Below are 230,686 nucleotides of genomic sequence, written 5' to 3' on the forward strand. Positions count from 1 at the left end.
AAAAGAAATGCAAATAGATTGTAAATTATTGCTTGCAGGCTGTGAAGATTTTTTAGAACTAACGTATAGAGGCAAGACGATTATTATTAACAAAACGAGAACTCACAAGCTGCCATTGCTCTCCGGCTTTTTGGCTAAAAATAAAGAGGCGTCCAATCTGCTGCTGGAAAGAGCAGGACTGCCTGTACCCGCGTATATCGTAGTTCCACAGATGTGCGATGAAGCCGAACATTTTCTGCATACGTATCGGAATGTAACGGTTAAGCCGTTAGATGCTAGCTGCAGTATCGGGGTTACATTAGGAATCAAATCGGTAGAGCAGTTAGCACATGCGGTTCAGCTTGCGAAGCAGCATAGCGATAAAATTATGATCCAAAAATATGTCGACGGTAATGACTATCGTGTACTCGTTATAGCTGGAAAAGTAGTTGCTGTTATCGGATATGAGCTTGCAACGGTTGAAGGCGATGGCCAATCCACGATAGAACAGTTAATCTATCAGCTTAACGAAGCTCGATTCCTCCGGAACGAGGTCTGTGAAATTGAATCCTTCCCTGCAATTAACGTCCAGTCGAATGCATTGCATGCCCATTTACAAGCGCAAGGTAAAACGATTGAAGATGTTGTAGAACAGGGTGAGCGTGTAGAACTATTCTCGATTGATAATATACCGGCTGGCGAAATTAGTGAAATAAATAGGAATCAAACGAGTGATATTTGTACGGCCAATATCACAATCGCAGTTGAAGCCGCACAAGCATTGAATATTGATGTCGCTGGTATCGATATACGATGCAAAGATATAACTGCTCCGATTACCATTGAAAATGGGGGTATCCTCGAAGTAAATGCACTGCCTGATATGTCTACTCATTTCCTTCCTTTTCAAGGATCTTCAATTGATGTGTATAAAGCCTACTTAGAATATTTGTTTGAAGATTAATAACGGACTCACATACATGTACAAAGGAGCAAACTATCATGATTACAACAAATGTAGAGAACGAATACTATAAACTTCAATCTGAAAAGGAATCCAATGCAAGATCGTATCCACGCAAATTTCCTCTTATTATTAAGAAAGCCCAAGGCACGATTATTACAGATACAGATGGTAAACAGTACTATGATTGCCTTGCAGGTGCAGGGACATTAGCACTAGGGCATAATCACGAGGTAGTAACAGAGGCAATTAAGGATGTATTAGAGCAACAGCTGCCACTTCACACACTAGACTTAGCTACTCCGTTGAAAATAGAGTTCATGCAAGAGATTTTCTCTATCTTGCCAGAAGAATTGAAAGATTCCGCAAAAATTCAATTCTGTGGTCCAACAGGTGCAGATGGAGTAGAAGCAGCTATTAAGCTTGTGAAAACGGCAACGAAAGGGAAATCAATACTGGCTTTCCATGGTGGTTATCACGGTTCTACGCAAGCCACGATGGCGATGAGCGGCAACTTGAGCAAGAAGCAGCATTTGCAAAGTCTGCTGCCGGATGTTCATTTCTTACCATTCCCGTATGAATATCGCTGCCCGTTCGGGGTAGGTGGGGAGCAAACCTCTCAAATAAGCGCGCACTATATCGAACATTTACTAGATGACTGCGAAAGCGGTATTGCTGCTCCTTGCGGAGTCATCGTTGAAACGGTTCAAGGGGAAGGCGGATCGGTTCCTGCTGCTATTCATTGGTTGAAAGAGCTGCGTCGTATTACAGCGGAACGAGGAATTCCTTTAATTATTGATGAAGTGCAAACGGGAATTGGAAGAACGGGTAAAATGTTCTCCTTCGAACATGCTGACATCGTTCCAGATGTAATCGTTTGTTCAAAGGCAATTGGCGGAAGTTTGCCGATGTCTGTTGTGATCTATAAAGAGGAATTGGACAAATGGAACCCAGGTGCGCATACAGGAACATTCCGCGGCAACCAAATGGGCATGGCGACAGGACTAGCTACATTGAAGTATATGAAGGAACATGATGTGCTTGAAAATGTTAAAGAACGCAGCAATCAATTTTTTGAATATTTGAATGGCTTGAAAAATAAATACGAGGTCATTGGCGATGTTCGTGGCAGAGGGCTAATGATCGGCGTAGAAATTGTGAACCCAAGTGGCCGTAAAGATCAACAAGGTCACTATCCTCAATTCGGCGAATTAACGGCACGTATTCAAGAAAGATGCTTTGCCAATGGACTTATTATTGAAGTCGGGGGACGTCGATCTGCTGTACTTCGCTTTTTACCACCACTTACCATTACCGCACTTGAAACAACTAAAGTATTAGCTATTTTTGAGCAATCAGTCAAAGAAGCCGTTGAGCTAATAACGAATTCATGATCATTCCAAACTACGTGAAGAAGCACGCTGTACTATTTTCCATTTTTACAGGTGCGTTCGCATTAGTTCTTACCAATAGTGCATTTAACATCTTATTGCCTAAGTTCGTAAGTATGTATGGTATTTCAACCTCATTAGGTGGATGGATAATCGCGCTTTATATGTTGGCGATGACCATTACAATGCCCCTGACCTCACTGATCGTTGATCGTTTAGGCAGAAAGCGAACGTATTTGTTAGGAATCGGCTTATACGGTACTTTCTCGATCATAGGCGGTTTGTTTTATTCCTTTGTAGAGATTGTGATGGTAGTCCGATTTGTCCATGGGGTTGCAGCCGGATTGATGATCCCGTTGTCATTAGTCTTGTTATTTGATAGCTATGGAAAAGAAGCACGTGGCAGAGTGACCGGGACATGGGGCATGCTCCTTATGATCGCACCTGCAATTGGCCCAACCTTGGGCGGCATTATTCTGGAAGTTGGCGAGCTGCGCCATCTATTCTGGATTAACGTACCGTTTGCGCTTTTTTCGATTATCATGTGCGCTGCGCAAATCAAACCGTACGAACCAGCTCGTAGAAAGTCCATTCATCTGGAAGGTATTATACTGCTCGTAACGAGCATTGCTTTGCTCAGTTTAGGTATTCAACTTCTGTCAAACCCTACTGTACCTATGTGGATCGTGTATATATGGTTTGGATTAGGTGCGGTGGCTTTGATTCGCTTTATTCAAAAGGAAAACAAGAGAGAAGAGCCGATTATTCGCTATAAGCTTCTGCGGGGGAATCCAATTTTCAGGACAGTCGTTATCATTTCGGTCATACAGGACACCGTTATGTTCGGTGCAATCTTCGTTCTTCCGCTGTTGTTTCTTGAGGTATATGGCTTATCGCCTTCTGTCATTGGAGCCATGTTCATCCCAACTGCGATCTGTACGAGCTTATTTGTGTGGATTGGCGGCAAGTGGATGGATTCAGGAAAGTCGTTGAATTTTATCCTAGTTGGCGTTGGATTTATCGTCATTTCGATGATGGCTTTTGCTTTTTTACCGCCAAGCATTTCTATCATCGTTATCGTTCTCTTTATGGCATTGCGAGGGATTGGAATGGGTCTATCTGATATGACGGTTACGACGATCGGGCTTAACTCGCTGCCGGAAGAAGACATGCATGAAGGATCTGCGTTATCGAGTACGATTGAACGTTTGCTATCATCCTTTGCCGTAATGTTGTTAGCTGTGTATTACGATGTTCGATGGCAGATGTTAGTCCAAACGGGAGAATCAGTTGAATATGCGAAGTGGCTTGCCCTCAAAGAAGAGTGCATAGTATTGGGCAGTCTTCTGTTACTCACATTGCCACTAATTTTATTCATAAATAGGAAGAAGGTAGACATCGTTGTTGGAAGTGAAAACAAGTCAGCTGTCTAATCGTCAAGAACTAGCTAATTACTATACATGCAAGACGTTGTTAAATTGCTATATTCGAGAGTTCTGTCAAGAGAATCGACATTTATTATCTATCGATGCGAAAGGACAAACATTTACGCTTTATTTCCCAACTAGTAAAGTGACCGTGTCAGGAGCGTTCTCTTTTTATTCAGCTATTGGTGAACATGAATATAAGCATATTTACGTACAGCAAGGGCAGGCGCTGGATTACCCTGAACTCGTCCAGTGGATGGTGAGAGAGCTGCAGCAGCAGGATTCACTGGTAACAGACAAGAGCAGGCTGGATTTCTCCAAAAGAATTGATAACAGCTATCGGAATCTGGCTTTATTTCTGAAGCATACTTCTCATTCTCCTGTACATGATTATTTATCATCAGAGCAATCGTTGCTGTATGGGCATCCGTTTCATCCGTTTCCTAAAAACACATTAGGCTTTACGGAAGAGGAAGTAAGCGCATATTGCCCTGAGCTTCAATCTTCGTTTCCATTATGCTATTTGGCTGTTAACAAACATGTTTATCAAGAAGAGTGGGTACATCTAGGGCGACACACGAAGCTGCACGATACGGTTGAAGCACAAGCTCAAGCGATACTTGCAGAGAAACGTGACAAGTATGAAATATTACCGATTCATCCTTGGCAGTACAAGCATGTACAAACAGTGAAAGCAGTCAAAGACTATATTGCACAAGAGAACATTATTCTTTTAGGGAGTTTTGGGCCTATTGCATATCCGACTTCTTCGGTGCGTACGGTGTATGTACCTGATATGAAATGCAATATCAAACTATCGTTGAATATTCAAATTACTAATATGATGAGAAACAATAATCAGGAACAAATGCGCAGAACGTTGGATGCATCCAACTATTTGTTGCAGCACCATTGTTTTGGTGATGACCCACATACCGAAATTTCTTACGAGGAAGGCGTTTGTACGTGTCAATTTGCGGATGATGAGCTTACAAAATTGTTTACGATTGCTTATCGTCCGATCCAGTTTGACGTAACGTCAACGTTTGTCATGTCTAGCTTGATTGAAGCTCCTAGAGCAGGAGAGCCAGCACGATTGTTGTCACTGATCGATAGCAATCAACTTGAACCGTGGTTTAGACGCTATTTAGAAATATCGCTGCTGTCGATTGTTCGTGTAGCTGAGGAGAAAGGGATTCATTTTGAAGCGCATTCTCAAAATTGCTTGTTAACGATTAAGAACGGCATGCCGCATACCTTCATTATTCGAGATTTGGAAGGTGTGAGTGTGAATCAAGAGAAGGTTGCGAACAACATCAATAAATCTGGCTTGCTATTCTATGAAAAAGAGAAGGCGTGGGCGCGTACGTCCTATTATTTTATCGTGAACCATTTAGGTTCATTGATTCATGCGCTTGCGAGCAGCGTACAGGAAACAGAGGAGTATTTCTGGACAATTGTGCGTGATGTGCTTACGAAAGAAATAGAAGAGCATGACAATGAATACGTTGTGCATCTGTTAGAGGCTGAAGGTTTTTATGCGAAACGGAATATGATGAGCTGTCTTGCCGGAGTGAGTGAGACGCCTTCTTACATTCTAGTAAACAACATCATGAACAAGATAGGGAGTGGAACAAGTGAGTCAAGCAAGTCATTTCAATAAAACAGAAGCTGTTTGCTTGGATGAAGTAAAAGAAAGAATTATGCGCCAGACGATGGAAGCAATGCTGTTCGAAGGCATTATTAGTGTCAAGAAAGATAACCGAGTGTGGACTTTTACTGGTAAAGATGCGGAAGGCAACCTTGTGCATTATTCATGCAAAGCAGATGAGAAATGGTCTTTTGGCAGAGTGAAAATAGATAAAAATTCGATAAAAAGAGAAGGCGAACCTTGTACAAATATTTATGTATTTTTGGAAGAAGTGATTCAAAATAATTTGGACGGTGCGCTTAAAAATCAATTTGTCGATGAATTGTTAGAAACGTTAGCAAAAGACAAGCAATCTAAAGTATATCAGTCGGATGAGATTCCAGCAGCGGACATGCACTATGAAGCTTTAGAGAGTCATATGGCTGACGGACACCCTTATCATCCGAGCTACAAATCAAGAATTGGCTTCACTCTAGAGGATAATTACTTGTACGGACCAGAGTTTAATCAAGACATTGTCTTACAGTGGATTGCGGTAAGTGATCAGCTCGCAGATGTGGCAGTTTCAAAGGCAAGTTCCCTAGAGGAGATGTACAAGCTTCACCTCACAGATGAGGATAGGGAGCGATTTGCACAAATCTTGAAAGAGAAGGGATCAAGCGATAAGCAGTATATTTTCATACCCGTGCATCCATGGCAAATGGAACATCGCACACCATCCTTGTTTGTACAGCAATTAATCGATAAAGATATGGTGCTCTTAGGGACCTCGAATAGCATATACCGTGCGCAGCAATCGATACGTTCTATGTCTCATCGCAACCGTACAGATGCACCTTATATTAAGCTGGCTATGAGTCTGATAAACACATCCACGAGTCGTATTTTGGCACATCATACAACGCAAAATGCTCCACTGATTAGTGATTGGCTGCATCATATTATTCAACATGATAGTTTGCTGCAAAGAGAAGGGTTTCACTTTTTAAGAGAAGTAGTTGGCATATCTGTCCGCTACGATAAGCTACATGCAATCCAATATCGCTCGGCTTACGGAACGCTTGGCGCCGTATATCGTGAAAATGTTTCCACGTACTTGGAAGAAGGCGAAGAGGCATGGCCGTTAAATGCGATCACACTTATCCAGAAAAATGGCAAGCCTTTCATTCAAGACGCAATTGAGCAGCATGGGATTGAGAAATGGAGCGAGGCACTAATTAAAGTAGTGTCGCTTCCAATCATCCATCTACTATATGCACATGGAATTGCACTGGAGTCACATTCGCAAAACATTATATTAGTCGTGAAAAATAACTTGCCAGTCAAAATCATGATTAAAGATTTGCACGATAGTGTTCGGTATATGACGAAGCATCTGCTGCACCCTGAGTGGGCACCCCAGCTGCATCCTGAGCCGGAAACCCATCGTAAATTTAATCGTTACTCGTTCTTGCAAGCGGAAACGGTGTCTGAAGTAAGAGACTATACGTTTGATGCGTTCTATTTTATTTGTATGACGGAAATTTGTTTCACGTTGGAGAAGTTTGGCTTGCGTGAAGAGGACTTCTGGCGTGCATGCACAGAGACAATTCTAAGTTATCAAGCGCAGCATCCCGAATACAAGGAGAGATTCGAGCTGTTCAATTTATTCTCAGAAGACGGTCTAATCGAAGAAATGACGAAGCGTCGTATTTATGGCGATGGCGAGCTATTTTTCCGAAAGGTTAGAAATCCTTTATTAGAGGCCAAAGGGATTTTAGTATGAGAAAGAATAAACTGAAAGAAAAAATAAAGCGAAATGAGCCCGTATATGGACTGTTTGTCTCGATTCCGCATCCGATTGTCATCGAGCTCATTGGTTATGCGGAGTACGACTTTGTCATTATTGATTATGAGCATGCGTCAACGAATATGGAAACGATCGAGGATATGATTCGAGCTGCTGAATTATTGGATATTACGCCGCTTGTGCGGATATCCCAAGTGGATCGAAATGAGATATTAAAAGTGCTCGATAGCGGTGCTCAAGGGATTGTGATTCCCCATGTAGAGAGTAAGGAGCAACTCGAGAATGCTGTTTCTTACTCCTATTATCATCCGATTGGCATGCGAAGTTTGAACAGTGGGCGGCCCGGCGCTTTCGCCAAGTATTCGTTAACCGACTATATCAAGGAAGCGAATGAGGAGGTTATGATCGTTCCCATGATAGAAAGCGCTGCGGGCGTTGCTGAGTGTGAATCTATTTTATCGATGCCGCAAGTTAGCTTTGTACTAGAGGGAGCAGCGGATCTATCACAATCGCTAGGAGTGCCATGGGATACGGATCATTCTGAAGTACAGCGCTGTTTAGAGCAAGTATATGAAACGTCCAAGCGCTGCGACGTACCTTATGCGATTGTTTCTCGAAGTGTGGCACAACATGCGAAGTGGGTTGAGCGCGGGGTCCATATTTTTGTACTTGGAGATGACCGCAATACAGCGTTTCGAGCCTATAGAGCAAAACGTGAAGACTATCGACAGGTGATGGGTGGGAGCCAATGAATCAGGTTGTTGAAAAATGGATCACAGACTGGCATGTTCACAATGATGAGCCTGTCTGTGCGTATATTTACGATTTGCAGGGCATTCAAAGTCATGTGAAAGCGATGCTAGAAACGATGCCTAGCCAAACGAACTTATTTTATGCGATTAAAGCGAATCCTGATCCGAACATTATTGAAGCGTTGGTGCCTTACGTGAAAGGATTTGAAGTGGCATCCATTGGAGAGCTGTTGAAAGTAAGAGGGGTTTCAGCAGATGTTCCTATTTTATTCGGTGGACCTGGGAAGAAAGACTATGAGCTTGAGACGGCAATGAAACAAAATGTGACGTATTTGCATGTTGAAAGTTTGTTAGAGCTGCGCAAAATTATCCTGTTAGCTAAAAAGTGGGAGCGGACTACGCAGATCTTGCTGCGCATTAATGTGAGAACGAACACGCTGCCCAAAACGAAAATATCGATGGGCGGACGCCCAACTCAATTTGGACTGGATGAGCAGTTGCTTGAAGAAGCTATAGCCATACTGAAAGACGTTGACAATACGCATGTTCAACTTAGCGGGTTCCACTTCCATTCGCTCTCGAACAATTTGCATGCCGAGTTGCATGTGGACATGGTCCAGTTTTATGTGCAGACCGTGAAAGAATGGGAGCGGTTGTACGGGCTAGATGTTAGAGTTATCAATGCTGGCGGCGGATTCGGTGTTACTTATGACGGTACGCCTAGTTTTGATTGGCGTTTGTTCACCTCATTGTTGGCTCAGAACGAAGCGTTGCAAGCTTTGGGAGACACGCAGCTGTTCTTTGAGCCGGGAAGATTTATCGTTGCCGATTATGGCTACTATGCAGCTGAAGTGGTGGATATTAAGCAGTCGCAGGATCAATGGTTTGCGGTGTTACGAGGTGGAACACATCATAATCGATTGCCTGCATCATGGGGACATAATCATCCGTTCCGTATCGTTCCGCTTGATAGATGGACGTATCCATTTGCACGACCGGAAATTATTGATGGAGAAGCCACCATAGTAGGTGAGTTATGCACGCCGAAGGATCAATTGTATGCGAATGCTGAACTAGAGCGATTACGTGTGGGCGATGTGATTCTGTTTGAGAAGTCAGGCGCTTATTGCTGGACGATTTCCCATCATGATTTTTTAGGACATCCACATCCGAAATTTTACTATATAACGGAAGGAAATTAGGATGAATACAACATTAACGGTATCGCAAAGCCACACTGCTGTGCAGCGAATTATGAAAGATGTAATGGATGCGTTTCTAGCCGAGCAGTTTTTTCAATTAGATGATCGTACGACGATAGCTTTATCGGCCGCATCGAATGAATGGCAGCAGCTGTTTCCTTTGTATAAGGGAGTATCCGTCTACGTTGGAAACATTGTGTTTCTGGTAGAAAAGTGCTACAAGCAAGGTTATCAATGGGTAGCGGGTTCGCCTATTTATAAAAATGAGGATGAGAAATGGGTAGAGATCAGCTCTCCTACTAAAGTCGCTCAAATGGTGCTGCGTCACGTACTGTCTGAGGAAGCGTATGCTCATCCAGGCGTGTCGGAGTTTTTGGCTGGATTGGATATCGCGATTCAACAATTACATACAAGTTTGGAGCAGGCTGGGGTTGCTCTGTCCTTTACCCCAAGCTCAGCCTATGAATGGTATGTGAAAGGCGAGATGGTTGCTTCTTTGCGCGATCGTCCGTTTCATCCATTATCGAAGGCCAAAATCGGCTTTACGACAGAGGATTACCAGAATTACATGGCTGAGTTTGGGAAGAAGACGACCTTGCATTGGGTGGCAATCCACAATGAATCGGTTGCAAAGGGTTCGCCTGAAGTCGCAGATGTAGACCAAGTGGAGCCCTATGATATTCTTCACGATGAGCAGAAGGCGATGATCGATCAAGAGTTAGACAATAAAGGGATTTCCAAAGAACAGTATACGATTATCCCCGTTCATACATGGCAGCTGCAACATATCATTTTGCCCAAGTTTAAGCAGGAAATAGAGGACGAAACGATTATCGTACTCGATACACAAATAGGTGATTTCTTCGCGACTTCTTCCGTTCGCTCGCTAACTTCAACGACTGCATCGACGAAAATGCTCAAGCTGCCAATTAGCGTGTTATCGTTAGGGGCTGCTAGATATTTGCCTGTTGTGAAGCTGCTGAACGGAATTGTAGGAGAAAAAATGTTCCGTGAAGCGATAGCCTGTGACGAGACACTTGCACATAAAGTGTTCTTGTGTGAAGAGAACAACTGGTGGGGATACATGCCTGCATCGATGGGACTGTTCGACGATCATCCTCGTCATTTGGCGGCACAAGTTAGAATCTATCCTGAGCAGTTATTGGATGAACGCTATAAATTTTTCCCGATGTCATCGTTAGGCGTCGTATTGCCAGACCAGCATTTTTTGACGGAGATTGTAGGGGGGAGCATCTCGAAAGAAGAGGTCATCCAGTTCTATTCGGATTTGGCTGCCGTGTTCTACGATATTGTAATGAGATTGTTTAAAGTCGGCATCGTTCCTGAGATTCACGGTCAAAATTGCTGTGTCGTTCTTAAGGACAACAAAGTGAGCGGGCTGCTATTCCGTGATCATGATTCCGTACGATTGCACCAGCCTTATCTAGATAAGCATGGCATTGAAGATCCCCGCTATCATATTCGACCAGGCTATTCGAATAGCTTGTACAATGAAACGTTGGAGAAATTAATATTCTATGTGCAATCCTTGGGTACGCAAGTGAATCTTGCTTCGATTATAGAGGCATTATCGGAATCTTATCAGATTCCGGTGAGCACGTTCTGGGATATTACAGAAGCGAAGTTGCAAGAGGTTTTACAAGTTATCGATATTCCGGAAGCGGATAGATATGTATTAAGATATGAGTTGTTCGAAAATAAGGTGTGGCCTGCGAAATTAATTATTCGCCCGCTGCTTGAAGCGGATGGTGTCCCTGGTGCGATGCCGTCTGGCAAAGGGGTAGGGTTTAATCCTTTCTATAAGTAGTATTAAAAGGAAAGTTAGAGACGTTAGATAACCTAATAACAAGTAATAATGAGAAAGACAAAACGTCCTAATTTAATTGTTAGGACGTTTTTCTATTTGATTTATTCGGATAGCGAGTGCTTTGTTGGGATTGTTCAGCAGGATGAAACGATGTTAGCTATCAATTTTTCTGTAGCAGGGCTGAGGACTTTATTTTTTTGACGGATTAATCCCACAGGTAAAATGGTCGAAATATCATCGATATCACGAATCGCGTAAAGATTTGAATGGGCAACGAAATGTTTAGGCAGCATAGCCATACCAAACCGTTGACGTACTAGATTTAGAACCATCTCTATGTTTGCTACATCGTATGAAGAGTGTAAATGAAAGCCATGATGAAGAAAAACATGCTCTATTTTTCGTCTATATTCACACGATGTTCCAGTTAAAATGAAATTTTCATTTTCTAAATCACACATCTTAATTTTCTTTTGTGCAGATAATGGGTGGTCGATTGGTAGTATCAAACAAAGCTTTTCTTCATACAGCGGATAAAACTCAAGACTTAATTCTGGTGATGGAGGGGGACATAAGGCAATATCAAGTTCGTTAGCGATAATCCGTTGACTAAATTGTTGGGTTACGCCACTTTCGATGGAAAGACAAATTTGTGGATGTTCTTTCATAAACGTTGTTAGTACGGAAATCAAATTTGTTTTGCCAATCGAATCAATTGCGCCGATCCGAATAAGTCCTTTCTGACCGATTGCAAATTCTTTCGCGGTTTCAGTGATTACATTCACTTGATTCAATAAAATATCAGCCTGTTCTTTCACAAGTCTTCCAGCTTCGGTTAGCACCATTTGTTTTCCTTTACGCTCAAACAGTTCAATGCCGAGATTTTCTTCTAATTGATTAATGTGTAGGGTGATGGTCGATTGTGCATATTGCAGCAGATTTGCTGCTTTTACCTGACTGCCACATTGGACAACAGCTTGAAATGTCTGTAACAAACGAATTTCCATGATTCATTTCTCCTGAAGAATAGTTCATTTTTGTTCATATTGAATAATATATCATCGTAAGTTACGATTTGTATAGAAGGAGATGATGACATGAAAAATTTCTTTTCCGTTGATATTACAAACAGTGAGTGGAAATTGGTTATGGACGGTTTAGAGCAAATGCCATTACGAAATGAGAATGGTGAACTGCGTTATGTCGTACGATTCGCACCTGGGGCGAAATTCCCTCATCATACGCATAAGGAGACGGAGGAATTATTCGTATTAGATGGAACTCTTATCACCAATGATGTAGCGTATGGAGCAGGTTCTTATCTCTGTTATGGACCCAATACAGAACATGAACCATGGTCTGAAAAGGGTTGTTTGGTACTTGTAATGGAACGTAATGCGGGATAGTGTTTTGGTGCCATATAGCCGATATTTGTAACATACATAACAATAAAGGCTGTACTCCGTCCATGCAGATGGTTGGAGTACAGCCTTTGTTTGTTGTTCAACCAATTGAAGCACTAGGAGTGATTCGCTGCTTCATGGTCATTCCTTTTCTTCGCTAGTAGACTGCTTAGAAACATCTTTCAATCGATAGGAAAGCAGTACATGAACATATTCATCTTGCTCCGTTTGGTTCTCATATGCTCCCAATTTCGCTTCTGCTAGATTAAAAGGTACTTTTCTCTCGGCTGTAGAAAGCGCTTGCGCAACATTGTGCATTTTTTCGGCCCATTCACGTGGGTCTAGCGAGCTGTGTGCGATGTTGACTTGTGCTAAACTTCTCTGCTGCGAATTGCCGTAGCGTAAATTTACGTCCACAACATCAATGCCTTGCTGGATGAGGTTCAGTAGTTCTTGCAAGATAAAATCAGAATTAGCCGCAGCCATGGAACGATCTAGCGTATAGCTTCCTCGGTGTGTATTATCCGTGAGATAATACTTTTCAATTAGATTTCCTTGCTGTTTGGTTTCGACTAGTTGGAGTAGGCCGTGTTCTTCTAGTTTATTGACGTGGTAGTACAGGCGGGATGGTTTCTCTTGTAGTTGTTCTGCCATTTGCTTAACGGTAACCGGTTCGTTCTTGGCAATCCGTAAAATAGCCAGCTTTCGCGGATCTAGCAGCATCTTGGCTAGCTCCATATCTTGCAAATTACGAAGATGATTCAATAAAGAGCCTCCTTATCCGGAAGAAGACGCGGCTTGTGGCATGCTTCTTGCGGCGTGGTAGAGCCAGTCTGTCGAAGGGCTTGATTATATTTTAGCAGAGTGAAAACGGCATATACAACAAGCAGCAGTAATCCTCTTAGAGTAGTAGACTAAAGCACGCTTATTGGACGCTGTTCTGCCGTACAGATGGCAAAGGTGTTACTAGGGAGCAAGATTGCTGGCGGCTGCCCACTAATCCAGGGGGAGGCGGCAAAGAGTGAAAGCTACATATAAAATTTCGTAAACCCGCTTATTAGGCGGTTTTTTCTTTTTCTCTCGTTATTTCATCTCAACTGTTATTACCTGTAGACGAATATAGACGAAAGTAAAGCTGCTTTGTATAATGGGTGTATAACTTTTGTTTAACCTTTGTATCACTTGTGTATAAGATATATAAGGTACAATGGCGAATGCTGAGGAAGTGATATTGATGTACACCATTAAGCAAGCTTCACAATTAATAGGAATTCCTACCGTTACCCTTCGAGCTTGGGAGCAGCGTTATAACGCAGTAACGCCCATTCGTACCGAGTCAGGCTATCGATTGTATACGGAGGATCAAATAGAAGATTTGCGCTGGTTGAAGTCCAAAACGGACGAAGAAGGTTTGTATATTAGTCAGGCTGTTTTGTTGTTGCAGCAACGGAAGCAGGCAGTGCTTGAGGGAGTAGAGGAGCAAGAATCGAGAACAAGCACGGAGGCACAATCAAAGGCTGTTGCTGTTCCAACTTTACCGCATGCTTGGCGGGCATCATCGTTGCCTTTATCAAGTCAAACGGATGATGAAATAGAGCAAGACGGCAACTTGGTAGATATGTTGTACGCCACTTTGAGCCGCTATCAATCCGAACAGGCAAGAATGATGATGGATATGGGCTTTGCCATGTATGGCTATGATCGGATGATTGGCGATGTGTTCATCCCGTTGCTGATTAAAGTTGGAGATGAGTGGCATGCTGGGCGAGCTACTGTAGCGCAAGAACATTTTATGACTCAGTTTATCATCCAGCGCTGCTATAGTTTTTTTCAAATATTACCATTGGATCATCAACTGCCTAAAGTTTTAGCCTTCTGTCCTTCAGGAGAACACCATCATGTCGGACTGCTGTTATTCTCGTTATTTCTGCGGCAAAAAGGAGCGGAAGTGATCTATTTAGGCCCTGATACGCCAGAAGACGGCATCGAGCAGATTGTAAGAGAACAGCAAATTACACTTATTTGTATCTCATTAAACGATCCGAATCGGCTTCCTTCTGTATTGCCTATGATTGATCATTTAAGGAACAAATTTGAAGAGATAACATTTGCATTAGGCGGAAACGGTTTTGTGAATGTGGGAGAGCCATACCGTAACTATTGTGCTCCTGGAAAGGACAGCAATAGTTGGGAGCTATGGTTTGAAGAAATTTATTTACAATTGAAGCCTGTTCATAGGTCTTGATTGGCCCGGTTCATTTATTTTCTGGATTGATTGTTGTAGGTAGGGGGGGTTGTGATGAGCAGCAAGAAAATAGCAATTGTGGGGGCAGGGCCAGGGGGCTTGGCAGCAGGTATGCTGCTGTCCGCACAAGGATACCATGTGACCATTTATGAGAAACAACCCCATATCGGTGGCAGAACTTCACGATTTCAACTAGGGGAATACAAGTTTGATCGCGGCCCAACCTTTTTTATGATGCCTCATATTTTGGAAGAGCTATTTACGGCCGCAAGGCGCAATCTGCATGATTATGTGGAAATGGTCGATCTTAACCCGCTTTATCGTTTACAGTTTGGCGCATTTCATTTTTCCCCAAGTAGGAATGTGGAACAAATGGAAGCCGAAGTTGAACGACTGTTTCCGGGTAATGGTGCTGGTTATCGGCGTTACATGCGCGAGGAAGAAAAGAAATTTGAAGCGGTGAAGCCTTTATTGCAGCGTCCTTTTTCTTCTGTAAAAGATTACTTCGCGCTGGACATCATGAAGGCTTTGCCGCGACTTCATGTGCATGATTCGGTATATAACCGGCTATCTAACTATTTTACAGATGAGCGTTTGAAGTTTGCATTTACGTTTCAAGCGAAGTACTTAGGGATGTCACCTTGGGAGTGCCCGGGCACGTTTACGATCTTATCGTATATGGAGCATAAATTCGGACTGTTTCATCCGATTGGCGGCGTCAATCAACTCTGCGAAGCGATGGCGCAAGTGATCCAAGAGTATGGTGGGCGCATAGTGCTGAATGCAGGCGTGCGGCGCATTCAAGTAGAGAACGGGCGAGCCAAAGGGATACAGCTTGAAAATGGAGAGTCCATTACGGCAGACCATATTATCGTCAATGGAGACTTCGCGAGCGCGATGAATCAATTGTTTGAACCGGGATTGCTGAAGAAATATGCGCCTGAGAGGTTGGCTAAAAAGAAATATTCCTGCTCGACCTTTATGTTGTACTTAGGTATCAATCGAGAGATTCGAATGCCCCATCACAGCATCTTATTTTCAGGGAATTATCAACAAAATGTGCATGAAATGATGAGCGAAAAACGATTGTCGGAAGATCCTTCTATTTATGTGCATAATCCTTGTGTCATTGATCGCACGCTTGCTCCTAGTGGGAAAACGTCATTATATGTGCTTATGCCTGTTCCTAACTTGACTGGGAACGTAGATTGGGAGCAAGAGAAGAGCCGTGTTCGTGAGCAAATGTTGCAGCGCTTGGAACAGGAAGCGGAAATGCAGGATCTGTCCCAGTATATCGAACAAGAACAGATGGTGACGCCAGTCGATTGGCGCGATGATTTTGGCGTTTATGAAGGGGCTACCTTTAATTTAGCGCACTCCATGGATCAAATGATGCTGCTGCGTCCGCACAATCGTTTCGAGGAAGTGGAAGGGGTATGGCTTGTAGGAGGCGGAACGCATCCAGGCAGCGGCTTGCCTACTATATTCGAGTCCGCTCGGATTAGTACGAGGCTGTTAATGGAACAGGATCAAACTTTACGTTTTCATAGGGGGAAGCAGCAATGAGCATCGGGATTGTTGGTGCAGGTATTGGAGGTCTAACTACCGCACTTTTGTTATCCCAGCAAGGCAAAGAAGTAACGATTTATGAACGCAGTCACCGACTAGGCGGTCGATTGTCCTTCCAAGAAGGGAATGGCTACCGGATTGATCAAGGCCCGACGATCGTGTTATTGCCTGATATGCTGCTTACGATTTTGGAAGAAGGGGGTATCGGAAGAGAGCGCATTCCACTCATGCAATGTGACCCGATGTACCGGATTCATTATAAGGACGGCACCATTTTTCATAAATACAGAGATAAGCAGAAGCAAATCGAAGAAATCAATCATGTGTTTCCGGGTGAGAGCGACGGTTTCGTCCGCTATATGAATGATATGGAGCAAGGCTATGAGCAGGGAAATAGACAGATTTTACAACAATCGTTTTTGCGCAAACGTGATTTTTTCACGTATCGCAATATGGCGCTGCTCACCAAGCTAAAGGCGTATTTGAATGTAAGAGGGATGGCTAAGCGATATTTTCGCACGGATAAGTTGGTGGATGCTTTTTCTTTGCAAACGATCTATATCGGCGGAGCACCGCATTTGACACCAGCCTTATATACATTGCTGCCTTATGCAGAACACGCGCTAGGCGTATGGTACTTGCAAGGAGGATACGCCAGTTTGGTTCGTGTGTTGGAAGATGAGCTGCGCCAGCGCGGGGTAACGATCGTTACAAATGCGGAGGTAGAAGAGGTGTTGGTCACTGACTCACTGGTATGCACAGGAGTAAAAGTAGGCGGTCGTATACATGAGCATGAAGCGATCGTATACAATGGCGATTTCCCCCATATTAGAAAACTTATTTCTGCCGATGTTCAACCCATTGCTCACTCATTTTCTGTCAAGCAGCGAAGTGCGAAGCGTAAATGGGAGCAAGTGCATAGCAAATCGTTCGTTCCCTCTTGCGGTACGATTCTCGTTTATTTGGGGTTGAAGCGGAGATGGTCCGAAGCGCAGGCGCATCAGTTCTTTTTGCCTGACAGCTTGGATGCGGGAATGAAACGTATTTTTGATGAGCAGCGTTTGCCTGATGACCCGTCATATTATGTGTTTTATCCTACTGCGATGGACGAACATGCTGCACCCGCTGGTGAGAGTGTCATGTATATGCTGATTCCATGTCCATCTGATTCACACGGTCACATAGTTTGGGAAAGAGAAGTACCTGTAATTGTAGAACGAATACTGGATGACGTTGAGCGGAGAGCATTTCCAGGATTGCGAGCGGCGATTGCATGGCAATCGATTCGTACGCCGCAGGATGCAAGAGCAGATGGGTGGTACGAAGGAGGGAGTTTTGGCATAGCGCCTATTTTACAACAATCGGCACTGTTTCGCCCTCAAGCTGTGCCATTTCCAGTTCGCGGCTTGTATGCGGTTGGTGCCTCTGTCCATCCAGGCGGGGGAGTTCCTATTGTGATGCAAGGCGCTAGACTGCTTGTCAGACAGTTAATGAAGGAGATGAGATGATGGAACTAGCGGTATGTCTTGCAAAATGTGAAGCGATGATTAAAAAGGGATCTTCCAGTTTCTATCATGCGTTTCATTTATTGCCGCGTCCTAGGAGGGAAGCGGTCTTCGTCATCTACGCATTTTGCCGCATGATTGATGATGCTGTAGATGAGCCGCAGCCTGAGTTTACGTTGGAAGAGCTTGAGCGGCAGTTTACGGTGCTTGAATCCGCTTCAGGACACTTTATTTGGCCGTCTTTACGCTGGTTGTTTGCTCACTTTCCAATTACGAAGGAACCATTCTTTCGGCAAATGGAAGGACAGCGAAGAGATTTGCAATTTACAAATTATGAAACATTAGATCAATTAGAAGAATATTGCTACTTAGTGGCGGGTTCAGTGGGTGAAATGTTGCTGCCCGTTCTTCATGACAACCCCACCAAATCGGTGGTGGATGCTGGTATTTATTTGGGTAAGGCGATGCAAATTGTTAATGTCGTGCGTGATATTGGTGAAGATCAGGCGCGTGGAAGAAGGTATGTACCGCGTTCGTTGATGGAGAAGCATCAATATACGCAAGAACAATTTTGTTATCATGTAGTGGATGAACGTTTTCGTGCCATGATTGAGGAGCTTGAGCAAATAGCAGGACAATGGTTTGCGTTAGGCTTGCAGCATTTGCATACGTATAGTGTGGAAAGTGCGATGTCGGTAGAGCTGGCAGCGAAATATTACGGAGCTATTTTAGGTAAGGTACGACAAAATGACTATAACGTATTTACGAAACGAGCGATCGTAGGTCCCTTTGACAAGATAGAAATTTTTAAAGAAGTGAGTCGAGCCTATAGCAAGGATGCGTTGTTGCAGCAAGAAAGCAGTGTGGTCTCATGATTATACGTATTGTATTTATAAGTTGGTTAGTAATTGGCTTGCTACTGATGATGACGATAGGTGTGCCGGATGCATTGGCTTTTTCCAACGGATTATTTTTATTGTTTTTTGGTTGGTATGCGGTATCGATTGAACGCAGTATTGATGGGGAAATGCGGCTTGCTTCAGCAGCTAGGCTGATCGTAATCGCCGTCGTTACATTTTTTATTGAATGGATCGGAGTAGTGACGGGATTTCCCTTTGGTGATTATCATTATACGCCTTTATTTGGCTTTGCCATTGGCGGCGTTCCGTTAGCAATTGCCTGTGCGTGGGTAGGCGTCGTTTATACCGCGTTGTTGCTGTCTAGCGGCAGCAATCGTTGGTTGCGAGCGGTGCAAGTGGGCGGTTGGACTGTACTGTTGGACTTGGTGCTTGATCCGGTTGCGAATGCAAGAGAATTTTGGATTTGGCATGCGCAAGAAGGTTACTTTGGAGTGCCTTATGTGAACTTTGTAAGCTGGTTTTTCATATCAGGATTCATGTCGCTCTTGTTCCCGCTTCGCTCTATTCCAGTACCACAATTTCGTGAAGGCGGACGACTTATGCAGATGATGTTGTTTATGTTTGGGTTGCTTAGTGTAAAAGAAGGATTGCTGCTCCCTTCTTGTATCGCTTTCGCTGGGATACTGTTTACGGAAGGGGTGCTGCGCTATGCTGTACGCCGAACCGAGCAAGCTGTTTCATAGGTTATTTCGATGGTATACGGAGCATTATCTCATCAAGCGGCATTTTCATCATGTAGGTCTGCGTGACGAAGGAGCCTTTCAATCATTGGAAGGTCCCGTCTTATTCATCATGAATCATTGTTCTTGGTGGGATGGCTTGATGGTATATTATGCAGTGCAGCACGATACCTCACGATGGCACTATATGATGATGGATCACGAGCAAATGAGCAAATATCGCTTTTTTAGAAAAGTAGGGGCCTTTTCTATTCATAAATCTTCAATTCGAGGTATTTTACAATCGTTAACGCACAGTGTTTCTTTATTAGAAAGAGGACAGCGAGTATGGATATTTCCACAAGGCGATATTTATCATGCCGAGGCACGTCCTCTTCACTTTCAACGTGGAGCAGCACATATACTGCGTCGTGTTCCCCGTACGACTGTAGTTCCGGTAACGATTTATTATTCAATGTGCCATTATCAGAAGCCAGGTGCGACTTTGTTGTTTGGAACGCCGATGTCTGACGCATGGGATACGATGGTGCAAACAGCGATTACCGAACGATTGCAGCAGCGGCTCGAAAGGCAGTTGGATAAACATCGATTAGAAGTGATGCAAGCAGGTGGAGCCGATGTCCCTGGCTTTGGTGCGCTATATGCTCCTCCACTTTCAACGGATCAGCAGTTTGAACGCTATAAGAGGGGGATTGGACGGTGGAAATCATTTTTTGGGCGATCACGGTAGTAGTTACCGCACAAATGTTGTTTGTCATATGGAACTTGCGACATTTGCCACGATTAATGGTGTTTGAAGCTGGCAGGCAGTGGTTGGATGAAAATGATGCTGCGCTGGACAATCGTCCAAAGCTGTCCGTGCTCATACCTGCTCGGAATGAAGTGGATCGTATTGCTGATTGCATAGCGGGTGTGCTTGCTGATCCATCACCTCATATCGAAGTGCTCGTGCTTGATGACCGTTCGGAAGATGGTACAGCGGAGCTTGTGCGCCAAGCAGGGGATGGCGATCCTCGCTTGCAACTAATAACTGGTGAAGAGCCTCCACCCGACTGGATGGGCAAATCCTATGCATGCTGGCAGCTTGCGCAGCGAGCACAAGGTCAATGGTGGCTCTTTCTGGATGCGGATGTGCGAGTGGGGCCTAATGGGCTTGCTGTTCTCCTAAACGCTGCTCTGGAACAAGGGAATGGCCTCATAACGGGTTTCCCGAAACAAATAACAGAGACGTGGCTGGAAAAGCTTATCGTCCCGCTTATGAACTTCGTCATTGCTTGTCATTTGCCGATTAAGCTTGTGCGCGATTCCCATGATCCACGATTTGTGGCTGCGCATGGTGCTTGTATGCTCATTCATAAAGACAGTTATTGGTCTTTCGGTGGACATGCGGCTTTTCGCGCACATCTCGTTGATGATATGCAGATGGCGAAAGCGGTGAAGATGGCGAATCAACCAGTAGCTCTCGTAAATATTTGTGATCATCTGTCGATGCGGATGTACACAGATGCACACAGTGTATGGAACGGGTATAAGAAAAATATTTATGCGGGTGTCGGTCGAAATCCGATTGTGTTGTTCGGGATGCTCGTTTTTTATATGTTCATGTATGTTATTCCTGCGCTTACTGTGTTCGTAAGCATTGGGTGCTATGCAATAGTTGGCGTGAATGGCTTGGCGACTGATTTGTTTGTATTGAGTCTCGTATCGTGGCTGATTGGATTGCTTATAAAAACCATAATTGATTGGCGTTATCTATTGTCTTGGGGACATGCGCTATGGCTTCCTGTAAGTATACTCCTCTTAATTAGTATCGCGATAGCTTCATGGTGGGCTTCAAAAGATGGACGCGGCTATACGTGGAAAGGGAGAACCTATCAATGAAAAAAGCGATAGTAATAGGTGCAGGCTTAGGCGGGTTAAGCTGTGCCATTCGACTAGCTCATGCAGGTTTTGCTGTGACTGTGCTGGAACAACAGTCTAGTGCAGGTGGCAAATTGCAGCGCATTCAAAGCGGGCAGTATGTCTTTGATCGGGGACCTAGCACGATTACGATGCCAGCGGCATTTGAACAGCTGTTTCGCTCGGTAGGCCGCCAAATGGATGACTATATTAAAATGTACCCCTTATTGCAGGGCACATCGAATTATTTTGCTGATGGAAATAAGGTGATATTTAACAGCGATGCTGCGGAAATGGAAGAGCAGATAGCTGCGTACAGTTCAGAAGATGCCCGTCAATATCGCGCATTCATGTCAGAATCCGCTTCTCTCTATCAGCTCGCGGAGCGGCATTTTATGAATCGACTGTTAGTATCATGGCAAGATAAGCTGCATCCTAGTTTACTGGCTGCGTTATGGCGCGTCAAACCGTTTCAGACGCTGGATCAGTTGCTGCGCAAATATTTCCGTCATCCGCATACGCTGGCGATGTTCGGTAGATTTGCAACGTATGTCGGTTCTAATCCTGCTAAGGCTCCAGCTATATTTGCGATGCTGCCGCACTTAGAAATTGTGCGCGGTACGTATGGGATAAGCGGTGGAACGTACAGTCTTGTGCAAGGACTTGTGCAAATGGCCAAAGAGTTTGGAGTTGATATTCGTACTTCTGTGAGGGTGAATCAAATCGTTACACGTCAAGGACGTGTTGTCGGTGTAGAGACTGAAGATGCGACCTATGAAGCAGATACTGTCATCGCGAATGGGGATGCGTTGACGACTTATCGTGATTTGCTGGCAGAAGAGCATCGCCCAGAAATGAAGGATCAGAAGCTCAAGCAGTATGAGCCATCGCTGTCGGGTTACGTCATAATGGCAGGTATGAATCGACAATACACTCAGCTTCAGCATCATAATGTTTTTTTTCCACAGCAATACGGCTCAGAGTTTGACGATATTTTCATAAAAGGAATTGCTCCAATCGACCCAGCCATTTATGTGTGTCATTCGGGATATTCAGAGGCAGGCATGGCACCAATCGGAGGAAGTAATTTGTTTATACTTGTCAATGCCCCTTATACGTCAGCGCGCTGGTCATGGGAAGAACAGCATAAGCCATATGGTCGGTATATTGTTAGCAAACTTAGCGAATATGGGCTCGATCAACTGGAAACACAAGCGGATGTACTTATGACGTATCATCCTGAACAATTGGAGCGAGATACATCAGCTTTTTATGGCTCCATTTATGGGATCTCTTCCAACACGATCAAACAAACATTTATGCGTCCAAGCAATAGAGCCAAACTAAAGGGGCTTTGGTTCGTTGGCGGAACAACGCATCCAGGAGGTGGTACACCGTTAGTTGTTACTTCTGGCCAATTAGTTGCGGAATCAATCATTAAGCAAAGCAGGTTCGACATCTGACTATGTGAACACGCATATATCGAGGAAGGTGACCGTTGATGACGAATAAAGTTTGTATATTAGGCGCTGGCATTGGTGGCTTAACGGCGGGTGCTTATCTTGCTCAACAGGGATTTGAAGTGACGATTATAGAAAAAGCTTCAACTGTAGGAGGATCAGCAGGATGGTATAACCGCAGAGGCAGAAGGTTTCCGACTGGGGCGACGTTGTTATTTGGACTCGAAACAGATGGAGTGTTGATGAAGCTGCTAAGGGAGCTGCATATTCAGCTGCCCGTGGAGCGGTTAACCCATCCGATGGATGTCATCTTGCCTGATCGCACGATATCGATATGGGCTGATCCCCAGCGTTGGCGGCAAGAGTTAAAGGAGAAATTCCCACTTTCTGCTGAACGTGTGCTGGCATTCTGGGAGGAACTTGCTCGTATTGGGGAAGCGGTGTCCTATGTGACCGATTCTAGAGTAGCTTTGCCAATCCAGCGTATGGTGGACCTTGGACGCTTGCCTGTTTATGCGTTGCGGCGCCCGATGAGTATGGCGATGCTGGCGTATTATCGAACGAAAACGGTTGAGGACTTGATGCGCAAGCATCGAGTGGATGATAACGATGCTTTGCGTCAACTTCTTAATGCTCAATTGGTAGATGCTGTGCAAACCGATGTGAGTGAAGCTGCGCTGCTCCCTGCAAGTCTCGCCCTTACGATCTACCGTAAAGGAAGCTATGCAGTAAAAAATGGGGTGGGCACTATATCCCAATGTTTGGCGGACCATATCACGGAGCTAGGCGGCAACATTATGCTGCGTACCGCTGTGAACGGAGTCGTTTTTGACCAGCAGAAGCAGATATGGCAAGTTGCGAGTACTCGTCAAACTTCTGAATATTCAATCGTCATTAACAATACAGGGATTGAGTTTGCTGTGTACAGCGACAAGCAAGGAAACAGAGTCAATCAACCGCATGCCTCGCATATCGGCGGGTGGGGTGCATTTCGTTTAGATATGATTGTAGATGAAGCCATTGTACAGCAATCTCGATTTCAGGGGAAATCGTTGCCGTTTGCCTTTCAAATTGTTCCAGGCATACAATTGTCTCAAATGCTTGGAGATGAGTATGGCCCTGTGTACGCAACGATTCAAACGTCTGTCAACCATAAAGGCGAACATGTAGCGGGAGAGTATACGTTAACGGTGTCGACTCATACACGAGTCAATGTTTGGACATTGCACTCAGGTGCAGCGTATGAAGCAAAGAAAGAGCAGGTGGCAGAGCTCCTGTTGGATGAATTAGAGCGAGTTATTGCTGTGAGGCCATATATTCGTTCTAAAGATGCAGGGACACCGGAAACTTATGAACGCTACATCGGAAAGCGTTATGTTGGTGGCGCACCGCTTACGGTTGAGCATGCAATCCGACAACCGAGGAGTGTGCGAACTTTATTGCCGGGCTATTTTCATGTGGGTGAACAGGTGTTTCCTGGTCCGGGAACGTTATCTTCCGCATTGAGTGGTTATTATGCGGCTAGAGCAGTTTGGACGAGTCACAATCCCTAATCGACTATCCTTCACTAACCGCAACTTTTAAACCTTCCTTGTTATACAGTACATGATTCAGCAGCGTAGTTTTCCCGGGACGTAATTAACCGCTCAGTACTGTGAGCGGTATTTTTTATGAGTTCGGACGTTGTATTCATTGGAATAAAATCATAATCTGTAGCTATGACAATCAATGCTGAAAAGGTGGAATGAAATTGCTAACTGACCAGAACAGAGGGATTTACCTCATTACAGGCGCTATGGCATCTGGGAAGTCTACCGTTGCACAGCTGCTTGCAGAGAAGTTTGAGCGTGGTGTTCATGTACGTGGAGATACGTTTCGTAAAATGATCGTAAGTGGGAGAGTGGAGATGCTCCCCAACACCGAGGAAGAAGCGATTAAACAACTGCGTTTGCGCTACCAAATTGCGGTCAACGCGGCTAATGCTTACTACGAGGCAGGCTTCAATGTTGTACTACAGTATGTCATCATTGGTCCGGTGCTGCAAGAAATGGTCGAGTTTATTCGTAACTGTCCTCTATATGTGATCGTATTGAACCCGTCAGAGGATGCAATTGCGCATAGAGAGCTTGCTAGAGCAAAGCAAGGGTACGGACTTTGGACAATTGCTGAACTAAATCGTTCTTTACAAGAGGAAACACCGAAGATTGGTATGTGGCTCGACACAACGGATTTATCTGCCGAGGAGACTGTAGAGCAGATTTGGGAGAGGGCAAGTACTGAAGCTCGCGTCTAAACGTAGTTAATAGATAGATGAATAGATAGAGTCAATGTAATAAAAAGGTCAATCCATCTGTGCGTACCGATATGCTAAACTATTGAAAGCAGGTGAATACTTACTTAAGAAGGCAACTGGAGGAAACATGAAGAAGTTGAAACGATATGGAAAGCGGTTCTTTATTTTTTTCGTTATTTTAGTCGCATTTATGTTTGTGAATAATACGTCTCTATTTATAAAAGATAGTAGCAAGTCACCTGAACTGCTAGCTCATAGAGGGTTGGGTCAAACGTTCCCGATGGAAGGAATCCAGAATGATACTTGTACGGCGGAGCGAATCTATGAACCGGAACATCCTTACCTTGAAAATACGATCCCTTCGATGGAGGCAGCATTTGCAGCGGGAGCAGACACGGTAGAATTGGATATTCAACCTACGACAGATGGAGAATTTGCTGTGTTTCATGATTGGACACTGGACTGCCGAACAGATGGCAAAGGTGTTACTAGGGAACATTCAATGACTGAGCTTAAGAAATTGGATGTTGGCTATGGTTATACAGCCGATAATGGTGCGACTTATCCGTTCCGTGGTAAAGGGGTCGGGCTCATACCTACACTTGGTGAAGTATTAACGCAATTTCCAGAGCAATCTTTGCTTATTCATATAAAAAGTAATGATCCGAATGAAGGAGTGCTGCTTGCTGAGTATCTATCTAAGCTCACAACTAGCCAGTTGGAGCAATTGGCCGTTTACGGCGGTGACGAGCCCATTGCAGCTTTAAGAGAGAAGTTGCCCAACATCCGTGTTATGTCTATGGATACGATGAAAAGTTGTCTCCTTCCCTATGCAGCAATAGGGTGGACAGGATATATGCCTGAGGCATGTGAAAATACACAGCTTCACATTCCAGAGAAGTTTGCTCCTTATCTATGGGGATTCCCAAGCAAGTTCCTTGCTAGAATGGAGAAGGTAAATACAAAAGTCATCCTCGTTGCAGGCGATGGGGGTTGGTCAGAAGGGTTTGATAAGGAGCTTGATTTGGCACGGCTTCCGGAAAAATATGACGGCGGCATTTGGACGAATCGTATTGATGTTATAGCTCCTGCTCTGAAAGAGTGATCAGTGTAATGATTCGACGATCCCGATTTTGTTTGATTTCCTAGCAGCAATGAATAGATTATTTAATAGTGTTTACAGTGGATAAAGAACCCGGCCCATTAGTGGTCGGGTTTTTGTGTTAATGATGACCATGCATAGCATAAATAAACAGGATTAAACCTTACAGTTAAAGTCATATTAGGTCATTTATGAAAATAGTATGGGTAGGGTGATCTATCTTGTTGTACCAATCATTAAAGGAGGAATATATGTTATGAAACGGTTCGGTCGTGTTTTTTTATTTTCAATTGTAATGGTTATGGTGCTTGCTGCAGTTCCTGTTTATGCAGCATCAAGTACGTGGACGCTTGATATGCCATTATGCATGTATAACGGGAAAGTTTATAAGCAATTTCATCATTTAGCAGATGGGAAAAATGGTATAACCGTCTCAGGTACGATAACGACGAAACAAAAAAATAGTGGAGCAAGTGAGGTTCCCCGCGAAATTACTGTCTTTCTTAGGGAGGATGATGGTCATACGAATAATCTAATCGGTTCTTTTAAGGTAAAGCCATCAAGTGTAGTGGGTGGAACGGTTCATTTCAGCCAGCACTTCCCTGGAGCTAATTCGGTAGGCGACCCAGATGGCATTGGTGAATACTATCTTGTTTGGAGTAAAGGAGCGAACGATTACTGGAGAATAACAGGTACGGGAACCATTTCGAATTAATCTCATGAAATGAGCAGGACTGGTGAGATGTACTATACAATTTAATAAGAACCGGCCTTACTTCACTAAGGCCGGTTCTTTTTTACGAGTTATTTAGCATGGATAAGCCATCGCAAACTGTTGTTGGTAGTTTTTTTGCATTTATTCATGATGTTCTTCGACGTTAACAATGACAGTGTTGGAATCAACGGTAAACCTGCGAGGCAAACTGCCTAGCTGAAAGCTTACCGTAGCAAAGTTACGTACTTTATCAATTCGTGGTAAGCAAACCTGTTTCACTTCGAACGATACTTGAACGGATTGACCTGGAGCTATTGTGCCTAACAAAATGCCTTTTTCCAGATTGACATCTGGAATGCAACGTCGATCTACCTTGACAGTTTTTTGCACCAGTTTCGTGCCCTGTTGCAGCAAATCGGTCAACACGACGTTGTTGGCAGCAATACTGCCCGTGTTGGTCACCGTAATTCTAAATTTCACCTTATCACCAACAAAGATTTTGTTAGCATCTGATTTCTTTGTAACGGTAATCGGAAGCACCGCAACTCTAACGCCTACTGAGGTGCTTAATGGCCCTGTTTGTGCGGAATCAACGAACGCCGTATTCACAATCGTTTCTCCCGGAACTGCGGTAGACGGCACGGTAAAAGGAATGATGAGAGTGACAGCAGCGCCGATATCCTGAAATATAACGGTACCGTTAAGGCCAAGAAGTGGGTCGCTGTAGCGAATATTGGACAATGGAACGTTGCCTGTATTTACCCCCCGCGCCTGGAAGAATACCGTTTGACCTGGTAAGGCAATAGGCGGAAAGACCGTCTTACTAATGTCGAGTCTTGGGAGAGAAGCTACGGTTACTTCCGCGGTAGCCGAAATCGGCTCTGTTTGGTCGGAGCTTAGTACGGCCGTATTTGTTAATACAGTTCCTCCTACTGCATCAGCAGGTACCGTGAATGTGCGAGACAATATAATAAAGAAATCAGCTGGGAGGAAGTCTACTGTCTTATCAATGCCAAGAAAATCATCGACAAATCTTACATTAGTGATCGGAACACCCGTTGTGTTGCGTATTTCAAATGTAAAGGTCACCGTTTCCCCTGGTGAAGCGACAGATGGTTCTACCCGTTTAACCAGACTTAGTTGTAGGGCAGGCAGAACGGTGAGGGAAGCCGTAGAAGAAGATGGTCCAGTTTCATTGGATGTTGCTGTAGCTGTATTCGTCAATATCGTTCCCGCAGGCACATTTGGGATTTCAAATGGGATAGGAATCGAAATGGACGAACCTGCTGGCAGAGAAAGAAGAACCGAGCTGAAACTCAACGTTGGATCGGTGATAACGACATTCGTTAAGCTGACGTTGCCTGTATTTTGAACGACAATCGTTGCGGTAACGGTTTGCCTTGGAGCGGCTTGTAGTGGATCGATGGTTTTGGTTACTTGCAAGCTCGGACTTGGATCAACGGTAACCGTAGCAGTGCCTTCTTCAGGATTGGTCTGATCGGAAACGACCACTGCCGTATTCACAATTACCGATCCGTTCGCTGCATTTGCAGGAATCGTGAACTGGAACGGTAGTGTCTGACTCTGACCTGGATTTAACGTACCGAGTTCTTGGTTGATGCCAAGTATATCGTCCGTCAATAGAACATTGGTTAATACGACCGTTCCTAGATTGGATACGGTAATCGAGTACGTAACCGTCTCGCCTGGGGCGGCAGTTAGACGATCTGCTGTCTTTACAATCGTTATGATTGGCGGCAGCGGGTTGACAAGAACTTTGGCTGTCGCTGTTACTGAATCGGTCTGATCTGATACCGCTAGGACGGTATTTACAATAACGTTGCCGATTGCTGCATCAGCAGGTACCGTGAAAGTAGGTGTTAGGCTCATCGATTGTCCGACCGCGAGAGCAGGTAGTATCGTATTTAGACCGAGCAGGGGATCGCGGACGTTTACGTTCGTTAAGTCCACGTTGCCTGTGTTTGTAACCGTAATCGTATACGTGATTAGCTCTCCAGGAAGGGCATTATCCCGATCTGGTGTTTTCGTAATGGCAATAGCGGCAGCGTTGTTTACCGTTACCGTTGTCGTTGCTTCCTTCGGTGGAATTTCCGCAGGGGTTACGGTAACGACGTTTGTTATGATTGAGCCACCAGCAGCATTGCTAGGAATGACGAATGGTATCGTCTTAGTCACGGAAGCGCCTGGAGCAAGCGAAGCAATTGTATTATTAATGGAGAGCAGCGGATCGGAAACCACGACATTCGTTAACACGAGCGTGCCTGTATTTGTGATCGTAAGGGTGAAGTTGACGGTGTCGCCCGGATTGGCTTGCGCTTGATCGACTGCCTTGCTGACGATAAAGTCAGGCTGCAATACGACAAGTGATGCATCATCGCTATCCTGTACCGTTTGCGAATCAAATGATCCGGTAACGGTCGCAATATTATTGAATGGACTGGTCGCGCCACTTGGAACGACGAATGGGAACGTAATCGTTTGCGAATCCCCAACGGCGATTGTCCCTATCGTTTGGCTTAATCCGAGCAAGGGATCGGTGAGCAGCACGTTGGATAATGCGGTATTGCCCGTATTTGTCACTTCAAATGTATAGGTAACGGTGCTGCCAATAGCTGCTTCAGCAGGCGAGACCGTTTTGATGAGAACGATGCCAGGCTGCCCAAGAACGGCTACGACTGCGTCTGCTTGACTTGGACCCGTTTGATTGCTTGTTACGGTCGCGACGTTTACAATCGTATCACCTTGTACGGCAGTTATAGGAATATCGAATGGGACTGTGAGAATGACTGAATCTCCTGGTTCAACGGTATCAAATGTTTGATCGATGCCTAATGTAGGATCAACAATGCGTACATTCGTGAGTGTCTCATTGCCAGCATTCGATGCTGTAATGGTGTAGGTTACGGTATCACCAGGTGCGGCAATTTGTGGAGTTACACTTTTTATAATAAACACAGTTGGAATTGGTGTAACGACTATCGTTGCTGTGTCTGATGTCGGTGGTGTTTCATTCGAAGTTGCCGTTGTTAAGTTGGTAAATATGGTGCCAGCAGGAGTTCCAGGGGGCACCAAGAATGGAGCCGTGAACGTCTGAGATTCGCCAATGTTCAATATAGGGATAACTTGAGCAAAGCCTATTAAATCATCTTTAATCGTGACATTTGTGATTGGTGCGTTGGACGTATTTGTCACGGAAAGCGTATAAGTGACCATATCTCCAGGTGCGACACTAATTCGATCTACTGTCTTTGCTACAGCCAAGTTGAAGATTGGTAGTACATTGAATTGGGTCGTATCATTTGTTGGAGGCGTCTGATCGGAAGTTCCGGTAGCGACATTGTTAATAACTGTGCCAGCCGGTGTATTGGGCGGTACGATAAATTGAGCGTTAAGGGTTACGGTTGCAGCAGCAGGTAAGCTCGACAATATATCGATAAGGCCCAAGGTTGAGTCCTCAATACGTACGTTTGTTAAAGCAAAGCTGTTCGGATTAGTGACCTTAAATGTGTAAAGGACGATATCGCCAGGGAATGCCGTTTGTTGTGAAGCTATTTTGGAAAGGAGAAGAATGCCTGGTGAGGCAACTTCTAAAATATAATCTTCTACTTCTCCATCCGATGCAGGCCCTAAGCTCCTCGTATCTTCTGCTGTTGGTGATGCATTTTGATTGACCAAATTGTCTGTAGTCAGTCTTAATCTCACAAAGGTTTGACCAGGAATTAACGAAACACCTACAGGTACAGTAAAAGTAATTGGAATCGTTTGCGTACCAGCGAGAGAGGGGACGATCTGAACGAGTGATGCTTCGTTGCCTTCGAATACCCCGTTTGCATTGAAATCGACCCATCCATACAAATTAGCAGCTATTCCAGTGTTATTCGTTACCCTTACATTCAATGAATAACTAGTTGCATCTTGTGCAAGAACGGGCAATGGAACGGTTAAAGCGTCATCTTGAATGCCTTTTGGAATATCATCGCCTGTAGCTGTTGAATTTTGAAGTGCATCTAGCTCAGTCGTTATTTGTGTGCCTAGGAATAGGGCGTTGGTTGTTTGATGGCGAGGTCCATTGTTACCAAGCAAGGTAGAATAATCATTCGGTGCATTCCCTGCTGCTGTATCTGGAGCATCTCCAAAGTCAACGCCTACCGTTGCAAATGGGCAGAGGGTCGCATCATTGAACTGTGTGATAACGGTCGTGGAGAATCGTGTTGAAGTTGCTGTATTTCCAGAAATGATATATCGGTATACGCCCCCATTATTGTTCGCAATGGCATATATGGTACCCGTAGCATCAATAGCCAGTGCACCGAAGGAAGTAGTCGTTACAAGTGGAGTTGTCGTTAGACTGGTGACGGCTCCTGTAGTAGGTACAATCCGTTGTACAGGTCCTGTTGGTAAAATACCGTACAAATTTCCATCTGCTGGACGAAATACCCAGTCACTAATAGTTGCCGTTCTGCTCAGGGCAATGCCAAAATTGCTAGTCTGTTCTTGAAACCCATTGGCAGGGTTAACGAGCTTTAAGTAAGTTGCGGAATTCGGACGGAGGTCGATGACATAAAATCTTGTTCCATCATTGATATAAATATATAGAAATCCATTCAAGTCAAATGTACCGTTGTTATATCCGTCTGCAGGCAATCCGGGTGGCAGTGGGGACAGTATCGTTACATTGCCATTACGATCGACACGAACAATATGATTCGTAGTTTGTTCATATCCATAAACGTAATTGTCTAGTGGGTTGTATCCAATCGCGTTGACTTCTAGCGCTGGATTTAAGAGGCCTTGCGAAATAGCTGCCCCGGTCACAAGGTTAATATTAAACCATTCCGTAGGGCGCCCTGAAAATTGAACCATCGTCGTCGTACAGAATAAAGGATTATTGGTCGTGTCATGGCTGAAATTTTGGTTGGCTATAACCGCATTTCCAGTCACTTGAGCGGCAGTAACCACGATGGTTAGCTTCCTTGGTCCATTGGATACCGTAAATCCAGTAGGTTGCGTGAACGTGGTAGGAGGGCATGTCAATCCGGGGTCAGCGACCGTTTCATAAACGGTATAAGTACCGGCAGTCGTTATCGTAAAGCTGTAGTTACCGTTTGCATCTGTAATCGTGGAAGCACAAGTTCCACCTGTGTTGTTGAAAAGCACGACAAATACGTTAGGTATGCCCGGTTCTCCGGCATTAAAGACACCGTTATGGTTTAAGTCGTTAAACACGATTCCTGTAATCGTCGCTGGCATCTTGCAGTTTCGCTCCTTTCTCCTTGCAGCAATTCTAACTGCACAATCCGCTGATCAACTATTACATCACTCCGCATTCGCCTATTCGTACTGTGGATATTATATGCGGGCTTATGTTTTACTGTGTCTCTTTTCTATTTCTACACAGTCAAGGCGGCAATTCAGCAACTGGATCTATCAGCGAAAGTACTTGCAGTCTCATCGAACGGTCATTTCGGTAGACTTGCCTGAGTTGTTCTTACGATGTTCGATTCCGTCGTTTCAGCATATTCGAATAAAAATAAACAACGAACTACCAGTGGGGAGTGGCAGTTGGTTGTTTCATTGCGGGGGATATCAATTGTCTACTATAGTGGGGAGTATGAATAATGAGAGAGTGGGGACGGTTCTGCTATTTATTTAACAATCTTTTTAATCCATTCATTATTTACCACGGACTGGAAGTCTAGCTTTTTCTTAATAAAGCCATGCTCCAACAATTGATCAGCAGATTGCTGTTGGGCTCGCAGCACTTCGTCGGTGTATCCAGACACGGTGAATGATAAATTCGCCACGAGAGATTTCATAATATCTTTCGGTATTTTCACTCGATTGGCGAAGATTTCAGCCGTTTCTTCTTGATTTGCGTTCATCCAGTCGATGGCTTTTTTGTATGACTTTAAGAAAGCAGTAACGACTTCAGGATGTTCGTTAAGAAACTCGGTACGGCCGATCAAGGAGGAAGGGGCTAATACGTTGTCTTCGTCCCATGCGATCGTGCGAGCCTTACTCGTTTTGGTCAAATTCGTTATATGGGGGTCCCAAGTTCCCCATGCATCTAATTGTCCGCTGGCAAACGCAGCTGCGCCATCATCTGGCTGCAGGTTAATAAGTTCGACATCATCGATTGATAGGCCGTATTTAGCGAGAACTTTTAGAAGATAGACGTGTGCCGTTGTACCTTTGGCGAGTCCTACTTTCTTTCCTTTTAAGTCCTTTACACTTTGAATGGGACTATCTGGAGGAACGAGAATGGCGTTAAACTTGGCTCCTTTGGACAGTAAAGCGATTACTTGAAAAGGCAGCCCAGCCGATGCGCCGCTAATCGTCGCTCCATCACCGAGAAGGGACAGATCCACACGTTTCGCAGACAATGATTCAAGTATAGGAGGACCATTGGAAAATTCGCTCCATACGACCTCTGCATTCAGTGCTTTAAATTCCTCTTCCAGCCAACCTTTATTTTTTAAAATGACAAGTGCGTTAAGGCTTCCATTGATGGCTACATTGACCTTGATTTTTTCCTTGGCTGGTGTACCATCAGCAGCTGTAGAACTAGCCTTGTTGCCGCCGGTATCTGAGCAGCCAGCCGCGAGGATAAGAAGTAGCACTGCGAAACTGATGACATAGGCAGCTTTAACTTGCTTAGATGTTTTCATAGGCGGCATCTCCGTTTCTCATATCAAACGTTGCGTATTATGAACGTTGTACTTAATAAGGTACGTCTCCAACGATGGACACTCTTTCTACGACACGACGATTCGGGAAGTAGTCAGATACGGCATAATGCTGAGTCGCTCGGTTATCCCAAAATGCAATCGTATTTGCTTCCCATTTATAGCGAATTTGATATTCAGGTGTATGTGCCTGCTGGAATAAATATTGAAGCAGTTGTTCGCTTTCTTCAGGCTCTAAGCCAACGATACGAATGGTGAATGCTGCATTGACGTATAACGTTTTGCGGCCTGTTTCTGGGTGTGTCCGTACAATTGGATGTTCGGCAGCAGGGAACTCATCTTGTTTAATAGCCAGCAATTCTGAAGAAAGGCGACGCCCGAAAGACGGAGTGAAATCATGTATCGCTGTCAGTCCGTCAATCTTCTCTTTGATGTCATCAGGTAAATTATCATAGGCAGCAGCCGTATCTGCCCATAGCGTATCTCCGCCATATGTAGGGGCTTCGACGATGCGGAGCACAGCACCAAGCGCAGGGTTGAGGCGCCATGTGACATCGGTATGCCATATATTTTCCATCCCGGTTACTTTCTCGTCTTTTGCAAAGCGGGCAATTGCTTCTTGATCGCCTTGCGGCAAGAAGGGATGGGATTCTAATTCACCCCATTGTTTCGCGAATGCAACATGCTGCTCGCTTGTAATATCCTGATTGCGGAAGAAGAGTACCTTCCACTCGAGCAATGCACGGTTTATCTCTTCTTTTACTTCGGGAAGAAGGGGGTTTTTAAAATCAATTCCTTCAATCTCTGCACCAATGAGCGGACCGAGCGGCTTAAGCTGAAACAGGTTATAAGGTAGACTTTCCTGTCCTTCGGGCAGACGATGCAGCTTACGGGCACCAGATACTTTATGTCTTTCAGGAAAATAGTCCCGGGATAACGTTTCAATAATATCGATTTGCTGTGTCATCATCATCACTCCTAATCGTAAATAGTAGGTAACAGACGAGTTTGACTTGTTCAATAGTACGTAGTGTGGAAAACAAAAAAAGATCCAACATACATGTGGTCAACATGTACGCTGAATCTCTGGTGGTCCAGTGGATTCAATCCAGTATTGTTTTCGTTTCACTAGGTAACGAATAAGCCAGTCTATATTTGAATAGGGAAATGATACCAACTGAGTTTCGGTGTGTCAATAGTTAATTCAAATTAATCCGATTATAATACAAGGATATTGACAGTGAGATAGGGCGATGCTAAAATCTCCAGAAACGAAGGGGCCATATACGATCAGAAGGGAATAATGATCGAATCGACTAGACGACTAGAGATTCATCAACGAGCAAGCCTGCTATTAGGCGGTTCTGTTGGTGAGTCTCATTTTTATTTTACGAAATAGGAGGAAGGACATATGCCGAATACGATGCTGGAATTGACTGCGTTGAACAAGACGTTCTACTCGTCAGACTATACGACGCATGTGCTGGATCATATTCATTTAACAATTGAGACAGGTGAATTTATAACGTTGATTGGACCGAGCGGCTGCGGCAAAAGCACTTTGCTCAAAATCATCGCCGGTCTAGACGTTGATTATACGGGGGAGGTACAGCTTGGGGGTGAGAAGGTGAATGCTCCTTCTCAAGAAAAAGGTTTTATTTTTCAAGAACATCGCTTATTCCCATGGCTGACGGTGGAGCAAAATATCGCGGCTGAGCTTTCGCTAAAGGATGCCTCTATTAAACAAAAAGTAGATGAGCTTATCTCGCTAGTAAAGTTGAGTGGCTTTGAAAAGAGTTATCCGAAGCAGCTCTCAGGCGGTATGTCACAACGTGTTGCTATTGCGCGGGCGCTGCTGCGGAATCCGAAGGTGCTGCTGCTGGATGAGCCTTTTGGTGCCTTAGATGCCTTTACCCGCAATCATATGCAGGAAGCTTTGCTTGATATTTGGAGAAGCAATCGCACGACTATGGTGCTTGTCACTCATGATATCGATGAATCGTTATTTTTATCGAATCGGGTCATTGTGCTGGATACGAAGCCTGGCAGAATTAAGGCAAGCATCCCGATTGATTTGCCTTATCCGCGCAAGCGCTCAGGTAAAGCTTTTCAAGAGCTGCGAGCGAAGCTTATTGCTCTATTGGAGCATGAAACAGTCGATAAACAGGATTGGCAAATATAACGTCAGAAGAATGGAGCGTCGATACCGATGAGTAAAACATCCAATCATGCTATTCCCGCCGCAAACCCGATTTCTCACCGTCCGTCGTGGAGTAGTAAAAAAGAGAAGAAAGCTAAGCTCAATCTCTCTATTTTTCGTGGAGCTTTGTTACCTGTTTCTGTTCTCTTAACTTGGCAGATTCTTAGTACGAATGAAATCATTCCGTCGCAATTGTTTCCACCGCCGTCGCTTATTTTTCAGACCTTTATCGAGATGATTTCCTCAGGAGAGTTGTTTCATCATTTAAAAATAAGTATTGTCCGAGCACTGTTGGGCTTCACAATCGGTGGCGTTAGCGGTCTATTAATTGGTCTGTTCGTAGGGATGTTCCAGCGGGCTGAGCAGTATATTAATCCAACCGTGCAAATGCTGCGTGCCATTCCGCTGCTAGCGATCACGCCATTGTTTATTTTATGGTTTGGGTTTGGTGAGTTGTCGAAGGTGCTGCTTATCTCGTTGGGAGCATTTTTCCCAATGTATGTGAACACCTTTCTTGGGGCTCGAAACGTGGATAGCAAGCTGTTCGATGTCACGCGCGTGCTTGAGTTCAGTCGCGTCCAGCAAGTGACGAAGCTCGTTCTTCCATCTGCACTGCCCAATGTGCTGCTTGGCTTGCGGCTTTCGCTAAGTATCGCGTGGATGTGCTTGGTCGTGGCTGAACTGATGGGAGCAGATGCAGGAATCGGTTATCTCATTCAAGAAGCTCGCTCGTTTATGCGGACAGAGGTGATCTTTCTAGGTATTTTGCTGTTTGCAGCGGTAGGGAAGTTATCAGATTCGTTGGTGAGAGTGCTAGAGAGTTGGCTGCTGCATTGGCAGGATAATTACAAGGGGTAGATGCAAGTAGCAAAGGTAGCAAAGGTAAACAAGAAAGCCCAAAAATGCTCCCTTTTATTTGTAACTAGAAGGGAGCATTTTTGTGGGGTTATTTTATGAAAGAGGATGCACTTCTATCCGTTTAATGCTAACGGTTGTCACAGAGGCTATAAGATGGCGATCTACTTATTTTGAAAAGTAACGGTTGCCAGCGAGCTTATTTGTTGTTGGTAGCGATATCATTCACTATCACTGCTAAAATAAGCGCGCTCACGACCGCTAAAACTAGAAATTGAACGAATTCGCGTTAATAACGTCAATGGCGATCGTTAGATGTTGGATGACAAGAACATAAACCCCTACCTAGGTCAATTCCCTTTAGTAGGAGCAAATGAGTTCGCCAAAGCGTCAAAATTGCAGCAACATCTTTACTCAGATTAATTCTTTGTTATGGAGTCAGACAAAAAATGATCAACCTTCGCGGCATATGCATCCTTATTCGTATACCCGTGATACAACCGGTTAGCCACTTTAATGGAATCGCCGAAAAAGAACCGTTCGTATAAGCTTTGGCGTCCGGCGAACGAGCTTGTGCTTAGTTCCCAGACGAGCCGGAATAGGCCTACATTCTGCTTTGCATCCAGTTTGATGCCCATCAAATAACGATTGATATCTTCGGCCACTTCAGATTCAAAATCTTGCTCGCTCGGAATCATAATGATGCTGCTCGCGCCTAGCAGTTGTATGATTTCCATAATTCGGGGGAATAACTTTGGAAACAAGTAGTTAGCGGCATACAGTGGTCTGGAATCCGGTAGCATTGAACCCCACTGATCGAGCCGTGCATTTGCTTCACAAGCGACTAGCAGCCCCTTTAGCGACTCTAGCGTGGCGATTACTTCCGCTGCTTTTTCAATAATATGGGTGTACGTACGTAAGCCTAACGTATCTATGATTAATTCAATTGTCCCGAGCAAAAATTCGGTCTTCGCAATAACGCGGCACAATACCTGGTGTCCTACATGCGTATGAAAATGGCTTTTTTCAAAAAAACTCCCCATTATCTGTGCATCTCCATACATAAATACTCGATCATGAGGTACAAGCACATGATCAAGCACAACCAGCGTATCCATTTCCTCAAAGCGAGAGCTTAACGGATAATCGTACTGCGATGTTCCGGAGACGAAGCTTTCTCGGCAAATAAATTTGAGGCCAGGCAGATTGTTCGGAATAGCGAAACCGAAGGCATGGGGATTAACTCTATAAGTCGAAGGTAGTGGTGTCGGGTAGACTAATATTTCCTCAGCCGTAACCCCTTGCGTTGCGAGCAAAAACGCGCCATTCACGATCAAGCCTTCCTTCGTCTTTTCGACAACCGTCGGAGCATCTGGCAGCTCATGCGTTTTCAGTATAGCTCTCAACCTTGCCTTATGAGGCATGATGAAAGCGTGAGACAATGTAATGTCGTTCTCCCGGCAATATTCATAGTAAGCTTTCAAGTTTGCGGTATACATTGGATCATGTTCGGACAACAGATCCGCTGCTGCGCCGAACGCCATTATCGTCGTATTCATATAATCCGGGGAACGGCCGAGGAATCCATGATGAACGTCGGCCCAACGTCCGAACATGATTCTTCGTTTCTTTAGGTCTGCCTTCGACTTAGGAATGAGAAACGACATTCCAACCGGATCTCCTGTTGTCGGTGATTCATAAGTCATACCCTTTTTTAATGTTGATTGACCTTGCATATCGTACAATTCAGCCTGAGTAGAGATAAGGCCGGCAAACGCAGGATGGCTCGACACGGGGACGGTAACTTTATTTCCTTGGATCCAGACGCTGGCTTTCGATGCGTCGAGACGCTCGACATACTGCTTGCCGTCTTTTATTGGCATACAACCATCTCCTGAAACTTTTATAAATAGTGTACGCGGCTCACGATAATTGGATATGGGCACCTAATGATTTTTTGACTGCAGGTAGCTGGGTTAATAGGTACAACTATCCACAAGCTTCGGAGACTCCAATAATAAAGAATATGTTGGCGGAATTCCGTAATCAACAATAATGCTGGAATATACGGATTCGGGTATACAGATGTCGGCTCTCAAGAGCCATTTCTATATAACGGAACAACCTATGTTCCAGAAGGTTACTTCTATGGTTACAATTCGAATAGTCTAATAAAAGATAATGTTGGTAACGAGTATTCGAACTATTTAACTTTAAGACTTCGTGGTGTTCATAAAGACAGCGATTGGCAGTTTGTGGAGTTCCCATTGAATGGGAAAGTGAAGACGCTCAAAAGTAAGATTGGTCTTACGGATCAATTCAAAAATACAAAGGCGGAATTAACTGTGACTATATCCGGTGATGATAAAGTTATCTACACAGAAAAATTAAAAGCAGGCGAGTTCCCAAAAGATTTAGAAATCAATCTGAAAAATGTTCTGAAATTGCAAGTTAAAGTACAGTCAACAGGTACATATGATTCTGAAATTGGATTGTTCAATCCTGTATTTACAAAGTAATATAACTTTAAACAGGTCGCCATTTCTGTAGAATCGTCTGTGCTACCAAACATTCAATAGAAAAGGGCGACCTTATGAAAAGATCTACCATGTTCCAAGTTATGCTTCAGTTTTTATTATCTGAAGAACTAGTCGAGTGAATGACAGTTATTCAACATTTTTCTCTATTTCTTTATCCATTCGTTCTCGGCTTGTATTCCAAATAAGCTTCTTCAATATGCATTTGGCAAAGCGGAACATTTTCGATGATTGCTTTTCGTTTTGCCTTTAAAACAATTTGTTCTATATCAGCAAAGCTGCAACCGGCAAGTAAACTAATTGCGGTCTTGTGAAGTGAACTCTTCTCATGCTCAAAATTATTAATGAGCATATGTATAAATTCACTTCTTCCAGCATCATCTGGCATGCTGTAAGTCAATTTGGTATCAAACCGACGCCATATCGCTTGATCCAATTCTTCCTCTAGATTAGTGGCCGCGATAAAGACACTGTTTCCTTCAAATTCATCTAGGCATTGTAACAAAGTATTAACGACTCTTGCCATTTCCTTAACTTCATCGTTACTATCTCTCGTTCTGCCAATCGCATCGAATTCGTCTAAGAACAAGACGCAAGGTGTTAGTTGCGCGTAATCAAAAATTTTACGGATATTGCTGCCTGTTTCGCCTAAATGACTATGAATAATCGCATCAAGCCTCACTAAAATTAGTGGCAGATCCAATTGCTTGGCAATATAAAAGGCTGTTAGTGTTTTGCCTGTTCCCGGTGGTCCGAACATGACAACTTTGTTGGGGATCGGTACATCATGACTTTCGAACCTCTCCTTCATTCCAATAATCGTAATAAACTCATCTACAATTTGTCGATTGGTCGGTGTAAGAACGATACGCTTTACTTTTTTTTCGCATTCTTTAGTTGTATAACATCTTGCCATATCTGTGCCTTTGGATCGCGGAAGCCGCAATTTGGCATTGTTTTTATTCATGTAAACAAACTCCTTTATTCATCCATGCCGCCTCAATTGTGTGCCGGTACCTTCACTTCATCAGGATTCATTCGGGGACAGAAGGATCTAGTCACTAGATCCCCACTGTAAATCCATTCTAGACTTCTTGCAGCCAAGGTAGTGGATTATTGAACTTACTCCAGTCCTGCCTCATTTCTTCTTCGGTTAGCTGGCAACGTCCTAGTCTGTTTTCGATTTCACTCTGGTTCATATCGATGCCGATAAATACAACCTCTGTCATCCGATCTCCCCATTGATCATCCCAATGCTCCATCATTTCTGGCTCGTTTGCCAATACTTCACCCTGCTCCTCCTTCGACATAGCCGCAAGCCAATATCCCGCAGGGGAAAATTGGATGGATGGACCGGCCTGGCTTAACGTTGCCGCCATATCGTCGAGTGTAGCAATCCATACCAGTCCCTTTGCCCGCATTACTTCCTCTGGCCAATTGCTAAAGAAGTTGCTGAGCCGCTCCGGATGGAAGGGGATTCTGCTGCGATACACGAATGAACCGATCCCGTATTCCTCTGTTTCCGGAGTGTGGTCTTTCTTGTTGAGCTCCGAAATCCACCCTGAGGACATGTTTGTCTTTTCAAAATCAAACAAACCTGTATTCAAAATCTCTTTAATATCTACAACTCCGTTTACTGTGCGAATCAGTTTTGCCGTAGGCTGAAGCTTTCTCAACACCGCCTCTAGCTTAATCAATTCTTTCTCTTCTACCAGGTCACATTTGTTCAGCAACAACACATCACAGGTCTCGATCTGATCGATTAGAAGATCCGCAATATCCCTATAGTCATCTTCTTCGACTGCCTGATTACGATCTAGCAAGCTTTCTCCTGATGCAAAATCGTGCCAGAAACGGTTGGCATCGACAACAGTAACCATCGTATCCAGCCGAGTAACTGAAGTTAAATCTATACCTGTATCGGGGTAGGCATACGTAAACGTTTGTGCCACCGGAACAGGCTCGCTGATTCCAGAGGATTCAATCAAGATGTAATCGAATTTTCCTTCATCGATCAGCTTTTGCACCTCGCTCAGCAAATCGTCCCGCAACGTACAGCAAATACATCCGTTCGACATTTCTACCAGCTTTTCTTCTGTTCTTGATAAGGTATTTCCGGATCTTATCAAGTTGGCATCGACATTGACCTCACTCATGTCATTCACGATCACCGCAACTTTTAAACCTTCCTTGTTATGCAGTACATAATTCAGCAAAGTAGTTTTTCCGGAACCCAAATAACCGCTCAGAACTGTGATCGGTATTTTTTTTGACGTTTGCTCCATTAATTCATATACCTCCTAGCGTGTTTCACGGTGCAGTGTGTATTTTCTCAGTCTTGGACAATATTTACGCAATTCCATCCGTTCGGGATGTATCTTCTCACTTTCTTATTCGTAATAATTACGATTTACACATTGTACACATTCATTTTCACACTGTCAACCGATAGCGATATAGGAATGCACCGACGTAGCAGTGCTCTATAGTATTGTTGAGAACTCCGTGTTAATGATTTGTTTTGTTCATTTTCTGTGAAAATTATATAATGAGGTTCAATAGCTCATGTATGTCATAGCTGCGAACATGTAGATGAACACCATCAAAAGCGTATAATAAAGGGACGGCAGCAAACACTAACTCAACTTACAAGCGTTGATAACTACTAAAGAAACACATGTTATATACGAAGCCGAGCATTACATAGACCAAGGATTACACAAAAGAAACTCATCTACATAAGCCACAATCGATAAAGGAGATACGATGATAGAGAACAACGAAATGATAGAGCCAGGCTGGAAGTTCGATAACAGTTACGTACGCCTCCCGCAACTATTTTTTACAGAGCAACAACCTACGCCTGTGCATGCTCCGGAAATGATTATATTCAACACTCCGCTGGCACAGTCTTTAGGATTGAGCGCAAATACGTTGAACACCGAAGAGGGACTGGCCGTATTTGCTGGCAATCACGTTCCTGTCGGAGCTGTGCCATTGGCTCAAGCTTATGCGGGCCATCAATTTGGATATTTTAATAGATTAGGGGATGGGCGTGCGCTGCTTATAGGAGAACACATTACGCCTCATGGTGAGCGATTTGATATACAGCTGAAAGGCTCCGGTCGAACACCTTATTCTCGCGGAGGGGATGGGCGAGCAGCACTTGGACCGATGCTTCGCGAGTATATCATTAGTGAAGCGATGCATGCACTGGGGATTGCTACTACTCGCAGTCTAGCGGTAGTTACTACGGGAGAGTCTATCTACCGCGAAACGGAGTTGCCAGGCGCAGTGTTGACTCGCATAGGTGCCAGTCATATCCGTGTGGGTACGTTTCAATTTGCAGCCCAATTTGGAACGGTTGAGGATATTCGTGCGCTGGCCGATTATAGCATTCAAAGACACTATCCGGGCATTTACGACCATGAAAACCGCTATCTGGCGCTGTTGCATGAAGTAATAAAGCGTCAGGCTGCACTAATTGCAAAATGGCAGCTCGTTGGCTTTATACACGGGGTAATGAATACGGATAACATGGCGATTAGCGGTGAAACGATTGATTATGGTCCGTGTGCGTTTATGGATCGCTATGATCCAGCTACGGTGTTCAGTTCAATCGACAGGGACGGTCGCTACGCTTACGGCAATCAGCCTCGTATTGGTGCATGGAATTTAGCAAGATTGGCGGAAGCACTGCTGCCGCTTATTCACGAAGATGAAGAGCAGGCGGTAGCAATGGCAGAAGATGCAATTGCAGACTTTATCGAGCTGTATCATGTAAATTGGCTTGAGGGTATGCGAGCGAAGTTGGGAATTTTTAATGAGGAATTAGAGGATTCCTCCCTAGTTGAAGGTCTTCTCAGCATGATGAAAAAGTACGACGCCGATTATACGAATACGTTTCGGGCATTAACGTTGGATCAACGAGAAGCTACGGCGTTGTTTGACTCAGTGGAATATGCAGAGTGGCATGAACGTTGGCAAGCGAGATTGGGCAGACAGAAGCAATCGATTACGGATTCGCAGCAATTAATGAAGAACAGCAATCCTGCAATCATTCCACGAAATCATCGTGTGGAGGAGGCTTTGGAAGCCGCGGAAAAAGGGGATCTCACAGTTATGGAGCGACTGTTGCATGTTCTGGCGAATCCTTTTACGTATTCGGAAGAGCAAGTTGAGTATATTTCGCCACCTCCAGCAGATGCCTGTCCTTATCAAACGTTCTGTGGTACGTAAATCGTAGACACGGAGCATTATCATTAGTCAATGAGGAGAAACATAATGGAAATACGTAAGCTACATGCTCATGAACCTGCTCCTATGGACTTGCTGCTGCTAGCAGATCCTTCTGAATCGATCGTGACAGAATATGTACAGCGAGGGCAATGTCATGTTGTTGAAATAGAAGGCAGCATCGTGGCTGTTTATGTGCTGCTGCCTACAAGACCAGAAACGGTAGAGTTGGTAAATGTGGCAGTACACGAGGATCTGCACGGACAAGGAATAGGGAAGCAGGTCGTTAATCACGCGATTGTTCAAGCTAGACAGCAAGGCTATAAGACAATTGAGATCGGCACAGGCAATTCAAGTGTAGGACAATTAGCGTTATATCAAAAATGTGGATTCCGAATTGTTGGTGTGGATATTGACTTCTTTGTGAGAAACTATCCTGAGGAGATTATTGAAAATGGGATTCTATGCAGGGATATGATACGTATGAGCCAAGATTTATAGTTGTATAAGCTGATAAAATGAATAATGACAAGGTTGCGGCCGCTGCTCAGTATATTGCTGGGAGCGGTCGTTTTTCGTTATACACATATAAGCACCCGAGGTGGAATGCCACTTCGTATTTCGGAAATATTTTACACAAAATCAACATTCCGTTGACAATACATTAATATATTCAAGTTACTATATATCAGTACTTAAACATATGAGCTAATAAACCGATATAAGAGATATCGAATATGCTGTTTGAACCTCAAGGGAGCTAATCGCCACAATGAATCAACATCCACGTAAAAAAAACATGGTTATGGAACAATTGATACATAAGGAAGATAAGGGACTCGTGTTAGAAATCCCATTCAACATGTCGTCTGCTACAGAACGACTTCATATAGAGATAAAGGTAGAGGCGCTGGGAGAGGGAGCCAGCGTAATAGATTTGGGCTTCCAGGATGCGGACGGTATGCGCGGTTGGAGTGGAGGGACAGATATTGCTTTCCAATTAGGAAGGGGTGTGCCAACTAGAAGCTATGAATCCCCGGAACTAGAGACCGAGATAGAATGGTCGGTGCTGCTATACGCTAATGAAGTGCCGCAAGCAGGATGCCGTGTGACCCTACATCTAACTTGTCATCTGATGGCTCCTTGTAGGCACAAAGATAACAAGTACAGTGATTATTTCCCCAATATTGAGAAGAATTTGAATAGAAACTTTGACATCAGCACAAGTCCAAGCTGCACTTTGAGTGAATTAGCTCGTTTGAAGGATTAATTTTACAGGAAGTAACAGAAATGAATAGGAATTAAGGCGAGTGTAAAAAGATGAAACTTAGGGTGTTTGAAGTGTATGGAAAAGGCAATCAGAACAGTGATGTTATCGATAAACACTCTCCTTTTGTTCTGAATGGAAGGCGTTAGGTGCAGGCTCTATGTCTAGTTGGAATTTGAAAGGTATTCGTCTAATGTTTTGTACTTAACAGTTGTATGAGAGTATGATGGCATAATTAAACCAATTGTAGGTCAAATTATGTGGGTACGATCACGGATAGAATGCCGACTCAAAGGAGATTACACACATGACAAATACCAAAGCAGTCATACAGGTACAGGCTTTTATTAAATCAGTTGAGAACGATGTGACGACAAATGGCTATGCCCAACATTATCTTAGACTTCACGAAGTTGTCGTTATGCATGCGGAAGGCATTAAAGTAGCAGACATTAACAAAGAAATCACCGCTTTCATTCGCTATGGTGATGAGCATAGTTTTCCCGAGCCGATAACGGGCTTAGCGGCAGGGCAATCGCTTGAAATCAAAGGCGTTTATTTGGATAAAAATACGCTAGATCCAATTGTCGGAAGTCCAGATGATGCGGTGTTGTATTATGCACATCGTCCAGTAGGCTATGTTGTGTATGGCGGGAAACGCTACGAATAAGACAGCTAATGAGGAAGTACATAGTATCGTGCAAATAAAACAGCCTGCCTCCTCTTCGAGGATAGCAGGCTGTTTCATTTGCACATTTCGAATAAGATTGTTGTATATATTTACAGAAGCAGCTCTTTGGAATCAGGAGAACTAGGTGAGGACAAGAAAGATGATCTCGGGCCTTGCAAGCAAGCGTGCATACGCTCTACCTGTTCGTCCGTAAACATAACCATGGCTGAATCATTTACGTAGTCCATAAAGTTCATGAACATGTCTCCATCCGGGCCATTCGTACAGGAGATCTGAGGGAAGCTTGGAGTGCCAAAGTTAGGTCCGTCTTGATTGGGCGTATCATCGACATGATCGGTACCTGTACATTCGGTGCCCGGTTCCATACCGTCATCTCCCCATATATGACGAAGATCGAGCCAATGCCCCACTTCATGAGTGAGGGTTCTACCTAGATTAAAAGGTGCTTCTGCGGTCCCCGTTGTACCAAATGCTTGATACGTAACGACAACACCATCCGTATGAGCTGGTCCTCCTGGAAATTGAGCGTATCCAAGTATACCGAAGTCTAACACACATACCCAAATGTTCAAGTACTGATCGGTTGGCCAAGCATCAATCCCGCCTGCTGCGGTTATTTTACAATCATCATTCGGTGAAAAGGCGGTTATGGCCGTTTGCGTTCGAGTGATCCCTGTCGTAGGAAGTCCTTCTGGATCCACGGTCGCTAAATAAAACTCAATGTCAGCATCTTCTGCGGTATCCTCCCAGACAGGCGGAACTTGAGAAATATCTGGGTTTTGTTTACGGAAATCTTGATTGAGCACAATCATTTGGCTAGCAATCTGTTCGTCTGAAATGTTCTGTTCTGGCTTATTCCAGAGTACATGTACAACAACAGGGATGCTTATCACATCACGTTGCCCGACACGCGCAAGCATGACATTTTGCCGGTAACCAGCTTCAATCCGTTGACGTTCTTGTGCATAATGCTCAGACTGTGCTAATAGTTGCTGATGGACATGTAAGGTAGCGCATGTTCTCCTTAACGGCAGGTCTGTTGTTGGAAGTTTAGCTTGTGGTTCGTTCATACCTATCCCTTCTTTCCATTGAAATGTGGAGATAAAGAAGATAGTAATGACAATAGATGTTGGACTAGAGCTACTAGACGCCTCAGGAATCAGTCAATGGGTGGATGATGTTGGTTAACATCTTGTTCTAGAAGAACTTAATTATACCATATTTGCATCCGATTGTAATGTCACGATTTGTGTCAAAGTGATTGGATAACATACAGATAGCAGCTTAGTGGCTGGCTGTTGATTAAGTGAATATTTATGTATGCTTCAATTGGTTTTCCTGCAAAAATGCATCTTTTCAGGATGGATATTGCTCGGTTTGACTTAATAGATGTAAAAGTGCAGTTAATTTTCCACCCTGAATCGATAATGCAAGTAAACCAGTGCAAATAACTGCATATCTGCAACCATTTTGGTCTTATTTCGGTTTACAGCACTTAAAGGATGCACTTTTGCATCAACTTGACCGCGAGGAGCAGCTCGAAGCTTAAAAACTAATTTTCATTTGATAAGTATTATCACTTGTCTATCCAGTGTTCAGGGGCAAGAAGACCAGTAGGTAACTTCGTGTTCTTATCGCCATTGGCCGAATTTACTTGTGCTTGTGTAAGAAATATACTGCCTTCAAGATTAGCACCTCTTAGGTCAGTGTCTCGTAAATCAGCGCCAATCAAATCAGTCATTCTCATATCGGCATTTTGGAGGTCAGCAGCAATAAAGAGAACACCTCTCAAATTTCCACCTTTTAGATTAGCCCCACTTAAATTCGCGCCAATGCAATCTCTTCCTTTGATCAAATTACGTTGATTGTCCATGAATCTGCTACTATTCCTTACATTAGAACGTACCCATTCACTTGCTTGCACCAGCAAGGGGTTAATTGTAGCACGATGATCAGCAATTGGAAGTTGCAAGATAGCTGATGGTGTAAGTTGAGTTGAGTTAGACGCTCCGTTTCTACGATAGCTAGCTTCAAATGTTCATGAATCGGTTGGGCCTCTTTTAAATGAAGTGCTTCATGTAGGTAATAAAGTATTTCATGGAGCTGCTGCATAATCGGCAGTACATTGAACATTTCCTTAGCTGTAGCGGTATTGTCTCGCCAATCTTGCCCGTCGTATGTATATTGTGAAACTTTTTGTCCTGCACCAAAGCATTCATAGACGGTGCAGCCTCTGAAGCCGCTTTTTCTCAACTGGGTATGAATGCTGCAGCGATAATCTTCCTGTAAGTTGCGACAAGGTATACCGCCAGCTTTATCAAAAGCAAAATCTGCCGTTTTTGCATAGGGCAGAGCGACACAGCATAAGCCAAGACATGTTTCGCAATCTGCACGATATCGATTCTTTATCAGCTTGTTATCTATTGAAGCCGAATTCAAGTTAGTGCACATCCTTAATAAGATTATAGTGTCTTTACGTATTCGACACTTGGTTTTGTTAATCCTTGGTAAGGATTATAAATGAGCTATCATAGTGATATTGGAGCAGTATTTAATTTGACACAGCTGACAACTGAAATAGCTGCTTACTTATGCGTTCTCATACAACAAAGAGTGCTGACGAATCAAGCACTCTCTGTCATGTAAATATTAACGATTTATCTCCGTGTAACATTTACTGCATATTACTCGTAGTTGTAGACGTGCTAGCAGCCGAAGTGTCCACTGCGGTAGATTTCTTAATCGGTGTCCATTTCCAATACGTAATCATTCTCCATAACCACTCAATAGGGCCATATGCAAATCGAGATAGCCACCAAGTGCTAACTTTGGCCTGCAAGACAATGGTAACACAGGCAATGATAATGCCCCAGAATACACCGACACTGTGAATCAGGCCGAAGCCTTCAAACCATTTGCCTGCTGGTATGAACAATAAGCCGAATATAATCGAATGCGATACATAATGGGTCAGTGACATTTTACCTACCTCTTGAAACGGCTTGAAAAATCGTCCGCCAAGTCGAGTTGTAAATAAGTACATAATGGCGAACATATAGCCTAAAGCGGTCAATCCACTAGCGATAACCAGCAAATCCGCCCATGCTTCAGCGCTATCTGAAAATATAAGCATAGCCTTGATTGGCCAACCAATAATTAAAAATAAAATAGCAAGTATACCGTTCCGCTTCCGGTTGTCTTCCACTCGATGGAACCAATTGCTGTGCATCATATACATGCCGAACAGAAAATAGGGCAGCACTTCAGTAGCAGAAGCCCATAGCAAATGAAAAGTGCTCTGCATAGGGTCCCATATCGTAGGTGAAACAAGATGAATCAAATCCATTACATGCCACAGTGGTTTGTCTACGATATCAAGTGGCCGTATGAGCAAGGATATGACGGGTGCTGACATCCAAATGAGAAGTGAGCTTATTAGCCAAGTCTTCGGTTGACGTCTAAGGAACAAGAGAAGAAGCAAGCCAGCGATCCCATATGTCGATAAAATATCAAATTTCCAAAAATACATATAATGAACGATTCCTATACCGAATAAGAAAAGAAAGCGGCGCAAAAACGTAATTCTTACGCGCAAGCCTCTGCGCTCTAAGCTGCGAAGCAGAATAATAAAGCCTACGCCGAACATAAACGAAAATATGGGTCGATAACTACCGCTGGTGAACGTGTTTATAAATGTAGACAGTGTTTGCTCAAAGTTGCTTAGTTTACTTATATCTTCTGGGGACGGGTACTGAAACATAATCATGTGCAGTAGTAAAATACCGAATAATGCAAATCCTCGGATCGCATCTAACACGTGCAGGCGTTCCGTTCTCAATTTCATCACTCTCCACTCCAAATGTAAGTTCTCTATGTTCGAACCATTTCATCGTAAGTGCTGTTGATGTCAAAGATGTGTCAGGCATCAATGAAAAAAGACACACAAAAAACATAATGATCGTTTACAATATTTAGGTAAGAAAATAGAATAAGCCCTTTCATGGCTAGCACAAAAGGGGAGAACATAACATGGGGTATAGTGTACTTATCGTTGAAGATGAGAGTCGAATTCGTGAGATTGTAACCGATTATTTTGAACAAGAAGATTGGATCGTACATGAAGCAGAAAATGGGAAGGAAGCAATGAATATGCTTCTTACCTTAACAGTGGATTTAATTATCGTTGATATTCTCATGCCTGAGATGGACGGATGGAGTGTATGCCGCCAAGTTCGAAAGCGATCGGCTGTGCCGATTATTATTTTGACGGCGCGAAGTGATGATGACGACAAGTTAATGGGATTTGAACTGGGGGCAGATGATTATGTGACAAAGCCATTTAGTCCCAAAGTACTCGTCGCAAGAGCAGCGATGTTAATGAAGCGAGTGGAAGGTACGGTAGGTATGGAGCATCAATTGATCAAGTTCGGCAGTATTTCGATATACAAGCAGGGTCGACACATTGAAGCGGATGGCAAGCAAGTGGAGCTAACACCAAAGGAATTCGATATTCTCATGTATATGTACAAGCATAAGGGAATTGTAATTGCTAGAGAGACACTGCTCGATCATATATGGGGCTATGATTACGATGGGGAGCTGCGGGTTGTGGATACTCATATTAAGAAGCTGCGGGCCAAATTAGGATCAGGAGCTTCTCATATACGTACGGTTACAGGTTCTGGTTATAAGCTAGAGGTGAAGGCATGAAAAAGCGAGGCATTACGTTTAAGTTATTTGCGCTCACTTCAGCAATTTTTGTGCTGTTTTACGCCTTGCTCACTGCAGGTTTGTTTATTTTCTTCGAACAATTTTATGAAAAACATAATATTAAAACGGTTAAAGACAGTTTATATTCGTATATAAAAAAGTCATATGAAGAGGAGGCGGGTGAATCTCAATACGTACTGAAGAACGAAGCGCTTATGGCAATACTTGAACCCGACGGCAGCAATCTTTACTCGAACCCCTTTGTCATTGAAATTCTTGTGAAAAATAAAGGAAGCTATTACGTACCTCTTTTTATGTTCTATAACAATAAAAAGCTGCTTGAAGCAGGTGTAAAAAACGGAGATTATATTACGCTCACAGGGCTGCCGGGAAAAAACATGGCGATATCTAAAAAAATGAACAATCGCTTGTTCTATCCGTATACGATTACCTATAAAGATCAAGTCATAACTAGCGGCCCTGAGGAAAAGGTAGACACGAATGGGATGACGCAGATATCAGGAGTTATTACAGGGATCAATTATCCCGATCAACCTTTTGAAGATGCACCGTACGATGAGCGTAATCAGTTAATTGCAGAAGAGATTGATAGATTGTTCCCATTAACAGATGCCGAGCTAAGTCTACTCGGTTCAGGCAATTCTATGGAAGTTACGTGGGTGGACAGCAAGACTGGGGCAGATCATCTCATTGAAATTCAACCTATATTGCAATATGGTCATTTAAATGAGCTTATATTTTCCGTTTCGGCCCATCAAGAAATTGGCGAGAGCTTTGATGCGCTGAAGACGTATTATATCTACATAGGTATTGGAGGATTTGTTGTTATCATCTCGTTATCCTTTATTTTCTCCAAAATTGTGAGCCAACCCATTTTGAAAATGAATCATGTAGCTTCCCGGATGGCACGACTTGATTTTTCTGCGGTCTCTGAGGTTAAAAGCTACGATGAGATGGGGAGCTTATCTGAAAGTTTGAACAGCCTTTCTAACAACCTACAGCGTTCCATGAGTGAGCTGCAAGATGCGAATGAGCAATTGCAAAAAGATATGGAACATAAACAAAAGATGGAACAGCTTCAGAAGGAGTTTATAGCGAACGCCTCTCATGAATTGAAAACGCCGCTAAGTATTGTGAAAAGCTACGCAGAAGGTTTGTTGGATGACGTAGTTGTACATAAAAGGACTCGATATACAGAGGTAATATTGGATGAAGCGGGTAAAATGGAGACGCTAGTGAACGATATGCTGGAACTAGCCAAACTGGAATCACCCGTGACAAAATTGAAGTTGGACAGCTTTTCGCTGATTGCTTTGTTGCAAGAAATTATTGATAAGCTCATGAAACATTTACGGGAGAAAAATGTAAATGTCATTATTCATACTCATGATGAGGCAGACGAGGCGTTGGCAGATTCGAAGCGCATTGAACAAGTGCTTACGAATATTCTCGTAAATGCAATTCGTCATTCAGATGCCAAGAGCACGATTTCGGTGACACTCAAGCGTGAGCAGATAGAAGGTAGCCACTATGTGCATGTGCGAATCGATAATCATGGAGAACCTATTCCAGAAGACCAATTGTTATTGGTATGGGATCGATTTTATCGTGGAGAGCAGTCCCGCAATCGTAAAATGGGTGGGACGGGCCTAGGTCTCGCTATTACGAAACATATTTTGGACTTACATGGAAGTAGGTACCAAGTATTTAATACAGAAAAGGGAGTGGCGTTCACATTTACGCTTCTTTCGGAGCAGAGGGATGTTAATATCTCTACAATTAACGAGTAAGAATGTTATAGGAAAAAGGAATGAGGTTTAAAGTTAATAAATTGTCCTGTGAAGCATCTTAGTTGTGATAAGAAGAGATCTGCATTCTTATCTGTCAACTAAGATGCTTTTTATATGCCATCACGCATCATTTAGGCTGTTCCATTGAGGTGCTTTTTTACTCATTCATCAATATTTTCTAGTTGGTGAGCCCATAATAAGGGTACGAAGGAAAGCGGTGGTGAAAATGAGCATACTCAATCGTCTGCATGATGTATTTGCGGAAAACTGCCAATGGACGTGCAGATTTTTAAGTATTCATGGTAGAACGGTTCACGTTATGTTTTTAAACAATGTGGCAGATGACCAGTTATTAAGTGAAGGAATATTGAAACCGTTGCAAAAGCTTGATTCGCATGAAGTAGAGCAGTTGTCGCCAGACTTTATGCTTAGGCAGCTCCCACTCAAGAAAGGGGAATTATCGCGAGATCTGGATCAAATATGCCACAAGCTTATGCTGGGTTGGAGCTATGTATGGATTCAGGATGGTGCGGAAGGTCTGTTAATGTATACAGCAGCTTCTCATGAACGTTCGTTGAGCAAAGCTGAGATTGAATCAGATGAATATGGACCGCAAGTCGCCTTTGTTGAGGAACTATCCACCAATTTGTCTTTATTATATAAACTGCTTCCTGATTCTAAGCTCTGTGTTAGTTCTCTGGAAATAGGAAATGTATCAAAAACAGTGGTTAATATTGTTTATTTGAAAGAGTATGCGAATGAGGATCAAGTGGCTCTACTACGCTCCCGAATTTCATCCTTACAACATATTAATGGCATGCTCGATTCGTTGAAGCTAGCGCAGTTGCTTGATGATAATGTAGCGACGCTCTTTCCAACGATGCTGCATACAGAACGCCCTGATCGGGTATGTCAGGGCCTGCTGGCGAATAAAATCGCCATCTTTGTAGATGGTAGTCCGTTTGCCGTGCTGTGTCCCGTTACGATTTATGAGTTCTTTCATGCTGGAAGTGATATGTATCAGCGCTGGATAGTTGGCATGCTCCTTCGTTTGCTGCGAATGAGCGCAATGATTGCTTCGGTATTTGTTACGTCTTTATATGTTGCGGCCATTACCTTTCACTATCAAGTCATTCCGCCTGAGCTGTTAAAGACGTTAATTCAATCCCATAGCAGAGTCCCATTTCCACCTATATTGGAAGCATTATTGTTGGAAGTCATGATAGAACTGCTTCGTGAATCCAGTATACGGATGCCAAGTAAAGTGGGACAGACGATGGGGGTAGTCGGTGGTATCGTTATTGGACAAGCAGCTGTGGATGCAGGATTTATTAGTAATATTTTGCTCATGACCGTAGCATTAGGCACGTTGTCATCTTTTGTTGTATCGAACTTCGCAATGGGAAATTCGCTGCAAATTATTCGATTCCCACTTATTATCCTCGCAGGTACATGGGGTGGAATTGGGATTGTCGTAGGGGCTTGTTTCATCATCATCCATTTAGCCAGACAAACGAGCTTAGGTGTTCCTTACTTGCAGCCTATGAATATTTTAGCTGGAAAAACAGATGAACAATCGGTGCTGCGAATGATCTGGAAATGGGTGAAACGTGAGAATGGCAGCTATCGTATCCGTAAGCCGAAGGAAGACTTTGCAGATTAGGGGGTGTCTTATGAGCAAAAAAGAGGTGGAAAGTCAGACACTCCTTCACCCTATGTTTACAATGGTGTTTATGTTTGTAACCCAAATATCCATTGGCATGTTGGCTTTTCAAAAGTATGTGTATGATAAATCCGAGCATGACGCATGGATTTCTGTTATCGTCGCAGGTTTAATTGCTCATGGTGTTCTGTTTCTTATATTGAAAACGTTAAAGCGATATCAATATCAGGATTTATTTCATATCCATGAACGGTTGTTTGGAAAATGGTTTGGCGGTGCGTGCAGTCTAATTCTAGTCTGCTACTGGTTCAGTGTCTCCGTCTATATTTTGCGTAACTATATCGAAGTCTTGCATATATGGATCTTTGCAGAAGTGCCGACATGGGTTTTTACTACTTTGTTTTTTGCGTTGATTATGTATGCGTTATCTGGCGGATTAAGAGTGATTGGCGTCGTAGCGCTCGTGAATCTCCTGTTAGTAGGCTGGATGGCGGCACTGCTCTATATACCAATTAGTCAAGCAGAGTGGAAGCTTCAGCTGCTACCTATAATGGAGGCTGGTTTGGGGGACATTATGTTGGGATCTTTAGCCATGGGTGCGACAATAGGGGGATTTGAGGTTGTGTATTATGTAAGTCATCGGATGAAGCAGCCGCATCGAATTAGTACATATGCCCAACTTGCATTGCTTTTCGTTAACATGCTCTACGTCATTGTTATGCTCGTATCCATTGGCTACTATAGTGAGCGCCAAATTTTAAATAACTCTTGGGGAACGTTATCTTTATTTAAAATTGTGAAATTTGCGTTTCTGGAAAGACTGGAGTTCGTGTTGATTATGCTGTGGCTGCTTATTATTGTGGCAAATTTGCTTGTGAACTATTGGATTATGACGCAGGGACTCCATCGAGTATTCCATGTCAAGCGTAAATATGCGTGTGTGGGTATTATGCTTATCGCGTTAATTTGCAACATCCTATTGCAGACAGGAGATCAATTAGCTGTAGTTTCTGTATTTGTCGGCAGGCTCTCCATCTTATTCTCGTTTGCTTATCCAATCGTAATTTATATTGTTGCCCACATCGTGGAGTATATCAGATCTCGAGCCAAGGAAGCGTGATGACGTATTAAAAATAGAGAGATGAATGGGATATTTTCCGTCTTCTATGTGCTGTTACTCCTTGTGGTGGTGACGGGTTGTGCAGAGTCAAAAATTATTGATAAACTAGGTATTTTAGTTGCCGTTGGTTACGATAAAGCAGCGGAGGACAGCGGCGACCGCATACGCACCACCGTTCTATCTTACAAGCCAGGTGAAACCTCCACGAACACGGTTCCGACTAGCGCTGCCAATAATACAAGTAAAGGGGTCCGTGAAAAGCTTAGTCTACGAACCTCGACGAAAGAAGTAATCGGACAGCTGCGGGTAGCTGCTTATGGTGAGCCTCTTGCGAGGGAGGGCATTATTACCCTTACCGATACGTTCCAACGAGACTCTGAGATTGGAACGAGTGTTTACCTTGCCGTGGTGAAGGGTTCCGCAGAACGATTGCTGAACGCAAAAAATAAGCAGGGTGCAGGTACTGGGGATTACTTATATGATTTGATAAAAAAAAATATAGAATCGGGCATCGTGCCGTCACCATCGCTGCATTATTTTTTAAATGCATACTATCGAGATGGTAAAGATCCTGTACTGCCTTATATCGAGATGCAAGGAGATGAAATTCTCATTTCCAAGCTGGCTTTAATGAAAGATGATCGGATGATAGGTAGCTTGAATTTAACGGAAAGCTTCTTAGTCAAAACAATGATGGGCAGCAATCATTTCTTGACGCACGAGATTGAATTGGATATAGAGCGCCTTCGTAAATATTACAAGCCAACGTTCGATAAGCTCTATGTCACGCTCTCCCATGTCATGACGAAATCACGTGTTAAACTTATCAATAAAGATACGCCACAATTTCAAGTCCAGATTCGGTTGAAGGGTGAGATGGAAGAGATTAGTGATCTCGTCAATCTTGAAAAAGCAGAAGTTATTCATGCATTGGAGCGGGAAGCAGAGAAAACGCTGAAATCAGAATTTGAGGATGTTATGAGAAAGCTTCAGAAGAAAAAAGTAGATCCTGTGGGATTCGGAAGTCATTATCGTTCATCGGTGCGTGTGAAAGACTTTACAGCTGAGAAGTGGCGCGAAATGTTCAAAGAAGCACGATTCGACTTTGATGTAAACGTAACTTTTGTAAATGTTGGTATTACGAGCTAAGTATAGGTCTTTGTGCTTAGGGAATCTTACAATAGGCATGGGAAATCTTTTGACTTCTAGCGTAAAGAAATGATATATTAATCGATATTATTTTATTCGTTAGTTGAGAAGGGATGTACGCAAGTGACAGCAAGTGAAGACATTAAGCCGAATTTAACACCTACTAAAATCTTGAAATGTAGAAATGCGGAATGCAAAGTATGGGTACGCGATGAATTTGCATCTACGGAACAAACATGTCCGATTTGCAAAGGGCCAATGATTAAAAGTATTAAACATTTACCTGCTGTACAAAACAAAATTAAACGTCAGCCACGCAAGCCGAAGTCGGAGTTTGATATTTAAGATTTGTTTGCTGCTAATGAATAACGAGCATCTAGGTGATAGATGGCTCGTTTTTTTATGCGTACTTTTATTTAAATATGAAATATATGGGAAATTATATAGTTCATGTGGTAGAAATACCCAGATGCAAGCTATATAATCACCTTAAAAACAATAATGAGGTGCTGCTCTATGAGTAACCATATTTCCAATGAATTGCGCCAACAAATCATTGATAGCTTGATAGATTGTTTAGTTAACAACTATGTATTCCCCGATAAAGCGGAAGAAGCTGCTCGACATATTTGTGTCAAAGCAGCAAACCATGAATATGATCATGTAACTTCTGGAGAAACGTTAGCTTCCCTACTTAACATACATATGAGTGAGGTCATACAAGATAATCACCTTTTGTTGCAGTTTGACCCGTTTATACGGCAAGAACATGATCGCGTAGATATGGAGGAAATGAGGAAAGACATGTATGCACATCTCGCGCAGACGAACTATGGTTTTCAAAAAGTGGAACGTTTGCAAGGGAATATTGGATATATCGAGTTGACTAATTTTGAGGACCCTGCTGTTGGAGGGGAAACGGCCGCTGCAGCGATGAATTTGGTAGCTAACACAGAAGCTCTTATTTTTGATCTTCGCAAAAATGGCGGCGGTACGCCTTATATGGTTGCACTACTAAGTAGTTATTTGTTTGAAGGGAATGTGGTTCACCTCAACAATATTTATTGGCGAGAGGATGAGTCGACTGTCCAGACGTGGACACTGCCCTTCGTACCAGGGAAACGATATGTGGACAAGCCTGTCTATATCCTTACAAGCAGTCAAACATTTTCGGCTGCTGAAGAATTTACTTATAATTTGAAGCACTTGAAACGGGCAACGATTATCGGTGAGGTGACGAAAGGTGGCGCTAATCCATGTGATCGCATTCATCTTCACGATCATTTTGTTGCTTTTATGCCTGTTGGTTGCAGTATTAATCCTGTTACAGGAGCGAATTGGGAAGGTTCTGGCGTAATTCCTGATATTGAGGTTACTGCAAATGAGGCATTCCAAGTAGCCTATGCTGAGGCATTGCGTCATGTACAGAGATTATCTGAGGGAGATATTCATACTGTTCATCCAAGCGTTCAGAAAGAAGTAGAGGAAAGGTTGAAATCTTTATACTAGCACGATTCTTTATAATTATGGAAACTATTTCCTTGAATGTGCGTAATACTGTTATTTCGACCAAAACAAAAGTGAGGTGAACGTAATGTCGAGTGTTGTGAACATTGTCACTTACCATCCAGATTATGCGGACAGCATCGCGGAGATGTGGAATCGCAGCCATGAACACTGGGGAAGCAATACTTCTATATACACAGGTAATCAAATTAGGGCGGAAGAAGAAAACTCGGATGCGCTCGTCGTATTTTTAGCTATTTGTGAGGATCAAGTAGTAGGTTATTGCAGTGTGTGTGAATATCGAGAAGATACAGGTGCCTTGTATATAAACTTCCTTAATGTTCGTCCTGACTATCATGGTCATAAGATCGGCAAGCAACTCGTGCTCCGTGCTGTTGAAGAGACGATACAACGAGGCTGGCCGCGCATTGATCTATATACATGGGAATCGAATATGAAGGCTGTACCGTTATATAAAAAGTGCGGGTTCTTCTGGGAGGACAGAGAAGATACGACACATTTCATGAACTTTATTCCTCAAGTTATGAATTGTGAAGCACTTGCTCCTTATATGGAAGGAATCGATTGGTACAATGACTCGACTCGTACGATTGAGGTAAAGCGTGATGGCCAAGAAACGAATGGCTTCCACACGTATACATATTCATGGAGCAAAAATAATCGTAATGTACGTGTTGATATTGAGCGTAGGGGCAGAGGAATCTGTCTTATTGAAACCGATGACTACAAAATCTCAGCCGAAGTGGAGCAGGCCAAGCCTGTGTTCGGGAAAACATACAGTATTCAATATAAGCTAGAGAATAAATCTAGCGCACCTCTTTATATTGAGCTTGCAGGCGAGGATGACAGAAATATCCAATTTGATTGGCAAGATGCTGTGCACGTTGAAACGGCTCAAGATTTACAGGCATCTTTCTTTGTTGGTGCCATTGAAGAAGAGCAAAGCGATTGGCGTACATGTCCCACTGTCCGCACGCGTATTCGAATTAACGGAGCTGAAGCGTTGCTGCAAGTAGGCGTTGTACCGAAACATCCTGCCAAAATCGTACTGCAGTCACCAGATATCCTTCATGCTGTAGGTGGAAATTATACGTTTTATATGGATATAGAGAATCATATGCCAGAGCCAGCCGACTTTTTATTTGAACTGCCAGAAGTTCCATGGTTGAACGTAGAAGAACGGACATTTCGAATCCGTCTTGGGGCAAAAGGACGGACTTCCTTACCTGTCCCATACCGCCTCCTGGACTATGGCTTTTACGAGACGAAGCTAACGGTACGAGCACTTCCCGACAACGGACCAGAAGTACAATTTCATCGCCGGGTTGGGGGCAAGTTCAGTGGTCCTGGTGCAATGATTACTGGGATGGATCATGATGCACATTGGGCGGTTAATGGTAAATATGTGCTTAAGTATGATAAGGAGGACAGTCATACTTTTATTACGTGCATAGGACAACCAAACGATCATACGATTGTACTGTACCCCCGAATAGGCAAGCCTTATGCGAGTGAATTTTCTAAAAAAAGCCCTACATCTACGGAATGGTTAGAAGAGCGGGGAGCTGTAGGCATCAAGCACACCTATCACTCAGATGCGTATCCAAATATCATTTTGTACAATTATGCGCTTGTATATGGAGATGGAACGGTTAAGTTGTGGCAGGAACTTGAAAATGAGGGAGATACGGCGACAACTACATCATTGACGCTGTCTCAGCGCATTACTCAAAACATGCATCGAGTGATATTGCCTTATAAAGGTCGTTATATTGAGACTACGAATTCTCACAGCAGCGACTATGACTATTGGGATGGTAGTCATATTACGGAGCCCTGGATATATTCCAGAAGAGGCGCAACGAGCATAGGATTGTGCTGGCCTGAGGCTTATCAAATGAACTTTGGTGATTGGTTTACAGAACTAGAGTATGAAGTTGGTAGTCTCCAACCAAGCGAGAAACGCTCCAGTGAAGCGATCACGCTCTCTATTGGCGGATTCGATAATTGGAAAACGTTTCGCTCGTATGCGCTTAAATGTGAAGAGGACCAATTACTTCGACTAACGCCAGATATTGAATTTATAGCGAATGGTAGTAATTCATTCGTTCATTCTGGGCAGTCAGAAGTGCAGCTCAGACTACATGACTTGAAGCAGAATGTATGGGATGGAGAAGTGAGCACTGGGTATCTAGATAAGAAGGGAAATTTCCAAATCATCTCTAGTGCCGAATTATCAGACGAAGAGGAAGAATCTGAGGTTGAAATGAATCTGCCAGCCATTACAGATGCAACTCAACTGGTAGAGATGGATGTGAAAATTGGCCCGCTGCAAGCTAAGTATTCTTCGATTCTGTTCCCGGTGTCTGTTGAACCTATCCGTGATCGGATTTATGCTCGCGATGGTTACTCCTTGTATGAAAGCTTTAATGGTCGAATTCGTATGGAAGCGGCAAGCGGTTACTACCCGGGCTTATGCACTTTAGAAGTAGACGGTCAATCATGGCTTGCTTCAGCATTGCCAACGTATGAGCCTAAGTCATGGTGGAATCCATGGCTAGGTGGAATGGGAGATTCGTTTGAAGAGTTGCATGCGAATTCGGTGTTGAAAGAAGAATGCGCAACTTCATTTGTAACCATGAAAGACAGTGCGGGTAATCTCTGGTCAGGTATCCAAGTATCATTCAAAATAAAAGCGCATGAGACTTACAAGGGACTAACTTGGAAGGGCTACTATCTTACACTGCCTAATGTGCCTGTGCTGGCTTACCTGTCAGACATTCATCAAGAAACGGGTACCTACTGGAATAGCAAAGGGATCACTACGGATCTATGGCTGAATACAAGTGCAGAACAGTCGGCTTGGCTGCGCACATTCCAAGCCGATGGGGAAATCATCTATTACCGTCTTGGCGAAGGAGAGTTGGATGTGAATGAGCATGAACATTATGCGGTCGGTATAGGGGAAGGCAGCCATATTATGCATGTAGTAACAGATGAATCCGTTCTAAAACCTCATATGTATTCGAACCAAGATGTGACGGTGTTATCTATCTCTAAATCAATGAGCTTGGCGCATGGAAGTATTTCGCGTAGTACACCTGTATTCCTTGCCTTTCATGATCAGCTGCTTCCGCGTACATCGTTGGCGCAGCTGCGGAATCTTACATTTCCACAATCTTGTAAGCTAGACGATAAAGGAGTGTAGCAGATGAAAATTATTGATGCTCATATGCACTTATCACATATCGATTCATTCCGAACGACTGCGCTGGAGCGTTCTCATGTCGATTATTCGGTATCAGGACTGCTGCGAGAATACGAGGAGAATGGGGTTTTACTTGGCATTGGGATGGGAGTAACGGAGTCGTCTCCTGGCGGATTCCCCGACAGGGAAGCGAATACGCCTATGGGGTTGGATATGTTGGAGCAATATCCACGACAATTCGTATATTGTCCGGGTGTGAATCCTTTTAAGCTGGATCAGTCCAATCTAGATGCATTGGAGCGGGATTTGCAGCGACCTGAGGCGGTAGGAATTAAAATATATTTAGGTTATTATCCGTTCTTCGCCTACGACGACGTGTACCAACCTGTATATGAACTGGCCAAGCAATATCAAGTTCCAGTCGTTTATCATACAGGGGATACGTATTCAGAACGTGGCTTGTTGAAGTATTCGCATCCGTTGACGATTGATGAAGTAGCGGTGCAGCATCGTGAAGTTAACTTTATGATGGCTCATTTTGGAGATCCGTGGGTATTGGATGGAGCTGAGGTTGTTTATAAAAATCGAAATGTATTTGCGGATTTATCTGGTTTGATGGTGGGGGATGCAGCAGAATGTTCGCGTTTGAAGGATTCTCCGCTCTTCTTCTCGCATTTACGTCATGCGGTCACGTATTGCGATCATTATGAGAAGATGCTGTTTGGTACGGACTGGCCTTTGGCTCCTATCCAACCCTATTTGCAATTTGTGCAAGAGCTGATTCCAGCAGGGTATCATCAAGCTGTATTTTATGATACAGCACTACAGGTATTTCCTAAGATCAGGCCTATAGTGGAATCGTAATTGTTGAATAGATGGTTAAAAAATTAGCTAATAAATATTAATTTTCAGATAGATATTTACGATCAATAGATATATAATGAAGTTGTAATTAACCATGATTTTATATTTTTAGCATAGTAAGCGTTTTACAAAATGAGAGAGAAAGAAAGGGATTCCCATGATGATTACGAGTCAATCCAGAGTAGAACGAGATTCTCTAGGGGAAAAGGAAGTCCCAGTGAATGCTTATTACGGCATTCAAACGTTACGTGCAGTTGAGAACTTCCCGATTACAGGTTACCGCATGGATGCGGAATTAATTCGTGCCTTAGCGATTGTTAAGAAGGCGGCTGCCATTGCCAATAAGGAAGTGAAGCAGCTTCAGCCGAACATGTGCGATGTCATCGTGCAAGCAGCGGATGAAATCATTGCAGGTCATTGGCATGATCAATTTATCGTCGATCCAATTCAAGGCGGTGCGGGCACTTCTATTAATATGAATGCCAATGAGGTTATAGCTAATCGAGCGTTGGAATTGTTGAACAAGCCTAGGGGAGAGTACGCATCGTTAAGCCCGAACAACCATGTTAACCGTTCGCAGTCCACAAACGATGTATTCCCGACAGCGATTCATCTTTCCGTACTTACTCATTTAGATAAATTGCTTGTTACCATGCATGATCTGCATAAAGCATTGTGCGCGAAAGCAGCTGAATTCGACCATGTTATTAAGATGGGCAGAACACATCTCCAAGATGCGGTTCCGATTCGACTTGGCCAAACCTTTGAAGCGTACAGCCGTATGTTGGCACGCGATATTAAGCGTATTGAGCGTACGAAAGAACATCTATATGAAGTAAACATGGGAGCAACCGCAGTCGGAACAGGTTTGAACGCCGATCCTAGATATATCCAGCGAGTTGTTGCATTGTTAGCCGAGCTATCTGGCTTCCCAATTGTGGGTGCAGAGCATCTTATTGATGCAACTCAAAATACAGATGCGTATACAGAAGTATCTGCAGCGTTGAAAGTCTGTATGATGAACATGTCGAAAATGGCTAATGACTTGCGCTTGTTAGCGTCTGGACCACGCGCTGGCTTCGGTGAGATTCGCTTACCTGCTCGTCAGCCTGGTTCCTCTATCATGCCGGGTAAGGTGAACCCTGTAATGTGTGAAGTTGTGAATCAAGTTGCTTTCCAAGTCATCGGTAACGACCATACGATCTGTCTTGCATCTGAGGCTGGACAGCTGGAATTGAACGTGATGGAGCCAGTTCTTGTATTTAACCTACTGCAGTCGCTTAGCATGATGAGCAATGTATTTACGGCTTTCCGTACAAATTGCTTGGAAGGTATCGAAGCGAACGAAGAGCGCTGCCGTGAATATGTGGAGCAGAGCGTAGGTATTATTACAGCGATTAGCCCGCACCTTGGCTACGAGGTGGCTGCACGTATTGCAAAACAGGCTACGGAGACGGGCAAATCGGTTAAAGAGCTGTGCCTCATGTACAACGTACTGACAGAAGAGGAACTGGATATTATTCTGAATCCGTATGAAATGACCAAGCCAGGTATTGCAGGGGCGACACTGTTCGATCGCGAGTAAAGTGTTGTATGGCACAATAGAATTCTACTATAGAGGCTGTTCCACATATGTAGACGTGGGACAGCTTCTTTTTCTTGTATATCCAACATTATTGAAATGCGAAGAAAGTAAAGATCCAGTATACTAATTTCGGAGAACATACAAATACAAATTCCAATTCCAATTCCAATTATATAGTGTCTTAGGCGATTTATTCGTACTATTGGATATGCCATTTTCGATTTAATTAATTTATTTGCTAATTTTCAGGTTCTTTTCATCTTGAATCGTTATGTTAGTAGTAACACATACTATTACTCATCATGGGGGCACATTAATGTTGACTACAGAAAATATGGTTGCGGATCATATTACTACAGACCTAACAACGGAATTAGACCTAACTGCCGAAATAACAAAAGAAAAAAGTAAGAGCGAAATATTCGAATTGCTGCAAAAAAACTGGGGCGGCTATTTCCGCCAATACCAGATGGCGTTGAATGAATTAACTAGTGACTTCCAAATTATTGATCTCGACTGGAAATCAAGATACGGTTATTCACCGATTGAACATATGAAATCTCGCATCAAAAATCCACTGTCTTTATTGAAAAAGATTGAAAAGAAGAACATTCCCTTTAATCAAAAAGCGGTTCAAAAGCAAATTTTTGATATTGCAGGTATGCGTATTGTAACGACTTTTATCGACGACGTGTACATGATGAAGGAGCATATTGAGAAACGGGAAGATATTCGTGTTATGCGAGTGAAAGACTTTATTCAAAACCCGAAGCCGAGCGGATATAAGAGTTTGCATTTGGTCGTTCAGACGAAAGTTATATTGGCAGATGACATATTGTGGGTACCAGCAGAAATCCAGCTTCGTACTTCTTCCATGGATTTCTGGGCTGCGACTGAGCATAAATTGAACTATAAATATGAAGACGGTGAAGTACCAGCGGATGCGAAGCAGCAGCTTGTTGACTTGGCAGCGTCAGCGTTTCAGATGGACAAGCAAATGTCATTATTGCGCAATCAATTGCTGAAATAATAAATAGAAGAAAGTAACAACGTTTAGAAAAAATCATAGTTGGACCGCATTAATTTAGTCACTCGTTGACAAATGTGCGGTCTTTTTTATTCATTATGAAGCTGATAACGGTAACAGCTTTCTAATCTTTTCTAAAAAAACTATTTACAACTTTCTAAGAAAGCGTTATCATACATTTACGAAGTACAACTTGTATACAAGTATACTTGTTGTGAAAAGGCTAGCAAGGGGGAACATGTAGTGAAAGTAGGCATGATAGGTCTTGGCAAAATGGGGTTCAATCTAGTACGCAATATGATGCGTTACGATCATGAGGCAGTCGTATACGATGTGAATGCTGAACCAAGAGAGAAGCTGGCAGCAGAAGGTGCGGTTCCAGCGGCGACGATTGAGGAGCTTGTACATAAGCTTGATGCGCCACGTATCGTATGGATGATGGTCCCAGCGGGTGAGATCGTAGACAGTGTTATCGATACATTGCTTCCTATATTGTCTCCAGGAGACATCGTTATTGATGGTGGGAACTCGCACTATAAGCAATCCATAGCTCGTGGCGAAAAAATGCAATCGCAAGGTATTCATTACTTTGACGTTGGAACGTCTGGTGGAACTGATGGAGCTGAGCATGGAGGTTGCTTCATGATTGGCGGCAACGCAGAGGTATTCGGAAGCTTGGAGCCGTTGTTCAGCGACATGGCGGTTGATCATGGGTACATGTATGCAGGCAAACTTGGAAGCGGTCATTTTCTAAAAATGATCCACAACGGTATCGAATATGGTATGATGCAAGCGATTGCAGAAGGCTTCGAAGTGCTTGAGAAGAGTGACTTTGACTTTGATTATGAACAGGTTGCTCGTGTATGGGCGAACGGTTCCGTCATTCGCAGCTGGCTCATGGATTTGACACAGAATGCTTTTGCGAAAGATCCGAAGCTGGAAGGTATTCGTGGAGTTATGAACAGCTCTGGCGAAGGAAAATGGACAGTGGAGACAGCCCTTGATCTTCAAGCGAGCACACCAGTCATTGCAATGTCGTTAATGATGAGATATCGCTCACTCGATACCGATGCATTCCATGGCAAAGTTGTAGCAGCACTGCGTAACGAATTCGGTGGACATGCAGTCGTATCGAAGTAACGAATGATAAAGCCTATTTTTATAGCAAAATGGATTGGGTAAGCCAGCATATGATAAGATAGAGCAGACATGCCGTTAGTTCGGATTTCGGCATCATCTATTTCATTAGGAAGAGTTGAATCATATGCACTATCCGTCAACATGGCTGCAAGGAGCCTCATTAGGTGAATGTATCGCATGCGAATTGCGTTTGCAAATTGTTAAAGGAACGATTAAGCCCGACGAGGTGATTTCCGAGAATCGGATAGCTGCCGACTTTGGAACGAGTCGTTCTCCAGTTAGAGAAGCATTGAAAGCGTTATCCAATGAAGGGCTTATTCGCCTCGAACGAATGGGTGCTGTAGTAATCGGATTGACATTGGATGATGTGAAGGAATTGTATGATGTTCGATATTTGATTGAAAGCTTTGTGCAGCAGCGTTTAGCTGATGTCGATCAGGAGCGGTTGTTCACTCAACTGAATCAGATTATTGATAAAATGGAGCTTGCAGTTAAATACAATGATGTCGTCGAGTTTGCTTATCAGGATATTTCATTCCATGAAGCCATTATCGCGGCAGCAGAGCATCGTCGAATTCAACATCTTTGGAACAGTATTCGTCATATCGTGTTGACCGTCCTGCTAATTACGACAGAGGAAGTATTCTCCATGGGAGAAGAGAAACTTCTAAATGTGATTGAAAAGCATAGAGAGCTGTTGCAGGGATTGCAATCGAAGGACATTGAAGTTATTAAGCGCGGCGTCGAACAATATTTTGCTGACTCACGTAAAACCCTTGTTACAAGCCTTCCTCCAGAATAAGTGGAGGTAAGGCGATAATAAGGCGCGAGCAAAGTTGTCGACTAGTATACAAAAATATTTCAGATTGATCGTACATCAAGGGAGGACATTCTGATGAGCACGATTTTCGGTCTCAGTCATGAAGCAACATTGCTTGTTTGGACTTTTGTATCTATTGCATTCTTAATTGTCTTTATTGCGAAGTATAAGTGGAATCCTTTTGTTACTTTGTTATTGTCTGCATTAATGCTTGGTCTTCTTTCTGGTATGAATCCATTGGATGTCGTGAAGTCCGTCATCGGCGGCGTCGGCGGTACGTTAGGTAAGATTGCGCTTGTTATCGGTCTCGGAACGATGCTAGGTAAGATGATGGCAGAGTCTGGCGGCGCGGAACGAATTGCAACAACACTCGTTGATAAGTTTGGTGCGAAGCGCGTTCACTGGTCGATGATGTTTGTAGGTTTTATCGTTGGTATTCCGGTATTTTTCGAAGTTGGTCTTATTCTATTGATTCCGATTGTGTTCACCGTTGCACGTAAAACGAACATGTCTCTCTTGCAAATCGGGATTCCGATTCTTGCTGGTTTGTCTATTGTACACGGTCTTGTACCACCACATCCGGCGCCAATGATTGCGATTGATGCATTCAACGCTGACCTTGGCATGACGATTTTGTATTCCTTGATCGTAGGTTTGCCAGCTGCTATCATTGCTGGTCCTATCTTCGGTAAATATATTGGTAAGCGGATACAAGTTCAGCCGCCTGCAAATCTAGAAGAGCAATTTGCTGTCAAAGGCGACATTAAGCTGCCTGGATTCGGAATTACGTTGTTTACGATTCTTTTACCCGTTATTCTAATGTTAGCTGGTTCTGCGGCGTTAATTCTAGATCCAGATGCAACAAGTAGCTGGACGATATTCTTTGAGTTTATCGGTCATGAAGTCATAGCGTTGCTCATATCGGTCGTATTCTCCTTCTACTCGCTTGGCTTTGCTCGTGGATTCACGAAGGAAGATATTTCCCGCTTCAGCAGCGAATGTTTGGCGCCAACGGCAACGATTATTTTGATCATCGGTGGTGGCGGAGCATTCAAGCAAGTGCTTATTGATAGTGGAGTAGGTGGAGCGATTGCACAAATTGCAACACAAGCTAATGTAAATATTATTCTGTTTGCTTGGCTGGTAGCAGCACTTATTCGCGTCGCTACTGGTTCCGCAACGGTTGCGATGACAACGGCAGCAGGAATTGTAGCTCCTGTTCTAGCTATGAACCCAGGTGTAAATGTCGAGCTTGTTGTATTGGCAACGGGTGCTGGCTCGATCGTATTGTCCCACGTTAACGATGCAGGCTTCTGGATGGTTAAAGAGTTCTTTAACATGTCGGTCACACAAACGTTGAAGTCTTGGACCGTGATGGAGACGATACTATCTGTTGTAGCACTTGGTCTAATTCTTGCTCTCAGTATGTTCGTTTAAATAGAGGCAGTTCAAAAAGTCCGGATATCACGGACTTTTTGAATATGCAATAAAGGCAGTGGAAGGAAAGAAGGGTTATGTTATGAGCAAAGTTCTATATACGATCGGTATCGATATTGGTACAACGAGTACGAAGGCAGTTCTGTTTCAGGAAGATGGTACAGTCGTAGCAAAAGGCGGGGAAGAGTACCCATTATTTACACCTAATGCCACGATTGCAGAACAGAATCCGGAACAGATTTTTCAGGCGGTCATTCAATCGGTTAAACAGGTCATGTCGAATAGCAGCGTCTCTCCATCCGATATCCTATTCGTTTCTTTCAGCTCTGCGATGCATAGTGTTATTGCCGTTAATGCAGCAGGCGTTCCATTGACGCCTTGTATTACATGGGCAGACAATCGGAGTGCTGCTCATGCGGTGCGCTTGAAGCAGGAGATGAACGGACATGAGTTGTATCGCCGTACAGGGACGCCGATTCATCCAATGTCGCCGATTACGAAGCTAATGTGGCTGCGTGACGAAGAGCCGGAGCTGTTTGCGAAGACAACCAAGTTCATTTCGATTAAAGAATATGTATTTGCAAAGTTGTTCGGCAAATATGTAGTTGATTACTCCATCGCATCTGCTACAGGCATGTTTAACTTGCAGCAGCTTGATTGGGACGAGGAAGCACTTCGAATTGCTGGTGTGGGTAGAGAACAGCTGTCTGAGCTCGTGCCAACAACGCATCAGATGAAAGGATTGGATGGAGCATTCGCCTGTGAAATGGGCCTTGATCCTCAAACAACCTTTATTGTAGGCGCAAGCGATGGAGTATTGTCCAATCTAGGTGTCAATGCGATTCAGCCTGGAGTCGTAGCTGTTACAATCGGGACAAGCGGAGCGATTCGTACGGTAGTTGACCGGCCTGTGACTGATCCGAAAGGACGTACGTTCTGTTATGCGTTAACTGACAAGCACTGGGTAGTAGGCGGTCCGGTAAACAATGGCGGCATGCTATTCCGCTGGGTGCGTGACGAGCTTGCCGCATCGGAAGTGGAAGCTGCGAAGCGCCTTGGAATCGATCCGTATAATCTGCTCACGCAAATTGCTGAGCGTGTAAGACCTGGATCAGACGGCTTGTTGTTCCACCCATTTTTCACAGGTGAGCGTGCTCCGCTCTGGAATGCCGATGCGCGAGGGTCCTTCTTCGGCTTAACGATGCACCATCGCAAAGAGCATATGATTCGTTCGGTTTTGGAAGGGATCATCTTCAATTTATACACGGTGCTCTTGGCAATGGAAGAGCAGATTGGTCGACCTCATCGCATTCATGCGACTGGTGGCTTTGCCCGCTCGGAGCTGTGGCGTCAAATGATGGCAGACATTTTCGATCAGAAAGTGGTCATTCCAGAAAGCTATGAAAGCTCCTGCTTAGGTGCGGTTGTACTGGGGCTCTATGCTACGGGTAGAACCGATTCGTTGGATATTGTCTCGACGATGGTAGGTGCATCCCATGAGCATAAGCCTGTGAAGGAGAATGCGAAGTTGTATCACCAGCTGCTTCCGATCTTTATTTCCCTTCCGCGTAGGTTGGAAGAGGAGTATGCGGCGATGGCAAAATTCCAGCGCAATTTATTGGAAGAGTAGCCTTTTTAATTCATAGAAAGATACAGAGTTGACTTATCGTTAACTTAAAAATAAGGGCTGTCTCACGTGGGAGTTGCCTTCCAACTGTTAGCCTATTTTAATAGGTTCTAACTATGGGGGGACCACAGGGAGACAGCCTTTACTGTTCATTTAGAAGCACAATTGTAACGTTGTACTATAACTGTCAATTAATATTGCTCGACCAACGCTTTTTCCCATAGTTCCAAATGAAACAAACGATATGCCAAGCGACTATAGCAAGTATGCCTATAATAATTCCGAGAACCATACCTAATCCTACACGGATAAAGGAAATCATAAGCGGTGTATGCAGATGGGCGAATGTGTTCGCGAGAGAAATTTGACCAATGATGCTCATCGCGAAAATGATAATGCCTGCCTTTACCTTACTTAATGCTAAGTAAGCACCGAGGAAGAAGAGTGGATATGCAAATAAAAATTCCTTTAGGCGTGGACGAACACCGAGCGTTTGCTCTAACAAGGCGCGGAACAATAGCTCGATTGGGGAAACGGCACCTGAATTTCCCGTGCGAATAAAATAATAAAGAAGTACGGCGGAGCAGGCTGCAGCAATTACACACCAAAGAATGGTGATCGGCGTTAGTAAGATACGTTTAACAAATTGAGCTTTTCCTCGTAAAGACAGCTCGTTTTTATCAAAAAAGAGTAAATAGAGCGCGACAAAACCTATTGGAATAATACTAGCCAGCCCTACGCCCTGGAATTGATCGACTTTTAATAGAAACACAATGTCATTTAGTAAACTGACGATTACCATGCCGCCAATAAGAGATATCATCGAAGTGCGGATAAATAGAGTTACACCTGTTACGATGCGCTGTATAGGAGATAGAGACAAGCTTTGTTTGCTGCGCAATGTGCGGATCGCCAAGATGAGAGCAACTGTAGGTGCAGCGATGCAAGCGCCTAACGATATTAATTTGTAGAGCCATAAAGGCGATACTACGTAGAGTCCGACAGCAGCAACGATGCCCATCAGCAAACTTGGCAGTAGGAGAGCGGGAAAGAAGCATCCTACCAGTAATGCAATGATAGCAATACCCACCCCAATCATAAGCCACTTCCATAGCATCTGCATAGGAATTTCTTTCGTCTCAAATACAGGAGCCTGTCCAACCTGCATACTGAACTTTTCTAGTCTGGCAGTTACACTATCTTTACCATTTAAGATCGAATATAACGGTTCTAGTGGATTAACATAGGTGCCAGTACTTGGGCTAACAGCTGGTTTGGCGGAGATAAGGATAGTTCGGATATTGCGGTCCTTTACAGCTAGAACAAGTCGATCTGCAAATCTCGTCATGAGTGCTTCAAGCTGCTTGTCATTAAGCGTACCGATCAGTTTACCAGAATCAAAATCGCTGAAAATATGCGTGCGTACGATTTGATTATCTAGATTAGAAGCCAGCGTTTGCAGTCCGATAGGCTCGGTCTTTTTCAGTTCGGGCAGAGCTAGTTTTAGACCGTGCTTGCGCATTAAATCAGCTGTAAGCTTAATGTTGTCGTCTAGTTCATTGATGGACTTCGTCACGCCAGGTACCGATTCTCCATCGATCACCAACGTGGTTACTCCATAACTGCGCAGCATCGCTAGGGACTTGTCGAGCGCATTAGCGTCAAATGGACGGCGATTGGATATGTAAGCAACGATGTCGAACTGCTGTTCTTTCAGCATTTGCAAGGTGAGAGGATCATAATCGAGCGTTATGATGGAAGCGTCTTTTATTGGCATTTCTAAGACAAGTCCATCTTGTTCGTTCAAGGTCCAACGTTGGGTGGCAATGTTCAAACGTTGTGCTTGCTGTTCAATGAACTGGTTCATTTGACTTCGACTATTCGGATCCGTAAAAAGGATGTAGGTGAAGTTCTCTTGAGGTGAAATCGGTTGAGAGGTCAATACGCTGACTTCGCGTGAAGAGTACATATTTATTTTGCGGCTTAAGAGCAGCTCTTGAAGTGTGCTTTCATGTACAGCAATGGCGTTTATGCCAGTCTCCTTCATCGTATTAAGCTGTTCTTGGATAAACGAAGCAGGGTGAAGCTGTGAATCTGACATTTGCAGCAGATCTCGAAAATGCATAACGAACTGAACGCTGCTTGACGTGTTCTCCGTTGTCACACGTTGATAAACTAAGGGGATATTAGCCAGCATACCAATGATGACAAAACACCATATCCATCGTGTTAATCTATCATTTCGAGATAGATTCATATTATCAACTCCAATGCATGATGAGGTTGTTCTACATTTGGATTGTAATGAATATCAGCTAAGATGTCTACAATTACCATAATTATTGTTGTTTTTAAATATAACCGCTCGTAATTTCATATTTATGAGAAGGGTGTAATGTAATTGGGTGGCGCTAAAAAATGGTGAGCCGTACATTTACGGCAATGGTAATAGCCTGATAAGGGAAAGTATTTAAGAACGGATTGAGCAAGTCGATGTTGAAAGAGGCAATGAGAAAAAGTGGAACGAATCAAGTGGTGAATAAAGTAATAGCTCAGATTGAAGCTATGCTGCAGCAGTAGCAAAGTTGACAGAATCTTTATCTTGAATTATCTTTAATTCAAGATAATTTAAAGCGAGGAGATTTTGTTATGATATCGATAGATGCAACACAACTTACAGATAAAGATGCTTATAAGCTGCTTATTGGCAGTGTTGTGCCAAGACCAATTGCTTTTATTACGACGCTGTCTCAAAAAGGCGTATTGAATGCAGCTCCGTTTAGTTATTTCTCCATCGTATCCAGCAATCCGCCGATGCTCTCTGTATCGGTTCAACGCAAAGCAGGCGAATTGAAGGATACAGCGAGAAATGCGATTGAGTCTGGCGAGTTGGTGATTCATATCGTCGATGAAGCAATCGTAAAGGCAGTCAACGAGACTGCGGCGAATGTACCGCCAGATGAGAGTGAGGTTGAACTTGCTGGCTTAACTCCGATTGAGAGCGAATCGATTCGTGTACCTGGGATCGCAGAATCTAAAATTCGCATGGAGTGTGTGCTTGAGAAGTCCATCCCACTAGGTGGTACGGATGAAACACCTACTTGTGATCTGCTCATTGCTCGTGTCGTGCGTGCACATATTGCGGATGATATCTACGAGGATGGACGTATTGATGCGGAGAAGCTGCAGCTTGTGAGCCGCATGGCCGGAAGCTATTATTCTTCTTTAGGCAAGTTGTTCTCTATTGAGCGACCGCAGTGATCTAATGGTTGCAGAGCATGGGTAAATATAGTTTAGCTCATCATGAAAGACCAAGTGTGTTCTGCGCTTGGTCTTTTTAATACATTTAAAAATATAAACCTTTAGCAACTGGCTGAACCGTTTCTAATACAGTGTCAACCATTTCGTCATCAACTAATGTTCTAATCATCCAAGCCGCGAGATCCTGCGCAGCAAAATAGCCAGCAGTAGTGAACCTGAACACATTGAACCTTTTAATTGCCTTGCAGGATCTAGCCCATGGTAAAAAACATCTGTATCAGTGAAATTATCGTAACGGACAATTTTAATAATTAATAAATTGTGCAACCAGTATCATGGTAAACTAAGAATTGATATTCCATCTGGGAACGATAGTTTAATGGACATTTTGATAGCGAAGCTTGTGGAAATGACGATGACATTTATACAGAGGATGGATAGCCATGGGAGTAAATTTTTCAGCTGTATTTCATAATACACTTAGTTCAGCAGGTATGTATCAGTTATGTGACGATCTAAATAATGCTACTAAGTTCCCGACACTACAAAAGTTTAGCGAAGAAGTAGTGAAAAATAATCCGCATCTAAATAATATATGGAAATGGAGCTACTTTAGCTTTGAGCACTCCGTTACGAATACGATTGAAGAAAAGTTAGAGGCTGACGGATATATTGAGCTTGATGGCCCAGGGGGATTTGATTTGTTATTCAATCGTCATATAGTCGAGCTGTCTTCTTTTACTCGATGGAGCCCTTTTTTGAAAAATCTTGTGCATCGTCATGAAATGAGAATGATTTGCTATGAAATAGCATCCTATATGGGGAAAACGAAGGCGATATACATGGGTGATAACTACTGTGCAAGCGATTATGTTTACGATAATAATACAATGGAGGAATATAAACAATTTTTGATAAAGAGGTTTGGCTCATCAAAAGAATCAATTGATGACTTGTATATTGATTTAGGAGATTCTTGGGATTCTATTGGTTATTTTGAGGATCATTTTCATGATTTGAAAATGATGAATGGTAAATCTAATATTTCTAAGTGATGTGATAATGTGAGTATATATATGAATGAAGTTGATCTAATAAATGCTGATGCCTCAGAAATTCTATTGAAACTAGTCAGCTCAAATTGCATCATTATGTTTTTAAATCTATTTCATGCAGATAAAGTTGAAGATTTCGTAAGAGCAAATACATTTGTTTTACTAACCGATATCGTGAAGGTTATTGATGTGGAAGGGAAGATTAGCATATATCCGAATTTAAATACAGCTAATAGACTCAAAGAAGAACTCAATAAGCAAGATGGGGATTTCTCTTGTGTTATTTTGTCGGGCAAAATGGATTTGTTATTTTATGTGCGAGGAACCGAGTATGGTATTAGAGTGAAAGAATACCACAAAGGATTGATTGAGGAATATGTTGATTCACAGCGTACTTAAGGTATCTTATTATGGGAATATGTTCGGTTTCTGAAGAGGACATGGAGCAACATGAAAAGATGAATAGAGAATTTAGTTTATCGTTAACAACATGGTATCATAGTCTTATGATGTCTAATGTCTAACACAAAGCAAACTAATTTCTAAGAGGTGGCACATGTCAATAGAGAGAAACGGTCATGTTTTAAAATACGAGGATGGGCGTTATTACATAGAAGAGGCGCCATATGCGACGGAAAAGCTTGATGAAGCAAAAATATATACGAAGTATTTCGATCTAGTGGAGGCACAAGGTGCCGCACTTCGTCATACGGGTGAAACAGTCAACATTACTGCAGTTTCTTTCTATGTATGCAACATAGCTGAAAAGTAAGTTAGTACATAGCAATGGCCCTTTACGTAACTTGATATCGAATAAGTACAGCCTTCTAGGAAATAGTAAAGAAATAATATTTCAGGAAGAGGAGCTCATCATGTCTAAAAAAATAGGCCTAATTTGCGGAAGCTTGCGAAAAAATTCCTATAATCGCATGATTGCAAACACGATTGCGGACTTAAACCTTTCTGCCACTTTTCATTGCATTGAGCTCGGTAATCTCCCTCTGTATAACGAAGATTTGGAAGCGGGAGAGCTGCCAGCATCCGTAGTGGCGTTTAATAAGGGGATCCTAGATGCAGACGGTATCGTAATTGTCACGCCGGAATACAATTCCGGTATTCCCGGAGTGCTCAAAAATGCGTTGGATTGGGCATCACGCCCGCCAAGATCCGGAGCTTTGCAGGGTAAGCCTGTAGGTATTGTTGGAGCGACACCTGGTGGATTAGGTACGGCATTAGCTCAAGTACAACTTAGGCATACGATTGAAGCGATGCAAGTTCCTTGTCTGCCATTTCAAAAAGTGCGTGTATCACAAGTACATGAAAAAGTAAATGCTGAGTTGAACATCGTTTCGGATGAGCGCACGAAACAGAACATTCAAAGTTACATGGAGCATTTTATAAAATGGATTGAACATCGCTCCAATTAAGACTCAAAATCATAGGCAGGGTCGGCTAAAACAAAATAGACATAAAAGTAAGGCATCAGCTAGCATGTGATATGCAGTTGATGCCTTACTTTTTTGCTCGTTTTTTACAATGTTCATTACCAGCAGGATCAACGGAAGTAACGCCATGGGTATAACACTGTTCGTAGTAAGCTCATCTTTATCGATTTAAACAGTGGTGAATTTATGCTATGTAAAGAGAATTATCATTTCGTGTAGAAAGAGATTCTCTTTTTTTATTGTCGAATAGATTAGTAGAACGAAACTATGAGTATGCATCAGCTGACAAAAAAAATTAAATAGTGACAACAAGCCGTCTATCAAATTATAATACAAGTGTTATCTAATATATGGAAATGGGAGGGATATGACGTACGCTTTGTCTCGTTTTAACGGTATTTTTGTAAGCGCTCTATTTATTGGCGATCAGAATCTAGCATTCGACTTTTTCAGCAGGTATCGCAGCTTTGTTCTGTATGAAACCATCTAGAATGTGCGGAGAGAAACCAAAAATGTAGAGGAGGCTCATTATGAAATCGAAGAAACAATTATTACAACGTAAACATATGGTGCGTAATATTAGTGCAGTACTTGGTGCAGCTATGATCGTATCTACTCCAGTTGCAGGAGGAGCAGTGTATGCAGCATCGAGCAATTCCTTCGCTGTAGCTCAAGTTACGGTACCTGCATGGAATGCGAGCACTGCCTATACTGGAGGGGCCAAAGTAAGTTACAATGGTAAAATTTATGAAGCAAAATGGTGGACGCAGGGCGAAAATCCTGAAACTTCTAGTGTGTGGAAACTAGTAACCACTGAGCCAAACCCAGGTGGTGGAACGGATACAGTTGCTCCGAGCGTACCAGCAGGACTTGTATCTTCAAACCCAACTTCAACATCTCTCACCTTGTCTTGGACTGCATCTACCGATAATGTTGGCGTTTCCAAATACGATATTTTTAGAAATGCGGTCAAAGTAGGCTCCTCAACGACAACTTCCTATACAGACACTGGCTTGACAGCTAATACGGCTTATAGTTATACAGTTAAAGCATTGGATGCCGCTGGCAATGCTTCAGCTGCAAGCACAGCGCTATCAGCAACCACATCGAATACCGGAAATGGAGAAGGACCACTCCTGCCAGTTGGTGGCAGCCGTGTCATTACGGATCAGCAAATTCAACAAACGTGGGGTGGCATTGATCCACAGTATTCCCCAGATCAAGCGGCCCAAGCTGTAAATGCTGCTCTTCCTAGAACCGAATATGAAACGTTGTTCCCATTGCGTACAGGTACGCCAGGATGGCATCAAAAAGCAGCAGGCAAACCTTACTACAAACCGGGACAAACGGACTACTACTCCTATGATAATTTGATTGCAGCTGTTCGTGATGTTGCGAACATTAAGTACAAAGAAGTCTACCGTGGACCTAGCAACTGGACGAAGCAAATTTGGCGTTTGGACAAGACTACAAAGACAGAAACACTTTTGTTTGAAGAAAAAGAGTTCAACGCAGAGTGGAATATCGGTAAGCCAACACGTTCCAGAATCATTGATTTTGGTACGTTCTTAAAAGAAGGAACGGAAGTGAACCGTAAGCGTGAGCTTGCTGCTTTCCTAGCGAATATTTCACATGAAACAGGTGGCGGCTGGCCAGGTGCTCCAGGTGGAGAACTAAGTTGGGCACTATTCTTTAACGAAGAAGTTGCTTATGTGAACGGTCAAGGCGGAATCGGATATGTGCAAAGCAATAGTGACTATCCACCAGTGGCAGGCAAATCTTATCATGGTCGCGGTCCAATTCAGTTGAGCTGGAACTACAACTATGGCTTGATCGGTTCCATTATTTTCGGTAATAAAAATGTATTGCTGAATAACCCTGAGAAGATTACAGACGATGGACGACTTGGCTTTATGACAGCTATTTTGTTCTGGATGACACCGCAAGATCCTAAGCCTTCTTGCCACGATATTATCGTTGGCAACTATGTACCGACAGCAGCGCAGCTTGCTAAAGGACTTGTGCCTGGATTTGGCGCTACGATTATGGTTATTAATGGAGCACAAGAAGGTAACCGCGATGAGTCGGATGTTCGTGTAGGCCGCCGTGTAGCTCACTATATCGAAATTACGGGTCGTGCTGGTGTTAACATTCAAGGCGAGAAGTTAAATACACTTGGTATGCAGGCATTTTAAACGATTATTTACATGAACGAGAGCGACGGGGAAACCCGTCGTTTTCATTTGCTTCAATTGGGTTCGTCAGTAGTAGACGTAAATAGCAGCAAAAATAAGCGAGGAAGCTGTGATTAGCTCCTCGCTTAAACTCGTTCATTAAATTAGCAAGTATGATTACATCGTTGCTGAAGTAGATTTGTTTGTTTCGGTTTTGGATCGCGCTCTTCTCAAGCCAGTCATCATATGCCCCATAGGCAGTTTGGACAATACATAAGTTAACATGACGGATAAGAACGAAGCGATGATAAAGGCAATAATTGTTCGCAAGGTTACATTGATATAATTAGCAAAGTAGTCAGGCAGCCAATAAGATAGTCCTAACACAAAGGCATGGACGAGATATGCACCGTAAGAATAATGACTAACAAACGTAACGACACGACGGGTACGACTATTCGCAACACTGCTTATACGCATACAGAATAAATACGTAGCAAATACGGAGCTAACTAAAAATAGCGCCGTGACAGGCCTTAGCAGCAGCAATTGGCTATATTCTGTTTTCAGTGCTGGAACAATCTCGAAGCTTGAAATAGTACGATACGCCATAATAGTGCTAGTCAAAATAAATAAGGAATATATCCATCCAGCATAGCGGCTTATCCATGCTCTCCAGCTTGTGATCGTCAGACCAGCCAATGCGCCAAGTGCAAAGTAATAGAAGAAGTTAAGTGCATTTCGATCCGCATATTTAGTCAAAATAGGTGTAATCAATGGAATGTTCCAACGCGCAGCCGTTATATGAATCGGGTACGTCATCAATAGGATATAAGCGATTGCCAATACTGAGAAAGTGATATAAACAGCAAGTGGTGTACGAACCCATCTCTTTGCTTGCATAATGATGAAGCGAGAAATAGGAAACGTAATGTACAGCTGAATAATCATGATTACATACCAAAGGTGGTAGGATGCTTTACCTGTCAGAAATACTTCTCCAAACCTATTAATCGCAGATAGTACGTCCATATGATTTTGAATTAGCAAATATACAAAAGACCAAAATAAGTACGGCACGATAATGTCACTAAACCGCTTCTTCATAAATGTCCAGTAATTCAGTCGACCATCGTAATTATAAAATAGAACGAGCCCTGTTATAAAAATAAACATCGGTACGGCGAATTTAGTAACCAGCAGTAAAAAGGTGAAGGCAACACCATCTGCTAAATGAGCCTCAGGGACAAAAATGTAATGCCCGATAGAGTGCTGCAGGACGACAGCGAGAAAGGCAAAAGCTCTAATATAATGAATTTCTTCGATATGTTCTTTTTTCATTGTTTCATTATAGCTAGAAATGCGATTTGACACTAGGTGAATTTTTGGTATCGCTACGTTTATTTACGTTGTCCACCTAGTGATTAAGTTACTTGTTGACAGTATGAGCTTGAAAAATAATTGAAGAGATTTTCACTTCTTATATGGAGTGTGTGAGTGTATACAAGTTCTGTTATAGATTGACGAATAGGGGGCAGTGTGATAGGTTAAAATCGACAATGATAATCATTATCAATTAATTATTGTTCATGTGCTTTTTTATTCTTGCAATTGATCATATTGATGGGGTGGTTCTGCGTGAGTTCACAAATAGAGTTACAACTAGACAGAAGCTCATTTGCTTCAGGCGACAGCCGAAAAACGAGTTTAATAGAAGTAAAAGCATTTATCGATGAGCATTTTGACGAACCAATTTCGATTGGATTGTTGGCAGAGATGGCTAATGTGTGTCCGAAATACTTTGTTGATTTATTCAAAAAAACATTTGGCCAAAGCACAATGGATTATGTTACGAACGTCCGTATTAATCATGCGAAACGATATTTAGCCGAAACAGACTGCTTGCTGCGCGACATCGCAGTCAAAGTAGGATATAAAGATGAATTCTATTTTAGTCGTAAATTCAAGAAAGAAGTCGGCATTTCACCATCTGATTTTGCCAAAAATACTCGCAGAGTGATTGCGACTTGTTCTTCCTCCGTTATTGGACAACTGCTGCCTTTGAACGTAATGCCTGTAGTAGCACCACTTGATGCAAAGTGGACACCATTTTATTACAATGTTTACCACTCCGAGATCAAATCCCACTTAAAGCTCACTGCACCATATCACGATAGTAGTTTTGAAGAAAATGCAGATAGATTGTTTCAAGCCAAACCTGACGCCATTATTGGAACGGATCATCTATCAACAGACCAAATTAGCAAGCTTGAGCATATTGCTCCTTCGCTTATTGTTCCAGCCCACGCAGGATGGAGAGAGCAGTTGACGATGATAGCTGCGTTTTTAAATAAAGAAGAGCAAGCCCAGCGGTGGATCGAGCAATATGAACAACGAGTTCAATATGCTCGCTCGCAAATTGAACAAGTAGTAGGTCAGGAAAGCGTTTTGACGCTGCGTATATTTGGGTCCAGCATTCATGTGTACAGCAATCGTGGTTTAGAGGAGGTACTTTACGAAGACTTGCAGCTGGAACCTGCTTGTAGCATAAGCGTTAGGAACAATCAGCAGATTACAATTACGAAGCTGCTGCAGTGCAATCCGGATCGCATATTTGTTGCGGTATGTCCAGAAGCTTCTTCTCGTAGATACTGGCTTGGATTGCAGCATTCTACCGAATGGAGAAAGCTAAAATCGGTTGCGAATCGCCATGTATATATGATTTCTTCTGATCCGTGGTTTGAATACTCTGCCCTTGCTATTAGCAGGATGCTTGATGAAGCGTTGCTCCTCTTTACAGGAAATTGTCCAAATGCACTTCTGGATAAAAGCCATGGTGTATCGTTTGGTACCTAATATATACTCGACTTAATTGAGAATTATTATCAAAGAGGGAGATGAATGGTGTTGAACAGCTTTTCTAAAGGAAGAATCGCTTGGAGGACACGGGTATCCGTAATCGTGTGCTCTGCAATTATAGCTGGCTTGTTGGCAGGCTGTGGAGATAGCACAAGCAAAGAAGATGGATCTGCCAAGCATTCGAGTTCGAATGTATCCTCCACTGAAGTTGCTCCTGCTGGGCAGCAAAGCGCTGCGTCTAGTGAGCGAACGATAACTGATGAACTTGGCAATGAAGTTAAGCTGCCAGCAGAGGTGAAGAGTGTCTTTGCTCCGAACATGGAGGATTCGTTAGTTGCATTGGGCGTGAGCCCTGTTGCGCAATGGTCGAATGGAAAGCTGGGTCATTTTTATTTGCAAGATCAGTTGAAGGATGTGCTTAAGATTGACCACTCAGGAGGGCTTCCTGGCCCTGAAGTATTATTGGCTCATAATCCTGATCTTATCGTTTTGCATGCGGAGTCATATGCCAAGAACGGAGCATATGAGAATTATGCCAAAATTGCCCCGACGTATGTGTTCAAAAATGCTGCTGGAGATATTGAGAAATCCCTAGTTACATTAGGAGATTTGCTCGGCAAGTCTAAAGAGGCAGAACAGGCTGTGCAAGCCTATAAGCAAAAAGTGAGTGTAGCAAAAGAAAAGCTGAGCAGCGTAGTTGGCGATAAAAAGGTTGCAGTTATCCGTTTTGCACCTCGGGGCGTCAGTTTGATGGGTGGCGAATATTTTTGTGGATATGCGCTGCATCAGGATTTGGGACTTGGGATGTCCAAGCTCGTTGAGAACAAAACGGCAGCCAATATTTCATTAGAAATACTGCCTGAATTGGATGCAGATTTCATATTTGTCATCAATGCTTATGACCAAGGGACAGAGCGGATGACAGAAATGATGGCAAGCGATATTTGGAAGAGCATGCCTGCTGTCAAAAATGGTCATGTATATGAAGTTAATAATCAGCATTGGCTCGGAAGCGGTCTTATTGCCTATGAAAAGATTGTTGACGATACGGTTCGATTACTAACGAGCAAATAGGGAGGATATCATGAGCAACCGTACGGTTTCGATTGATATGATGCGTCGTAGATTGGAATTGCCTCGTGCAGAGCATTGGGTCATGCGTTCGCAGGCTGAACAGCGCACATATCGCATTATTGTGGCACAACCACTGGGAGAAGCCCCACCATCAGGATACCCGGTTATTTATATGTTAGATGGAAATTGTGTGTTAAACACAATGGTAGAAGCTTTACGCTTGCAATGCCGTCGTCCGGAAAAAACAGGTGTTGTTCCTGCGGTCATCGTTGGAATAGGGTATGAGACGGAGAGTCAGTTCTCACCGGATCGTTTCTATGATTATACGCCGTTTCCGAACACGAGCATTTTGAACAAATCAGATGGATCTCCTTTGCCGCAACAGGGTGGTGCTGAGGCTTTCCTGAAATTTGTAGAGGAAGAAGTGAAGCCTCAAATCGAAAGTGAATTCAACATTGATCGCAATCGGCAGGCGTTATTTGGCCATTCGCTTGGTGGATTGTTCACTTTGTATGCCATGTTTAGCAGGCCGCATGCCTTTCAATATTATATTGCAGGCAGCCCGTCTATTCATTGGAATAAAGAATATTTGCAGGAGCTGGAACAAAACTTTAGTGCTCGAGTAAAGGAAGAGCCGCATCGCATACGATTGATGCTTGGTGCGGGCGAGCTGGAAAAAATGCATGTGGCAGGCAATTGCGCGAAAGCATGTCAGCTCTCTGAGCGTCTGGCATTATTGTCGGATTATGGTGTTCATGCGGAATATAAGGAGTTTGAAGGAGAGGGCCATGTATCGGTGCTGCCGGTTCTGATCGCCCGAGCATTGCGATTTGCGTTGCATCCTGAACATTAAGGAGGTTTCAGCAGTGTATTATCCATGCATGGAAGGGAAAGTTGCACTTGTCACTGGTGCCGCGCAAGGTATCGGTGAAGCAGTAGTGCGGGCTCTTGCTGAACAAGGTGCAAGGATAGCGGTTGTAGATCGGAACGAGGCTGGATTGCGCAGCCTCGTCGTTGATCTAACAGAAGTTGGAGCTAAAGTGCTCGGCTATAAGGTCGATGTAGGAAGAAGTTCTGAAGTTGAGGCTATTGTCGGACAAGTTGAGCGAGATCTAGGTCCGATTGACATGTTGATAAATGTGGCGGGTGTGCTGCGAATGGGCGCCATCGAGTCACTGAGCGACGAGGACTGGCAATCTCACTTTACAGTTAATACAAATGGCGTATTTTACGCTTCCCGAGCTGTGGTACGTCGTATGGCAACCCGCCAATCAGGAGCTATCGTAACGGTTAGTTCGAATGCTTCTAAAGTTCCTCGTACGCAAATGTCTGCTTATGTAGCATCAAAGGCGGCATCGACGATGTTCACGAAGTGCTTGGCACTGGAGTACGCCAAGGACAACATACGATGCAATGTAGTATCGCCTGGCTCAACGGACACAGAGATGCAGCGTCTGTTGTGGAAAGATGAGAATGGAGCACAGCCGATTATTGATGGTTCCTCGGAATCGTATAGAGTGGGCATACCACTAGGCAAGATTGCAACTCCTGCTGATATTGCAGCTTCCGTTCTTTTCCTCCTTTCTTCTCGTGCAGGACATATTACGATGCATGATGTTTGTGTGGATGGTGGCGCTACTTTAGGCTGTTGAAGTAAAGCGACGTTTTCGAGGTAGGCTGGAATTTCGGTAAAGACCTCGACAAAACCCCATTTGATAAACTCATAAATTTCACATACAGGAAGGAGATTCTGATTATGTTGAATGTTGAAACGCTCACCGTTGCTGATGCCGAGCAACTGATTAAACAATATCGAACAGGCTCGTCTTTCTTCTTCTCCTCACCACGAAAAACGTTGTTAACCCAAGGCGAATATGCAAGACTATCCTATCCGACAGGTTCTGAGTCCAAATCACTGCCACAACGCGTAGCAGAACTGCTGGAGACAGCAAAACGAGCAGGGCGAACGCAATCGATCGTCGTAGGCGCGATACCTTTCCATGCGGACAAGCCAGCGCATCTGTTCATACCAGGTGCTGTCGAAATGTATGATGCTCTAAAATTTGCATCAGATCGGGCACCAGAAAGGCCGCAAATATCCAATTATCAAGTACAGCCTGTCCCAGAGCCAGAACAATTCAAGCATGGTGTCAATCGATTGTTAGAGCTCTTTCGTGAAGGTGTGCTTCAAAAAGCAGTGCTCTCCCGAACGCTGCATATATCTTTACCTCAAGCTTTGCAAATTCCCCAATTGTTAGCTCATTTAGCTTTTTATCATTCCCATGGTTATACATTTGCCGTTCCATTAGTGCCTGAGCAATCATCTTCATCGAATTCTGGTACTGTTTCCAATGAATCAGCTAGAACGCTAGTTGGGGCTAGCCCTGAGCTACTTGTAACGAAGAAGGGACTTCAAATTAAGGCTAATCCATTAGCAGGCTCTGCTGCACGCAGTAATGATCCAGTTGAAGATGAGCGGAGAGCTGCCGCATTATTGGCATCCACTAAAGATCGATATGAGCATGCCATCGTGATCGAAGCGGTTGCAAAAGCGCTTGGACCGTATTGCAGCAAACTGGAGGTTCCTTCAGAACCATCGCTTGTACAAACGAAGGCTATGTGGCATCTTTCTACAGAATTAAATGGGGTATTGAAGGACGAATCGATTACATCACTTGACCTTGCTTTGGCGATGCATCCAACACCAGCCATATGCGGCACACCTACTGACTTGGCTAGAGACGTCATTCAGGAGATCGAGCCATTTGATCGTGGATTTTATACAGGTGCAGTTGGCTGGACGGATGAAAATGGTGACGGTGAATGGGCTGTAACCATACGCTGTGCGGATACGGAAGGTCTATCAATGAAAGTGTACGCGGGAGCGGGAATTGTGGCAGCTTCTAGTGCTGAATCAGAGCTTGCCGAAACGTCGGCTAAGTTCCGTACCATGCTCGCTGCAATGGGCTTGAATGAATAAGAGCCGTAGGACCTAGGAGGGGGATACATGATGCTGGCAGGGTGCCTAACATGGCCAGAACCATTTGCAGAGCGTTATCGTCAAAACGGATGCTGGGAAGGGATCACATTTGGAGAAATGTTGAGACAGCGAGCATTAGCGCTTGGCGAGCATATCGCTGTTGTTTGCGGTGATCAAAAAGTGAGCTATGCGGAGCTTGATCATAGAGTGAATCGTCTTGTAGCTGGATTTCGGCACTTAGGAATAAAGAAGCAGGATCGGGTTATCGTTCAGCTGCCGAACATTGCCCCATTTTTTGATACGATATTTGCCTTGTTTCAGATTGGAGCGCTTCCTGTATTTGCCTTGCCCGTTCATCGTGAAAATGAAATTGTTTACTTATGCGAATTTAGTGAGGCAGCCGCTTATATCATTCCAGACAAGGATGCGGGCTATGACTATTGCGAACTGGCAGCAAAAGTGAAAAAAGCAGTTCCTAGTCTGCGCCATGTCATTGTTGCAGGAGACCCAAGTTCGGACGAGTTCCATGCCATGCATAATCTGTACATGGACAAGGGAGAGGAGTTACAAGATGGGGAGCCTGATGGACCCCAATCGAGTGACGTCGCATTCCTTCAGCTGTCAGGTGGAACGACTGGGCTGCCTAAGCTTATCCCGCGAACGCATGATGACTATATGTACAGTTTGCGCATGAGTGCGGAAATATGTGAGCTCAGCAAGGACAGCGTATATTTGGCTGTACTGCCTACGGCGCATAACTTCCCGCTCAGTTCACCAGGCGTATTGGGAACCTTGTATGCGGGCGGGAAGGTTGTGCTCGCTCGGAGAGCAAGTCCAGATGTGGCGTTTCCACTTATCGCTAATGAGGGAGTGACGATTACGGCGCTCGTTCCGCCGCTTGCGATTGTGTGGCTTGATGCAGCGGAATCTCGTCGCCATGAACTATCGAAGCTTGAAGTCCTTCAAGTGGGCGGCGCCAAGTTCAGTTCGGAATTAGCTAAGCGAGTCCATTCTGTAATGGGCTGCAAGCTGCAGCAAGTATATGGCATGGCTGAAGGTCTTGTTAACTATACGCGCTTGCATGATCCACACGAAATTATTATAAATACGCAAGGTCGCCCTATGTCCCCTTATGATGAAGTGCGGATTGTAGATGAGGATGATAACGAAGTTGCAGCGGGTGAAGTAGGCGAGTTGTTGACACGTGGTCCCTATACGATACGAGGCTACTATAAGGCAGAGAAACATAATGAGAAGGCCTTTACCGCAGATGGATTTTATCGTACAGGTGACTTGGCCAGTATGACTCCTGAAGGGTACTTAGTAATCGAAGGGCGGTCAAAAGACCAAATTAATCGCGGTGGCGATAAAGTAGCCGCTGAGGAAGTTGAGAATCATTTGCTTGCTCATCCAGCTGTGCATGATGCGGCTGTTGTTGCAATGCCGGATGAATTTCTTGGCGAGCGAACTTGTGCCTTCATTATTACTCACGATTCAGCAGTGACAGGTAACGAGCTTAAAGTATTTCTTAGGCACAGAGGACTTGCCGCTTATAAAATACCTGATCGGGTAGAATTCATGGACGAGTTTCCTCAAACGGGAGTAGGTAAAGTAAGCAAAAAGAGTTTGCGTGAGTTCATAGCCGCCAAACAGAAGGTCTTAACACATTGATACCTGGCTCGAAAACAATCTATTACATGATTTATCCCAAATACTGCAGAAATGAGGAGATTTGATGGCTCTTCCTACTATATTGCCTTATTCAATGCCTTTAGAAAGTGAGCTGCCTAAAAATAAAGTTGCTTGGACGGTAAATCCTAATCGCGCGGTACTGCTTATTCATGACATGCAGCAATATTTCATAGATGCTTTTACACCTGAGCAATCGCCTGTGGTGGAGCTGATCGCAAATATTCAGAAGCTGAGAGCCTACTGTGCGGAGCAGGGAATTCCGGTTGTCTATTCAGCACAACCGGGTGGCCAGACGATTGAGCAGCGCGGATTGCTGCAAGATTTCTGGGGTTCGGGGATTAATGATGGTCCTTATCAGAAGACATTTGTGGATGCAGTTGCTCCCAATGAACAAGATATTTTGCTCACGAAATGGAGATATAGTGCATTTCAAAAGACGAATATGACCGAACTGATGCGCGAGCAAGGTCGCGATCAGCTTATGATATGCGGAATATATGCACATATTGGCTGCTTGCTTACGGCTTGTGAAGCATTTATGCAGGATATTCAACCGTTCTTTATCGCCGATGCGCTTGCTGATTTTTCAGAAGAGAAGCATCGTATGGCACTTACTTATGCTGCTGAACGCTGTGCGGTTACGATTACGACTGATCGTCTTATCTCATCTACAAGTCGAGCACAGGTTGCTGGTTCTGCTGAGTGTTTAGCTGCGCCAAGTATGGATATGTGTGCAAATGCTAATGAACAGGATCAAGGTGCTTCCCAAGCTGAACAGTGCATTCTTTCCGAGCAATCGTTGCAGGAAGACGTAGCGGCTCTTTTGCAGGAGCAGCCTGCTGATATAGGTGCAGATGACAATTTAATCGAATATTGGGGACTTGATTCCATTCGAATAATGAGTTTGGCTGAGCGTTGGCGTCGTGCTGGTATCCCTATCAGTTTTGTGGAACTAGCGGAGCAGCCTACCTTGGCAAGCTGGTGGAAGCTATTGTCGCAGAAAATGAATATGCCGCTTCCTAATTATGATTACTATACCGTGTAAAGGAGATAACTCTATGCTGGAACGGAAGAGGGAACGTTGGCCCCTGTCTGGCGCACAGGCAGGCATTTGGTTCGCACAGCAGATTGATCCGAGCAATCCGATATTCAATACTGCAGAATGTGTGGGGATTCACGGAGCTATTGATCCGATTCGGTTCGAGGCAGCGGTACGTCAAACCGTTATGGAAGCAGAAGCATTGCATGTTCGCTTTGGGGAAGATGCGGAGGGACCTTGGCAGCTTATCGATTCTTCATCGGATTGGCAGTTTCATGTCATTGATGTAAGTGAGCAAGCTGATCCTCATCAAACTGCGCAAGCGTGGATGGAGAGTGATGTCGCGTCTGCTATTAACTTGAGTGTAGGACCGTTGTTTACGGAAGCACTCTTTAAAATTGCAGCTGATCGATATTATTGGTACCAGCGCATTCATCATATTGTAATCGATGGCTTTGCTGTTTCGCTCCTTATGCGAAGAGTAGCACAAATTTATTCGGGCTTCGTAAGCGGGGATTCTCTGGTCGAAGGTGGCTTTGGCTCCTATCGTTTGAGCTTGGAAGAAGATATCGCCTATCAGCATTCGGAGCAGTATGAGAAAGATCGGGCCTACTGGCAAGATCGCTTTGCTGATGAACCTGAAGTTGTAAGCTTAGGCGGACACGCACAATTAACCGCACGAAGCTTCTTGCGTCGATCAGCGGAGCTTCCAGAGGGGCTGCTGCGGCACTGGCAGGATGCGGCACAATTATCGGGGACAAGTTGGCCGGATGTCATGGTTGCGGCTGCGGCACTTTATGTACATCGCATGACGGGTACTAGTGATGTTGTACTAGGATTGCCGGTAATGTGCCGCTTAGGATCTTCTTCCTTGCGCGTACCAAGCATGGTAATGAACTTGCTCCCGCTGCGGATTAACGTATCACCAGTGATGAGCCTAGAGGGATTATTAAAGCAAGTAACCCGAGAAATACGTAGTACTAGAAGGCATCAACGATATAGACATCAGGATATGCGACGGGATTTGAAACTACTAGGCGATAATCGCAGGCTATTCGGACCACTTATTAATGTCATGCCGTTTGTAGAACAATTGAGTTTTGGAGGGCATACAGGCGTAGTACGCAATATTGCTGCTGGTCCGGTAGACGATCTGACATTTAATGTACACGGAAGCTTGGATGGCAAAGGAATTAGCATTAGTGTAGATGCGAATCCAGCGATATATAGTGAAGCAGAAGTGCAATCGCATTTGCAACGTTTCTTGTATTTGCTTAACACGATTGCAGAAGTGAATCCTGCTGAACCAGTTGGGCGTCTATCTATTATTTTGCCTGAAGAACGGGATAAAGTATTGTACGAATGGAACGATACGTCTCAACTTCTTCCTTCATCGAGTGTGTCTGAATGGTTCGAGGAACAAGTCGCTCGCACTTCGCAGGCCAAGGCGGTCATTTGCGAAGAAGCCGTGCTTACCTATGAAGAATTGAACAAACAAGCAAATCGGCTTGCTCATATGCTTATTGGCAGAGGTGTAGGGCCTGATCAAATTGTTGCTCTATCCTTGCCACGGTCGGTTGATATGATTATTTCCATTTTAGCTGTGCATAAGGCAGGGGCAGCTTATTTACCAGTTGATCCTGATTATCCAACGGAACGGATTATGTACATGGTGGAAGATGCGAGGCCGATGTGCCTAATCACTTCACAGGAGATGGCTTCGAGCTTTGTGGATCTCATTCCATCTGATGCTATTGTCATGCTGGATGATCCTGCGATGATTCTTACACTAGCGGCTCAATCTGTCGCCAATCCAATAGCTGCTGATCGTACGGCGCAATTGTCGCCGCTTCACCCATCTTATGTTATTTATACTTCTGGTTCGACAGGACGACCCAAAGGCGTCATGTTGACGTTTGAAGGTCTTGCTAACTTGCTGTTCGATATGCGTCAACGTATCGCCATCGGTGAGCAGGATCGCTGGTTGTCTGTTACGACGATTTCGTTTGATATATCGGTTATGGAAGTATTGCTGCCGCTTATATGCGGTTCGACACTTGACATCGTAGTAAAGGATACAATTCTAGATACATCTGCTTTAATATGCAGAATGAGAGAGACGGGCACGACGATTATGCAAGCCACCCCAACGCTGTGGCAGGCGATTGCTTCCAGCCAACCTGAGAAGTTCGAGCAGTTGAAGGTAATTACAGGTGGAGAAGCACTGCCAATTGGGCTTAAGCTTGCGCTGCAAGAGTTGAATTGTGAAGTAAACAATCAATATGGCCCGACAGAAACGACGATCTATTCAACGGCTGCTTTATTGGATCGTGAGCGTGAAAAGCCATCGATTGGTGAGCCGATCGGGAATACGAAGCTATATGTGCTCGATTCGTCGTTATCACCCGTACCGCCGGGTGTAACAGGTGAGCTGTATATAGCAGGGTCTGGTCTAGGCAGAGGCTACATAGGTCGACCTGACTTGACGGCTGAGCGATTCGTTGCCGATCCATTCGGAGCACCTGGCTCACGAATGTACCGAACTGGTGATCTTGCCAGATGGATGAATAACGGCTGGATCGATTATTTGGGGCGTGCGGATCATCAGATCAAGCTGCGGGGCTTCCGTATTGAGACGGGGGAAATCGAATCCGTCCTAATCGACCATCCTGATGTCGAACAGGCGACTGTCATCGTACGTGAGGATCGAATTGGTGATCGTAGATTAGTAGCTTACGTTGTGCTGCGTGCTGATTGTGCGAACGCTGTGGATGTGAACGAGCTTCGTCGTTTTGCAGCAGGTAAACTGGCGGAATATATGGTTCCATCCGTTATCGTCATGCTCGATGAGCTGCCGATGACACCGAATAAGAAAGTGGATCGCCAAGCACTGCCTGCTCCTGATCCGAGCTTAATGACGGTGGGACGTACCCCGCGCACTCCTCAGGAGGAAATGCTTTGTATGATTTTCCAAGAAGTACTGGAAATACCGCGCGTCACTATTGACGATGATTTCTTTGCGCTTGGTGGGCATTCGCTGCTTGCTGGAAGAGTCATGGTTCGAGTCCGCGAAGCATTTAACGTGGAGATGAGCATTGGCAGACTGTTTGAGGCAACAACGGCAGCCAATCTGGCCAAACTGCTTGATCATGCCCAAGCAGCGAGACCTGCTATACGTCCTGCTGTAAGACCTGATCAAATTCCATTGTCCTTTGCCCAGCAGCGGTTATGGTTCTTGTATCGTTTGGAGGGTCCAAGTCCGACGTATAATATCCCGCTCGTAGCGCGTTTATCGGGCGAGATTAAGCTGGATGCACTGCAAGCTGCGCTCGGTGATGTTGTTGCTAGACATGAGGTACTGCGAACGGTCTACCCGGATGAAATGGGCGCATCAAGACAGCTTATATTAGATGCTAATCGGGCTGTTCCTGAGGTCCGCGTAACCGTAACCAGCGAGGAAGCGCTGTCAGAGCAGTTGATGGAATCAGTCAGATACAGCTTCGAACTCGCAACAGAAACACCGCTGCGTGTCGAGCTATTCAAATTAAGCGATACGGAGCATGTACTTCTGCTGCTGCTGCATCATATTGCAGGTGATGGCTGGTCGCTCACGCCAATGACGCGAGAGCTTTCCGCGGCTTATACGGCACGTTGTGAAGGCAAGGACCCTATATTGCCGCAGTTGTCGGTGCAGTACGCAGATTATGCGATTTGGCAGGATGAGCTGCTTGGCAGCTCAGATGATGATAGCCTTATCGCTCGTCAGCTGGATTATTGGACGAATGAGCTTCGTTATTTGCCGGAGGAGCTAGAGCTTCCAATGGACTATCCGCGTCCTAATGTTGCTAGCTATCAGGGGGATACGGTAGCATTCCATATCGACCGCAACATGCATCGACAGTTGAAAGAACTTGCTCGCAGCAATCGTGCCACTTTATTTATGGTGTTCCAATCCGCATTAGCGACCTTGTTCACGAACCTTGGTGCAGGTACGGATATCCCTATTGGTAGTCCAATATCAGGTCGGAATGATGACAACGTGGACAATCTGATCGGTTTCTTCATTAACACGCTTGTGTTCCGTGTCGATACGTCAGGTGACCCGCATTTCGATGAGCTGCTTAAACGAGTGCGTGAGATGAGTTTGTCAGCCTTTGAGCATCAAGATGTACCATTTGAACGACTCGTAGAGGCATTGAATCCACCTCGTTCTCGTTCGAGGCACCCACTATTCCAAGTGATGCTCGTTTTGCAAAATACACCAGACGCTGAGCTTAGGCTGCCTGGCGTGCAGGCAAAGTTGCAATTGCAGAGCGTAGGCACGGCGAAGTTTGACTTAACGTTGGAACTGACAGAGCGCCGCGATGCACATGGGGCTCCAGATGGAGTGGATGGCTTGATCGAATTCAGCACGGACTTATTCAAGCGAGGTACGGCTGAAGCGATGGGTGAACGCTATATGCGTGTATTGCAAAGTGCAGTCAGTGAACCAAGTAAACCAATAAGTAAACTTGATATACTAACCGTTCAAGAGCGTGATGATCTGCTTCAACAATGGAGCACACCACTGCCCAGTACGGAGCAGATGACGATTCCAGAGATGTTTGAATCACAAGTTGCTCGTTCTCCACAAGCAACAGCTATCATTTTCGAAGGAGTATCCCTGTCCTATAAAGAATTGAATGACCGTGCTAATCAGCTTGCTCGTCTACTAATTGAGACAGGCGTAAGCACGGAGCAGATTGTTGCCTTGGCACTCCCTCGATCGATTGAGATGGTCGTGGGCATCCTAGCTGTACTCAAAGCTGGAGCTGCCTATTTGTCACTCGATCCGGATTATCCCGAAGATCGACTGATTTACATGATGAAGCATTCATGCCCTGCTTGTCTAATTACAAGCACGCATGTCAGTGATCAGATTCCAAATGCGTCGAGCCTGCCTCGCATTGTCATCGATGATATGGAAGTGTCTGTGCGTCTGCAACGCTATTCGAAAGAGAATCCAACGAATAGCGAGCGCAATGGAATGCTCATGCCGTTGAGCGCTGCTTATATCATTTACACCTCAGGATCAACAGGAAAGCCAAAAGGTGTGATCGTTCCTCATCAAAACGTTGTGCGATTATTTAAATCGACGGATCACTGGTTCCATTTCGATGACACGGATGTATGGACGCTATTCCATTCCTATGCATTTGATTTCTCGGTATGGGAAATATGGGGACCATTGCTATACGGTGGGCGTCTTGTCGTCGTCCCTCATCGCATAAGCAGAGCGCCAGATGAAATGTTGACCTTGATGGTGCAAGAAGGTGTGACGGTACTGAATCAAACACCGTCAGCTTTTTATCAACTGATGCAGGCAGACCGTGAACGACCGGATCTGGGTCAGAAGCTGAAGCTGCGTTATGTTGTATTCGGTGGAGAAGCATTGGAGCTCGGTAGATTAGAGGATTGGTACAGCCGTCATGCTGACGATGCACCGCGCTTAATTAATATGTATGGTATTACAGAGACGACCGTTCATGTGAGTTATATCGAACTGAACCAATACAGTGCGGTTCCAGGGGCGAGTAGTATTATCGGCGTGCCGATACCTGACCTTAGAGTGTACGTGCTGGATAATAAGCTGCAGCCGGTTCCTTGCGGCGTAATCGGAGAGATGTATGTGGCAGGCGCAGGTTTGGCGCGCGGATATTGGGGGCGTCCTGACTTGACGGCTGATCGATTCGTAGCAGATCCTTATGGACCACCGGGAACTAGAATGTATCGCACAGGTGATTTAGCGAAGCGGCTTGCAGACGGATCATTAGATTACTTAGGACGATCGGATCATCAAGTGAAAATACGTGGTTTCCGTATTGAGCTTGGCGAGATTGAATCGGTTCTCATTCGTCATCCAGAGGTTGCTCAGGTAGCGGTCATTGTGCGAGAAGATCAACCAGGTGACAAGCGACTTGCTGCTTATGTCGTCAGCGAATCAAATGAGGCTGTTGAGGCAACAGAGCTGCGGAGATTTGCCGCTGCTTCACTACCGGATTACATGGTTCCGTGGGCGTTCCTATTTATGGACAAGCTGCCTTTAACTACTAACGGTAAATTAGATCGGAAAGCACTTCCAGCCCCAGATGTGGCGTTGGACACAGATGGTCGAAATCCAAGAACACCGCAGGAAGAAGTCATGTGTGAGCTGTTCGCTGAGATTTTGAATGTCAAGCGAGTGAGCATCGACGATAGTTTCTTTGAGCTTGGTGGACACTCTTTGTTGGCGGTTCGGCTTATAAGTCGAGTACGTGAAGCATTAGGGAAAGAGTTGAGCATCGCGGTACTTTTCGAAGCGCCAACGGTAGCAGGACTTATTGATAAGTTGGAAATGAGCGGCGGCAACAGTGCGCTGCAAATCCTTCTCCCATTGCGTTCACATGGCGATCAACTTCCGTTGTTCTGCGTGCATCCTGCTGGTGGCCTAAGTTGGTGCTACGCAGGTTTAATGAAACATCTCGGTATGAATTATCCGATATATGGCTTGCAAGCACGCGGGATTGTTCAAGATGAAGCCCGGCCACAGTCATTGGAAGAAATGACAGCTGACTACATTGCTCATATTCGCAGTGTCCAGCCTAAAGGTCCTTATCGAGTGCTTGGCTGGTCACTAGGCGGCAATGTGGCGCAAGCTATCGCGGTGCAACTGCAAGAAGCGGGAGAAGAAATCGAATTGCTCGCTATTCTTGACGCATTTCCAAGTCATTACTTACCGATCAAAGATGTACCAGATGAAGATGAGGCATTGACAGCGCTGCTTGCGCTCGGCGGATTTGATAGAGAGCTGATTGAAGAAAAGCTGGGAGGCGAGCCGCTAACGATCACTGGTGCACTTGAGCTATTGCGTAATGAAAGCAGTGCGTTGGCGTCACTTGAGATTGAGACGATTTTGAATTTGAAGACGACCTATGAGAATTCTGTTCAACTGCTTAAGACGTTCGCCCCTAAAAAGTTCGAGGGCAATATGCTGTTCTTCCACTCGACGATCATTCCTGATTGGTTTGAGCCGATTGACCCAGAAATGTGGCTCCCGTATTTAGGAGGGAAGATAGAGCGTCATGATATCGAGTGTCGCCATAAAGATTTATGTCAGCCAGGACCGCTTGACTATATCGGAAAAGTTATTTTTAGCAAGCTTGAGGCTGCTTCACAAACAAGACAGACACCTTCGAAAGGGAGTGAATTGATCTATGAGTAATCCATTTGAGCAAATGGACGGAACTTATCTTGTATTAATCAATGACGAAGGGCAATACTCGCTCTGGCCAGCTTTCGCGGTCGTGCCAAATGGTTGGAGTCAAGTGCTTGGGCCAAAGACACGTGAGGAATGCGCAGCTTATATTAATGAGAATTGGGTAGACTTGCGGCCGCGCAGTTTGTATGCGGAGGAAGAGCAAGTTGCAGGGAGCTAGCAATGAGCGCGTGGTTAAACCCGCGTAAAGTAATGTGCATCGTCTACGTCGCCGCGATGTTTGTGGTGGCGATGGATGCGACCGTACTTAACGTAGCGCTCCAGACGATAAGCCAAGAGCTTGATGTTCCGCCAGCTGCATCTGGGATTTTGAATGTCGGCTATTTAGTTAGTCTCGCCATCGTCCTACCGATGGCGGGTTGGCTTGGCGACAAGTGGGGGACGAAGCGAACGTTCTTACTTGCGCTCGCCATTTTCACTGGAGCCTCAGCATTGTGCAGTTTTGCGCAAAATTTAACGACATTGACGATATTCCGCGTCATTCAAGGAATTGGGGGAGGTTTGCTCACGCCAGTAGGGATGGCGATGTTATTCCGCACCTTTCCACCGGAAGAGCGAGCGAAAGTATCCCGCTCACTCATACTGCCAATCGCGATTGCTCCTGCGGTTGGGCCTATTGTAAGCGGAATGCTAGTCGAGCATTTTACTTGGCGTTGGATTTTCTATGTGAACCTGCCTATCGGCATTCCAGCGTTATTGTTCGGGTTGTTCTGGTTGAAGGAGAATAAGCAGCCGAATGTCGGCAAGTTAGATGTGCCTGGGTTCCTTTTATGTGCACCAGGTCTTGCGCTTGTCATGTACGCGCTTACCCAAGGACCAATCCATGGTTGGAGCTCACCAGCAGTATGGGGGGCTGGAACCATCGGGATCGTACTGTTAACTCTGCTGGTTAAAGTAGAACTAAAGGTCAGTCAGCCGCTATTGGATTTGCGGCTGCTGGGCAATCATTTGTTTCGCACAACTGGGCTTGTTTCCATCTGTGCGTCAGCAGGCTTGCTTGGGATGCTGTACGTGTTTCCACTGATGTATCAAAATGCGCTGCATGCCTCTGCATTGGAAACGGGATTAACGACGTTTCCAGAGGCAATCGGGCTTATGATTGCATCTCAGTTAGTACCGTGGACGTATCCAAGGTTTGGTCCGAAGCGTGTCATGGTCATAGGCTTTGTAGTAACAGCGCTCATATTCATTACGCTTAGTACGGTAGATGCCAATACGAATCCATGGTTTATTCGTGGACTATTGTTTGGAGTAGGTATTTTTCTCGGCCAAACGGTGGGCTCCGTACAAATCGCTGCCTTTGCAACGATTCCTCCAGTGTCGATGGGACGCGCGACGACTTGGTTTGCGATGCAAGGTAGACTTGGACCTGCGTTGGGGCTTGCTATCCTCTCTGGTACGCTAGCCTTCATCGGCACAAGTACGGTGAACGCTGTAGGACAGGCAGAGCCAAATCTACTGGCCTATCGCGTTGCATTGCTAGTAGCTGCTGGGTTCCTGCTTCTAGGCGCATGCATAGCGATGTTCATTCGAGACAGTGATGCGGCTGCTACGATTTGCAAACCTGTGAAGCCAAGCTCGGCGAAGGAACAGCCTGTGCCCGCTGAAAGCTGAAGCAGGGGGAATGATCGTTCTTCTAATTTATTCGTTGTTGAATAAGAGCAGAGGCTGTCTTGATTGTTGTCAAGGCAGCTTCTTTCGTGCTTTTCAAGCAACGTAAAGTAAAGCATGGAGATCTGAGGAAATAAAGATTCGGTGAGCAATTAGCACGTTTTACAATAAAATGAATTCAATGATGCATTGTAATATTCAGGAATTAAGCTTAAAATAATAAACGTATAAATGAAAATGATTATCAATATCATAACGGATAGGTGTGAAGGTGACAGGTATGAGTCAAAGAGCTAATTCGTATTCAGACACCGTTGTTTCGACACCAGTACAGGCCACAACAACTAAAGAATTAACTACAACAACGACAACGAAGATTCGCACTCGTCCGTGGACCGCATCAATCATTCTTATTGGTGGACTTATCGCGCTGCCTTTAGGTATGGCGATTTCGATTTGTTTTGGAGCTGCTAATATTGAATTCGCTACCGTATGGAATGCTATTTTTCATTTTGATCCGAATGTCAGTCAGCATCATGTCATTCAGGATGTTCGATTACCACGCATACTTGGCGCTGCGATGATCGGCGCATGCTTTGCCGTCGCTGGAGCTATGATGCAAGGAATGACTCGCAATCCACTTGCAGACTCCGGTCTGCTTGGTTTAAATGCTGGGGCAGCCTTTATGCTGGCGGTCTGCTTTGCCTTTTTACCGAGTTTGCCTTATATGTATCTCATTTTGTTTTCCTTTATTGGAGCAGGAATAGCAGTTGGTATCGTATATGGGATAGGTTCAATGGCAAAAGGGGGACTGACACCAGTAAGGCTTGTGCTCGCTGGTTCTGCCTTAACGGCATTGCTGTCTGCTGCTAGTGAAGGAATCGCACTGCAATTCGGGATTGGACAAGACTTGGCGTTCTGGTATGCAGGTGGCGTATCAGGGACGGATTGGAATCATCTCAAAATGTTGTTTCCGTGGGTATGCGCGGCATTAATCGGAGCTATTATGCTGTCACGATCAATAACGATACTAAGCCTCGGCGAAGATGTGGCAAAAGGATTAGGGCATCATGTTCGCACGATTCGAGCGCTAGGGATGCTAATCGTTCTTATATTGGCGGGGACAGCTGTATCGGTTGTAGGCGCTGTTGGTTTCGTAGGGTTGATTGTTCCACACCTTACACGATATTTAGTAGGGGTTGATTATCGTTGGATCATTCCATGTTCCGCTGTAATTGGCAGCTTGCTTGTCGTTTTTGCTGATTTGGCAGCACGTATGATTCACCCGCCACATGAGACTCCGGTTGGTGCGCTTATTGCGTTAATTGGGGTACCGTTCTTTCTATACTTGGCTCGTAAAGAGAGGAGAGGGATGTAGGCGTGAATCAAGCTTATTTTGAAATAGCAGATCAGTTAAAACGTAGACGCTATCGTACGGTTATGGCTGTGTTAGCGATCAGCATCGTAGTCTTATTTATTATAAGTATGAATACAGGCCATATTCGTCTGTCTCCGCTTGAACTGCTGCGGACAGCAGTCGGATCAGGTACAGACAGACAGGAACTGATCTTATTTGAATTCAGACTGCCCCGTATGGTCATGTCAATTTTAATAGGTGCAGGGTTAGCTGTCGCGGGTACGATTATGCAAGCTGTTACTCGCAACGCACTAGCAGACCCAGGTATTATGGGCATTAATGCAGGTGCAGGGTTAGCGGTTATGCTGTTTATATCTTTCTATGAAACGAATAGTCAAGCATCCATATTTATTTTGCCATTAGTGGCATGGGGTGGAGCAGGAATAGCAGCAGCGCTTGTATTTCTATTATCGATGAAAAGACATCAGAATCTATCACCGACACGTCTGTTATTGACGGGGGTAGCGGTAGCAGCAGGTATTAGTTCCGCCATGATTGTACTTACGCTTAAACTGAATCCAGACAATTATCAATTCGTGGCCACATGGTTGGCAGGCAGTATGAAGCATACGACTTGGAACTACGTGTTGGCACTAGTTCCATTCATTGTCGTAATCATGCCCTATGTATGTTACAAATCACGAATGCTAAATGTACTGAATCTTGGGGAACAGACAGCTACTGGACTTGGGGCCCATGTATCAAAACAACAGATCGTTATGCTTGCTGCCTCGGTTGGACTAGCTGGCACCTGTGTAGCAGTAAGCGGCAGCATTGGCTTTGTGGGCCTCATTGGACCGCATCTAGCTAGGCGTCTTATTGGTCCGAAGCATCAATTTCTTCTGCCAACCGCAGCAGCAGCAGGAGCCTTGCTTGTTATTGCGGCAGATACGATCAGCCGCAGCTTCTCAACAGATGTGCCAACAGGTATCGTAGTAGCTATTATCGGAGCACCGTATTTCTTGTACTTATTGGCGAAATCCAAATCGTAGTGGATTGACATTAGTCATATGGAATTTACACTTTTCGCAGGATCAAAATGCTTCTAGGTTATAACATATGAGAATACGAACAAAGAGGCTGTTACCTAGCACTTGATGGCAGGTTGGCAGCCTCTTTATTTGTTCGAACCAGTTCCATTTATGAAATCAGAAAAACATAGAATCCTCGAACATACCGTTTCGTTCTTATCACTATTACAATGTTCATTTGGCTATGCAGATGCAGTGGAATGTGTGCTGCATGACCAGCTTTCGTTGCTCGATGGTGAGTCGGATATGACTCACAGTTTCACGGATTGCTATTTTGAGTCGAAAAGAGAATTCGGGTCCTTTTTAACTTTGAACACAAGATAGAAAGCAGTAGCGATAGCGCCAACAGTTCCACAAATAATGTCCAGCATCGTATCGTACAAACTTCCATTTTGTGATTTGAACCCTAACAAGCCATCAACGGTGAACTCATAGATCTCCCATACGCCAGCCATTGCGACCGAGAAGAAGAAGGCAAACCAGATTGCAATAGAGGGAGCAATTTGGCTGCGATGACGACGTACCTTTTTCCCTAGGATAAACAGTCCGACGAAACAAAGTATGACCCCAGAGAGCAGATGCTCAATTTTGTCCAAATGCGGAATTACACCATACATATTAAATAAGTTGGCAATCAACATGGCAAGCGCGATAAAAAATAGAATCGAGAAGCGCAGTGCAAAGGGAAGATCGCTTTTCGTCCATGTAAGTAACCCACGCAGCAGCAGCAGTACGACAATAATCAAAGCGGATTGAAATACTTTTCCGCCATTTCCGATTACCAAATAGTAAACAAACGTTACCGTACAAATCAGGTATAAACTTAGTTCAAAAAAGTCATTGAACGTTAGTTTTTTCTTTTGCTTCATATAGGAATCACCTCGTTATTAAATTGTTACCCAATAAATGGCTGGATATTAGTATACGGATGGAGAACAGTACGTGTGACCCAATTATTCCGATACGATCTGCTCGACTAAATTACTTATGTACACAACTAAACGAATGAACATAGATGATAAGGATTCTCAATATAGCAATCCTGATATATACTACAACATATAGAAGATGATGTCGAATTGTGATGTCAGGTTATACATGATGTGCATCATGTAAGAAAGGAATCCATAATGAAGAAAATATTGCTTATTGAAGACGAGAAAAACTTATCACGCTTTATCGAGCTAGAGCTGCAGCATGAATCGTTTTCGGTAGGCACTGCTTCTAATGGTCAAGATGGTCTTCAACTTGCCATGAAAGAGCACTGGGATTTGATCCTGCTGGATCGGATGCTGCCAGGTATAGATGGACTTGAAGTGTGCCGACAAATTCGTGCGCACAGTCGAACACCGATTATTATGATAACAGCGAAAGATCGTATAGCTGATCGCGTGGAAGGATTGGACAGTGGAGCGGATGATTATATTCCAAAACCATTTGCGATTGAGGAACTGCTGGCACGTATTCGCGTTGTATTCCGTCGACAAGAGGAACATGAGGAACCGCCATATAAACGATTGGTATTCAAAGACTTAACCATTAACCTCGATGCAAGAATCGTCAAGAAAGGCGCTGCCGAAATTGAGCTAACGAAGCGAGAGTATGCATTGCTTGTTGCCTTGATGGAAAATACAAATCGAGTGCTGAGCAGAGAAATATTGTTGAACAAAGTATGGGGCTACGAAGCCGTAGTTGATATGAATGTAGTAGATGGCTATATAAGATATTTGCGTAAAAAAATAGATACCGTTGGTCAGGATAGCTATATTCAGACATTGCGTGGTATCGGCTATGTGATGCGTAAATGAAGCTGCCATCAACGATTAACTTATTCTTGCGAATGCCAATTAAGTGGAAGCTTACGCTGTGGTCATCCTTTATCTTATTTGTCCTTTTTATGGCCTATAATGCTGTTCAATATGTGTATATGGAAAAATGGATGTTGGGTCAAGAGAAGGCAAAAATTCAAGTGAATATGAACCAGCTGCTGAACGAGCTTCTTGAAAATGAATATGCACTGCAGAATAAGGCGCATGCGAGCATTCGTCAATTATTTTATAGAGTAAATGCACCTAACCAATTGATTCGTTTAATGGATCAGCGTGGGGAAACGATCGTTACAGTTTCAAGTCATGTATCTGATGAATGGTTGAAGCCTCATCCTGTGACGAAATCGGAAATCGTACTAACGGAAGTGAATGGACGCTCATTTCTAGTGATGAGAAGCCCAATTACGGTGTTTCAATTTAACGGAACGATTGAAATCGTGAAGAGTATGGATGGCTTTACGCAGCTAAGTGCTGCATATGCTCAAATGATGTTTGTTTTTGGGTTGGGTGCGGTGGTTCTGTGTGGCCTTGGTGGAGGGATATTGGCATGGCAAATGTTAAAACCAATACAGTCCATGGCCCTCACGATACGCAAGGTGAAGCAAAAAGGGTTGCAAGAGCGCGTTCCGATTCAAAATAAGGGTGACGAGGTTGGCAGGCTCCTTGTTCTGTTCAACGAGATGATGGATCAAGTGGAGCAATCTTTCCATCAGCAAACTCAATTTGTAGAAGATGCATCGCATGAGCTGCGCACACCGATTGCAATCATTGAAGGACATCTAGGATTGCTTCAGCGTTGGGGCAAGAATGAGCCTGCTGTCCTTGAAGAATCACTGCAAGCGTCTATGCAGGAATTGCTTCGCCTGAAAGGACTAGTTCAAGAGTTGTTGGAACTCAACCGTGCAGAGCATCTTGACGGAGAGCCATATCGTACGGTATCCAAGCTAGGTGAAGGGATTCAATCGCTTATTCAGAAGCTTACTCTCATCCATCCTTCGTTTCAATTTGAAACCGAGGTACAATCAGTGATGGAAACGTCCCTCGCTATAGGTGAACAGCATTTTGAACAAGTGATGCTCATTATTTTAGATAATGCTGTTAAGTATTCTTCCAACGAAGCTCATATCCATATCCAGGCAGCGGGATATAAAGATATGGATATGGTACAGATCGTCATCACAGATAGAGGAATAGGTATTCCGAAGGAAGATCTGCTTCATGTAACTGATCGGTTCTACCGAGTAGAGAGCGCGAGAAGCCGTGAACGTGGTGGGAATGGACTCGGATTGTCCATTGCTAAGCGAATTATAGAAAAATATGATGGCAAGTTCATGATTCAAAGTGAGTATGCGAAAGGGACGGAAGTGACCGTTTCATTGCCTATTGCATCAAGAAGTAAATCATCAGAATGACTATCAGAAGATTGAAAGGTATGTGCTAATGAATAAGAAAGTTTCCGTCATAACCGTCTCACTGGTGGTGCTAGTTGTCCTTTTGATAGGTGCGATCAGTGCCATAGTGAACCGTACGGGGGAGAACACAAACGATAACCTCATCCCTAACAAGAGAGAGCAGGCTGCTGTGAATAAAGAGTCAGTTGTCAATGTATATACGTCGCGGCATTATACGGTTGACCGGAAGTTGTTTGAACAATTTACAAAAGCTACTGGCATTAAGGTCAATGAAGTGAAGGGAACAGCTGACGAATTGATCGATCAGTTGAAAAGAGAAGGAGAGCATACCGAGGCAGATTTGTTTATCACGGTAGACGGCGGCTCCCTGCAAGCTGCGAAGCAAAATAATGTCCTTCAGCCTATACGTTCGACTGCTCTTGTTGAGCAAGTAGATGAGCGTTGGCGGGATGTGGACGATCATTGGACAGCTATTTCAGCTCGTGCGCGTGTCATTGTGTACGCAATAGATCGGGTGAAGCCCGAGGAGTTGTCTACGTATGAAGATTTGACGAGTGAGAAGTGGAAAGGTCGTGTGTTGGTACGTTCCTCTGCGAACTTGTACAATCAGTCGCTGCTAGCTTCATTCATTATGCTTAACGGTGTAGTAGAAGCGGGGCAGTGGGCTAATGGAATAGCAGCCAATATGGCACGTCAGCCAGAAGGCGGCGACCGGGAACAAGCGTATGCTATTGTTGATAAAATTGGGGATGTTGCATTCATAAACAGTTATTACATTGGACAGATGCTTAACTCCAACAAGCCAGATGAGGTGAGAGCCGCTAGTCGCCTAGGTGTGTATTTTCCGAACCAACAAACGACAGGGGTTCACATGAATGTGAGCGGTGTGGGGCTGACCAAGCATGCAAAGAACAAGGAGAATGCGATAAAGCTTATTGAATACATGACGAGTCAAGCGGGACAAACCTTATTATCGGGTGAAAGTTATGAATTCCCTGTTAACGAGGCAGCAGAAATGCCGGCTTTGTTAAAGGAGTGGGGTTCATTTAAGGCGCAGGTTATTAACTATGCGGAGCTTGGTAATTATCAACTTGAGGTTGTGGAGTTGTTTCAGCAAGCAGGTTGGAAGTAAGTGAATTCGATAGATAAACGTAAACGAAAGGACCTCAATTCCGCTCTATAGGGAGAATGAGGTCCTTATTTTAATTTTTAAACGAGAGTGCACTTTCTTGCAAAGCGGCCCGTAGCTTGGGTAATGACGCTGGTCCCATACCGTGCAGTTGTAAAATTTCTTTCTCGCTATAGGCGGAGAGCTGCTGCAACGTTGTTATTCCATGATGCTCCAACGCTCGTCTTGCAGGTGCGGACAGAAGCGAAAGAAATCCGGTTTCGGGTTTGCTTTTTTGTGCACAAACGGGACAAGTTGGACAATCACTGCTTTTATAGTAGTTGTGCCCATGCTCACAAGTTCTTAGCGTTTTATTTGAAGTTGCCATTTTAAGAAATCTCCTTTTCCATTGTTGGACTCCATTGCTACTTCTAACATTCGACTAGCATCGAAAACATCCTATGTTGTAGACTGCGTAATTTCGCAAATGAAATCACCTTTCTATTATAGAACGTACATTCGCAGCTATCAAACCATCTGTACATTTCAACATGATACATTTAAAAAAATCGAGTAATTATTTTGTTTTTCACACCGTTTTCACATTTTCATTCGTTATAGTAACGATAGAAATTGCAGATGATTATCATTATCAATGAGAAATGAGTGAGAATGATAACAGAAGTGTTAGTAGCGATGTGTTGGAAATATCGAACTAGCACCCAGCTTCATTCGTTGAACGTAAATTACAGACTAGGGGGATCACCTAAGATGAAGAAGAGAAACTTCAAAAAATCAGTTATGCTGCTTACGATTGTCATGATTATGACGTTGTTGGCAGGTTGTGTTGGAGGTAACAAGTCCACTGCCCCAGATGCTGGACAAGCAGCTAAGGAGCCAGCAACGAAAGCAAGCAACGAAGTAAACATTTATACAGCACGTCATTACGATGTAGATGCTGAACTATATGCGAAGTTTACAGAACAAACGGGTATCAAAGTCAATGTAATTGAAGGCAAGGCACCAGAACTTATCGAACGTTTGAAGCGTGAAGGTGCAAGCACACCAGCAGATTTGTTCATTACCGTAGATGGCGGTATCCTCAATACTGCGAAGACAGCTGATTTGCTGCAACCGATCCAATCGGCTGCTATTGATGCTCAAGTTCCGGCAGACATGCGCGATAAAGATAGCCATTGGGTGGGATTGTCCACACGTGCACGTGTCATTGTATATGCAAAAGATCGTGTAAATCCAAGCCAATTGTCTACGTATGAAGATTTGGCAACAGATAAGTGGAAAGGCAAGCTGCTCGTTCGTTCTTCAACGAACTTGTACAATCAATCATTGCTAGCGTCTCTTATTTCTCTTAACGGTGAAGCAGAAGCTGAGAAATGGGCAGCAGGTATTGCCGCTAATCTAGCGCGTGATCCTGAAGGTGGCGACCGCGATCAAGCGAAAGCAGTAGTAGCTGGTACAGGTGACGTGGCGATTATGAATACGTACTATGTAGGCCGTATGACTGTGTCTGATGATCCAGAAGAAGTGAAAGTAGCGGAGAAAATCGGTGTGTTCTTCCCGAACCAACAGACGACAGGTACGCATTTGAACATCAGTGGTGCAGGTCTTGTTAAACATAGTAAAAACAAAGAAAATGCATTGAAATTGATCGAGTTTTTGACAGCTAAGGAAGCACAAACAGCGGTTTCTAAAGCAAACTTTGAATTCCCAGTAAACAAAGAGGCAGAAATGCCTGAATTGCTGAAGAGCTGGGGTACATTCAAGCATCAAGGTTTGGACTTCGCTGTATATGGTGAACTAAATCCGAAAGCAGCTGAAATTGCAAATAAGGTCGGTTGGAAATAAATATGAACAAACGACGTCTTTTCATCAATTTGAAAAAAAGAATGAATGTATGGACGATCGTTAGCCTAACAGGGGCAGCAGTTATTCTGCTGCCCATCCTGTATGTGTTGTCTGGGTTGATTCGGCCAGCTAACGATAATTGGGAAACCGTAAAACAGTTCCTACTGACTGATTATGTCATAGGCTCTTTGAAACTGGTGCTATTCACCGGTTTTTTTGCTACGTCTATCGGTGTTGTGCTCGCTTGGCTTGTCGTTGGCTATACGTTTCCTTTGCGAAAATGGTTTACATGGGCCTTGATGCTTCCATTAGCAGTGCCTCCTTATATCGCAGCATATACCTATGCGACGATGACGAGTTATACCGGTTTTATACAAGCGACGCTGCGCAATCAATTTGATATCCATATAAGTCCAGGTACGATTGAGATTATGTCAACACGAGGCGCGGTGTTCATTTTAACGTTGTTCTTATTCCCATATGTGTTTATGATTGCAAAAATGTTTCTAGAGCGTCAAAGTGCCGTTTATATTGAAAATGCAAGATTATTAGGGCATAAGCGACTATCCTTATTTTTCAATGTCGTGCTTCCCATTTCACGTCCGGCTATTATTGCAGGCTTAATGCTGGTCGTCTTTGAAGTTCTGAGCGACTATGGAGTGGCTAACTATTTCGGTGTACAGACATTGTCTACTGCCATTTTCCAGACGTGGTTTAGTATGTATGATGTTGACTCTGCGATGAAGTTAGCGGCATGGCTCATGGTTGTTATTATTGGCATATTCGTACTGGAGAGATATTTGCGGCGCAATCAGCAGTACAATACGTCGATGAAGCAGAATAAGCCGCTAGCGCCGAAGCCTTTAAAGGGAGCGGCAGCATTTGGCGCCACTGCTTTTTGTATGGTCGTATTTTTGTTGTCGTTTGTCATTCCGGTTGTGCAGTTAATTGTGTGGGCGACTTGGACGTATGAGAAAATGTGGACTGCCGATCTCATCGAGTTGACGCTGAACAGCTTGAGTGGTGCTGCTATTGCTACCTTTGTCATCCTTATATTTGCACTTTTGTCTACAAGAACAGTGAGAACGATGTCTTCATGGCCAGCCTATTTGCTTACGAAATTGATGACAGTTGGATATGCGGTACCTGGTGCGATTATTGCAATAGGTGTACTAGCAGTCTGTATCCAATTCGATAAATGGTTATCTCCCATTTACGCTTCTGTAGGTATAGGGGAGGGAATGCTTTGGTTAAGCACATCGCTATTTATGCTATTGGCAGGTTACGTAATACGGTTCATGGCAACAGGTTATAATGCGATAGAAACGGGCTATGACAAAATTCCGCGAACTTACTCAGAAGCGGCAAGAACACTTGGACATGGGTCAGCGAGTACCTTTTTCAAGATTGAGCTGCCACTATTAAGAGGCTCCATTGTGACGGGCTTCATCCTTACCTTTGTTGAAATTGTAAAAGAGCTGCCGATAACGATGCTGCTGCGTCCATTTAATTTCGATACGTTGGCGGCACGAACGTACCAGTTTGCTATTGATGAGCGAATTTATGAAGCAGCGCTGCCATCATTGCTGCTGATTGGGATTAGTTTTATTTCGGTGCTGTGCATCTTGAAGATTGAAAAGGAGAAGACGAGATGACGTATGTGTCTATTAAAAACTTAACATTCCGTTACAACAAAAGGCAGACGCCGATTATCGATGATCTCTCCTTTACAATTAAGAAGGGAGAAGTTGTTGGCATTGTGGGAGCAAGTGGTAGTGGAAAAAGCACACTGCTGCGTATTATTGCAGGCTTGGAGCAGCCGGAGCAGGGGAAAATTGAAATCGATCATAACGTTATGATGGATGATACACGTTGGGTAGAAACAGAGCAGCGTGGAGTAGGTATGGTGTTTCAAGATTACGCGCTGTTTCCACATCTGAATGTGGCAGATAATATCGCTTTTGGGCTGCATAAGCTAAAGCGCTCGGAACGCAAGCAGAAACTGCTTGAAATGTTGGAGCTGGTTCAGATGTCAGAATACGCGAAGCGATACCCACATGAGTTGAGCGGTGGTCAGCAGCAGCGTGTCGCGATGGCTCGTGCACTTGCACCTAAGCCGTCTCTTTTGTTGATGGACGAACCATTCAGCAACTTGGATGCCCATCTCAAAGCAAACATTCGTAAAGAATTGCTTCAAATATTGCGAAGATCAGGTATCACTTGTTTGTTCGTTTCTCACGATCAAGCGGATATTGAGGCGATTTGTGAACGGGAGTTTTGTATAACCGCCAATAGCGGTGGTAACTTTTGCTCGTGTTAAAGAGATTTGTAAGTGTGTAAATGACGACAGCCAATCGAGGATATAAGTCTCGATTGGCTTTTTACATGCTTGTGCTTTGATTATGTTGTGAAGATTCATTATATAAAAATACGATCAACCTACCTGAGTGGAACTTCTAAGTGGTATGATGGTATTGACTATCACATCTTGTGGGAGGCATTTTAATGATGAAAATTGGAGTTATCGGTATTGGTGATATAGCAAAGAAAGCGTACTTGCCCATTCTAGGCACGAGAGCAGATGTGGAGCTGTCGATTGCCAGCCGCAATCAAGAAGTTGTAAGCCAAGTTGGACAGCAATATCGGGTTGCACATAAGTGTGCTTCCGTACAAGAACTGGTGGCTACGAAGATTGATGCTGCTTTCGTCCATGCATCTACTGAAGCCCATCCGCTGATTGTCCGTGAACTTATTGAAGCAGGTGTTCATGTATTTGTTGATAAGCCGATTGCTTATACACTTCGTGAAACCGAAGAGCTTGTATCCCTAGCTAAACAACGCGGTGTTGGACTTATGGTAGGGTTCAATCGTCGATTTGCTCCCATGTATCGGAATTTGAATGCAGAAATACATCACCCAGAAACGATATTGATGCAGAAAAATAGAACGGGTCCACTATCCGACATTCGTACGACCATTTTAGATGACTATATTCATGTGGTAGATACTTTGCTTGCTTATGTGGGGAAAGCGAATGTGGATATGCACGTGCAGGCAAAAATAGAAGAAGGATTGTTGCATTATATTATCCTAAATGTAGCCGCAGGCCAAACAACGGGGATTGGCATCATGCATCGTCAAACTGGTATAACGGAAGAGCGTCTTGAATTGATGGGCAATCAAAAGAAGTTTGTGGTTAACAATATGGTGCACACGACCGCATTTGTGAATCAGACGGAACAGTACCAGTCTTTTGGAGATTGGACGACCACGTTGTATCGCAGAGGCTTTGTCGATATGATTGATCATTTCATTACTTGTGTTAGAAATGGACAACCATTTGAAACAAGCGGGGAACGTTCTTTGCGTACACATGAGCTGTGCGAGAAGATCGTAGCGGAGCTTTCATAGGCTTATAAGCAGATTCAATTAACTGGAGTAGGTTGTTATTATGGTGAAATCTTTTTTTCAAAAATTTATGTTTGCCCGGTTTCTAGTCGTGGGCGTAATTAATACGATAGTTGGCTTGACGTCTATCTATGTCTTATTTAACGTCGTATCATTGAATTACTGGGCTTCTACAGCAATGGGAAATGTAATAGGTGGTATTTGCAGCTATATTTTAAATAAAAAATATACGTTTCAAGTGCAGTCATCTATATCGAATACTTCAACCGTAATCAAGTTTATTGCTGTTAATATCGTGGCTTATTTCACGGCGTACTATATAGGATATTGGATCATCCAAATAGCGGAGAGCATGGCGCAATATATGTCACCTTTATTGTATGAAAACCTTTCTATATTAATTGCTTCAGGCTTGTTCACGATACTTAATTATGTTGGTCATAAATATATAACATTTTCAAGTCGAGCTGCAAAACCGTAACTACCATTTTGTAATACGTTGTCTCGGTAGGACCAATCAGACATGAAGTGCTTAATGTAATTTATTAGAAATGTTAAAATAACCTTAAGTCACATACTTTTAAAAATGTTATCTGATAACATGTTGAGAGGGTGAAGTCACCTTGAACAATCTAATATGGATAATAGTGGGGATTGCGCAATTATGTACGATAGGTACAGCGGCATTTAGAGCTTCGCAGGACGTTTCTGGACAACGCAAGTTTCCTAAAATGTTGTGCATGTTATTCAGCAGCTTGCTCGTAGTAACCTCTTGGCTTGTTGCGGTATCAGCTGATTTTGCAACTCCGTATGTATGGCTGGCTGCCGGGATGTCTCTTTCCTTTATCGGAGATTTATCAATGGCTGCGTTATTGCCGTGGCGTCATCCTATCATTGGTGGCATGATCACATTTGGTCTCGGACACTTATGCTACATGATTTCCTTTACGCAAATTGCTAATTCAAATGGATTTACGATATATAATGAGGCTTTCATCACAAGTGCAATCGTTCTTATTGTTACACAATTGTACGTATGGAGACGCATCCTGAATGTACCTACACAGCCACGAGCTATTGTGAACGGAGCAGCGGTCTATGGGCTGCTTGTTGGTTTCACGGCAGTGTATGCTGCGGGCTTATGGCAAGCCGTAGGAGGTCTGTGGCTGCTTCCACTTGTAGGAGGCTTACTATTTGTATGGTCTGATTTCTTAATTGGTTGGTTCGATATCGGTGGTAGAAAATTGAGAAATCCTCGTTTATGGATTTGGATAACATATGGGTTCGCTCAAATCTGTATCGTGTATGCACCACTTGTGCACCTGTTGCAATAACGGGTGCTGTTTAGAACATGTTGTTATCGATACCTCTTATAATAATAAATATAGACCCGATGAATCAACGTTGCGTAGGAAAATAGACCTGTGTGCGTACTGTGTATTGTTGCACAGAAAATTATTGTGGTACAAGAAGGATGGAAACATTTATTTTATACCTAGGCTTTCCATCTTCATTAGAAGTGGAGAGCTTTCATTTTTGCTTATGTATTAAGGAACGAAAAACGGCATAGAGACAGTTTTTAATTCACGTTGCAGGTATTAGCTTTTATTTTCTGATTCGAGTTGTACTACAATGGGTACATCATTTTGTTCAGAAATTGTTAAGTCTACAGAACTATAATGATAGGGATGTTCATTAATTATCCTTGATCATTTTCACATAATTGCCGATAATCATAGGTATAAAGAATTACTTTTTGTAATTGTGAAGACTGGCGAAAGGTATGCTGGAGAAACCAAATATCCGCTTCGAAAAATGATTAGATTTGCAATTGACGGTATTGTTCATTCTTCTCGAAGCTGTTGAAATATATTATGCGTATTGGTTTGATTACAGTTTTTCTAGCGTCGGTCTCTTATTTTATTCTGTATGTGCCAATGTGCCAATGTGCCAAGTTTCTTGGCTTCCCTATGAAGCGGGGACTTCAATTATCGTAGCTATGACATTGTTCAGTGGCGTACAGATATTTTCCCTAGGTATTATTAGTGAATATATTGCCAGAATATATGACGAAAGCTAGAACAGACCTTTTTAATCTTGCAAAATGAAGTCAACTTTGAGCAAATGCAACCATCTAACTGGGCTAAGGATACAAAGGTTTCCTCTATTATTGTAAGAGCATTCGCAGCGTAAAGATAAGAATTAAGAACTAATACCTGAAGCAAAAGTAAATGTAGGTAATAAGCACTCAATGATTCCTTTTTGAATCACGAAAGTGAGGTTTAATGAGGTGAACAAAAAAATGGTATTGGGTGCTAGTATTATTTTGTCTTTTCTATTGCTCACATCCTGTGACCGTTCTGAACAGGTTGTGAAACCAGTAAGGCCTGACAAGCCTGCAACGGTAGCTCCACTACTGCCAAGAGAGAACTATGGAGATGAACCTGAAACTCAAGCAAATGAAGAGCAGCTGTACCAGTTTATTTCTAAACAGTTGACAGGAACATATGGAGTGTTTACGAATTTCCATAACACGACTCAGTCGGCGGTAGTAGCAACTGGACACGAAGTGCTGAGTGAGTCAGCAGGATTGCTTATGCGTTATTATGCGCTAACAGGGCAGCAGGAGGCCTTCGATGCAGAGTGGCAGCGTGCTAAAGAGATCTTTAACTTGTCAGCAGGATTCAGCTATCGATATAGTCCACAGCAAAATAAACGTTATCCGTTAAATGCTGCGGTGGATGATCTTCGAATCATACGTGCCTTGCATGAGGCAGGAATTGCTTTTAGCGATAACCGTTATTCGAAGGAAGCTGCACAATATGGCGAGCGTTTCTACGAACATAACAGTAAAGACGGACAACTGTATGATTTTTACGATGAAACGTATAAGATGACAAACGACTTTATTACGTTATGTTATATCGACCTTACTTCGTTAGGATTACTGCCCATATCAACTTCGCAGGCAGAGGCTTTACAACAGAACATGCTCGACATTATGCGCAAAGGTTATTTATCTGAGCAATTCCCATTCTATGAAACGAGATACAGCTATAAAACGGGGGCGTATCAGTCGGAACAAATTAATACGGTTGAATCGCTGCTGACTATTTTATCACTTGTAGAAGTGAAACAGCACAATCCAGCGAGCATTACATTTATCAAAGATCAGGTGCAAGCAGGTACATTGTTTGGGCATTATACCAAAGAAGGTAAAGCAGCAACAGATATCCAGTCTACTGCAATATATGCGATTACTGCTATGATTGGATCTGAGCTCGGCGATAAGGATTTGTATAAGACAAGTATTCAACGAATGGAACAATATCAAGTCCGCAATAGCGGTACGAAGCTTGATGGAGGCTATGGGGACGTTGCCTCACAACAAGCATACTCATTTGATAATCTCATGGCTTTATTGGCCTATGCGCATTAATGGAAATACAGAAAGGGTGAAGAGTTGATGACGGAGAGCGTGAACATACGCGTAAAAAGCATACTCATTTCGCTGAGTCGGTATGTATCTCCGGCTATGCTCGCAGCCGCTGGAGTGTTGATTGTTACGATCATTGCCTTATTTGTGCCACCCTATATCGGGATGGCGGATAACGGAGACTATTCACGGATTATTTATAGTAACGGTTTGTATATTTTGAATCCAGACTATAAAACGCATTTCTTTGGCTATTTCGTTAAAGAATATGGTATATTTCAGCACTTTAATGAGCATGCAGCTGCTTTATTCTCGTCACATTCGTATTTTATTCGCTTAGCTATCTGGCTAAATGAATTATTTTACAGTGATCAACTATTTGATGTTCGTTTTCAAACCATCATTTTTCTTGCCTTGTACACGATTGCCATCTATCTGTTTATCGAGAGTCTAACTTGGAAAGTTCCTCGAAAATACGGCTACCCAATTGCGCTAATCGCCATTTTTGTATTTGCAGACACGGCGTATACGGCCTTTTTCAACTCCTTCTTCAGTGAAAGCATCATGTTAATAATGACTATGCTTGTATTTGCTGCGGGTTTGTTAATGTATCGCAATCGCTACAACGATTATGTACTAATGACAGTGTTTTTTATTAGCGCATTGATTCTAACAACGAGTAAGCAGCAAAATGCCCCGGTTGGTGTCATTCTTGCGGTTACAGGCGTTGTGCTCGTCTTTATACGTAAAGAGCGTTCTTTCCGTATTTGGATGTCATCGATTCTCGTGGCCTTATTTCTTTCGGGAATCGGAACCTATGTGTTAATTCCGAAGGAATTCGTAAATATTAACGCGTACCATGCTATGACCCGTGGTGTCTTGATGGAATCAGAAGACCCTGAAGCAACGTTGAAAGCCTTCGGCATTGATAAACAATATGCGGTTTTAAATAAAAGCATCTATTTTGAGCCATTCACAACGGTAGATGTGGACTCCAAAATACTAGAGGACCATTTCTATAGCAAATATGGATTCGGCTCGATACTGGCTTATTATCTTACTAATCCAGCTCAAGCGTTTAAGATGTTGGATATTGCTGCGAAACATGCCTTTACGATAAGGCCGCCTGCAATGGGGAACTACGAGCTATCTGCGGGTAGGGAATTTGGAGAACAGACCAGATTCTTCTCTCTTTACAGTAATATTAAGCATGCATTAGCACCAAAGACGTTCGGTTTCGTCATCCTTTGGGTTATTCTCATTGTTGGTTTGTATATGCCGTCTTTCATTACAGCTGTGAAGGCCAAGCACATGAGGCATATTCAAAGGTTGCCACTCATTTTAGGGATGATGTTACTGGGCTTATCTGGTATTTTCGTTTCCATTATCGGTGCTGGTGATGCGGATTTATCCAAGCATGAGTTTTTATTTACACTCGTGTTTGATTTAGTCACATTTGTTGCAGTAGCTGATGCCATTCGTCGATATTTATGGCGTAGTGACAAAGATGCTGCCATGCAGTAGCATGTATATGAATTGAAGGGAGGTAAGGCATGTTGTTTAAAGCAACAAACAAAATACTGCTGTTATTTATGATTGTGCTGCTTGCCATGATCGCCATCGTGCCTGCTCCCCTGGTTCATGCTGAGTCAACTAAGCCTGTTCGCGTATTGCTGCTGTATGATAGCTTGGCTAAGGGTACATCAAAATCAGGTAATGTTGAAGCACTTCAGCATATATTAGCTGCTTATAGTGTCACTGTTACGCTGCAATCTTTTGATAACTACAAGCAAGGTGAGCTGCAGCAGTATACGAAAGTAATTGGTATTCATAACGTAGCTGATATTTCGATAACGAATCAGGATTTCGTGAGAGACTTTACACAATACAAAGGAAGCTATTTACATATTGGAACGAATGTGCCAGCTATGGTCCAGAGTAAGTTGAATTTACACACGAGAGAAGTAAATGTGGACACGTTTCGACTGTCGATAGACGATTTCTCACAGCAAGCGATCCAAGCCGAAGCACTTACGTATATCACAGCATATGAAGGTAATAGTCATGGGCTTATCTCGTCAAGAAGCGGTCGTCAGTCTCCATTTGGAGTCAGTCAAAACGGGATAGCTTATATTCCTTACTTTGAAAAAGGAAACTTGAGTGAACTTGCGATTGGGTATGTGCTGCGTGATTGGTTAGGATGGACAAATGAGAGCAATACGTATGTGGTATTTAAAGAAATATATCCATTCTCTGACTTAGAACGATTGGAGAAGTTGGCGGACGAGCTGTATGAAGCGGGAATTCCTTTCGTCGTAAGTGCCAGACCTATCTTTATCAATTTTGATTATCCAGCAACAAAACGTTATTTTGAAACATTGAAATATGTGCAATCTCGTAACGGGAACATCGTAGTTAACGTACCAGAGATATACGCTATATTGAGTCCGCTTGAGCGCGATTTGAACAAGAGCTTTGAATTGTTCATTGATGCAATGGTTAAGCAGGGGGTTGCTCCGCTAGGTTTTGGTGCGGAAATGTACTGGACCTATGATCAGTATTTTACAAATTCAGGATTAGGATTATTTGATACGGCTATCTTATTTCAGAATAAGGAAATTAAACATAAGGCACAAGATTATACGTCGAAGTCGTTCCCGTCCACTTTATATAGCTTGCAATTAGATTTTTTGGAGCAATTTGAGTATAGGGAAAAAGCACTCACGGATTTTCCAATGAATACGGCAATAACATTCGACTTTAATGATAACGGGCAGGAATTAGATGAGGCCGTGAAATGGCTCCGCGATAGTTGGGTAACCTTCGCTGATTTGAAGTATGGGGATCATACTGTAACAACAAAAGCGAACACCATTCGATCAAGCGGAGGCTCTTTATACATTAATGACCAATTGATCGATCTAGCAACTGCACGTGAGGAAGTTAGTGAGGAATTTGAGTACAAACCTAAAGTAGAAAAGAGCTTCGAGCGTTGGTTTAATGTCCAAAATAAAGTCTTTATCGTTATCATTCTGGTGACGATTGTAGCGTTTGGCGGCTTCTTCATCATTGGCTACCGATTATACAAACGTAAGTATTTCAAATGAGGAGGCCGTTATGACGATTGCAGATATATTAATGATGATTGCCGTGGTTTGTATTTGGTCTCTTTTGCTTGTCAATGTGGTACTTATTATTGCAGGCTACTTGTATTACATCGATATTGAAGGTGAAGAAGTGCCTCCCATCAAAGGTGAAGCACCTTTCGTTACCATCATGGTTCCCGCACATAATGAAGGGAAGGTCATTATAAAGACCGTCGAATCGCTTTTAGCTCTAGACTATCCGCATCATAAATATGAGATTATCGTCATTAACGATAACTCATCAGATGATAGCAGCGTCCTCCTAGCTGACTTGCAGGATCGCTATCCAGGGCGGAATCTAATCGTTATTAATACAGACAAGGTTACGGGCGGCAAGGGAAAATCCAATGCTTTGAATATTGGATTTCAGCGCAGTAAAGGTGAGTTGATTGCGATTTATGATGCAGATAATACACCAGAGAAAACAGCGCTGCGTTATTTGGTAGGCGAAATTATGAATGATGATTCGCTCGGTGCGGTTATTGGCAAGTTCCGTACACGGAATCGCGATGCGAGTTTGCTAACACGATTTATTAACATCGAAACGTTATCATTTCAATGGATGGCGCAGGCAGGAAGATGGAAATTGTTCAAGCTGTGTACCATTCCAGGCACCAACTTTATTATGCGTCGTCATATTGTCGAAGAGATTGGCGGTTGGGATGTCAAAGCAATCGCAGAAGATACGGAGATCAGTTTCCGTATTTACATGATGGGATACCGAATTAAGTTTCAACCTAAGGCTGTAACTTGGGAACAAGAGCCGCAGACGCTTAAAGTATGGTTCAAGCAGCGTACTCGCTGGGCAAAGGGCAATATTTATGTGATTGTCAAAAACATACCGCTGCTCTTTAACCGCTCAGCCAAAAGAATTCGTTTTGATATTTTATATTTCTTATCGATCTACTTCTTGTTGTTAACGTCGCTAGTGATGTCTGATATTTTACTCATCCTACATGCTTTGGGTTATGTTCATACAACAATTGCTGGGCTTAGCTTGTTCCTTTGGTTGCTTGCGATAACGCTATTCGTTACCGGAACATTTATTACGATCATCACAGAAAAAGGAGAAATGCGTCTCTCCAACCTATGGATCATACTGCTTATGTATGTGTCATATTGCCAAATGTGGATGGTCGTAGCTGCGTATGGATTATATGCGTATATAAAAGACCAAATTTTCAAGCGCGAAGTGAAATGGTATAAAACGGAACGTTTTTAAGATAGGAGAGAAGCGTGTGATGAGAAGAAGTCTACTTATCGGCATCACTTGTATATGTATGCTGCTTTTACAGCTTGTTCAGCCGATGGCAGTGGCTGCTGCTGAAGTTAGCAATGTAAAGGTGTACGAGACACCGATGACGAATACGAACACGTCGTTATCGGGCGTGATGACGTCCAAGCATTTTCAATTTCAAACTGAACCTTATTGGAAAGCAAAAAATGCAACGGTTACGTTGGATTACAAAGCATCGCAGTTAACGATAAATGATCGATCCAGTGTTACATTGTCGATGAATGGAACTAAGTTCTATTCATTCCGACCTAAAGTTGCTGATCAAGTGAAGCAGCAGTTGGCAGTAGTTGTTCCAGCAGAATTGCTTGTTAAGGGCAACAATACATTATCTGTGACAGGTAATATTGAGACGACTAAAAATGATCAAATCTGTGTACCGCCAGATAGACATGATAATTGGGTAGAGTTTTATAAGTCTTCTACGATTGCTGTAAAGTACGATACGGAAGCATTTAGTGGCAGTATACGAGACTTCAATGAACGATTTACGGGAATGGACACGGTTCGTGACGATTCCAATGTAATTGTGATTCCTGAACAAAGCAGTTCGGCGGAATTGGAAGCATCTGTGCATGCATTGTCAGGCTTCGCAAAATCAAATCGACTGAAAAACGATACGATTCCGATGCAAAAATTTGATGCGGCAGCGATGGATCATAAAAAATGGATCGTAGCTATATCCCTATACGATCAATTGCCAGCTACGCTCAAAGCTTCTTTGGAGCAGCAGGATGTAAGCAAGCTAGCGCTTATTCAAGTTGTGAATTGGTCTGGGAAGCCAACGCTTGTTGTTACTTCTCAAGATGCGAATTTACTCGTTAAAGCTGGACGACTAATCGCAAATCAAGAGCTTATGATGCAATTGAATTCGAGCTCAAAAGTGATCACCGAAAGCACGGATGTCAATACCGCTGCTGTGAGTGTGAGCAAACAAATCACGATAACCGAAACTGGCGATGAATTAAAAGGGCCTATGCGCCAAGAAAAAAGTTACTTTATTGCCTTGCCAGCTAACCGAGCCATTGCAGACGCCAGCAAGATTAGTCTTGACATGCGTTATGCTAAAAATTTAGACTTCGATCGTTCCATGGTTACGGTCTATGTAAATGATAAGCCGATAGGCAGCAAAAAGCTGACTTCAGAGTTGGCGAATAGTGACACGCTTACTTTGCCAATACCTAAAAATCTTGATATCTCAGGCAACTTTATGATTACGGTGGCATTTGATTTGGAAATGAAGCATGGCACATGTATTCGACCACAGGATGAGATGCCGTGGGCGTACATTACGAAGGATTCTGTACTGCAATTAAATACGAAGGACAAGACGGAGTTGTTATTCAACAATTATCCAAGTCCATTCTTACGTGATGGCAGTTTCAATCAAGTTGCGGTTGTTATGCCGAAGGAGCGAGATACCTATACGTATTTGGCGCTGTCGAATCTGTTTAATCTCCTCGGGCAGTATGCAGAAGGGAATACAGGTAATATTCGCTTCTACGATGATACCGTAGCTTCTTCTGAACTGACAGCATACAATATTATTGCTATTGGCAGCCATGCAAATAATAAAGTAATCCGTGATCAGAATGCGAAGCTCTATTTCCAATATGGAGCGGATGGTGCGGGATTCATTTCCAATGAAAAGATGAGCATTGATCAGGAATATGGCAAGCGATTGGGGACATTGCAGCTCATTGAATCTCCGTATAAAGATGGTCATGGACTATTAGCGGTTACTGGAGCGAGCTCTGAATATTATTACTTGGCTTCCAAGCTGCTGGGCAGCGAAGAACAGAAGTGGAAAGTATTTGGAGACAGTGTGGCTACGGATAAGGATGGACAAGTATTTGCCCATCGCTTTAAGAAGCAGGCAGAGCAAAATGAACAGTCACTTGTGAGCAATATTATGGAACGGAGCGATGTGCTTGGCTTTATGGTTGCTGTGATGCTCATCATCGTGCTGATTCTCGTATCGCTAATGTTCATGATTCGCAAATATAGAAAGAAACGGAGGCAGAACGATGAAACGTAATCAAGGTAGTCTGCTGTCCGATGGAGCTTTCTTGCTGTGGATTGTCATGACGTTTGTTAGCATCATATTCATTGCGGGAGACCCGAACCGCTATATATTGAATATTATTTTATTGAATGTGGCTTTGCTTGTTGCGATTGTTACGTACTTTACATCGCTGACAATCGGGCTCATCCTAAACGTACTGTTTATTTTCGGTTACGGTACGTTCACGCTGTATGAAACGATTATGCAGGGTAGTGTGCTGGAAGGGCATCATTACTTCTGGCTTATCATGACACCTGTGTTTACCATTGTTGCGTGGATGATTACGTTTAGCAATCAGCAAATGCAGGCTGAGAATGCGCAGTTGCTTAAGAAAAATCAATCGTTGGCGACCATGGATGAAAATACAGACTTGAAAAACAGCCGCTCTTTCCAAAAAGATGCGACGATATTTATGGCGCTATCCAAGCGATATCAAATAGAGCTCACACTGCTTGTCGTAAAGGTAAGATACTGGGATGAGCTAAAGCAGATGGTCAGCAGGGAACAAATGTCGGAGCTGATTTACGATTTGTCCAAATTGAGTGAGACGAGCATACGTATGAATGATTCGCTCTATATGCTGAATTCCGACGATCCGACATGGGGGCTGCTGCTGTTTACGGATCGTGAAGGCGCTAATATCGTCATCAATCGAATTAAGGATAAAGTAGCATCATTTAATGCGCATGAATCTACAGGCAAGTACAAAATTGATTTGGATTTGATTATTGGCGCGATTGAGTACGATGCGGAGACGGTCACGACTCCATTGGATTTCATTGCCCAGGCAAGGAAACAGTTGGAGTATGATGTGTAGTTTTTCATAAAAAACATAATGAATCCCCTTTAGGCCGTGCAGTTGACGCATCAAAATGATGTCGTTGCAGCATGCATGCTTAAAGGGGGTTTTTGTAATAGGTGTGTACTGCTTCTTACTGCTGCACTTATCTTTGAGTGTGGCCTGATATTATGGTTATCCTCGTTGTATCTCTTCCATTATGTTCTTTACCCCTTGATCCATTTGTTCAATAGGTGCTCTGGATATGCTCATCCGTAGAAACTTTTCCCGATTCAGCCAACTAGACAAGTAGAAGGGATTCCCCGGTGCGACTGTAATCTGTTTCGTTGCAAGTCTTTTTATGAGTTGATCCATATTGATCGTAAGCGGCAATTTGAATTGCGTATACATGCTTGAGCTTGTTTCTGAAAGCTGTACGAGTCCTTTATCGTTATATCGCCTAACTGCTGCATGCAGCGCCTGCATACGGGCACTATATTCTTTGCTTAGAAGCTGCTTGTGACGTTGATACATGCCATTTCGGATGTACACTTCAAGTGCCGCTTGAGATAAAAGGGAAGTATCGCCATAACTTTTATAGGATTGAAAGGTTTGTACTAACTGCTCAGGAAGAACAGCAACTCCTATTCGTAAACCTGGGAAAATCATTTTCGAGAAGCTCTTCAAATAAATGACGTGCGAGCTCAGATTGTACGAATAAATAGGATCAAATTGTCGGTACACGCCCAGATCAGCCATATAGTCATCTTCGACAATATATACATCGTAGGTGCTGGCAAGCTTGGCTAATTTGCGCTTTTCTTCGGTGCTGTAAGAGGTGCCAAGCGGGTTCTGGCAGCGTGACATCGTATAGAAAAATTTGATCTCCCTGCTGCTGAATGCTTCCTCTAGTGCTTGCCAGTCGATACCTTGTGCCGTGCGTGCAACTCCGCGAACTGGAATTCCTTCTCTTTCTAAATAGCGCAAAAAGAGATCATAGCTAGGTTGTTCGACAAGTATGGTGGAGCGTTGGTTCGGGAACGACATTTTTGCTACTATTTCTAATGCTTGGTGAATGCCAGATGTCACAATAATTTGTTCTGTTCGTGCAAATACTTGATCATCCGCTAAGAGTGATACGAGCGCTTGTTTGAGGGAACAGAGTCCTTGTGGATGGCCGTAAGTAAATAAGTTGTATTTATGCGTATCGATTGCTTTGTTCATGCAATGCTGGAAATCTCGATACGGGAATAAATGAAGGTCAGGTGATGCAGATGAAAAGTCAATCCCGTTACTGAAACTGCCCCTGTTCGTTTGGTCTGAGCCGAATCGATCTACTACATAGTAACCGCTCTGTGGAATCGTATAAATGACATGCCGTTGTTCAAGTTCTGTATAGGCCTGTGTGATTGTGCTTTGGCTGCAGTGATACATTTGCATGGCTTTTCGAACAGATGGTAGTTTCTGACCTGATTTATACTGTCCTTCTCGGATTTTAGATTCAATATCCGTAGTGATGGCCTGATATTTTTTCATAATGACTCCTCTATGTATGCCTTTTAGCAGTTCATTGATCTAAGTCCGCCCCCGTTAGGCAACGAAAGGTGTGCATGCTCGTTCTAGTGTATATGTTACCATGCTGATTCCTTTCTGACAGTAATAACAGTGTTGAGTGTATCGATACAGTTGCGCAATTTGCTTCTCGGCTGCGGATCTAATCTATTGTATCGTGAAACGTAACGAACGAGGGAGCAGGATATCACTTGTTCCTGTTATGGCTGTACAGAGAGAAAGGGAGAATACACATGAATGGAACAGGGATTAGACTTGCATATTTTCTAGCAGTGTTAAATGCCATTATTATCGGATTTTCATTTTTATTTGCCAAAGTTACATTGGATTACGCAGCGCCGCTGGACACACTGACATATCGCTTTGCAGCTTCTTTTATCGTGATGTCGATACCAGTTGTATTCGGATGGATTAAGCTTCAATATCGTGGCAAGGCGCTGTATAAAGCGTTGCTGCTATCATTGATGTACCCGTTAGGATTTTTCACTTTGCAAGCATTTGGGCTTCAATATGCTAGCTCAGCAGAAGGTGGAATTTTATATGCATGCACCCCTGTAGTAACCCTAATTCTTGCATCGATATTTTTGAAAGAAAAAACGTCGTTGCTGCAAAAATTATCAATATTTTTGTCTGTTTTCGGAGTTGTATTTATTTTCGTAATGATGGGGAGCACGATCGACTTCTCGAATGTGACAGGATTGCTTCTATTGTTTATGACATGTGTTGCCTTCGCGGGATATAGCGTAATGGCAAGATCGCTCTCGAAGCAGTTTAGTCCTGCAGAACTTACGTATCTAATGCTTGGAGTAGGATTTGTTACATTTTTAGTCGTTTCGATGGTTCAGCATATTAGTGCTGGAACAACGGCTCTTTTCTTGGCTCCTCTAACAAACAGCACATTTGTCGTATCGATTCTATTTTTAGGTGTCATATCGTCTCTTGGTACAGCGTTGGCAGCTAATTATATTTTATCGAAAATGGAAGCGTCTAAAATGAGCGTGTTCTCGAATCTATCGACGATTGTCTCGATGATGGCAGGAGCGATGTTCTTAGGTGAGGAGATAACGGTGTACCACCTTATCGGTTCTGTACTTATTATTGCTGGTGTAGTAGGCGCGAATTACTTGGGTAGAAAGAAAAGTGTGCAGCAGCAACGTTTATCGAGCAGCAGTCTTTAAAACAGATGCAGTAGACCTAGAAAAGAATTTGCATGCTACAAGAAGCTTGGAGATGCTCATAACATCCAAGTTTACTTGGCAGATCTTAAATGGAAAGTAATTGATAAAAATTAAGAAGAAGACCGCCAGCATTAATTGAACCAGCGGTCTTCTTAATTTCTCAAAATCGGTTGAATACTCCATATACTTAACGAGTGTATAAAGAGGACTCTATTGGTATTAACCCTTCTTCTAGTTGCATCGTCTCAATACCATATCGAGCCAAAGCCTTTGTTGAAGCTTCCAGCATTCGTTTCTTTAAATAATCGCCCTTGATCACACGAACACGTTTGCCGAGAAAGCGAATCTTGGATAATAGAAACTCATATTCATCTCTGGGTAGATGGATTCTTACCTGGTACTTATCGTGTTCCTCGTCATAATCCACAGTCTTCTCAAAGCAAGAAAAGGCGTACATGATTCGGGATAGCTCTTGGTTGTAGTCACGTACAACTTCGATGCATACTTCAGATTTGCGAGCATGTTTAATGAGAGACAACTTCTCTAGTATTTGATCTGCCGTTTTAGGTGATATTGGCTGTTCAGAAAAGGAAGTAATTTGCTCTATTCTTGTACTCATAAAGGTACGATGTCGCATATGGAACCATAATAAGTACCATTCTCGTTTTACCATAGAGTACTCCAGTTTATAAGGGAATCCTCTGTGCTCTACATTTTCTCGGCCATCTTTGACGATAAAGCTTATCTTCATTCCATTTCTATCTGAAATGAGCCGACGCAATGGGCGAAGTAGCGGGTGATAGACATGTTTCTCCTGAGTCAATGCCTTCTCAATCAAGTATTCTGAGGTGTCCATGACTATATCCATACTGAGCATCTGTCTCAACTTGAGAAGTGTCTCTGCTGTAAATGCCTCGTTTGCTGCTGGATGTTCTAGCATTGTCTTCAACCATGTGCGTTCATATGCGGTAACGACAAAGGTACCTGTGTCTTCCAACCGAGAAAGGATCTGATAATTAAAAATTTTTTCAAATGGATTCATAATATTTATGAAGCTCCTTCCATTCCTCTATCATTTCATGTCGGAGTTGTCGAGGCTCAAGTACTTCACAACTGGAACCGAAGCTTCTGAGCCATGGTTTGATCTCATAAATTCCATTTACTGATATTACATAAATAAATGACTCTTCATCTTCTTCGACGATTTCACCCCATTGCCCTTGAAGAAGAACCCGATGCTTGATGAAGTTATGCTGTTCTCCGGCACTCGGGTTGTAGAAGCGGGCACGAACCTTTATGGGTTTACCGGTATCAATCAACCAACTTGTTTGGAGCTTTTCCATGAGTTCGACTGTCTTTCTCCCATATACTTCTTCTGAGACGGCTTCCGCCTCTTCGATATGGGTCATGCCTTCCATACGGAATTTACGAATGCCTTCTCTACCCATGCCGAGCAAGTACCAACGTCCGTATTGATGATCGTACACGATCTTCAGCGGGAGTGTTTTGTGCTGCTTTCCTGCACTTTGTCGCTCGAAGAGTGGATTCGTCTGCTGCGCTGTATAGCTTTTCTCTGCCTTAGGCGTGAAGTACAAGAACTGTACTCTACGACGATCGCGGATCGCACGCAGCAAGGTGAACAGATGAACTTCATCCAGAATTCGCGAGTGATAGTGATACTTGTATAGAAAAGGATCGATGAATGGATTATCTTCGGGAAGAATGTGCTTCAACTGCTTCTTAAGCCCATCTTGCAGCAAATAACCTTGAACAGAAGGTACTTGCGTATTCGCCATCACATTGACGAAGTCGAATAGATCAGTGAGCTCATCCTCAGATAGTTCACGTAGAAGATCATTATGTAATCGATAACGGTATGGCCGAGTTGTGCTCTCTTTACGAATAGCGCCTACCGCTTCGAGATATTTGAGATCAGATCGAATCGTTTTCTCATCAGGGATAGACAGCTCGGCAGGCATGCTGCTGCAGACGTCCATGAGTTCAATAGCTGTCATGGTCTGTGCATGCAGCGTTTCTAAAATAATTGATATACGTGCTGATTCGGATTCCTTCAAAGACTTTGCGCGAAATAAGAACAACAGTATCGGATCGGATGTTTCGTAATAGGTATGACGTACAGCGTCAATAAGATCTAAGGCCTCAGCATGGGACTGTGAAGACGTTGCTGCTGCGATATCTTTCAGTCGGCGCGTTGTTTTGTCAAAGGTATGTACCGAGATGCCAAGTCGTTCTGCGAACTGTTGTCTATTGTAAGCACCGCTCATGAGCATGAGCATCCGTAGAAATTGAATCTCCTTATCGAAACTCTCCTTTGCCACTTGTATTCCCCTTTGTTGTAATAATTGAATTCTTTCATTGTAGCAGTTGAACATTTGAGAAGATACGGGATTTTTTTGTAAGGTCGTAATACTTTTGCCATGTTCATGAACTGGCAAATAGGTGATGATAGATACAGAACATTCATCCGTGAGTACGAAAGGGGAAGTGAAAAGTTGTCACATGTTCAACAACAAATTTTAGCAGGATTGCGGGCGATTGAGAATGAAGAACACGTGCAGATCCTATACGCTTGTGAGTCTGGTAGCCGTGCATGGGGCTTCCCATCGAAGGATAGCGATTATGATGTCAGATTCATATATATTAGGCCAGAAAAAGACTACTTGTCTTTATTTGAGAAACGTGACGTGATCGAAAGACCGATCAGTAATATGTTAGATATAAACGGTTGGGACTTAAAAAAAGCATTAGCCTTGTTTCGCAAGTCCAATCCACCGTTGCTGGAATGGCTTCAATCTCCCATCGTGTATCGAGAGAATCATGAAGTAATTAAGCAAATTCGAGAACTTTCTGCGTTAACGTTCTCACCTAAGTCATGCATGTATCATTATTTGCACATGGCAAAAGGAAACTACAGGGAGTACTTACAAGGGGAACAAGTGAAGATCAAAAAATACTTCTACGTGCTGCGTCCATTATTGGCATGCCAATGGATAGAACGTTTCAGCACAATACCGCCGATCCAATTTTCCAGTTTGATTGAAAGCTTGGTTTCAGCGGACAGGGAGCTCTATTCATCCATTCAACAGTTGTTAATACGGAAAATAGCAGGTGATGAACTCAACATTGAGCCAAGAATATCCGTCATCAATGACTTTTTGGAAGAGTCAATTACTCACTATGAACAAGTCGCTGCTCAACAGTCTGTGTCTGACGCAGGCAAATATGATACGCAATTAGATGAACTATTTCGTTCGACAATCTCCAGTTAAGAATTGAAATTAAATTAATGAGATAGAGAGGGGACTCAGAAATGGCTATCGTACAACTTAGGTCTACCAACCCTCAATTTACTTTCCTAATTCGGAAAAATCCGCATAACGGAATGATTTTGAGAGAAGTCCGAAAAGGAATTGCTTACGGATGGTATAGCGACCCGACGACATATAATGTCTATTTTAAAGATGCAGACAATGAAATCTCTTACAAGCAGCACAAGCATGAAGTGTTTGAATACTTGAATGTGTCTCGTTACAATACGCCTTTGTTTCCGTTGAATGCGTTAAACGAATTCTTCTCAGCACCATTGAAAGAGCAGGCTGAGCATGATGTTGAGGGCTATGAGCATTCTTTCTATATCAATATGATTCATATTGATAGATTGAGGTACATAGAATTTTTCCAGAAGCATCTGAGTGACTATACTTTTGAGCTACAGCAGCGCGCAGATAAGAGCTATGCATTGAAAGTGACATCGAACAAAAGCTTGTATGAACTGCTGCATGTTGTAAGTGTGCTCTGTTTATTTCTTGCGATGTTCAGTAACGAAAATATCGATATTTCAGACAGCATCATTGAGAAATATATCAAGAGCATGAACATTATTGATGCACCTTACTATATTCGTAGTTTATTTGTTCGTATTTTTCTATCTTCACGGGATCGTTATCGAAAATACAAAGTGCTTTTGGAAGATACAAGCCGATACCATATTCAGTTCGAGCAAGGCAGTACAGCAATGCAACGCAGAAGCTTCATCGGAAATATTTTACCGTTTAACAAATCCATTCTGGATGTTGGCTGTGGCGAAGGATTTTATGCAATTCCTTATGCAGGCAAGATAGATGCTCACTATTATGCGATTGATATTAATGAAGATTTAATTCAAGCTGTGCAGCGAAAGGCAAGTGCCAAAGAGATAGATAATATCGCAACATATAGTTCGATTAACGACTTTGTCGAGACGTATAACGGGGAGCAAGTCGACGTTATTTTAACGGAAGTTATTGAGCATATGAGTGAGATAGAAGCTAAGCAGTTAATTCAGTATATCTTCTCGCAAATTGACTTTGACCATTTGATTGTGACTACGCCAAATGCTGATTTCAACTCGTTCTATGAGCTTTCTGAATTCCGTCATGATGATCATCAATGGGAAATGGGTAAGCATAGCTTTGAGGTTTGGTTTGCAGAAGTAGCGTCAGCTTATGGATATTCCTATGAATTTGTAGCGATCGGAGATCGTGTGAATGATATAGCGACAACACAAGGTGTCATTGTAAGGAAAAGGGGGGATTAACATGGAGATTCGTACTAACATACATACTATTTTTATGATGATCGGCCCGACTGAATGTGGGAAGACGACATTCGCTAAAGAAGTGTTGATCCCAAAGTTAAGAGGAGATGCAGCCGATCCTGTACGGACGAATATTCAATACTTATCTTCGGATGCCATTCGTCAAGAGATTTTAGGGTACGATTATGATAAATATGATCAGGTCATGCTGGAGGCTAGTGCCCAAGCGTTTCAGTTGCTTTTTGAAAAATTAAAACTCGTCACTTCATTCCCAGTTAATGCGGAGTTTGTTGTAATAGATACGACGGGTCTTGCTGAAGATTTTCGCGCGAAAGTAAAAGAGATCGCACATAGCAATAACTATCGTGTAGAAGTCATTTTGTTCGATTACCGTAAACGTGATGATTACTATGCTTCAGAACGATCAAAGAGGCTGATCGCGAATCATATGAATCGCTTGAAGAAAGACGTACTTGGATCGTTAGCCAGAGAAGGCTATGATAGCGTTCATCGTGTACGTGCGAAAGATTTTTGCTCGTTTGAATATGAGGCTGTGCGAGTAAACCCAGACTATCGCGTCATTGTTGAGGATCGCAGCGAATATTTGGATACGTTCCTTTCGAAAGATCAGAATTATATTATCGTTGGAGATGTACATGAATGTGTGGAGGATCTCCAAGGTCTGCTTCGCAGCTATGGTTACACTATTGAATCGTGTAAGCCTGATGTTGACAAGCTCATAGTTACAGATCGGGTTAAAGATACGAAGATTGTGCTACTTGGGGATTGGATTGACAAAGGGAAAGCAACGAAGAAAACGATTGAATTCCTATATGACAATCAGGAGCATTTTAGACTCATGCTAGGGAACCATGAGAATTTCGTCTATAAATATTCGAGTGGCGAAATTAAAGGTGCTGACCCTGAGTTAATTCGCACGTATTTTGACTCAATTCAAATATTGATGAACGATCAAGAGCTGATGGAAAAATTCCGGCATTTGGTGAGGTTGTCTAAACCATTTTACCAGTATCGCAGTTCGGATTCTCCGTCCTATTATGTTACGCATGCTCCTTGTAGGAATAAGTATATTGGGAAGATGGATACGAATTCCGTTCGACATCAACGTAACTTCCGCATTGATCGAGGTGCTTCATTTGAGGAACAGTTGAGTTTCTTGTCTGAAGAAGCGGTAAGCAATCAACCTTATCATATTTTTGGCCATATTGCAGCTAAAACAGCGTTCCGTATTAAGAACAAGATTCATTTGGATACCGGCAGTGTACATGGAAACAAACTAACAGCTGTAACTATTTCATTCAAGCCGTTTTTCAAATCACATCCAGCCAAGCAAGCTGTTATTCAGGAAGAGCTGCCAACCTTGTTTGAAGTGAAGCGTAAGGTGTCTGTTCAGGAATTAGAATATGAAGAGGTTCGCAAACTGCATCACTGTTCACGGAATAAAGTCAACTTTATTTCTGGAACAATGTCACCAGCGGATAAAGATTTAGAAGCGCATGAGCTGGAGTCGTTGAAGCGGGGGTTGGCGTATTTTGCAGAGCGTCAAGTTGATAAGGTCGTATTACAGCCTAAATATATGGGATCAAGATGTAATATATATCTTTATCGGGATATCAAACAGTGCTTCGCTGTTAGTCGAAATGGATACCGAGTGAATCAAGTAGATTTGACGGATATTTATAAGCAATTGTTGGAGAAGTTCAATGCATATATGGATGAGCAGCAAGTATCTATCCTTGTACTAGATGGGGAACTATTGCCTTGGAAGGCGATGGGGGAAGGGCTGATTCAGCGTCAGTTTAAGCCGATTGGGTCTGCTTTGGAGAGTGAGCTATCATTTTTAGAGGAGAGTGGCTTCGAAGAGGCTTTGAATACCCTCGTAGAATCGTATCAGGAAAGCGGATATGAGAAAGATCAGCATCATATGGCGAAAGCAGCACTTAGCGAGAAGTATGGAGGCCACGTTTATCAAACGTATAAGCATGTTCAACAGGTGCTGAAGTCGAAAGTACCTTTGAATGACCATAAGCAAGCTTATGAAACCTATAAGAAGCAATTGGATTTGTATGCAGAGGACAGTAAGCTGGAATATAAGCCATTTGCACTGCTCAAAGTGGTTTATGAATCGGGTGAGGAGAAGATTCCAACGGACAGCACGTCTGATATGTATCGCTTCTTATCGAATGATCAGTTCCTCGTGTTGGATTTGGCACAGCCAGATTGCTATGAACAGGCAGCGCAATTTTTCTCCATGCTCACTGTAGAGAATCATATGGAAGGTGTCGTCATTAAACCAGAGACTGTCGTGAACAATGCCGTACCATACATGAAGGTTAGGAATGCGGATTATTTATCCATTATATACGGTTACGATTACCGTTTCCCTCATAAGTACGACAAGTTGATCAAGCAGAAGAGCATTACACAGAAACTCCGCAAATCGTTGAATGAATATCGATTCGGCCAGCAAATGCTAGCTGTCAAGTTCGCTGAGATCTCACCTCAGCATGAGGAATATCAAGGAATAGCAGCTAACTTACTATTTGAAACAGCCAAGGAGAAAGAAATTGATCCGAGGTTGTGAAATGGTAGTATATTTATATCATGAACATACATAGCATCATGCTGTGGTACTGCAAGCCCATGCCTTAATTATAAAAAAGAACCGAGTAGGTAAAGACAATACTGTCTTTACCTACTCGGTTCTTGGTCGTTTATCATAGGTTGCGATTGTTATTCGCTATCCACTAAATTAAGCTGCCAAGTTACACCGAATTTATCGGCCACCCATGCAAACTTTTTACTAAATGGATATGCACCTAAAGGCATCATCACGAATCCATCCTTAGACAACTTCTCGAAGGAATGGTCTATTTCAGCTTCTGTATCACAATTGACGAATAAAGAGATCGCCGGTGTGAAACTAAAGTCATGCTTCACGAAGCTGTCAAAGAACCTAAACTGCTGCCCATGTATAGATAAGATTGCTTGCATCACAGTGCCCTCTGGGCCATCTTCGTTCGGTCCATAGTACTTCGCCTCTACGATTTCGGCATTGTCGAAGATGGACATATAATAGTTCATAGCCTCTCGAGCTTGACCAGTAAACATCAGAAACGTAGAAATTTTTTGCACGGAATTGCTGTTCATCGTTCATTCACTCCTTAGACACAATGGATATAGTATGCTTCAAACAAAAACAAAACATACGTTCTCGTATCAATTATTATCTAAGAGTTAGTTGATCGTGTCAAATCCTATTATTTGACTTGATATTTGATACTTTTCAGGACAGCATTTCCTCTTTCTGAACCAAATAACATCGCGAGTATAAAGAACACGACGACATATGGCAATATGGCAATCGTAGTTAGTGATGCCGCCCATCCGAGCAGAGGAGGCAGCAAGGTAGCACCTGTATAAGCGACTGCCATTTGATAACCCATAAGATGCTGCGATTGCTCTTTGCCGAAACGTACAGGAGTTTCATGCAGCATACATGGATAAATGGGCGCGCATCCTAATCCCACCATAATAAAGCCAATTAACGAAAACGTAGTTGGCAGCGGCAGCAATAGTATGACTGCACCCGTTAGAGCTATGAATTGTCCGGAACGAATCAACATTTTGTTGCTAACCTTTAAAGTGATAAATCCGGTGATGAATCTTCCTACTGTAATGCCTGCGTAATACATAGATACCCATTGTGCTGCAACGGAAGCGGGTAAGCCCTTCACATTTACGAGAAAACTACTGCCCCAAAGTCCCATCGTTGCTTCTGTTCCGCAATAGAATAAGAAGGCAAGCAGCGTTGCTTTAGCACCTTTCATTTTTAAAGGACTACCTTTTTTGTTCTGTGTATCGTGAGTAGATATTGTTGCATCAATTTCGTTATGATTAGCAGTCGTGTCAGTGGCAGACTCATCGTTCCCCTTATGTACAACTCGCTTCCAGAGGGGGAGAGTGAGCAATAAAATAACAACCAATGCAAACTGAATCATCGCGATTGTAAAATATCCATCTCGCCACCCACTGCTGCCAACCATATAGTAAGACATTATGAATGGGCCAATCGTTGCACCAACACCCCAGAAGCTGTGAAGCCAGCTCATATGATGGGCTTTATAGTGTAGTGCGACATAGTTGTTTAAGGCCGCATCAACAGCACCTGCACCTAAGCCCAAAGGTATAGCTAATACAATTAGCCAGATTAACGATGGTGCGTAGGCAAATCCTAGCAGTGCGGCAGCTGTCATAAGGCTGCTAATAAATGTTATTCTTCCAGTTCCTAACCACTTTAACATAAGACCACTCATTGAACTGGAGACAATGGTACCGCCTGCAATAATCATAGAAAGCAAACCAGCTGTCTCGAACGATGCGTTGTATTCTTTGTGCATAATTGGCCATGCCACCCCGAGTAAGGAGTCCGGCAGACCTAAGCTAATAAAGGCTAAATAAATAATCAGTAAAAAAAATGTTGCCATAATCTGTGAAGCCACCTTATGTTTATTTTCTTGACGATGTAGAAAACAGCTGTTAGGGCTGTTTAACTATAAAGTCGTAGATTCGGTATACGATGTAATCCAATGGTAGAGCTTTGATCCTAATTGTGCATTTTGAGCAACCAAAGTAATAGAGCGTCTTTCGTCCAAGTCTTCGATCGGAAGTGCGAACAATTGGAGATGTGCCAGATGTCGAGCTTTCAGTTCGGGAATGATGGTGATTCCCATCCCAGCCGCGACAGCACCAAAAATAAAGTCTCCAGAGGCGACTTCGTTCAGCGCAAGAGGTGTATAACCAGCAGCATCGAATTGTGCAAGAATAAATGTTCTGGTATCACATGGTGCTTGATGTACGAGTAAGGTGTCATCGCAGAGATCAGCGAGCATGACCGAGTTACGTGTACGGAACCGATGGTTCAAGGGAAACACCGCATAGTAGCCTTCATTAAACAGCTCTTTTCTCCAAAGGGATCCAGTGGCATAAGAACTATCTATAAAGACAGCGTTGAGTCTTCCTTCTCTTAACGATTGCATGAGTTCAGCTGACGTATTTTGAATCATGATACGAGCGGACTGATCAGGGAGCGATAAATGATTCATTCTTTGCGGTAAGTAATAGGTCGCTAAACTAGGCAAAGTTCCTATCGCGATAGGTGCCGTGTTATCGTATTCCCGCATTTCTTGGTGTATGTCGACCAGTTCTGCAAATACAGGTGTAATTCGGGAGTGAAAATGTTCACCCGCTTCCGTCAGTTCAATCCCGATTGACGTTCGATGAAACAATACTACGTTATAGTGATGTTCAAGATTGCGAATATGCTTGCTTATCGCAGGCTGGGAAAGATTTAGCGCATAAGCCGCTTTAGATAAGCTTTTTTGTCTTGCAGCTTCAGTAAAGCTGTGCAACCAATCTATATTCATTGATTACTCACTCCATTGGGATGTTAGTACTCGTTGGTCATCGTTAATACTGCATGAAGATACTTAGCATTTTGGATAACATGTATACGTAATTTTTTACTTATGCACACGACTTCCATCATACCATGATGATTTGTATTTGACGAATCAAAATACGACTACTCCAACCGTACACGTATTTTAATTGTATTACCGTTTTGGTCAGCTGCTGGAGATCTCGTGGTATCGTATATAGATGAGAAAAAACCGAAGGGGAGCCCTCGGTTTCTTTACGAGATATATAAAGCATTTGTCCGTGCATGTGGCTCGAAGTATGATATAGTAGTACACCATTTGAGCAAATTAATCTAGTGGGAAGAAGTGAACAATCTCTCGCTCTGACTTAAATGTAAGAGGTGTGACAGCGTTTAATTTCCCTGTTAGAAGGTCATAGCGATGAATTTCTCTATTACGGTCTAGCGGCTTTTCTTTGATAAAGTCATATAAAACAAGAACTTCATCTTTATGCTTCATAATATGACCAACTACACCTTCGTTATCAGCTAACTTTTGTTTGAATGCTTCGGATTGCTCTAGTTCATATTCGCGCTCTATTTCTTTATTTCTATTAATAACGATTACTTTACCACTGAGATCAAATACATACAATTTATCTAGATAAACTTCGGTAATAAGCGGGAAGAAGCCGCTTGGAAGCTCTATTTCGTATTTAACAGTGCCATTGGATATATCGAGAAAGCGAATTACGGGTGCAATCTGTGGGTTTCCATTTCCATCGTCCAGAGTAACCGCAATTTGATCATGGAACAAGACACAGCATTGTCCATGATATAGCGTACTTGTGTAAAAATATCGGTCACTTGCAACTTTGTTGCGATTCTGACTTGAAATGGGGAAATCTTGTACAAGTTTATTTGTAGCCAAATCAATAACGTAGATACCTAACTTTTCTTGATCGGAATCGTCATACATGACATAAGCCTTATTATTTTTGACAAATAACGAAAATAAATAGCCTCTTAATTGAATATGATTCTGTTTCTCGCTTTCTTTATTCCAATAAATCAATGCATTACTATATTGATCTGGAGAAAAGTCGGGATGGGAGCCAATATTTAAAGATAGAAACATGTAGTCTGCATCTGCACGGATAAAAGTGTACCCTAAACCACGGTCAGTTCCATATATTTCGGGAAGTCCAAAAAAGGAATAAATTTCACCAGAAGATTGAAAACTATAATTGCGGTTACTTCGTTCAGAAAGATAATAAATGACTTCATTCCATTTAACAGCATTATCTATTTTTTGCCCGGCTTTAAGATCTTGCTGTTGATGTATGTTGCCTTTGCTATCATAAGTTAGAAGTTGGGCACCTTTTTCTAATATGGAAGAGTAGGAAACAATATAATCCGATTTGTTAAGTGATAAAACGCCAGATTCTTTTGTAGTAAATGACTTCATATTTAAGAGAGTATCTTGTTTGCTTTGAGAAATGTTTATGCAGAAAATAATTATGATGGCCATGAATAGGAATGAAAGAAAGATGAAGAAAAATCTTCTATTTTTAGAACTCATTTTTGTAATCATACGCTTCCTCCTAATAGGGATAATGAGTAAAGGAGGGGGAGCTCCCTCACTCATTGATCAGGGGCTATCCTCTGTGGTGAAAGATTTTGGTATTGTTTGATTTGACTAATTCCATTGGAGAAATAATAGGATCAACTTTTAGATAATCTACATCTATGCCTTGTTCTTTCCAAGCTCTCCATACTAATTGAGAGCAGTAGAACTGATCGGTTCTCCATGGATTAACAAGTACCCAGTTATATGGCTTGCCTTCTTGTCTCTCCGAGTATGTAGCAGCGGCTCTATATTTGGCAAGGCTTGCTCCTTTCACACTCAAACCATAGACTTTCGATCTGCCACCCCAATCATTCGTTCGAAACTGCACACCATCTCCTGTCTTAGATTCAACTGTTTTGGATGAATTATTACTTACAATTGCGGCATGACCAACTAAGGCAACGTTCACGCCTCCCCAGCTATAATCGTACGACACAAGTATATCCCCATAGGTTCCTAAAGATTTGGAAAAAGAAGTGATTTGCTTGTTTCTTAATTCATTCTTCACATCAGCAACTTCTTTCTCCTGACGGTCTTCCGCCAAGATGGCTTCGGGATTTTTTGCATATTCCAAATCACGATTGTAGATCTCTTTTAGCCTTTGAATATCTGTTTCATTGAGTCCTTGTTTTTTTAAATTTGTAGTAAGCTCAGGGGAAAAGACTGTTTCCGCATTTTTTTGTTCGTTAGCTAATGGTTGAGCGTAAGATAAACCTTGTACAGATAATAGCATAGTGCAACAAACAAGACCCATCATTAATTTCCTTTTCATATACAGCATCCCTTCTAAGTTTAATAGTAGTCATAGCAGTAGTTATTTGTTTGACTGTTCTTGGAGCACAGACGAAATTGTAGTTCTTTACCGCTTCTCTCTTATAAAGAATCACCTCGCAAGGATAGATGAAATAACCATTTGAAGCTATTAAAGTTATTAAATGGTTGATGATATATTATAATTATGCGAGCTTGACATCAACTTTAAATTTTTAAACACAAGAACCATTTAATGTAAAAAAACTAGTTAATCGTATCTAAAATAAACATATATCCTGCACCACGCACATTAATAATATATTCTGGATTGCTAGAATCTTCGCCCAGCTTACTGCGTAATTTCTTTATATAAACATGCAACTTATTTGATTCAGCATGATCTGTATCGGTAACCCAAGCATACTGAATCAAAATCGTAGTTGAAACCACTTGATTAGGACTCATTAATAAACGCTGAAGCAATCGATGTTCAATAGGAGTTAACATTTCAATTTGTCCTTGTTCATTCGTGGTAATTAGTCCGCGTGCAATATCAATAGAGCGGTCATTTTTTAATGTAGCTATTAAACGAGTATCAAATGAGATGGCAAACACCTCCTTTCAAGAGAAAAGATAGCGTTATGAGCGCTGTACATTAAATGTTACGGGTATCATAAATAACTGCACGAATTGCTGGATATTAAAAAATTAGAAGGTTTACTAAACTAAATTAGAGAGTAAAGAAGAGGAGCATTAAAGTTCTTTTAGAATAGAAAATCATTCGATTGTTCCCATTTTATTCAATTTCGAGGATTTGTCAACTAAATTAGAAATGACAGAGTTGATATATATTGGCTTTTTCGCCAATGTCACAAATCGACCTATTCATATTGTTATATATAGTAAATAAACAAGGAGGTGGTCCTTTGGCACATCTCATCCCCGGGGAGAAAGATAGCAAGCAGCATATCGAATGGCTGGTTGAACAAGTGAAAGCTGGCGACCATCAAGCTTATGGCGATATTATTCGACACTTTGAAAAACAAATCTATCAATACTGCTGCTATCTCCTTAAAAATCGAGAAGAAGCAGAGGATGTATTGCAAGAAATTTTTATTATCGCTTACGACAAAATCGAGCAGTACGAGCAGCAGACTTCCTTTTCCGCATGGCTGAACAAGATTGCTTATCATCATAGTTTGAACGTGATGAAGAAGAGAAGTCGCTGGAATCGATTATTTTCTCGTTACAAACAGGAAGTTGTGCTGCGGCCGACCTATGCGAATCACCATGAGCAAATGATCGATGAGATGCTGGAATGCCTTTCTATAGAAGAGAGACATGTGCTCTTGTTAAAAGCAGTGGAACAGTACAATTTTAATGAAATTGCAGACATTATGGACAGCAATCCAGCAGCGATACGGAAGCGATATGAACGAATACGCAAGAAATTGATAAGTGCGAATAAGGAGGCTGCGATGAATGGAGCGCTGGTCGAATCAGGATAAGTTAGCGGAAACCCGGGTGAAGCATGTCGAGCGTCTCGTTCGAGAGACGCAAATGCCAGTCGATACGTATAGCTATGAAATTATGAAAAAGATAGGAGAGAAGCGTGGGCGTAAAAAAACGAACATATGGAAAAAAGCCCTTATTGGTACTACGGTAGCAGCTGTGGTAGGCGGAATATTATTGGGGAGTGGATTTGTCTCACCAGTTATGGCAGAAGCGTTGAAACATATCCCACTCATCGGAAGTGTATTTCAGAATCATAATGATGCTGGTTTGAAACGGGCAGTAGAAAAAAATCTGGTAGCACCGCTTCAACAAAGTGTAACGCATGATGGAGTAACGCTTGCAGCAAAAGAAATGATTTATGATGGAAGTAGACTCTCATTGGTTCTTGAACGATCAGGAGAAGGCTTTACAGAAACGTTCCTTGGTGAGTTTGATGCAGATGGCCGTACGTTTGGAGCGGGGAAAGGCGTGTTAGATCATATTCGTTTTAAAGTGAACGGTGAAGAACGATTTATGAGCCTAACCTCACTACACCCAGTTAATGACCATACGATTATTGTCAAATTTAACGATGCACGCCCTGTGTTGTCACCTGGTGCTGTGAAAGGAATGGATACTACAATTAAGCGTTTCCCAGACCAATTCGATCTGACAATTGAGGCGACATTGACAGAAATTATGACTCCATTTTCTATGACTGTGCCTGTCAAGAAGAATACAAAAAATATAGTGCTAAAGCCAAGTATGAAGTCCACTTATAGTAACTTTAGTCTAAGCTTAGAGCAAGTAGAGCTCACGCCTATTACAACTCGTATACAGCTCGTTGGTAAGGGAGAAATTGAAGCACTTCCAGAAATATATAGAGCTCCAAAAGGCGATTACTACGAAGGTAAACTAAATCTGGGCGCAGATATCGTGGATGAGCATGGAAACAGCTTAAAAGGTCTGAGCTATCATGGAATGGGTGGAGGAATTAACTTCTATGAGGGAATCTACTACCTTGATTTTATGTACAATCCTTTCTCTGATAAGCCGAAGCATCTTACGATCAAGCCATATTTGTATGAGGCGATTACGTTAACCAACCATACCGTAACGAAAAAGTATATTCCTGAGCTTGAGTTTACGGTTCCTGTACCAAAATAACTTATCACGTTCATAGGAAACGGAGAGATAACGCAATGATAAAACGAGATAAAAGTTACTCATTTATAAAGAAAACAGCTTTAGGTCTATCTGGTGCTGTATTAATTAGTGGTATGCTGTGGACCAGCGGACAGATGTACGCATCAGCACTTGAATCTTCGGAGGAAGCTAAGTGGTTTGAATCGTTTGCTGAACAACTTCATGGCAAGAATTCGACTTTACAAGCCGTTTCAGCGAAGCAGCAAAGTAATACCCAAGATGGCATTACGCTTACAGTGAAAAATGTGAAGCATGATGGTAGGCAAATTGAGATGGAGCTGAATCGTTCAGGGGGGAGTAATCTATCCAAATCACTCCTTGGAGAACCACTGCCGAATGGCCGAACGGACTACTCCAAAAAAGGCGTTCTGGATGATGTAGAAGTGTATATCAATGGCGAACTATTTCGTTTTTCAGGTGGCTCCCACAGGCCTGGAAAAGATTCTAATAGCGTTATTTTAAAATACCAAACTGCTACGAATCGGACTAACCCACACTTAGGGGCCTACAAGTCACTTCCCGATACATTTGAACTTACGATTAAAGCGACGCTCAGCAAGGTAAAGAAGCCATTTACCTTAAAAGCAGCTGTTAAAGGTAAAGAAAAAAGCACAATAATCTCACCGAATATAACAAAAACACATGGAGACTTTGCATTAACACTCGAGCAGTTGGAAGTAGGTTCGTTTGCCACCTATATCGATCTTACGGGAATGGGAGATATGAAAGATTTACCGCAAAAGTATCGAGGTCAAAAGGGAGAACGCAATGAAGGGCTTATCCAAATGGATTTTGATATCGTAGATGAAAAAGGTCACAACTTGAAAGGTATGTTCTTGTTTGGTCTAGGTGGTGCTAGGGCCCAGAAGGATGGCGAATACAAGTTTAACTATGTCTACTCACCTTTTAAATCGACACCTAAAACCATAACAATCAAGCCATATGTATTTGAGGTAACTGATCCTAGAAAGGGGAAAGTTGATAAAAAGTACATTCCTGAGCTTGAATATAAAGTGTCGTTAGCGAGTTCATAGAATGTGCAGAGCGAGTAAAACTGGAAATTGATATGGATACATACGTAGCGATCGTACTCACAAATGAGACGGTCGCTTTTTTCATGCTGCTATCAAGGATATAATGGAACTATTGTTTTAGTCAAAGGAGAGTCTAAGATGCAGCTTACATCTGAATTGTTAAATATACGTAGAACTGAGCTTGCCGATCTGGCATTCGTTATCGATATTGAAAGTGATTCGACCAATACTCCGTTTATTGGGAAGTGGACAGTTGAACAGCATACAACTGCGTTGATGGACGAAGATGTTCTGTATGTCATGCTGGAAGATAAGCAAGGAAATCCGGTTGGATATATGATAATAACGGGCCTATTAAATCCTAATAAATCAGTTTGTATCGAACGAATTGTTGTACTTGTAAAAGGCTGTGGATATGGCAAAGAGGCAATGAAGCGCATGGTTCAGTGGCTGTTCGAGCATACTGATACGCACCGGATTTGGTTGGATGTTAAAGAGGATAACCAACGTGCACGCCATGTATACGAATCTGTCCGATTTGTTTATGAAGGAACATTGCGCGACGGTTTCTTTAATGGAGAAAAATTTGAGTCTTTAGCTATTATGTCGATCCTTCGATCTGAATGGATGAACGGTTCATCATTCGAATAACCTAATGATAAACAAACATCCAAATGCTGGCTTCCTTTTGCGGAGGTTGGCATTTTTGTATCTAATGCAAAAATACCTCCTAATCATCACATCGTGTACACACGTCGGTCACATGAGCATTCTATACTTTGCTTGTAACTACGAAATGGAGGTATCATCATTATGAAAAAAACAGCATTATTCATCAGTGTGGCCATTGCCGCAACCACTTTGGTAAATCAAGTATGGGCCGAACCGACAACTACGAAAACGGAAGCACCAGCACCAACTAAGTCCATCGTTCAAACAAATATAGTGACAAAGGAATTTGAATCCTTCCTTGGAAGTTTGCAGAAAGCAGTAAAAGAAGAAAGCCATACAGATGTAGCCGACCTGATGTCTTATCCATTAATTGTAATTAAAAGTGGTAAGAAAATAACGATTTCTACAAAGGAACAGTTTATACAAAAATATGATCGTATTATTACTAGCGATGTAAAGAAACAGCTACTCAAGCAGAAAGCGAAACATACATTCCATAATCAATACGGCTACATGATTGGTGAAGGTGTCATGTGGGTGAGTGAAATTAACAATCAAATGCTCGTATACTCCATCAACACGTTTGATAATCCATATGAGGTAGCGGGTATTGATGACCCAGCAGCATTTGCTCAGTTTTTTAACAATTTGAAAAAAGAAGTAGCTGCCAACAACAAAAAAGCGGTAGCGGGGATGATTGATTATCCATTGAATGTAAATAAAAATGGTAAGACTACAAAAATCAAATCAAAACAGGAATTTATAAAAAAATACAACAAAATTATAAATAAAGAAGTGAAACAAAAACTTCTTGCACAAAAAATAGACCGTGTATTTGTTAATGCTGAAGGAGTTATGATCGGAGATGGTCAAATGTGGATTAGTCAGTTCGGAACTAAAATTGCTGTATATGCGATCAATTTGAAATAAAAGTGTAGTGGTTTCTGTTAACTTGCAGGCAGTTGTAATTTTGACATGCATCTCCCATATCCAATAAAATGGAATGGTCAATATTAGGGGATGCGGAGAGTGTAACGATGTTCCGAACGATATTGCTTGTTGAAGATGATATGTTAATGCGCGAATTTATAACGGATTATTTCAAGAAAGAGCAATGGAAGGTTTACGAAGCTGAGGATGGAAGACAGGCGTTAGAGATGTTTGAGCAGGCTGCTATGGATCTGGTTGTGTTGGACATAATGATGCCTGAAATTGACGGCTGGACTGTGTGTAGGCGCATTCGTCAGAAGTCGGATGTGCCTATTATCATTATTACGGCTAGAACGGAAGATGATGATCAAGTGATGGGATATGAACTAGGTGCAGATGAATATGTTACGAAACCATTTAGCCCAAGAGTGCTGGTTGCCCGTGTGAAGGCACTGCTGAAAAGATCAGAAGGATCGATCGGTCGTGAAGGAGATGTGATGAGCTATGGCGAACTTTCTATCAACAAGCGCTCACATACGGTATTTGTAGGAGAAGAAATCATCAACTTATCTCCAAAAGAATATGAACTACTTTTATTTCTGACCAAGCATGAGGCTACGGTGTTGTCGCGGGAGTATATTTTAAATGCGGTATGGGGATTTGATTACTTCGGAGATCTGCGTACTGTAGATACTCATATCAAAAAGTTGCGAGCTAAGCTGGGAAATGAAGGGCGATATATTCGTACCGTTATTCGCGCAGGCTATAAGTTCGAACTTGAGCCATGAGAAAATATGGTGTGGTTAGCAAGCTTTTCATTGCGACGTCTGCCTTAATAGCCATTATATTTATGCTAATCATGCTAGCTCAGGGACTTTTCTTTGAACGTTATTACCGCGAATTCAAAGTTAGTGAATTGAAACAAAGTATGATTCAATTAAGTAAGCAGTATGGACAGGGGCCCGCTAGTGAACGTGAGGTTTCCTATTTGCTTGGACAGTTCTCAAATGAAACGAGTGCAAGTATAGCCATTCTAGATGAACAGATGAATAGAATTAGAATAAACCCGTATTTTATTGAACTTCAAACTCCAACTAAATTGGTCACGCTTCGGCTTCAAATTGAAGCTATGTCGATGAAAGATATTCCTCAAGGATTGCACATCGGAGATAATCTTACAGTAGATGGTATTTTTATGGATCAACAATCAACCATCTTGTCACCCGTCAAATTTCAATCACAACAATCTGAATTAGTAGAAGGATTAGTCCGCGTAGAAGGGAAAATTGTTGAGATGATGCTGCCTGAGCAGCACTTATATAATCCTTATTACCAAGATACGCTCTTAAATGATGCACTTTGGGATTGGATGATACGAGCAGATCAGAATGAGTCTCGTATGCAAAATGGAGAACCTATTCAGTCGGAATGGATGGATCCTTGGAGCGGTGTGAAGTATGTTGTTGTGACATTGCCATTTTCTAACGTAGAGCAGAATAAAGGTTACTTATTTGCACTGACATCTCTACAACCCGTTGGTGAGGCAGTGGTGATACTCGATAAATATATGATTTATTTGGCGCTTCCGATATTGCTGCTTGTTATGTTTCTGTCTTTTGTATTCTCTAGAATTGTGTCGAAACCTTTACTGACGTTAAACCACACAGCTACACGTATGGCACAATTGGATTTCACTGTACCATCTGCTATTCATTCAAAAGATGAGTTCGGTGAACTATCCCAGAGTATGAATACGATGGCGCGGAATTTGGATACTGCCTTATATGAGCTTACAGTAGCGAATGCTAAATTGCAGGATGATATGATAGAGAAACAACGCCTAGAACAGCTTCGTAAAGAGCTAATCGCGAATATTTCGCATGAGCTTAAGACGCCTTTGGGTATTGTAAAAGGGTTTACAGAAGGTTTACAGGATGACGTGGCGGAGGAGAAGCGAGAGCGTTATTTATCTTTAATACTGAATGAAGTAGATCGCATGAACGTGCTAATTATGGAAATGTTGGAGCTTTCCAAATTCGAGGCCAAAGTCATTCGTTTATCACCTCGAACAATTGAGCTTCCAATGCTAGTGCATAAAGTGTGTGCTTGTTTTACTCGGGAATTGGAAAGTAAGCGGCTGCAGGTTCAGATGAATGGAGAAGCTTCCGTACTTATATATGCTGATCCTAAGTGGATCGAGCAAGTGATTGTGAATTTGTTGAGCAATGCTATTCGGCATGGACTAGCACAAAGTATGATTCGAATCAATATGTATGAAACAGTGTCTGGTCAAATAATGACCTGTATCGAGAATGAAGGCTCGTCCATTGGCGAAGAAGACATGCATCGGATTTGGGATCAATTTTACCGAGTGGAACGTTCACGTGATCGAAAATTAGGTGGTACGGGTCTTGGACTTGCTATGGTTAAGCATATTCTAGAGCTCCATAGCAGTGATTACGGGGTGAAAAATACGAGTAAGGGCGTTATGTTTTATTTTAGTTTGAAGAAGAGTGACAGCATCGTGCTCGATAATGGGAGTTGATGATACAGATGAAGAAATTAACATCGTTTTATGTTTGTAGTGCAGCCGCTATATTACTGTTGACGAGCGCATGTGGGAATGCAGCACAATCCGGAACTCCGGCTTCGCCGCCCGCTGAACAAAGGCCTGTAGATCAACAAGTAAAGAACGAACGAACGCAATCACCTATTAAGCAGGTACCTATTTTGATGATCATCGACCAGACTAAACAAGAGGGTTTTGAAGGGAACATGTTTTACTTTACCGTTGAACAAGTTCCTGAAGGATATGCACTTGCAGAAATGAAGTGGATATCCGATAATCATCAAATTGTAAGCACATACGAAAAGGCGTTTAAGAACGGAGCGACTGGAGAAGAAGATGGATTTTATATAAGTGGCAATGGTCAATATTCTGGGTTCACATATGATGATAAAATGAAGGGTGAACATGGCCAAGTTGTATTTGTATTCCGTAATGATGATAAGGAAGAATTAACTTGGAAACAAAATATTACACTTAAATAGCCTCAGTCTACAAAAGGCCGCTATCTGCGCTTTTCCTTGCGATAGCAGCCTTTTTTATTTCAATAGGACGAGTATTTTCGTTTATAATTGGCCAGTGTTAGAAGAGGCCAGATGTAGTTATAGCTATGATAATAAATATAGAAATTTCCCGGTAGTCCTGCACCAGTTGGATACGTATTTGCATGCTTAGTTGGATAATGAATCATATTGAGCAGAGCCTTAATTCCACGTTCTATTTCTTCAGTTGGCTGTGGAGAAACAGCAATAAGTGCATCCAAGGCCCACGCTGTCTGGGAAGGTGTAGATTGTTGGAGCGGGATATATGTTTTTTTGCGATCACTCTCACATGATTCACCCCATCCTCCATCTGGGTTTTGTATCCGTGATAACCACCGTGCTGCCCGCAGTAGAGATGGGTTAGAAGCATCAACACCTACAGCTGCCAATCCTGATACGGCAGCCCAAGTGCCATAAATATAGCTGATTCCCCATTTCCCATACCACGAACCGTCCTGCTTTTGATGATTTATTAACCAATCTACAGCATGTTGGATAAAGACATGTTCCTGCTTAAGCTGAGCTGTATTTCCTAAATATTCTAATGTTCTCCCCGTTAAGTCAGCAGTAGATAGATCGGTAAGTGCAGCATCTGCGCCATCATAAGGCAGCCATGTTAATATCGATTTATTCGTATTCTTCTCAAATGCTGGCCAACCGCCGTCGTCATTTTGCATCGACAAGAGCCACTGAAGCCCTTTGTCATAAGCGTCGGCATAAGCAGAGCTGCTCCAGGCTAGATTTTTAATAGCTCGAAGGGCAGCGGTCGTGTCATCGATATCAGGAATGATGGTGTTAATATCTGAAAATCCCCAACCCCCAGGTGGTGTATTCGGGTTATGGAACTGCCAATCTCCGAGTTTATGCTGCTGGCGCGAGAGTAGGTAGATGCCTGCTCGTCGAATGGCACTATGCTGGGCGGGTAAACCTGCTTGCTGCAAGGCGTGGCTGATGAGTGCTGTATCCCAAATGGTGGGTGGTGAATTTTGAATATGCCAATGTTTATCTGAAGGGCATGCGAATGATTTGAGCCCTTGAATAGCTTTGATGATATGGGGGTGTTTCCGATCATAGCCAAGTGCGAGTAAAGCCAATATCATCAAAAAGGTAGCACTTGCATAGCTGTACAGCGTGCCATTAGGCTCAATTCGATCCAGCATGAAGCTTTCCGCTTTATTTCGAGCCTCTTGTTTAACCGATTGTGGAGAAGGTAGCAGCTGAAATAATTCTCTTTTTATATTTTGAAATAAAGACCGTTTCGCTTCTTCTAAGCGTGTCTCGAAGTCATAAGTTGAATGGAAATTTGAGAGGTCAAATGGGTAGTAATCGTCTTGCAAGTGCTGTGGTTGTTGAATATCGTCCGAATGATTGTAGCTTTGCGTCTCATCTTCCCAACTTCTATTTGGCAATATTAAATCGGAAAGATCAGGAGCTCCTTCAGGTATTTTTGCATCCGGGAGACTGCTCATGATAAGAATAGGGGCGATATGTACTCTGGCATAACCTACAATATCGTAAAAACGAATTGGTGACCATTCGGGAAGCAGCAGAAATTCTATAGGCACCGTATAGGAGCGAGGCCATGGGCGCTGCCCTGTGGCTGCTAACATCGTTCTTGCTAACACACTGTTAGCCTGCTGCATCCCACCGTTGCTTAGTATATATGACTTTGCTTTTAATAGGACAGAATCATCTTTTTTCATCGTTCCAGAATAGAGAAGAGCATAATAAGCCTCTACTGTAGCTGATACATTGCCATTCGTTTCGTTCGGATATACGCTCCAATAGCCATCTGAATGCTGCTTCGATACAATGCGCTGGCTTAATTGCGTCACCAGCTCTTCCTCATCCAGCTGCAGTACGCGAATAATAATAATCATATAGCTGTCTGTCATTGTCCCACTCTCAAAACAAAAGCGCCATGAGCCATCAGGAGCTTGGGTTATCAGTAGTTGTTGAATGAGACGATTGATTCCAGCCTCAATGTCCGCTCTTCCATTCATTGCTTCATCCCCCCAATAGTCATGGTTAAAAATTCTTCTGCATCTTTATTGACGATATTCATGTTCATCCTGTCCTATTCGAATACTTACACAACAAAGTAACTTGGTAAAATTTATTGTTTATCTTAAATTTATAAATTAAAATTAAAATTGAAAAGGGGGACGAGCAACATGGAGCATGCTAACTACAATTTCAACTCATAATGGTGGTTGTTATCGATAGCGACCACCCAACTAAACGGAGAATAGGTGGTTCATAAATGCTAAACAAACAAAAACAATACGAGATCATCGAGCGTCGTCCAACCGTGTTAGAACATAAGACAATATGGGAAGCAGTTGGCTGGGGGAACGTTAATATAGACATGACAGAGCGATCAATTGCTAACTCTGTGTACACTGTAGTTGTGGTGTGTGATGATCAGGTGGTCGGCATGGGACGAATTGTCGGGGACGGAGCAATGTATTATTACATACAAGATGTTGCCATATTGCCAGAGTATCAAGGAATAGGCATAGGCAAACAAGTGATGGAAAAACTGATGAACTATATCCGTTATCATTGTGTTGGAGCTGGTTTTGTTGGCTTATTCGCATCACAAGGGAAAGAACCATTCTATGAACAATTCGGCTTTAAAGACTATTCGCCGGGCATGACAGGGATGTTCATGGTAATAGAGTAATAGGCTTTTCGTACGGCTGGTTTAGGCTCACAATATGGAGTAGACGGGGCGATCGCAGATATGAAATGGTTTAGTCTCAATGAATTACCTGACCGTTTAGCTTGTTTTACGGTTCCTGCTATTGACCAATTACAACGCCGCCACCGACTGTAATTGGTAGTGAGAAAGTAAGAGTATTACAGGGAGTATATACATGGTTGCGAGGTGCTGACCGATCATGTTTTCCGAGAGAGAACAGATAATTAAAAGCTATTTCAAGGCTTGGTTACATAAAGACGCGACTATATTGGATGAGATTTTTAGCTCCGACATCATTTACAGTGAGTGCTATGGTCCACAATATCTCGATATTGAGCAAGTAAAACAATGGTTTGCGGATTGGAATTCACAGGGGACGGTAGTAGAGTGGAGCATTAAGCAATTTATCCATCAAAATGATATGTCAGTTGTAGAATGGTACTTTCATTGTGTCCATGAGGATGTGGAGCATCAATTCAATGGGGTATCTATTATCTCCTTTACGGCTGAAAATAAAATTTCGCAACTTAAAGAGTTTCAGTCGCAAGCAGAGCATTATTGTCCTTATTAAGCAGAGGCGTAACATGCGTAATTTATATTTATTTTAACTTAATAGAAACGGAACGGATAAACATGCTAAAGAAACTTTTAAGCTTATTGGGAATTATCAAGCAACAAAATACAAAACAAGTGACAACTACTGTTAAAAAAACGGCTCGTAACAAACAAAAGATTGGATCTGAACAAATTGGCGAAATTGGTGAATATAAAATTAACCTTCAGCTGGATCAGTTGCCAAAGGATTGTCGATATGTAAGCGATGTTATGATTCGAAATCACAAGTCACGCACTGGTTATGCTCAAATTGATCACATTATCATCTCGCCATACGGCTTATTTGTTATTGAAACGAAAAACTATAAGGGAGAAATAAAAGGAAGCAAGTCGGAGAAATATTGGACGGTAAGTCGTAGGTTTAAAATGTACAACCCTCTCATGCAAAACTATGGGCATATTAAAGCCTTAGAAGGGTTATTGGATAACGATTCTAATGTACTTTACATCTCCATCATTTCTTTTACGATGCGCTGTCGTTTTGCTATTGACCCAGAGCTGCGCAAGATCGAATCAAATGAGTTGGTGGTGTATGATGTCGAGTTGTCTGAGTTTATTAACCGGAAGTTAAATCGACTCAAAGTAACAAAGGGTGAACCGCTTCTTTTGCATGAGAATATACAACACATTTATGAAGCTATACATGCTGGTAACATAACTGATCCAAAGACACGAGCCGCTCATGTTGCGGCTTTGAAGCCAGATTCTAAATAGACATCAAGTTAGCCCCAACACGCCTACAGTAGTTATTTGATGGCATTGTTGGGGCTTTATTGTGAGATAAGGGCTCATTCTGTTTTCGTAAATGCAAGGGTTCATGCTGCCCTTGCATTAATAAATCTCTTGTGCGGCTTCTGGTAGATCTCTCATTCGTGTGAGATAGGCAGTCATATTCGTATCATCTTCCAAGCGATATGTATACGAAAAGGCTGCAGCCACCTCTTGGGCTAATGTTCTAAACAACTCACACGTCACAAAAATAGAGTCCCACATTTGCTCGTAATTCGCATTTGAATAAGTTGCTGTGTACATTTCCCAATATTCAGTTGGAAGATACATGTTAAAGTATTTTCCCATTTTGCCTGTAGAAACTTTGAAATCATACTTCATACCGATCCACCACGACACCATTTCATCCAAAGGTGCTCTGGAAGTGAGCTCGTACATATGTTTTGCATACGAAAGTTCATCTCGCCAAATTCCTTTCGCCACGTTCTGTTGACACCACCAGAACTCATTGCAACAATTCATGAACTCTGCTTCTGTAGGCTGCTTAACATAATAGCTGCTGTCTATCGGGGGAGCAATAGGCGGAAGTATACTGTCTTTATCCAGTAACGGAACAGTAAGGCTGTCTTCCAGATAAGTGTCCAGCATAGCTCCTTTCGTTTGAAGACGAAGATCGATCCGATTGCCATCTGTGAATAGCATCAGGTAGATATATGTGCGCTCATAATGAGTCTCTATGCCAACGGCTTGATCATTTTTATCGGGTTCTTGCATCATGAGCCGTTCGCCGAACACGTCTATCCACTTTTCATCTCTTAAAAAGGATTCTGTCTCTGTAACGACATAAACGATATCATAGTCTTGAAAAATATCTTTTGGCGCATTAGGGTTCGTTCTGGAGCCATTCATATAGACAGCACGTATACGTTCGTCTTTGTTGGCGACACCGAGTATTAAGTCAAACATTTCTTGTTCACTTCTCAACGTGAATCACCTCTTAGCCACTTTGGTTATGTACTAGTTTCCATAATAGCATATTATTTAATTAAGACGTGGGTTGTCCTCTTTTTTAGCGGACTGCATTCATATGTCCTTTCACAACACGTGTCATTTGTAACAAGAAGCATGGAAAAGGAATGTCGTACAGCGTTGCAACACAAATAAGTTCTGTGTTATATTGGAAATATTGATCGTAAAGGAGGTGAGGTAGGTGAATCACGCATTGGTTAACAACCGTATTAGCCAGCTGCCGATGGCTATGGCTGGCATTGTTCATGCATGTTCTGCGAACGGGAGAAGTCTGTCCAAATTTGACTATACGTTTGAACCATTCGCGAGAAGACGCCTACCTTAACCACAACGGATAGCATGATCATCCTAAGGGTCGCGGGCTTGTTGCCGCGGCTCTTTTTGTGCATGCAAGTTAGGGTCTTCATCCAATAGGAGGAACCTAAAATGACAATTGTAAATATCAAAGAGATAAAGAAGTACCATGCAGCAAATCTTATTTTAGATGGGGTGACGTTCCAGATAAAGGCGGGTGAGAAACTCGGTCTCATTGGTCGAAATGGAAGTGGAAAATCCACGCTGCTCCAATTAATTGCTGGTCATGAGCCTATAGATGAGGGCATGCTGACGATAAAAAAAGACTTGCGAATTGGTTATTTACCGCAAATTCCTGCTGAGTTCGAAGCGCTGACGGTATATGAAGTTTTAGCTTATGGCTATAGGGATTTAATGCTGACGAAGCAGGAAATGACAAAGATTGAGCAGCAAATGTCTAGTCCAGAGGCAGAAACTAATTCTGAAAGGATGGAGCAGCTGCTGAATGCGTATGCAAATATGCAAGAGAAGTTCGAGCAGGGTGGCGGCTATGAAATGGACACGGCTATTGAACAAGTGGCGAACGGGATACAAATTAACCGCAGTAGTTACGAAAGAGACTTTTCCAGCTTGTCTGGTGGCGAGAAGACAAGGGTGGTTTTGGCATCTCAGCTAGTTGTAGCACCAGATTTACTCCTGTTAGATGAGCCGACCAATCATTTAGATCTGAAAGGAATGGAATGGTTGGAACAGTTCATTAAACGTTATGACGGTGCATGTGTAATCGTATCGCATGATCGATATTTCCTAGATGCAGTAGGGACGAAGATGATCGAATTAGAAGACGGTGAATCACAAGTGTATCACTGCAATTACAGCGGCTATATGAAAGAGAAAGAAGAACGTCTGTTGCAGCAGTTTGCACAATATAAAGAACAGCAAAAGATTATTAAGAAAATGAAGGAAACGATCCGTCAACTAGAGGAATGGGGCCGTGTCGCAGGGGACGAGAAGTTTTTCAAACGGGCAGCCTCTATTCGAAAAGCGTTGGAGAGAATGGAAATAGTAAAACGTCCAATAGTAGAGCGAAAAGCAGCAGAGTTTGATTTGGCATCTCTTGAACGTTCTGGTCGTCAGGTTATCTTATTTGAAGGATTAACGAAGAAGTTTGAGGGGCGTACGATTCTAGATCAAGCAAAGGGCAGCCTTCTTTACGGTGAAAAAGTTGTCTTACTAGGGGAAAATGGATCTGGCAAGACAACACTTTTCAAGCTGTTGCAAAGCATGATCTCACCAGATGAAGGTCAAGTTGAACTAGGTGCGAGAGTAGAGATAGGTTATTTAGCTCAGCAGGAGCCAGTGTCAGATAGCAAGAAGACAGTGCTGGAATTTTTCCGAACTGAAAGTGGATTGGAAGAAGGAGAGGCGCGGAACGTATTGGCCAAATACCTGTTTTATGGCGCGGATGTGTTTAAACCACTACAAATGCTATCTGGAGGTGAGTGGTCCCGTTTGCGGATAGCCTTGCTTGTGAGGAAGAAGCCGAATTTGTTAATGCTAGATGAGCCGACCAATCATCTTGATATCGCTTCAAGAGAAGCTTTGGAGGAAGCACTCGATGAATTTCCTGGAACGGTACTAGCGATTTCCCATGACAGATACTTTATTAATCGTTTGGCGAAGCGGGTATGGGAAATGAAAGCGGGGGCAGTTTCTACTTACGAGGGAAATTATGATGATTTTAAGGTAAAGCGTGCGGAACTGCTTGCTGTAGAGTATACCTTGACCAGTAATCATGAATCGCATGAACATGTAATGCCCGCTCAGCGGGACAACACGAAAAAAACGGCGGCTGATGAAAAAAGCAGACAGGTTCGTTCACATGAGCGAAAACTTGAGCAATTAGAAAGTGAGATTGCTGCCCTTGAAAAGAAGATCTCCTGTGTGGATGAGGAAATGCTTCATTTCAATCAAGGCGGCGATGCTGCCCAACTTGAAACTTTATGGCGGAAGAAAGAAGAGTTGCAGACCAATCTTGATGGATGTTTGGAAAGATGGATCGAGTTATCAAATGACTGATCAATATGCAATTAGGGGTGCGAGAAAATCGTGCCCCATTTTTATGTTATGGGACATTATAATGCAAGGGTGTTTACATTTTGTTCCTTATGTAATAACATATGATTTAACAATTATCTAATTAGATATTTATTAAATTAAATAGAGGAGACTGATGCTGCATGCAATTAGATAAGATAGTTAGCTATCATAAAGCTCTGGCCGACCCAACGAGAATCAAAATGCTTATATTGCTTGCTGATGGAGAATTGAATGGGCAAGTATTGGCAGAGAAGTTAAGCGTTACGCCTGCGACCATTACGCATCATGCGGCAAAGCTGCGAGAAACGAGCTTAATTAATGAGCGTAGAGACAAAAATACGATATATTTTTCTTTAAATGATTACTTCATTAAAAATAATGCAAACGCAACCGTTCAGCTCATTTACCGATCAGTGAAAGAAGGAGAGAATATGATGGATGAGAAGCACATTCTTGTTAAACAATCTGTAATTAGAAATTTCTTCACTACCGACGGCAAATTGAAGAGTCTTCCATCACAGCTCAAGAAGAAGCTTATTGTGCTAGAGAATATCGTCGCAAAGTTAGAGTATGGACGTAAGTATAGTGAGAAGGAGATCAATGATTTCATAAAGCAATTCCATGACGATTTTGCGACTATCCGAAGGGAATTCATTATGCATCAGTTCATGTTTCGAGAAAATGAAATATATGTGATGAACCCTCAAGAAATGTGGGCAAGATGGGAAACTCTGTCGTAAACGAAGATGATTAGGGTAAAGGTAATGTTTCGGTTTCACGGTTTTTAATTTTTTTTTGAAACTATTTACCTCTTTAATACGTCTTTATATTAAAGGGGGCCATGCGGTGAAAAAGATAACAGTCATCGTCTTCATACTAAGCTTTGTTCTAATGGCATGTACCGACAAAAAAATAAGACTTACAGCGGATCAGGTGAAAGCTTCCTTAGGGGAGCATGGAATTGTACTACCTGATAAGCTTTCCTATAAACATTCTGTTTTTACAGAAAGATATAATCAAATTTTGCCGGAACACTATGTGATCGATGAGCACCAATCTATTAGTATTTATGTGTATCCTTCCTGTGAGGCAGTTCAAGAAGGATATGAGGATTTTACAAAGAAGACAGCAAAGATGAAGCTAGTTCCGCATACTACGTTTCAGGTTGGTAATGTATTGATATTTTATGTGGCGAAAGACGAATATATAGACATACGAGTAAAGGATGCAGCTGAGAGCCTGCTTGTAACCAAATAATTGTAATCCTGCTTAAGTAAGCATAATATTACGAAATGATTAGAATTCTCTCGAAAAAAGCGCATAATCTCTATTTAACTCGTTTCTACATACATAAATGGCGTTTGAACGTAGATTTCAATCTTGTATACAATAAAGGCATAAGATGTATACGCTAACACAAGGGCCATGCCTTATTTAGTGTCGTGAGATGATACGATTAACGACACCAGATAACAACCCCGTTTTCTTCGGAGAACGGGGTTGTTTGCGTTTTTGTGGTGGCACAATATGGATAGAAAGTAGGCTGAATGAATATGCAATTAGAAGCAATTTATCACCGTTCAAAACAAGGTTGGTCCTATGCATATGACCGAGAAACGGTCCATATTCGGATTCGTACGAAGAAAAATGATGTTGATGCAGTTGATCTGATTGCTGTTGATAAATATGCGTTTGAACGTATGACGGAGTATGTTCCGATGCGCAAATTTACGTCTGATGCACTATTCGATTATTGGGAAGCCGCATATAAGCCTCCATTCCGCCGTCTTCGTTATGCGTTTCGTTTTGTGGATGCTAAGGAACAGTGGTATTTGACAGAACGTGGATTCCGCAAAGAGCTATCTAAAGAGTACTTTGAGTCTTTTGAATACCCATACTTGAACAAAGTAGATATTTTTGAGCCGCCTGCTTGGGTGAAAGAAGCTGTGTTCTATCAAATATTCCCCGAGCGTTTTGCGAATGGAGATACGTCGAATGACCCAGAGAATGTACTGCCGTGGGGGGGAGAGCCTACACCGACGAATTTCTTCGGCGGAGACTTGGAAGGAGTTATTCAGCATCTCGATCATTTGAATGAGCTGGGTATCACGGCGATTTATTTCACACCTGTCTTTGAGGCAACGACGAATCATAAATACGATACACGAGATTACATGAAGATTGATCCTCATTTTGGGTCTAACGAGAAGCTGAAAGAGTTGGTTGAGGCTTGTCATGCTCGCGGCATTCGCGTATTGCTTGATGCTGTGTTCAACCATGCAGGAAAAACATTCCCGCCGTTTGTAGATGTGTTGGAAAAAGGAGAGCAATCTGCGTATAAAGATTGGTTCTACGTACGCGAATATCCACTGCGAGTGGAGGAAGGCATTCCTACTTACGAAACGTTTGCATTTGAACCCATTATGCCGAAGCTCAATACGGAACATCCAGAAGTGAAGGCATATTTACTTGAAGCAGCTCGATATTGGATCGAGGAAATTGGTATTGATGGATGGCGCCTAGATGTAGCGAATGAGGTCGATCATCAGTTCTGGCGTGAGTTCCGTCAAGTGGTGAAGCAAGCAAATCCAGAAGCATATATTTTGGGCGAGATCTGGCATGATTCGATGGCTTGGCTGCAAGGTGACCAGTTTGATGCTGTAATGAACTATCCATTTACGGATGCAGTAAATGACTTTTTTGCAAAACAGATAGGTGATGCGGCAGAGTTTGCAAGTGCGATCGGAACACAGCTTGCTAATTACCCGCAGCAAGCTACGGAAGCAGCGTTTAACTTGCTGGACAGCCATGATACGCCGCGATTGTTGACGCTTTGTGATGATGATAAGCGCAGGATGAAGCTGACGTCTTTGTTCCAATTTACTCATCCAGGAGTCCCTTGTATTTATTACGGGGATGAAGTTGGATTGGCTGGAAAAGGAGATCCAGACTGCCGTCGCTGTATGGAATGGGATGTAGAGAAGCAGGACAGAGAATTATTTGAGTTTTATCGCAATCTAATCGCATTGCGTCGCAATCATGAAGCGATGCGATCTGTAAATATTCGTTTCTTGCAAGCAGAGTCCGATTCACGTGTATTGTTGTATGAGCGCTGGAGTGATTCTGGCGAGCAATTCCTGATCGCGATTAATGCTTCATCTGAGAGTACTTCTATTCGTGTAGGGGAGCCGTTTGATGGGCAATCATGGCAGACAAAATTGACGTCAGATGCTACAATTGCTCATGTTGGAGATGCATTGACCGTTCAGCTAGATGCATATGGTTTTGCTGTATTCATGCAGACGAATTAAGCAAATATAGCAACGGTTGTTGGTATGCAATGTCCATTGAAACGAAATGTACCGTATGCCTAGGGGGAGATACCTAATGAACATGTTATCTCGTTGGAGTGCGTGGCTCTTAACGATCTTTGCACTTCTATTAGTGTGGACGACACCACAACCGTTGCAGGCTGCTCCAGACACAGCCGTTACGAATACTGCTAACTTTAGCACAGATGTAATTTATCAAATTGTCACTGATCGATTTCATGATGGTGATCCTCGCAATAACCCGAAAGGTTCACTATTCGATGGGACCTGCAAAAACTTGAAAAAGTACTGTGGGGGAGATTGGCAAGGGATAATCAACAATATTAACGACGGATATTTTACTGGAATGGGTGTCACTGCGTTATGGATCTCTCAGCCTGTAGAAAATATTTATGATGTCATCAACAACGCTGGTGTTCAAAATACATCGTACCATGGTTACTGGGCGCGTGATTTTAAGAAAACGAACCCTGCTCATGGTACGATGGAGAAATTTAAGGAATTGGTTAAAGCAGCACATTCGAAAAATATTAAGATCATCATTGATTTCGCACCGAATCATACCTCGCCTGCAATGGAGACAGATCCTAACTTTGGCGACAATGGAAGGCTATACGATAATGGAACGTTAGTTGCAGGTTATACGAATGATACGTCCCGTATTTTTCATCATAATCTAGGAACCGATTTTTCGACAATTGAAGATGGAATTTATCGCAATCTTTACGACCTTGCAGACTTAAATCATAACAATACGGTCGTGGATAAGTATTTTAAAGATGCCATTCAGCTTTGGCTTGATATGGGTGTGGACGGCATACGCGTAGATGCAGTCAAACACATGCCGTTTGGATGGCAGAAAAACTGGATGTCTTCCATTTACAGTAAAGCGCCAGTGTTTACGTTCGGTGAATGGTTCCTTGGAGAAAATGAAGTAAGTGCTGATAATCATACATTTGCAAATGAGAGCGGAATGAGCTTGCTCGATTTCCGCTTCGCTCAAACGGTTCGTCAAGTATTTCGTGACCAAACCCAAACGATGCAAAGCTTGAATAATATGATCGTTAGTACGGCTAAAGATTACAAGTATGTAAACGATCAGGTTACGTTTTTAGACAATCATGATATGGAGAGATTCCATGTAAACAAAGCCAATAAGCGTATGCTTGAGCAAGCATTGGCATTTACATTAACATCACGTGGTGTCCCAGCGGTCTACTACGGGACCGAGCAATATATGACCGGGGGCAATGATCCGGACAATCGCGCACGAATGTCATCTTTCTTGACGAATACAACAGCTTATAAAGTGATGGGAAAGTTAGGGCCGCTTCGAAAAATAAATCCCGCATTTGCTTATGGCACGACTAAAGAACGATGGCTCAATAATGATGTATATATTTATGAGCGTAAATTTGGGAATAGTGTTGCATTGGTTGCGATCAATCGAAACTTAAGCAGTGCTGCGCATATTAGCGGATTGGTGACAGCATTGCCAAATGGTGAATATCAGGATATGCTTGGTGGTTTGCTTAATGGATCTGAATTAAAGTTAACGAGTGGATCAGTTGCTCCATTCAAATTGAATGCTGGGGCTGTTGCGGTATGGCAATACACAGTGGAAGAAACAAATCCTGTTATCGGGCATGTTGGCCCAACAATGGTAGCACCGGGACAAAAGATATTTATAGATGGACGTGGATTTGGCTCTGAAAAAGGAATTGTTTACATTGGCGGTGTAAGGCTAGATGGGGCAGACATACTATCATGGGAAAATACACACATCGAAGTTAAGGTTCCACCAATTCGTCAAATTCATCCTACGCATCGTGCAGGACGCTATGATGTGGTAGTAGAAACAGCAAGACGTTCGACGAGCACTGCTTATTCATCCATTCAAGTGCAGACAGCACCTCAAGTGAGTGTTCGGTTTGTCGTTCAAGGTGCGAATACAGATATGGGGCAGAATGTATATCTATCGGGAAATATATTTGAGTTAGGGTTATGGGAAGCTGAAAGTGCAATTGGTCCAATGTATAATCAAGTCATGTATAAGTACCCGAATTGGTATATAGATGTGAGTCTGCCCGCGGACACACAAATTCAATATAAGTTTTTGAAAAAGAAAGGCAGCCATCTTAGCTGGGAGGGCGGGAGGAATCGTACGTATACGACACCTATCAGTGGGACGGATACGGTTATGGTGAATTGGCAGCATCAGTGATTGGCAGAAAATGAAGTAATAAGTGCACAGTAAGCCGAGGGAAAACAATTCCTCGGCTTATTTTTTTGTAAATGCTCTGGAATTTTAATCGGGTATAACAATTCGTTATACCCCTCTTCCATAATGCTATTTCCGCTCTGTTCCTTCTTTTGTTAACCTTACGCTATAAGAATTTATCTATTTGTACTTACACTAGGAGGAAGACTGTATGAAGCATAGAGATTGCAATGTGAATACAGCTCGGCAAGAGAATGCAAGAGTAATTGTGCATGAACGAGTGAATGGTTCAGAAGGGCTTTGTTTGCATACAACGGTGAATAAGCTGCCCAAAGCAGGTGAAGTAAGTGTGCGAATTCAAGCAGCTGGATTAAATCATCGAGATTTATTCATTATGAAGGAGCGAAGTGACCTTCATCAGTCTGTTGTGCTTGGCTCAGATGGAGCAGGTATCGTGGCTTCTGTAGGAGAGGGGATTGAACATATTCAAGTTGGAGATGAGGTCATCATTCATCCGACTTTGAATTGGGTGCATACGAATGAGATTCCTGAAACACTTACTATTTTGGGATATCCATCGGAAGGTACATTTGCGGAGTATGTTGTCGTGCCTGTTACATGCATTGAAAAGAAGCCCGCCTATCTGACTTGGGAAGAGGCCGGTGTACTTCCATTAGCCGCGCTCACTGCTTACCGTGCTTTATTTACACGCGGACAGTTGAAGTCAGGGGAACATGTGCTCATAACGGGAATTGGTGGAGGGGTAGCCACTTATGCTTTTATGATGGCTAAAGCGGCAGGAGCGAAAGTAACGGTTACGTCCCGAAGCCAGGAGAAGCGATTGCGAGCTCTGGAAGTAGGAGCGGATCATGTGTTAGCCAGTGATTGCGATTGGGGCGAGAGCTTGCACGGTGAGCCGGTCAACTTGATTATTGATAGTATTGGTCCTGCGGTGTTTACGCAATTTTTACAGGTATTAGCTCCAGGTGGACGAGTGGTTCAATTCGGTAGGTCTTCAGGAGATAAAGTTGAGATTTCGCTGTCAACGCTGTTTCGCAATCAATACAGTATTTTAGCAACTTCGATGGGAAGTGCGGAAGAGTTTCGCGAGATGCTTCAGTTTGTAGAAAGGCATCGTATTCGTCCTGTGATTGATCAAATTTACCCATTGGAACAAGCCGTCCAAGCTTTTAAACGAATGGAGGCAGGGGTGCAGTTTGGGAACATTGGATTGAAAATGTAGAATGGGTTATTTAGCATAGGTGGTTCTCATCGTAGTAAGAGTATAGGAGCTATTAAGCTAATATACTGTTCAAACGAGTTCTGTGCAAAGGCATATAAGCAAATGTAAGGCTCCGTCCAGAGCATATAGACGGAGCCTTCGGATTTACTTGTACAAGTTTGCAACGATATTAATATACTTCTAATTCATTAATTCGAACATATCCCTGTTGATGGCTTGGTCCAAGTAGAGCAGAAACACGGATTTTGGTCGTATTAACAGCGTTAAAGCTGTGCGTACGATGGCTAGCTGTATTGCCTGTAACTGTTGCTAGCTGTACCCAAGCGGAGCCATTCCAATATTGAAGATCATATTTGGATATGGCATAGGTAGCTGTTGTATAGAGATCAATTCGGTTAATCGATCGGGATTGGCCGAAGTCGACATAAACATATTGTGGTAGAGGTGTATACTGGTTATTAGCCCAGCTATGACTCTGCCCGAGCGCAGTATTGCGATCGCCATCCTTTATTTTAAGAACAGAATATCCAGGGAAGGTGGAATCAGCAGAAACGGTTGCTGTTAAAGCATAGTTGGTATTGTTCGTTGGTGGTTTTTTCTCGAGCTTAACTAGATTCCAGCGGAATTCAAACAGTTTGAAATATTTGTTGAGCACAGTAGCTTCACCTTTTACGAGAGCGTCGATGGTGAGAGAGAAGTGGGAGGACACATTCGTGTTACTTGTCCATTTTCCTTGTCCTTCTATCCCGGCAAAGACGCTTACGGCTATAACCTTTAACTTCGCAATTTTCAAGCTGACTTCAGCTTTTACGCCAGCCCAAGCCTTAATCTGCCCTTCGATATTGTGGGTGATGTTGAGATATCTCGTGGTATTTGCATATGGTTTAAATGAAATGGGTATCCAGAAGAAGTTCTTGCCTCTAATCCCTGCTTCAACGAAGTAGCCTTGATCAACGACAAACTCAAATGTAACGCTGCCATCGACACCAATAACTAAAAATACGCCTACAGAAGCACTTGCTAAACTTCCTGCCTTAATGTTGAAGCCGAAGATAGGCACTTTTACTTCTTTGTGGAATTTGGCCTCACCCTTGAGGGTAACTTTTGCTTTTTCACCTGCAGTAAACTTCACATCGTATTTTTTGCGGTTATAGACAGCCGATACTTTAGGGAATTGTAGGGTGATGCTGCCGCTAGCTTCTACATACACTTTGCCGTTCGTGCCGGTCTGATTTACGAGCACTTTGTTGAAGTTACAAGTGAAATCATTGCCGACTTTACCGCAGCCCGTGGAAGTTGGGGATAAGACAGTTAGATCATGGTCTGCCAAAGACATTTTTTCTGCGGGATATACGATGTTGGATTCTGCTATTTCTACCGTTTGCTCTGGGATATCGTAATATTCGAGCAGCTCGTCAAGTGCTGGGGCTGCATAATCAACTCTAAAGCTCGTCCCATCTTGGAGCACTTGCGAAATTTTGATTGCTTTATTGCTTGCTCCATCGAAATAAATCTTGCCCGCAGCAAGGCTTGGCGTAATTTGTCTATATTCTTCCTGAGTCAAAACAAAGCTTCCAGATTCAGCTTCGTCTTCGAAAATGTTCTCTTTAATATCTAAGCGGTTTTTGACACTAGCAGGCATTACTGCTGTTGTGCTCTTTAATTGATGGGTTACGTTGCTAAACGAGCCAACACTTGTAATGGGGTTAGCAACACCCGAAGAACCATCTGGATTGATGATGAATTCGAAGCGGAAGTAAGCTTCCTTCACAGGAGTCGAGTAGTTGGTATCACCTGGCCAAATCCATTTTGCAGCTGTATCAGCTGGCATACCTACTACATACTTGTCCCATGGAGTTATCCCGTAAGATCCGAAATCTTTCGCGCGCTGCCATGCTGTGTCGTTAAAATCTCGCAAATGCCATCCTTCTGCAAAATTGCTTGTTGACTTCCAGTTAAAATCAGTTGTGAAAATATCGTCTGGGCCTGCATTGATCTCAGCGAGTAGACCAGCATAAATTCCGTGATCTTTTGCTTTTACTGCGATAACGTTTTTACCTTGTGTCACTTTTAGTGGGAATGTACCCGCTTGTTTCCAGTTAGTACCCGCACCAATTCTGACTCCGTTATGGTATACCTCGAATTCATCATCCGCAGTCAGCGTAATACTTGGTTCATTTGGAGCGACAGCCGTAGGAGCAACAATATCATCTGGAGCGGTAGGTAGGAGTGAGCCATCAGGAAGATAGGTAGAATCAGTTACAGTTGTGGGAGGAGCAACATAGGCCAGAACTTGCCCTCCAACCATCGTGATAATTAGCGTGACGAGCATAAAAGACATTAGCCATTTTTTAAATACGGACTTTGTTTGTTCCACTATCATTACCTCCTAAGAATATGGTGCGTCTGAGCTTCACATGCATCATGTTCGTAATGAAGGGGTATGTAGGCATCTTGAAGAAGCATCAGTCTACTTGAAAATAGAAGATGAACAGATTGCCATGACTGTAAATGATAGATGTAAACTAGGAATTTAAACATATCGAAGGAAGGGGGTGAACATAGTTGAGCATTGTAGGACTACGACATTTCAATTGAAACGCAGCTTTCTTATGGCATCTAGCAGTGTAGTTGTCTTGACTGTAGTGGAGTAAGATAAAGAGGAGTGAACATACTTGTGTAAAAAAGAATATTATGTAAATCATGCGGCAAAAAACGTTGCATATGGACAAAATGAAGTTCAAAGCAGCGAAGATCATGCTTCAACGGTTAGGTAACTTCTAGATGGACTAACGAAAGACTAAACGTACAGCTGAACTAGAGTGCGGTTCTCATGTTAAAAGGTTTCACCTCCCGGCTAGATAGACTAGCCAACTTTCAACAAAGTGGGAATTAAATGTGGCCATTCACTAGGTAAGACCACTTTATAGAATGCTGGAACGCAATGGTGTTTGTTGCACCATCACTTAAAAGATAAGTTGTTCCAAGCAGTGGCGTCAATTATGGAATCGCTTACATATTTCGTTAGGTGACAACATTGTTTTCTGTGATTCTAGCCAACAGCATAGCACATGGATAGATAGGTACGCTAGATCAAAACTAGTAAAAAAATCACTAAAATGAATGTTTTTTGATTATTTTTGTAAAGAATTCGTCGTGAATATGTCACAAATTTAATAATTGAAATGATTATATTCCATAAATGTCATACGGGTATGTGCAGAAATGAAGAAGATGGGGTGGTTATAGTAGTCAGCAGATAATTAAGTTTTTTGTCACTTTTTGTCGGATTAACATACAAATTTCTGACTGGTTTCCACAATTTACGTTAAGATTTCGTATTGATTTTACATATACTGTTTTGCGGAAAGTATAGTTCCAAAGTATTATAGTGTAAATGAATACAGCTCTCTTCCTGTTCTTTTAGCCATTTATGCTAGAGAACGGTGTCATACTTAGTAAGTATGATAGTTTATTTGTTTTTGTCGATATTTGTCGTAATATATACAAGTACAACATAGGTGAGAACAACATTGCACCACTATAACGGGGAGGCTAGTAAACAAAATTAGATTCAATAACATCATTAATATATGAATATATTCACATATGAATCTAATTATGTATAATCAGAGGGGTTGAACGCTTTGCCTGTTGTGGACGTAACAGTTGAAAGATTGCGCGGATATGAGGCGTATACGTATACCATTTCCGAAATGGCTGCTAAAGCCATACGTTCAATTTGCAATAAGCAGGACGTATCACCAGAAGCTGTTGTATGTACGGCGTGGGGGGCTTTGTTGACACGGCATTTCAATTTAAATGAGATAAGCTTGTATGTTGCGGCATGTGAGAAGCCAGAACCCGCTGAAGTCAATGTTAGTGAAGATAGAATAACCAATAACATGCTAGCGGAGATGGAAATTGGCATTCAATGTTGTGGTAAAGATCAGTATACAAATCATGTACCTGTGAAGAATTCAGTCTATAGCTATTGTTGGATTAGTGATTTAAACAATACCTCTTCCAATACGACTTTAGCTGAGCTAGAAGGAGATTTACACTGCCGATTCATTTACAAATACGGTGATGCAGCACCACAGCAGCTTTTAATCTATTGTAGATTGAATCAATTACAACACACAACTGTTGAGCAACTGAAAAATCATTGGGAACAGCTTCTTATACAGATGGATAAGTTTCCTAGTAAACGTCTTGGCGAGTTGAAAGTGTTGACGCAAGCAGAAGAAGATCAACTCGTGGTGCAATGGAACGATACATCGGCTGCTTTTCCAAGATTTGAAACCATTTCTGCGTTGTTCGAAGAACAGGTTCTGAAGACCCCGAATCAAGTAGCCATGACGGACAATGAGATGGAGATATCCTATTCTACTCTTAACGAAATGGCTAACCGGTTGGCGCATCGACTTCGTCGTTTAGGCTTGGAAAGAGAGCAAAAGGTGGCAATCGTAGCTGAGCGTACCGTACATATGGTTATTGGCATTTTAGCTATTTTAAAAGCAGGTGGGGTGTACGTTCCCATCGATCCAGATTATCCAACGAATCGTATCGAGTATATGTTGCAGGATAGCGGAGCACAGTTTGTGCTGACCAACGGACATTTTCCTGAACTGCTGGCAATGGGAAATAAGGTAGTAAAGATCACTTCTTCCGATTTAGAAGCTGAGCCACCCACTAATCCTGAACCGGTAAATGAAGCGACGGATCTCATTTATTTGATGTACACATCCGGCTCTACGGGGATGCCAAAAGGAGTAATGGTCACACATCGCAATGTAGCTCGACTAGTAAAGAACACGAACTATGCAGCATTTGGAGCGGATGACTGTATTTTGCAGACAGGTTCGCTTGTGTTTGATGCATCTACCTTCGAAATTTGGGGAGCTCTATTAAATGGATTGCGGCTGGTGCTAGTAGACAAAGCGGTTATTTTGGATCCGATTCAGTTGGAAGCTGCTATTCGGCGACATCAGGTTACGACAATGTTTTTAACTACTGCGTTATTTATTCAATTGGCAGATCGTAACCCTAGTCTGTTTTTACCTATTAAACAATTATTTATAGGTGGAGAGCTGATGAGTCCGAAGCATATGCTGCGGGTGGCTTCAGAGAGTGCACCAATTGCGTTAGCTAACATTTATGGTCCCACTGAAAATACGACTTTTTCGACTTGGTATGAATTTGAAAGCAGCACAGTGGGGGCGATTCCTATTGGGAAGCCAATTGCGAACTCAACTGCTTATGTTGTAAATAAGTACGGTCAACTTCAGCCAATTGGTGCAGTTGGTGAACTGTGGGTCGGAGGTGAAGGTGTTGCCCGTGGTTATGCTAATCGTGCTGATTTGACGGTCGAGAAGTTTATACCTAGTCCATTTGTATCCGGTGAGCGACTATATAGGACAGGTGATTTAGTAAGGTGGCTTCCAAGTGGGAATTTGGAATTCGTAGGTAGATCTGACCATCAGGTCAAGATTCGTGGCTATCGGATGGAACTAGGGGAAATTGAAACGTGGATTCAACAGCATGAGTCAGTAGTGGAAACACTTGTCGTTGATTTTGAAGAAACGCCAGGTCAAAATGCGCTATGCGCTTACATCGTTACGAAAAATGAGATGTCCGCCATTGAGATGCGTTCATATTTGGCTCATCATGTACCTGACTACATGCTTCCTAGTTACTATATGTTCTTAAAGCGAATGCCTCTAACGATTAACGGTAAAATTGACCGTCAGAGGCTGCCACAGCCTGAAAAACAGAGCCGAGAGCTGGACAACTATATCGCTCCACGCACAGTAACCGAGCAAATGTTAATAGGTATTTGGGAAGAGGTGTTAGGTTGCACTTCTATCGGGGTAGGGGATCATTTCTTTCACTTAGGCGGTCATTCGCTGCAAGTTTCACGCATACAGACGCTAATGGCCAAAGCCTGTGGACTGACTCTTACTTTTAAGCAAATCTTTGAAGCGCCTATACTTCGAGATATGGCACTACAAATAGATCAGCAGGGCAAGCAAGCTGGAGTTGAGATTCAAGCTGCTGCTGAAAAACCACTATATACACTTGGCCCAGCTCAGCGTCGTATGTTCGCTTTGCAGCAGCGTGATGGCATTGGTACAGCGTATCATATTCCACTTTTGTATCAATTTGAAGGTGAGCTTGACCGCATACGATTGTTCCATGCATTGAAGCAGCTTATTGCGAGACATGAGGCTCTGCGTACATCATTCCATTATGAGAATGGCGAAATTGGTCAGCGAATTGCAACTGTAGAAGATGTTGTATTTGAAATGGATTACGAGGATCGAACAAATGAGCAGTTGAATGAGCAGTCGATTACTGAGTTAGCATTATGGTTCAACCATCGGTTTGAACTTCAGAGAGCACCATTAATAAAAGCGGCGATGGTGTCATTTGCAGGAGAAGAGCATCTTTTTTTGCTGGATGTTCATCATATTGTATTTGATGGTACTTCACTGCGCATCTTTGCCGAAGAGTTGAGCGCACTGTACGCTGGCAACGTATTAGCTCCCTCTAGCTTGCAATTCAAAGATTATGCCGAGTGGCAAGCCAATGTTCATTTCGATGTGCGGGCAGAACAGTATTGGTTAGATGTTCTTAATGGAGAACTGCCCGAGTTAAACTTGCCACTTGATTTCCATCGGCCACGTATACAGTCGTTCGAGGGTGAGGTTGTTCGTACGCAATTATCCGTTGAGCAGACGGTTGCATTGCGACAGTTTGCTAAGGAACGGAACTGTACGATATACATGGTATTATTGTCTGTTTATCATGTTCTGTTGGCACGATATGCGGATACAGAAGATGTCATTGTAGGTTGTGCAGCAGCATCTCGCACACGTGCGGAATGTAATGACATGATAGGGATGTTCGTGAATACGCTGCCGATTCGATCTTATCCAGAGGCATCCAAATCATTTGCTCATTTCTTAGAAGAGATGAAGGATTCACTGCTGCATGCCTATGAATATCAGGATTACCCTATAGAGCAGTTATTTGAAAAAATACAGTTTAAACCTGATATGAGCCGCAATATGCTGTTCAACACTGTTTTTGTTATGCAGAACATGGGCGGTATAGACATTCAGTTACCAGGTGTGAAATGTACAGAAGTACCTGTTCACAATGGTACGTCTAAGTTCGACCTAACCCTGGAAGCGATAGAGCAAGCCGGAATCGTGTCACTTACGTTCGAATACGATACAAAACTGTTTTCGTATGAGAAAATAGCCCGTCTTGCGGGTCATTTCGTTCAATTGGTGCAAGAAGTAACGGCCAATGCTGAACTGGTAATTGGTCAATTGAATATATTGACAGGGTTAGAACGTAAGCAGATTATCGAGCAATTTAATGACACGGCTAGCACGTATCCGCGTGATGCTTCTGTTGTTGAATTATTTGAGCAGCAAGTGCTGAGAACACCGAACAAAGTGGCTGTAGAGTATAAGGATTGCAAGCTTACCTATGTGCAATTGAACCAGAAAGCGAATCAAGTGGCACATTACTTGCGTAGTAATGGCGTTGCAGTGGAGCAAGCAGTAGCCTTATTTGCGGAGCGTTCGGCTGACATGATCGTAGGTGTGCTCGCCATACTAAAGGCTGGTGCTGCCTATGTACCGATTGATCCTGATTATCCTGTGGAACGAATTCATTATATGATCGAAGACAGCGGAGCCGTATTGGCGTTGTGTACAAGGGAACTTGTTCATCGATTACCGACTACAGTAAATACGATTGTATTGAATGACCCTAAACTTAAAGAACATCCAACAGAGAATGTTGGCGAGATGCTAAGTCCCAACCACTTAATTTACATGATGTATACTTCTGGATCGACAGGTAAACCGAAAGGGGTTATGATCACCCATCGCAATGTAATTCGTCTCGTACAGAACACAGACTATGTTCATTTTCAACCAGACGATTGCCTATTACAAACGGGTTCGCTTGTGTTTGATGCGTCAACATTTGAGATATGGGGAGCATTATTGAATGGATTGCGTCTCGTGCTCGTAGATAAGACCGTTATTTTGGACGTTGACCAATTAGGCAAGGCCATCAGACAGCATCAAGTTACGATTATGTTTTTGACTACAGCGTTATTTAATCAGCTTGTAGATCGAAATCCAAGTGTGTTTTTACCGGTAAAGCAGTTGTTTGTTGGTGGCGAATCGATGAGTTGGAAACATTTTGTACGAGTTGCAGAACAGTGTGCACCGATTTCATTGTTCAATATTTACGGACCGACCGAAAATACGACTTTTTCAACATGTTATAAGCTTCAACTTCAACATGAAGGCGAAGGGTTAAACCCTATCGGTAAGCCAATTGCCAACTCGACTGCTTATGTCATGAATAGGGCTGGTGCCTTGCAACCTATAGGTGTTAATGGGGAGCTGTGGGTTGGTGGTGATGGGGTAGCTAAAGGATACTTGAATCGCGAAGATCTCACGAATGCTTCATTTGTTAATAGCACGATAGGAACGGATGAGAAGCTCTATAAGACTGGCGATATGGTGCGTTGGCTGCCAAATGGACATCTAGAGTTTCTGGGTCGGAAAGACCATCAAGTAAAAATTCGTGGATACCGAGTAGAGCTAAGTGAGATCGAGCAATATTTCCGCAATCATGAGCAAATTAGAGAAGTGTTGATCACTACTATCGAGGAGGAATCAGGTTCAAAGTCACTGTGTGCTTACATTGTGGCTGATCAAGACGTGACGAGTAAAGATTTGTATGACTATGCGTCAGCGTACATGCCTGAATATATGATACCAACACATTACCTTTTTCTCGAGCAGCTGCCTTTGACGATGAATGGGAAGATTGATCGTGCAAAGCTGCCTGTACCTAGGGAAAATGGACCCTCATTTTTAGATGATTTTGCTGCTCCTGCAAATGAGAAGGAACATAAACTTGCTAAGCTATGGCAGGAATTGCTTGGTATAACGGAAGTGAGTGTGGAAGATAACTTCTTCCAATTGGGTGGTCATTCTTTAAATGCAATTTCTTTAATTGCTCAATTGAAGCTCGACTATGAAGTGGAAGTCAGCGATGTTTTTCAGTATCCGACGATTCGTCAGTTGGCCAAACAGATAAAGTACCGCCCCAATCATATGAAGGAAAAGTTGTCGCAGCTTCGTGAACGTGCGCAGTATGAATGGACTAGGGGCACAGATTGGAACGAGCTGCTGGAATCACAAAATCATCAATACATGGAACGTATTGCGCTTTATAATGAGCAAACGTCCGCTGTCGCTCTACATGAGTCAAACACATACTGCAATGTATTAGTGACAGGCAGTACGGGTTACTTGGGAAGTTACTTATTGCGCGACATAATCGAGCGAACAGATGCTCAAGTTACTGTAATTGTGCGAGGAAAGTGTACGGAGCATGCCAGAGAGCGACTTTATGCAAAGTTAAACTACTACTTTGGCTCTGCATGGGTTCGCTGTTTTAAAGAACGAATTTATGTTATTAATGGCAACTTGTCTATGCCTCAATTTGGTATGGATGATGCAAATTATTATCAATTAGCAGCAGATGTAGATTGTATTGTCCATGCGGCTGCGAATGTAAAGCACTATGGACCTTATGAAGCGTTTGAACGTAATAACGTCACGGCAACGAAGCACCTGATCCAATTTGCCTTGGACGTACAATCGAAGGTGTTCCATCATATCTCGACAATGTCGGTTGGGATGGGGACGATTCCGGGTACAGAGGCTATCTTATTTACAGAAAATGATCTTGATGTTGGTCAACAGTTTGATAATTATTACGTAATGACGAAGTTCGAGGCCGAGAAAGTTGTGCATGATGCAAGAAAGAAAGGGCTTATTGCGAATATTTATCGTATTGGAAACATTGTATTTGATTCTGAAAGCGGTAAGTTTCAGCAGAACATACAAGACAATGCGTTCTATAATAGTTTGAAATCTTATATGCAGCTTGGTGTCGTACCGAAAACAGAAGCAAACATAGATTTATCTTTTGTTGATCAGGTCAGCCTTGCACTCGTTACTATATTTAATAAGCCGGCGATCTATCAACGCACATTCCATCTATTCAATCCGAACTTGGTCGCCATGACTGATTTGGCAGCCAATTGTGAGGGATATGATGTAGCTGCAACTTCATTTGAGGAATTTCTAGATGTACTTTATGAGCGGTATTGTCTAGGCGTTTATTCAGAGGCCATTGAAACTATATTGCTGCATAACGGCTGGATGGCCGAGAATCAGAACAACACTACATTTAAATTGACTGCGAAGTTAACTGTATTAACATTAGCGCAGCTTGGGTTCCGTTGGGATGCCCCGAATCATAAACATATTTCTGCAATGCTGAGGCACTGTCGTGAGGTTGGATTTTTACCATTGGAGTAGTTGGAAGGTTGACTATTCCTATGTGAAAACATAGATAGAGAAAACAATATTTTAAATATGGATAGTGGATATTGAGATAACTCACACTAGGGGGGGATTACTGATATGTTTGAAGTAAGTTGCGATGTGTCTAAAAATCGACTTTACATAAAGCTAGAAGGTATGATGAGTATGGAAGAGGCAAGAGAGTATGAAAAAGCCCTTTATGTGTGTGTAAGTCAAATGCAGGAAGGATACACGCTCTGCTTTGATATGGTGAATGCACAGCCAGGTAAATTAGAGGTGAATAATTCACTTGCTGACATTCGTGCTTATATGGCAGAAAAGAAAATTAAAGGCACTGCCATGATTGTCGGTAATGTGCTCTCGAAGCTGCAATTGACTCGTCTGCTTAAAGAGATTGGCGGTACTTTCAACGTTGTTCAAGGCTATGAAGATGCAGAAAAATATCTTGATTCTATATAAGACCAAGCCTATTTTATAATACATGTTAATGAATAGATTCGTAGACTTGCCCGTTTCATTCGAATGGGCAGTTTTTTATTTTTGCAGCGGCATATGGAAAAGAGGGAACAGAAGCTAATTTCTGCACCCTCTTTTTTGCGTCTTGCGCCATAGAAGTAATAACCTTCACTTCACTGGATTCCCCGTATGGGAAAGACAAATATACTTCATATCCAAATCTATTCTGTGCGGACGTTAGACAGTAACTCAAATGAACGAAGCCTTGCGTCATGATCATAAATTTGACTGTTGATCATAATTTCATTAGCATTTGTTGCCTCTAACAGCTCGCTCAGTTTGCGCTTGACGGTAGCTGGGCTGCCGATAATCGATGTGGAGAGCGTGCGCTGCACGAGCATTTTTTCGTACTCGCTCCAATGCTCATCCATACTGTCCACAGGAGGCTGTAACTTCTGAGGCCTATTGCGAATGAGGCTCAAAAATTGCTGCTGCGCTGAGGTCGCCAATCGTTCTGCTTCTGCATCGGTATCCGCTGCTATAGCATTGACCGTTACGATAACATACGGTGCATCCAACACTTCTGATGGTTGGAAGTGGTTCCGATACACTTCTAGGGCAGGACGTGTATTTTCAGGCGAAAAATGGCTGGCAAAGGCAAAGGGAAGTCCCAGATCTCCAGCTAGTCTTGCGCTGAAACCGCTTGAACCAAGCAGCCAAATCGGTATGTGGAGGCCTTCGCCAGGCACGGCGCGAACTCGATTCTCAAGTGGTGAGGCAGGCCGCAAATAATTGCGCAGCTCATCCAGCAGCTCAGGGAATTCTTGCCCATTGCGGCCTGTATCGCGACGAAGTGCTTGTGCTGTAAGTTGGTCGCTACCCGGTGCTCGGCCTAAGCCTAGATCAATGCGGTTCGGGTAGAGGGATTCTAACGTACCGAACTGTTCTGCAATAACGAGTGGAGCATGATTGGGCAGCATAATACCGCCTGATCCTACTCGGATGGTCGTTGTATTTGCGGCTACATGCCCGATAAGTACGGAAGTGGCTGAACTTGCTATGCCAGGCATATTATGATGTTCCGCCAACCAATACCTTTGGTAGCCCCATGCTTCTGCGTGTCGTGCTAAGTCTGCAGTTCGCCGAAAAGATTCGGCAGCCGTACTGCCTTCCACGATAGGAGATAGATCCAATACGGACAACGGAATATGTGATAGAGATTTGTTAGTGGGTTGTGATGGTTGTTCCATATTTTATAGGTCACCTGCTCTCTAGGTAATCGCTTTATGGCATGTTAATAATGAAATCAAAAATGTAAGCAATGAATGGCTATCTACTCACATTTTAGCTTAATACCAGTAATGTACTAACAATTATAAAGTAAACATGGAGTCGTGACAACATAGCTGGACCAATTCATGATAGACCGTAACGATAACGTGAATATTTTTATTGGTGCGGAATGTATTCGGAGCTCATAAAGAAGATGCCTTGTCTATATACATAACTAAACAGTAGATTCGTCGATGAGGAGAGTCAGGAATGCAATGATTGATATACATACACATATTGTTCCGTGCCTTGATGATGGAGCCCCTTCACTTGAAGTCGCTGTATTAATGGCACGAATTGCATATGCACAAGGTATACGGGCTATGATTGCAACTCCTCATCATCGGAACGGGAGATACCGTAACGAAGCCGATATCATCCATATGGCCACTGCACGTTTGAATGAAGAGCTTCAGCAGCAAGGTGTCGATGTAAAGGTGTATGCAGGGCAAGAAATTCAACTGTATGATCGTCTGTTGTTGGATTGGATGGAAGGCCAAACATTGCTCTCTTTGTGTGACTCCAAATACATATTAATCGAGCTCCCAGCTACCCATATTCCTTCCTCCTGTCGGGATTTGTTCTATGAGTTGAGGTTGCTTGGACATGTTCCAATTATTGCTCATCCAGAGCGTAACGCTGGGGTTATGCAGGATTTAGCTCAATTAGGCGAGCTTGTTCGTGAGGGTGCACTCTGTCAAGTAACAGCCGGTTCATTAACAGGCAGATTTGGTTCGAAAGTTAGGAAATTGGCATGGAAATTGTGCAAACAAAACTTTATTCAGCTTATCGCGTCTGATTGCCACAATTGTCGTTCAAGGCCGCCTGATCTTGCAACATCTTATCAGCAAATAGAGGAAGTGCTAGGCGAGTATTACGTTCAAAATTATAGGCTGAACGCGAGTAACGTCTTGCAAAACAAAGACATCGCGGTTCAGGAGCCTGTGCTATCTAGTTCAATATGGCGCATGTCTCGGTAGTGAGACTGTAAACCCTAAATGATTTGACAACTCACGGGATATCGTCATTTTGGAGGGCTCAATTGACGTGATAGGAGGAAGAGTATGGAGTTAGGTATTAAAGAGATATTACAAGTTATTCGTAAGCGAAGCTGGTGGTTAGGTAGTATTGTTCTACTTGCCTCTGTAGGTGCAGGGCTGATCAGTTTCTATCTATTGCAGCCTAAGTATGAAGCCAGCAGCCAAATCATTATCAGTTCAACCGATGCGACAGGGCAATCCTCGATAAGTATCAATGAAGTGAATATGGATTTAAGGCTCATTGACACCTATAAAGAGATATTAAAGACGGTTGCGATGATGAAAAAGGTGACGGCGACTTATCCTGATATCGAACAAACTCCTGAACAATTATCTCGTCATGTGGAAGTGAACTCCGCAAGTTCAACACAAGTAATAACAATCTCTTACCAGCATGAAAATTACAGCCAAGCAGCGAAGACGGTGAACGCTATTGTACTCGCATTTCAACGTGAGATACCTTCTCTGATGAATATCGATAATGTATCCATACTAGGACTTGCTAATGAAGAAGCGGTTCCTGTCCCGGTTAGTCCCAATATGGTATTTAATGCAGCAGTTACCTTTATGATTGCGCTGATAGGTGGCGTTGCTCTATTTGTATTACTTGAGGTATTGGATGACACCGTTAAAAGTGAGGAGGAGTTGGCACGGCTGCTTAACTTGCCTGTACTAGCAACGGTACACATCATTCGAGAAACGAAACTTATCAAATCAAACATTGCAACTATTCATGGGGAAGGAGCGGGGAGCGATGTCACGATTGACGCGAAAGTCTAAACTGATAACGGCATATAACCCGCTGTCTCCGATTTCAGAAATATATCGGACACTGCGAACGAATATTCAATTCTCCTCGATCGATTGTCCGATGAAGTCCATTATGATTACTTCCGCCCGAGAAGGGGAAGGGAAATCTACAACACTTGTTAATGCAGCAGTCGCCTACGCACAGTCCAATATGAAAGTCGTTATTGTTGATGCGGATTTGAGAAAGCCGACGATACATGAATTTTTCCAGTTATCCAATCGAGTCGGTGTGACGAATGTATTAGCTCAGCAAGCTCGTTTGGAAGACGTCATTTTGGAGAGTGGCATTCCAAATTTGAAAGTTATACCCGCAGGGACAATTCCGCCAAATCCATCAGAGCTGCTGTCCTCACCAAGCATGACGACTCTTGTGACAGAACTCAGTGAGCAGTACGACCTTGTATTTGTTGATACTCCGCCAGTGCTGCTTGTAGCAGACGCTCAAATTATGGCCGCCAAATGCGATGGAGTGCTGCTTGTTGTCCAGTACGGCAGAATTAAGCGTGAGGAGATAAGAAAAGCAAAATCGAATCTTGAATTGGTCAATGCGAACTTACTAGGAACGGTACTTAACCAGTACAAATCGAAGGTGAGCAGCCGGTATCACTACTATAGGGACTCATAAATAAGCACACTGTGAATCGTGCGAGGTGGAAGCGATGAAAGTGTTATTGATATCCAGTCTAGCATCCTCTCTTTTGATCTTTCGACTGGACATGATCAAGGCGTTTCAGAGAAATGGTCATGAAGTTATCGCAATAGCCCCTGAGCATGGACAGCAGTGGGAGGCAAAGTTCAAAGCGCTGGGAATTGCTTATTATGCTATACCTATTGCTCGTACGGGCATGAACCCACTGGAGGATCTGAGAACCTTTATCCGCATGATTCGGATTATAAATAAAATTAAGCCTGATATTGTGTTTGCCTATCAAGCGAAATCAATCGTGTACGGATGTACGGCGGCAAAATTAACGGGAGTCAATCGCATATATGCATTAGTTGCTGGTCTTGGATCTATCCTACATAGCCATCGTAAATCCTCGATAAAGACGATGATCGTTAAACTTATTTTAAAGACACAATACAAACTGGCACTAGCTTGCTGCAAACGAGTGTTTTTTCAAAACCCAGATGATAGGCAAGCAATGAGCACGATGAGACTGATTCGTGCGGAGCAGCCTTCACTTATTAATGGCTCTGGCGTTAATTTGACTGTTTTTACCGAACAGCCTTTACCTGAGCAGGATGTATTTTTGTTCGTTGGTAGGCTGCTTAGAGATAAAGGAATTCGAGAGTACATGGATGCAGCTAAGCTTGTAAGACAACAGTATCCGCACGCTCGTTGTCTTGTACTCGGTCCGTTTGATACGAATCCAACTGCAATTTCGCAGCATGAACTGCAGCGCTTCGTAGAAGAAGGTGCTATTGAATATATGGGTGCAACCGAAGATGTTCGTCCTTACTTGCAGCAATGTTCGGTGCTCGTCTTGCCGTCCTATCACGAAGGAACACCTCGATGTGTGCTGGAAGCGATGGCGACAGGTCGCCCCATTATTACGACAGATGCCCCGGGATGCCGTGAAACGGTAGTCGATCAAATGAACGGTTTTCTCGTTCCTCCTAAAGACACGACGGCAATTGCTGAGAAAATGATCTGGATGATTGAGAATAGGGAGCAGTTAAGGTGGATGTCGCAGCAGAGTTTACGAATGGTTCGTGATAAATACGATGTCGACAAAGTGAATCAAGTCATTATGGATACGATGCAAATCCAACCGATGGAGGCTGTCAAATATGTTGGAGGCGATCAAAGATTATAAACGATCAATAGCAGTTGTCGGACTTGGGTATGTGGGCTTGCCGTTAGCGGTGGCCTTTTCTCAACATGCGAATGTGATTGGTTATGATAGCAGCGAGACTAAGATTAGTCTTTATCAGCAGGGAATAGACCCGACGAATGAGGTAGGAGACGTCAACCTTCGCGTGACCAAGGTTAGGTTTACAAGCAACCCGGTTCATTTGAATGAGGCTTCTTTTATTATTATAGCGGTGCCGACACCTGTTGATAAGCACAATAAGCCTGATTTAAGCGCCTTAATAAGTGCTAGTTCTACTGTAGGCCGCCATTTGCAAGCAGGAACGATTGTCGTATACGAATCTACGGTTTATCCAGGGGTAACAGAGGACATATGTATCCCTATTTTGGAGCAGGGTTCTGGATTAAAGGCTGGCCTAGATTTTCAAGTTGGTTACTCGCCTGAACGTATTAACCCTGGTGATAACGTTCACCGACTTGAAACAGTTGTCAAAATTGTTGCTGGGCTGAACGAAGCATCGTTAGAGACGATAGCTAGCGTGTATGAGTTGATCGTCAAAGCTGAAGTCTACAGGGCTCCTTCTATTCAAGTAGCAGAGGCAGCTAAAGTGATTGAGAATGCGCAGCGTGATATTAATATTGCGTTTATGAATGAACTCTCGATTATTTTTAATCGGCTTGGCATTGATACATTAGAAGTATTGAAGGCAGCGGGGACGAAGTGGAACTTTGTGAACTTTCAGCCGGGTTTAGTCGGCGGGCATTGCATCGGTGTTGATCCTTACTATTTAACATATAAGGCAGAGGAAATAGGCTATCATCCTGAGGTCATTACGGCTGGCAGACGAATCAATGACAATATGAGCAAATACGTAGCGGATAGTCTAGTTAAGCAGCTCATCTACGATAATTGTTCGATTAAAGGTGCTAAAGTGCTCGTTATGGGCGTGACTTTCAAAGAAAATGTTCCCGATGTTCGCAATTCCAAGGTCGTTGCGATGATTCGCGAACTGGAGCAGTATCATATCGATGTCGTAGTTATGGACCCATATGCAGATCGTGAAGTGCTGTACAACGAATATGGGATTGAATTAGCTCATGAAATCCCGTTAGTTGATGCTGTCATTGTTGCGGTAAATCATAAGGAGTATGTGAACCTTGCTTTAGATGAGCTTCGTGCGTTGTATGAGCCTCATCGTTCGGTGCTTATCGATGTAAAAGGAATCTATAATCGACGTGAGGCAGAGTCCAAAGGCTTTACCTATTGGAGGCTGTAATCGAATGGGATATCGTGATGTTACATTTCAAGCGGGTACGCAGTTCCTTGTAACGGGAGCAGCTGGTTTTATTGGCTCCAACCTGGTGGAGGCTCTTCTCCAGAAGGGAATGAAAGTGAGGGGACTTGATAATTTTTCAACAGGAAAAAAGGAGCATGTGGAATGCTTCTTGAACGATCCCAACTTTACATTTATAGAAGGCGATATCCGTGATGCTGCTGCATGTCGTCAAGCTTGTACTCAGATTGATTATGTTCTTCATCAGGCAGCGCTTGGTTCTGTACCACGTTCTATTAGAGAGCCTGTCCTTTATGACGAAAATAATATTGTTGGAACACTTCATGTGTTCGAGGCAGCACGCTTATCAGGTACGGTGAAGAAGGTAGTCTATGCTTCTTCTTCATCGGTGTATGGGGATGCAGAACAGCTGCCTAAAGTGGAAGGTCAAGAAGGGCAGCTATTGTCTCCTTATGCGATAACGAAGGCAGTGAATGAATATTATGGCTCTTTGTATGCAAGATTGTATCAATTGCCTTGTGTCGGGCTGCGATACTTTAACGTATTTGGTAGAAGACAAGATCCATACTCCGCCTATGCGGCAGTTATTCCGTTGTTTGCAAAGCTCTTATTGGATGGTCAGCAGCCTACGATAAATGGAGATGGAAAACAAACAAGGGATTTTACTTATATTGATAACGTAATAGAGGCGAATCTGAAAGCTTGTGCAGCTGGTGACGAGGCAAATGGCGAGGTTTTCAACATTGCATGCGCTGAATCGTTCACGATAGCTGATATGCTTCGTATGATGTGCGAACAGTTATCTATCCCGTATTCACCGAATTATGGGCCTGATAGGCAAGGTGATATTAAGCATAGTCTTGCGGATATTTCCAAAGCCCGTTCGTTATTGAACTATACGGCGGAGTGGAATTTCCATCGGGGATTTGATGCGGCTGCTGCATGGTATCGAGCCTATTTCAATCGCTAATTGGAAAGGGAGGTTTAATGAATGGCTCATGCTCCTTATCGCGTTCTGCATGTATTTGCAAGAATGGACAAAGGCGGTGCTGAATCCCGCATTATGGATTTGTATCGCTATATGGACCGCAGTCATATTCAATTCGACTTCCTTAGTTTAGAGGGTGGGAAGCATTATTTTGATGATGAGATCGCTAAGTTGGGGGGGAGGAGGTTTATTGTTCGCCACCCGAGAGAGAGCTTAATCGGCCATATGCAGGATATGTATCAGGTAATGAAAACAAAGGGACCTTTTCAAGCGGTGCATGCTCATACGGCACATCATGAAGGCTTAGTGGCGCTGGCTGCTCGCATGGCTGGCATTCCCCATCGAGTATGTCATGCGCGAACGACTGGCACATCACAGTCAGCATCGCCCCATAAACGTGTTGGCCTGTTGCTTGGTAAGCTGCTTATCGCATCTTGTGCAACACGTTTGCTTGCGATTAGTCAGGCGGCAGGTAAGTATCTGTTTGGCGAACATGCCATGAAGCAAGGGAAAGTAGAGCTTGTGCCCGATGCTATAGACTTGTCCGCGTATGAACAAGTCAACCAACTGAATCCGCTCATTCTAAGGCAGCAGGCAGGCATTCCACCTTGCGGCATTTTGCTGGGGCATGTTGGAAGCTTTCGAACCGTGAAAAATCAAACGTTTTTAGTTCGATTGCTAGGGAATTTACGCAGAACTGGTATTGATGCAAGGCTTGTTCTCATTGGAAGCGGGGGACAAAGATTAGAGATTGAGCGACAAGTTATTGAAGCTGGGCTTGCTGCTTACGTACATTTTCTTGGTGTTAGGGATGACGTTCCGCGGCTCGTTCGCATGCTTGATGTATTTATTATGCCATCTCTTTACGAGGGATTAGGAGGAGCGGCCATAGAGGCGCAGGCGGCAGGTACCGCTTGTGTGCTATCATCTGCTCTGCCAGTTGAAGTGGATATGGGACTTGGTACGGTGAGATTTGTAGACTTGAATGAGCCGATGCCTTTTTGGATGCAGGCTATATTTAAGCAAGCCAATACCATGCGCCCAAGTTCTGATGAGATACGAGCAGCCTTTTTCAGAAGAGGATTTATGCTAGAGCATGCGGCTGACCGTATTCAACGCGCGTATGGGCTCTCAGGCGGTAGCTTTGCGATAAATGAAAGCGGAAGGATGTACGAAGGATGAGCAAAGAGTTGAAGCGTATTCTGCATATTATTCCGTCAACCGGATTTGGTGGCATTACATCTATGGTGATGAATTTGTACCGTGCACTTGATAAAGAACGAATTCAGTTTGACTTTGCATCGTTCAATCGCGGTCATTTGCATGATGAGATTGTGTCTATGGGTGGGCATGTTTTTTATTTTGAATATATGAAGAAGCAGGGCATCTTTCGTTACATGCGCGCGCTCAAGAAACTGATCCAAACGCAGGGGCCTTACCATGCCATTCATGTTCATAATGGCTACAAAGGTGGGTTTGCCTTATTAGCTGCTCGGATGGCGGGAATCGATACGCGCATCTGTCATATTCATACGAGTAATGTTGAACAGCGCTGGCAGAAGGCCATATTGCCGTTGCTAAAGACGTTGTCGATTGGGCAAGCGACTGAGTTGATTGCCTGCGGACAAGATGCAGGAGCATTTATGTATGGAGACCGTTCCTTTTCCATCCTGTTAAATGCGATCCGTCCCGAGGAGTATACGAATCGTTCTCCGTGGGAGCGGGAGCAACTGAGGCAAGAGTTGAATATTTCAAGCGATTGTCTTGTCATTGGTCATGTAGGCAGATTGTCGCCAGTGAAGAATCATCATTTTATGCTGGAAATCGCGGAGGAATTGAAGAGCCATCATGCAGGTATACCGTTTCGATTTGTATTCGTTGGGGATGGACCACTACGATCTGAGCTGGAGGAAACCATTCGTAAGAAAGGGCTTGAGAAGCATGCTATGTTGATTGGCTCACGTGAGGATATTCCTGCATTGATGAATTTATTTGATCTCTATTTGCTGCCATCACACTTTGAAGGCTTGCCTGTCACACTCTTAGAGGCGCAAGCCGCGGCGATCCCATGCCTTGTATCTACAGGAGTAACACGTGAATCCGATGTAGGTGCAGAAACGGTTACGTTTATGGAATTGTCCGCGGGAGCGCAGGCTTGGGCACACGAATTGCTAAGTTGTATCGAGCGGGGACAAGGTAATCAACAGGAGGCAGGAGTTAAGCTGGCTGAGCGGGGGTATGATGTGGACAGCAGTCTTAACAGACTGTTACAACTATATAACGTATAAGGAAAGTAAGCGTGGATTGGTGCAATGCGCTCGTGATAGAAGGGAAGATGTGCCGTGTCGCAACGTTTTGTAAATAGCAGTCATGAGCTGAAAGGAACAGAATTAAGCAATCGCAAGATGTTGTCATATGCAAGTCGATTTCCTCGAGTAGGCTGGTTCTATCCTAGCATGTCGATCATGCTCATGCTTTACGCAGGTACTCAACAAACATCGCTGCTTCTTGCTACCATGGTGTGCATGGGCATTTACATTGCGATATCCTCCGCTGATTTTAATTTCTATTTACTCGTATTTTTGCTACCCTCACTCAGCTTGTTTGTAACGGAACAGGCAGATTCCTCTTTCGCAACGATGCTGTTTTTAGCTGCTCTTGTAAAACATGTTGCTTCAAGAATGAGCAGCATGAAGCTGCACGTAGTCGGATTGCTGGGTGTATTAGGGATTATCCTGCTGGAATTGCTGCATGTGTTCACTTATTTATCGGAATGGATAAATCCGACTGTAAGATGGATTGCACTGATGCTGTATGCTAGCTTGCTTATCATCGATATGAACTTCAAACCCAATTTCAAGCGAGCTGTCTACATGTTTACTTGCGGCATTTTCGTCTCAAGTGGTTGTGGGTTGGTAATGAACATAATCAGTGCGTCGACTAGCGCACCTTTTCGGAGATTCGAGGGTGTAGGTGGGGACCCGAACGGTTTTGGCATGATGGTATTAATGGCTGCTTTTTTCCTATTGCATGTGTACAAGCAAGCACGACAACCTAATATACTACTAATCTATAGCTCTCTTGGATTGCTCCTGCTGGGATTAACAACATTATCTCGGACTTATTTTCTTACCATGGGACTTATGGTGCTTCTGTTGCTTGGCTATATGGCAATGACTTCAGATCGGAATAGTAGAAGGATGCGTTCGAAGATTATCGGAGCGGTTGCGATAGTAGGAGCGGCATTTGCGATCCCGGTTATTCAGTTAGTTCAATCGATTATGAAGCGGATGTCCATTGGAAGCAGCCTGGATACCATGACAGGCTCCCGTTCTTATCTTGCTGAGCAGTATTGGATGGTGTTCAGAGATTCATCATGGTGGGAGTTGTTAGTTGGGAGAGGGATTATTGGCTATTTGCCGCAGAGTCGAATTGCTGTACATGGTCAGCAAATGGGTCCGCATAATACGTATTTAGAGTCACTCGTTGCATGGGGATTGGTAGGAACAGTTTTTTTTGTCGCTTTTGTAATGCTATTGGCTTACGTACAGCGGGTGAAATCTAACAGAAGAGATTTATGTATATTATCAGGTTCAGCAAATACACGATCCAAGCTTAGCTTTCTCGCTTTGCTACCTATCCTCTCCACGATGATCTTTTTGCTGTCTTTGCATTCGCTAGCTATGTATACAACCTACTTCTATCTCGTGCTGCTGGTTATGAATTTGTACTACACAGAACAGGAAAGCACGGAGGTGAAGGATGGTATCATCATCAACAGCAGCGATAGTGCTGTGTCGACTGTACGAGGGAGCGGGCATATATGAGAAGCAAGCTTGCGCTGTACAATCTTTTGGCGAGTCTAGCTTTGCAATTCATTACGGCGCTTGTCGGCATTGTATTGCCGCGCTTTATCATTGAAGCCTATGGCTCATCTATGAATGGAATGATTGCTTCTATTACGCAGGTAATGCGATATTTATCTATCGTGGAAGCTGGGCTAGGAGCTGCGTGTATTGCGGCTTTATATCGCCCGCTAGCGAATAACGACACGAATCACGTAAGTACAATTTTATCAGCGGCACGAGTGCTTTATAACAGAACGGGCAAGTTATTTGTTATGTTCGCTGTAGCGGCAGTGCTGGTCTATCCATTTCTCGTCTACGCTCAAGTTCCTGTTTTTACGGCTGGAGCGATGGTGTTAATTATGACGGGTGGTGGACTGACAGAATATTATTTAATAGGCAAATATCGTGTGCTTCTAATCGCTGACCAAAAAAGCTATATCATTTCACTCATTCAGTCGGCTGGAGTTGTGATCAATGCAGCCGTATGTATATTGCTAATTACGCTTGGCTTTGATGCGCTCGCGATGCAGGCTGCTGCGACGTTTATTTTTGCAATAAGGGCAGTATTTATAAAATGGTACATCACTCGAAAGTATAAGAAGATCAATTATCGGGCAGCACCTGATATGGATTCGTTAAAGCAGCGTAAGGATGTATTCATTCACCAGCTTAATGGCTTAGTTGTATTTGGACTACCACCTATCATCATTACTGTATTTTGTAATCTGCAAGAAGTAAGTGTTTATTCGGTATACAGTATGGTGTTTGTCGCTGTGAACATGCTTGTTTCCTCTTTCACTTCTGGTTTAATGGCGTCCTTTGGGCAATTGTTGGCTAAGGGAGAGGTTACCGTATTGAGGCACAGTTTCAAAAGTTTTGAGTATGTGTTCGGTGTTGTGCTTACTTGGGCGTATACATGTACCGCGCTGCTCCTAATTCCTTTTATTCAAGTGTATACCTCTGGTATTCGGGATGCAGATTATATTCGCTCAGACCTTGCCATTTTGTTCATAGCTGTTGGGGTCGTAAGCAATCTCCGTACGCCGCATCACATGATTGTTCAAGCCGCAGGTCACTTTCGAGAAACGAGAATACCTTCTATTATTGAGGCCGCGATCAGCGCAGCAGCTTCAATACTGTTTGTACAATGGATCGGTGCGGCAGGGGTTTTACTAGGGATGCTGTGTGCTCATCTTTATCGAACGCCAGAGCTTATTTGGTATACGACTAGAACGATTTTAGGGCAATCCCCTGCGTCTGGACTTATTCGAAGTCTCCGGAATTTAGGGTTTGGGGTAGGAGTTGCTCTGTTGTGTTCGTATCTGTTTACCATGAACGTAGGCTCGTTATGGGAGTGGTTCAGTTATGCCGCTATGACAGCAATTGTCGTGCTCGTTGTAGTTGTTACAGGGAATCTGATCTGTGAACCGAATTCAGCTAGAACGGTGTTGGCGAAAGGAAAGACTGTATATCGAGGGATACGAAGTAAATGGCAATGAGCGGGCCCTCATTCAAAGAGGGCTGACTTATTTATTTATGGGACATGTGATATGAAAATAACATGCGTGAGAAAGTTTGCGAGGACTAGGAAAACATGTATCTATAATGCATGTGTTTCGGTGGTAGTGCTTTATTGTGGTAGCCAATACAAGCTGGGTAATGGTACAATAACTTAAACGTTTAAGTTATTGAGAAGAATAGAAATGCAGGCTGGGATAAGTGAACTAGGAGATGAGTAGGTGATTGCTTGAAAAAAGTGACGATTAAAGATATCGCGAAGGAAGCAAATGTGTCTACAGCAACCGTAAGCTACATATTGAACAATGTCCCGAAGCAGACGATTACGGATGAAACACGTTGTCGGGTACTGGCAGCAGCGGAGCGCTTGAACTATGTACCTAATCTCGCCGCGCGATCCCTTGTTAAGCGCAAGACGGGTCTAATTGGAATTTTGATTAATCGCGCTGCGGATGAACCGTGGTGGAGACAGCTGCGTTACGCCGATATGGTGAATCGATTGGAGCAGCTGCTAACCGAGCGAGGTTATCACGTCGTGCTATCTAGTATAGATGCAGAGCAACCGAAAGTAGGCATTATTGCGGAGCGCAAACTGGATGGCGTGTTTTTGTTTGATGTAAAAGACGAACATTTTTATTCGATTTCGCATCACTTTCCCGCGGGGGTGCCTTTGATTGTCATTGATAGCCTGGTAGAGGATACTTTGTTTTATAAAGTTATCCATGATGTGAAAGGCGTGCTAGAAAGCGCACAATCATGGAATGCTGACCATGATTGCTACTATATCATAGAATCTTATTACAATGAGCCTTATGTACGAGCAATTAAAGACTTGATTGGTGTGGCTGAAGATCGAATACATCTGATGGAAGATGAGGGGGGAATGGCTGAATTTATTCATAAGCAGCCTACCGGGAGCAAAGGCATTATTTTCAACGAATTTGTAGGGATGCTCGCTGGTAAATATGTTGACCCGTCTCAGTTGACGATTATTTGCACATCGGGTTGTCCAGAGGTTGTTCCTGCACGAGCCAAGTATGTGTCTGCGGCAGCCAGCAAGTCACAAGTTAGCTTTGAGCTGATGATGCAGCTGCTTAAGCAGGACGCGGAGCTTCCCACAGATAAATATATAAAAGTGAAATGAGGATGGACATAAAAGCAGAGTAAAATCTGTTTTTTATTTCTTAACTTAAACGTTTAAGCAGTGTGTAGGGGAGACTTGATGATGGAATTAGCAAGAGAAGAAGCAGGGATACAGCAGGCGAACACCTCGTTATGGCGCAATCGTACGTTTCTTGGTTTGTTTGCTAGTTATGCGGTTTCCTTGTTTGGAAACATGTTTCATAATATTGCATTAAACTTATGGGTGCTGCAGACGACAGGCAGTGCAAAGCAGATGTCTATCATTGTTATTTCTCACTTAATCGTAGGCGTATTATTTGGTTCCTTCGCCGGGACATTTGCGGATCGGATTGATCGCAGGGGATTAATGATGTTCTCGAACATCTGTCGATTCGTACTTGTTGTAGGAATTGCTTATGTGATGACACAGCCTGTCGTACCGTTCTATGTACTTGTAATATTAACTACTTTAGTAGCATTTGCTGGTGTATTTCATGGACCAGCGTTTCATTCCTCACTTGCGGATATCGTTGGCAAAGAACAGATCCCGCAGGCGATAGGAATCATTAATATCGCGGATAACATCATTCGTGTATCGGGCTTTGCTTTTGGTGGAATGGCGGTTGCGTTGTTTGGCGGCGTTGTCGCGATATTGATTGATGCGGGGGCATTTCTCATATCTACCTTATGCTTATTGGCAGCAGGTCAGTTTCCTCGTAAAAGGGAGCGCAGTGAAGGGCGAAAATCCAGCTTTATTGAAGATTTCCGTGAAGGATTCAAGGTAATATGGCATAATCCATATGCCAAAGCAGGTCTTATCTTAATGCCTGTATTGTCCTGCAGCTTCATGTCATCGTTTATGATTATTCAAGTTATGGCTGTGCAGGTATGGCATGCAGATGGATTTGTATTTGGACTTATTGAAGCATCTATACCTTTGGGCTATTTAATAGGTTCGATAGGAATAATGTCTTTTAGTGAACGTCTTGGTCGAAGAGGATACTGGGTTATAGCTGGAGCAGTTGGGATGGGTCCGATCTTCTATTTGATTGCGCAAGTTAGTTCTGCGGTGGCCGCTCTGCCTTTGATATTAATCATCGGTTGTTTGTTTGCCTTCAGTACGCTCATCATTAATATAATGCTTCGGGTTGAGATCGATACAGCTGTTCAGGGGCGTGTATTTGGAATTCTTGGCTCGATTATTGGTGTTACACCGCCAGTAGGGATCGCGATTTGTTCGGCGATATCCGATCGTTACGGGCCAGTGACAGCGCTTACGGCGAGTGCGATTGCGACGCTGGTGGTGAGTCTTGCAGCAGTAGCTTGGAATAAGCCGATGAGAGAGTATCGGTAGAGGTGAAATAGTGAATTTCAGTAGGTTACATCAAGTAGAGATTTCTGAAACAGCGATTTGACGGGGATCAAAATAGAATATTCCGGTAAAGGAGCTGCTTGCAGCGTATGTTCAGATGAATTATGCAAGTGGTCAACAATGAGCTGCCTGCTGCCGTAAAATATTTGCTGCTAGTTGTAACGATCTAGACAAACCTTTTGGTTTACGTATTGGATAATTAACAATGTTGGACTTATCTTTATTTGGTTATTTATCGGACCAATGTGGAGTAAGGTGAAACATAAAGGTAAAAGCTGTGCTTAATCTAGAAATGGTTAAAGGTATAAAATAAATTTCGTCGCAAAAATGAAATAATTGCACTTATTGTATGATTAAATGATCAAATAAACATTATTTAAAGGCTGTCTTGTCAATGATGATAATATGGAATGCTATACAAATAGTGTCTTTTTTGTAATAATGAAAAAGGCTATGTCAGGGGGATTACATATAAAAATATAAAATGAGTAGTAACGTAGACTCTTCTAAAAATAGGATACAAGGGTGAACGAATGGAAACAGAGACGATAGAGAAAAAGATTGAAGGCTTAAAGAAATTTGAGTATAAGATACAAGGTCTAGGTGGCTGGCTCGTTGTTGTTCAAATTATCATTTATCTCAATCTAGTGCTTATCCCGATTGGATTGCTGGCATTAATGACAGATACGATGCAAGAACAATTCGAATATATTAAGTTGGCATTTCCTGAATATATGTGGTTCATCTGGTTTGGGACCGGAGTCAGTATTATTATGCTCGTAGTATTAATTTGGGCGTTAATTTGTATGTATCGCAAAAAGAAAATTTTCCCTAAATTGATGATTGCTATTTTTATTGCAATTTTTGCAGTTGATTTATTAGAGCCGATCGCGATAATTGCTCTTATAGATGCTACAGGAGATTTGGAGATCTGGAAAGACACGATTCGAAGCGGTTTTTATTGTGCCATTTTCATTCCTTACTTCTTGAAATCAAAACGTGTTAAAAATACGTTTGTGATTTAATTTAGTACATCCTGATATAGCCTGTACAAATAGAGATATGAAAGGGGAAAGATCAATGAGTGTTACTTGTTCGAATTGTCAACATACGACAGACGAAGGCGTGTTCTGCATCCATTGCGGTGCCAAATTGCCAGAAAAGATAGAAGGGGAAGCACGTTCGTCTCAACCATTATCGTCATCTCAGCAAGTTCCTTATGGTGAAGGGCAATTAAACCAGGGGGCGGAACCAACCTCTCATTCTATATTGACGAAAGAGCGTATGCAGAAGGCTAGCGAATCCTCAAAAATGTATGCTAGTTACGTTATGGATAACATTCGTTCGCCTTATCAGCGATTGCAAGCGATATCCCAATCCCATCTTATTCAAGCGCTTATTACGATGGGCATCTATGCTTTACTTATTCCGTTAATTATGTATATTCAACTCCAGTCGAGCATCGGTATGTTTGGTGATGTGCCGTTTTTTAAAACGGTAGTGAAGCCGTTTCTTGGTTATATCGTATTTTTGCTTTTGATTGGAACGATTACGTATGGTGTTATTGTGCTGAATCGTTATCAAGTGAGTTATACAGCGGTTATTGCGCGCTTTGGTACGATACTGCTGCCGTTTGTGGGGTTACTTATTATTGCAATATTGATGTCACTTTTAAGCATTGGGATGTCTATGCTTCCTCTCTTAATCGCTTTTACAGGGGCAATTTTTGTAGCACCTTTGCTTGTATTCCTAAGTTACCATGTGCCCGGTCGTGAGCGAATTGACTTGATGTATAGTATTTTACTTATTATTGTCGGCGCTTATGTGACAATTCGTATCATGTCAGAAGTTTTACTGTCATTTGTAGGTCAACTTCTTAGATTTTAACTAGGGATTATCATTCATTTACTATCTTCTAAAAATGAATTTTTCATAACCAAACAAAAAACGAAGCTCGAGACGGGATCTACGCATCCAAGTCCAAGCTTCGTTTTTTTGTATAGTAATAAGAATACAAATTGACACAATGTAACTTCTACGTGGATAGATTAAGCCCTGTTCTCAAATAGTAACAATACTTACAACGAAACTTGACTGACTAGAAACGAAACAGATGAACAGGGGGATTTGAGTAAAGAATGGAACAGCACATTCCACAACCGAAATCGTTTGGGCCATTAGGCAACCTGCCACAATTGGATCTGGAAGCACCCGTACAGTCATTAATGCGACTGGCTGAGGAATTAGGCCCTATATTCCGCTTGGAATTACCAGGGGGAAGAAAAGAATTATACATAACTGGTCACGAGTTGGTTGAGGATGCTTGTGATGAGACACGATTTGATAAAAGAGTGTGGGCTCCGCTGCAAAAAGTAAGAGCATTTACAGGAGATGGTTTGTTTACAAGTGCGACGACAGAACCGAATTGGCAAATAGCACATAACATTTTGCTACCAAGCTTTAGTCAAATGGCGATGCGCGGTTATCACGAGATGATGTTGGACATTGCTGTACAATTGATTCAAAAATGGCTGCGGCTCAATCCCGATGAGAGTGTAGATGTTGCTGAAGATATGACGCGGCTTACACTGGATACGATCGGGTTGTGTGGGTTTGACTATCGCTTCAATAGCTTTTATCGGGAACAGTCACATCCGTTTATTACGAGCATGACTCGCGCATTGGATGAAGCAATGGGCCAACTACAGCGTCTTAATATCCAACAGAAGTTGATGGTCGTAACAAAGCGTCAATTTCAACATGATATACAAGCCATGTATACGCTAGTGGACAAAATTATTGCAGAGCGCAAAGCACAGGGACAGGCAAGTGGAAATGACCTGCTTGCTCACATGTTGAATGGTCGAGATCCTGAGACAGGTGAACGCCTGGATGATGAAAATATTCGGTTTCAAATTATTACGTTTCTCATTGCAGGGCACGAGACCACAAGTGGATTATTATCCTTTGCCCTATATTATTTGCTGAAAAATCCAGATAAGCTGCGAAAAGCATATGAAGAAGTCGACCGCGTATTGGTCGATGCGGTTCCATCCTATACTCAGGTACGAGAGCTATCCTACATACGCATGATTCTAAATGAATCGTTACGCTTATGGCCAACAGCTCCGGCATTTGCTCTATATGCGAAAGAAGATACGCTGCTGGCAGGTAAGTATCCGATGAAAAAAGGAGATAGCGTCAACGTTTTAGTTCCAATCGTGCATCGGGATACCGATGTATGGGGAGAAGATGTCGAGGTTTTCCGCCCTGAGAGGTTTGCGGATATTAGCAAAGTACCGCATCATGCATTTAAGCCATTTGGAAATGGGCAGCGAGCATGTATCGGACAGCAGTTTGCGATGCAAGAGGCCGTGCTTGTATTAGGTATGGTGTTGAAACATTTTGAAATTATTGACCATACCAATTATCAGTTGAAAGTAAAAGAATCGCTGACATTGAAGCCAGATGGCTTTACGATGCGGGTCCAATCTCGTTCTAATCAAGGATTTACGATTGCAGCAGCTGGGGATTCTCCTGAAGAAAATCGTGCGGGTGAAGCGATATCGAAGAGCAGCAACCTAGTAGAGGGCCACAACACGCCATTGCTTGTCTTATATGGTTCCAATCTAGGTACAGCAGAAGGAATTGCGCGTGAGTTGGCAGATATGGCACGCAATCAAGGTTTCCGCACGGAAGTGGCGCCTTTAAATAACTGGGCTGGCAAGCTGCCTAAGGAAGGTGCTGTATTTATCGTTTCAGCTTCCTATAACGGCAAGCCGCCGAGTAATGCGAGTGAGTTTGTGAAATGGCTTCAGGAAGCTGAACCATCAGAATGCGAAGGTATACGATATGCGGTATTTGGCTGTGGTGATCATAACTGGGCGAGCACTTATCAAGAAGTACCGCGATTTATTGATGAACAGCTGGCTGCAAAAGGAGCAATTCGCCTTACATTGCTTGGTGAAGGGGATGCAAGCGGTGACTTTGAAATACAAGTCGAAACTTGGCGCGAGCAAATGTGGCAGGATGTCATGTCTGCTCTAGGACTGCAATTAAATGAGGAAACGGCTAAGGAAACGAACAATCTAACCGTTCAGTTTGTAAGCGGTATTGTTGGAACACCGCTCGCAGAATCGTATGAAGCGTTCCATGCCAAGATCGTGAATAACCGCGAACTGCAAAGTCCAGACAGTGGTCGGAGTACTCGACATATTGAGATCTCACTTCCAGAGGGAGTTACCTATAGGGAAGGGGATCATATTGGGGTACTGCCTGTAAACCGTAAAGAATTAGTGCTGCGAGTATTGCGTCGTTTTAAGCTGGAAGCTACGGATCATCTTATTCTACGTGCGACAGGAAGGAGTGCTGCACATTTGCCGCTGGAGAGGCCGGTAAGTTTGCTTGATCTGCTAAGTCATAGTGTTGAATTACAGGAGGCCGCTACACGTGCCCAACTGCGTGAACTTGCTTCTTTTACTGTATGTCCGCCGCACCACCGAGAGTTGGAAGTTCTATTGGAGGAAGAGGCGTATAAGACACAAATTAAGCAGAAGCGAGTAACGATGTTAGATCTGCTGGAGCGTTATGAAGCTTGTGAAATGCCATTTGATCGATTTCTCGAGCTGCTGCCGCCACTTAAGGCGAGATATTACTCGATCTCTAGCTCACCGCGCGTGCATGCCGAGCAGGCGAGTATAACGGTCGGTGTTGTTCGTGCACCAGCATGGAGCGGGCAAGGTGAGTACAAAGGAGTTGCGTCGAATTATTTGGCGGAGCGTCAGGAAGGGGATTCGATTGTTATTTTCGTGCGGACACCTGAAAGTGAATTTCAATTGCCGCGCAATACGGAGACACCGATTATTATGGTTGGTCCTGGTACTGGTCTTGCTCCTTTCCGTGGTTTTCTGCAAGCACGGAGCGCAATCCAAAAAGAAGGACATCCGTTGGGGCCCGCTCACTTGTACTTCGGCTGCCGCAGTGAGAGCGACTTTATTTACCATGATGAACTGAAACAATTTGAGCAAGACGGAATTGTTACGCTTCATACTGCGATGTCTCGTAAAGAAGGCGAGCCGAAGATGTATGTTCAGCATCTTATGGCTCGTGATGCAAAGCAGTTGATCCGTATACTTGATGAGGGTGGTCATCTCTATATTTGTGGAGACGGCAGCAAGATGGCACCTGATGTAGAGGCGACTTTGCAGCGTGCATGGGAGGAAGTACATGGAGAGAATGATCGTGAGTCGGCAGCTTGGCTGGAAAAATTGCTGGAAGAAGGACGCTATGCCAAGGATGTATGGTCAGGGATTTAAGTGATACAAGTGTTGTAATCGTAAGATTGATTAGCAAGCACCTTTCCATGCACGTTGTGGAGGGTGCTTTTTAAGTGTTTATTATTAGTGAGATGCAATTATTTATGGATAAACCTGTTCCTATTGGTCAACAGTAAGAAATGGAGTTGACGAAATGAACGGAGGTTTTAGGCGATGCCCGGTGAATTAGAAATATTATTAAGGACGTTATCAGCTGTCGTGGTGCTATTTTTAATGACGAAGCTGTTAGGTAAACGGCAAATTTCTCAGCTATCTTTATTTGAATACATAACGGGGATTACGATTGGAAACTTGGCAGCATATATATCCTTAGACTTGGATGCACATTGGTATTACGGTATTATTTCCATTGCAGTGTGGGTAGGGATGTCCTTACTTGTTGACTTTCTTCAATTAAAAAGCAAAGCAGCGAGGGACTTTATTGATACGAAAACAACTGTACTCGTAAGAGGCGGGAAAATTTTAGAGCATAATTTGCGCAAAGAAAGAATTACTTCTGACGAGCTCATGCAGCAGCTGCGCAAAAATAATGCCTTCAGTGTTGCGGATGTGGAATTTGCGAGTATAGAGCCAAGTGGGGAGATTAACGTACTCCTTACAAAAGAGAATCAGCCACTAACAGCCAAAGATCTTGGGCTATCTGTTCAAAATGAACACGTGCCGCAAATTGTTATTATGGATGGCGAAATATTGGACAAGCCACTTAAGGAAATGGGGCTAGATCGTAACTGGCTTAAAAAGAAGATGGATGAATACGGCGTCAAACAAGATGAAATTTATCTGGCGCAAGTGGATTCCAAGCAAGAGATGTATGTGGATCTGTACGCCGATCATATTAACGTAAACAAGAAAAAAACATCACCGCCTGGTGAATTACTTGCCTTATTGAAGAGATGCGAGGCTGATTTGAAGTTGTATGCGGACAAAACCAAAGACAAGGAGATGAAGCAGCTTCATGAGCGCTTCTCCACGGACTTGGAAAATGTCCTGTCTGAAATGAACCCTATGGCTAAATAGGGGATAATATCGAAATATCGCTATACATCTGTACCCCTGATCATGGTTAAGCAATTGTTTCAGGGGTATTTCATTTTAAAGGGGTCGTTTATTGTCTTCGGTACAATATGATTGCTATATACGCGATATGCTTTAAATCATTTTCACTCCTATGACGCCTACTAGCTGTTTTTCTTCGGATAACAGACATGCTATGATGGTAGATATACATATTTAATTCAATATAAATTTACTTTATTTAGAATTTTTATAGGAGTGAAGCAAATGGTTCTAAAAGAGAAGACAGCATTGCTTGTAGGTTCAACAGGATTAGTCGGCGGACATTTGCTGCAACTATTGCTCGAACAGACAGCCTATCATAAAGTCAAAACTTTTACACGAAGAAGGATACAGTTGGACCATCCGAAGCTGGAACAGATCGTGGTTGACTTTGATCATTTGGAGCGGTACATCGAACATTTCCAAGTAGACGATGTATACTGCTGTCTTGGTACGACAATCAAGAAGGCAGGCTCAAAAGAAGCATTTCGTAAAGTGGATTTTGAGTATCCGCTAGCATTGGCAAAAATGGCGAAACAGTGTGGAGCGAGCAAGTATGTAATGGTTACTTCCATTGGTGCAGACTCGAATTCAGCCTTTTTCTACAATCAAGTAAAAGGTCAAGTAGAGGAAGAAGTGAGTAAATTAGATTTGCCATCCGTTCATGTATTCCAACCATCGCTATTGCTTGGATCGCGGAGTGAATCACGACCTGGAGAACGTGCAGCCATCATGGTAAGTCCGCTGATTAGGTTAATTGCACGTGGGAGCTGGAGCAAGTATAGACCGATTCAGGGGAAGGATGTTGCTGCGGCCATGTATCGGGTTGGTCAGAGTGAAGCACTAGGGAACCATGTGTATCGGTATGATCAAATGATGGGCAAGTAAGTGCATAATTACATATAGCGGAGGACTTGTTCTATAACGGGAACAAGTCTTTTTTTTGTTGAAAGAGAAGGGGAAGTTATCCAATGTTACCAATAGTAACAATTAATTAATAGTTATGAAACCATGTTGTCATTCATTTGGAGATCAAATTATATATATTCATATCCGGATTGAAAATCGGAGTGAAGAGGTTGTCACATTTGAGTATAGGGGAGAAATCATGGGACAAATTCAACAAGGAAAAACTACACGCAAAAAGTATATGTTCATGCTGCTTATGGCATCTTCATTGGCAATGACAAATGGGTTGAGCATAGCGGCACTCAACGACAATAAACAAAGAGAAACGAGTGCTGATGCAGCAGCGATACAAACGAAAAATCAAACTATCTCCACAGCAAAGTCTGCAACTGTAGCTCCAGCTAAAGTCATAGCTAGCTTCTCCACCAAAATTGCACCAGGCCATGCTGGACGAACTCATAACATTAAGTCGAGTACAAAAGCGCTGAATAACATCGTATTGCAACCAGGAGAATCATTAAACTACAGCGAAGTGGTTCAAAAGACGAAGAAATCCTACGGTTTGAAAAAGGCACCCGTTATTATGAATGGCAAATTCGTTGAAGGATATGGGGGAGGTATATGTCAGACTTCATCAACCCTATACAATGCAGCTCTTCTCAGTGGACTCGAAATTGTAGAGCGGCGTAGTCATTCGCTGCCTGTAGGTTACGTCGCGCTAGGGCGAGATGCGACTTATGCAGACAATAGCGTAGAATTTACAATTCGAAATCATACAGAAGCTGCTATTACGATCCAGACGAAAACGAACAACAGCAAAATTACCATCAGCATCCTTGGTCAAAAAGAAGAAGGAGTCACGTATGAAATAAAAACGAGGGTTCTGAAAAAAATACAGCCTAAGACGGTGTATAAGAGCAGCAGTATTTCACGTTCGAAACAAACAAAAACGATTCAAAAAGGAAAACCTGGCTATGTCGTGGAAACGAAGCGTATTAAGAAAAAAAATGGCGTCGTCGTTGCAGAAGAACTGATGACTAAGTCCAATTATCGCGTTCAAAACACGATAAAAGGCAGTCGGTAAGCCGGGATAATGTAAATACGTTGGTCGTATCTACTCTCCGTATCCACTAGAATAGGGTTGTTTGCATACAGCACAACCTATGCAAACAACCCTATTAGCTGCTATTTTATACGGTTATCTATAGTGATGTTGGTCTCATCTCCTGTTCGTACACGCTCGCATAGAATAACATATGGAGCTTGAGGAAGGGAGCTAGCCGGGTGCGGAACACGCTGGATATTTTTATACACATTCCTAAGACAGGCGGAACCTCATTTAACAGAATCATACAAGATCACTATAGTGCGAACCGGATTGCATTTCTACATGATGACCCAGAATGGTCTCTTGAACGATTAATTGAGAAATGCAAAGATAAAAATCAAAAAATTCAAATTATATCCGGTCATTTTCCATACGGTATTCATGAATGGATTGGCCGTCCTTATCGATATATTACAATTCTTCGTCATCCGGTTGAATTAGTTATTTCTTTATACGACTACATCAAAAGCATCCCTTTGCATCAATATTATCCACTGGTCGTAGATAAAAGTTTGCATGATTTTGTTTCAGAACAGCAATTCGATCTGTTTACTAGCAATCTGCAATCCAAAATATTGGGATTGGCAACGGTATTTCCTCACTTTCCAGCACTTCAAATTGAGATGGGTGTGGAAGATGCGGTATTTCCTGATCAAGCAAGTGTCCAGCAGCATTTGAGACGGCATTTTGCGTGTATTGGTGTGATGGAAAAGTATAAGGAATGTTTGCAACCGATGCGTGATGCGCTCGGCTGGAAGAAGAGTCCTAAGTTATATCGGGAAAACTGTAACCCGAACCGGACTTTCTTAGACACAGTGGACAGGGAAACGCTTGAAAAGATTGCGCGCAAAAATTCATTGGATATACAATTATATTTGACGGTAGTAGAGCGGTGGTATTCATCAAAAGGTCAATAATGCAAGGTTATATGTAAGCAGTAAGGTACGTGTGAGATGTTGGTGTCGTGGAATCCTCCCCATGTTGAATATGATGTATTTTTACTGCTCGGAGAGGATTCTTTAATTTTCACCTACTTAATTATCTACTTCATTGTTTCATTAAAGGGTTACTCCATCAGGTTCAGCTTTTTGCATAGACGATATAAATAATGAGTGCCTCGGAGCTGATCTTTGTTCATCTTATGTAAGTGCTGTAACGAATCATTGGCTATCTTTCTCGCCTGCTCGATATTGTTGTGGTCCAGCCCTTGAAGTGCTTCTTTAATCGTATCTAGGGAGTAAATCGCTGTTCGCAAGGAGCGAATTAACAGTACACGCTTAATATGAGAACGATTATACCTGCGGTATCCATTTTGCGGATCGCGCTCCACTGTTATAAGTCCTTCTTGTTCCCAATGTCGAAGTACAGAAGTAGGTATAGAAGTTTCTTCTGCAATTTCTCCGATTGTCATCCACTTCGTTCTACCTTTTGTATTCCATTCGTCCATTTCCAAATCATCCAATAGTTGAATCGTCTTTTCAGCCATCAATTTGTCTTGATATAAGGATGCTTGACGCTCATTCACGATCCATAGGGCAGCATCCATTTCTTCTGCTTGCAACTTCCTCATGACATCTGCTGTGAGCTGCATGCCGAATCCAGCGGACAAAGCCCGTATACATTCGAAATAAGCGACATGAACTTCCGTATACATCCGATACCCATTAGCTCCACGCTCGATTGGCGGAACAATGCCCCAATCTTCATAATGCCGCAAAGCGCTTGTACTAATATTTAGCTTTCTTGCAATATCGATAGGTCTTAATTTCATCCTACACCTCTTTGGACAAAGTTCTAAGTTGGTCGTCTGATCGTAAACCTAATGCTGAAGTTTTGTCAATCATTCAAATAATCGTTTGATCTTTGGTATGTATTGATATAAGATACATATTAGAATAATCATTTGAATGTATTTATGTGATTGTAATATGCGGATTATCTTCGCAGCATACTATACAGGTTCCTTATAAGGAGTTGATGAAAGTGGGTCAGTTACAAGCAGGCTCCATCGCGCAAACTCAATTAGAGCTTGAGGGTGTACACTGTGCAGGTTGTGTATCCAAGATTGAGAATGGACTTCGACAGATTGAAGGAGTGACGAACTGCAATCTTAACTTTGTTAATCAGACATTAACGATTGAATCTTTGCAATCCGTACCTAAAATTGTGGAAACAGCGAAGCGGGTGATTCGAGATATCGATCCATCCATTAAGGTCAAAGAAAAGATACCTTTACAGGAGATGAAGCTTACCGTCGAAGGGATGGACTGTGCAGGTTGTGTGGCGAAGATTGAAAAAGGAGTAGCGGCGATACCCGGCGTACAATCTGCTCGTGTTAACTTTGTAACGAAGCAACTAACGATTGAGGCTAGTGCTGAACAATTGGAGAGTGCAGCTTCTCAGACGGAGCAATTTATTAGGCAGCTTGATTCCAAATTCACCGTTCAGCGAGAGGGCAGCAACCGTGCAGTGCGGCAATCACCGTCCGCTTCTGAAGGAAAGAGCAAGCTTCCTTATGCAAGGCTCGCAGCATCTATTGGGTTGACCTTTGTGGCAGTATGGGGTGGACTATCCAGCACGATTTCACTGGCATTGTTCTTAGTCGCTTATGTATTGGCAGGTGGAGATGTTCTATATAAAGCACTGCGGAATATTACTCGCGGACGTGTGTTTGATGAGAATTTCTTGATGAGTATTGCTACAATCGGGGCCTTTATTATTGGAGAATACCCTGAGGGCGTAGCAGTTATGATCTTTTATCAAATAGGCGAGCTGTTCCAAAGCATTGCAGTCAATCGTTCTCGCAAATCGATTCGTGCATTGATGGATATTCGTCCTGATTACGCTAACTTGAAAGTAGATGGTGAGCTTCGTAAAGTATCACCGGAAGATGTTCAGATTGGTGATCTTATCGTTATTAAACCTGGCGAGAGAGTGCCGTTGGACGGTAAAGTAATTGACGGCGTATCCATGCTCGATACGTCTGCACTTACAGGCGAATCTATTCCGAGAGAAGTAGAAGCAGACAGTGAAATTCTTAGCGGTTTTATTAATAAAAACGGTGTACTAACCGTAGAAGTATCGAAAGCTTACAAAGATTCAACAGTAGCTAAAATATTGGATTTGGTGCAAAATGCGAGCAGTCGTAAAGCACCAACCGAAAATTATATTACGAAATTCGCGCGCTATTATACACCTGCTGTCGTGATTACAGCAGCACTAATTGCGCTGCTTCCGCCTCTGTTTTTCGCAGGTGAAGCATTTTCAGATTGGTTCTACCGTGCACTTGTATTTCTTGTTATTTCTTGTCCTTGTGCCTTGGTCGTGTCGATACCGTTAGGATTTTTCGGGGGAATTGGTGGAGCTTCCAAAAATGGTATTCTCGTTAAAGGAAGCAACTATCTTGAAGCGTTAAATGATGTGAAGTATGTCGTATTTGATAAAACAGGTACGCTGACGAAGGGGGTATTCGTCGTAACGGATGTGCAGCCTCATGGCGGCATAACCAAGGAACAGCTGATTCGCTATGCTGCTTACGCAGAGGTGTATTCCAATCATCCAATTGCTTCCTCGATTGTGAATGCGTATGGTCAGAGTATCAATAAAGACGAGCTGAAAGATTATGAGGAGATATCCGGACATGGCATATCTGTGAATGTGAGCGGGCAGCATGTGCTAGCTGGAAACGCGAAGTTAATGAAAAGAGAAAGGATCTCGTTTGCTGAACCTGAATCGTTAGGTACGCTTGTACATGTTGCTGTCGATCATCGCTATGCAGGTTATATCGTTATTGCTGATGAAGTGAAGGAGGATGCAGCAGCAGCCATCCAACAATTGAAGTCACTTGGTGTTAAGAAGACGATTATGCTGACAGGTGATGTGAAGCGAGTTGGAGACGCTGTGGGGCAGAAGCTAGGGCTGGATGCAATTTATTCTGAGCTATTGCCGCAGCATAAAGTGGAGCAGTTGGAGCGTATCGATGAACAGAAACTACCGAAGGAAAAAGTTATATTTGTAGGTGATGGAATCAATGATACACCCGTGCTTGCACGAGCAGATGTGGGTATTGCGATGGGTGGATTAGGATCAGATGCTGCGATTGAAGCGGCAGATATCGTCATTATGACGGATGAGCCATCTAAAATTCCAGCAGCTATTCGGATGGCGAAGCGCACGAGAAAGATCGTATACCAAAATATATTTTTTGCCTTAGGTGTAAAGGCGCTGTTCCTACTGTTAGGCGCATTTGGCATCGCAACGATGTGGGAAGCGGTATTTGCTGATGTTGGTGTTACGTTGTTAGCCGTATTAAACGCAATGCGTGCGATGAAGCCGATTTGATGCAGGCTGAAGGTACCTCAATTTTCACTACATGGGAACTGTCCTATTTACGGGTTACAGTTCACACAGTGGAAATTGAGGTATTATTTTTAAACAGCATGATCTCAAATAAGAATAAAAGTTAGGCGAAACTCACAAAGTAGCAATGTGAGGATAGGGACAAACTCTGCAAACGCACAGTCATGAGCGTTTACAAAGACTTCTCACTGTCTCGTTCGCTTACACGCTTCTCGATTAATGATAATCCTTCATAAATATGAAGTACATATTTCAGTGACTTCATCAACCCAACAAGGATGAACAGGAAAGCATAGGTCGCCACTTCATCCACATTCTCCGTCATGAACCCCTCAATAATCTCATACAAACCCGTACCAATAAACAAAACAGCTGCTACAAGCTCAAAATAGTGATTTTCCAACTTCGTAAACCATCTGGGAAGCTTATTCTGATTGCGGTTGGCTTCTGCCAAATGGTGTACCCCTGAATATATAAGCGGAAGCGTCTTCACTACAAGTAAAAAGCCGTACAGCATCAATCCGTGATGAATGTCTACATCATTCTGAGACCATTCATAAAACACACTGTGCTCTGCTTCTAAAAGGGCGGTTACGATATAGATAACACCGATGACACACTCAGTTAAGGCGTGAGAAGTAACACGATGTAGGGAATGAAGCCAGCGATTTAATTGCGATTCGCTAGTACTGGCTTTGTGCAGATGATGAATGCCGCTGATGAAGAGGGGGAGTATTTTCAGGACATTCCATATCCCGAACAGCAGTAAGCCATGATGAACGCCAAGCTGATTGATTTGTTCAAGTTCAAGGATAGCTGTCATAATAAAGCTAATGCCTACGATGACAGACATGAAGGGATGATGAAGAATGTGATGTAAGAGGAGAGTCCCTTGTTTGGTCATCTATGCACCTTCCTTATAAAAAAGCCCCCTCTTTTGCAAAAGGGGACATTCCGTATCGTTTACACAAATGTAGCTGAATCAGCGAAATGATTGTTTTCAAATTTGCTGCTAATTGCAGCATTGGCACCTGAAATGGTGATTTTACAGCTGCTGGATAGCTTCTGGAACTCAAAAATGATGGTACGAATACCGGTATCATCCGCATCTTTAAGACTGGAAACATCCAGTGTTACGGCTGCGGGCTGACTGTTTAGCAACTCATCTAAAGCTCTTTTGAGCGATGGAAGTGATGGCTGATCGATTTCACCTGCTAAATAAAGTGTCGAACGCTGACTATTAACATCTAGACGGGTTAATAATCGTTGAGCAGCGTCAACAGGGGTTAGTGTGACACATACTTTCACATTATGCTTCACATCCGGAAGCTCAATGGTTAGTGCTTCTGCATCGAACGTATCATATGCTTTTCCATCGATTGTTACGGCTGCAATTTGAACGCTGCCTGCTGGCAAAATGTCTGGCTGCACGCGGAGAATTCGATGTTCAATTCCTGCTGGGTTCGGCTTGAAGAAGAACTGCATCGGCTGCTTTGTTACAAGCAAGTTACTGTATACACTGGCCAAATACGTTAACTCAAAGGAATGATAACCGCTCATGGAATGGCTGCCTTTGTTTCTTTCCGTACCAAGCAAATAAGGGAGGCCGTTCGCAAGTACGTTAAAGTATACGCCACCAGACTCATGATCTAGGAACCAAGCGTTATAGAACGAAGAAGACTCTCGGGCTAGCTTCAAGTATTGGTCTTTATTTAAAATACCGGCTAGTATCAGGTAAGCCAAAATGCCCTGTTCTTGCTGCCACCAAGCTTTGCGGTCATGCCATGCAAATCGGTGGTAGGTCTCGCCTTCAGCCAATGTTCTTTCGACTACGTCATACCAACCGCCGCGCTGCTGATCGCCTCCCGCTTCTGGCATAAGCTCAGCAATCTTTTCCGCCAAGGCGACATATTCATCTTTGTCGAACATATTGTGCATCCGCATCAGGTTCCAAGCAATCTTGAGGTTATGGCCGACGACAGCGCGATTTTGCTGCCAGCCCCATGTCTGGTCATGGCTCCAGTCTTCATGGAATTTTTCTTGTACAAACAGACTGTTCGCGTAATCAGGAAAATACTTCGTAATCGTATCGGCTGTATACTCCAGCATTTGTTTATAACGCTCATCATCGGTTGCGAGTACAAGATTAATCAGATAGGCAGGTGCATGATCGCCTACGGAGTTCCAATTTTTCCGCGCGCGGTTGTGGCCTAACGTTTCATTTCTCGGATCGAAGTTGACTGGATCAATATGAGAGAAATAGCCTTCGCGCTCTTTATCCAAATAGTATTTATCAAATAAGTTAATCGTCTTCTCGATAATGTTCAGAATTTGCGGATTGCCTGTAATCCGATACGTTTGAGTCGGACCTGCCAACGCATAGATTTGCTCATAAGCAGGAATTGCATCGTAATCATCACCAAACTCGGAAGCGAATATTTTCTTCTCTTTGTCTGGGGTCTGATCCAGAGCGTGATACCAAAATGCTGTATTATCATCGGGTTTGATGTTACACAGATGGTTAATCAAGTAGTCGGTTCCTTTGTCTGCCGCTTCTAAATAACGTTCTTCACCCGTCATCATGTAGGCCGTTGCAAATCCGTAAACGAGCCTAGAGATGGTATCCGTCTCTTGCCGAACATTTGTTGTATGCTGGCCCTCCAAGTTAAGCGAGGTGCGGTAATTTTTATAATCAATTTCATCAGAGCCGAACTGTGCGTGCAAATAAAAATCCCCAAGCTCTTTAATTTGCTGAATCCACCAATCCTGCTGTTCAAAACGGTATTCATGGGCATCATTTCCGACAAATACGATATGTTTGGCTTCAAATGACAAACTGTCGTTAGGGCCGTCCGTATAAAAGATGCCGTAAGCGTACAAGTAGCGTCCTTTTTCAATTTTATTTCTTAGCTCGTTAGTATGGTCTAAGAAGGGTTCACCTAGATTGCGGATCAGCTCTGCATATACGTTTGCGGAGAGTTTCACATTGAACGAGCGTCCATCGGACGTTTCCAACGTAAATACGTCATCTTTCAACTCCGTACTTGTGACATAGCCTGCAATTAGATCAGAAAACGTGAATTTAGGATTTTTCATATAAAACCTCCTATATCTTTTCAAGCGTTAGTAGTAGGACGCTATGATACTGCACTTCAACTTGTTGTTCCTGTAAGATCTCGCCATCTGCATGCAGGAAAGAAGAATCGCTGTACACTTTCCACGCACTTCCTGCTGGGGCAGGAGGGACTTCAAATGTCAACCGCTGCTGTTCCATATTGAGCGCTACATATAGATCGGGCTCATCTGACACAAAGGAACCAAGTGTAAATGCCAACACGCGTGATGACGGATTGTTCCAACCCGGACTGTACAGCTTGCAGCCATGCCAATCTAAATCTTTGTATCCTCGTTCATTGACAGCTCCAGTAAAGAACGTCTTTCTCCGCAGACTCTTCACTGATTTACGAAGGTTTATCAGTTTTTTGCAGAAATGAATGAGATTCTCGTTCGACTCAGTGAGGCTCCAGTCGATCCAACTGATCTCATTATCCTGACAATAGGCATTGTTATTGCCATACTGGGTATTTCCCATTTCATCGCCAGCTAGCAGCATAGGAATACCTTGAGAAATCAGGAGGATCGATATGAAGTTTCTAATTTGCTGCAAACGAAAAGCTTGAATCCCTTCGTCCGAAGTGTCGCCTTCATAACCATAGTTGGAGCTGTAGTTCTCATTGATTCCGTCCTGATTGGATTCTCCATTTGCCCAATTATGCTTCTCGTTGTATGTTACAAGGTCCATCATCGTGAAGCCGTCATGGCAAGTAATAAAATTTAAGCTATTGGTAGGTCCGTGCAGGTGGTGGTTATACAAATCCGAGCTGCCAGAAATACGGGTTGCGACGTCATTCACCATGCCAGCGTCGCCGCGTACAAATCTGCGGATGTCGTCGCGGTAGCGCCCGTTCCATTCTGCCCAGCTGTAGCCTGGAAAGGAGCCGATCTGATATAGGCCTGCTGCATCCCATGCCTCTGTAAACAGCTTCGTATTGGCAAGGGAGTCACTAAGCTCAATGTTCCACAAAACAGGGGGGTGTTGAGTTGGAATACCATTTTCATCACGGGTCAATACGGAGCCTTCATCGAATCGGAATCCGTCGACATGCATTTCTTTGACCCAGAATTCTAGACTGTCGAGAATGAGCTTCTCAACTACGGGATGATTAACGTTGAAGGTGTTGCCACAGCCGGTGTAGTCCATATAGTAGTATTTATTTTGCGAGGAGAGGTAGTAGTAGGTAAGATTGTCGAAGCCTTTGAAGCTAATAGTAGGACCTTCATGGTTGCCTTCGTTCGTGTGATTGTAGACAACATCGAGAATAACTTCTATTCCTGCTCGATGCAGCGCCTTGACCATGTCACGAAACTCATTAATATGCGAGCCAAGCTGTGGGTCTACGCAATATCTAGAGTCCGGTGAAAAATATCCAATTGTACTGTAACCCCAATAATTGCAGAGCTCATGTCCGTCAACAACACGAACCATTTCTTTATCATCGAATTCAAATACAGGCAGCAGCTCTACCGCGGTTATACCTAGTTGCTGAAGATAGGGTATTTTCTCAATTACACTGCGGAATGTACCCGGATGTGTGACTTTGGAGGTAGGTGAGGCGGTGAAGCCCCTAACGTGCATTTCATAAATGATACAATCTTGAATCGGACGCTGTAGCGGTTTATCGCCTTCCCAATCGTAATTCCGGTAATCGATGACAACGCTGCGCATAGAAGTATGTAAATTATCTTCAGCATGGCAGGCGTCTACTCGTTCCCACAACGTATCAGAGTTTCCTTTTGCATAGGGGTCAATCAGCACTTTATTGGAATTATAGCGCAATCCCGCTTCGGGGAGGTTCGGACCATCCACTCGATAGGCGTACTGAGCTCCGGACTTAAGATTCTCAACAAAGACGTGCCAGAAGCAAGATGTTCGGTTCGTTGTTGGGTCTAAGTGGATTTCCTGAATGGGCTCCAAGTCACCGTCTTGCTGAAATAGGAGCAGCGTTACTGATGTGGCATGTTCGGAATAGATAGAGAAATTGACGCCGTCGTTGGTGACGGTTGAACCTAGCGGATGAGCATTTCCTGCACGAACACGATAGGGAAGGGTAACTATGGTGTTCAACTCGCTTTTCATGGCGAAATTACGCTTCCTTGGTGGTGTAAGATGCTGCTTGCGAACTTTTCAACAAATTCATTAACCACTTCCGGGTGCTTGCCGGTAATGAGGTGACCCTCTTGTATAAGCTCACTTGTCTGATTGCCGTCGAATACGACGTTTGCACCTGCATTCTGCACATCGTACAAAATGTTATGGGAACAGGTGACGCTTCTTCCTTGCAATAAGGCAGGGTCCGCACAAAACAACCATAGACTGTGACAAATCGTACCGACAAAAAGTTCCTTCTCATCCATGGCCTTAACGGCCTCACGGAGAAATTGTACAGCAGGTGCTTGATTACTCTGCCCTTGAACAGGGTTCGCTTCATAGCGGAGTCGGTCCATTGCATAGCCGCCAATAAGGATTATTCCGTCATAATCAGTTGGCTTGCGCGTGGACACATCGACTTGTACGGCAACTTGGCTCGTCATGTCATTGCCTGTAAAAATGAGCTGCTCGTTCCCCCACAGATTGCTGATGTACTCGACCTCAAAGCCTTGCGATGGAAAATAAGTATTGAATACTCGGAATTCGGTTTCGTCATAATGGGACTCGATAAGTACTCCGATCTTGCCTTTACCTTCACCTTCAGCGTGGTAAAAACCAGGTTGCGCATTATTGGTGTTAATGGTTCTCAGCTCCTCTCATGGATAGAACAGCCCGTGCCAATGGAATAGGCCAAAGGTTGCGTATGCTTGTGTGAAGATCTGAAAAAAGATGCAAGCCCACTAAGTCAGAAGACGGAGGGTGGGAGGGAAATGTAGCAAATATGTCTAACTAGGGACCTATAATTCCAACTAATGGATATACGGGTAATACCTCTTTCCAAAAGTCTGCGGGCAAAATTACTGTTCAAGTATATTCTAGACAGTGCTGATTAGAACGGTGTGTTTAAAGGGGAATCACTGCCAAGCATAAGCATTTCTTGCTTATTAGAAGTGAATTGAAATAGTCTTTCAAATTCGCATATCGACATACGAATGTTGAAGAAGGTGTGCAACAAACGGACACATAATTTAACAAATAAATACAAAAAACCTATCCGTTACACGCAAGGGTGCAGGATAGGGTTAATGTGTTCATTCCTGTTTATTTCATATTTTTCTTGAACAAAGGTGGGACTTGCATGTATGTGACTGCGCGCCACAACCATTCCATCGGACCGATTTTGAACAATCGCAGCCAAGCCATGCTGAACAGGATCAGAATAAGATGGATCGCGAAACAAACGTAAAACGTCTGCATATACGTGGTCGTGCCGGATTGTTGAAGCCACTGAGCAGCTAGCAAAATAAGAACAGTTTGGCTTAAATAGTTCGTTAACGCCATACGGCCATAATACTTTAAAGGTGCCAGTAACGTTTGAACCGCTTTCAGCTGCAGTAAGAGTATCAATATACCTATAAATGATGCCGATACGATGGGACCAATCATGATACCAATATTTAAAAATTGATTCACCTGTATGAGGAAAGGATCGAGAACGCCTCCTAACAGGTAGGGGAAGAAGGGCTTGCTTGGCAGGTATTGAACCTGGTACCATAGGCCCACAGCAGAGAGCATCAGCATGATGATCGTAAATCCCCAAATATGCTTGTGTAAGCTAGAAAGTCGCTCAAAAACCCGATATTGGCCAACAGCGAGTCCTAACAAAATCAACGGAAACGTTAGTAATAACTTATTGCCCAAGTAGCTGAATACGATAATGCCAGCAAGGGCAATTAGTAAATTGATGTGCTTAGGCAGCTTGTAAAAAGGAATGAGAAGCAGCCCGCAAATTGCATATAACGCTAAAGCTTCACCAGGCTGAAACATTTGATGAATAAAGCCAATTGCTAATAATGCGACGATACGACGAAGGAACAAGATGTAACCGTTGTTGCCTTTTGCTAATGCACGAGTCATAAAAATATAGAAGCCAATTCCGAATAAAAACGAGAATATCGAGTAGAAACGTCCTTCAACAAATAAATAAAGAAAGCGTTGATATGCTGCATCCTGCGAGTTCAAGGCAGGCAGTTCAGGGGACATCATACTGATGATATTCATAAAAATAATGCCGAGTAATGCAAATCCACGCAAATAATCAAGGATATCAATCCTTTGTTGTAATTGTGTTTTTTCCATAAGACAACTCCTTACCTAACATGTACGACTTGGCTTATTATAGTAGGTTAGTGTTATCCTTCCCATTGATTTTACTTTCAGTAGTGTGACAAGCTTGTAAGAAAGCAAAAAGAGAGCGCGTAACGTACAGTGAATCGTACAAGACGTTCTTTTTTTTTAGTTGGATTATATCGCAAAATATGCCGATAATTTTGATCTGTTAAGTAAATTTAATATGTCACTATGTATGGAATTATGTATTAAAAAGTTATCAAAGTCTATAGTTACAATGTTTTTATCGTAAAAAAAGCGTACGTTTATACATTTTTGTGTCATTAATATTAAGATTTGATTAAATATCGATTTTCGAGCAAAATGGATCAAGAGGAAGAAAATGCCTGAAAAAATAGGATGTATTCGTTTTCTTTAAAATTAATGCGGTTTTACTTTCTGGAATCAAAAAAGTAGTTTGATAGTAGTAGTGGAAATTACCTAATTGTTGGTAGAGAGAGGTGAACGAGCCTACAACAAGCAGATACAGCACGTATGGTTATCGTTTTATCGTAAAAAATAGAGAAGAGGAGTGAGAGATTTGTCATATTTTCTTTATGTAACGACGATTACCTTTTTAATCTTTCAAATTTTGTATACATTCATTCCCCTTTTTGCAAGCAAAGTGAAGAAATTGAAGCCTAAGCTTGCAGAAAAGTCGATATCAGTACTCGTGCCTGCCTATAACGAGGAGCTTACGATCAAGAACTGTATCGATGCGGCACAAGGAATACGTTATAAAAACTATGAGCTTATCATTATTAATGATGGTTCAACAGATGGAACGTTATCGAGGCTCGATGAGTTGTTGGATCTGCAAATATACCGTCGTAAAGCAGACGAGCGGCTAGCCTATCAGCCGATTAAACAATTGTATCGGTCGAAGAAACACCGCAATATATATGTCATTGACAAACATAATGGCGGTAAAGCGGATTCCCTAAATGCAGGGATTGATTGTGCCCATGCTGATATCGTTATTACGCTGGATGCTGACAGCATGTTAGAAGTAAACTCTCTTAAATATGTGAATCAGTACTTTCATGATCCGGAAGTTGTCGCTGTAGGGGGCACCGTGAAAATTGTACAAGGTGCAGAGAAAAAGAACGGTGTCATTTTCGAGAAGTTTACAGGAAAAGGCATCATTAAAAGTCAAATTATTAGCTACATTCATGGTTTCTATGTAAGAAAGTTAACACAATCCGCCTTTAACTCAATCGTCGTCATCTCCGGCGCATTCGGTGCCTTTTATAAGGATCTGTTAATGGAAGTCAATGGATTCCGCAGTACGGTAGGAGAAGACATTGATATAACTCTTAAAATTCACGAATATTTGAAAGCTAAAAACCTCAAGAAACGACTCGTCTATGCACCTGAAGCGGTGTGCTATACCGAATGCCCTGAAAATATTAAAAACTTCTATAAGCAAAGAATTAGATGGCAGAAAGCTTTTATCGATTGCATCTTAATTTATTGGTCCAAGCTGTCTCAGAAGTTCAGCTTTGGCGTAAGTATCTTTTTCGCTATCGATGGGTTTATTTTAGGAACCCTAACGGCATTTACAACGATCTTCTTTATTCTACAAACGCTGCTTATTGGCGGTAATTTATTGGTCGCTTTCTTATTGTTCTTCATGTCTATATTTGTTAATGCGATTCAAATCATAATCTCGCTATATTTATGCAAAAAATATGGCAGCAATTATACGTGGAAAGATTACATTCATATGTTTATATTCAGCCAGCTTGAAATCTTTACGTACCGCAATATATTAACATACTTAACAATCGTTGGGACGTTCAAATACTTCGACAATGACGAAGGATGGGGCTATGTAGAGCGCAAAGGTGTTGCTTCTATTAGCTAAAGTACCGGCATTAGAGTCTGCTACGAACAACTAGGAGGAAAGTACAATGGAGCCCGCTGCAAAACCGAATCGAATTATTCATATAGATATACTCCGTATTTTATCAATTGTTGCGGTTATCGCGCTGCACACGACAGCAGATGTATTAATACGCTCTACGGACTTTAATTCAGCATCATGGTGGATTAGCAATGTATTAAACTCGATAGCCCGTTTCGCTGTGCCTGTGTTTTTCATGATCAGTGGTGCGATGATGCTTAAGGTTCACGTCACGTCCTATCGTTCTTTTTACATAAAAAGAATCTTGCCACTATTTATCCCTTTGCTATGCTGGTCAATCATTTATGATTTGTATACTCAATTTTACATCTTACAAGTTCAGACAGGACTGTGGGAATATGTAACGGGGTTTGCGTATCGATTCATTACGGAGCGTAATTATGTTCACCTCTGGTTTCTTTATGCCATTATAGCCATCTATATGACGGTCCCATTAATAAGTAAACTGGTAAAAGTGTGCAGCGAGAAAGATTTGAGATATTTCATCATAGGGTGGTTCTCGATCAGTGTTGTTTATCCGTTTGTCGCAGAAATTGCGCTTCGGGTGACAGGCCAGCCCATATACATTCCAATTATGAATAAAATTCATCTGTTTTCGGGTTTCCTCGGATATTTTGTCCTCGGTTACTACTTATTCCATTATGATCTGCCTCAGCGGGTAAAACATGTGTTGTTTAATATCGGTGTTGCCTCCTTTTTTATTACTCCAATCGCAACTTATTTTGTATCTCAGTACAAAGGTTCGCTGGATGAATTGTTTTATGGCAACTTTTCAATAACGACCTTCTTTATGGCCGTGGCGGTCTATCTATACTATCAAAATAAGGAGACCTCAATGAATGAGAAGCTCAATCATAAAATTCAGGCGGTCATCGGTTCTTTATCCAAAGCAAGCTTTAGTATTTACTTAATCCACTTGCTCGTAGAATTGGCCATTTCTAGAAGAGTCGAAGTGGATGCTTCTTTCTTGCGAGTAGGTGCCAGCTTGTTATTTAATGTTGTCGCTATATTCCTAATCAGTTACGTAACTGTAAAAGTCCTGCATCTCAATAAATATGTAACCAAGCTGCTATTTGGTGGAAAAGGGTGATTAAGCATGAAGGTTAGTATTTTTACGAAAATATTTATTGCCCTATTAATAGTTGGGATGAGTACTTACATGTATATGACTAACACGAAAGATGAAAAGGTGACTGCGGCTTATATCCCGATTTATAAGACGATTGATGAATCACAGTTAGATTATCTCGACATCGCGTACATCTCCTTTGCGAATATTGATAAAAATGAAATTTATTTTAGCAAAGACAAAGCGGCTGACGAGGAGATAAAAAACACAATTAAAAGATGGAAGCAGGAACATCAAAAGACACGATTTGTGCTTGGAGTAGGCGGTTATGCGGTTGATGGCTTCTCTGACGCAGCGCTCGACGAGAACCGAGATGAGTTTACCGATAATATTATTAACATGGTTAGGGAGCTAGGACTTGATGGGGTCGAAATAGACTGGGAGTACCCAGCGTACGATGCATGGAATACGCAGAAGGCGCGTGACATTGATACGGTGAACTTTACAAGTCTGATGAAAGAACTCAGAGAGAAGTTGGACAAGCTTCCAAAGAAAAATAAAAACTACTTGCTCAGCTATGCAGCTGGTACACAAGAATGGTACTTTACCAATGTAGAAGTTAAAAAGGTAGAGCCCTATATCGACTATATCAATGTGATGAGCTATGACTTAACGGGAGAATGGTCGGATACTACTGCTCATAATGCGAATCTCTACGTCGATTCCAAAGGCATCGCAACGAACAGCATCGATGAAGTTATGAACCGTTATTTATCCCGTCAAATTGACAGCAAGAAAATACTGATGGGTATTCCAGCGTATTCCTACGGATGGAAAAATGTACACCGGGATAAGGAAAAACAGTTGCAGGGGCTATATACAGTTGGGGATTCAATTGATATCGACAAGTTTGATATTAGTTATAAAACACTTGTGTCCACGTTTATGGATAAGCAAGGGTTTAAGCGTTACTATGACGATAAAGCCAAAGCAGCTTACTTGTACAACGGCGATATTTTCATCACGTACGAGGATCAACAAGCATTGGAAGCAAAAGTGAAATACATTCAAGAGAAAAACTTAGGCGGCGCGATGGTATGGGAATATTCGCATGATGCCAAAGACGGAATTATGAAATACTTATTTGAACACTTAGATTAAAATGTGAAGAATGGTTGAACATTAGTGGCTGTTTCCTTGTAAGGGAATGGCCACTATCTTTACTAGACGTGGACTTTCGGGGTTTAGCGCTACGTGAAAAGGATAGGTGGAATGCTTGATCATATGCTCCAACTGATATATGCTCTAGGAGCATTCTAATCATGGGACATGGACATGGGGCTTGATCACGATTATAGGGTGCTCCACAGCTAGAATTACATAGTGAACTTGCCCCATAAATAAACGGAGGTGGAGTAAGTGGCACGCGTGTTATATGTAACGATCCCAGCAGAAGGTCACGTAAATCCAACATTAGGCTTGGTAAAGCAGCTAGTCGACAATGGAGAAGAAGTGGTTTACATGAACGTAGAACCATTTCGGAATAGGCTGGCTCAGACCGGAGCGGAATTCCGAGCCTATTCTATCAATGAACAATTATTTGTAGAACTTGGCTTGAGTCCCACCGAATATACACATCCACATCACCTCACCGAATTTATACTTCGAGGCATGATTGAACCCATTATTCCTGAAGTGTTACGCTTAATTGAAAATGATTCCTTTGATTATGTTATAGTTGATTCCTTATTCGGTTGGGGCGGCGCTATTTTAGGTGAGAAGCTTGGTATCCCACTTATATGCTCTGCAACGAATTTTGCATTTGATAAGCCTGTATCCCATGTTATTAAAATGAAAGAAGCAGACGATAACCTCGATGTGGAAGCTCTATGCGTGAGATTAACGACTTCAGCAGAGAGGGTTGCATCAGCATGCAAGGTGACTGTACCTGCGCTAGATGATATTACTCGCCAGTACGGTCAACTGAAAGTTGTATTTACAAGCCGCTATTTCCAACCTGAATCGGAAAAATACGATGATAGCTACATCTTTTCTGGTCCTTCCATTTCACCGCGTCCTGACGCTCCATCTTTTTCATTTGATCAACTTCGTTCGAAGTATAACAAAGTCATATATATTTCCATGGGCAGCATTTTGAATAAAGACATTGAATTTTATAAACTATGCTTCGAGGCTTTTAAAGATATACCGGCCCAATTCGTGCTGGCTAGTGGTAGAGAAACGGATATCACATCCCTTGAAGAAAGCATTCCCTCTAATTTCATCCTACAACCTTACGTTCCTCAACTGGAGATTCTGCAAAGAGCAGATGCCTTTGTGACACATGCAGGCATGAACAGTGCAAGTGAGGCTTTGTACTATCATGTGCCGCTTATCGCTATTCCATTAAGCTCTGACCAGCCGATTGTGGCGCAGCAGGCAGCACATTTAGGAGCAGGAATTACATTGGATAAAGAACAGCTTACGCCTGAAACGCTGAAGCTCGCTGTGCTGAAGGTGCTGAACAACCCGATCTACAAGCAGCGTGCAAAAATGATTGGGGATTCGTTCCGTAGTGCTGGTGGATACCAAGAGGCTGCTGAGCGCATCATGTCTTTATTTTCGAAAGTGTAACAAATAGAATCTTGTCAGCCATCGTGATAGCTTGATCATCGTTAGGACCTGATCTATCATAATATGGTGGATATTTACATTGAAGTGCTAGAAAGATGGGAGACTTGCTCACGAATAGAGTTAGTATTACAACATGATATGCAAAAGTGAACTTGCCCCATACATTGATGGAGGTGGAGTAAGTGGCACGCATACTGTATGTAAACATTCCTTCAGAAGGTCATGTTAATCCGACAATCGGATTAGTGAAGGAGCTAGTAGACAAGGGAGAAGAAGTTGTATATCTGTGTACGGAGGGTTATAGGAAAAGGATTCAGCAGACTGGGGCGGAGTTTCGAGCCTATCAAGTAAATGAAAATTTATTTGAAGAGCTTGGTTTTACACCTACGGAATCAAGGCATCCGCTGCAATTCATCGATTTTATTCTCCGTGGCATTATTGAGCCCCATGTCCCTGAAATAGTGAGGCTTGTGCAAAATGAAACATTTGATTACTTCATTTATGATTCGATGTTCGGCTGGGGTGGATCTATTTTAGAAGAGAAACTTGGAATTCCAGCCATATGCTCAGTTACACATTTTGCTTTTACGGGGCCTCTGGAACTTGAAGAACCCTCTGTTGATTATGGCGACTTGGATATTGAAGGGCTGCATAAACAGACAACAAGTACGTTAGAGAGAATTGCCGATACGTATCAAGTTGCTGTTCCAGCGATTGAAGAAGTATTTTTCCATCATGGCATAAGTAAACTAGTGTTTACGAGCCGCTATTTCCATCCAGATGCAGATAAGCTTGATGATAGCTATATATTAACGGGACCTTCCCTCACTCCTCGTTATGATGCTCCTGAATTTCCATTTGAATTGCTTCGATCCCGATATGAGCAAGTCGCATACATTTCCATGGGCACTATAGTGAATAATGATGTGGAATTTTACAAGCTCTGCTTCGAAGCTTTTCAGGATATTCCGGTTCAATTTGTATTAGCTTGCGGCAAGGATACTGATCTAGATCCAATCGGAGATTGTATCCCACCTAACTTCATTATCGAACCTTATGTTCCCCAATTAGAAATTTTGCAACGAGCGGATGCCTTTATCACTCATGCTGGTATGAATAGTGCTAGTGAAGCGCTCTATTATGATGTACCACTTGTCACCATACCACTAACTTCGGATCAACCGTTAGTGGCTAAGCGGGTTGAAGAATTAGGGGCGGGAATTTATTTGGATAAGAATAGCCTTACTCCTGAAGGATTAAGATCCGCTTTGCTTCGAGTGCTTCAAGAGGAGTCGTATAAAAAACAGGCTAAACAAATCGGGGCTTCTTTCCGCGAGGCTGGTGGCTATGAAGAAGCTGCCAATCGCTTGATGTCTTTATTTTTGAAAGTATAACTGCATCTCGTGAACATACTATGGCTGTCTCCTATCAATGGAAGACAGCCATTTTGCTTATATTCCTCTACAGAAATGAAGCCATGAAAGTGATGTGAGTGATGAGGTTGATCGTTCCTTCAAGCTGATCTATCATAGTATGGTGGTCATTGCCATAAGTTCTGTATCTAGAAGCTGGGGACTTGCTCACGCATAGATTGAGAAATATAACTTCATAGGTAGAAGTGAACTAGCCCCGAAAATAATCGGAGGTGGAGTAAATGGCACGCATACTGTATCTAAACCTTCCGGCAGAAGGTCATGTAAACCCGACATTAGGATTAGTAAAGCAGCTAGTTGAGAATGGAGAAGAAGTCGTTTACATGTGTACGGAGGATTATCGAGGGAAGTTGTCACAGACGGGGGCACAATTTTTACCGTACGTATTGAATGAGCAAATTTTTAAAGAGTTAGGATTTAATCCAGCAGAAGTAAAACACCCACTGCAATTCACCGAATTTATGCTGCGCGGCATTATCCAGCCTCATGTACCAGAGATTTTAAGGCTTACAAAGAATGAATCCTTTGACTTCATTTTATTTGATTCCATGTTTGGCTGGGGTGGACATATTATAGCAACACAACTAGGGATTCCATCTATTTGCTCCATAACCCACTTTGTTATCGCGAATGTTCCAGATTTCGAAATGCCGCCTGATGCTGTTGATTTTGATATGGATGGTCTACGTGATCGAATTATGAATGCGACACAACAAGTAGCTGCCGAATACAACCTTGATGTTCCATCCTTTGAAGAGGTTTCCCGACAAATTGGGCAGTATAAGCTCATATTCACGAGTCGCTATTTCCAGCCTGACGCGGATAAGCTTGATGATAGCTTCATATTTACGGGACCATCCATTATCCCTCGTCTTGATGCTCCTGATTTTCCGTTTGAGCAGCTTCACTCTCGACATGATCAGGTCGTGTACATATCCATGGGTACGATTTTGAATAAAGATTTAGAATTTTATAAGTTATGCTTTGACGCCTTTAAAGATATCCCCGCTCAATTCGTATTATCATGCGGTAAAGACACCGATTTGGATCAGCTAGGAGATTGTATACCGCATCATTTCATCATCGAGCCTTATGTTCCACAGTTGGAAATTCTACAGCGAGCAGATGCTTTTATTACACATGCGGGTATGAATAGCACAAGTGAGGCTTTGTATTATAATGTTCCACTTGTTATGATCCCACTAAGTTCCGATCAACCGGTTGTAGCGAAGCGGGTAGAGGAGCTAGGAGCAGGTATTGCCTTAGATAAAAATAACCTTACTCCTGAAGTGTTAAAGTCAGCTTTGCTGCAAGTACTGGGGGATGCTTCTTTTAAACAGAATGCTAAGAAAATCGGTGATTCGTTCCGCGAAGCGGGTGGTTACGAAGCAGCTGCAAAGCATGTCTCGTCTTTATTTTCTAAAGTATAAAATAGCGATTGAGCCTAAAGAGATTCAGTCTTATCATGTAAAAGGGCTTTCCCTATGTGGGAGAGCCCTTTATACGTAAAGTTACATGTTGGCAACATGCAATCTCTTGTCGTTAATGTAAGTTGATCCAGACCGTCTTCACTTCCGTGTAGTTATCCAAAGCGTAGGAGCCCATCTCACGTCCTAAGCCAGACTGCTTATATCCTCCAAATGGAGCTGCCGCATCAAACACATTGTAGCAGTTCACCCACACCGTGCCGACTCTTAGCTTGGCAGCCATTTCATGAGCGCGCTTAACATCTTGTGTCCATACGCCTGCTGCAAGACCGTAGTCCGAGCGATTGGCTTGTTCCACCAAGTCATCTAGCGTGTCATATGGCATTGCGGCAACTACCGGACCAAAGATTTCTTCACGAGCTATCGTCATAGCTGGGTCTACATTTGCGAATATAGTCGGTTCTACAAAGTATCCTTGCTCATAAGGAACCCTTCCTCCCGTAAGCAATTCGGCACCTTCAGAACGTCCTTTATCAATATAGTGTTGGACAGTTGCATGCTGCTCAGCGGATACGAGCGGTCCCATCTCTGTCTTCCAGTTCAACCCAGAGCCAAGTTTGATTTTTCTAGCGGCAGTAACCAGTTCAGAGACGACGTTATCGTACTGCTTCTTTTGTACAAATAGACGTGAACCCGCTGAGCATACTTGCCCTTGATTGAACATAATACCTTGCAGCGCGCCTGGAATAGCTTTGGACAGATCTGCATCTGGGAAGATAATATTTGGTGATTTGCCGCCTAATTCCAATGTTACTTTCTTTACGGTAGCCGCTGCGTCTCTCATAATGAGTTTGCCGACAGAAGTGGAGCCTGTAAATGCAATTTTATCGACTTGCGGATGCCGTACAAGCGGTGCTCCAGCCGTCTCGCCATAACCAGGAATGACATTGATGACGCCTTTTGGAAAGCCTGCTTCATGTGCCAATTGTGCCAAGTACAAGGCAGATAACGGCGTCTGCTCAGCTGGCTTCAATACAACTGTACAGCCTGTTGCAAGCGCAGCGCCCAACTTCCATGCAGCCATTAGAAGAGGGAAGTTCCAAGGGATAATCTGTCCAACAACACCTACTGCTTCATGTCGCGTATACGTAAGAAACTGATTGCTCGTCGGAATCGTTTGACCTGTCATTTTTGTTGCCCAGCCTGCGTAATAACGGAAATGCTCGATCGTAAGCGGAATATCCGCAGCTGTTGTCTCGCGGAGAGGTTTACCGTTGTCCAACGTTTCGAGCTGAGCTAACTCATCTTTATGTTCCTCAATTAGATCGGCCAGCTTATAAATCAAGCGACTGCGGTCCGCAGGCTTCAAGCGAGACCATTCACCATGATCAAATGCTTCACGCGCTGCTCGAACCGCTCTGTCTACATCTTCTTCCTGAGCTTCATAAATGCTAGCAAGCACATTGCCTGTAGCGGGATTGACGGACGTAAATACCTTGTGCTGCGCGGACTCCACCCATTCACCATTTATGTACAGCTTTTTCGTGCCTTGTAAAAAGGTTTGCACTTTGGGACTAACGGTCAGTTGTTCCATGTTATCCTTCGCTCCTTATTGAAAAGATGTCATTTGAACGAATAGGCTTATTGACTGTAAAGACCTACATAAATACTTATTAATGGTTCAAATGAATCTAGAACGAAAATAACGTGGAAATTAGCAATATCATTGAAAATCATAAACAAGCTTCACTCGCATACAAATGTATGCGAGGAGCGTGAACGAAGTGGACCAGAACGTACAACGATATTATGAATTAAAGCAGCAGCAAAAAGAAATTGAACAGGAATTAACAGCGCTGCGGAGCGAAATACTCAACCATTGTACAGAACAGGGTGCATCCGAATTGGAATTGGAGCATTACAAGGTGAAGATTGTTCACCAAGAAAGAAAAGAATTTGATGACAACAAGCTTTATACAGCAGTAGTAGATCCAACGGTGTGGCGCATGCTGTCAAAGGCGGACCCTTCAAAAATTGCAAGTCTACTCAAGCTGAACTTTATTACGGAAGAGAAGATTAAAGATACGTATTCCACTAAAAAGATTTCGCTGCTTCAAGTGGATAAAAAGTAAATTAGAGCTATCTTTCCTAATGTCCCTTCCCACTAACTGGGCTACAGGGATATTTTTTGTGTGGATATATATGGTTTTTCTCAAGTTGAGGACATATGTCCTACCACTAATCGGTCGTTCTCCTTTTTAATAAGATCAAAACCAAGTGAGGTGACAGTGAGCATGCGAGGGATTCTATTTGCAATTGCAGGAGGAGCGTTTATTACACTGCAAAGTGTAGCGAACGCTCGTATCAGCGAAGGCATAGGAAGTTGGCAAGCAGCAACCATTACACAGCTTACAGGCTTTGTAACTGCATTCATTATTTTCATGTTTGTCCGCGACGGGAAATGGCAGGACTTGAAGCAAGTTAAACCTTGGTATGCAGCAGGCGGGGCGCTTGCGGCGGTCATCATTTTTGGAAATATTGTGGCTATCCAACAAATAGGCGTTACGATGGCCGTATCTGGGGTGTTGATCGCACAGTTGATCATTACTTTCTTAATTGATAGTACGGGAGCGTTCGGTGTGGTGAAACAAAAAATGAGGCTGCCGCAATTTATCGGTATCGGCATGATGATAATTGGCGTTATTATACTTGGAATTTGATAAAATGAAGGGAGAAGATATAGATTGATGAAAGGGTAGGGGCGGATACACGTTATGGATGAAGTGAAAGATCAAGACCAGCTTGAACATTATTTGCAAGCCTATCAACTCAAGTCTATTTTTAATGAGCAGATACTGATGCATGTATCGTTGGCTCATTTTAAACAAGGCGAGTCTATTTGCACTCAAGGGGAGGCATCGCAATACTTATACATTCTCGTGAAAGGGAAAATTAAAGTCTACACGACGTCAGCAGAAGGAAAGGCACTTATTTTGTCTTTCAAGACACCGCTAGAAGTGATCGGGGATATTGAGTATTTACGAGGAATTGACTTTATCAATACCGTTGAGGCCGTTTCCCCTGTGTCGATGATCACAGTTCACCATCGTTGGCTGCGGAAATTTGGACAAGATTATGCGCCTCTGCTTAATTTTTTACTCGACATTATTACTAGAAAGTTTTGCGTAAAATCAAACTCGATGAGTTTTAACCTGATGTATCCGGTTGAAGTTCGATTGGCAAGTTATTTGTTGTCGATCTCTTCTGATGAATCTGGTTACTTGTTCAATGGCCAACTGGGCACCGTTAGTCTAAGCGATGCAGCGAATTTAATCGGAACAAGCTACCGTCACTTGAATCGGATCATTCAGCAATTTTGTGCGGATGGGTTAGTGGAACGCAGCAAGGGTGGCATTCTGATAAAAAATCGGGAAGGACTTCGTGCACTAGCAGGCCGGAGTATTTATGAGTAGAGTAGACTGCTCGTAAATGAGGTGGAACATTTTTAATGACATAGGAAGGATGGACACTTCAATGATAGGGATTATACTGGCACTTCTATCCGGCTCTTTGGTCGGCTTGCAAAATATATTTAATAGCAAAGTGAATGAACATATCGGTTCGTGGGCGACGACTTCGTTAGTGCTTGGAACGGGGTTCTTAGCTTCCTTCATGATCGGCCTACTGGTTGAAGGAACGGATCTGTTTACTTTGCACCATACACAGCCTTGGTACTGGTTTAGCGGTATGATTGGTGTAGGTGTTGTCATTAGCATTGTGAATGGCATCAAGCAGCTTGGGCCAACGTATGCGATCTCTATCTTACTTACATCCCAGTTAGTTTTTGCACTATTATGGGATTCACTTGGCTGGTTTGGGTTGGAGCAAGTTCCTTTTACATCTAAGCAAATGTTTGGTGTCCTTATGATTGTGGGAGGCATATTGGTATTTAAGCTAAGTGGCGGAAAAGTAAAGAAGCAGGAGCAAGCTGGTAGGGCTGAGGCGGTTTAACAAAGCACTGCTCATAGTAAGCGGTTACCGAACGGGTAGGTTATTTGAAATGGGAGCTGGGGAACTGATGTTGAAGACATATAAGACGTTATTATTTGATGTAGATGATACATTGTTGGACTTCGGTGCTGCTGAGCGGGCGGCGCTTCGTATGTTGTTTGATGGCCAGAACATAGCATTAACAGAGGAAATAGAAACACAGTATAAATGGATGAATCAAAGACTGTGGCAATCATTTGAGGAAGGTTTGATCGATCGGAATGAGGTCGTGAACACTCGGTTCTCTCTCTTATTTAAGGAATATGGGCAAGAAGTGGATGGATGTTTACTAGAGCAGAAATATCGTAGTTATTTAGAAGAAGGACATCAACTGATTGATGGAGCACTGGAGTTGATTCGATCCTTGCACGATAAGTATGATCTGTACATTGTGACGAACGGAGTATCGAAGACGCAGTATCGACGCTTGCAGGATTCAGGCTTATTGCCTTACTTCAAAGCTGTTTTTGTATCTGAAGATACAGGATATCAGAAGCCAATGAAAGAATACTTCCAGTATGTATTTGATCGAATCCCTGGAATTATTCAGGAACAGGCGTTACTTATCGGTGATTCACTGAATGCTGATATCAGAGGCGGAATGCTGGCAGGATTGGATACTTGTTGGTTGAATCCAAGCATGAAGGAGATAGAAACAGGTATTTTACCTACTTATCAAATACAGACGCTTGAAGAGCTGTATCCCATTTTGCAAATAGAGAGAGATTCGGCCGTTATTTGTTAATTTTGAGGAGGAAGTGCATGGACGATAAGCTAGTGCTGTATGAGGTTGCATTACGTGCAGTAAGTGAGGAGCGAGAGCTCAGACATGCAAGTGTTGCAGACTTCAAGGCTGCCTGGGATCATGCGATAAAATACGTTGACTAAGCCCCGTTTTTCTGTAATAGTAACGAAAACCACCCAGATTAGATAGCGTTGCAAATGGTAGTATCAGAGTGGATGGAGGGGCTTTACATGAAAACGATTGGTCTCATAGGCGGCATGAGCTGGGAGTCTTCCGCGCTTTATTACCGGCTCATCAATGAGGAAGTGAAGGCACGATTAGGCGGATTGCATTCAGCTAAATGCCTCATGTACAGTGTAGATTTTGATGAAGTTGCTAGCTTTCAGTCAAACGGTGATTGGGAAGGTGCGGGTGAGCTGTTAGGAAATGCCGCTCAAGCATTGGAGCGAGCAGGCGCAGACTTTATTTTGATCGGTGCTAATACGATGCATAAGGTTATAGCTTCCGTGGAAGCTAAAATATCCATTCCTGTCTTACATATTGCTGACGCAACAGCCAATCAAATTCAGCAGGCAAACCTGAAAAAGGTAGGTTTACTTGGTACGATGTATACGATGGAACAAGATTTTATCAGCTCACGATTAGAGTTGCATGGCATTACAGTTATTGTTCCTGAGAAGGAAGAGCGGGAAATGGTTCATCGTATTATTTATGAAGAGTTATGCCGTGGTGCATTCAAGGAATCGTCAAAAGACTACTATATTCATGTGATGAAGAAGCTAATCGAAGACGGGGCAGAAGGAATTGTGCTTGGATGTACGGAAATTGGACTGCTAGTACATGCTGACGCTATCGATATTCCACTATTTGACACTGCGATTATCCATGCTGTAGAATCTGTGAAAATGGCATTGGAGTAGTAGAAGAGGGAACATTGAAACAAGACATATATACAATTGCGATAATTGGTGGGACTGGAAAGGTAGGGCGTGTCATCGTTAAGGAAGCTCTATCAGAAGGTTATAAGGTTCGCCTGCTTGCTCGGAATCCAGAGTGAGTAGCGGTTACAGAAACTGCAATGAAGCAGTTAGGCATTCGTCGAATTAGCTGCAAATTGAATTCCCTTTCTGTAGGATACATGCAGCGTAGACTGTATATTCCTCGGTAAGGGTTTTTTTCTAATTTTCTTCATCATTCAATCTATTGCACAGAAACATAACGCTTCTTTCCATCGTATTCATTATAAGATAGGTATATGGTCTTACATCTTTGGAAGGAGAGCCAATTCCCATGAAAGTTGTTCTAGTAGATGATGAGAAGTTAGCGCTGCATAGCTTACATCGTCTGTTGAAAGATTTCGACGAGATCGAGATCGTGGCTATGATTCAAGATCCACGAGAGATGCTAGCTTTAGCTCAGCGCGAAGCGATAGATGTGGTTCTTCTAGATATCGAAATGCCAGAAATTAATGGCATGGTGTTGGCTGATAAGTTGATGGAGTTACGACCTGAGCTGCGTATTGTGTTTGTGACAGCGTACAATGAATATGCAGTTCAAGCTTTTGAGGTAAACGCTTTGGATTACTTGCTGAAGCCGGTGCAGCGCAATCGCTTGTCAGTAACGATGCAACGACTCAATAAGCAGCTTCCATCTGTAATCGAAAATAACAAGACACCACAGTATTTGTTGTGTTGTATGCAAAGTCTTTATTTACGAGATGCACAGAATCAAGTTCATTACTTTCAATGGCGTACGCTAAAGGTACAGGAACTATTTGCCTACTTGCTGCTTCATGGCGGTCAAACGGTGCACAAAGAATCGATCCTAGAAGTACTTTGGTTTGATAGTGAGCTAGATAAAGCTTCGAATTTGCTGCACACAACGATGTATCAAGTACGACGAACATTGAAACGGTTGGATGTGGATATTCAGATTAAATATATAGACAATGGCTATCGATTAGAAATGGGCAGCGTTTCATTAGATATGGATCAATGGGAACGAGAACTGCTAGAATCGTTACCTGTTCGTGCGTCGACTATTGATCACCATCATAAGCTGTTTGCTCAGTACAGCGGCGATTATTTGGAAGCTTATGATTACATTTGGGCGGAAAGCGAACGCGAACGGTTGCGAGCACTCTGGCTTGTACTTGCTAAGCAGCTCGCGCAATATCATACACAGGTAGGACAATATCTTGAAGCGTTCCATTTCTATGTAAACGCGTTGGAGCGTTTTCCATTTAATGAGGAAATTGCATGGGACGCGATGAGGCTTCAAGCTGAACTGGGAAATACATATGAAGTAAAAAAGTTGTTTGATAAGTTGAGTGAGAATCTTTCGAATGAGCTTGCAATTGAGCCTAATACGAATATCCAGCAATGGTATGAACAATTTTTAACGCGTACATAATTTGTATAAACCGCTCTTAATATCTATCCAATCGATGAATCAACAAGGCACTATACGGGAACAGGTGGATTCTATCGAAAAATCTATGTAGATAAATATTGAGAATGTGACTGCTTTTGATTATCATTTCAAATAAATGGATGAATGCTTTTTCTTTTAATTATGAACATATGTTGCTAATATAGATAAGCTGGACAAGTAGGAAAGCCGCCTTCCATGTGATCATCAATCGATGATGGAGGGGGCTTTTTTGATTTGCAAAAAAAAGCTAATGTACAGTAATTGTTCAGTTATGAATGTTACTATATGTGTCGCTCCCAGCAGTTGTATAGAAGGAGTAGAATCAATGAAAGAACTGCAACCGAGAAAGACAAGTTTGAAAAGAAAGGGGGCATTCGGAAAACGGCTTGGAGCACTTTTAATGACCTTTGTATTGCTCTGCGGACAGCTCATGGTTCCTTTAACACCAGTTAATGCGGCATCCACATCATCCATTGCTGGAGGAACATTTTTTGTTGACTCTGATAACTGGGGTGGCGGGGCAAGTAACGCTGCGGCTGACGGGGATTTGGATGTTGGTTTGAAAAATCAAAATAAACCTGGTGATATTTATAGCAAGTATCCAGTTGAGTTTAAAATACCAAACGTAAACAAACTTCCTACGAAAAGTGCACAGCTGCTCATTCGAGCATTGGATGTGGATGAATATAATGTGGCCGCTGGCACCAATGGGGAGTGGGATCGTGTTTATTTTTCATCAAATGCGAATGATATTTCTTTTGGTAAAGCCTACACAGTTTGGCCTAAAACCACAAAATGGACGAACAATATTGCAGGATCGGGTATTGCTCCTAATGGACAAGGGTACAAAAATGAGATTACGCAAGCAGCCTATCTAGGTGCTTTGTCAGGGCAAGACACCAAATGGAATACGACTGTGTTGAATTTCCAACCAAATGAATTCCATCGTATTGCTCAGGGAGACAACTATGTAGGGATTACGATTCACCATTATTATCAAGATATGCGCTCGGATGCACCTAACACGAACTGGCAAATGACGGTGGACTGGGCACAGCTAATCATTGATGGCGGTTCTCGTGAAGCTGCTGAGATTACGCAAGCAGACCTAAAAGTAGAACGAGGCAAAGTGACGATTGATACAGGCTTTATTCCGAAAGTGCCTGGAGATTATTCCATGGAAGTCAATGTCATCGAGAAATCAAAAGTAGGTAATCAAGAGGTAGAACGAAATCTAGGTATTTCTCAGAAACTGTTCCCGGGAGCAGATGCAGGCAAGACAGAGAACTGGAACAACATCGTTATTACCGATAGAACGATAGATCCTTCTAAGGAATATGTCGTCAATGTTATTTTGTTCGAAGATCGTGGCAATGGGCGAAAGGCAGAAGGGTATACAAATGCGGGCGAAGCTCAGCATGTTGTAACTTTCTCGACACATGATCCACTGGTAGCTGATATTGCAAAGTCGGGTTATCGTTCTGCTCCGACAGCGTTCTCGGCAGATGACTTCAAGTCAAAGTATTTCAAAATAAACGGTGGCGCTCCTAACGGGGACAACTTGCAAAGTGTGAAGATCGTAACGCTGCCAGATCCGGTAAAAGGACAGCTTCAATTAGACGGTATAGCGGTAACAGCTAATCAGCTTATTCCTGTGAATGAGTTGAACAAACTCACTTTTGTACCAGTGGCAGCTGGGTTTGACGGTACGGTTGAATTCCTGTGGAATGGATACAACGGGACGAAGTTTGCCGTAGATGTTGCCCTAGTTACAGTCAATAGTTCACCTGAAGTAAAGGATATTCGCAAAGTTATGAAAGCAGGAGATGCGGAGCTTCCATTTACGAAGGCAGGAGATTTTGCACCGAATTATATCGATCCAGGTAATGAACCGCTTGAAAAAATGCGCATCGAAACACTCCCTGATTCTACAAAAGGGAAGCTGGTGATCGTTCCTTCATCTGGTGCAGCCGTAGATGTAGTGGCAGGGCAAGAGATTGAAGCGGCTGACATCGATCGATTGAAGTTCATTCCAGCCCCGGATGCTGTAGGTATCGTCGATTTCAAATGGAGCGGATCGGATGGATTGCAATATCCACTTGAATCCAAAACGGTAACGATTGTTATTAATACACCTCCTGTTGTAGGTCAAGTGAACAAGTCCGGCACGATAGGTGCAACGATTGATTTTGCAACAACAGATTTTTCAGCAGCTCCTGCTTATACCGATAAAGATGGTGATCTGCTAGAAAAAGTTCAACTTCTGGTTCCGCCTGACTTAGCGAACAAGGGAAGATTGAAATATACGTCCAGCGTAACTGGTGCAGTATATCTAAACCCTGGTAGTGCGGTAATATTAACAGCGGCAGAGCTAGGCAGCTTACAATTCGAAACATCTCCTACATTGCCGGATGGCAGCACTGTGGTGATTCCATGGCTTGGATTTGATGGTATGCATCAATCCGAGCAATCAGGAAGCATCAACATTTCTTACAATGGTATTCCTGTTGCGGAGTCTGTAACCGTTGATGCTGATGAAGGTCAATCGTCCGTTTCTATCGTATTGCTTGGAACGGATCGTGAGAGCGTAACGGGAATTACGTATGGAATTGCTGCACCTCCCAAGAATGGGGTATTGACGATAGATCCATCTGATCCAACAGGTGCGACTTGGATGTATACACCGAACGCTGGTTTTACATATGGTCAAGATAGCTTTACTTATATTGTCACTGACCCAGATGGTAATACGAGCGTGTCACCTGGAACGGTAGCCATTACAATCCATAAAGCATTAAATGGATGGACAGGGGATAAGCAAGAAGGTGATTCGGATCCAGCTAGAGCGATTCCTAATCAGCCGTTGAAACTTTCTGCTGTGAGTACCATTGCCGCGGAGGGTGTAACTGCTGTAGTTGATGGTACTTCTGTTTCACTTAAGCTTACCAATGCAGCTACTTGGGCTGTAGATGGCTATAAGAAATGGGAGAGCCGTGATTATATTGTTCCTACATCCTTAATCGGAGGATTGCATTCGGTAACGTATACAGCAGTGAATGGAATTGGTACAGTTATTCAATCTGAGGCCGCTGACAAACTCGCTGACAATACGTTCAAGGTGCCGAGTTCTAGCCTAACCCTTACAGCTGATCCAGCTAGTATTTTGGGAGATGGTAAGTCTTCCACGGTACTGACGGCAAAACTTCAAGATGAGAGCGGGATGCCTTTAGCGGGTGTTGAGGTCGTATTCAGTGCTCCGTCGAACACTGGTCAATTTATTGGTGGCAATAAAGCAGTAACGAATGCAGAAGGAATTGCGCAAGTAACGTATCAATCTGCAAAGATTACTGGCGTAGCTCCACAAGAAATTCCGCTTAAAGCGACCGTAAATGACACCAAGCTTGGATTAGCTGCGGAAAAGGAAATTAAGATTACGTTCATGCCGGCTTCCATTAAAGGCGTTGTGACATCAGGTGACAGCAATAAGCCAGTGGCAGGCGCAAGTGTTAGAGTAACGCTTGATCTGAATGGCGATGGCATAATCACACCAGGTGCAGATTTTGATGAAACGGTTAAAACGGATCAACATGGTGCGTATAGCGTCGTAGTTCCGAAAGGCGATGTGATTTATGATTTAACGGTCACACAGCATGTCATGATCGGTGGCGAGTCAACGCCAGTTAGCTACAAGCAAAAGGCGCCAGTTGGCGAGGTGACTGGAGCAGGCAATCAAAGCTTCGATTCGGATAGAACGGCGACAGGTATCATCTTGTTCAAGCAGTCGAATGGAAATACGTCTGTACTAGCTCCAGAAGTACTTAACAAAGCTAGCGTTTACCTGAAGAAACAAGATGGTACATACGTGATGCACAATGGAGCGCCAAAAGCGTTCCAACTGCAAGGACAAGGCGTATTTCATGCTGATGGTATCGCAATCGGTGAATATGAGCTAGAGGTGCGCTATGAAGTAGTACCTGGTCAATCTATCATTATGAGCCGAGCTCCTGTTAAAGTAACAGCATCAGGGGAAATGAATATTTCCACTGAGTTGATTGATCCATACGGAACAATTACAGATGCAGTTACGAATAAAGTCATTGAAGGTGCGAAAGTTACCCTTCAATACGCGAACACGCGGAGAAATATTGCAAAAGGTCTTGTTCCTGTAGAAGGCGTCAAGCTGCCTGCAATTGCAGGGTTTGCACCGAACGATAACGCAAGTCCTGTACAATTGAGCGATGCTAACGGTTTCTATGCTTATATGGTTTATCCAGAGACGGATTATGTTCTGCTTGTTACAAAGAGTGGATATGAATCTTATACAAGTCCCGTATTGTCCGTTGAATGGGAAATTGTGCGGCATGATCTTCAAATGAAGCCGATTAACAGCGGTAATGGCAGTAATGATAATAACGGCGGCAATACGGTTACACCTGTTCCGACACCGGATCCAACGACGAAACTCGCGCTTCAAATGGAGATTGATAAGAACAAAGTAAAAGAAGGGGAGAAATCCCATCTAACGATTCATTATAAGAACGTATCTACAAGCACAGTTTCTACCGCGGAAGTTCGCATCACGCTTCCTGAAGGAGTTGTCGTTGTAGATGCTGCTGGCGGAACTGTAACGGGAAATACAATTGTATGGAAAGTGTCTAATCTTCCCGGTGGTAAGAGCGACAGCTTCAAACCGGTGATTCAATGGCCGCAAATGAAAGCAGCGGACACGATCTTCGACATTCACGGTGAATTTGCTGTTATTGGCACTAATGACAATAAGGCCAAAGCAGTCATTAAAGTGAACGTGTTCTCTGATCGCTTCGGTACGCTTGAGCACCCACGTTATATCGTTGGTTTCCCAGATAAAGAGTTCAAACCTTATGGATATTTGACTCGTGCGGAACTTGCAGCTATCGTAGCACGCCTCACAGAACCGGGAGTTGTTAGCAGCGACACGCTAACCTATACGGATATTCGTTCAGGGCATTGGGCGACTAATTCGATTAAAATTGCAACAAAACACGGTTATTTCAGTGGATATAAGGACAACACTTTCCGTCCAGATGCGCCAGTTACGCGTGGGGAGCTTGCTTCTGTTATGGCTCGTTTCTTGAAGCTTGAAATATACCCGCCTGTTTCGCATCATTTTGCCGATACGTCCAAGCATTGGGCGGGGAACACGATCGAAGCGCTATATAGCGGTAGATTCCTTGGTGGATATACAGATGGGACGTTTAAGCCAACTCAAAAAATTAATCGCGTAGAAGCGGTTACGATGATAAACCGCATGCTCTATCGCGGTCCATTGAAAGGCCTTGACCCTCTGTTCCCAGACATGCCGACAAGCCATTGGGGCTTTGGCGATGTTCAAGAAGCAACCGTATCGCATGAATCGACACGCAATGCAGACGGTAGTGAAACGTGGAAAAGGACGTTGAACAGCCCAATTAAGTAGGAAATTAAGGTAAGGTTACAACCCGAGAATGAAAACACATCCGGCAGCGATTGATTTGGAATCGCGGTGCTTCATTCTTGAATAAAATGGAAAGGCGTCCCTCCTTTGTGTGAGGGGCGCCATTTTTGTGCGAGCGAAAGGACACAAACAAAAACTATTTAGCGAGACAAAGCGTAGCATTTGCGAAATGAAATCTTTCTTTGTCTCAACTATTAACTGGGAGCTTTCCATTAGCGATTCATGATGCTTAGGTTACTTTCAATTTACCGTCGGAACACATAATGTCCATGTTGTACATCATAATTTGTATAAATCGCTGATCGTGAGAAGAGAGAGGTGGGAATGCCTCATGAATGATATCCCTGATATCCCTCATCAACATAGAAAGATACCTATTCCACAACCGATTCGCAGCGATGGAGCGGGCGCGACCGATCTAGGTCCTCGCAACATCATGCTCGATATGCAAAATCCAGATATGCTTGTCCCGCCAGCGACCGATGCGGGAACGATGCCTAATATGAGATTTTCTTTTTCCGATGCGCCTATGCAGTTGAATCATGGTGGCTGGTCGCGGCAAGTAACGATTCGAGAACTTCCAATTGCGACAACGATAGCAGGAGTAAATATGCGGCTAACTCCAGGCGGCGTGCGTGAGCTGCATTGGCATACACAAGCGGAATGGTCTTTTATGATTCTGGGAAGAGCTCGAATTACGGCGGTCGATCAAGATGGGCGTAATTTTATCGCGGACGTTGGTCCAGGTGATTTATGGTACTTCCCACCTGGAATTCCTCATTCTATTCAAGGCTTAGAGGAAGGTTGCGAATTTTTGCTTGTATTTGACGATGGGCATTTCTCAGATTTTGATACGTTATCGATTTCAGATTGGTTTGCTCATACACCGAAGGATGTGTTATCTGCTAATTTCGGTGTGCCGGAAAGTGCCTTTGCAAACATACCGAAAGAGCAAAGATACATTTTCCAAGCAGCAGTGCCCGGACCAATTGATTCACAAGCTGTACCAGACCCATTTGGTACGGTGCCAAAAACATTCGCTCATCGACTCCTAGCACAAACTCCATTAGTTACACCCGGGGGCAGCGTTCGTATCGTTGACTCCACCAATTTTCCTATTTCCGTAAAGATTGCAGCAGCTTTAGTAGAAGTCAAACCGGGGGCCATGCGTGAACTGCATTGGCACCCCAATAATGATGAATGGCAATATTACTTGTCAGGAACGGGGCGCATGACGGTATTTGCAGCAAATGGGGTTGCGCGAACCTTTAACGTACGGGCTGGTGATGTAGGGTATGTGCCATTTGCAAATGGCCACTATGTGCAGAACACTGGCGATCAAAGTCTTTGGTTTCTTGAAATATTTAAGAGCGATCGATTTGCAGATGTGTCCTTGAATCAATGGATGGCACTAACCCCGCGTCAACTTGTAGAAGACAATTTACAAGTAGGACCTGAGTTAATGAATGCTTTGCGTAAAGAGAAGTATCCGGTCGTGAAATATCCTGGATTTTCGTATTATCCAAGGAAAGGGAAATAAATAAGTATTATGCTTGAAGAGCCGCAGGGAATCTGCGGCTTATTTTGCATGAGCTCAGGGGTAAATTAAAGATGTTTGCTCGTCGACGGTTCTCCTTATGTAGTTGAAATAAGCAAGTATATCATATAAAATACAATCATATGATAGAATGATCTATCATTATATAAATCGTTCGTACGAAAGAAGGGATCAAAGTGAGTCATGGAAGGTCTGTCACCAAGGAGAATAAGCTCCATGCGATATTGGATGCGGCAACAGAGATTTTAGTCAACAAGCCTACAGCGTCTATGAATGATATTGCAGACTACGCAGGTATAGGAATTGCTACACTGCACCGTTATGTAGAATGTAGAGAGCAGTTGTTTGGGCAACTGGCCTTACGTTCGATCACAGTAGTTGGAGAAATATTAAACCAGATTCCGAAAAATGATGAGCATATCGAAGCTTACATCCCAACTGTGGTTGAAGAGCTTATTCCATATGGAGATAAGATACATTTTCTTATTCAAGACAACCATCTTTATTGCAATGAAGAAATACTTGCAGCTGAAGCTAAAATATTGGAGCCCATCCGAGAAGTAATAGAAACTTTACAGCAGCGTGGAAGTATCCGACAGGATATGAACAGCGAATGGATATTACATGTGTTTTACTCTGTACTCATTTTGACATGGCAGCAAGTACAAAGCGGGCATGTTGCTAAGCGTTCAGCAGCAAAACTGGTCCTAGATACATTGTTTCATGGTGTTAAAGCTAATGCCACAGCATCGTCGCGATAATGTTATGGGATACATCCTTTTTACTAGCATTCTTTGGATGAATTCTGAATTACTCATGAAATTTTCTACCTTCCTAGTAAGTCACCAGCGTATATCACCTGAATCTTGTACGTAAACCATTCGGATAGTTGAAAGGATGTTTATGATGATAAGAGAAGCCGGATATATTCCTCAACCCAAATCATATGGCCCCCTTGGTAACTTGCCTTTAATTAATAAAGATGCTCCTTTATGGTCTCTTGTTCAAATAGCCGAACAATATGGGCCTATTTATAAGTTTACAGTCCCTGGAATTTCAACTCTAATCGTGTCTGGGCATAAGTTGGTAGCTGAACTTTGCGATGTTACACGATTTGACAAATATCTCGGTAAAGAGCTGACTAATCTTCGTGACATCGGTGGCGATGCTCTATTTACAAGTTGGACGACTGAGCCGAACTGGAAAAAGGCTCACAATATTCTTCTTCCAACGTTCAGTCAGCAAGCGATGAAAGGCTATCATACGATGATGGTCGACATCGCTTCACAGCTTGTTCAGAAATGGGCGCGTTTGAATCCGAATGACACGATTGATGTAGCGGATGACATGACCCGTCTTACACTCGATACGATAGGCTTGTGCGGATTCAACTATCGCTTTAATAGTTTTTACAGGGAAGAGCACAGCCCGTTTATTTTGAGTATGGTGCGTGCGCTGGATGAAGCAATGCGCAGCAGCAATCGGATCAAGCTTCAAAATATGTTGATGGTGAAGACGAGAATGCAATACAAGGAAGATATCCAAACGATGTTTGCATTGGTCGATACACTTATTCATGAACGTAAAACAAGTGGAGGATCTGGGGAAATTGATCTGCTTGCACGCATGCTGGAAGGTAGAGACCCTGATACAGGAGAACAATTGGATGATGAAAATATTCGCTACCAAATTATTACCTTCCTTATTGCGGGGCATGAGACGACGAGTGGACTATTATCGTTCGCCCTTTATTTTTTGCTGAAGCATCCAGATGCACTGAGAAAAGCGTATGAAGAAGTCGACCAAGTGCTAACCAGCCCAACTCCGACGTATGAACAAGTTCTTCAGCTCAAATATGTTCGCATGATCTTAAATGAAGCATTGCGTTTATGGCCTACAGCACCAGCCTTTGAAGTATATGCTAGAGAAGATACGATATTAGGCGGCGAATATCCGATCAAAAAAGGAGAGAGCCTTATCGTGCTGCTGCCTCAGCTGCATCGGGACAAGGATGCATGGGGTGAAGACGCGGAACAGTTCCGTCCAGAGCGCTTTGCGGACCCGACGAAAGTGCCGAATCATGCTTACAAGCCTTTTGGCAATGGGGAGCGGGCATGCATAGGGATGCAGTTTGCCCTACATGAAGCGATCTTGGCGCTGGGCATGATTCTTAAACATTTTGAATTCATTGATTATCGTAATTATGAGTTGAAAGTAAAAGAGACGTTGACGCTTAAACCAGATAATTTTAGCATTCAAGTGAAGCAGCGGGAGCATAAAGAGAGTACAAGCATGCCTACTCAGCAGTGGATGATAGGGAAAACGATAGCTAGTACTGGAGCAAACATCGATGACAATGTGAAGGCAGAGTCTGTAGCTTCTACGGATTCCTCATCTTTACTTGTGCTTTACGGCTCCAATTTAGGAACGGCAGAGGGGATAGCAAGAGAGCTAGTAAATACAGCGCGCTCATTTGGAATAAGTAGCGAGGTTGCTTCCTTAAATGAATCCATTGGCAAGCTTCCGCAAGATGGTGCTGTTATCATCGTTACCGCTTCTTACAATGGGAAAGCGCCAAGAAATGCGACACAGTTTGTTAGATGGCTGGAAGAAGTAGAAGATGGTGAATTCGCAGGTGTGCATTATGCTGTATTTGGCTGTGGCGATCGCAATTGGTCAAATACGTATCAAGATGTACCTCGATTTATCGATGAGCAGCTTGCACGAAAAGGGGGGATACGGATCTCGTCTCGCGGTGAGGCGGATGCCGGCGGTGATTTTGATCAGCAATTGGAACAATGGCGTGAAACACTATGGGAGGATGTTAGAAATCGTTTTGGCATTGACGATTCGTCTGAATCTGAGCCTGTTCAACAAGCACTTCATGTTCAATTTGTTAACAGAACAGCTGCAGAACCACTTGTGCGGACCTATGATGCGTTTTACGCGACTGTGTTGGATAATCGTGAACTTCAATCTACAACTAGCGAGCGGAGTACAAAGCATATTGAGATTCAATTGCCACAAGGGATTACGTATCGTGAAGGTGGTCACTTAGGGGTTCTGCCGCGCAATAGTAAAGAAAATATAGATCGAGTGCTTCGGAGATTCCGACTCCAAGGGGACGATCAACTCGTACTAACGGCAAATGGGCTAGAGATGTCCCATCTTCCTATGGGTCAACCCGTAACTATTCGTGATCTACTGAGCCATAGTGTCGAAATGCAAGAGCCTGCTACTCGGGCTCAAATACGTGAGCTTGCAGCTCATACGGTATGTCCGCCCCACCAACGGGAGTTGGAAGCTTTGTTAGAGGAGGATGTTTATAAGGACCAAGTGTTGAGCACACGACTCTCCATGCTAACGCTATTAGAAAAATATGAAGCTTGTGAGCTTCCATTCGTGAAGTTTCTTGAGCTGCTTCCACCACTGAAGCCAAGATATTATTCCATATCAAGCTCACCAAGAAAATATCGGGATCAAACGAGTATAACGGTAGCGGTCGTGAACGGGCCAGCAAGGTGTGGTAATGGCGAATACAAAGGTGTTTCTTCGACAAGCTTGGCTTCAAGTCAGCCTGGAGAGGAAATACTCATATTTGTTCGAACGCCTGAATCAGGCTTCCAAGCGACCATTGAAATGGGGGCTACCCATAAATAGGGAAGAGAACAGATGCGCTTTTGCATCAATGACGCATTGAGCTGGTCTACACGAATACTTGCATATGCTTAGTCGTTAATAGTCATGAAATGAAGCCTCAAGTTACCACGGTTTGAAGTGGAGCTGGGGCTTTTTCTTATTCCATTTCTGGATGGAAAAGTAGAAGTCCTTACTACTATTGATTCTAACGTATATTATTGCTCTCCGTAATCACTCCCAACATTCTGTTTCTCTCTAAAGCTAAACAGGAACGTAGCATATCTAAGAAATGTGAGATATGAGTCGTAGAATTTGAAATTAAGCTAGCCTTTACGAAGAAAATACCGCCTGAGAGGGCGTTTTTTTTGATCATTCGAAGCAGAAACAAACCAATCAAAAAATATTTCTCACACCATGTCACAAAATGAAAGACTGCAATTGTTATATTGGTAAACAACAAGACAGGAGGTGATCTCTTGCAGACAGCTAGCCCCGGGGATATGGATAGCTTACAAAAAAGTGAGGCAATCGAAGCGATTGTTGAACAAGTCAAGGCAGGAGAGGTACAGGCTTACAAATCAATTATGATTCAATTTGATAGGCAAATGTATACGTATTGCTATTATATTTTGAAAAATCATGCTGAAACCGAAGATGCGGTACAAGAGATTTTTATTCGTGCTTATGAGCATCTTCATCAGTACACGAGACAAGTCTCTTTCTCAGCTTGGCTGTACAAGATGGCCTATCATCATTTAATGAATATAAAGAAAAAGCAAAGCCGCTGGTTCAAGCTAATTGAACGCTGTGAAGAAGAAGTGCAACCTATGCCTTCGCAAACCTTGTCTCAACATGAGCCCGTAATCCATGAGCTGCTCACACATCTAACTTCTGAAGAGCGTCACATTTTACTATTGAAAAGTGTCGAAAAGTATACCTTTGAGGAAATAAGTGAAATATTGGAACTTAAGCCCGCTACCGTACGAAAAAAATATGAGCGGCTCCGTCACAAGCTGATCGAGCGCAGAAAAAAGAAAGGAGAGGTGATACATGGTGCATTTACGGCGACAAACGGAATGCAGTGAGATGGATGCGATTGAAAAAATGATAGACGATTCGCAACTTCCAAACGAACAGCTTCGTGATCGAATTATGAGCAAAATTGAGGAGCGATCGATTCCACAACGCTCAAGAAGACGCTCCAAATCGAGACCTAGTCTGCTTAAACGAACCGTAATAGCGGTATCAGCTGCCAGTATATTCTGTATTGGCGTCATTTTCTCAGGCTATGTATCTCCGGTTATGGCTGATACCTTGAAAAACATTCCCGTTATCGGGGTACTTTTCCACGGTACTAGCGAAAAAGCGGTGCAGCATGCTATTGATCAAGGCATTGTATCTCAGCCAAACCTACCCGTAACCCATGATGGTGTTACACTTAAATTGACGAATTTGCTCTATGATGGAACGCGCTTATCCTTTTTGGTAGAACGTGAGGGAGAGAATTTGCCTTCTAGTACTGTCTCTCCCTATCATGATGAAGATACGAAATTTGTATATGCTGCTAGCAAGGAGTATGAACATGCAAACATTGTACCAGAAAACGAGAAACTTAAGGGCTATATTGAAAAGCCGATTTTACTTGTTAACGGTCAAGAATTGCAATTAAGTACAGGGAGGCATGGTGATTATCCTCTAAATGAGAAATCCGCGTTTTCCGTTGAATACAATCGTCTCACACATTTGCCTGACGAATTTGAACTCACCATTCAACTGAAAGTTACGCGTGTGAAGGAAATCTTTGAATTTAAAATCCCTGTGAAGGTAGAAAACAAGTCACTTGTTCTAAAGCCTAACATGACGCAATCGAACGGAACGTTCAGTTATACAGTTAAGGAGCTTACTCTGTCACCTGTGTCCACACGCCTTGTATTGGATAGCCAGGGTCCAGTTCCACAATCACCAGAACAAACAGGGAAGTATCATGCAAGTAAGGTGTATTACGAGCT

The 230,686-nt window shown here is 43.0% G+C and carries 175 protein-coding genes and 4 pseudogenes (2 of these 179 only partly in view); 141 read left to right on the forward strand and 38 right to left on the reverse strand.

Annotation, left to right across the window (positions count from 1 at the left end; all coding sequences use genetic code 11):
* The 8 genes in view from H580_RS0120495 to H580_RS0120530 are tightly spaced (at most 35 nt apart) and all read left to right on the forward strand, a layout consistent with a single transcriptional unit that may run on beyond the window.
* Nucleotides 1-943: the 3' portion of an ATP-grasp domain-containing protein gene (locus H580_RS0120495; protein ID WP_028596444.1), read on the forward strand. The gene continues 53 nt to the left of window position 1, outside the view; only the last 943 of its 996 coding nucleotides appear in the window; the start codon falls outside the window, past its left edge; it ends in the stop codon at nucleotides 941-943.
* Between the two features lie 35 nt (nucleotides 944-978).
* Nucleotides 979-2,337, forward strand: coding sequence for a diaminobutyrate--2-oxoglutarate transaminase (locus H580_RS0120500; RefSeq protein ID WP_028596445.1), 1,359 nt, complete (start codon nucleotides 979-981; stop codon nucleotides 2,335-2,337).
* Nucleotides 2,334-3,767 carry an MFS transporter gene (locus H580_RS0120505; RefSeq protein ID WP_028596446.1) on the forward strand — a complete coding sequence of 478 codons (1,434 nt, stop codon included), beginning with the start codon at nucleotides 2,334-2,336 and terminating at the stop codon, nucleotides 3,765-3,767. Before H580_RS0120500 ends, H580_RS0120505 begins: the two co-directional genes overlap by 4 nt.
* A complete protein-coding gene (locus H580_RS0120510) occupies nucleotides 3,745-5,424 on the forward strand; it encodes an IucA/IucC family protein (RefSeq protein WP_245583618.1) in 1,680 nt (559 codons plus the stop codon). The genes H580_RS0120505 and H580_RS0120510 overlap by 23 nt, the downstream gene beginning before the upstream one ends.
* Nucleotides 5,399-7,177, forward strand: coding sequence for an IucA/IucC family protein (locus H580_RS0120515; protein WP_036605591.1), 1,779 nt, complete (start codon nucleotides 5,399-5,401; stop codon nucleotides 7,175-7,177). Before H580_RS0120510 ends, H580_RS0120515 begins: the two co-directional genes overlap by 26 nt.
* Nucleotides 7,174-7,953: an HpcH/HpaI aldolase family protein gene (locus H580_RS0120520; RefSeq protein ID WP_028596449.1), complete on the forward strand. Its 780-nt coding sequence runs from the start codon at nucleotides 7,174-7,176 to the stop codon at nucleotides 7,951-7,953. The genes H580_RS0120515 and H580_RS0120520 overlap by 4 nt, the downstream gene beginning before the upstream one ends.
* Nucleotides 7,950-9,155, forward strand: coding sequence for a type III PLP-dependent enzyme (locus tag H580_RS0120525; protein WP_028596450.1), 1,206 nt, complete (start codon nucleotides 7,950-7,952; stop codon nucleotides 9,153-9,155). Before H580_RS0120520 ends, H580_RS0120525 begins: the two co-directional genes overlap by 4 nt.
* 1 nt (nucleotide 9,156) lies before the next feature.
* Nucleotides 9,157-10,983: an IucA/IucC family protein gene (locus H580_RS0120530; RefSeq protein ID WP_028596451.1), complete on the forward strand. Its 1,827-nt coding sequence runs from the start codon at nucleotides 9,157-9,159 to the stop codon at nucleotides 10,981-10,983.
* Nucleotides 10,984-11,117: 134 nt separating this feature from the next.
* Here the strand turns inward: H580_RS0120530 and H580_RS0120535 are convergent, their stop codons facing one another.
* Nucleotides 11,118-11,990 carry a LysR family transcriptional regulator gene (locus tag H580_RS0120535; RefSeq protein ID WP_028596452.1) on the reverse strand — a complete coding sequence of 291 codons (873 nt, stop codon included), beginning with the start codon at nucleotides 11,988-11,990 and terminating at the stop codon, nucleotides 11,118-11,120.
* Nucleotides 11,991-12,080: 90 nt separating this feature from the next.
* Here H580_RS0120535 and H580_RS0120540 point away from each other — a divergent pair, with 90 nt between their 5' ends.
* A complete protein-coding gene (locus H580_RS0120540) occupies nucleotides 12,081-12,389 on the forward strand; it encodes a cupin domain-containing protein (RefSeq protein ID WP_028596453.1) in 309 nt (102 codons plus the stop codon).
* Between the two features lie 138 nt (nucleotides 12,390-12,527).
* On the opposite strand, the gene H580_RS0120545 is transcribed toward H580_RS0120540, so the two are convergent.
* The gene (locus H580_RS0120545) at nucleotides 12,528-13,151 is read right to left on the reverse strand and encodes a helix-turn-helix domain-containing protein (RefSeq protein WP_028596454.1); all 624 of its coding nucleotides are present in this window, start codon (nucleotides 13,149-13,151) and stop codon (nucleotides 12,528-12,530) included.
* A gap of 469 nt (nucleotides 13,152-13,620) precedes the next feature.
* Here H580_RS0120545 and H580_RS0120550 point away from each other — a divergent pair, with 469 nt between their 5' ends.
* The 9 genes from H580_RS0120550 to H580_RS0120590 are packed head-to-tail and all read left to right on the forward strand — an operon-like array spanning nucleotide 13,621 to nucleotide 24,217.
* Nucleotides 13,621-14,631, forward strand: a complete 1,011-nt coding sequence (locus H580_RS0120550; RefSeq protein ID WP_028596455.1) for a MerR family transcriptional regulator — start codon at nucleotides 13,621-13,623, stop codon at nucleotides 14,629-14,631.
* Nucleotides 14,632-14,685: 54 nt separating this feature from the next.
* A complete protein-coding gene (locus H580_RS24995; RefSeq protein WP_036605592.1) occupies nucleotides 14,686-16,197 on the forward strand; it encodes a phytoene desaturase family protein in 1,512 nt (503 codons plus the stop codon).
* Nucleotides 16,194-17,708 carry a phytoene desaturase family protein gene (locus tag H580_RS0120560; protein ID WP_028596456.1) on the forward strand — a complete coding sequence of 505 codons (1,515 nt, stop codon included), beginning with the start codon at nucleotides 16,194-16,196 and terminating at the stop codon, nucleotides 17,706-17,708. The genes H580_RS24995 and H580_RS0120560 overlap by 4 nt, the downstream gene beginning before the upstream one ends.
* A complete protein-coding gene (locus H580_RS0120565; RefSeq protein ID WP_051217614.1) occupies nucleotides 17,705-18,580 on the forward strand; it encodes a phytoene/squalene synthase family protein in 876 nt (291 codons plus the stop codon). The genes H580_RS0120560 and H580_RS0120565 overlap by 4 nt, the downstream gene beginning before the upstream one ends.
* Nucleotides 18,577-19,308 carry a carotenoid biosynthesis protein gene (locus tag H580_RS0120570; protein ID WP_036605593.1) on the forward strand — a complete coding sequence of 244 codons (732 nt, stop codon included), beginning with the start codon at nucleotides 18,577-18,579 and terminating at the stop codon, nucleotides 19,306-19,308. Before H580_RS0120565 ends, H580_RS0120570 begins: the two co-directional genes overlap by 4 nt.
* Entirely contained in the window at nucleotides 19,274-20,035 is a 762-nt protein-coding gene (locus H580_RS25000) for a lysophospholipid acyltransferase family protein (protein WP_051217615.1), read from the forward strand. The genes H580_RS0120570 and H580_RS25000 overlap by 35 nt, the downstream gene beginning before the upstream one ends.
* A complete protein-coding gene (locus H580_RS0120580) occupies nucleotides 20,005-21,186 on the forward strand; it encodes a glycosyltransferase family 2 protein (protein WP_028596459.1) in 1,182 nt (393 codons plus the stop codon). Before H580_RS25000 ends, H580_RS0120580 begins: the two co-directional genes overlap by 31 nt.
* Complete coding sequence (locus tag H580_RS0120585) at nucleotides 21,183-22,667, forward strand: phytoene desaturase family protein (RefSeq protein ID WP_028596460.1); 1,485 nt, start codon at nucleotides 21,183-21,185, stop codon at nucleotides 22,665-22,667. The genes H580_RS0120580 and H580_RS0120585 overlap by 4 nt, the downstream gene beginning before the upstream one ends.
* Before the next feature lie 38 nt (nucleotides 22,668-22,705).
* Nucleotides 22,706-24,217 carry a phytoene desaturase family protein gene (locus H580_RS0120590; protein WP_028596461.1) on the forward strand — a complete coding sequence of 504 codons (1,512 nt, stop codon included), beginning with the start codon at nucleotides 22,706-22,708 and terminating at the stop codon, nucleotides 24,215-24,217.
* A 16-nt stretch (nucleotides 24,218-24,233) separates the two neighbouring features.
* Here H580_RS0120590 and H580_RS26875 read toward each other — a convergent pair.
* Nucleotides 24,234-24,329: pseudogene (locus H580_RS26875) on the reverse strand (GTP-binding protein); the annotation flags it as partial.
* A 79-nt stretch (nucleotides 24,330-24,408) separates the two neighbouring features.
* Here H580_RS26875 and H580_RS0120595 point away from each other — a divergent pair.
* The 3 genes from H580_RS0120595 to H580_RS0120605 all read left to right on the forward strand — a co-directional run bounded on the left by H580_RS0120595 (nucleotide 24,409) and on the right by H580_RS0120605 (nucleotide 26,774).
* Nucleotides 24,409-24,957: an AAA family ATPase gene (locus tag H580_RS0120595; protein WP_028596462.1), complete on the forward strand. Its 549-nt coding sequence runs from the start codon at nucleotides 24,409-24,411 to the stop codon at nucleotides 24,955-24,957.
* 127 nt (nucleotides 24,958-25,084) lie between these two features.
* Entirely contained in the window at nucleotides 25,085-26,062 is a 978-nt protein-coding gene (locus tag H580_RS0120600; protein ID WP_028596463.1) for a glycerophosphodiester phosphodiesterase family protein, read from the forward strand.
* A 253-nt stretch (nucleotides 26,063-26,315) separates the two neighbouring features.
* Nucleotides 26,316-26,774 carry a hypothetical protein gene (locus tag H580_RS0120605; protein WP_028596464.1) on the forward strand — a complete coding sequence of 153 codons (459 nt, stop codon included), beginning with the start codon at nucleotides 26,316-26,318 and terminating at the stop codon, nucleotides 26,772-26,774.
* Between the two features lie 141 nt (nucleotides 26,775-26,915).
* Here the strand turns inward: H580_RS0120605 and H580_RS0120610 are convergent, their stop codons facing one another.
* From H580_RS0120610 to H580_RS0120620, 3 genes are all read right to left on the reverse strand, one after another.
* Nucleotides 26,916-32,045 (reverse strand): DUF7507 domain-containing protein, encoded by a 5,130-nt coding sequence (locus H580_RS0120610; RefSeq protein ID WP_028596465.1) that lies wholly within the window; start codon nucleotides 32,043-32,045, stop codon nucleotides 26,916-26,918.
* 395 nt (nucleotides 32,046-32,440) lie between these two features.
* A complete protein-coding gene (locus H580_RS0120615) occupies nucleotides 32,441-33,463 on the reverse strand; it encodes an aliphatic sulfonate ABC transporter substrate-binding protein (RefSeq protein ID WP_036605594.1) in 1,023 nt (340 codons plus the stop codon).
* 52 nt (nucleotides 33,464-33,515) lie between these two features.
* Nucleotides 33,516-34,448, reverse strand: a complete 933-nt coding sequence (locus H580_RS0120620) for a TauD/TfdA dioxygenase family protein (protein WP_036605595.1) — start codon at nucleotides 34,446-34,448, stop codon at nucleotides 33,516-33,518.
* A 444-nt stretch (nucleotides 34,449-34,892) separates the two neighbouring features.
* Between H580_RS0120620 and H580_RS0120625 the strand changes: the two genes are divergently transcribed.
* Together H580_RS0120625 and H580_RS0120630 are read left to right on the forward strand one after the other, a co-directional pair.
* Nucleotides 34,893-35,663, forward strand: coding sequence for an ABC transporter ATP-binding protein (locus H580_RS0120625; protein WP_028596468.1), 771 nt, complete (start codon nucleotides 34,893-34,895; stop codon nucleotides 35,661-35,663).
* A gap of 27 nt (nucleotides 35,664-35,690) precedes the next feature.
* The gene (locus H580_RS0120630) at nucleotides 35,691-36,539 is read left to right on the forward strand and encodes an ABC transporter permease (protein ID WP_028596469.1); all 849 of its coding nucleotides are present in this window, start codon (nucleotides 35,691-35,693) and stop codon (nucleotides 36,537-36,539) included.
* Nucleotides 36,540-36,955: 416 nt separating this feature from the next.
* On the opposite strand, the gene hpaB is transcribed toward H580_RS0120630, so the two are convergent.
* Nucleotides 36,956-38,419, reverse strand: a complete 1,464-nt coding sequence (hpaB, locus tag H580_RS0120635) for a 4-hydroxyphenylacetate 3-monooxygenase, oxygenase component (RefSeq protein ID WP_028596470.1) — start codon at nucleotides 38,417-38,419, stop codon at nucleotides 36,956-36,958.
* A gap of 288 nt (nucleotides 38,420-38,707) precedes the next feature.
* Between hpaB and H580_RS26460 the strand changes: the two genes are divergently transcribed.
* The gene (locus tag H580_RS26460) at nucleotides 38,708-39,055 is read left to right on the forward strand and encodes an NPCBM/NEW2 domain-containing protein (protein WP_281167992.1); all 348 of its coding nucleotides are present in this window, start codon (nucleotides 38,708-38,710) and stop codon (nucleotides 39,053-39,055) included.
* A gap of 172 nt (nucleotides 39,056-39,227) precedes the next feature.
* Here H580_RS26460 and H580_RS0120645 read toward each other — a convergent pair whose 3' ends face one another.
* The 3 genes and pseudogenes from H580_RS0120645 to rpmG all read right to left on the reverse strand — a co-directional run.
* Nucleotides 39,228-40,040 (reverse strand): AAA family ATPase, encoded by an 813-nt coding sequence (locus tag H580_RS0120645; RefSeq protein WP_028596472.1) that lies wholly within the window; start codon nucleotides 40,038-40,040, stop codon nucleotides 39,228-39,230.
* Between the two features lie 118 nt (nucleotides 40,041-40,158).
* Nucleotides 40,159-41,358, reverse strand: a complete 1,200-nt coding sequence (locus tag H580_RS0120650) for a GTP-binding protein (protein ID WP_028596473.1) — start codon at nucleotides 41,356-41,358, stop codon at nucleotides 40,159-40,161.
* A 15-nt stretch (nucleotides 41,359-41,373) separates the two neighbouring features.
* A pseudogene (gene rpmG / locus H580_RS26725) lies at nucleotides 41,374-41,499 on the reverse strand (50S ribosomal protein L33); the annotation flags it as partial.
* A gap of 340 nt (nucleotides 41,500-41,839) precedes the next feature.
* On the opposite strand from rpmG, the gene H580_RS0120655 reads away from it, so the two are divergent.
* From H580_RS0120655 to H580_RS0120670, 4 genes are all read left to right on the forward strand, one after another.
* A complete protein-coding gene (locus H580_RS0120655) occupies nucleotides 41,840-43,312 on the forward strand; it encodes a protein adenylyltransferase SelO (protein ID WP_028596474.1) in 1,473 nt (490 codons plus the stop codon).
* A gap of 45 nt (nucleotides 43,313-43,357) precedes the next feature.
* The gene (locus H580_RS0120660; protein WP_028596475.1) at nucleotides 43,358-43,810 is read left to right on the forward strand and encodes a GNAT family N-acetyltransferase; all 453 of its coding nucleotides are present in this window, start codon (nucleotides 43,358-43,360) and stop codon (nucleotides 43,808-43,810) included.
* A gap of 271 nt (nucleotides 43,811-44,081) precedes the next feature.
* Nucleotides 44,082-44,579, forward strand: coding sequence for a hypothetical protein (locus H580_RS0120665; RefSeq protein ID WP_028596476.1), 498 nt, complete (start codon nucleotides 44,082-44,084; stop codon nucleotides 44,577-44,579).
* A gap of 304 nt (nucleotides 44,580-44,883) precedes the next feature.
* Nucleotides 44,884-45,246 carry a hypothetical protein gene (locus H580_RS0120670; protein ID WP_028596477.1) on the forward strand — a complete coding sequence of 121 codons (363 nt, stop codon included), beginning with the start codon at nucleotides 44,884-44,886 and terminating at the stop codon, nucleotides 45,244-45,246.
* Nucleotides 45,247-45,356: 110 nt separating this feature from the next.
* Here H580_RS0120670 and H580_RS25005 read toward each other — a convergent pair whose 3' ends face one another.
* The 3 genes and pseudogenes from H580_RS25005 to H580_RS0120685 form a co-directional block, all read right to left on the reverse strand.
* On the reverse strand, nucleotides 45,357-46,337 hold the full coding sequence (locus H580_RS25005) for a zinc metalloprotease (RefSeq protein WP_036605596.1): 981 nt from the start codon (nucleotides 46,335-46,337) through the stop codon (nucleotides 45,357-45,359).
* Between the two features lie 506 nt (nucleotides 46,338-46,843).
* A pseudogene (locus H580_RS25010) lies at nucleotides 46,844-47,718 on the reverse strand (pentapeptide repeat-containing protein).
* A gap of 223 nt (nucleotides 47,719-47,941) precedes the next feature.
* Nucleotides 47,942-49,111 carry a DUF418 domain-containing protein gene (locus tag H580_RS0120685; RefSeq protein ID WP_028596478.1) on the reverse strand — a complete coding sequence of 390 codons (1,170 nt, stop codon included), beginning with the start codon at nucleotides 49,109-49,111 and terminating at the stop codon, nucleotides 47,942-47,944.
* A 185-nt stretch (nucleotides 49,112-49,296) separates the two neighbouring features.
* Between H580_RS0120685 and H580_RS0120690 the strand changes: the two genes are divergently transcribed.
* The 15 genes from H580_RS0120690 to gntK all read left to right on the forward strand — a co-directional run bounded on the left by H580_RS0120690 (nucleotide 49,297) and on the right by gntK (nucleotide 68,958).
* On the forward strand, nucleotides 49,297-49,977 hold the full coding sequence (locus H580_RS0120690; protein ID WP_028596479.1) for a response regulator transcription factor: 681 nt from the start codon (nucleotides 49,297-49,299) through the stop codon (nucleotides 49,975-49,977).
* Entirely contained in the window at nucleotides 49,974-51,788 is a 1,815-nt protein-coding gene (locus H580_RS25015; RefSeq protein ID WP_051217616.1) for a sensor histidine kinase, read from the forward strand. Before H580_RS0120690 ends, H580_RS25015 begins: the two co-directional genes overlap by 4 nt.
* Nucleotides 51,789-52,014: 226 nt before the next feature.
* On the forward strand, nucleotides 52,015-53,451 hold the full coding sequence (locus H580_RS25020) for a spore germination protein (protein ID WP_051217617.1): 1,437 nt from the start codon (nucleotides 52,015-52,017) through the stop codon (nucleotides 53,449-53,451).
* A gap of 10 nt (nucleotides 53,452-53,461) precedes the next feature.
* Nucleotides 53,462-54,571, forward strand: a complete 1,110-nt coding sequence (locus H580_RS0120705; RefSeq protein ID WP_028596480.1) for a GerAB/ArcD/ProY family transporter — start codon at nucleotides 53,462-53,464, stop codon at nucleotides 54,569-54,571.
* A gap of 21 nt (nucleotides 54,572-54,592) precedes the next feature.
* Nucleotides 54,593-55,720: a Ger(x)C family spore germination protein gene (locus H580_RS0120710; RefSeq protein WP_028596481.1), complete on the forward strand. Its 1,128-nt coding sequence runs from the start codon at nucleotides 54,593-54,595 to the stop codon at nucleotides 55,718-55,720.
* A 123-nt stretch (nucleotides 55,721-55,843) separates the two neighbouring features.
* Nucleotides 55,844-56,065: a cold-inducible protein YdjO-related protein gene (locus H580_RS0120715; RefSeq protein WP_028596482.1), complete on the forward strand. Its 222-nt coding sequence runs from the start codon at nucleotides 55,844-55,846 to the stop codon at nucleotides 56,063-56,065.
* 171 nt (nucleotides 56,066-56,236) lie between these two features.
* A complete protein-coding gene (locus H580_RS0120720; RefSeq protein WP_028596483.1) occupies nucleotides 56,237-57,229 on the forward strand; it encodes a S41 family peptidase in 993 nt (330 codons plus the stop codon).
* A gap of 85 nt (nucleotides 57,230-57,314) precedes the next feature.
* Nucleotides 57,315-60,455 (forward strand): GNAT family N-acetyltransferase, encoded by a 3,141-nt coding sequence (locus H580_RS0120725; protein ID WP_028596484.1) that lies wholly within the window; start codon nucleotides 57,315-57,317, stop codon nucleotides 60,453-60,455.
* A gap of 3 nt (nucleotides 60,456-60,458) precedes the next feature.
* A complete protein-coding gene (locus H580_RS0120730; RefSeq protein ID WP_028596485.1) occupies nucleotides 60,459-61,319 on the forward strand; it encodes an amidohydrolase family protein in 861 nt (286 codons plus the stop codon).
* Between the two features lie 160 nt (nucleotides 61,320-61,479).
* On the forward strand, nucleotides 61,480-62,904 hold the full coding sequence (gene aspA, locus H580_RS0120735) for an aspartate ammonia-lyase (RefSeq protein WP_028596486.1): 1,425 nt from the start codon (nucleotides 61,480-61,482) through the stop codon (nucleotides 62,902-62,904).
* Between the two features lie 316 nt (nucleotides 62,905-63,220).
* Nucleotides 63,221-63,934 carry a GTP pyrophosphokinase gene (locus H580_RS0120740; protein ID WP_245583612.1) on the forward strand — a complete coding sequence of 238 codons (714 nt, stop codon included), beginning with the start codon at nucleotides 63,221-63,223 and terminating at the stop codon, nucleotides 63,932-63,934.
* A gap of 240 nt (nucleotides 63,935-64,174) precedes the next feature.
* On the forward strand, nucleotides 64,175-65,071 hold the full coding sequence (gene gnd, locus H580_RS0120745) for a phosphogluconate dehydrogenase (NAD(+)-dependent, decarboxylating) (protein WP_028596488.1): 897 nt from the start codon (nucleotides 64,175-64,177) through the stop codon (nucleotides 65,069-65,071).
* Nucleotides 65,072-65,195: 124 nt separating this feature from the next.
* Nucleotides 65,196-65,873, forward strand: a complete 678-nt coding sequence (locus tag H580_RS0120750; protein WP_028596489.1) for a GntR family transcriptional regulator — start codon at nucleotides 65,196-65,198, stop codon at nucleotides 65,871-65,873.
* 93 nt (nucleotides 65,874-65,966) lie between these two features.
* A complete protein-coding gene (locus H580_RS0120755) occupies nucleotides 65,967-67,328 on the forward strand; it encodes a GntP family permease (protein WP_028596490.1) in 1,362 nt (453 codons plus the stop codon).
* A gap of 82 nt (nucleotides 67,329-67,410) precedes the next feature.
* Nucleotides 67,411-68,958 carry a gluconokinase gene (gene gntK, locus H580_RS0120760; protein ID WP_028596491.1) on the forward strand — a complete coding sequence of 516 codons (1,548 nt, stop codon included), beginning with the start codon at nucleotides 67,411-67,413 and terminating at the stop codon, nucleotides 68,956-68,958.
* 184 nt (nucleotides 68,959-69,142) lie between these two features.
* Here gntK and H580_RS0120765 read toward each other — a convergent pair whose 3' ends face one another.
* The gene (locus tag H580_RS0120765) at nucleotides 69,143-71,212 is read right to left on the reverse strand and encodes a DUF5693 family protein (protein ID WP_028596492.1); all 2,070 of its coding nucleotides are present in this window, start codon (nucleotides 71,210-71,212) and stop codon (nucleotides 69,143-69,145) included.
* 392 nt (nucleotides 71,213-71,604) lie between these two features.
* Here H580_RS0120765 and H580_RS0120775 point away from each other — a divergent pair, with 392 nt between their 5' ends.
* Nucleotides 71,605-72,216 (forward strand): flavin reductase family protein, encoded by a 612-nt coding sequence (locus H580_RS0120775; protein ID WP_028596493.1) that lies wholly within the window; start codon nucleotides 71,605-71,607, stop codon nucleotides 72,214-72,216.
* A gap of 85 nt (nucleotides 72,217-72,301) precedes the next feature.
* On the opposite strand, the pseudogene H580_RS26305 reads toward H580_RS0120775, so the two are convergent.
* A pseudogene (locus tag H580_RS26305) lies at nucleotides 72,302-72,427 on the reverse strand (DJ-1/PfpI family protein); the annotation flags it as partial.
* A gap of 232 nt (nucleotides 72,428-72,659) precedes the next feature.
* Between H580_RS26305 and H580_RS0120780 the strand changes: the two are divergent.
* The 5 genes from H580_RS0120780 to H580_RS26880 all read left to right on the forward strand — a co-directional run bounded on the left by H580_RS0120780 (nucleotide 72,660) and on the right by H580_RS26880 (nucleotide 76,911).
* A complete protein-coding gene (locus H580_RS0120780) occupies nucleotides 72,660-73,271 on the forward strand; it encodes a hypothetical protein (protein WP_028596494.1) in 612 nt (203 codons plus the stop codon).
* A gap of 21 nt (nucleotides 73,272-73,292) precedes the next feature.
* Nucleotides 73,293-73,670, forward strand: a complete 378-nt coding sequence (locus H580_RS0120785; protein ID WP_028596495.1) for a hypothetical protein — start codon at nucleotides 73,293-73,295, stop codon at nucleotides 73,668-73,670.
* Nucleotides 73,671-73,827: 157 nt separating this feature from the next.
* On the forward strand, nucleotides 73,828-74,043 hold the full coding sequence (locus tag H580_RS0120790; protein ID WP_028596496.1) for a hypothetical protein: 216 nt from the start codon (nucleotides 73,828-73,830) through the stop codon (nucleotides 74,041-74,043).
* A gap of 100 nt (nucleotides 74,044-74,143) precedes the next feature.
* Entirely contained in the window at nucleotides 74,144-74,698 is a 555-nt protein-coding gene (locus H580_RS0120795) for an NADPH-dependent FMN reductase (RefSeq protein WP_028596497.1), read from the forward strand.
* A gap of 548 nt (nucleotides 74,699-75,246) precedes the next feature.
* Nucleotides 75,247-76,911, forward strand: a complete 1,665-nt coding sequence (locus H580_RS26880; RefSeq protein WP_028596498.1) for a glycoside hydrolase family 19 protein — start codon at nucleotides 75,247-75,249, stop codon at nucleotides 76,909-76,911.
* A 156-nt stretch (nucleotides 76,912-77,067) separates the two neighbouring features.
* Here the strand turns inward: H580_RS26880 and H580_RS25025 are convergent, their stop codons facing one another.
* A complete protein-coding gene (locus H580_RS25025; RefSeq protein WP_051217618.1) occupies nucleotides 77,068-78,231 on the reverse strand; it encodes an acyltransferase in 1,164 nt (387 codons plus the stop codon).
* A 297-nt stretch (nucleotides 78,232-78,528) separates the two neighbouring features.
* Between H580_RS25025 and H580_RS0120810 the strand changes: the two genes are divergently transcribed.
* The 12 genes from H580_RS0120810 to H580_RS0120865 all read left to right on the forward strand — a co-directional run bounded on the left by H580_RS0120810 (nucleotide 78,529) and on the right by H580_RS0120865 (nucleotide 97,848).
* The gene (locus H580_RS0120810; protein ID WP_028596499.1) at nucleotides 78,529-79,746 is read left to right on the forward strand and encodes a helix-turn-helix domain-containing protein; all 1,218 of its coding nucleotides are present in this window, start codon (nucleotides 78,529-78,531) and stop codon (nucleotides 79,744-79,746) included.
* A gap of 45 nt (nucleotides 79,747-79,791) precedes the next feature.
* Nucleotides 79,792-80,823, forward strand: a complete 1,032-nt coding sequence (locus H580_RS0120815) for an ABC transporter substrate-binding protein (RefSeq protein ID WP_051217619.1) — start codon at nucleotides 79,792-79,794, stop codon at nucleotides 80,821-80,823.
* A 10-nt stretch (nucleotides 80,824-80,833) separates the two neighbouring features.
* Complete coding sequence (locus H580_RS0120820) at nucleotides 80,834-81,676, forward strand: alpha/beta hydrolase (protein ID WP_028596501.1); 843 nt, start codon at nucleotides 80,834-80,836, stop codon at nucleotides 81,674-81,676.
* Nucleotides 81,677-81,704: 28 nt separating this feature from the next.
* Entirely contained in the window at nucleotides 81,705-82,475 is a 771-nt protein-coding gene (locus H580_RS0120825) for a 2,3-dihydro-2,3-dihydroxybenzoate dehydrogenase (RefSeq protein ID WP_036605622.1), read from the forward strand.
* Nucleotides 82,476-82,579: 104 nt separating this feature from the next.
* Nucleotides 82,580-83,803, forward strand: coding sequence for an isochorismate synthase DhbC (dhbC, locus tag H580_RS0120830; protein ID WP_028596503.1), 1,224 nt, complete (start codon nucleotides 82,580-82,582; stop codon nucleotides 83,801-83,803).
* A gap of 30 nt (nucleotides 83,804-83,833) precedes the next feature.
* Nucleotides 83,834-85,474, forward strand: a complete 1,641-nt coding sequence (locus H580_RS0120835) for a (2,3-dihydroxybenzoyl)adenylate synthase (RefSeq protein ID WP_028596504.1) — start codon at nucleotides 83,834-83,836, stop codon at nucleotides 85,472-85,474.
* Nucleotides 85,475-85,538: 64 nt separating this feature from the next.
* The gene (locus H580_RS0120840; protein WP_028596505.1) at nucleotides 85,539-86,540 is read left to right on the forward strand and encodes an isochorismatase family protein; all 1,002 of its coding nucleotides are present in this window, start codon (nucleotides 85,539-85,541) and stop codon (nucleotides 86,538-86,540) included.
* A gap of 13 nt (nucleotides 86,541-86,553) precedes the next feature.
* Nucleotides 86,554-93,774 carry an amino acid adenylation domain-containing protein gene (locus tag H580_RS0120845; RefSeq protein ID WP_028596506.1) on the forward strand — a complete coding sequence of 2,407 codons (7,221 nt, stop codon included), beginning with the start codon at nucleotides 86,554-86,556 and terminating at the stop codon, nucleotides 93,772-93,774.
* Nucleotides 93,767-93,988, forward strand: coding sequence for an MbtH family protein (locus H580_RS0120850; protein WP_028596507.1), 222 nt, complete (start codon nucleotides 93,767-93,769; stop codon nucleotides 93,986-93,988). The genes H580_RS0120845 and H580_RS0120850 overlap by 8 nt, the downstream gene beginning before the upstream one ends.
* A 2-nt stretch (nucleotides 93,989-93,990) precedes the next feature.
* Nucleotides 93,991-95,442 carry an MDR family MFS transporter gene (locus H580_RS0120855; protein ID WP_028596508.1) on the forward strand — a complete coding sequence of 484 codons (1,452 nt, stop codon included), beginning with the start codon at nucleotides 93,991-93,993 and terminating at the stop codon, nucleotides 95,440-95,442.
* Nucleotides 95,443-95,719: 277 nt separating this feature from the next.
* The gene (locus H580_RS25030) at nucleotides 95,720-96,817 is read left to right on the forward strand and encodes a FecCD family ABC transporter permease (RefSeq protein ID WP_084509428.1); all 1,098 of its coding nucleotides are present in this window, start codon (nucleotides 95,720-95,722) and stop codon (nucleotides 96,815-96,817) included.
* Between the two features lie 62 nt (nucleotides 96,818-96,879).
* Entirely contained in the window at nucleotides 96,880-97,848 is a 969-nt protein-coding gene (locus H580_RS0120865; protein WP_051217647.1) for a FecCD family ABC transporter permease, read from the forward strand.
* Between the two features lie 308 nt (nucleotides 97,849-98,156).
* On the opposite strand, the gene H580_RS25035 is transcribed toward H580_RS0120865, so the two are convergent.
* Nucleotides 98,157-98,756 (reverse strand): DUF2238 domain-containing protein, encoded by a 600-nt coding sequence (locus H580_RS25035; protein WP_051217620.1) that lies wholly within the window; start codon nucleotides 98,754-98,756, stop codon nucleotides 98,157-98,159.
* A 261-nt stretch (nucleotides 98,757-99,017) separates the two neighbouring features.
* Between H580_RS25035 and H580_RS0120875 the strand changes: the two genes are divergently transcribed.
* The 3 genes from H580_RS0120875 to H580_RS0120885 are packed head-to-tail and all read left to right on the forward strand — an operon-like array spanning nucleotide 99,018 to nucleotide 102,260.
* Nucleotides 99,018-99,695, forward strand: coding sequence for a response regulator transcription factor (locus H580_RS0120875; protein WP_028596510.1), 678 nt, complete (start codon nucleotides 99,018-99,020; stop codon nucleotides 99,693-99,695).
* The gene (locus H580_RS0120880; protein WP_028596511.1) at nucleotides 99,692-101,128 is read left to right on the forward strand and encodes a sensor histidine kinase; all 1,437 of its coding nucleotides are present in this window, start codon (nucleotides 99,692-99,694) and stop codon (nucleotides 101,126-101,128) included. Before H580_RS0120875 ends, H580_RS0120880 begins: the two co-directional genes overlap by 4 nt.
* Before the next feature lie 28 nt (nucleotides 101,129-101,156).
* Entirely contained in the window at nucleotides 101,157-102,260 is a 1,104-nt protein-coding gene (locus H580_RS0120885; RefSeq protein ID WP_028596512.1) for a Fe(3+) ABC transporter substrate-binding protein, read from the forward strand.
* Between the two features lie 70 nt (nucleotides 102,261-102,330).
* Here the strand turns inward: H580_RS0120885 and H580_RS0120890 are convergent, their stop codons facing one another.
* A complete protein-coding gene (locus H580_RS0120890) occupies nucleotides 102,331-102,624 on the reverse strand; it encodes an RNA polymerase alpha subunit C-terminal domain-containing protein (RefSeq protein WP_028596513.1) in 294 nt (97 codons plus the stop codon).
* Nucleotides 102,625-103,007: 383 nt separating this feature from the next.
* On the opposite strand from H580_RS0120890, the gene H580_RS0120895 reads away from it, so the two are divergent.
* From H580_RS0120895 to H580_RS0120950, 12 genes are all read left to right on the forward strand, one after another.
* Nucleotides 103,008-104,102: a Fe(3+) ABC transporter substrate-binding protein gene (locus tag H580_RS0120895; RefSeq protein ID WP_028596514.1), complete on the forward strand. Its 1,095-nt coding sequence runs from the start codon at nucleotides 103,008-103,010 to the stop codon at nucleotides 104,100-104,102.
* A 2-nt stretch (nucleotides 104,103-104,104) separates the two neighbouring features.
* Nucleotides 104,105-105,757, forward strand: coding sequence for an ABC transporter permease (locus tag H580_RS0120900; protein WP_036605597.1), 1,653 nt, complete (start codon nucleotides 104,105-104,107; stop codon nucleotides 105,755-105,757).
* Nucleotides 105,754-106,422, forward strand: coding sequence for an ABC transporter ATP-binding protein (locus tag H580_RS0120905; RefSeq protein ID WP_028596516.1), 669 nt, complete (start codon nucleotides 105,754-105,756; stop codon nucleotides 106,420-106,422). The genes H580_RS0120900 and H580_RS0120905 overlap by 4 nt, the downstream gene beginning before the upstream one ends.
* A gap of 185 nt (nucleotides 106,423-106,607) precedes the next feature.
* Nucleotides 106,608-107,513 carry a Gfo/Idh/MocA family protein gene (locus tag H580_RS0120910; protein ID WP_084509430.1) on the forward strand — a complete coding sequence of 302 codons (906 nt, stop codon included), beginning with the start codon at nucleotides 106,608-106,610 and terminating at the stop codon, nucleotides 107,511-107,513.
* 40 nt (nucleotides 107,514-107,553) lie between these two features.
* Complete coding sequence (locus H580_RS0120915; protein WP_036605598.1) at nucleotides 107,554-107,991, forward strand: GtrA family protein; 438 nt, start codon at nucleotides 107,554-107,556, stop codon at nucleotides 107,989-107,991.
* A 142-nt stretch (nucleotides 107,992-108,133) separates the two neighbouring features.
* Nucleotides 108,134-108,844, forward strand: coding sequence for a lysoplasmalogenase (locus H580_RS0120920; protein ID WP_028596519.1), 711 nt, complete (start codon nucleotides 108,134-108,136; stop codon nucleotides 108,842-108,844).
* 956 nt (nucleotides 108,845-109,800) lie between these two features.
* Nucleotides 109,801-110,949 (forward strand): hypothetical protein, encoded by a 1,149-nt coding sequence (locus tag H580_RS25040; RefSeq protein WP_169449389.1) that lies wholly within the window; start codon nucleotides 109,801-109,803, stop codon nucleotides 110,947-110,949.
* Between the two features lie 27 nt (nucleotides 110,950-110,976).
* The gene (wsfD, locus tag H580_RS0120930) at nucleotides 110,977-112,470 is read left to right on the forward strand and encodes a glycan biosynthesis hexose transferase WsfD (RefSeq protein ID WP_036605599.1); all 1,494 of its coding nucleotides are present in this window, start codon (nucleotides 110,977-110,979) and stop codon (nucleotides 112,468-112,470) included.
* 29 nt (nucleotides 112,471-112,499) lie between these two features.
* Entirely contained in the window at nucleotides 112,500-114,053 is a 1,554-nt protein-coding gene (locus H580_RS0120935) for a hypothetical protein (protein ID WP_051217622.1), read from the forward strand.
* Between the two features lie 10 nt (nucleotides 114,054-114,063).
* The gene (locus H580_RS0120940) at nucleotides 114,064-115,314 is read left to right on the forward strand and encodes a glycosyltransferase family 2 protein (RefSeq protein ID WP_028596522.1); all 1,251 of its coding nucleotides are present in this window, start codon (nucleotides 114,064-114,066) and stop codon (nucleotides 115,312-115,314) included.
* Nucleotides 115,315-115,333: 19 nt separating this feature from the next.
* On the forward strand, nucleotides 115,334-117,424 hold the full coding sequence (locus H580_RS0120945) for a cellulose biosynthesis cyclic di-GMP-binding regulatory protein BcsB (protein WP_028596523.1): 2,091 nt from the start codon (nucleotides 115,334-115,336) through the stop codon (nucleotides 117,422-117,424).
* Entirely contained in the window at nucleotides 117,414-118,268 is an 855-nt protein-coding gene (locus H580_RS0120950; protein ID WP_028596524.1) for a diguanylate cyclase domain-containing protein, read from the forward strand. Before H580_RS0120945 ends, H580_RS0120950 begins: the two co-directional genes overlap by 11 nt.
* Before the next feature lie 156 nt (nucleotides 118,269-118,424).
* On the opposite strand, the gene H580_RS0120955 is transcribed toward H580_RS0120950, so the two are convergent.
* On the reverse strand, nucleotides 118,425-119,765 hold the full coding sequence (locus H580_RS0120955; protein ID WP_028596525.1) for an aminotransferase-like domain-containing protein: 1,341 nt from the start codon (nucleotides 119,763-119,765) through the stop codon (nucleotides 118,425-118,427).
* Between the two features lie 269 nt (nucleotides 119,766-120,034).
* Here H580_RS0120955 and H580_RS0120960 point away from each other — a divergent pair, with 269 nt between their 5' ends.
* Complete coding sequence (locus H580_RS0120960) at nucleotides 120,035-120,979, forward strand: DMT family transporter (RefSeq protein WP_028596526.1); 945 nt, start codon at nucleotides 120,035-120,037, stop codon at nucleotides 120,977-120,979.
* Between the two features lie 187 nt (nucleotides 120,980-121,166).
* On the opposite strand, the gene H580_RS0120965 is transcribed toward H580_RS0120960, so the two are convergent.
* Both H580_RS0120965 and H580_RS0120970 read right to left on the reverse strand, forming a co-directional pair.
* Entirely contained in the window at nucleotides 121,167-122,021 is an 855-nt protein-coding gene (locus H580_RS0120965) for a WYL domain-containing protein (protein ID WP_028596527.1), read from the reverse strand.
* Nucleotides 122,008-123,318 (reverse strand): helix-turn-helix transcriptional regulator, encoded by a 1,311-nt coding sequence (locus tag H580_RS0120970; protein WP_028596528.1) that lies wholly within the window; start codon nucleotides 123,316-123,318, stop codon nucleotides 122,008-122,010. Before H580_RS0120970 ends, H580_RS0120965 begins: the two co-directional genes overlap by 14 nt.
* Before the next feature lie 174 nt (nucleotides 123,319-123,492).
* On the opposite strand from H580_RS0120970, the gene H580_RS0120975 reads away from it, so the two are divergent.
* The 3 genes from H580_RS0120975 to H580_RS0120985 are packed head-to-tail and all read left to right on the forward strand — an operon-like array spanning nucleotide 123,493 to nucleotide 128,181.
* Entirely contained in the window at nucleotides 123,493-124,269 is a 777-nt protein-coding gene (locus tag H580_RS0120975) for a nucleotidyltransferase domain-containing protein (RefSeq protein ID WP_028596529.1), read from the forward strand.
* Nucleotides 124,270-124,310: 41 nt separating this feature from the next.
* On the forward strand, nucleotides 124,311-125,576 hold the full coding sequence (locus tag H580_RS0120980; protein WP_028596530.1) for a methyltransferase domain-containing protein: 1,266 nt from the start codon (nucleotides 124,311-124,313) through the stop codon (nucleotides 125,574-125,576).
* Nucleotide 125,577: 1 nt separating this feature from the next.
* Nucleotides 125,578-128,181: an AAA family ATPase gene (locus H580_RS0120985; RefSeq protein ID WP_028596531.1), complete on the forward strand. Its 2,604-nt coding sequence runs from the start codon at nucleotides 125,578-125,580 to the stop codon at nucleotides 128,179-128,181.
* Nucleotides 128,182-128,330: 149 nt separating this feature from the next.
* On the opposite strand, the gene H580_RS0120990 is transcribed toward H580_RS0120985, so the two are convergent.
* The 6 genes from H580_RS0120990 to H580_RS25050 all read right to left on the reverse strand — a co-directional run bounded on the left by H580_RS0120990 (nucleotide 128,331) and on the right by H580_RS25050 (nucleotide 134,014).
* Nucleotides 128,331-128,747 carry a VOC family protein gene (locus H580_RS0120990; RefSeq protein WP_028596532.1) on the reverse strand — a complete coding sequence of 139 codons (417 nt, stop codon included), beginning with the start codon at nucleotides 128,745-128,747 and terminating at the stop codon, nucleotides 128,331-128,333.
* 110 nt (nucleotides 128,748-128,857) lie between these two features.
* Nucleotides 128,858-130,084, reverse strand: coding sequence for an MFS transporter (locus tag H580_RS0120995; protein WP_028596533.1), 1,227 nt, complete (start codon nucleotides 130,082-130,084; stop codon nucleotides 128,858-128,860).
* Nucleotides 130,085-130,150: 66 nt separating this feature from the next.
* Nucleotides 130,151-131,023 carry a LysR family transcriptional regulator gene (locus H580_RS0121000; RefSeq protein WP_028596534.1) on the reverse strand — a complete coding sequence of 291 codons (873 nt, stop codon included), beginning with the start codon at nucleotides 131,021-131,023 and terminating at the stop codon, nucleotides 130,151-130,153.
* Nucleotides 131,024-131,365: 342 nt separating this feature from the next.
* Nucleotides 131,366-132,610 (reverse strand): hypothetical protein, encoded by a 1,245-nt coding sequence (locus H580_RS0121005; protein ID WP_028596535.1) that lies wholly within the window; start codon nucleotides 132,608-132,610, stop codon nucleotides 131,366-131,368.
* Between the two features lie 64 nt (nucleotides 132,611-132,674).
* The gene (locus H580_RS25650; RefSeq protein WP_051217623.1) at nucleotides 132,675-133,418 is read right to left on the reverse strand and encodes a YiiX/YebB-like N1pC/P60 family cysteine hydrolase; all 744 of its coding nucleotides are present in this window, start codon (nucleotides 133,416-133,418) and stop codon (nucleotides 132,675-132,677) included.
* Between the two features lie 245 nt (nucleotides 133,419-133,663).
* The gene (locus tag H580_RS25050) at nucleotides 133,664-134,014 is read right to left on the reverse strand and encodes a winged helix-turn-helix domain-containing protein (protein ID WP_028596536.1); all 351 of its coding nucleotides are present in this window, start codon (nucleotides 134,012-134,014) and stop codon (nucleotides 133,664-133,666) included.
* A 311-nt stretch (nucleotides 134,015-134,325) separates the two neighbouring features.
* Here H580_RS25050 and H580_RS0121020 point away from each other — a divergent pair, with 311 nt between their 5' ends.
* From H580_RS0121020 to H580_RS0121055, 8 genes are all read left to right on the forward strand, one after another.
* Complete coding sequence (locus H580_RS0121020) at nucleotides 134,326-134,907, forward strand: RNA polymerase sigma factor (RefSeq protein WP_036605600.1); 582 nt, start codon at nucleotides 134,326-134,328, stop codon at nucleotides 134,905-134,907.
* Nucleotides 134,882-136,060 carry a DUF4179 domain-containing protein gene (locus tag H580_RS0121025; protein WP_028596538.1) on the forward strand — a complete coding sequence of 393 codons (1,179 nt, stop codon included), beginning with the start codon at nucleotides 134,882-134,884 and terminating at the stop codon, nucleotides 136,058-136,060. The genes H580_RS0121020 and H580_RS0121025 overlap by 26 nt, the downstream gene beginning before the upstream one ends.
* Nucleotides 136,061-136,095: 35 nt before the next feature.
* The gene (locus H580_RS0121030) at nucleotides 136,096-137,133 is read left to right on the forward strand and encodes a DUF5643 domain-containing protein (RefSeq protein WP_028596539.1); all 1,038 of its coding nucleotides are present in this window, start codon (nucleotides 136,096-136,098) and stop codon (nucleotides 137,131-137,133) included.
* A 138-nt stretch (nucleotides 137,134-137,271) separates the two neighbouring features.
* Nucleotides 137,272-137,784, forward strand: coding sequence for a GNAT family N-acetyltransferase (locus H580_RS0121035; protein WP_028596540.1), 513 nt, complete (start codon nucleotides 137,272-137,274; stop codon nucleotides 137,782-137,784).
* A gap of 162 nt (nucleotides 137,785-137,946) precedes the next feature.
* On the forward strand, nucleotides 137,947-138,735 hold the full coding sequence (locus H580_RS0121040; RefSeq protein ID WP_028596541.1) for a hypothetical protein: 789 nt from the start codon (nucleotides 137,947-137,949) through the stop codon (nucleotides 138,733-138,735).
* 107 nt (nucleotides 138,736-138,842) lie between these two features.
* Complete coding sequence (locus H580_RS0121045) at nucleotides 138,843-139,523, forward strand: response regulator transcription factor (RefSeq protein ID WP_028596542.1); 681 nt, start codon at nucleotides 138,843-138,845, stop codon at nucleotides 139,521-139,523.
* An 11-nt stretch (nucleotides 139,524-139,534) separates the two neighbouring features.
* Nucleotides 139,535-141,280 carry a sensor histidine kinase gene (locus H580_RS0121050; protein ID WP_245583613.1) on the forward strand — a complete coding sequence of 582 codons (1,746 nt, stop codon included), beginning with the start codon at nucleotides 139,535-139,537 and terminating at the stop codon, nucleotides 141,278-141,280.
* 8 nt (nucleotides 141,281-141,288) lie between these two features.
* Nucleotides 141,289-141,786 (forward strand): hypothetical protein, encoded by a 498-nt coding sequence (locus tag H580_RS0121055; protein ID WP_028596544.1) that lies wholly within the window; start codon nucleotides 141,289-141,291, stop codon nucleotides 141,784-141,786.
* Between the two features lie 59 nt (nucleotides 141,787-141,845).
* Here H580_RS0121055 and H580_RS0121060 read toward each other — a convergent pair whose 3' ends face one another.
* Entirely contained in the window at nucleotides 141,846-143,846 is a 2,001-nt protein-coding gene (locus tag H580_RS0121060) for a terpene cyclase/mutase family protein (protein ID WP_028596545.1), read from the reverse strand.
* A gap of 260 nt (nucleotides 143,847-144,106) precedes the next feature.
* On the opposite strand from H580_RS0121060, the gene H580_RS0121065 reads away from it, so the two are divergent.
* From H580_RS0121065 to H580_RS0121075, 3 genes are all read left to right on the forward strand, one after another.
* Nucleotides 144,107-144,529, forward strand: coding sequence for a GNAT family N-acetyltransferase (locus H580_RS0121065; RefSeq protein ID WP_036605601.1), 423 nt, complete (start codon nucleotides 144,107-144,109; stop codon nucleotides 144,527-144,529).
* Between the two features lie 217 nt (nucleotides 144,530-144,746).
* Entirely contained in the window at nucleotides 144,747-145,118 is a 372-nt protein-coding gene (locus H580_RS0121070) for a nuclear transport factor 2 family protein (RefSeq protein ID WP_028596547.1), read from the forward strand.
* A 62-nt stretch (nucleotides 145,119-145,180) separates the two neighbouring features.
* Entirely contained in the window at nucleotides 145,181-145,876 is a 696-nt protein-coding gene (locus H580_RS0121075; RefSeq protein ID WP_028596548.1) for a nuclease-related domain-containing protein, read from the forward strand.
* A 117-nt stretch (nucleotides 145,877-145,993) separates the two neighbouring features.
* Here H580_RS0121075 and H580_RS0121080 read toward each other — a convergent pair whose 3' ends face one another.
* Nucleotides 145,994-146,875 carry an aminoglycoside 6-adenylyltransferase gene (locus H580_RS0121080; protein WP_028596549.1) on the reverse strand — a complete coding sequence of 294 codons (882 nt, stop codon included), beginning with the start codon at nucleotides 146,873-146,875 and terminating at the stop codon, nucleotides 145,994-145,996.
* A 226-nt stretch (nucleotides 146,876-147,101) separates the two neighbouring features.
* On the opposite strand from H580_RS0121080, the gene H580_RS26480 reads away from it, so the two are divergent.
* The 7 genes from H580_RS26480 to H580_RS0121115 all read left to right on the forward strand — a co-directional run bounded on the left by H580_RS26480 (nucleotide 147,102) and on the right by H580_RS0121115 (nucleotide 156,110).
* Nucleotides 147,102-147,245, forward strand: coding sequence for an RAxF-45 family protein (locus H580_RS26480; RefSeq protein WP_169449390.1), 144 nt, complete (start codon nucleotides 147,102-147,104; stop codon nucleotides 147,243-147,245).
* Between the two features lie 101 nt (nucleotides 147,246-147,346).
* Entirely contained in the window at nucleotides 147,347-149,293 is a 1,947-nt protein-coding gene (gene abc-f, locus H580_RS0121090) for a ribosomal protection-like ABC-F family protein (protein ID WP_028596550.1), read from the forward strand.
* Between the two features lie 161 nt (nucleotides 149,294-149,454).
* Nucleotides 149,455-150,054 (forward strand): DUF2087 domain-containing protein, encoded by a 600-nt coding sequence (locus tag H580_RS0121095; protein WP_028596551.1) that lies wholly within the window; start codon nucleotides 149,455-149,457, stop codon nucleotides 150,052-150,054.
* Between the two features lie 106 nt (nucleotides 150,055-150,160).
* Nucleotides 150,161-150,571 (forward strand): hypothetical protein, encoded by a 411-nt coding sequence (locus tag H580_RS0121100; RefSeq protein ID WP_028596552.1) that lies wholly within the window; start codon nucleotides 150,161-150,163, stop codon nucleotides 150,569-150,571.
* A 296-nt stretch (nucleotides 150,572-150,867) separates the two neighbouring features.
* Nucleotides 150,868-152,625, forward strand: coding sequence for a glycoside hydrolase family 13 protein (locus H580_RS0121105; RefSeq protein ID WP_028596553.1), 1,758 nt, complete (start codon nucleotides 150,868-150,870; stop codon nucleotides 152,623-152,625).
* Nucleotides 152,626-152,707: 82 nt separating this feature from the next.
* Nucleotides 152,708-154,870, forward strand: coding sequence for an alpha-amylase family glycosyl hydrolase (locus tag H580_RS0121110; protein ID WP_028596554.1), 2,163 nt, complete (start codon nucleotides 152,708-152,710; stop codon nucleotides 154,868-154,870).
* Nucleotides 154,871-155,078: 208 nt separating this feature from the next.
* Nucleotides 155,079-156,110 (forward strand): quinone oxidoreductase family protein, encoded by a 1,032-nt coding sequence (locus tag H580_RS0121115; RefSeq protein WP_051217624.1) that lies wholly within the window; start codon nucleotides 155,079-155,081, stop codon nucleotides 156,108-156,110.
* A 169-nt stretch (nucleotides 156,111-156,279) separates the two neighbouring features.
* Here H580_RS0121115 and H580_RS0121120 read toward each other — a convergent pair whose 3' ends face one another.
* Entirely contained in the window at nucleotides 156,280-158,487 is a 2,208-nt protein-coding gene (locus H580_RS0121120; RefSeq protein ID WP_028596556.1) for a discoidin domain-containing protein, read from the reverse strand.
* A gap of 1,279 nt (nucleotides 158,488-159,766) precedes the next feature.
* On the opposite strand from H580_RS0121120, the gene H580_RS0121130 reads away from it, so the two are divergent.
* Both H580_RS0121130 and H580_RS0121135 read left to right on the forward strand, forming a co-directional pair.
* On the forward strand, nucleotides 159,767-166,540 hold the full coding sequence (locus H580_RS0121130) for a non-ribosomal peptide synthetase (RefSeq protein WP_245583620.1): 6,774 nt from the start codon (nucleotides 159,767-159,769) through the stop codon (nucleotides 166,538-166,540).
* A gap of 105 nt (nucleotides 166,541-166,645) precedes the next feature.
* A complete protein-coding gene (locus tag H580_RS0121135) occupies nucleotides 166,646-167,005 on the forward strand; it encodes a hypothetical protein (RefSeq protein ID WP_028596558.1) in 360 nt (119 codons plus the stop codon).
* 218 nt (nucleotides 167,006-167,223) lie between these two features.
* Here the strand turns inward: H580_RS0121135 and H580_RS0121140 are convergent, their stop codons facing one another.
* Nucleotides 167,224-168,252 carry an LLM class flavin-dependent oxidoreductase gene (locus H580_RS0121140; protein WP_028596559.1) on the reverse strand — a complete coding sequence of 343 codons (1,029 nt, stop codon included), beginning with the start codon at nucleotides 168,250-168,252 and terminating at the stop codon, nucleotides 167,224-167,226.
* A 297-nt stretch (nucleotides 168,253-168,549) separates the two neighbouring features.
* Here H580_RS0121140 and H580_RS0121145 point away from each other — a divergent pair, with 297 nt between their 5' ends.
* The 19 genes from H580_RS0121145 (at nucleotide 168,550) to H580_RS0121235 (ending at nucleotide 191,469) form a co-directional block, all read left to right on the forward strand.
* Nucleotides 168,550-169,314: a tyrosine-protein phosphatase gene (locus H580_RS0121145; RefSeq protein WP_028596560.1), complete on the forward strand. Its 765-nt coding sequence runs from the start codon at nucleotides 168,550-168,552 to the stop codon at nucleotides 169,312-169,314.
* A gap of 84 nt (nucleotides 169,315-169,398) precedes the next feature.
* Nucleotides 169,399-170,154 (forward strand): YveK family protein, encoded by a 756-nt coding sequence (locus H580_RS25055; RefSeq protein ID WP_036605603.1) that lies wholly within the window; start codon nucleotides 169,399-169,401, stop codon nucleotides 170,152-170,154.
* Complete coding sequence (locus tag H580_RS0121155) at nucleotides 170,129-170,809, forward strand: CpsD/CapB family tyrosine-protein kinase (RefSeq protein WP_028596561.1); 681 nt, start codon at nucleotides 170,129-170,131, stop codon at nucleotides 170,807-170,809. Before H580_RS25055 ends, H580_RS0121155 begins: the two co-directional genes overlap by 26 nt.
* A 34-nt stretch (nucleotides 170,810-170,843) precedes the next feature.
* Nucleotides 170,844-172,004, forward strand: coding sequence for a glycosyltransferase family 4 protein (locus tag H580_RS25060; RefSeq protein WP_051217625.1), 1,161 nt, complete (start codon nucleotides 170,844-170,846; stop codon nucleotides 172,002-172,004).
* Nucleotides 171,979-173,277, forward strand: a complete 1,299-nt coding sequence (locus H580_RS0121165) for a nucleotide sugar dehydrogenase (protein WP_036605604.1) — start codon at nucleotides 171,979-171,981, stop codon at nucleotides 173,275-173,277. The genes H580_RS25060 and H580_RS0121165 overlap by 26 nt, the downstream gene beginning before the upstream one ends.
* Before the next feature lie 4 nt (nucleotides 173,278-173,281).
* Entirely contained in the window at nucleotides 173,282-174,265 is a 984-nt protein-coding gene (locus tag H580_RS0121170) for an SDR family oxidoreductase (protein WP_028596563.1), read from the forward strand.
* A gap of 21 nt (nucleotides 174,266-174,286) precedes the next feature.
* Nucleotides 174,287-175,465 carry a glycosyltransferase gene (locus tag H580_RS25065; RefSeq protein WP_051217626.1) on the forward strand — a complete coding sequence of 393 codons (1,179 nt, stop codon included), beginning with the start codon at nucleotides 174,287-174,289 and terminating at the stop codon, nucleotides 175,463-175,465.
* Nucleotides 175,462-176,571 (forward strand): glycosyltransferase family 1 protein, encoded by a 1,110-nt coding sequence (locus tag H580_RS25070; RefSeq protein WP_051217627.1) that lies wholly within the window; start codon nucleotides 175,462-175,464, stop codon nucleotides 176,569-176,571. The genes H580_RS25065 and H580_RS25070 overlap by 4 nt, the downstream gene beginning before the upstream one ends.
* A 54-nt stretch (nucleotides 176,572-176,625) precedes the next feature.
* A complete protein-coding gene (locus H580_RS0121185) occupies nucleotides 176,626-178,110 on the forward strand; it encodes an O-antigen ligase family protein (protein WP_028596564.1) in 1,485 nt (494 codons plus the stop codon).
* A complete protein-coding gene (locus tag H580_RS0121190) occupies nucleotides 178,107-179,630 on the forward strand; it encodes a lipopolysaccharide biosynthesis protein (RefSeq protein WP_028596565.1) in 1,524 nt (507 codons plus the stop codon). The genes H580_RS0121185 and H580_RS0121190 overlap by 4 nt, the downstream gene beginning before the upstream one ends.
* A gap of 257 nt (nucleotides 179,631-179,887) precedes the next feature.
* Nucleotides 179,888-180,793 (forward strand): LacI family DNA-binding transcriptional regulator, encoded by a 906-nt coding sequence (locus H580_RS0121195; protein ID WP_211224430.1) that lies wholly within the window; start codon nucleotides 179,888-179,890, stop codon nucleotides 180,791-180,793.
* 78 nt (nucleotides 180,794-180,871) lie between these two features.
* The gene (locus H580_RS0121200) at nucleotides 180,872-182,125 is read left to right on the forward strand and encodes an MFS transporter (RefSeq protein ID WP_051217628.1); all 1,254 of its coding nucleotides are present in this window, start codon (nucleotides 180,872-180,874) and stop codon (nucleotides 182,123-182,125) included.
* Between the two features lie 551 nt (nucleotides 182,126-182,676).
* Entirely contained in the window at nucleotides 182,677-183,168 is a 492-nt protein-coding gene (locus H580_RS0121205) for a DUF2569 domain-containing protein (RefSeq protein WP_028596568.1), read from the forward strand.
* Between the two features lie 55 nt (nucleotides 183,169-183,223).
* Nucleotides 183,224-184,030 (forward strand): zinc ribbon domain-containing protein, encoded by an 807-nt coding sequence (locus tag H580_RS0121210; protein WP_028596569.1) that lies wholly within the window; start codon nucleotides 183,224-183,226, stop codon nucleotides 184,028-184,030.
* A gap of 251 nt (nucleotides 184,031-184,281) precedes the next feature.
* Nucleotides 184,282-187,458 (forward strand): bifunctional cytochrome P450/NADPH--P450 reductase, encoded by a 3,177-nt coding sequence (locus tag H580_RS0121215; protein WP_028596570.1) that lies wholly within the window; start codon nucleotides 184,282-184,284, stop codon nucleotides 187,456-187,458.
* 174 nt (nucleotides 187,459-187,632) lie between these two features.
* Entirely contained in the window at nucleotides 187,633-188,496 is an 864-nt protein-coding gene (locus H580_RS0121220) for a DUF421 domain-containing protein (RefSeq protein WP_028596571.1), read from the forward strand.
* A 264-nt stretch (nucleotides 188,497-188,760) separates the two neighbouring features.
* Nucleotides 188,761-189,423 carry an oxidoreductase gene (locus tag H580_RS0121225; RefSeq protein WP_036605605.1) on the forward strand — a complete coding sequence of 221 codons (663 nt, stop codon included), beginning with the start codon at nucleotides 188,761-188,763 and terminating at the stop codon, nucleotides 189,421-189,423.
* A gap of 220 nt (nucleotides 189,424-189,643) precedes the next feature.
* Nucleotides 189,644-190,528, forward strand: a complete 885-nt coding sequence (locus H580_RS25075; protein ID WP_051217629.1) for a VanW family protein — start codon at nucleotides 189,644-189,646, stop codon at nucleotides 190,526-190,528.
* A 200-nt stretch (nucleotides 190,529-190,728) separates the two neighbouring features.
* Nucleotides 190,729-191,469: a sulfotransferase family 2 domain-containing protein gene (locus tag H580_RS0121235; protein ID WP_028596573.1), complete on the forward strand. Its 741-nt coding sequence runs from the start codon at nucleotides 190,729-190,731 to the stop codon at nucleotides 191,467-191,469.
* 149 nt (nucleotides 191,470-191,618) lie between these two features.
* Here H580_RS0121235 and H580_RS0121240 read toward each other — a convergent pair whose 3' ends face one another.
* The gene (locus H580_RS0121240; RefSeq protein ID WP_028596574.1) at nucleotides 191,619-192,323 is read right to left on the reverse strand and encodes a MerR family transcriptional regulator; all 705 of its coding nucleotides are present in this window, start codon (nucleotides 192,321-192,323) and stop codon (nucleotides 191,619-191,621) included.
* 212 nt (nucleotides 192,324-192,535) lie between these two features.
* On the opposite strand from H580_RS0121240, the gene H580_RS0121245 reads away from it, so the two are divergent.
* The gene (locus tag H580_RS0121245; protein WP_245583615.1) at nucleotides 192,536-194,893 is read left to right on the forward strand and encodes a heavy metal translocating P-type ATPase; all 2,358 of its coding nucleotides are present in this window, start codon (nucleotides 192,536-192,538) and stop codon (nucleotides 194,891-194,893) included.
* 190 nt (nucleotides 194,894-195,083) lie between these two features.
* Here H580_RS0121245 and H580_RS0121250 read toward each other — a convergent pair whose 3' ends face one another.
* From H580_RS0121250 to H580_RS0121270, 5 genes are all read right to left on the reverse strand, one after another.
* Entirely contained in the window at nucleotides 195,084-195,815 is a 732-nt protein-coding gene (locus tag H580_RS0121250) for a hypothetical protein (RefSeq protein WP_028596576.1), read from the reverse strand.
* Nucleotides 195,816-195,874: 59 nt separating this feature from the next.
* Complete coding sequence (locus H580_RS25080) at nucleotides 195,875-198,007, reverse strand: AGE family epimerase/isomerase (protein WP_051217630.1); 2,133 nt, start codon at nucleotides 198,005-198,007, stop codon at nucleotides 195,875-195,877.
* Between the two features lie 10 nt (nucleotides 198,008-198,017).
* The gene (gene glgX / locus H580_RS0121260) at nucleotides 198,018-200,108 is read right to left on the reverse strand and encodes a glycogen debranching protein GlgX (protein WP_036605607.1); all 2,091 of its coding nucleotides are present in this window, start codon (nucleotides 200,106-200,108) and stop codon (nucleotides 198,018-198,020) included.
* Nucleotides 200,105-200,770 carry a DJ-1/PfpI family protein gene (locus tag H580_RS0121265; protein WP_211224431.1) on the reverse strand — a complete coding sequence of 222 codons (666 nt, stop codon included), beginning with the start codon at nucleotides 200,768-200,770 and terminating at the stop codon, nucleotides 200,105-200,107. Before H580_RS0121265 ends, glgX begins: the two co-directional genes overlap by 4 nt.
* Before the next feature lie 451 nt (nucleotides 200,771-201,221).
* Nucleotides 201,222-202,259, reverse strand: coding sequence for a DUF418 domain-containing protein (locus H580_RS0121270; RefSeq protein ID WP_028596579.1), 1,038 nt, complete (start codon nucleotides 202,257-202,259; stop codon nucleotides 201,222-201,224).
* 571 nt (nucleotides 202,260-202,830) lie between these two features.
* Between H580_RS0121270 and H580_RS0121275 the strand changes: the two genes are divergently transcribed.
* The 6 genes from H580_RS0121275 to H580_RS0121300 all read left to right on the forward strand — a co-directional run bounded on the left by H580_RS0121275 (nucleotide 202,831) and on the right by H580_RS0121300 (nucleotide 210,782).
* On the forward strand, nucleotides 202,831-204,156 hold the full coding sequence (locus tag H580_RS0121275) for a glycosyltransferase family 2 protein (protein WP_028596580.1): 1,326 nt from the start codon (nucleotides 202,831-202,833) through the stop codon (nucleotides 204,154-204,156).
* Nucleotides 204,157-204,202: 46 nt separating this feature from the next.
* Entirely contained in the window at nucleotides 204,203-205,306 is a 1,104-nt protein-coding gene (locus H580_RS0121280; protein ID WP_028596581.1) for an acyltransferase, read from the forward strand.
* A 6-nt stretch (nucleotides 205,307-205,312) separates the two neighbouring features.
* The gene (locus H580_RS0121285) at nucleotides 205,313-206,446 is read left to right on the forward strand and encodes a glycoside hydrolase family 18 protein (protein ID WP_028596582.1); all 1,134 of its coding nucleotides are present in this window, start codon (nucleotides 205,313-205,315) and stop codon (nucleotides 206,444-206,446) included.
* A gap of 258 nt (nucleotides 206,447-206,704) precedes the next feature.
* Nucleotides 206,705-207,919 (forward strand): macrolide family glycosyltransferase, encoded by a 1,215-nt coding sequence (locus H580_RS0121290; RefSeq protein WP_028596583.1) that lies wholly within the window; start codon nucleotides 206,705-206,707, stop codon nucleotides 207,917-207,919.
* 182 nt (nucleotides 207,920-208,101) lie between these two features.
* Nucleotides 208,102-209,313: a macrolide family glycosyltransferase gene (locus H580_RS0121295; RefSeq protein ID WP_028596584.1), complete on the forward strand. Its 1,212-nt coding sequence runs from the start codon at nucleotides 208,102-208,104 to the stop codon at nucleotides 209,311-209,313.
* 260 nt (nucleotides 209,314-209,573) lie between these two features.
* Nucleotides 209,574-210,782: a macrolide family glycosyltransferase gene (locus H580_RS0121300; protein ID WP_028596585.1), complete on the forward strand. Its 1,209-nt coding sequence runs from the start codon at nucleotides 209,574-209,576 to the stop codon at nucleotides 210,780-210,782.
* Between the two features lie 112 nt (nucleotides 210,783-210,894).
* Here H580_RS0121300 and H580_RS0121305 read toward each other — a convergent pair whose 3' ends face one another.
* Nucleotides 210,895-212,373, reverse strand: a complete 1,479-nt coding sequence (locus H580_RS0121305; RefSeq protein ID WP_028596586.1) for an aldehyde dehydrogenase family protein — start codon at nucleotides 212,371-212,373, stop codon at nucleotides 210,895-210,897.
* A gap of 166 nt (nucleotides 212,374-212,539) precedes the next feature.
* On the opposite strand from H580_RS0121305, the gene H580_RS0121310 reads away from it, so the two are divergent.
* The 15 genes from H580_RS0121310 to H580_RS0121380 form a co-directional block, all read left to right on the forward strand.
* Nucleotides 212,540-212,911 (forward strand): hypothetical protein, encoded by a 372-nt coding sequence (locus tag H580_RS0121310; RefSeq protein ID WP_084509442.1) that lies wholly within the window; start codon nucleotides 212,540-212,542, stop codon nucleotides 212,909-212,911.
* A 162-nt stretch (nucleotides 212,912-213,073) separates the two neighbouring features.
* A complete protein-coding gene (locus tag H580_RS0121315) occupies nucleotides 213,074-213,499 on the forward strand; it encodes a DMT family transporter (protein ID WP_028596588.1) in 426 nt (141 codons plus the stop codon).
* A 54-nt stretch (nucleotides 213,500-213,553) separates the two neighbouring features.
* Nucleotides 213,554-214,252: a Crp/Fnr family transcriptional regulator gene (locus tag H580_RS0121320; RefSeq protein WP_028596589.1), complete on the forward strand. Its 699-nt coding sequence runs from the start codon at nucleotides 213,554-213,556 to the stop codon at nucleotides 214,250-214,252.
* Between the two features lie 61 nt (nucleotides 214,253-214,313).
* Entirely contained in the window at nucleotides 214,314-214,790 is a 477-nt protein-coding gene (locus H580_RS0121325; protein WP_036605608.1) for a DMT family transporter, read from the forward strand.
* Nucleotides 214,791-214,860: 70 nt separating this feature from the next.
* Complete coding sequence (locus H580_RS0121330; RefSeq protein WP_028596591.1) at nucleotides 214,861-215,574, forward strand: YjjG family noncanonical pyrimidine nucleotidase; 714 nt, start codon at nucleotides 214,861-214,863, stop codon at nucleotides 215,572-215,574.
* Between the two features lie 17 nt (nucleotides 215,575-215,591).
* Complete coding sequence (locus H580_RS26885) at nucleotides 215,592-215,717, forward strand: hypothetical protein (protein ID WP_281167989.1); 126 nt, start codon at nucleotides 215,592-215,594, stop codon at nucleotides 215,715-215,717.
* A gap of 87 nt (nucleotides 215,718-215,804) precedes the next feature.
* Nucleotides 215,805-216,494, forward strand: coding sequence for an aspartate/glutamate racemase family protein (locus H580_RS0121340; RefSeq protein ID WP_028596592.1), 690 nt, complete (start codon nucleotides 215,805-215,807; stop codon nucleotides 216,492-216,494).
* 14 nt (nucleotides 216,495-216,508) lie between these two features.
* Nucleotides 216,509-216,631 carry an NmrA family NAD(P)-binding protein gene (locus H580_RS26310; RefSeq protein WP_157283047.1) on the forward strand — a complete coding sequence of 41 codons (123 nt, stop codon included), beginning with the start codon at nucleotides 216,509-216,511 and terminating at the stop codon, nucleotides 216,629-216,631.
* A 233-nt stretch (nucleotides 216,632-216,864) separates the two neighbouring features.
* Nucleotides 216,865-217,986 carry a response regulator gene (locus tag H580_RS0121350; protein ID WP_028596593.1) on the forward strand — a complete coding sequence of 374 codons (1,122 nt, stop codon included), beginning with the start codon at nucleotides 216,865-216,867 and terminating at the stop codon, nucleotides 217,984-217,986.
* A 346-nt stretch (nucleotides 217,987-218,332) separates the two neighbouring features.
* Nucleotides 218,333-223,462, forward strand: a complete 5,130-nt coding sequence (locus H580_RS25085) for an S-layer homology domain-containing protein (protein WP_036605609.1) — start codon at nucleotides 218,333-218,335, stop codon at nucleotides 223,460-223,462.
* Nucleotides 223,463-223,811: 349 nt separating this feature from the next.
* Nucleotides 223,812-225,020: an oxalate decarboxylase family bicupin gene (locus tag H580_RS0121360; RefSeq protein WP_036605610.1), complete on the forward strand. Its 1,209-nt coding sequence runs from the start codon at nucleotides 223,812-223,814 to the stop codon at nucleotides 225,018-225,020.
* A 194-nt stretch (nucleotides 225,021-225,214) separates the two neighbouring features.
* Nucleotides 225,215-225,799: a TetR/AcrR family transcriptional regulator gene (locus H580_RS0121365; RefSeq protein ID WP_036605611.1), complete on the forward strand. Its 585-nt coding sequence runs from the start codon at nucleotides 225,215-225,217 to the stop codon at nucleotides 225,797-225,799.
* A 145-nt stretch (nucleotides 225,800-225,944) separates the two neighbouring features.
* A complete protein-coding gene (locus H580_RS25090; RefSeq protein ID WP_051217632.1) occupies nucleotides 225,945-228,698 on the forward strand; it encodes a cytochrome P450 in 2,754 nt (917 codons plus the stop codon).
* 455 nt (nucleotides 228,699-229,153) lie between these two features.
* The gene (locus tag H580_RS0121375; protein ID WP_028596596.1) at nucleotides 229,154-229,762 is read left to right on the forward strand and encodes an RNA polymerase sigma factor; all 609 of its coding nucleotides are present in this window, start codon (nucleotides 229,154-229,156) and stop codon (nucleotides 229,760-229,762) included.
* Nucleotides 229,728-230,686 carry the 5' portion of a DUF4179 domain-containing protein gene (locus tag H580_RS0121380; RefSeq protein ID WP_028596597.1) on the forward strand. The gene runs 247 nt beyond the window's last position, so 959 of the gene's 1,206 nt are visible here — the first part of the coding sequence; it begins with the start codon at nucleotides 229,728-229,730; the stop codon falls past the right edge of the window. The genes H580_RS0121375 and H580_RS0121380 overlap by 35 nt, the downstream gene beginning before the upstream one ends.

Source organism: Paenibacillus assamensis DSM 18201, from assembly GCF_000422445.1.
Lineage (GTDB): Bacteria > Bacillota > Bacilli > Paenibacillales > Paenibacillaceae > Paenibacillus_B > Paenibacillus_B assamensis.

Bases quoted from the DNA above. Each gene is read 5' to 3' on its own strand.
- H580_RS0120585 (WP_028596460.1), top strand. From the start codon at position 21,183: ATGAAAAAAGCGATAGTAATAGGTGCAGGCTTAGGCGGGTTAAGCTGT.
- H580_RS0120660 (WP_028596475.1), top strand. From the start codon at position 43,358: ATGGAAATACGTAAGCTACATGCTCATGAACCTGCTCCTATGGACTTG.
- H580_RS0121040 (WP_028596541.1), top strand. From the start codon at position 137,947: ATGAAAAAAACAGCATTATTCATCAGTGTGGCCATTGCCGCAACCACT.
- H580_RS0121105 (WP_028596553.1), top strand. From the start codon at position 150,868: ATGCAATTAGAAGCAATTTATCACCGTTCAAAACAAGGTTGGTCCTAT.
- H580_RS0120905 (WP_028596516.1), top strand. From the start codon at position 105,754: ATGACGTATGTGTCTATTAAAAACTTAACATTCCGTTACAACAAAAGG.
- H580_RS0120845 (WP_028596506.1), top strand. From the start codon at position 86,554: ATGCTGGAACGGAAGAGGGAACGTTGGCCCCTGTCTGGCGCACAGGCA.
- H580_RS24995 (WP_036605592.1), top strand. From the start codon at position 14,686: ATGAGCAGCAAGAAAATAGCAATTGTGGGGGCAGGGCCAGGGGGCTTG.
- H580_RS0121065 (WP_036605601.1), top strand. From the start codon at position 144,107: ATGCTAAACAAACAAAAACAATACGAGATCATCGAGCGTCGTCCAACC.
- H580_RS0120540 (WP_028596453.1), top strand. From the start codon at position 12,081: ATGAAAAATTTCTTTTCCGTTGATATTACAAACAGTGAGTGGAAATTG.
- H580_RS0120520 (WP_028596449.1), top strand. From the start codon at position 7,174: ATGAGAAAGAATAAACTGAAAGAAAAAATAAAGCGAAATGAGCCCGTA.
- H580_RS0121025 (WP_028596538.1), top strand. From the start codon at position 134,882: ATGGAGCGCTGGTCGAATCAGGATAAGTTAGCGGAAACCCGGGTGAAG.
- H580_RS0120560 (WP_028596456.1), top strand. From the start codon at position 16,194: ATGAGCATCGGGATTGTTGGTGCAGGTATTGGAGGTCTAACTACCGCA.
- H580_RS25650 (WP_051217623.1), bottom strand. From the start codon at position 133,418: ATGAAAAGGAAATTAATGATGGGTCTTGTTTGTTGCACTATGCTATTA.
- wsfD (WP_036605599.1), top strand. From the start codon at position 110,977: ATGACGGAGAGCGTGAACATACGCGTAAAAAGCATACTCATTTCGCTG.
- H580_RS0121145 (WP_028596560.1), top strand. From the start codon at position 168,550: ATGATTGATATACATACACATATTGTTCCGTGCCTTGATGATGGAGCC.
- H580_RS0120730 (WP_028596485.1), top strand. From the start codon at position 60,459: ATGAAAATTATTGATGCTCATATGCACTTATCACATATCGATTCATTC.
- H580_RS0121140 (WP_028596559.1), bottom strand. From the start codon at position 168,252: ATGGAACAACCATCACAACCCACTAACAAATCTCTATCACATATTCCG.
- H580_RS0120740 (WP_245583612.1), top strand. From the start codon at position 63,221: ATGTTGACTACAGAAAATATGGTTGCGGATCATATTACTACAGACCTA.
- H580_RS0120710 (WP_028596481.1), top strand. From the start codon at position 54,593: ATGAATGGGATATTTTCCGTCTTCTATGTGCTGTTACTCCTTGTGGTG.
- H580_RS0121250 (WP_028596576.1), bottom strand. From the start codon at position 195,815: ATGACCAAACAAGGGACTCTCCTCTTACATCACATTCTTCATCATCCC.
- H580_RS0121205 (WP_028596568.1), top strand. From the start codon at position 182,677: ATGGAAACAGAGACGATAGAGAAAAAGATTGAAGGCTTAAAGAAATTT.
- H580_RS25060 (WP_051217625.1), top strand. From the start codon at position 170,844: ATGAAAGTGTTATTGATATCCAGTCTAGCATCCTCTCTTTTGATCTTT.
- H580_RS25085 (WP_036605609.1), top strand. From the start codon at position 218,333: ATGAAAGAACTGCAACCGAGAAAGACAAGTTTGAAAAGAAAGGGGGCA.
- H580_RS0121320 (WP_028596589.1), top strand. From the start codon at position 213,554: ATGGATGAAGTGAAAGATCAAGACCAGCTTGAACATTATTTGCAAGCC.
- H580_RS25075 (WP_051217629.1), top strand. From the start codon at position 189,644: ATGGGACAAATTCAACAAGGAAAAACTACACGCAAAAAGTATATGTTC.
- H580_RS0120875 (WP_028596510.1), top strand. From the start codon at position 99,018: ATGAAGAAAATATTGCTTATTGAAGACGAGAAAAACTTATCACGCTTT.
- H580_RS25020 (WP_051217617.1), top strand. From the start codon at position 52,015: ATGAGCATACTCAATCGTCTGCATGATGTATTTGCGGAAAACTGCCAA.
- aspA (WP_028596486.1), top strand. From the start codon at position 61,480: ATGATTACGAGTCAATCCAGAGTAGAACGAGATTCTCTAGGGGAAAAG.
- H580_RS25035 (WP_051217620.1), bottom strand. From the start codon at position 98,756: ATGAAGCAAAAGAAAAAACTAACGTTCAATGACTTTTTTGAACTAAGT.
- H580_RS0120965 (WP_028596527.1), bottom strand. From the start codon at position 122,021: ATGAATCCATTTGAAAAAATTTTTAATTATCAGATCCTTTCTCGGTTG.
- H580_RS25000 (WP_051217615.1), top strand. From the start codon at position 19,274: ATGCTGTACGCCGAACCGAGCAAGCTGTTTCATAGGTTATTTCGATGG.
- H580_RS0120650 (WP_028596473.1), bottom strand. From the start codon at position 41,358: ATGGAGCAAACGTCAAAAAAAATACCGATCACAGTTCTGAGCGGTTAT.
- H580_RS0120785 (WP_028596495.1), top strand. From the start codon at position 73,293: ATGAATGAAGTTGATCTAATAAATGCTGATGCCTCAGAAATTCTATTG.
- H580_RS0120815 (WP_051217619.1), top strand. From the start codon at position 79,792: ATGGTGTTGAACAGCTTTTCTAAAGGAAGAATCGCTTGGAGGACACGG.
- H580_RS0121055 (WP_028596544.1), top strand. From the start codon at position 141,289: ATGAAGAAATTAACATCGTTTTATGTTTGTAGTGCAGCCGCTATATTA.
- H580_RS0120995 (WP_028596533.1), bottom strand. From the start codon at position 130,084: ATGGCAACATTTTTTTTACTGATTATTTATTTAGCCTTTATTAGCTTA.
- H580_RS0120725 (WP_028596484.1), top strand. From the start codon at position 57,315: ATGTCGAGTGTTGTGAACATTGTCACTTACCATCCAGATTATGCGGAC.
- H580_RS0120600 (WP_028596463.1), top strand. From the start codon at position 25,085: ATGAAGAAGTTGAAACGATATGGAAAGCGGTTCTTTATTTTTTTCGTT.
- H580_RS0120645 (WP_028596472.1), bottom strand. From the start codon at position 40,040: ATGAATAAAAACAATGCCAAATTGCGGCTTCCGCGATCCAAAGGCACA.
- H580_RS0120790 (WP_028596496.1), top strand. From the start codon at position 73,828: ATGTCAATAGAGAGAAACGGTCATGTTTTAAAATACGAGGATGGGCGT.
- H580_RS26885 (WP_281167989.1), top strand. From the start codon at position 215,592: ATGGACGATAAGCTAGTGCTGTATGAGGTTGCATTACGTGCAGTAAGT.
- H580_RS0121170 (WP_028596563.1), top strand. From the start codon at position 173,282: ATGGGATATCGTGATGTTACATTTCAAGCGGGTACGCAGTTCCTTGTA.
- H580_RS0120685 (WP_028596478.1), bottom strand. From the start codon at position 49,111: ATGAAATTGAGAACGGAACGCCTGCACGTGTTAGATGCGATCCGAGGA.
- H580_RS0120610 (WP_028596465.1), bottom strand. From the start codon at position 32,045: ATGCCAGCGACGATTACAGGAATCGTGTTTAACGACTTAAACCATAAC.
- H580_RS0120880 (WP_028596511.1), top strand. From the start codon at position 99,692: ATGAAGCTGCCATCAACGATTAACTTATTCTTGCGAATGCCAATTAAG.
- H580_RS0120960 (WP_028596526.1), top strand. From the start codon at position 120,035: ATGAATGGAACAGGGATTAGACTTGCATATTTTCTAGCAGTGTTAAAT.
- H580_RS0120750 (WP_028596489.1), top strand. From the start codon at position 65,196: ATGCACTATCCGTCAACATGGCTGCAAGGAGCCTCATTAGGTGAATGT.
- H580_RS0121285 (WP_028596582.1), top strand. From the start codon at position 205,313: ATGAAGGTTAGTATTTTTACGAAAATATTTATTGCCCTATTAATAGTT.
- H580_RS0121225 (WP_036605605.1), top strand. From the start codon at position 188,761: ATGGTTCTAAAAGAGAAGACAGCATTGCTTGTAGGTTCAACAGGATTA.
- H580_RS0121200 (WP_051217628.1), top strand. From the start codon at position 180,872: ATGATGGAATTAGCAAGAGAAGAAGCAGGGATACAGCAGGCGAACACC.
- H580_RS26880 (WP_028596498.1), top strand. From the start codon at position 75,247: ATGAAATCGAAGAAACAATTATTACAACGTAAACATATGGTGCGTAAT.
- H580_RS0120900 (WP_036605597.1), top strand. From the start codon at position 104,105: ATGAACAAACGACGTCTTTTCATCAATTTGAAAAAAAGAATGAATGTA.
- H580_RS0120525 (WP_028596450.1), top strand. From the start codon at position 7,950: ATGAATCAGGTTGTTGAAAAATGGATCACAGACTGGCATGTTCACAAT.
- H580_RS25055 (WP_036605603.1), top strand. From the start codon at position 169,399: ATGGAGTTAGGTATTAAAGAGATATTACAAGTTATTCGTAAGCGAAGC.
- H580_RS0121350 (WP_028596593.1), top strand. From the start codon at position 216,865: ATGAAAGTTGTTCTAGTAGATGATGAGAAGTTAGCGCTGCATAGCTTA.
- H580_RS0121165 (WP_036605604.1), top strand. From the start codon at position 171,979: ATGTTGGAGGCGATCAAAGATTATAAACGATCAATAGCAGTTGTCGGA.
- H580_RS0121340 (WP_028596592.1), top strand. From the start codon at position 215,805: ATGAAAACGATTGGTCTCATAGGCGGCATGAGCTGGGAGTCTTCCGCG.
- H580_RS0120955 (WP_028596525.1), bottom strand. From the start codon at position 119,765: ATGAAAAAATATCAGGCCATCACTACGGATATTGAATCTAAAATCCGA.
- H580_RS0121070 (WP_028596547.1), top strand. From the start codon at position 144,747: ATGTTTTCCGAGAGAGAACAGATAATTAAAAGCTATTTCAAGGCTTGG.
- H580_RS25005 (WP_036605596.1), bottom strand. From the start codon at position 46,337: ATGAACGAACCACAAGCTAAACTTCCAACAACAGACCTGCCGTTAAGG.
- H580_RS0120850 (WP_028596507.1), top strand. From the start codon at position 93,767: ATGAGTAATCCATTTGAGCAAATGGACGGAACTTATCTTGTATTAATC.
- H580_RS0121115 (WP_051217624.1), top strand. From the start codon at position 155,079: ATGAAGCATAGAGATTGCAATGTGAATACAGCTCGGCAAGAGAATGCA.
- H580_RS0121110 (WP_028596554.1), top strand. From the start codon at position 152,708: ATGTTATCTCGTTGGAGTGCGTGGCTCTTAACGATCTTTGCACTTCTA.
- H580_RS0120670 (WP_028596477.1), top strand. From the start codon at position 44,884: ATGACAAATACCAAAGCAGTCATACAGGTACAGGCTTTTATTAAATCA.
- H580_RS0120655 (WP_028596474.1), top strand. From the start codon at position 41,840: ATGATAGAGAACAACGAAATGATAGAGCCAGGCTGGAAGTTCGATAAC.
- H580_RS0120775 (WP_028596493.1), top strand. From the start codon at position 71,605: ATGATATCGATAGATGCAACACAACTTACAGATAAAGATGCTTATAAG.
- H580_RS0120565 (WP_051217614.1), top strand. From the start codon at position 17,705: ATGATGGAACTAGCGGTATGTCTTGCAAAATGTGAAGCGATGATTAAA.
- H580_RS0120935 (WP_051217622.1), top strand. From the start codon at position 112,500: ATGTTGTTTAAAGCAACAAACAAAATACTGCTGTTATTTATGATTGTG.
- H580_RS0120665 (WP_028596476.1), top strand. From the start codon at position 44,082: ATGAATCAACATCCACGTAAAAAAAACATGGTTATGGAACAATTGATA.
- H580_RS0120615 (WP_036605594.1), bottom strand. From the start codon at position 33,463: ATGAAAACATCTAAGCAAGTTAAAGCTGCCTATGTCATCAGTTTCGCA.
- H580_RS0121075 (WP_028596548.1), top strand. From the start codon at position 145,181: ATGCTAAAGAAACTTTTAAGCTTATTGGGAATTATCAAGCAACAAAAT.
- H580_RS0120780 (WP_028596494.1), top strand. From the start codon at position 72,660: ATGGGAGTAAATTTTTCAGCTGTATTTCATAATACACTTAGTTCAGCA.
- H580_RS0120595 (WP_028596462.1), top strand. From the start codon at position 24,409: ATGAAATTGCTAACTGACCAGAACAGAGGGATTTACCTCATTACAGGC.
- H580_RS0120755 (WP_028596490.1), top strand. From the start codon at position 65,967: ATGAGCACGATTTTCGGTCTCAGTCATGAAGCAACATTGCTTGTTTGG.
- H580_RS0120690 (WP_028596479.1), top strand. From the start codon at position 49,297: ATGGGGTATAGTGTACTTATCGTTGAAGATGAGAGTCGAATTCGTGAG.
- H580_RS0120895 (WP_028596514.1), top strand. From the start codon at position 103,008: ATGAAGAAGAGAAACTTCAAAAAATCAGTTATGCTGCTTACGATTGTC.
- H580_RS0121240 (WP_028596574.1), bottom strand. From the start codon at position 192,323: ATGAAATTAAGACCTATCGATATTGCAAGAAAGCTAAATATTAGTACA.
- H580_RS0121155 (WP_028596561.1), top strand. From the start codon at position 170,129: ATGTCACGATTGACGCGAAAGTCTAAACTGATAACGGCATATAACCCG.
- H580_RS0121305 (WP_028596586.1), bottom strand. From the start codon at position 212,373: ATGGAACAACTGACCGTTAGTCCCAAAGTGCAAACCTTTTTACAAGGC.
- H580_RS0121360 (WP_036605610.1), top strand. From the start codon at position 223,812: ATGAATGATATCCCTGATATCCCTCATCAACATAGAAAGATACCTATT.
- H580_RS0120765 (WP_028596492.1), bottom strand. From the start codon at position 71,212: ATGAATCTATCTCGAAATGATAGATTAACACGATGGATATGGTGTTTT.
- H580_RS0120795 (WP_028596497.1), top strand. From the start codon at position 74,144: ATGTCTAAAAAAATAGGCCTAATTTGCGGAAGCTTGCGAAAAAATTCC.
- H580_RS0120865 (WP_051217647.1), top strand. From the start codon at position 96,880: ATGGCTGTGTTAGCGATCAGCATCGTAGTCTTATTTATTATAAGTATG.
- H580_RS0120940 (WP_028596522.1), top strand. From the start codon at position 114,064: ATGACGATTGCAGATATATTAATGATGATTGCCGTGGTTTGTATTTGG.
- H580_RS0120505 (WP_028596446.1), top strand. From the start codon at position 2,334: ATGATCATTCCAAACTACGTGAAGAAGCACGCTGTACTATTTTCCATT.
- H580_RS0121315 (WP_028596588.1), top strand. From the start codon at position 213,074: ATGCGAGGGATTCTATTTGCAATTGCAGGAGGAGCGTTTATTACACTG.
- H580_RS0121045 (WP_028596542.1), top strand. From the start codon at position 138,843: ATGTTCCGAACGATATTGCTTGTTGAAGATGATATGTTAATGCGCGAA.
- H580_RS0120820 (WP_028596501.1), top strand. From the start codon at position 80,834: ATGAGCAACCGTACGGTTTCGATTGATATGATGCGTCGTAGATTGGAA.
- H580_RS0120590 (WP_028596461.1), top strand. From the start codon at position 22,706: ATGACGAATAAAGTTTGTATATTAGGCGCTGGCATTGGTGGCTTAACG.
- H580_RS0121310 (WP_084509442.1), top strand. From the start codon at position 212,540: ATGTATGCGAGGAGCGTGAACGAAGTGGACCAGAACGTACAACGATAT.
- H580_RS0121000 (WP_028596534.1), bottom strand. From the start codon at position 131,023: ATGAATATAGATTGGTTGCACAGCTTTACTGAAGCTGCAAGACAAAAA.
- H580_RS0120705 (WP_028596480.1), top strand. From the start codon at position 53,462: ATGAGCAAAAAAGAGGTGGAAAGTCAGACACTCCTTCACCCTATGTTT.
- glgX (WP_036605607.1), bottom strand. From the start codon at position 200,108: ATGAAAAGCGAGTTGAACACCATAGTTACCCTTCCCTATCGTGTTCGT.
- H580_RS0120630 (WP_028596469.1), top strand. From the start codon at position 35,691: ATGAGTAAAACATCCAATCATGCTATTCCCGCCGCAAACCCGATTTCT.
- gntK (WP_028596491.1), top strand. From the start codon at position 67,411: ATGAGCAAAGTTCTATATACGATCGGTATCGATATTGGTACAACGAGT.
- H580_RS0121325 (WP_036605608.1), top strand. From the start codon at position 214,314: ATGATAGGGATTATACTGGCACTTCTATCCGGCTCTTTGGTCGGCTTG.
- dhbC (WP_028596503.1), top strand. From the start codon at position 82,580: ATGTTGAATGTTGAAACGCTCACCGTTGCTGATGCCGAGCAACTGATT.
- H580_RS0120620 (WP_036605595.1), bottom strand. From the start codon at position 34,448: ATGACACAGCAAATCGATATTATTGAAACGTTATCCCGGGACTATTTT.
- H580_RS0121095 (WP_028596551.1), top strand. From the start codon at position 149,455: ATGCAATTAGATAAGATAGTTAGCTATCATAAAGCTCTGGCCGACCCA.
- H580_RS0121280 (WP_028596581.1), top strand. From the start codon at position 204,203: ATGGAGCCCGCTGCAAAACCGAATCGAATTATTCATATAGATATACTC.
- H580_RS0120915 (WP_036605598.1), top strand. From the start codon at position 107,554: ATGGTGAAATCTTTTTTTCAAAAATTTATGTTTGCCCGGTTTCTAGTC.
- H580_RS0120625 (WP_028596468.1), top strand. From the start codon at position 34,893: ATGCCGAATACGATGCTGGAATTGACTGCGTTGAACAAGACGTTCTAC.
- H580_RS0121060 (WP_028596545.1), bottom strand. From the start codon at position 143,846: ATGAATGGAAGAGCGGACATTGAGGCTGGAATCAATCGTCTCATTCAA.
- H580_RS0120910 (WP_084509430.1), top strand. From the start codon at position 106,608: ATGATGAAAATTGGAGTTATCGGTATTGGTGATATAGCAAAGAAAGCG.
- H580_RS0120530 (WP_028596451.1), top strand. From the start codon at position 9,157: ATGAATACAACATTAACGGTATCGCAAAGCCACACTGCTGTGCAGCGA.
- H580_RS25025 (WP_051217618.1), bottom strand. From the start codon at position 78,231: ATGAAAAAAGAACATATCGAAGAAATTCATTATATTAGAGCTTTTGCC.
- H580_RS0121270 (WP_028596579.1), bottom strand. From the start codon at position 202,259: ATGGAAAAAACACAATTACAACAAAGGATTGATATCCTTGATTATTTG.
- H580_RS0121005 (WP_028596535.1), bottom strand. From the start codon at position 132,610: ATGATTACAAAAATGAGTTCTAAAAATAGAAGATTTTTCTTCATCTTT.
- H580_RS25080 (WP_051217630.1), bottom strand. From the start codon at position 198,007: ATGAAAAATCCTAAATTCACGTTTTCTGATCTAATTGCAGGCTATGTC.
- H580_RS0120835 (WP_028596504.1), top strand. From the start codon at position 83,834: ATGCTGGCAGGGTGCCTAACATGGCCAGAACCATTTGCAGAGCGTTAT.
- H580_RS0120980 (WP_028596530.1), top strand. From the start codon at position 124,311: ATGGCTATCGTACAACTTAGGTCTACCAACCCTCAATTTACTTTCCTA.
- H580_RS0120890 (WP_028596513.1), bottom strand. From the start codon at position 102,624: ATGGCAACTTCAAATAAAACGCTAAGAACTTGTGAGCATGGGCACAAC.
- H580_RS0120535 (WP_028596452.1), bottom strand. From the start codon at position 11,990: ATGGAAATTCGTTTGTTACAGACATTTCAAGCTGTTGTCCAATGTGGC.
- H580_RS0121035 (WP_028596540.1), top strand. From the start codon at position 137,272: ATGCAGCTTACATCTGAATTGTTAAATATACGTAGAACTGAGCTTGCC.
- H580_RS0121210 (WP_028596569.1), top strand. From the start codon at position 183,224: ATGAGTGTTACTTGTTCGAATTGTCAACATACGACAGACGAAGGCGTG.
- H580_RS0120855 (WP_028596508.1), top strand. From the start codon at position 93,991: ATGAGCGCGTGGTTAAACCCGCGTAAAGTAATGTGCATCGTCTACGTC.
- H580_RS0120550 (WP_028596455.1), top strand. From the start codon at position 13,621: ATGTACACCATTAAGCAAGCTTCACAATTAATAGGAATTCCTACCGTT.
- H580_RS0121190 (WP_028596565.1), top strand. From the start codon at position 178,107: ATGAGAAGCAAGCTTGCGCTGTACAATCTTTTGGCGAGTCTAGCTTTG.
- H580_RS25030 (WP_084509428.1), top strand. From the start codon at position 95,720: ATGAGTCAAAGAGCTAATTCGTATTCAGACACCGTTGTTTCGACACCA.
- hpaB (WP_028596470.1), bottom strand. From the start codon at position 38,419: ATGCCAATAAAAGACGGCAAGCAGTATGTCGAGCGTCTCGACGCATCG.
- H580_RS0121030 (WP_028596539.1), top strand. From the start codon at position 136,096: ATGATAAAACGAGATAAAAGTTACTCATTTATAAAGAAAACAGCTTTA.
- H580_RS0121215 (WP_028596570.1), top strand. From the start codon at position 184,282: ATGGAACAGCACATTCCACAACCGAAATCGTTTGGGCCATTAGGCAAC.
- H580_RS0120720 (WP_028596483.1), top strand. From the start codon at position 56,237: ATGAGTAACCATATTTCCAATGAATTGCGCCAACAAATCATTGATAGC.
- H580_RS0120570 (WP_036605593.1), top strand. From the start codon at position 18,577: ATGATTATACGTATTGTATTTATAAGTTGGTTAGTAATTGGCTTGCTA.
- H580_RS0120945 (WP_028596523.1), top strand. From the start codon at position 115,334: ATGAGAAGAAGTCTACTTATCGGCATCACTTGTATATGTATGCTGCTT.
- H580_RS0120985 (WP_028596531.1), top strand. From the start codon at position 125,578: ATGGAGATTCGTACTAACATACATACTATTTTTATGATGATCGGCCCG.
- H580_RS0121135 (WP_028596558.1), top strand. From the start codon at position 166,646: ATGTTTGAAGTAAGTTGCGATGTGTCTAAAAATCGACTTTACATAAAG.
- H580_RS0120605 (WP_028596464.1), top strand. From the start codon at position 26,316: ATGAAACGGTTCGGTCGTGTTTTTTTATTTTCAATTGTAATGGTTATG.
- H580_RS0120885 (WP_028596512.1), top strand. From the start codon at position 101,157: ATGAATAAGAAAGTTTCCGTCATAACCGTCTCACTGGTGGTGCTAGTT.
- H580_RS25015 (WP_051217616.1), top strand. From the start codon at position 49,974: ATGAAAAAGCGAGGCATTACGTTTAAGTTATTTGCGCTCACTTCAGCA.
- H580_RS25065 (WP_051217626.1), top strand. From the start codon at position 174,287: ATGGCTCATGCTCCTTATCGCGTTCTGCATGTATTTGCAAGAATGGAC.
- H580_RS25070 (WP_051217627.1), top strand. From the start codon at position 175,462: ATGAGCAAAGAGTTGAAGCGTATTCTGCATATTATTCCGTCAACCGGA.
- H580_RS0120990 (WP_028596532.1), bottom strand. From the start codon at position 128,747: ATGAACAGCAATTCCGTGCAAAAAATTTCTACGTTTCTGATGTTTACT.
- abc-f (WP_028596550.1), top strand. From the start codon at position 147,347: ATGACAATTGTAAATATCAAAGAGATAAAGAAGTACCATGCAGCAAAT.
- H580_RS0120950 (WP_028596524.1), top strand. From the start codon at position 117,414: ATGAAACGTAATCAAGGTAGTCTGCTGTCCGATGGAGCTTTCTTGCTG.
- H580_RS25090 (WP_051217632.1), top strand. From the start codon at position 225,945: ATGATAAGAGAAGCCGGATATATTCCTCAACCCAAATCATATGGCCCC.
- H580_RS0120840 (WP_028596505.1), top strand. From the start codon at position 85,539: ATGGCTCTTCCTACTATATTGCCTTATTCAATGCCTTTAGAAAGTGAG.
- H580_RS0121300 (WP_028596585.1), top strand. From the start codon at position 209,574: ATGGCACGCATACTGTATCTAAACCTTCCGGCAGAAGGTCATGTAAAC.
- H580_RS0120825 (WP_036605622.1), top strand. From the start codon at position 81,705: ATGGAAGGGAAAGTTGCACTTGTCACTGGTGCCGCGCAAGGTATCGGT.
- H580_RS0121220 (WP_028596571.1), top strand. From the start codon at position 187,633: ATGCCCGGTGAATTAGAAATATTATTAAGGACGTTATCAGCTGTCGTG.